The organism is Alteromonas sp. S005 (assembly GCF_036864475.1).
In the GTDB taxonomy this organism is placed as follows: Bacteria; Pseudomonadota; Gammaproteobacteria; order Enterobacterales; family Alteromonadaceae; genus Alteromonas.
The window spans coordinates 1-230,686 of the sequence record NZ_JAZETN010000002.1; the positions used below are offsets into that span (position 1 = coordinate 1).

Sequence of the window (230,686 nt, forward strand, 5' to 3'; positions counted from 1 at the left end):
TTTGTAAAAACTTATATTAAAAGTGCGACAAGTAAAAAAGCTTTCTTAGTTTCAATTCTTAATGCCATCGATAAAAAGCTCAATAGTCATTTCACTGCAAAGCTTCCAAGCAGAGACACTGTTGGTGAGCAGGTTATTTATGTCATTAAAATATGTCGAATGGTTGGCCTTGGTTTACTTGTAATAGATGATGTCCAATGGGTTTTAAACTCTAAAACCACGAAGGATAACAAGGTTGTTACTAATGTTTTTTTAGAAGAGTTTTTCAACGACTTAGGCGTGCCAATGATTTTCATTGGTACGCCTGAAGCTGGCGACCTTTTCAGTGCTCCTGAACAGAGCGAGCAGTCTGAACGGCGTTTAATCAGTGATGGTAAGTTTATTCTAAGTGATCACTCTATTGAACACCTAACATGGAAGACAATGGTTAAAGCCTTAAGCACGAACTTTTTAGGTATGGGCGAGAAGTTAGTTGATAAGGAGTTTGAACATGCAATTTTTTATTATTGTGAAGGGAACATAAGCAAGTTGAAGCGACTAGTAAATCATATACTAAGTGCGAATTTGAGTATGACCAAAAGTAATCGATTTAACTCTTTGTATACAGCGCATGTAGCCACTCACATACGCAAAGAATCGATTAAACCGAAGCTACCTAAAGTTGATGTCACGCCAGCCAATTCTGCGGAAAAAACAGCGCAAATAGTTGATAAAACTACGCAGAAAAAGGACTCAAAAAAGCAAGAACGCATTGATCGGATAAAGCGACTTCAAGCCCTAGATATGGGGGACGAGTGAGCTCATGTTGAACACCAGTCTTTCATCCATAATGCTAGAGAATATTAACATCAAACCCGGTGAGTATCTTCCGACCTATTTCTATCGACTCAAGGAGTATGCAGACTTTTTCGCTCCAAAGGAATTTTTAAGCCTTTTTCAAATATCAAGTCCTCGTTTGATAGGAGAGACCATGCCAAGGTGGGCAGTGAAGTTTGCAGTACAAGCCTATGGAAGAAAAAGATTCGAGGATGTATTGACTGACAATATGGTGGGCAAATATTGGCAAGGATTCATCTCTCGTGATGTATTAAATGCACATGTGAAAACTCAATTGAATGACAAGGCAACTGGACGCGTACTGTTTAATGCTGAAAAGCTACTAATGCCTTATCACTCTCTAAAATACTGCTCAAAGTGCCATGATGAAGAAATAAGAGCCAAGGGCTTTGCTATTTGGAAAGCAGATCATCAAGCAATGACTGCTTTTATTTGTCATCAGCATAATACCGCGCTGAGGCAACGTTTAGTGAGCGAGTTTAATGGGTTTGAATGCTCAGGCGATTTTTTTGATAAATCTTTTTTTAGCACTCCTCATATTACACTTTTTCATCGTTGGCTTGATTGGGAAACCAAGCTGATGATGAGAAGAGGTGTTGAATATCAGCGGGAGCAAGTCGAACTTCACAAGCGTGTGTTTATGGAGAGTAGCTTCTATTCCCATTCTCCAAGTAAAGTGAGCGTTACTCTCAACAAGCAATGGCAAAGTGCGCTCCAAAGATACTTCACTGTATTGTTTCCAAATTTACAACGTTTTGCTGAAGTCACTGCTAACAATATTGCATTTAAAGCCAGTGCTATGATGGCTGAAAATGGCAGTATTCATCCTTTAATGTTTTTGTTATTCAAGTTTTTCTACCTGCATGAATATCGGCCATGAGTAGAATCTTTTACACACCTCGAATTCAACCTGATGAAACATTGTTTTCGTATGTTGCTCGGTGTCATTGGCTATGGGGAGATGTCTCATACACGGATACTTCGTTGGAATGGTTCGGCTATGAAGGGGTGTGTTTAAATCAGCTTTTGCCTAGCCATATTCAGGATATCTCTTGTCACTCTGAATACGGTATAGACTATCTCTTACATAACCACACAGCTTACCCTTTGCATGTTCTTTATAATGCCCGCCATGAAGCGCTGAAGGCGGCAATGTGTGGCGCTGGTGATATGAACATAGCAAACCTTTCATGCTCACCACAGTTGGCATTTGGCTCTTTAATACAAAGCAATTTCTGCCCAGAATGTGCTAAAGAAGATATGACTAAAATAGGTATCGCTTATTGGCATTTGTCACACCAATTGTGGGGAGTGAATGCATGCTTCAAACATGGGTGTGAATTAACCAGTGTTCCTTTTAACCATCGAAAATATCGGCTTCCACGTTATTTTGAGTCAATACAGTCTGTTATTCCTTCAGACGCTAATGCACAGCAGATAGAGTTCGCAAAGCATATTGTGCAATTGCTACGTAGCAACAATATCGAAAATGTTGGTCAGCAATACTTTAAACGTCTATTTCACTCACGGGGGCTGTTTACATCGCAAATGCATATTCGGATGTCTACGGTGTTAGAGCGCTATAACGAGGTGGCTGAAGCGCTTTGTCTCCCCAGTGTGTTGAATACCAGAAGTATTCGTCGAATAGTTTTCGAACAAGATTTAAGCATTCATCCATTGAAACCTATTTTGCTTGAATTTGTAGTAAAAGGACTGCGCGAAGAATCAGCGCCTCCCCCAATACCTGCTCCTAAACCCCTAAAAATGTCTGAGACCATTGAGTCACGAGCAATAGCATTATTACAAAGTTATCAATTTAACGTTGCGGAGATAAGCAGGCGCTTGAAAGTGAGTCATGGCTACGTAAAACAATTAGCCAACCGAATTGGCGTAAAGACAACAGAACGAAAACAAATTGTCACCGCTGACATAGAGCGACAAGCAATAAAAATGGCAATCGAAAATGTGAGTTGTAAGGATATTGCAGCCAAACTTGGTGTGTCAGAACCATCGATTACTGGAGTAGTTCAGTCTGTTGATGGGCTAAGCCTATGGCGTCAATATTTAAGAATGTACGAAAAGCGGGATGCCGTAAGAGCGACTTTAATCGAGGAGAGAAAACGCCGTGGCCTACTTAATCGATCAGAGTTAAAAGAGCATCAAGGAAACGCTTTGAACTGGGCATATCAATACGACAAAACGTGGCTTGATGCTACCTTTCCCATCCAAGGCAACCATGCCAATCACAGTGCAAAAATTTGGGAGAAGCGAGACACATCTCTTTTTCCAAAATTCAAAGAGTTCCTTAAACAACAATTAGAAACAACCAATAAATTGCCTAGTAAATATGCGTTAGACAAAGCATTTGGTAATCATCGCTGGTTTACATGCAATTTTACTAAGCTTTCGAGGTGCAAGCGCATGTATGACATGGTCAAGTTCAAAATAACACAGAGCAATGAAGGGAAGAGCGAATGACAAAAAAATCTGAAAGTAATAGAGCGAGTCAGAGGAGTGTTAAGTTGCAACTTGATAGCTCTTTGATAGATGACGCAAAGCAAGCGATAGCTAATTACCCAAAAACACCCAGTGAGCAAATAGAGCAGTGGGCCTATGTCGGAATGATAGTCGAGCGTCAACTGACAGGCCAAGAGCAATTACAATTAATGACTGGCGAAGCTGTAGTGTCATTTAAGACGAACACAAATAAAGAGGGAGAGAAACGTAGGTAGCGTTTCTCCCCCTGTATAATCGCGATAATACACAACCTCAAAAATAGTATAGCTTAAATTTCAACCCAAAGTCTCGTTGAAGACACTGGACTCTATTTCACTATAAAAGGTAAGTGTGAAACACCCTTGGGGAGAATCATTTTCAGAGGCAGACAGTCTTACGCATAAAAAAGCCGTGCTCAACACTATCATTAAGCCCAAACGGCTTTATTCGAGTGATGATAGTAATATCCTTAATGATTTAATCGGTACTGTTGAAGCATCGTTTTCTACAATTGCTGTCTTTAGAAAGAAAAAAAAACTTGCCAAATCAACAAATGAGTTGGGGTTAAGTCACTGGCTCATATCTAACTTTAAATGCAGTGACAGACAAGGATTGGACAGCAGCGGCAACGCAGGGCTTTCTGGCCTAAGTTCCACAGCAGATGGTAGGCAGCTTACAGATAACTACCTTTTTGGGATAGATAGAAAAAGTGGCGCATTGTCTCGAACCTCAGGCCTCAGCGCATCTCAAAAGCAAGAGATTAGGAATGCATTTAACAGTGGAAAGATTAAAACCCGTTACACTGTTGTGAAAGACAGGCATGCTGGCGCAGGTGTTACGCAGGGGCTCACAAAAAAAACTGAACTGGGTGTTGGCGGGTCATCTCAAATTAATGAAATCGTAATTATTGAATTGCCACTAAAAAAATAAGGCGTTAAGTAATTGGGGCCCTTTTGCGAGGCCTCTTTAAGGAAAAGAATGAAACAACTTCCAGACGACACTAAACAAGAGCTTTCACTTCAGTTGAAAGATACACTTCAGACCATCGAATGTTATAATCCAGCCACTGCGGCCAACAAGGTGACGAGTTACTATGGTACAGCTGGCACAAGCTTTGTAGGGGGATTTAAAGCGAACCTACTCGGTGATGAAAATTTATCAGAAAAGTTGTTTGTCGACGTTATTCCAAATTCTAGGATGGCCGTAGCAGAGAATAAAGTATCTCATGATAACAGCTATCAATACGCCCTATTTAGTTACGCACTATTGCTCGGTTATGAAGAACAGGTTGAGGAGTCGGCAGCTCTACTTTTAGCACTGGACATTCCCAACGATATGAGATTTAGAGCTCCGCCAGAATTCTACCTTATGCTTGCCCATCTATGGCGCGGTGAAACCGATGCCGCTATACAAATGCTTGATGGTATAGAAAAGCTGGAAAGCAAAAAAAGTGAATTCTATATTCAACCCGGGGTTAGCAAGCTTGTAAGAGGCGTTGTAAACAACGAGCCCAGTTTAATGAAAGAAGGTGCACGCCTTCTGTTTGACAAGCACTTACACACAACCAAATACTTCAGAACGGCACTTGAAAATAATCATTACTTTTGTGAGCCCGTTACGTTATTGACCATAGTAGGTCGTAAACTGGGTGTTGATGTGAAAGCCAACATTGGCGATACAACCGCCGTGTTGAAAACGAAAACATTTAGCCCAATTGATAGGCCCGAAATACCCGCCAACAAGAAGTTCGAAGTGCCCGTAGACCTATTGCCCTCTTGCTTTCTGAAAACACGAGGCTAATTCTACTGCATTTTGATTTGTGCATTAGCCTTAACAATTAATTCTTGGTATATCATCACAGCTTGTTGTTGCACGCTTTGATAGGCACTCTGAAAATGACTGGTTAAAATTAAGAGAAAGATTCGAAAAGGAATACGAAGAGAAACTTTAGTTTTTGAAGGTACTTAAGTAAAGGGCTCATCAAACGGACCCTGTCAATTACATACTCATTCCATCAAAATCAATTTCAATCGAAAGTGTAAAACCTAAAGCCTGAAGGTCTGCTGTTTGTCTGAAGCGGACTTTCGCAAAAGTTATGTCCAACATCCGCTAAAGGCCTCATAGCTGTCGCTTAAGTACTAGCTTGGGGAAGGCAGCTACTTACAAAGTTTCGACTATGAGATTGATTTTTTTAAACATCTTTATTAAAAATAAGGTTCCACCCACTTATTGATTTTACTGGGCAGTATTAAACGACTTATTTACTGTAAACACTAAAAACGAAATCTCTCGTTCTTAACTTTAAAGCCCCTCTTTTGAGGGGCTTTTGTTACAGATTGGATGTTATCTTACCATTCATATTGCCTTTACATGGCTAGGCGTTTAAGTAAATCGTCCCAAGCCATGGGGCGAGATAAGAAGTACCCTTGTGCCCAGTCACAGCCATGCCTTTTTAGATAATTTAACTGCTCTTCAGTTTCAACTCCCTCAGCGATAACTCGTAATCCGTAGAGTTCGGCAAGGTTCTGTATAATCAAAACCATTTTGCTTCTTGGATCGTTTCCTGAAAATAAATCACTGATAAAAGAACGATCGATCTTCAGGCAATGGGCTGGGTAATGGATGAGTTGACTAAATGCGGTATAACCTGTTCCAAAGTCGTCGAGTGCTAGAGAAACTCCAACTTCGCGCAACGCATGTAGCGTATCTAAACAGGCTTTATTTCCTGCAACTAGAGCAGTTTCAGTCACTTCTAACTCTACACTGCATGGCGCGACCGCGTATATTTCAAGTAAACCTTTAACCTGGGAAGGGAAATGCTCATTGTTTAACTCAACGCCAGATATATTAATGCACATCTTTCCTGTGAAATTGTGTTGCTGCTGCAATGTGACAAGGCGTTGCAAAGCTGCGTCGATCACCCATAAATCGATGTCTTTTATAAGCCCAGTAGATTCAGCAACTGGAATAAATTGATCTGGTCCTATTTTTTCTAGCTCGGGAGCGTTACATCTAAGTAACGCTTCAACGGCAACAATGTCGTCATTATCACAATCGAAAATAGGCATAAATACTAGGGATAATTGGTCGTTTTCTAACGATGCTCTTAACCCGTATTCTATCTTCTGGCGCTGTTTTATAGTGTCGGCAATCTCTTGCGTGAAAAATCTAAAACAATTTCGACCATTTTGTTTTGCGTCATACATTGCTGTATCTGCAAAATGAAGCAGTTCAGAGGGCTCTTTTGCATCATCAGGAAAAACTGCAATACCAATACTGGCGTATGTGAGGTGAGTAATACCCTCCACCTCGAAGCCGCCATCAAAAATATCTAAAATTCGCGATGCCACCTTTCCGGCATTAATTGTATCTTTAATATCCGGCAGCAAAACAACGAATTCATCGCCAGCAAGTCTAGCAATACTTTCCTCTTGAGGCTTAAGTACTTGGTCAGATGGACGAATTTCACTCCACAACTGTTCGCTAAACTTCAATAAGAGCTTGTCACCCATTTCATGACCATACTGATCATTCACCTGTTTGAAGTTATCTAGATCGATATAAAGTAGGCCAACTCTTTGCTTATCTTTGCTTATCTTTGCTTGCTCTATCAATCACGCGTTGAAGGTTTGTTTTGAAATTCCAGCGATTGGGAAGGCCCGTCAACGTATCGTAGAACGCCATTTGCCTAATATCGTCATCATGCAATTTAATGATTGTTTCGTAAGATTGCTCTTCAGAGCGGAGGGCTGCAAGGCATATAAGGTTAAGTGCTAACGTAGTTAAAATAAAACGTATGGCTTCTACAAGCGTGTAACTCGTCATCAATAAACTAGAAAGCGGGGTGAATAGAAGAAGGGTACTAGTGACGCTAAAAATACAGAATACGACGACCGCAGGCCAAAATCGATTAATGAATAGGTTAATCGCCGCTATGGGGTATATCCATAGCATGCCTGTATTGTCCTTTCCGCCAGTAATGAGCAAACTCATGCATAACACAAATAAGATGCCGCTTAGTATTAGAGCGGCTCTTTCTACATTTCCTGAGCGTTTCAAGAGATAAAGGTTTACTAAGCCAATTAGCCCATTACTTACTAATATGCTACCGAGCAAAAAGGCATCGTTATATAAGCTTAATCCGCCCAGTGCGAACAGAAAAATTACGCCTATATTAGTAAGAACTTGGCAAAGGACAAATCGACGGCGATGACGAACCTGCATCATCTCTCGTTGTCCGGACGTAATTTCGTGAGTTTGGTTCATATCAAGGTGAAATTTTCAAAAAGCCATATAAGGTAACTAGAAGGCGTCAATTCAATCGTCTAACGAAAAAATTAGTTTTGCTCTTCATAGTAGGTGAGTTAGATAAGCTTATCAACTTACCTTTAGTTGAAAAGAATAGTAGAGAAAAAGTATAGATTACTTGCTCTTACATAAGTGCTTTCTTATTTTTATGGTTCTTAATACTTGGGGGGCGCTATAGCAACTTTCATTTGTCAGAACGTACAAAGCACTTCGCTAATACTCAACTAACCTATTTAAACGAAGGCACTCACTCCTCTTAACTCAAACTATTGTCAAAAATACATTGAAACTGATTCAGCTTCCGAAGGGCTTATCATTGAAAAGAGGAATTAATACCATGAGCACAACTTTTAGATTATTCCTATTTATATATTAAGGAGTCAGTTGTGTCTCATCCAATTATCGAAGATTTAAACAAGCGTTATACAGTTAAGAAGTACGATACTGGCAAGCGTATTTCAGCTGATGACCTTGCTACCATTCTTGAAGCTTTGCGTCTATCAGCGTCTTCTATCAACTCTCAGCCTTGGAAGTTTGTTGTAGTAGAAAGCGACGAAGCGAAACAGCGCCTTCATGATAGCTTTGAAAATAAGCATCAGTTTAACCAACATCACGCTAAAGAAGCATCGCATACGATTTTATTTGCGTACGACCCTAAATTCACTAAAGAAAAGTTCGCTAAGCGCGTAGATGCGGAAGTATCTTCAGGTCATTTACCAGAAGACATGCGAGAAAATTTCATGGGCGCTTACGCATTTGCCGAAGCGAACACCGATGAGAATGGAAACAACGCGGCGTGGACTAAAGCCCAAGTTTACTTGGCACTGGGTAACGTACTGCATACTGTAGCGCGTTTAGGGATCGCCTCTACACCGATGGAAGGCGTTGACCCTGATTTACTTGGCGAATTATTCAAAGACGAACTAGACGGTCATATTTGTGAAGTAGCACTGGCTATGGGGTACCCTGATACTGAACAAGACTGGAACCACGGTTTGCCAAAGGCTCGCTTGCCAAAAGATGACGTGATTGCAGTGGTTTAATCCTTACAGAGCAGCCAACTGAGTGAGTATTAAGTGTTAAAGAGCGCCCTCAACGGCGCTTTTTTATTTGTAAGACTCGTACAAATAAGCGTTGAAAATAGCCTGGTCGTCCCCATCTCGATGCTTGTCTGAAATCGTATCATTGAACAAACAGCTCAAATATCGTGCGCGCTTTTATAAAACGCTTTTACCCTTCTTCATTTACGCCGTTTCTTGTGGCGTGGGTATTGTCGTATCTAATTGTTAGTACGGGGTTTCAGACACCTGATGTAGCGAATAATGCCGAAGTCACTTCGCAGTCTCCGTTGGCCAAGTTTGTACACAGTGCGCAAAACTACTCTCTTAGGTTTAGCGCAAACAAGCTAACCGGTGATAAAGACGAAAAGCCTACCGACGCAGAGCCGCCAGGTTTAATATCTGTATCGCTAAACTTTGCCTTCTACAAAGCGTCATCCACCAAGGTACCATCAGCAGGCCCTTCCTTTACTGATAAAACGTGGGTAAAAGCGAGCCCGCGAGCTCCACCTTCCATCCTGAGTTAACTCCTTTACACGCGCTAACGTGAAAGCAAAGCTTCTTTGTTTCTCGTTCAAGCGTTTTAAAACTTAATTATTCAGGATTTAAAATGGCACGATTTTCATTTCGTGGCTTTGTGTATGTGCTTATCGTTATGCTCGGTTTACTGAGCGCTGCGCCCAACATATTGCCACAATCAATTAAACAGCAGCTACCTACGTGGTACACCACTTCCACACTTTCTTTAGGCTTAGATTTACAGGGCGGTTCGCATCTGCTTTTAGCCGCAGATACCAACGCCTTGTTTGAAAAGCAACTCAACAGTTTTTCCAGCGATGTACTTAGCGAATTGCGTACCCAAAACGTACGCTATACCAGAACATCTCACTCGCTTTCTTCAAAGACGAGTAGTGAAGATAGTGCAGCAAGCGTTGTATTTACCTTGCGCAATGCAGACGATGCTAGAAAGGTTAAAGATATTGCTTATCAAATCTCGGCTCAACCGAGCGGAGCAAGTGCACTTGATGTCGCGATAAAGCAAAACACCGTCACCCTTACACTTAACGAACTCTATTCAGAGCAGTTGGTTAAGGACACGTTAAGCCGAAGTGTTGAGGTAGTGCGGAAGCGTTTGAATGAAACAGGGCTTACTGAGCCTAGCGTTACGCTACAAGGTAAAGACGCCATTTTAGTTCAGATGCCGGGTATGTCTGACCCGACCCAGGTTAAAAAGCTACTGGGTACTACCGCACAAATGACTTTTCACTGGTCTGCAAACAGCCGTTCAGAACAAGTAATGAGCAAACAAGATGCGGAGGGTAATTCCTATCGCTTAGAACAAAAAGTGGCGCTAGAAGGCGAACATATCACTGACGCGGCCGGTGTTTTAAGTAGCGAAACCGGTCAGCCCGTAGTGACGTTTCGTTTAGACAGTGCCGGCGCTAAACAGTTTGCCACTATGACCCGTGACAACATTGGCCGTGTGCTTGCTATTGTTCTTGACGACAAAGTGGTGACCGCCCCGGTTATTAACAGCGTGATCCCAGCCGGCCGTGGAGAAATTACCGGTAACTTTACGTTGCCCGAGGCAGGTAATACCGCATTAATGCTTCGCACCGGTGCGTTACCTGTGCCTCTTAATATTATAGAAGAACGTACGGTTGGGCCTGATTTAGGTAGCGACGCTATTCAAACCGGTGTAGAAAGCGGTATAGCAGGTGCGTTAATGGTATTGGCATTCATGGTGGCGATTTACGGCAGGTGGGGCGCTATCGCAAGTTTTGCTCTTTGTATCAATATGGTGTTGGTGTTTGGCGCATTAACCCTGTTTGGCGCAACGCTAACCCTGCCGGGTATTGCTGGTTTAATTCTGACCATGGGCATGGCAGTAGATGCGAACATTTTGATTAATGAGCGTATTCGTGAGGAAAGCAAAAAAGGCCGTCCTGGGGCCAGTGCGATCGAAGTGGGCTTTGAAAAAGCATTCGCAACAATAGTAGATTCAAACTTCACTACGCTTATAGCGGTCAGCTTGTTGTTTATGTTCGGTAGTGGGCCTATCAAAGGGTTTGCTATCACCATTGCCCTTGGGCTTGTATCTTCAGTATTTACTGCGGTTGCCTTAACTAAAATGCTTATGCTTAGAGTGGTTAAGTCGAAGCAAAAAAATACGCAAGATCGCGCGCAGCAGCGCCTACCATTACGCTTTTCTTCACCGCTACTGCGCTTGAGCGATAAGCTAAGCGGTATTAATTTTCTGGCCAAGCGTAAAATTGCACTAGCTGTTTCGATAGTGCTAACAGTGCTTTCAATCGGATTATTTGCCAAACCAGGTTTACATTATGGTGTCGACTTTACCGGCGGCACCATGATTGAGCTGACCGCACCAACCCTTACTACCGATGAGCTAAGATATGTGATTGAAAGCAATGGCTTTGATCAGATAGCCATTCAAGAATATGGCAGTGAACATCACTATTTATTGCGAGCAGCTGTTCTGGATAGCAGTGGCAAGCTTGAAAATAGCAACGCAAAGCAGACTGACGCACTAAAGCGTGCAATTTCGCAAGCCGACAGTGAGGTAAGTTTTGATAAAATTGATATGGTTGGACCGAAAGTCAGCGGCGGTTTCGCACAGCTATCTATTCTTGCGCTGCTTATAGCCGGCGGTGGCATGTTGGTGTATCTGTGGGCACGCTTTGAAGCGCATTTTGCGAGCGCAGCGCTACTTACCGTGTTACTTGATTTAACCAAAACCATAGGCTTTTTCGCGTTAACCGGTATCGAGTTTAACTTAACTGCGGTTGCAGCGTTATTAGCGCTTATTGGTTATTCGATAAACGATAAAGTGGTGGTGCTTGACCGCATTCGCGAACTATTGCGTTTAGACCCAACCAAACCTCTAGCAAACACCATCAACGAAGCGGTGAACAGCACATTAAGTCGAACGGTATTTACGTCTGTTACTACTCTGTTAGCGCTGCTTCCAATGGCTTTATTTGGTGGTGACGCAGTAGAAAGTTTTGCAGTGCCCATGGTTTTTGCTGTTGTAATTGGCACGTCTTCAACCTTGTTTATTACCTCTACATTACTGTATTTGTTGGGCATTAGAAGGGAAAAGCAGGGCAAAGCACAGTTAAAGCCCACTGCCGAAGAAATTAAGGCTTCGTTGTCGCATATCCCTTAAGCGACACGATTGCCTTAACTTTATTACCCTGCCGCGTTTTTGTAACTCAATACTTTGACAAGAAAACGCGGTAAGGTAGCAATATTAGCAGGAACCTTCGATGCGTACTTTCAGTTTGCTTAAGCATGCATCAGTGGCAATAAGGAACGCATAATGTTTGCAGTTGATCACATTATTTTGCTTAGCGCAGTGCTGGCCATTTTAGGTGTGCTGGCCAGCAAGCTGTCTCCGCGCTTTGGCGTACCTGTGTTGGTGTTATTCCTTGGTGTTGGTATGCTGGCTGGTGAAGATGGGATTGGCCGAATCTTCTTTGATAATGCCGATGCCGCCCATGCTATAGGCACATTTGCTCTCATCCTTATTCTATTTGATGGCGGACTGCAAACCTCTAAAAAGTCCATACTTCAAGCATGGAAGCCAGCGGCTTTGCTCGCCACCTTAGGCGTAGTGGGGACAGCAGTGATTACCGGTGTGGCGGCCATGATTATTCTCGATTTACCGCTTTATAAGGGCTTATTGCTTGGTGCTATTGTAGGGTCGACAGACGCCGCAGCAGTATTTTCTGTTCTGCGCAACGCTGGTATACGCATTCCTTCAAAAATAAAATCCACACTAGAGCTGGAAAGTGCGTCGAATGATCCAATGGCCATATTCCTCACAATTGGCCTTATAACGCTTATTCAAGACAGCACCACTAAGCCCATTAACTTACTTTCGCTGTTTGCCAGTCAAATGGGAGTGGGAGCGATAGTGGGCCTTGCCATTGGCGGTATTGCAGTATGGCTTTTCAGACGCGTTACCTTAATGGCCATCGGTTTGTACCCGGTATTTGTGATGTTGTTTGGTGTATTGTCTTTTGGCCTTGCTGCGAACTTAAATGGCAGCGGTTTCTTGGCTACTTTCATCACTGGCGTCATCGTGGGTAACAGCCGCTTTGCGTATCAGCGTAATACCTTTGTGTTTCTCGACGGGCTGGCTTGGTTGGGGCAAATTGCCATGTTCGTTATCCTCGGCTTGCTTGTTACACCCACCGAGCTTTTCGTAAACTGGAAGGAAGGCTTACTCATTGCATTTGTGCTTATTTTTATTGCACGCCCGCTGGTGGTTATGCCTATTTTGCTTCTCTCGAAGTTCTCGTTCAAAGCATCGCTCCTTATATCATGGGTGGGTTTGAGAGGTTCGGTGCCGATTATTTTAGCTATTTTCCCGCTCATATTTGGTATGCCTTACGCTGAACTTATTTTCAATGTGGTGTTCTTTATTGTGCTTATCTCCGCCTTGTTGCAGGGCTCAACCCTACCTTTCGCGGCGCGCAAGTTAGGCTTAGTGTTGGACGATGAAGTAAAGGCGTCGAGTACGCTGGAAATTGTAAAAGTTGCTAAGAGCAAGCGCGAACTTATAGAAATAGAAGTATCCAAGTTATCGCCGGCACTACATAAGACCATAAGTGAATTAGCCCTTCCTGATAATACGGTAGTGGCGATGATTGCTCGTGGTGAAGAAACCATAATACCCAAAGGAAGTACCAAAATAGAAATGGGCGATCAAATTTTCATTATCACCAAACTGCTTGATAAAAGCGCCGTTGAGCGCTGCTTTTACAGCGAGCAGGAATAGGGTGCTATTGTTGGGTACTTCATGTAGAATGCGCCGCGGAGTTGGCCAGGCAATCGCCGCTTTCGTCAGAAAGGGGAGGAAAGTCCGGGCTCCAAAGGGCAGGGTGCCAGATAACGTCTGGGCGGCGTGAGCCGACGACAAGTGCAGCAGAGAGAAGACCGCCTAAGCATGTTTACATGCCGGTAAGGCTGAAAGGGTGCGGTAAGAGCGCACCGCACCTCTGGTAACAGAGTGTGGCAAGGTAAACTCCACCCGGAGCAAGACCAAATAGGATCCCTCAACGTGTGGCCCGCATGGGGATCGGGTAGGTTGCTTGAATCAGTGAGCGATTGCTGATCTAGAGGAATGGTTGCCCACGACAGAACCCGGCTTATGGCCAACTCCACCCTTTCCTTAGATAGTTTCTTAAAGCATGTTTATTATGCCGTTTTTAGACGATACTTTTTCTAAATTAGATGAAGGCTATCCCTTTAGCCGGTGAAGGCTTTTCCTTTAGCAGGTGAGGCCTCTACCTGAAAGTAAACCCTCAGGCAGAGACATTTATCGCTCGTTACTGGAAGAAGTAACGGAACGTTGCGCCTACTGTACGAGGCTGATTGACGGTAAAGCCAAGTCGAGCACGACCTCCACGCTCTCTATCAAACGAAAGCTGTGCGTTTTCATCAAACAGGTTGTTGGCGTATAGCAAGATTTCGTAGTCATCGTAGGTAAGACCAAAGCTCATGTTCAGTGTGCCGTAGTCGTCTAGCAACAAATCTAGCTCGGTTGTCTCTGCGCCAGTGGCACCACCAAATGCAAGCCCTGATGTGAAGATACCCGCGCCAGCAACTTGGTCACTAGGTTGAGTAATGCGGTCGCCCACGTATTGATAAGAGCCTTGGAAGTAGGTACTGTTTGACGAAAATAAAGGCTGCGCTAAATCATAGGTAAATGCGATAGCGAAGCTTTCCTCAGGTACTGACGCCAAACGGTTGCCATCTTCAACGCCACCTAGTACCGCACCATCACCGTCAACAACCGTTGAATCGAACTCAGCTTCGATAATGCTTCCGGTTAATGAGAAAAATAGCTGGTCGGTAAACTGACGTGTAAGTTCAAATTCAATACCTTGGGTGTGGGCTTCAGGTACGTTAAATGACACCCGTGAAGAACAAGAACCTGCATCTAACGTAACTTGAAGGTCTTCAATGTCGTTATAGAAAGCTGAAACGTTCGCTGTCCAGCCTCGTCCTGACGACTTCATGCCTATCTCATAGTTGGTGAGCTTCTCATCGTCATAGTCTTGGAACGATCCAAAGATGGCTTCATCTTGGTCGGTACACAGACTGCGGTTTAGCGGGTCATTAACGCCGCCCAGTCTGAAGCCTTGCGACACTTGAGCGTTGAAATTTACGTTTTCATTCAAGCTGTACTGACCAATTACACGTGATGTAAAGCCATCTGACTCTGTAGAATCAGTCTGGTTGTCGCCGTTGGCAAATAAGCCGCCGGAGATAAACTGACGCTCTTCTTCATAATCGTAGAAACGTGAGCCCACGGTCATTTTGAAGTCATCATTGACCTGATAATTCACCTCGCCAAAAACAGCAAGTTGCTTTAAGTCGTAAGGTAAGAAGGCGTTATATGGTGAATCGGCTTCAAAGCCATTGGCAACTGCTGCCGACGTGCCTTCACCTAGCGTAGCGTCTGTAAATGCGTCATAGCCAGGAGTCGGAAGAGATTGATCGTAAACGCGCTCAGTTGAAGAGTAAAAAGCGCCAACTAGCCAATCTAGAGCACCATCGTCATTAGACGCGGCGCGAAGCTCAAAGGTGTCTTGCTCTACTTCGGTTCTATCTAATAAGTTCGACGGCAATAGCACGGCTTCATCTGGAAAGCCCAAGTCGATACTAACAGAGCCTGAAAGCGCGCTGGCATCGCGACTTACAAGAATATCGCGATCGGTGTAACTATAAACAAATGTAAAGTCAGCAATGTCAGCTTGATATTCAGCCGTTACATCAGCTATCAAGGTTTCGTCAGTAAACCCTTCTTCAAGTAACAGGTACTGTTCGCGTTCGCCTAATTGAATAGCAGGCCGCGTTGTAGTGTAAGGGTTAGCAAACACGTTATAGACTTCTTCCCTATTAAATCCGTTCATCTCGAGTTCTTGGAAAATAAGTCGTGGTGTTATGGTAAGTTTATCGTTAGGTGCGATAACAAACGCTACCCGTCCGCCCGTTCTATCGCCGTCGTTGACGTCCTCGTTAAACGCGCCGTTTTCGCCAAGGGCATCAATAAACCCTGCGTAATCGGTGCGGTAGACAACCGCGCGCATGGCAACCGTATCTGAGATTGGCACGTTCACCATACCTTTTACGTGACCGCCCACGCCGCCGTCTGTCACACTATTAAGGTTAGCTTCAAACTTGCCTTCAAAGGTGTCTAATTCAGGCTGATTGGTAATGTAACGAAGGGTCCCGCCGATAGATCCCGAGCCAAAAAGCGTACCTTGTGGTCCACGTAGGGTTTCGATGCGGTTTAGGTCAAAAAGGTCGAGATCTGGAGTAAACAGAGACAGCGAAATAACGCTTTCATCAAGATAGACACCAACTTGTTCCTTGACTCCAGGTTGGTCTCGTACTATTTGACCAGCCGAAACACCACGCATTGAAACCTGACTTTGCCCCGGCCCCAAATTTTGAATCGAGACACTTGCCACATTTCTAGCTACATCTTCCAGGTTACCAGCACCGCTGCGTTCAAAGTCTCGCTGCGTTTGTGCGTTAATTGAAAAAGGAATGTCTTCAATGGATTCAGCGCGTTTTGTTGCCGTTACTATGATTTGCTCAAAGTCATCATCCTTTTGTTGTGTGTCCTGTGCAATTGCGCCAGAGCTAAGCAGCCCCATTATTGCAATGCTTAGAGTGCTTCGTCGAAACGACGGTTTTTCTAGTTTAAACATAAGTCCATCCAGGTTGGTTGTTTCTATTTTGTTGTTAGGCAAGAGCGTAATGTGGCAAAAAAACTTGGCTATTTCTATATCTGGTGAGATAAATATTTCAACTTTAGTTGTAAAGTGCGGTCTTTGTTTTTATATGTTTATTTTTTGTTAAATGTTGTTGTGGCCTGAAAATGCGTCTAAAAGGTCAAAACAAGTGTCTATCAGGCTAATTACATCAGTAATAGTTTAGGTATGATTTGTTTTAGATGAGCTGCATTTATTGCTTAAGGAAATACCGTGGTTGTCGCAATCCTTGGTGGAAAAGTGCTCAGTGCGTAAATCTCATACAAGCCCAAAACCCAAAACAAAAGCCATACAAGAGAACTGCAATGAAAAAAACAGTGCGCGCAAATGAACTTCTAAAAGGTATGCTAGCAATCGTTGTCGCGAGTTTTTTGTGGGGTACAACGGGCACTGCCGCTCAGTTCGCTCCAGAAATCAGTCCGCTGGCAATCGGTGCATTTGCAATGGGTATAGGCGGCGTATTGCTTTGTGTCAGTGCCCGAAAATCACTGGTAAAAGATGCACCTATTCTTTTTTCCATTCCATTGACCTTTCTGTTTGGCAGTGCATGTGTTGCAATTTATCCGCTGGCCTTCTACAGCTCAATGCGTTTGTCAGGCGTTGCCATAGGGACCGTGGTTTCTATCGCCAGTGCGCCACTATTCGCTGCGCTTTTAGAGTACTTTTTGAGTAAAAAGCCCGTGTCTTTAAAATGGTTTATTAGCTTTGTGTTTGGTGCGTTTGGGATTGGCATGTTAGCCGTGGGGAAGGCACAGGACGCAATGGCGTTGTCAGCATCTAAAAACGAGCAGATGTTTGGCGTTATTTTGGGTCTAATTGCAGGTTTAACTTACGCGGGGTACTCATGGGCTGCAAAGCAACACATTGATGCTGGAGCAAATTCAAAATCTGCCATGGCCGGCCTGTTCGGCTGTGCTGCGATTGTCCTACTTCCTTCTCTTTGGCTTACTGGTCAGAACCTATTTGCTAACACTATCCACACTAGTGTTTCACTTTATATGGCCGTAGTACCGATGTTTCTAGGGTATCTATTGTTTGGTTATGGTCTTCGCACTACTGAAGCCAGTAAAGCCACGCTTATCACGTTAATAGAACCACTGGTAGCCACCTTATTCGCTATCTTTCTCATTGGTGAAGTATTCAAACCGGTAGGGTGGGTTGGCATGGCGTTGGTAAGCCTGTGTCTTTTTATCCAATCCGTAAGGGGGCCTCTTGAATTTAAGCGCTTTGGCCGAAAAGTGACCCCCTAGCTATGCCTTTATACCAATTCACTATTTCTTTCAGTGCTTGCCCAGTATTCAACCTTGTCAATAAGGTCTTCAGCGTCGAAGGGCTTACTTAAATAGTCATCCATTCCCGCATTAACACAGCGCTCTTTATCACCTTTCATCGCATTAGCAGTGAGGGCGATGATCGGGACGTGTAAATAGCGCTCTCCAGCTTCCCCGTTTCTAATGCGCTTGGTTGCTTCGAAGCCATCCATTTCTGGCATTTGACAATCCATTAAGATAACGTCAAAGGTCACTTTCATTTTATTCAATGCTTCTAGCGCCTCTAAGCCTGACTTGGCGCTAAGGGTGGTATGGTTGCTCAGGTGCTGTTTCACGATAATTTGGTTAATATCGTTGTCTTCCACAATGAGCACTTTACGCTTTTTACCTTTTTCTCGTTTAAACGAAGAGGCTTGGTACACGGGATCTAGTAAAGCTTCGTCTGCAGGCTTGAGGGAAACACTAAAAGAAAACGTACTTCCGTGTCCTTTAACGCTTTCGAGTCTAATATTGCCGCCCATGAGTTCACAAAGCTGTTTGCTTATTGATAGACCTAGACCGGTTCCGCCAAACTTGCGGGTGGTTGATAGGTCTTCTTGGGTAAAGACATCAAAAATGGTGCTTTGCTTTTCTTGCGCAATACCTATTCCCGTGTCTTTCACGCTACATAAAAGTGTGAGGCTGTCGTCCGCGTTTTGCTTAATGCTGGTGGTAACTTCAACGTATCCAGAGTCAGTAAACTTGACGGCGTTACCCAACAAGTTCGACAAGATTTGCCTGAAGCGTACATCGTCGCCTTGCACAACGTGGAAGCCCTGTAAGTCAAAGTGGAAGTGTAATTCGAGGCCTTTTTCTTGGCACATGATGGCGTACTGACTCTGCAGGTTCTCAAGTGACTCTAAAATATCAAAAGGATTATCTTCGATTTGTAGCTGACCTGCTTCAATTTTAGAAAAATCTAAAATGTCATTTACGATATGTAAAAGGCCTTGAATACTAAACTTAGCGAGCGAAAGGTAATGTTTTTGGTCTTCGGTAAGATCAGAGTTTGCCATTAGCTGTAATACACCTGATATCCCGTGGATAGGTGTGCGTATTTCATGGCTCATACTCGCTAGGAAACTAGACTTCAATCTAGCAGATTCTTCGGCTTTCTCCCTTGCTTCTTGAAGGTATTGTTCCGTTTGTCGCTGTTGCGTGACATCTTGCTGAAAACCAATGTAATGCGTCACTTCACCATCGGTTTTAACAGGCGTTAAGATTAATCGGTTATAAAATGGGCTGCCGTCTTTTCTGTAGTTAAGTAACGTGGTTTCAATAGGCTCTCGTGTTGCTATAGCGTTGCGAATTTGGTCAACGGCTTGCTGACTGGTTTCATCACCCTGCATGGAGCGACAGTTGTGGCCAATTATTTCACTTCGTTTGTAACCAGTTAATTCTTCAAATGCACTATTTACATAAATAATTGGCTGCCCGACCCTTTTGACATCAGAAATAATAATCGAAACAGTTGCTTCATCCATCGCATGGGTAAGTATGTTTATGTGGCTTTCTAACGCGCGCTGCTCGGTAACGTCACTACCTACATATATGTCGCCACGAATATTACCCTTTACGTCAGCGAGCGATGCCTTTGTCCAGCGAATATAACGTTCTTTGCCCGAATTCACTGAAAAGTGCGTCAACTCATCGCTCTGCTTTGCCGCAAGCTTGCGAACTATCAGTTTTAAAATCGAATTCTTTTCACCGTATTGATCATCACAAAAAGCATCGAAGCGCTTATTTGAAATGAGTATTTCTTGTTTCTGGTCGACTACAACCAGCATGTCGCCCATCGACTCTAATACATTGGAAAACTGTTCGTTTGACAGTGAGACCTCGGTTAGATCCCAAATAAGTTTATCAAAGGCAGCTCGAATGTCGGCTAACTCTTTCGCTTCCTCCTGCAATTCATCGTTCAAAGAGGTCGCATTGTCACTGGTAAGACGATTTTTAATATCGTCATAAAGCTTTGAGAGTGTTCGCTCAGCTAACGTTCCGGTCATGCTCACCATATGCAGTACAATGAATATGAATCCTACGACCATCGCTAATAAAACGATACCCGTCCAAGCAACTTCTCTGTACGCCTTGATAGTTGGCTTAACGCTGTATAATTGAAGATTCTTCCAGCTAGTTTGCTTAATAGAATAGCCGCTTTGGTTGAATGCTAAAAAGCTAGAATTGAGTGCGATTAAAGAGGGATCACTACTAAATAGTACGTTTCCGTTTGAATCTGTGACCAATTGATTAGTGAGTCGAGGATAAGGCTCAAGTAGTGATTGAAGGCTATCGACGTACATAACAAGGGCACCTTCAGAGACGCCATTGAGTAAAACGGGAACGCTAAATACTACTCCGTATTTAGATACAGAAGAAAATGTATTTGATGAGCCAAGTGTTTGCTGACGCCAAGCATTGCTCAACGACTCAGGTAGCGCAGCACTCCAGTTTTTATCGATAACTTTTTTACCTGCAAAGTCAAACAGTGCGAATTCAACAGTTTTCGCTTGGGTAAGGTTTAAAGAGCGAAAAAACATAGGTAGGTAATTGTCTCGCTGTTCTAAATCAACCAGCGAATTAATTATAATGTCGTTTGCCGCTAGATCAGCAAGCTGACGAGTTGTATCGCTTACAATGAAACTGATATCTTGCTCTAGGCCTTCTACTGACTGCTGCTGGAGGGCATTGCTTTGCTTAACAATGAAGTGAAAGGAAAGGGCAACTAACGCGAAAGACAGCACGGCTATAAGTAATGCTAGCCTTGGAATCATGCTCGAGAGTAATAGAGAGCGCAGCCTCATAGGTTCATGCTGCATTATTTATCGTCCGTTGTTACCAAGTTGCCTTTATCATTAAATTTTGTCATAAAATAATCCTTTGACCAAAGTGCATCATGCCTTTCTTTTGTGAATGGTTCTTCATAGTATTTTACGGCACCCTGGATGTTTTCAAGTGATTCTAGGGCACTGCGCAACTCGTTAATTTGTGTGCTACCAGCTTTATCGGCAGCGACTGCAATTAAATGAACTAAATCATATGCATGGGCCAGACCTGTGACACCCTCAATAGCCGCAGCATCGATTAAACCATACTTATCATAATAGGCTTCTAACAGTTGTTTTGCTTTATCATTTTTTTGATGATGAAAGTGAAACGTTTGAAGAACTGAAATGTTGTGGTGGCTGATTGGGTTAGCTAGTTTAGATGCTAACTGCCCAGATGCTATGCCCCAGTGAGCAATGACCGGAAGCGAGCTTAGCCCCTGTTCAGCCAAGGCATTCAAAACGACAGCGCCTTCGGGTACGTTAGTCACTAATATGACACCGTCTGCTTTCGCATCTTTAATCGCTGCAATATCTTCAGAGAAACTCTTCTGCTGCCAATTAATCCAATGTGTGGCGCTAATGTTTACATCTTTTTCCCTTGCCGCTTTCGTTAATGATTCAAGATTAGAGCGTCCCCAACCTGTGCGTTCCAAAACCAGAGCGACATTTGACAACCCTTTAGATCTTGCAAAGTTAATCAGTAAAGGAGCGGCTTCAGCGTCACGTACTGAGACCCGAAATACGTTATTGGGGGAACGCTCATTATCGATGATGGGGGTACCAGCGGCCCATGGAACCAGCATGAGAATATTTTCATTATGTATAATATCGATTTCCGCAAGCACTACGGGAGTATGTACTCCACCGACTACGGCTAGCAAGTTTGGCATCTTTGCAAACTGTTCAATATTGTATATGCCGCGAGCCGGGTTCCCTCGATGATCTTTTGCAATCACTTTGAGCTTACGGCCAAGTATTCCTCCATTTGCGTTAATCTCTTCAACGGCTAGCTCTACGCCTCGGGTAATAGCTACGCCTCCCTCTACAGCAACTGCCGAAAGGTCTGCATCTATACCTATAATTAGAGGTTCTTGAGTGCTGTCAGCGCGGCATGAATTGACATAGAGCGTAAAGCAGAAAAGCGCTGTTAGAAGAAGTTGTACACGCATGGGTTAGCCACCTTGTTGATTACCCTTCAAAGTGTATAGCAATGTGATGAGCGTTTTCTTATTTACGCACTATTCTTTAGTATAATTTTGTTTGCTATGTAAACAGTTTCTTTCAAGGCAACGTTTATTGTTTTACTGAAAAAAGAGCAATGTGGCACGATTCTGCTATTAAACAAACGGTGTGAAGCTAAACGGTTATATAGTGAGCATCCATGCAAGAGCCCAGCGCGCAGCTAGAATTAAAAAACATTTGTGCCTGTGTTGAAGATATTCTCTCTTACTATTAAAAATAAAGGAGAACAGTAGTTTGGAGTATAAGTGCGAAATACAACGTTGCCTACCATTATAGATGTAGAAGCAAGTGGGTTTGGGGCAGCAAGTTACCCCATAGAAATAGGCATTGTGCGCTATGATGGTGCAAAATGGTGCAAGCTACTGAGGCCGTTCGAATCTTGGGTTCACTGGGATACCAAGGCGGAATCGTTGCACGGCATCTCTAAACAAATGTTGCAAGCACGTGGTGAAGAGCCCCACAAAGTGTGCGTCGAGCTAAATAACTTTTTAGGGAACACCATTGTGTACAGTGACGGGTGGGTGGTTGATAATCCTTGGTTAATTAAGCTTTACTCTACTGCGCAAGTTGAAATGTCATTCACCTGCCGTGCCTTGGAGTATATATTAAGTGAACCTCAAATGGAGAAGTGGCACGACGTTAAGAATAGCCTGACTGCTAAACTGGACGTAAAACGTCATCGAGCAAGTTCTGATGCAATGATAATTCAACAAACCTACGCTCAAACAATGGCGCTGACAACAAAGTGATACTGAGGTATTGTCACAATTAGAATAAAGTACTGATTCTTCACAACTACTGAATAATTAAAACGAAAATTAGACTAAAACAGATAATTAACGCCTAGAGAAAGCGCCATATTCTCTTCTTCCCCGATTTGTCTATGCTCAAGTTCTACGGCCATATTTAACCCTTCGCTTTGGCCAAGTAGCCAACCTAATCGCGTAAACGTACCTACATCGTGAGGTAAATAAAGCCACTCGGCGTAATGTTGAAAAGCGGTATTGTTTGTTTTGTAGGTTGCATAAACCTTCTGAGGTACCCAAGTGTTAAAACGCCGACTGGCGCTAAACATACCTTGTGAGCCCGCTGGATAGGTATAACTGTTGTCGTAAAGGTAGGTTTCAGTCGTAGATTGAACGCGGTACATACTGTTTAGCTGCCACCGAGCTATTTTTTTGCTTTTAAACTGTATTGGGCTGTAGTTGGTACTATTAACTTCCGCGAACACGGGTAGGGCTGTTATCGAAACAGTCAGCGTAGAGGCAAGGAGAGTACCGGTAACCACATTCATGGAAAAGCCCAAGTTGTTGTTATTGTAGCCAGTAAACAAAAAATGATTACAAGCAATAGTGTGTTCGTTATTTAAGAATAGCCCCAAATACAAAGGATGGAAATACTCTTTACCGTTTTTAATTTAACTGGCTAACTTAAGTAACTTTACAGGTTTCAATAAAAAACGCCGCTAGGTTGTAAAGCTTCGATACGAAACCTTACAACCTAGCGGCGTTATCAAAAAAGCGCTATATGCTTGTAGAATTAGACCGATGCTTTTAACGCCTCAGCTTTATCCGTTGCTTCCCATGGGAATTCGTCGCGACCAAAGTGACCGTATGCAGCTGTTGGGCGATAAATTGGGCGCTCAAGGTTTAGCATTTGGATAAGGCCGTAAGGACGTAAATCAAAGTGTTCGCGCACTAGAGCTACCAGTGTTTTTTCATCTACTACACCAGTACCAAAGGTATCAATGCTGATAGACGTTGGCTCTGCAACACCAATAGCGTAAGAAACTTGGATTTCACAGCGCTTAGCAAGACCCGCGGCAACAATATTCTTAGCCACGTAACGACCCGCGTATGCTGCACTGCGGTCTACTTTAGATGGATCTTTACCTGAGAACGCGCCGCCGCCGTGTCTAGCCATACCGCCGTACGTATCTACGATAATCTTACGACCTGTTAAGCCACAGTCGCCCATTGGACCACCGATAACGAATCGACCTGTTGGGTTGATGTGAAAGCGAGTGTTGCCATCGATCCACTCACTTGGAAGCACAGGTTTGATGATTTCTTCCATTACCGCTTCACGCACTGTTTCAGTGCTTACTGAGTCACAGTGCTGAGTTGAAAGTACAACGGCGTCAATGCCTACAGGCTTGTCGTTTTCGTACTTAAATGTAATTTGACTCTTCGCATCTGGACGCAACCAGTCTAACTTACCAGACTTACGTACTTCAGCTTGTTTTTGAACAAGACGGTGAGAGTACGTGATAGGCGCCGGCATGAGTACATCAGTTTCGTCGCTAGCGTAACCAAACATAAGGCCTTGGTCGCCCGCGCCTTGTTCTTCTAAGCTTGCTCGGTCAACACCTTGATTAATATCAGGAGACTGTTTGCCAATAGCATTTAATACGGCACATGAATCGGCATCAAAGCCCATATCTGAGTGCGTATAGCCAATTTCTTTTACTGTATTGCGAGTAAGTTCTTCAATATCTACCCATGCAGAAGTGGTAACTTCACCACCTACTAAAACCATACCGGTTTTTACATACGTTTCGCAGGCCACCCGAGCGCGAGGATCTTGTTCTAAAATAGCGTCAAGAACCGCGTCTGAGATCTGATCAGCAATTTTGTCCGGATGTCCTTCAGACACTGACTCGGATGTGAATAAATGCGTGGCCATAAATGCTCCGTAAGCGTTAAATTATCAAAATAGTCGTATATTGTACTAAAACAAGTTATAAATACCAGTCTTTACTTCTAGACGTCTAAAAGTCTCTTTGTTACGAATAGTTGACATGACCCGATCATATTTGGGGTTATTTCGATGTAGAACAAAGACAAAGGCATATAAAACGTTATCGGCAATGCCGTGGGCTTTATAAGCTTCTTTGAAGTTTTTGGATTTACTTTCGATAATGGCAATGAAAATCCATTGAACTGAAAGGTGGCATGGGTAAGAATAGCCCCACATTAAGAGGTGCCTAGAAGTAGAGCAAGAGCAGACAATTGATGTTCTCCAGTGCTCACATCAATTACTACCATGGTACCAAAAGATACAAAATAAATCAGGAGACAACATGCCCTCTCGTCGTGAACTCGCCAATGCAATCCGTGCATTAAGCATGGATGCCGTTCAACAAGCTAAATCTGGTCACCCAGGTGCCCCAATGGGGATGGCTGATATTGCACAGGTACTATGGGGTGATTTCTTATCACACAACCCTGCAAACCCATCATGGGCTAACCGCGATCGCTTTGTACTTTCAAATGGTCACGGCTCGATGCTGTTGTACTCTCTTCTTCACCTTTCAGGTTACGAACTGCCAATTGAAGAGTTAAAGAACTTCCGCCAATTGCATTCAAAAACGCCAGGTCACCCAGAGTACGGTTATGCGCCAGGTGTTGAAACGACCACTGGCCCACTAGGCCAAGGTATCAGTAATGCTGTGGGCATGGCGCTTGCCGAAAAAGTACTAGCTGCACAATTTAACAAAGATGGTCACACTATTGTTGACCACCACACCTACGCATTCTTAGGCGACGGCTGCTTAATGGAAGGTATCTCACACGAGACATGTTCACTAGCCGGTACACTAGGCCTTGGTAAGCTTATCGCTTTTTGGGATGACAACGGCATTTCAATCGATGGCGAAGTTGAAGGCTGGTTCACTGACGATACACCAGCACGCTTCAAGAGCTACGGTTGGGAAGTGATCGATGGCGTTGACGGTCACGATGCAGAGCAAGTGAAGGCCGCCATTGAAAAGGCACAGGCGAATACTGCGCAGCCTACGCTTATTTGTTGTAAAACCACCATTGGTTTCGGTTCGCCTAATAAAGAAGGTACCGAGTCTTGTCACGGTGCACCACTAGGTGAGGACGAAATTGTCGCTACTCGCGAGAAGCTTGGTTGGAGCCATGGCGCGTTCGAAATTCCTGACGATATTTACGCTGGTTGGAATGGCAAAGAGAAAGGCTCAAAAGCGGAAAGCGCGTGGAATAACGCTTTCGCAGCATACGAAGCCGCCTACCCAGAGCTTGCAGCAGAATTCAAACGCCGTGTAAATGGCGAACTGCCAGCAGATTTCAGCGACAAAGCAGACGCTATCATCGCTGAACTTCAAGCTAACCCACAAAACATTGCTTCACGTAAAGCGTCGCAAAATGCATTAAACGCGTTTGGTCCGCTACTTCCTGAGCTATTAGGCGGCTCTGCCGACCTTGCTGGTTCTAACCTTACCATCTGGGAAGGTAGCAAAGGCGTTGAAGCAAACGATGCATCAGGTAACTACATTTATTACGGTGTACGTGAATTTGGTATGTCGGCCATGATGAATGGTATTGCCCTTCACGGTGGCTTCAAGGCATACGGTGCAACCTTCCTAATGTTTATGGAATATGCACGTAATGCGGTACGTATGGCAGCGCTAATGAAGCAGCCTGCAATTTTCGTTTACACCCACGATTCAATTGGTCTAGGTGAAGACGGCCCAACACACCAGCCGGTAGAGCAGGTGGTAGCGCTACGAGCAACGCCTAACCTTGATAACTGGCGCCCTTGTGATCAGGTTGAGTCTGCTGTGTCGTGGAAGTCTGCTATTGAGCGCACTGACGGCCCAACCACGCTGATCTTCACGCGTCAAGGCTTAGCGCAGCAAGAAAGAACGGCTCAACAAGTTGCTGATATCGCGAAAGGCGGTTACGTACTTAAAGACTGCGAAGGTACGCCAGAGCTTATTCTTATCGGTACTGGTTCTGAGGTTCAGCTAGCCGTTGAAGCTGCTGCGAAACTAACCGAGCAAGGCAAAGCGGTTCGCGTAGTGTCTATGCCATCAACTGACGTATTCGACCGTCAGTCTGCTGATTACCGTGAAAGCGTGCTGCCTTCTAGCGTTGTTAAACGCGTAGCGGTTGAAGCGCTGTCTAAAGATAGCTGGTACAAGTACGTTGGCTTTAATGGCGCTATCGTGGGCATGGACACCTTTGGTGAGTCTGCGCCTGCAGGCGACCTATTTAAGCACTTCAACATTACCACTGACGCTGTAGTAGAGGCTGCACTGTCTCTGTAAGAGGTAATAGATAAGCCTATGGTAAATATTGCCATAAATGGGTTTGGTCGTATTGGTCGTAACGTGTTGCGCGCGCTGTATGAAAGTGGGCGCAACAACGAATTTAACGTGGTGGCCATTAACGACATAGCTAAACCCGAAGGCATAGCACATTTACTTAAATACGATACCGCCCACGGGCGGTTCCGTTTTGATGTGGCCTTAGAAAATAACACGCTTAATGTGGCAGGCGACGATATTACACTGCTCGCGATAAGCGATATTAAAGACCTACCCTGGAAAGACTTGGGCGTTGATATTGTGCTTGAGTGTACGGGCAAGTTTGATGACAGAGCGTCGGGGCAAGCACATTTAGATGCAGGCGCTGGCAAAGTGCTTTTCTCATCACCTGGGTCGCCAGATTTAGACAATACGGTCATTTTTGGTACCAACGAAGACACGTTGACCAGTGAACAAAAATTAGTCTCCAACGGCTCTTGCACCACAAACTGCATTGTTCCTGTTATCCAAGCGCTAGACGCTGCGTTCGGTGTTGAAAGTGGTACGATCACAACCATTCACGCGTCTATGCATGACCAACAAGTTATCGACGCCTATCACGAAGATTTGCGCAGAACCCGTGCTGCAAGTCAGTCGATTATTCCCGTTGATACCCGACTTGCTGCCGGTATAGAGCGCATTCTGCCTAAGTTTGCGGGAAAATTCGAAGCCATTGCGGTTCGAGTGCCAACTATCAATGTTACTGCCATGGATTTAAGTGTAACGCTTCAATCTAAGGTTACGATTGAGCAAGTGAACCAAGCCCTTCGCAATGCAAAAGCGGGGCGTTTACAGGGTATTTTGGACTACACCGAAGAGCCTTTGGTGTCGGTAGATTTCAATCACGACCCTCACTCGTGTATTGTAGATGGCACACAAACAAGAGTCAGCCACAAACAACTGGTTAAAACACTGGTGTGGTGTGACAACGAATGGGGTTTTGCAAACCGTATGCTCGATACCGCAAAAGTGATGTTCGAAGCAAAATAAAGCATTGATGCTGCCAAGGGTTGGTAGCACCAGCCCGCGCAGCTTTCACAGTTAATTTGAGCGTGTCTTACCTTCAAAACACGCTCTACTGAATTTAAATTAACATAGGAAAGACGATGGCAATTCCAAGCATGAGCGATATGGCCCTAAAAGGTCAGCGCGTACTAATTAGACAAGATTTAAACGTGCCGGTAAAAGACGGCAAAGTAACCTCAGATGCGCGTATCAAAGCATCTATCCCTACGATTAAAGCAGCCCTAGACGCAGGTGCGGCAGTTATGGTGATGTCTCACCTTGGTCGTCCTACTGAAGGCGAGCCTGCAGACGAATTCTCTCTTCAACCTGTTGTTGATTATCTTAATGACGCCCTAGACGTACCGGTTAAGCTTGTAAAAGATTACCTTGACGGTGTTGAGCTTAGCGAAGGCGAACTGGTTATCCTTGAAAACGTACGTTTTAATAACGGCGAAAAGAAAGACGACGAAACGTTAGCAAAACAGTACGCAGCACTTTGCGATATCTTTGTTATGGATGCGTTCGGTACTGCTCACCGTGCACAAGCGTCTACTCATGGCGTTGCTAAATTTGCACCAAAAGCCTGTGCTGGCCCATTACTTGCTGCAGAATTAGACGCACTTGGCAAAGCGCTAGACAACCCTAAGCGCCCAATGGTTGCTATTGTGGGTGGTTCTAAAGTATCGACCAAGTTGACCGTGTTAAAAACATTGGCTGAAAAAGTTGACCAGCTGATTGTTGGTGGCGGTATTGCCAACACTTTCATTGCTGCTCAAGGCCATAATGTAGGTAAGTCACTAGTAGAGATGGACCTTACCGAGCAAGCCACGCAGCTTATGAATGAAGCGCAGGCGAATGGCGGTAATATTCCAGTGCCTACAGATGTTGTCGTTGGCAAAGCGTTTGATGAAAATACCGAAGCGACGCTAAAAGTAGTCAGTGACGTTGCCGACGACGATATGATTTTTGATATTGGTCCAGACTCGTCAAAGGCGTTAGAGGACATTATCAAGAACGCGGGAACCATTGTATGGAATGGCCCTGTCGGCGTATTTGAATTTGAACAGTTCAGTGCAGGTACGAAAGCGCTGTCTGAAGCGATTGCGGCAAGCGACGCATTCTCAATCGCTGGCGGTGGTGATACACTAGCAGCAGTTGATAAATACGGGATTGCCGATAAGGTCTCTTATATTTCAACAGGTGGTGGTGCGTTCCTAGAATTCTTGGAAGGCAAAACACTACCAGCGGTAGCAGTACTAGAAGAAAAAAATAAATAAGCCTGGGCGCTGCATGTAAACGCAGCGTTTTAAAGCTCTCGATAGCTAAGGCCTAGTGCAAAGTTGCCCCAACATGTGTCACGTTCAGTAACAGCATTTTTGAGCGTGACCATTTAATCGGAAACGATTATCCCAGCGAAACAGTGAAGTACGCTGGCATAAATACCAATCTTATTACAGATGTGTTTACTCTAGGTGCCGGCAAGCCGTGTAAGAGACAAACAGATCTTTAATAGAATTGGTATAACAATAAACCCTACACCTGTCTATTAAGGCAGTAATATACAAAAGGAGTGTTGCAATGGCATCACAAGCTCAGCAGGCAATGCTGGATAAACTGAAAACACAAACCGGTTTTATTGCAGCGTTAGATCAAAGCGGCGGTAGTACACCTAAAGCGTTACGCTTATACGGCATCGAAGAGTCTGAATACAGCTCAGATGAAGAGATGTTTAATCTTGTTCACGAAATGCGTACGCGCATTATCACCAGCACCCCTTTTAGCGGCGAGCGCGTTCTTGGCGCAATCTTGTTTGAAAACACCCTTGATAGAGAAATTGAAGGCATGTCTTCTGCACACTACCTGTGGCAGAAAAAGCGTGTTATTCCTTTCTTAAAGGTAGATAAAGGTCTAGCTGAAGAAAGTAATGGCGTTCAAGTAATGAAGCCAATGCCTGGTCTTGATGCACTGCTAGCTAAAGCGGTAGCGCAAGACGTGTTTGGCACTAAGATGCGCAGTGTGGTAAAGCTTGCGAATCACCAAGGTATTAAAGATGTTGTTGCTCAGCAATTTGAAGTGGGTAAACAAATCTTAGCCGCAGGCCTTGTTCCGATTATTGAGCCAGAAGTAGACATCCACAGCCCACAAAAAGCGGAAGCTGAAGCTCTTCTTAAATTAGAGATCCTAACGCAGCTAAACCTTCTAAACGAAGGCCAGGAAGTTATGCTCAAGCTAACGCTTCCAACAGAAGCTAATTTCTACAAAGAGCTTGTTGATCACCCTCGCGTACTTAAAGTGGTTGCACTTTCTGGTGGCTACAGCCGTGACGACGCAAACGCAAAACTGGCAGAAAACCAAGGTATGATTGCGAGTTTCTCTCGAGCATTAACCGAAGGCGTTTCTGCAAAGCAGTCTCAAGAAGAGTTCGAAGCAACGCTTGATACTGCAATTGAAGGTATCTACCAAGCGTCTAAAGCATAATTACACGCTTTCATATTATTTTTATTGAATTTTGGAAGAGCGCCGTTGGCGCTCTTTCTATTTGTTCACTTTTCGCTGTTGTCCTAGTGAGCAAAGACAAATATCGTAAATAAACCTCATTCCACGGTCCGCGGGCTGTTAAGAGTGCAGTTGACCGCTATCACGCAGCTAACCACTCGGCTAAATCTAACGCCCCTGTTTCATGCGCTTAATCGCCCAGCGATGTCGCTCAACGTTTAATCTTTATTGGCTGAATATATTCAGTAATATGGAGAAGAAAAATGCATCACTACATCGTGATCACCCCATAAAAGAACGGATAAGAACAAATAGATTAAGGTGAGATATGTCCTTTACGATAAATCACAGGTACCCTTCAGTCAAAAAACGGTTTGCTATATGGGCTGCACTATTTAGCGTAGGCACGCTAGCTATGCCAGCCACAACGCTTGCAAGCAATGAGATAGAATCTTTTACTACCGACTCTGAACACTATTTTAAATCGGAAGATATTTTTAATTTGGAGTACGTGAGCGAAGTTCAGGTGTCACCAGATGGTAAATATGTTGCGTATGTGCGCCGTTCAAACGACATTATGACGGACAGCAGTCGAGCGAACGTCTGGTTAGCGTCTGTAGACGGCAAATCTCATCGCCCACTACTGTCATCTAAAAAAAGTTACTACTCTGTTCGTTGGTCACCAGATGGAAGCCGATTGGCTTACCTATCCAATGAAGAAGGTAAACCGCAATTGTATGTGCGTTGGATGGATACAGGGCAAACGGCACTCGTAACAAATGTCACCTCAAACCCAAGTAACATCACTTGGTCGCCAGATGGTAAGCACATTGCTTTCACTATGAGCGTAGATACCAAGGAAAAGCCGCTAGACGTCAAGATGCCTAAAAAGCCTGACGGAGCAAAGTGGTCACCTAGCTTTCAATATATTACCAAGGCTCGCTATCAAGCCGATGGCCGAGGCATTCTTGAACCTGCTTACACCCATATTTTTATTGTTCCTGCTGACGGAGGCACAGCACGACAGCTTACCTCAGGGAACTACCACCATAATGGGCGCTTAAGTTTCTCTCCTGATAGCGACAAAATCTATTTCTCTGCCAATCGCAGTGATAACTGGGAGTATGAGCCGGTTGAGGCAGATATATTTTCTGTTGATATGTCGGGCAATATTGAACAATTGACGCAGGATAAAGGGCGAGAATCGTCACCTGTTGTATCGCCGGACGGAAAGCATATTGCTTATGCGTACCGTGACGACGAAAAAGTGATGTACAAAAATAGCTATTTGTATGTGATGAATAGCGACGGCTCTGAAAAAAGAAATATAACAAAAAACATTGATAACTCGGTGTCTAATTTTCATTGGAAAGACAACAAACGTATCTACTTTCAGCAATCGGTTCGTGGTTTGGCACAAGTCGATTTAGTGTCTTTGTCGGGCAAAGTGGAAACAGTAGCGAGTGGACTTGGCGGCACTACTTTGGGTCGACCATATGTGTTTGGTACCTATCATGCGGTAGGTGATGTCGTCGCTTACACTAAAGGGCGTACAGACCGTCCTGCAGATTTGTTTGTTACTACTCGAAATGAGCGACAGCTTACCGCACTAAATGAGGACGTTTTAGGCCACAAACAATTAGGTGAGGTTAGGGAAATAGTTTATCAGTCTTCTATTGATGGCGAAGAAATTCAAGGTTGGTACATTCTCCCACCAAACTATGACAGTTCAAAGGCATACCCTCTTATTCTAGAAATTCATGGTGGACCTAATCTAGCTTATGGCCCAGTCTTTACCGCTGAACTACAGCGTATGGCAGCAGAGGGATATGTGGTGTTCTATGATAACCACAGAGGCAGTACGGGGTATGGTGAGCGCTTTGCACTGCTACTTCAAGGTAAATATAGCTCTGAGTATGACTTTGCTGACCATATGTCTGGAGTAGACGCCCTGATTGAAAAAGGTATTGCCGATCCAAAGCGCTTATTTATAACGGGTGGGTCAGCAGGTGGCATTGCATCAGCATATGCGATTGGACTCACAGATCGTTTTAAAGCGGCTGTGGTCGCGAAACCCGTTATTAACTGGTTATCGAAAGTGCTGACCGCTGATTCGGGCCTGTACCAAATACCTTTTCAATTTCCGGGCAAGCCGTGGGATAACGTAGAACATTATTGGAAGCGCTCGCCACTATCCCTTGTAGGCAATGTAACTACGCCCACCATGTTGATTACGGGGGTGGAAGATAAACGTACTCCAATGTCTGAGACTGAACAGTTTTATCAAGCATTAAAACTGCAGAAGGTGGATAGTGTACTGGTAAAAGTGCCCGGCTCGCCTCATGGCATTGCTTCTAAACCTTCAAGAATGATTGGTAAAGTAGAGAATATTTTGGCGTGGTTTAAAAAATACGACAGCGCGCATTCAGAAAATGCCAAAACCGAAGATACGTCATTAAATTAACGCGTTGGAAAACGAGTCTAGCGAGATAGAGCAAATGGGGCTATTGTGCCGATTCAATCGGCTCAAGGCCCCATTTTTTTAATATTCGAGCATACTCACCATTCGCTTTCAAAATCGAAATTGCATTTCTAAGCGCGTTCACTTTGTCAGGCTTAGTTTTAAGGCCAGTAGCAACAAAGAGTTCGGCGTCCAGTGCTTCAATGACATATTCGCTCGTCACCGCGTTAGGGTTAAACCCTGCCTCACTAATTTCATACTGCCCAGTTTCAAAATTGGCCAATGCGAAATCGATGCGTTCCATGTACAAAAGCTTCCAAAGTTGTTCAGGCTCTGCTACCAAAGCTAGGTTTTTATTTTCTTCAAAGCCTTTTTGTTGCAAAAAAAATGCTGAACCATAGCCGCGTATTGAGCCTATTCGAAAGTTTTTGGCCTCGTTTAATGAAGTAACATGTGCTGTATCTCTTTGCTTTAGCCGAATAAGCGCTGCCTGAAGGTGATTCACTTTGCTCAACCATTCAAACTGGCTTTCTCGCTTTGGCGTCTTTAACAGTGATAGCAGCACAAAATCTGGCTTTTTAAGTGCTTCATGATAGGCTCGTGCCCAAGGCATGTGTTCTAACGAACTGCTGAAAGGCAGGAGAGGCTTTAATGCATTCGCAAGGTCAACATTAACGCCTTGAGCTTTTCCATCCTTGTCAATCCAATAATAGGGCGGCGTAGTTTCAGTCAAAAAATAGATGTGATTAGCCGATGCATAGGCTGACAAACTCAAAAATAGTACTAAATAAATACAGATACCACGAAGCATAAGAACTAACAAAAACCTATAAAAATTAGATTGGTCGATAAAAATATAAGGAAAAGCTAATGCTAAGTATATCCGTTTTGTAGGTAAAATGCTGATTTCTGCTTATAAAACGGTCATTTTAATGCTTGGTTTCCAGTGCTTATTTATTCCATTGTGGGATGCAATTGCTCGATATCGGGGAAAACTGAAAGCTTTAATTCAAGCGCTTTCCAATAGTGACTTTCTCTTAGCAAGTCTGCAGAAATTATAGGCTTTTCGTCTAACCAGCCGTCAGGGAAGGTAATGGTCAGTTCGTTCTTTTCTACATTAACAACGAGGTCAGGTACAAAACCCTCTTGTCGTTTAATATTAAGCAGTACACCCAAACGCAGTAACGCGATTAAATGCTTAACCGATTGCTCATCAAAAAGATTAAATGCGGGCAATTCATTGGTTCGAATTTTCTTTCTATGGAATCGCACGAGCGTAGCTAGCAGTAACTGTTGTTCCTGGGTAAATCCTGGCATGTCCACGTTGCCAAGAATATAGGCGCTATGTTTTTGTATGCCTCGAGAGTTAATTTGCATGCCGACTTCGTGAAGTAAAGCTGCCCAGCCGAGCATACTTTTAAAGTCACGCCCTTTAAGTTTCCATTCTTTTTCAACATCGTTGAAAAGTGAAAGGGTTGTATTAAGCACCATAGTGGCTTGGGACGTATCTACATCGTAGCGCGTTGCCAGACTACTTGCGGTTCTGCCGCGAATATCAGCGTGATGAAGCTCATCTTCCATCTGATAAAGTACACCCTCGCGCAGGGCGGCAGGCGAGTAGATCAACCCTTCAATTTCTAGCGCTTTAAAGACAGCAATGAGAATAGCGAGACCACCTGCGATAACCACGCGGCGGTCTTCACTTAAATCTGGGTAACTTAGCTTGTCTATATGCCCTGCGTTTGTGAACTGCTTCATTAAATTGCGTAAGCTTTTAAGCGTTACCGGGATATCAGGGCCATTCGGTCTGTCTTGCTGGCAAAGCGTGAACAGTGAGCGAATGGTCCCTGACGTACCGATGCATTGGACCCAGCCAAGTCTGCGGTACTTATTGTCGATTAACTCAAGCTCTTGCTGCGCAGCGGTTATAGCGCGGTTGAAGGCTTTAGGCTTTAGCTCTCCGTCTGGGAAAAAGCGTTTAGTATAGCTAACACACCCCATTTGAAGGCTGCGGCAAAGCAAAGGCGTAAAACCTTCGCCAATAACGAACTCAGTAGAGCCACCGCCTATATCAATAACCAGCTGTTGGCCGTCGGAGTGGTTAGTATGTGCAACGCCTGAATAAATAAGTCGCGCTTCTTCTACACCAGAAATGACTTCGATAGGGTAGGGAAGGATATCTTTTGCTGCGCTAATAAAATCGCGGGCGTTACGCGCTCTGCGCAACGTGTGGGTGGCGACAATTCTCACGGAGTCGGGCTCAAAACCTTTCAGGCTCTCTGCTACCACTTTTAGCATAGCAAGCCCGCGCTCCATCGCTTCATCAGACAAGATATCGTCGTCGTTAAGACCTTCGGCCAAGCGAACTTTTTGTTTAACTCTATGCAGAATCTGCACAGACCCAGCAACAATGCGTGCTACTACTAAGTGAAAACTATTTGAGCCAATATCGAGTGCTGCGACTTTACTGACTTCGCGGGTTTCCACGTCATTAAAAACTGATTCGTGCTGGGTCATGTACTAATTTTCTATCCTACAAAGTGTCTTCTAGCTTCTTCAAATAGTCGTATATTTCTATTTGCGAGCGAAGTTTTTTACGATTTCCCCTGCGAACGTACTTGTTGCTCTGATCCTTGTCAATCACTCGAGCTTTCAGGGTATCTTTAAATTGTAGCTCCATTATATCAACAATACGCTGTTGAAGGCCTTTGTCATAAACCGGGCAGCCTACTTCTATGCGGTTATCCATGTTTCGGGTCATCCAGTCAGCAGATGAGATATATACTTTTCTCTCACCGCCGCCTTCAAAAATCATCACGCGAGGGTGTTCAAGGAACCTATCAACAATAGAGATGATTTCGATATTTTCGCTTATCCCTTTTATTCCGGGGTTAAGTGAGCACATACCGCGCACAATACCGCGGATCTTAACCCCGGCCTGGCTCGCACGATATAAATCATCAATAAGTTCTTTATCAACGAGGTTGTTAATCTTAAAGGTGATTTGCGCATCTTGGCCCTGATTCAGGTGCTGGATTTCTTGACGAATTAACGACTGAATTTTGGTTCTGGCATTTAAAGGCGATATTTGTAGGTGCTGGAATTTATAGCGTCTGTAAGGGTATTGAATAAGATCGAATACCGCTACTCCTTCATCGGCCAACTCTTGATTGCGTGTGAATAGGCTGTAATCGGTATAAATTTTCGCAGTTTTTTCGTTGAAATTACCTGTACCGAAATGGGCATAGTTCACCAAACTACCCCGTTCTTCGCGGGTCACAATACACAGCTTAGAGTGGATTTTTAGGGTGGGCACACCAAGCACTACACGAATGCCCGCATCGGTCATGCGCTTAGACCATTCAATGTTTGCTTCTTCGTCAAAACGCGCTCGAAGCTCTACGACTACCGTTACTTTTTTACCATTGTCTACCGCATCAATTAGCGAGTTAACAATGCGCGAGTTGCTCGCCACTCGATAAATATTAATGCGGATAGATTTTACATTGGGGTCAAAAGCCGCCTGACGTACGAACTCAGTAAAATGAAGGAAGCGGTGATACGGATAATACAACAGAATGTCCCGTGCGGTTATCGCATCGAATACTGTGTTGTGTTTAGAAAATGCCTTGCTGTCGATAGCGGGAAGCGGGGTGTGTTCCAAATAGTCCCGTCCAACATTTGGGAAGCCAATGAAGTCTTTAAAGTTGCGATAGTGCCCAGCAGCATGCATGGTATCTAGCTTGGTTATTTTTAAGCGCTTGCGAAGATCTGTCTGCATGTCTTCTGGCATGTCAGTGTCGTAGATAACACGCACTGGCTCAGCAATAAGGCGCTGCTTCATGCTTTCTGACATTTTCTCAACGAAACTTTCGTCAATTTCTTCATTAATCGAGTATTCCGCGTCCCGGGTCATTTTGAATGAGAAAGCTTCAATTTCATCAAATTTCACAAAACCGCGAAAGATATCTTCAATGCACAGCTGAATCATGTCATCGAGCATAACGATGCTCTTTTTCTTACGACTCTTTTGCGGGGGGATAAGCATAAAGCGCGACATTTCAGAAGTGGGGACTTGAATAACGGCGAACTTAGGGTTGCGTTCTTTTCTGCGTAGCGCAACATACAAATAAACAGAGTTACCGTTTAAGCGGCTTAGCAGATCTGTTTTCTTATCAATAAGAATAGGCGCAATATGACGCAGTGCCTTGTTGATAAAATAATTGCGTACCCAATGCTTTTGATAATCGTCTAAGTCATCTTTACGCAGGATATGGATGTTGTAGCGGGCTAGGGTTTTGACAACGTCTTTGTGAATCTGGTCAAACTTTTCAGAAAGCTGTACCACCTTCTTTTGTATCTGCGCCATAAGTTCGGTAAGGCGCTCTGCTTCTTCTTCGTTACCATCGTTTTGCGCAATAGTAATAAGGCGTTTAACATCTGCCGCGCGAACCCGATAAAATTCATCCAGGTTATTAGAATAAATACCAAGAAAGCGAATGCGTTCTATTGCAGGGTTATTCTTATCCGCAGCTTCTTGCAATACGCGCTCGTTAAACGATAGCCAGCTTAGCTCTTTGGGATAATATAAAACGTCGTTATCCATAATGTCTCAATTCACGTTCATAAAAATGGTCAAAGACTGCCACCAGTCAGTGACACTACTGTGACAACACGTACTTTGGCACTAAAGCCTACATAATACGTTGCGGTGATTCCGTTACCTATGGGCATGATTCTGAGACACTGCGATAGTACCTCACGCGCTCATACCCCTATTTTTTATCGCGTTGCGGTAATATCTACGACTAAATCGTTGGCTAATGCCTCCAGTGCATCTTGTAATGCACCGTCGTCGAAGTCTTCCGTTACCGCTATTTCAGCTTTGGCTTTAAAAATCAGGCTGCCCCAGTTGGGCGCGCTCTCACAATGGGAAGCAAAAGTGAGAATATTCAAGTTAAACTGGTTAAGTACGGATGTTAGTTCCTGAACAATACCTGTCTTGTCATTACCCATTACATCAACGGTTAGCTTAGTTGTGTTGTTATTTATATTGCTTGCAACAGCAACAGATTGAACAGACAAGTCTTTGATGGCGTCTAAGGAATCTATTAAACCTTGCTTATTTTCATCGGCAACATGTACTTCTACGAAACCGGTGAACATACCCGCCATATGCGCAAAGCTCGACCCTTGCCAGTTGCCTTCATGCTTGTAAACACATTTTGCTAATGCATCCACTAGCCCCGGCTTGTCTTTACCCATGATGCTGATAACCAATGATTGCATACGGTGCTCCTTATTGGGCGTGTAGAGAAAAACTTTGATCGTCTTCCTGTTGGGTAATACCATAGGCGCAGAGTAGGCTGCGCGAAGGTAATGCTATAAACTTTCACTTGCTATTAGCATAACAAAACTTACACTGCTCACCAGTGCAATTTAGGGTTATTCTTCTTTAAAAAGAAGAATTTCGAAAATAAGAACTACTAAACAGCCCCATGACTTTCGATAGCAACAGCACAAACAAAAAACGCCAGCGCAGAGATAATTGGTCACGCTATGCAGTGACTGGCTTTGGTGGCCTTGTTTTGTTGACCCTGGTTATTCTTATTACTCATCTAATAAGCCAAGCTCTCCCTTTAGCTTACACCCCCAGCTTACATCATCTGTTAAGCGTTAAAACGTCGGATGATGAAAAGATTATCAGCGCAGGCGATATAATAAATAGTCAGCCTTTGGTGGTAAGAAAGTCAGGCTGTCGAGTAGGACTAAAATTGCTAAGTGGCAATGACCTGATAAATAATCACGAGTATATTCGTCCATGCGAGCATAAATTGTCTGCTCACAGTGTGATGGGGGAAAATTATATTGTCGACGTTTCTCCCAATGCGCAGGTACGGGTTTTACCGGTAAGGTCTTTTAATATGGCGGGCAGTAACGGAGTTGATATTGCCGCCAACAGCCCGCAAGCAGCCCTGTCTAGTAATATCACGTTTGCGCTTCCTAAAAGCGAGTGGGATAACCGCAGTAGCTGGGATATGGCACTATCCTCTAAATGGGCTGTAGCTTCTATTGCTCAAGATGACAGCTTTTTCATTCGTTGGGTAAATCGGCATCGTCCTACGCAGGTGGTAGATAAACGTTTTCATAATGTAGACAGGCTTGTACTGCTGCCCGGCAGCGAGAGTGTACTGCTTCAAGTAGATGACGCCCTTTACCTCAATAAACTAAATGATAAAGAGGCGTTACTACTTCCCATAGCGGGAGGCATTTCCGAGTCATTAGATGAAAAAATTATTTTTTCCCTAGCTAAAGATCGCACCTTTTTCTTAATGAGTTCAAAAAGTCAAACATTGACCCGCTGGGTGCTCAGTAAAAGCGAAAAAGGTCTCACCTTTGAGCAAACCTACCAGGTAGTGCTTAATGGCGAGAAAGTCAAAGCTGTGGCCGAGCATGCCAGTATGAACTTGGTAGCGGTGCTAACTGATAAAGCGCGTGTACTCTTGGTAAATCGGGTGTCTGGCGATGTTGTGGCTTCACAGCAAATTGAACGTACCGCTGAGAATATTAATTGGTATGGAAACAAGCTTTACAGTTTCTCTGACAATACATTGTCGGTGTGGGAGGGCAAGCATTTAAGCGGTATTACCACATGGGCATCGCTGTTCGAACCTCAACACTATGAGGGGTATGAGACGGAAGAAACCGTATGGCAAACTACCAGTGCTTCTGACTTTCAAGAGGCAAAATTCAGCTTAACTCCGCTTTTAATAGGCAGTATCAAAGCGTCTCTTTTGGCGCTGCTTATTGCAATACCGGTCGCTATCGGTGCTGCAATTTACACCGCGTTTTTCGCTAAAAGTCGATTGCGCAATATCGTTAAACCCGTCATTGAACTACTTGAAGCTATCCCAAGTGTTCTTATCGGTTTTATCGCCGCCATTTGGCTATCGCCAAAGGCTGAGCAGTTTTTGTTCTCTTTTGCCTTTTTTCTTATTGTTATTCCTTTTGTACTTATCGCAGTTGCTCTAGTGCAGCGCCCCGTAGCGGAACATTTACCTAAAAAATTAAGGCATGGTGCAGAGCTGTTCTTTGCGGTTGGCGGCGTATTTCTTTTGGGTTTTGTCAGTGTGGAATATGCGCCATCGCTCATCTTCTCGCTGATGGGAGTTGATGGGTTTACGTTGCTTGCGGCAGAATCTGATAGTCCTATTGGAAAAACGACCATAGTGGTAGCATTAGCTTTAGGGGTAGCTATTTCACCGAGTATTTACTCGCTGGCTGAAGATGCAATAAATGGCGTACCCAATGACTTAAAGCACGCTTCATTCGCATTGGGAGCAACCCGGCTACAAACTTTGCTATATGTAGTACTACATGTTGCTCTACCAGGTATTGTTGCCGCGATTATGTTAGGCTTTGGACGAGCGTTTGGCGAAACTATGATAGTACTTATGGTAACGGGAAATACGCCGATCTCCAGTTGGGGGCTTATAGAAGGTTTGCGAGCACTTACTGCTAACTTGGCAATCGAACTTCCTGAGGCTGATGTGTCATCAGCACACTACCAAATCTTATTCTTCACTGCGTGCATATTGTTTGTGTTTACCTTCATAGTAAACACCATAGCAGAGCTAATGCGACAGCGTATAAGAAGAAAGGCATACTATGGCTAATCGAGCATCTTTTGGATTAAATCCGGTACAACGCCAATCGCTAGTCATTAGCTTAACCGCCTTTTTCACTAGTCTTTTACTGATCGCGCTTGTGAGTGTACTTATACTGATTAGTTTTCGCGGTACCGCTTATTTTTGGCCAGAACCTATCTATACCGTAAAGGGCAAATTTCAAGACGGCACCACGTTTTCAGTGCTTGCGAACCTCTTTGATGAACCATCAAAGAATGATATTACCCTCAAGTATTCAGATGCTCAGCATCCTTATGGGTTCCAAATTCAGCTAACGCGCGATCTGGTGATTGATACGCTACTTGCGAAAGAGAGCGCTGAAATAAAGCTGATAGATGGTCGACGTATTTTAGCCGTGCCTGAATATATCGTTGTACCGTCTGAGCCGCCTCAAACCCTAGATAATATTGATACTGTAATAGAAGAAGTAGCACAAATTAGTGCGCAAATTGAAGTACTCAATACTGGCCACCTTGCGCCTATTCACGAAGCGCTGTCTCAGTTTGATAAACGCAATGTTGCTGAAGATGCGCCAGCAAGAGAGCGCTTAGTTGCTTCATTTAACGAATATCAGAAACGAGTAGAGGCGCTGGAAGGTAAACGTTCTGAGTATACCTTGCTGGTCAGTTTTGCAGACGGCGCACCATTTGTTATCCCCATTTCAAGTATTCAAAGTGTGGATTTTGTAAGCCGTTTAAGTACGTTCGAAAAATGGCAAGTAGTGTTTTCAGAAATTGGCGTGTTTCTTACCGATTCTCCCAAGCAAGCCAATACTTCAGGTGGCGTATTTCCAGCCCTGTTTGGCACTGTCCTCATGGTCTTTTTAATGACCATAATTGTCACGCCTTTTGGTGTGCTAGCCGCTATTTACCTAAGTGAGTATGCGCCCAATAACGCGCTAACCACCATTATTCGTGTAAGCGTAAGCAATATGGCTGGGGTACCTTCGATAGTATACGGTGTATTCGGGCTTGGTTTCTTCGTTTATACACTAGGTGGCAGTATTGATGAGCTATTTTTTAGCGAAACACTGCCTGCGCCAACCATGGGTAGTCCAGGCGTATTCTGGGCAGCCTTGACCATGGCGATTTTGACTTTACCTGTGGTTATTGTTGCTACAGAAGAAGGCTTGCGCCGTGTGCCAGAAGGTTTGAAAGCGGGCAGTTACGCATTAGGTGCAACCAAAATTGAAACCATAGTGCGTACAGTTTTACCTATTGCGTCTCCTGGTATTATGACTGGCGTCATTTTAGCTATTGCAAGGGCGGCAGGAGAAGTTGCCCCTCTCATGCTTGTAGGAGCGGTTAAGTTTGCGCCAACGCTGCCCATAGACGGTGAATTTCCCTATCTTCACCTTGATAGACAGTTTATGCATTTGGGCGTGCTGATTTATGACGGTGCTTTCCACAGCCAAACCGACGGGAAAAGTGCAAGTATGATGTTTGCTGCCTGCTTACTTTTACTCGTCGTGGTCTTTGTATTAAACATACTGGCAGTGGTACTTAGAGCACGCCTGCGAAAACGCTATATCAAAGGATAATACAGGTTTTATAACATGTTGAAGTTGTTTGAACACAATACGCTAAACGTGAATGAGATTAGTGAAGCACAAACCGCAGTAGAGGTGAAAAACCTCAACTTATGGTTTGGTAGTAAGCATGTGTTAAATGACATCAGCATGCGAATACCCAAAAACAAAATTACGGCGTTAATTGGCCAAAGTGGTTGCGGTAAATCAACGCTAATAAGTTGTTTTAACCGCCTTAACGACTTGTATGACGGCTGTAAATACAAGGGTGAAATCATCATAAACGGTCGAAATATAAATAGCCGTAAGGTCAATGTGTCTCGCCTTAGAACCAATGTAGGTATGGTATTTCAGCGCCCCAATCCGTTTCCTATGAGCATTTATGAAAACGTGTGTTACGGACTTAAGCTTCAAGGGGTGAAGGTTCGCCGACACTTAGACGATGCCGTCGAAGGGGCATTAAAGCAAGCCGCATTGTGGGATGAGGTAAAAGACCGCCTGTTTGAATCTGCCCATGTTTTGTCAGGCGGACAGCAGCAGCGCTTAGTGATCGCAAGGGCGCTGGCGTTAAAGCCCGACATACTGCTGTTAGATGAACCTACCTCAGCCCTTGACCCGCTAACTACGCTCTTTATTGAAGAGCTGATGGACTCACTAAAAAAGCAGTGCACCATTATTATTGTGACGCACAACATGCAACAAGCAGCGCGGGTAAGCGACTATACCGCCTTTTTCCACCAGGGCAGACTGATAGAGTATGCCGACAGTGACACCCTGTTTACCATGCCTGATAAAAAGCAAACTGAAGACTACATAACGGGTCGATATGGATAATATAGGTGTGAAAGTGTGCGCTGATATAAAATTATGCATGGGCGCTTTGTTTCATTGCAGTGCCACTGGTTGTCATAATGAGCAAATGAGAAACATGAGCACATTAATCAAATGTTCTTCACCAACCTTAAGCCGCGAGGAGAAACCGTCATGCGACAGGTAGCCTTAAATACGCACATCTCAGGTACGTTCAATATTGAGTTAGAAAACTTGCGTAACTCGGTATTGACCATGGGCGGTGAAGTTGAACAGCAGTTGGTGGATACCTTAAAAGCGGTGAAGCACAACCATGCCGCTCTGGCTGAAAAAGTGGTGTTAAATGACTTAAAAATTAACTCCATGGAAATTCAAATTGACGAAGAGTGCTTGCGAATTATTGCCAAGCGTCACCCTACCGCAAGCGATCTGCGTTTAATTATGACCATTTCAAAAGCCATAACTGACATTGAGCGAATGGGCGATGAAATAGAACGTATCGCCAAACTAGTAACGCGCAACAAGTTGCCAAGTTCAGATACCATTAAAAGCAGCATGTTGCTTATTGGAGAGCGTGTAGCGGCTATGATGCGTGGCACATTCGACGCCTTTGCCCGTCAGGATGAAGCAGCGGCGCTAGAAGTGTACGACCAAGACAACCGCATTGACAGCGAGTATAAGCGGTTATTGTCCTACACCACGTCAGAAATGCAGAAAAGCACTGACGATATGCAAGATTGGTTAGATGTTTTGTGGGCCATGCGTTCTTTAGAACGTATTGGTGATAGATGTAAAAATGTGTGTGAGTATGTGGTGTATCTGACTCGTGGTACCGATGTAAGACATACGCCGCTGGAAAACATGCAGCAAAAGTTGGAAGATTTGACGTAATCCTGTCCAAATGGTCAGTGTGGTTTTGCGCATATATGTATAAACATGAATGTTTGTGAAATTTATTTGTCATAAAAATGCAATATTTGGTGAATTTATCATCGCATTCAAATAATTCCGTACTCTTTTATCGTTTTTCAGTGATTTTCGCTATGGCTTCTATGACGATTACGTTATCATGCGCCGCAGCCAAGAACAGATCGTGCAAAATTTAATCGAACCTTATGATAAAACACAATTTGTCTTTAACTTCATTCTCTAGCCTTTGTGGTGAAGAGATCATGCTACTTACTCAAGTAGCGTCCAGCCTAAATCGCGTTTAGATCGGGAGCGATTATCCGTGGAATTTTTTGAAAGTTATGGCCTAATTCTTATAATCCTTGCCGCCGGCGTTGGTTTCGTCATGGCATGGGGTATTGGAGCGAATGACGTTGCCAACGCAATGGGTACGTCAGTAGGTTCTAAAGCTTTAACCATTAAACAAGCCATTATCATTGCAATGATATTTGAGTTTGCTGGCGCCTACCTAGCAGGTGGCGAAGTAACGTCTACCATTCGAAAAGGAATTATCGACTCAACCTTTTTTATAGACATACCTGAATACCTAGTATTAGGCATGATCTCGTCACTACTAGCGGCTGGAATATGGCTAGCGGTAGCGTCTTGGTTGGGATGGCCTGTATCTACAACGCACTCTATTATAGGTGCCATCATCGGCTTTACGGCGACTGGCGTCAGTATGGACGCAGTAGCATGGGATAAAGTGGGTGGTATTGTGGGTAGTTGGGTAGTAACACCGGCTATATCGGGCATTATTGCTTATCTTATCTTTATGAGCGCTCACAAGCTTATTTTCCAAACGGCCTCCCCGTTTGCTAATGCCAAGCGTTACGTACCATTTTATATGGCATTGGCAGGCTTCGTTATGTCCCTTGTAACCATTAAGAAAGGGCTTAAGCACGTAGGCTTAGAACTAAGTGCTGTCAACGGGTATTTGCTAGCAATCGGCATAGCCGTAGCATTAGGCTTCTTAGGTAAATGGTTCATCGGCCGTATGAAGTTCAGCGGTTCCGAAGATGCAGATTTACAGGCAGCAAACGTTGAGAAAGTATTTGCACTGCTTATGGTAGTGACTGCGTGCTGTATGGCGTTTGCCCACGGCTCTAATGACGTAGCTAACGCAATTGGTCCTCTTGCGGCTGTGGTAAGTGTTGTTACCAGTGGTGGTGAGATTAATTCAAGCGCCACACTGGCTTGGTGGATATTACCGCTAGGCGGTTTAGGTATTGTTGCAGGTCTTGCTTTATTTGGTCATCGCGTTATTAAAACTATCGGCCAAGGTATTACACATTTAACACCAAGCCGTGGCTTCGCCGCAGAACTTGCCGCAGCCTGTACGGTTGTTATTGCATCAGGTACTGGTTTGCCTATTTCAACCACGCAAACCTTAGTAGGTGCTGTTTTAGGTGTAGGTTTGGCTCGTGGTGTTTCAGCGCTTAACTTGGGGATCGTCAGGAATATTGTTGTGTCTTGGATAGTTACCTTGCCAGCAGGTGCTCTGCTTTCAATTATATTCTTCTTTATACTTAAAGCAGCATTTGGCGTAGCTTAGTAAGCGTACCTTATTGTTATATGCAAAAAGGCCGCGCTTCTGTCGAAGCGCGGCCTTTTAGTTTGAGTCAGCGTAAAACTAATACGAAATGCTCAATCTCGCGAAATTGGCGATTCGAACCCTCTTGGTTTAACGCCTACTACAGCACATTTTAACTGGTGAATAGTCTCTTCTGCAGTATCACCCATGATGTAACCAGGCACTCCCAAGCGAGATACTGTACCCATAACAATTACATCAGTATCTAGCGATGTGGTCGTGGCTGCAATTTCTCGACGTGGATAACCATGCACAATGTGGTTCTTAGGCTGTAAGTATTCCCAGACATTGTCGTCGAGTTCATCAGAAAGTTCAGAAAGTAGCTTCTCTAATTCCTTTTCACGCTCAGCGTGAATTTTCGCTAGGTCAGTTTCCATCCTGTCGTTATCGACGGTAATAAAGCCATCTCTGGCTATGTTTTCCGGTACCGCATCAAATACGTGAACAATATGCAGCTGAGCAAATTCTAATAAGGCTATTTGGCTAGCATGTCGTAATATATCGCGGTTAAGGTCGCGTCTTATTGATACCTCGTGACTGGGGTAGTGGTAGTTAAGATCAAGTGCTGCTACTACGTTTTTATACTGGCTACGTGGTTTGTGATTGATAACCCATAGAGGGCAGGGGCATTTGCGAAACAGTTGCATATCCAAACTGCCAAACAGTTTATCCAAAAAGCTTTCTTCTGCTCGCTTTATCACTAAGTCGATATTATTGTTCATCACATAGCGAACGATATCAATCAACGGGTGCCCAACCGTTACTGCTGTCGACACTTCATATTGTTTACCCCAGCTCTCTGCCTGCTGCTTAAGCCAAAGCTGAGCCTGAGTTTCCATAGTTTGCTGAGAGTCCACGTAAGAGAATGACTCCATGACCATACTCGCATTAGGCGGTAGTGATTCGAGAGAAAGCATAATGGTAAGCGAGGCTTGGTGAGCTTTGGCGATATGCAGTGCTTGAGCAACCGTGTCATCTTGACGATGTGAGTCGCTCAACACACATAATATGTTTTTATAATGTCCTTTCATACTGCCCTCAATGGTTAATCGCTTAATTGATTGAATGATACAAGAGCGGGTCTTATTTCGCTGTAAAAATATGTGGTAATTGGCGCACTCATTTAATCCTAACGTTACTTATAGTGGCTTTCCAGCTGGGAAGGGTAAATTCTTAAAAGCTTCTTATAAGAAGAAGTAAACGAGTGAATGTACAAACGCGATGTAGAATATAAGTCTGTAAGGGTATTTAAGAACGGGTAACATCCCTAGGTTGTATTTAATCTTTATGTTAGATTAATCCAATATTTTTTAATCCCTTTTTGAATAATTGCGAGATATCCATGAAATGGCCTAATCTTAAGCACCTGCATTACTTGGTGACGCTACATCAAGAGCAACATTTTCATCGTGCAGCCCAGCGCTGTAATGTGAGTCAGTCAACACTAAGTACGGCTATTCAGAATTTAGAAGAACACTTTGGAAGCCAGCTTTTAGAACGTGAACACAAAACGTTTGTGTTTACTTCATTGGGTTTAGATATTGTAGAGCGCAGTAAAGTGCTGCTACAAGAAGCCGGTGAGCTGGTGGAGTACGCGCAAAACGCGGGTAACTGGCAACGAGGCACATTAAAGTTAGGCGTTATTCCTACTATCGCGCCGTTTCTTTTTGAAGGCATGATGGGCGCGTTCTCTGCATTTCTACCTGAGATCAATTTAGAAATGCAAGAAGACACCACAGAGAAGTTGCTACAGCAATTGACCGACGGAAGGTTAGACTTATTGATCTTAGCGCTTCCAATGGAAACTCCTGGCTGTAAACAAATGGTTTTGGGGCACGACCCATTTCACCTCATCGCTCATGAAGATATGGTCGAACAACTGCCTAACCCAGTGGATATTTCAACTTTGCCTAAAAAGAGTATTTTCTTACTTCAGCAAGAACACTGTATGACAGGTCACGCCGTAAGTGCGTGCAACCTTCAGCATAGCGACCAAATTAGCAGTGTAGCAGCAAGTAGTCTCCATACTTTGGTGCAACTAGCGAACAGCAAAATGGGCTACACCTTTTTACCTGAACTGGCGATAAATCAATCCATTCTTGAACACACTGGTCTTAAAAGCTTCCCAGCCGAAGAACAGGGTTTTAGAGAAATCGGGTTAGTATGGCGTTCAGGCACAACGCGTATGCAGCTGTTTCGTCGTATTGGTGAAATTATCTCGCCTCTGCTGCCAAAGCCAACGTTAAAATAGTTTTTGCCTTACAGCACGCGCGGCTTCGTATTATTATTGCCGCGCGCTTTTAGTGGCCTACATCTTAGGTGCGATATGCCCTAATTCTGCAGCCCATGTGAGCTCGGATCGTTTAAGGTTATTTGCCGCACTTGCGCCAAAGCTGTGTAGCGCATTGTAAGCGCTATTAGATGGAACACGGCAATAGTGGCAAAGTGCATAGAACAAAAGACTACAGCGGTGCTGCGAACCGTCACAGTGTAAATATATCTTAGCTCCCTCAGTCAGCATTTGAGACAACTCATGAAGGTATTGATGTAGATGAACATCTTCGGTGGGGGACTCAGAAGACGGGTGTAAAAAAGGAACCCATAACCACTCTAACCCAGCCGCAATGGAACGTTCCCGAATAACCGGTGCATTTTCTTCGCTGGTCTGTACTGTAGCAATGTGAGTCACGCCAAGTGATTTAAGTCTTTCAAAATCACCTTCAACAGGTTTTTTGCCTAGGCATATATGCCCGGCGCGCAGAGAAAACCACGCGATATTCGATTTTGCTGTTGTACTGTCTTCTTTTTTCTCAGCTTCTTGCATAGCTGTGTTATCTACAACCTTTTGTTAAACGACAAAATAATAAATAGAAAAATAGTGGCAACTGCATCCGCCAATGACGAATAAATGCCAAATTGCATGGGTATACTTTACCTTTTTTGCCACATAAAAGCACACGCCTACGCTGAAACATAGCCCACCTGCTACCAGTAACCAGAGTCCAGCGCCTGGCAGAGCGACATAGAGCGGGTAAATAAGACCTAGAGCAATCCATCCCATTAATAGGTAGGTCATTACCGACACTTTTGGAAACCTATGCTGAGCGATAAGTTTAAACGCAACGCCACCTAGCGCTAAGCTCCAAATAATAGCAGTCATAGTTATACCTAATACGCCACCAATTGAAACCAAGAGTAAAGGTGTGTAAGTACCTGCTATCAATAAATATATTGCACTATGGTCGAATAACTTAAGCCACCCTTTAGCTTTTTGGTGCGAAATTGCATGATAAAGCGTGGAACTTAAAAAAACGAGAATCAGGGTAGAGCCGTAAATGGCGGCTGTGGTTAGCGCTAATGTATCTTCAGCGCGGTACAGCATAAATATTAAACCCACGATAGCCGCAATAAAGCCAATACCGTGAGTAATACTATTCAACCACTCTTCTAAAACGGAGTAAGCTTTGGCAGAAATAGCTTTTGTTTGTTCTTTCACGTCTGTCATCACGTCTCCTGTTTTTTATACTCAGTAGAAATATGCGAGCCTCTTAATTTTGTATCGGCATGTCTATGACAAGTATAGCGCACACTTGTTCGCTGAATGTGAAAATATTAACAGAAAACGTCAATAGTCTGATGACAATAAGATTACATAGGGGCTTATAGATCGGTGCTTTCGAAGCAGCCGCCCAATTTATCCAGAAGGTGTTTTAATGTTCGACTTTCTTCTGTACTCATACCGTTGAACTTGCAAAGCATTTGCGCGGGTACTTCTTCTGCTATGGCTTTCTGTTCCTTACCCATTTTTGTAAGCTGAACACGCTTAACGCGTTTGTCGACCTCATCTTTAGTCACGACTAAAAAGCCCTTCTCTTCCAGTTTTTTTAAGATCAAAGACATGGCACCACCATCAATCACCGTTTTTTCCAGAAGCTCAGCAATAGTGATGTCATCGGTTTCCCACAGAGCCATTAAGGTTACGTATTGAGGGTAGGTAATACCTAATGCTTTGAGAAGTGGACGATAAGCGCGAGTGAATGCGTTCGACAGCGTATAAAAACGATGACAAAGCTGATTTTCCAACTTTAATAATTCTGACATAACACTTAGCCCTTATTAACACTACTTTTTGAACACGATTTATATTTTGCATACAAAGTACTTGATCTGCAACTTGGTTCGGTGTTAATTTATTTTGCATGCAAAGTAAATGGTCATTTCACAATTAGGAGAGCAACTATGCATAAACTTCAACAAGTCGTTTATACCGGAACAGCAACAGCAACCGGCGGTCGAGAAGGTACAGCAAAATCAAGCGATGGTAATTTAGACCTTAAATTGTCTACGCCTAAAGCGCTGGGTGGCGCTGGTGGTGAAGGTACTAACCCTGAGCAGATGTTCGCGGCAGGCTATTCGGCGTGCTTTATTGGTGCGTTAAAACATGTGGCAGCATCGCAAAAAATAAAGCTGGCTGATGACATTAGCGTAACGGGTGACGTATCGATTGGCCCCATTGAACAAGGCTTTGCTATTGCGGTTAAACTGACGGTAGATTTAGCTGATATGGACAAAGCACAAGCACAAAGCTTAGTCGATACTGCCCATCAAGTATGCCCATATTCAAACGCGACCCGCGGCAACATTGAAGTAGAAATTAGCCTAGCTTAATTTTTCTACCACGTGTTTAGGCGTTAACGCCAACAAACACAGATAGAAACGCCCGCCGCTGCGGGCGTGCTTATCCAATTAGATTCGCCAGTCATATAACAGCTTGATACACTAAATTAGTATTAATCATCCTTTAGGAAGTTATATGAAAAAGTACGGATTACTGGCTACATTCGTATGCGCGCCTGCGTTATTCGCGTGCAGTGACAATAGCAATGTAGACACAGCAACGACAGCAAAAGAGCAAGCCGCTAATGTAAGCGAAGATTCAAACGCTACAGATAAAAATGCTCAAGTAGAAAGCCGGGCTGATGCAGCCATTGCCTCTGGCGTAGATTACCATTCTTTCGCGAACCCAAGTGAAGTCAAGGTTACCCATTTAAGTCTAAATTTAACTGCTGACTTTGAGAACAAGCAGCTAGTTGGTGACGTAACTCTTGATGTAAAGCGCATAAAGCCTGAAATCAACACATTAGTACTAGATACCCGCGCTCTAGATATTAAGAGTGTAACCGTTGAGGGTGAAAGTGTTCCCTTTGAAATGGGAGAGGCGGACGCTGATTTAGGTACGCCTCTTACAATTACACTGCCTGGCGCGGCGGACTCAGTGACGGTAGCGTATTCAACCTCGCCAGACGCGTCTGGCGTACAATGGCTAACGCCAGCACAAACTGCCGGTAAAAAGCACCCTTTCTTGTTCACTCAGGCACAAGCGGTTCATGCGCGAAGCTTTATTCCGCTTCAAGATTCTCCGCAAGTAAGGGTTACTTATGACGCAACCATTAAAACACCTGAAGCACTATTGGCGGTGATGAGTGCGTCGAACGACCCTACTACTGCGCGCGACGGTGAATATGAGTTCACCATGCCGCAACCTATTCCTTCGTATCTTATTGCTTTAGCAATCGGTGATTTGAAGTTTAAGGCCATGGGGGAGCGTACGGGTGTGTATGCAGAGCCCGCACTTCTTGAAAGCGCCGCAAAAGAATTTGAAGATACCGAAGCCATGTTAGAGGTAACCGAAGAAACTTACGGTCCTTATCAGTGGGATCGTTACGACCTTCTTATTCTCCCGCCGTCGTTCCCTTTTGGTGGTATGGAAAACCCTCGATTGTCGTTTATCACGCCAACAGTTATCGCAGGTGATAAAAGCTTGGTGTCGTTAATTGCTCACGAATTAGCACACAGCTGGTCTGGTAACACAGTGACAAACGCTACATGGCGCGATCTGTGGTTAAATGAGGGCTTTACGACGTACTTAACCTACCGAATTATGGAAATGATCTACGGGCATGACCGCTTTAAAAAAGAAGCCGTGCTGGGCTATCAAGACTTAGAGAACGATGTGGCGGCATTAGAAGAAGACGACGAGATCCTTGCCATCGATCTTCGAGGCCGTAACCCAGACGATGTTTTCTCTAATATCCCTTACGAAAAAGGGGCGCTCTTCTTGCGTGAAATAGAACAGAAGATTGGTCGCGAAAACTTTGATGCATTTTTAATGCAATACTTCAAAGACTTTGCTTTTAAGAGCATTACCACCGACACGTTTATCGCTTATTTAGATGATACCTTGTTAAAGCAATACCCAGATAAGTTAGACGCAGATCGCATCCAAACGTGGATCTTTGAACCAGGCATTCCACAAGGTGCACCAAAGCCAGAATCTGATGCTTTCACTAAAATCGATGAGACACGAAGCGCTTGGCTTTCGGGCGATGTGAAAGCTGCGGATATTGAAACAGCGCAGTGGACTGTACATGAGTGGTTATATTTCTTAAACAACATGCCCGAATCGTTAAGCAAAGCTCAACTTGCTGAGCTAGATTCAGCATTTTCATTAACCTCGACGAAAAACAACGAAATTGCGCATAGCTGGCTGATGATCGCAGTAGAGAATAACTATCAGCCTGCTTTTGATCGTTTGTATAGCTACTTGGTGTCGATAGGGCGCAATAAGCTTGTTAAGCCCCTTTATCGCGAGCTTTCGAAAACGCCAGAAGGCAAAGCGTTTGCAAAGCGCGCTTTTGAAGAAGCTAAATCGGGGTACCACCCACTCACGGTGAAAGCGAATGAAGGCTATGTGAATTAATCATCAGTCGTTCTGTTAAGTTAGTGACAAGTAGAGCAGCGCATTAGGCGCTGCTTTTTTATTTTTACCAAGTACAGTATTTATACGAAAACTTGAACGATTGTTCAAAAAGGCGATCTTAAAGTTAGGACGAGCGTACTAACGTTTACCTAGTGTCATTTACCTAGTGTAGTTCAAGTGCAGCTGAGCAGCTTATTTGCTAGCCGCACGCTGAAGGATTTGAATTAATCGTTAAGGAGTTTTTATGTATACACAAAAGATGCACCCAGCTACTACTTTTCCTGAAGTAAAAGCGACGTTATCAACTGGCGAGACAATATCGCTGGCTGACAAGGGCGAAGGATGTGACTGGAAGATGGTAGTAGTTTATCGTGGCAAGCATTGCCCGATTTGTACCAAATACTTAAACAAACTTGAAGATTTCACAGGTCGTCTACGTGAGCTCAATATTGATGTTGTCGCGGTAAGCGGCGATAGTAAAGAGCAGCTTGAAGAGCATTTTAACGACTTGTCTATCAACTTCCCGATTGCTTACGGGTTGTCGCAAAGCGACATGGAAAAACTAGGTCTATATATTTCTGAGCCCCGTTCAGAGAAAGAAACCGATCACAATTTCGCAGAGCCCGCGTTGTTTGTGCTTAACGGTGATAACGAAATTCACATTGCTGAAATCGCCAACGCGCCGTTCGTTCGTCCAGACTTAGAGCAACTCGTGTCGGGCTTAGAATTTATTCGCAACCCAGAGAATAACTATCCTATTCGAGGCACATTTAAAGAATAAGTCTTGAATCTATGCTTTTTAAAGGAAAGCTCTAGTTGTAACTAGAGCTTTCGCCAACATTACACGTGAGGTGCTAAGAGCTGATCGTGAATTCATCAGCAGTTTCCCATATTAATTGCATTATTCATTCTCTGCCGTTAGCGAAAAAGCGATAGGAGCCATCTGCTTTTTAAAGTCTTCTAGTGCCTTAAAGGGAAGTTTTATTTTTATCTTTACGCTGCTTCCGTAATCGCAATTGGCTATCTCCCCTTGGGCTTGTTCGACTAAGTGACGTACGAATTGCTCATGTTTAAAATCGATGTCCACGTTAAGCGGTTCTAGTTTAATCTCTTGTCTTACTTCAAGAGCGTCAATGGCTTGCTGAGCTGCAGCGGAGTAAGCACGAACCAAACCTCCTGCTCCTAATTTAACGCCACCAAAATATCGGGTAACAATGATCATGATATCGCCAATATCTTTGTGATGAAGTACGTTTAAGATGGGTTTGCCGGCTGTGCCACTAGGCTCACCGTCATCAGCCATGGCCGCACTAGTGGGAGAATTAGGGTTACCAAAGATATAAGCCCAGCAATGGTGTCTCGCATCGGGGTACTGTTGTTTAACACTATCTAACAGCGCCATTGCGCTTTCGCGAGAATTCGCATAGCCAGCACATGCAATGAATTTGCTTTTTTTTATTTCGTACAGGGTTTCAACCTGTTTGGCGGGAACGGGATAAGTCATCGACGCATTGTAAGGGAAGAGAGTTTTTTAGTTAAGTCAAATAAGCCAAGCAAAAGGTTTTATCGATAAATGAAGCGGATTTTTGACTTTTGAGTGACGCTTGAAAGGCGTGGGTACACTGCCCATTATTGCTATAGATGGCATAGGTCATTGTGCTTTTCAGCGCATCCAGCATAACAAGCAATCCTTGACTCTCATCCCTAAGAGCCGATATGTCGTTATTGTATCGAGAGCTTGATACAAACATAACGTCTCCTGAAGTTGTATACATAACTTTGAATGCATTTAATAGAGGTTACCTTTATTGAAGAAAAATCTCGTTTAGACACTAGGCGGATTTTACGCTTTACGTATTATCCATTGGGCTTAATTCCGCCAAGAATGGTTGTGTTTTTATTACGGTGCAGTAACTATCTGTATTGAAAAATTATTAATAAAACTGATAAGACCACTAGATGCCTTTAGAACGATTTATTCCTTATCGCAAATGCGATGTCATCACCCTGTGTGAGAATTTGCTGGCTCGCGAGCATGCAGACTTCCGTACTTTCGCAACCTTGTTGGTAAGCCGTATTCACTACAAGTATCATGAGCAATTGGAAGCATTGAAAGATAGCTACAGTCATTTTGACCCGAATAAAGATACTCGCGACTTACAGCTTTCAAATGACGCAATGCGAAAGCAAAGCCAAAAAGCATTTTCTCTGGGGTTTGCTCAACTACTTAATGCGGCAAATTTTGAAAAGGTAACAGACGACGATTTAGAAGCAGCATTAAACGAAGAGTCGCTTTTTAAAGTGCGCCTTGCGGTAAGCTTTGAAGATTTCGAAGATGTGGTGTTTTATCGACGGGGCGAGTCGATAAAAACAGAAACTATACGTACTTTTTTTGGGTTAAGAAAAAAGCAGGTGTCGTTTACCAATTACGACAAAGTCGCTGTTTATATCACTTTTAAAGATGAAGCCTACTTCAAAGAGAAAGGGCAAAAGCCTGTCACTTTTAAACCTGGCTCCACCATCGTAAAGCTTTTTCAAAACGTACCCAAAGCAGACTTAGAAATGCTGTTTCCAAACAGTGAAGTAAAAATGCGTCCGCTAGATAAGTTGATTATTAGTGCATCGGCGGCAATAGGTGGCACCGTGGTACTAGTGACTAAGTTAGGCGCCTCGTTACTTCTCATGGCGTCTTTTCTGGCCTTTTGGCTTGGCTTTAAAGACGACGAGGTGGAGCTGACCAAGCAAAGCCTAATAACTTTTGGTATTGGCATGGGGGTGTTCGGGAGCTTTGTCTTTAAGGAATGGACAAAGTTTAAAAACAGAAAAATACGCTTTATGAAAGCCTTGTCTGACAACCTGTATTTTAAAAATTTAGACAACAACGCAGGCGTGTTTCATACGTTAATTGATGCTGCTGAGGAAGAAGACTGCAAGGAAGCTTTGTTGGCCTACACATTTTTGCTCAAATGTAGTGTAGCCTTCTCCGAAAACTCTACCGCCCTCGGCGCATCACTTTCAGAAAACGAGATTGCAGCGGGCGGAATGACATCAGCCACCCTTGATAGTGTGATAGAGAGTTACTTTTCAGAAGAGCTTAATTGTGCGCTCGACTTTGATGTTACTGACGCTATTAATAAGCTGGTGGACATGGAACTAGTTGAACAAGACGGCGATGTTTTTGTAGCGCGGGCGCTTAACGATGCAGTGAAAACACTCGATGATTACTGGGATAATATCTATCAGCCTGTTTAATTTACGCTTACCTCGGCCTCTAATCAAAGCAAGCTAGCATATTCCACAATACGCGCTTTATGGCATCAGTTTTCTCGAACAGCAGTACGAAGATATAACTATTTCAAACGAACAATCACGCTATCAAACCGTTGTCATAAAAGCACAAAATCTCTATAGTTGCCTTAAGGTGTGTAGAGCTATGTACACACCTTGGCAACAACCGTATTGCACTGAATGCGCATCTCTATCTCCAATGAAACAAGCCTGGTTCACTTCTACATGAAAATATTGCATACGTCTGACTGGCACTTAGGTCAGAGTTTTTTTACGAAAAGCCGCAAAAACGAACATGCCGCCTTCCTCAAATGGCTTCTTCAACAGGTAGAAGCGCATCAAATAGATGCGATTATTGTCGCGGGTGATGTGTTCGACACGGGCACGCCGCCTAGCTATGCCAGAGAGCTTTACCATGCGTTTATCGGTGAATTACAGGGCATGCAGTGTACATTGGTGGTGCTGGGAGGAAATCACGATTCAGTGTCGGTATTAAACGAAAGTAAGGCACTACTGAAATACTTAAATAGCCACGTAATTGCCAGTACATACGGCGAATTAAGTGAACAAGTCATTACGCTTAACGATCGCAAGGGGCAGCCCGGTGCCGTACTGTGTGCCGTACCCTTTATTCGCCCACGTGATGTGCTTGTCAGTGAAGCAGGGCAAAGCGCCACTGACAAACGTCAAGCACTAGGCGATGCGATAAAGCAGCATTACGGGGCGCTTTATAATGAAGCCCTGTCACTACGTGCCTCAATTGAAGAAAAACAAGCAGAGCAGGGCAGTAAAAATAGCGCTGCCATTCCTATTATTGCGACCGGGCACTTAACCGCTCTAGGCGTGAGTCAGTCAGAAAGTGTGCGTGATATTTACATTGGCACCCTTGAAGGCTTTGACGCTAAAGGGTTTCCGCCTGCTGATTACATTGCACTTGGGCATATTCACAGGCCACAGAAAGTGGCTAAAACAGAGCACATTCGCTACTCAGGCTCGCCCATACCGCTCAGCTTTGATGAACTAAACACGCAAAAGCAAGTGGTGTTAGTTACGTTTGAAATAGAAAGCACAACGCCAACGATCTCAACGCTTCCGATACCGCGCTTTCAGGCCATGGAAGTGATAAAAGGCGATTTACAAGCGATTGAGGCGGACATTAATAAAAGCAAGGCCATCGCGTTAGCTTCTCAAACAGATGATGCCGTTCGCGAGGTGGATAAAGCCCTTAGCGAAATAAATAAAGCCCTTAGCGAAATAAATAAACCCCTTCGCGAAGTGGATAACGCCATTAGCCCTAAAGATCCTGTGTGGTTATGCATTGAAGTGGAAACAGAAGACTATTTGACTGATCTACAGCAGCGTATTCAGGGCTTGTTAGAAGGGAAAAACGCTGAGATTTTACAGTTGAAACGCAAGCGTAAGCGCACGGTAAATAGCTTAACGGAAAAGCAAAACGTCCAGCTTAGCGAACTATCGGTAAACGATGTATTTGAAGCGCGTTTGGCATTGGAAAGCATAGAAGATAATACAACAAGTGAGTCGGCACCAACTGAGTCGGCACAAACTGAGTCGGTACAAAGAACCCTGCTAGATGATGACCAAACCACCGGGGCAATGAAAGATGCCGGTTCAGAGAAAAGCGCTTCACGCATAAACCGGATAAGGCAGCTGTTCAATGAAGCAGTAGAGCAAGTGCACACCAATGATGAAGATGCTGAAGTACCAGTAGAGACCTCATTGGCAAAAACAACAGAAAATAAAGGCGAGTAATACAATGAGAATATTGACCTTACGCCTTAAAAATCTAAACGCCTTAAAAGGGGAGTGGAAGATAGATTTCACCCAGTCGCTATTTATTGACAATGGGCTGTTTGCTATCACAGGCCCAACCGGGGCGGGTAAAACCACGCTGCTTGATGCCATTTGTTTAGCGCTTTATCACCAAACCCCTCGTTTGGGGCCAATTTCAACGTCTAACAACGACATCATGACCCGCGGCACGGCGGAGTGTTTGGCGGAGGTTGAGTTTGATATTAAGGGGAAAGCATACCGTGCGTTTTGGAGTATGCGTCGGGCCAGAGGGAAAGTTGAAGGTAACTTGCAAAGTGCCGATGTTGAGCTGGCCGAAGTTGAAAGCGGCAAGGTATTGGCTACCCAAGTGCGGCCGAAAAGTGAAGAGATTGAAAAGCTGACTGGTCTTAACTTTGCCCGTTTCACCAAGTCTATGATGTTGTCGCAAGGGGATTTTGCTGCGTTTTTAAATGCTAACGAGGCCGACCGAGCGGAGCTGCTTGAAGAGTTAACTGGCACCGAAATTTACGGGCAGATATCACAGGCGGTACATCAGCAATTTAGTGACGCTAAACAAAAGAAAAAAGAGTTTGCGATAAAGCTAGAAGGCGTAACCTTGCTTAGCGACGAGCAAATCACCCAGCTTGAAGAAGAACAAGCACAAACCAAGAGCCAAGTCGCAACGTCTAACCAAACACTTGTTCAGTTACAAAAGCAACAGCAGTGGCAACAAGCGTTTAACGCCAATGAGCTCTCCATTAAAGAAGCCAGTGAAGCGCAGCAGAGCGCGAATAACGCCATCAATGAGGCGAAGCATGAGCTTGAACTCCTAACCCAAAGTGAGCCAGCTGAAAAGCTTCGCCTGCCATTTTTGCAAAGAAACGGGCTTCAGCAAGACGTAACCCGTTATAAAGAAAGGCTTGAAGAGAAAGCAGCCCAGTTGCCAGACTTAAAATCGCAAAAGGCACAGCTCAGTTTGGAAGTGACCAACGCTGAACAAGCGCTAGCGCTTACAAAGCAACAAAGCAGTGAGCTTGAAAAGCGCATAAATGAGCAGGTAGTTCCGCTAGATAACCAAATAGCGCAGCTTACTAGTGAAAAGCAAAAAGCAACCGAAAGCGCGGCGAGTGTCAGGCAATCAATAAACGCGTTAACGCTAAAGCGCACAGAAATCGAAAACGCTTCGGCAGATAACAAGACCAAGCTTGTTGAACTGGAAACATACTTACATGAACATCACTCACTTAGCGGCATAGCGGAATTTATAAGTGGCTGGAGCGAAACGGCGCGCCATATTGAACATGATAAAAAGCAGTTAGAGACACTGACACAAAGCGTAAAGAATGATCGTCAGGCGCTTTCATCCCTAGATGACGCTATTGCAAAAACAAATGAGTCGTTAAGCACGTTAACGCAGACCTTCGATGACAAAAACGCACAAGTGGCCAAGTGCGAAAAGGTACTTCAGGCCGCGCTATCTGACAAACCAAGTGATACTAATAGTGCTAATACAACCAGCAAAGCAAACCTTCAGCAAGAGCGCGATACCAAGCTTTATCATTGGGATAACGTGTTACAAATAGGGCATATTCAACAGCAATATTTGGCACTAGAGCAAGACAAGGTGTCGCTGAGTGCACAGAAAGAAGACTTAGCGAAGCAACTAGCACAGCAGCAATCTGACCGCCAAGCCTTGGTTGATGCTTACAAGCAAACTCGTAGTAATTTAAAAGACATAGAGGCGCTTATCGCCCTGGATGCTGAAGTGGCGCACCTGCGCGCACAGTTAAAAACTGGCGAGCCATGCCCTGTTTGTGGGGCAAACGAGCACACCACGTCTAGCGTGGTTATTGATGTACCTGAAACTATCCAAAAGCGAGATAGCTTAAAGCAGCAGTTAGATGATATTGAGCAGCAAGGGGCGCGGGCAAAAGAAAGTGTTACACAAACTGAATTCACTCTTGCTCAGGTTAATAAGCAGCTAGAACAGGCAAGCGGGCAACGAGATACGCTGCTAGAAAAGTGGCAGCAGATTTCAAGCGTACTTAGCGCTGATATACCGAGCTTTGAAAAGGTCGACATTAATACTTCGCAAAGCGTCGCTCAATTTACGGAGCAGTTTAAAGCCCGTCTTGATGAGATTGGCGCACAGTTAGCGCGTATAGAGCAATGCGAGCAAGCTCTAAATACCGCCCTGAAAGGTAAAAATGAAGCGCAACAGTTGCTACAAGCCAAACAGTCAGAACTTGCAGTTTCTCTGCAGCAGCGCGAAACTTTGGAAAAGCAATTTAACGAACGTAATACAGAGTTGGAGAACAAAACAAAAAGGGTTAACGATGGTATTTTAGCGCTTAGCGAAACTATGATGTCGCACGGTGCTGATATTCACAATCTGTCTATTGATGGAATTGCCACGTGGTTAAATGAAAAAGCCGAAGCGCTTAAAACCTATAAACACAATCATCAGCTACACGCCAAACTTAAAGATGAGTTGCAAGGGGTAAGTAGCACCTTGCTTGTGGTTAATCGTGATATCGAGAGCGCCGAGAATCAGCTTAAGGGCGTATGCGAAGAGCTTGTGCAGCTAGATAATAGCCTAAAGGCGCTGCGAGACTCGCGCTCAACCGTATTCCCTGAAGGCAATATTGCTGAAACCAGAAATAAGGCAAGCGCTGCCCAAGAAATGGCTGAGCGAAACGTAAATGAATGCAAATCTCGCCTACAACAAACGGACACTATATTGTCTCGTTTAGAAGCCGAAATTGCCCAGCTTAATGAACAACTAGATGAAAAGGAACTGGCACTTTCAGAGGCAACAGAGCACTTTAGCCGTCAGTTGGCGAGCAGCCCATTTGCCGATGAGCACGCGTTTAGCAATGCGCTTTTAGGCGAAGATACCCGCAACACCTTGCTTGAACTGCAAAAGCGATTAACTCAGCAAAAACAACAAGCGGACTTAAAGCTAGAAAACGCGCTAGCTACCGAACAATCGCTAAAAGCCCATGCTAACGCAGCATTGTGGCAGAGCGAGTTAGATGAGCACGGTGCACAGTGGCTCGATACGAAAATTACCCAGCAAGCTCAGCAGCGTGACACGCTGTTATCTTCTTTAGGGCAAATCGAACAGCAGCTAAGCGCTAACAATCAAGCCCGCGAAAGGCAGCAACAGCTTGTGGATGAGATGGCTGCGTTTGAGGCCTATTACGACGATATTACTTACCTGCACTCGTTAATTGGCTCGGCCAGCGGCGCCAAATTCAGACGTTTTGCCCAAGGACTTACTCTGGACAACTTAGTGCAGCTTGCTAATCAGCAGCTTGATAAATTACACGGTCGCTATCAGCTAATTCGAAAAGAAAACGAAGGGTTGGGTTTAAGTGTATTAGACACCTGGCAAGGTGATGTAGTGCGAGACACAAAAACCCTGTCTGGCGGAGAAAGTTTCTTAGTGAGCCTTGCACTGGCATTAGCTTTATCTGACTTGGTCAGTCACAAGACCAGTATCGATTCGCTGTTTTTGGATGAAGGCTTTGGCACCCTTGATGCTGAAACTTTGGATGTGGCGCTTGATGCACTGGACAACTTAAATGCCAGCGGAAAAATGATTGGTGTGATAAGCCATATTGAAGCCATGAAAGAGCGTATTCCTACTCAGCTTAAAGTGATTAAACGCAACGGTGTAGGCTTAAGTGCGCTAGAAAAACCTTATGCGGTGGGGTGAACTCACCGCTTTAGGGATTAGTAGCTTAAACGTTTGCTTACAAGTATATGCGCGGTAAATGCTCGCAAGATCATAGCTTTATGATACTTTATCGTTATTAAAAGTAGATATGGACATCATATTTAGTGAAACGATTTGCGATACTCCCTCTTTTTGCCTCTTTCTGTTCGTTTGGTAGTACCTTTCAATGTGAAAGTGAGTTTGAATGGCTAAAGAGCACGTTTGAAAACAACGATGCCGGTTTTCAATATAGCGTAGAGAAAAAAGGGCAGGACCTTTATTCCGCCCACAATAATGCCATCTTGGCTCGGGTACAAAGCGCGAAGAACGAAGCGCAATGCCAAACTGTGCTTAGCGACTGGCTTACGTTTTTTCGCAAGGGACATGTTGGTCTTGTACTAAATAGGAATGGTTCAGAGGAAACGGTACGCGAATCGGTAGTGCATGATTTCGATTTATTGGCATTTAAACAATATTTAAAAAGCAAACGTGACGAAACCCTTGAGGGGATTTGGCAATTTTCCAGCTATACGGTTGCGTTAAAAAAAGAAGGCAATGTCCATAAAGGCTATATCGTTGAAAGTACTAATCCGTCATGGAAGGCGGGACAAGTAAAGTTCATCCTTAACGACCCTGCAGACAGCAATACTGCGAAAGTGACGTTTTTTATGGGCGATCACTCTGCCCGACAAATCGATACCATAACGTACTTGGGTAACAACGAAGTGGTGTTGGGCAATAGCTTTATCGTTATGTCGCGACAGGAACCGCGACAAGAATCGTCGCCTGAAATAACACGCTATGTGCGCCTGCTTAGTACCAAGGCTCCGCTATTCGAGGAAATTTCAGAGAACACAGTGTTAGTTCGCATACCGGCTTTCGATCATGCTTTCAAAAAAGACATCGACGCCGTTATCGCTAAAAACCTGGATACGATTTTAAAAACTGAAAACCTCATTATCGACATCCGAGGAAACGGTGGTGGTAGTGACGTAAGCTATGCGTCTTTACTCCCTATTTTATACACCAACCCTATTCGCACTGTAGGCATGGAATACTTATCTACCGAGCTTAACAACTCTAGAATGCTTGGCTTTTTGCAAAACCCTCATTTTAGTGAAGAAGAAAAGCAGTGGGCCAAAGACGGGTACGACATTCTTCAGCAACACATCGGCAGCTACATCAACATTAACGAAGACGTAACGGTGGAGACATTCGATAAAATCGAACCTCTACCAAAAAGTATTGGCGTACTTGTTGATTCAAGTAATGGCAGCACCGCTGAGCAGTTCTTACTGGCGGCTAAACAAAGCAAAAAAGTAAAGTTGTTTGGGCAAACCACCGCAGGTGTACTTGATATTTCTAACATGTATCAAACTGATTCGCCAAGCGGTACTTTTACTTTGTATTACAGCCTGACTAAAAGTTTACGCATTCCGCATATGGCCATTGATGGTGTAGGTATTCAGCCAGACTATTATATCGATGGAGAACTTCCTCTTTACCAGTGGACGTCTTATACGCAAAAGATACTTGAAGGCATGTAAACCCTTATAAACGGCAAGCATACGGTTATTTGCGAGTAACTAAGACCAAACTGGTTCATTTGTCTGGGGTTTTACGCTATACCAGTCCCCATAGATAATTATCCTCTCAGAAGGCGCTGGCTAGTTTCCTAGCAAAGCGTGGGAATGCAGGAATGGCTGTTCCCTTTCAAATTCCCAGAATGCAGCTAGGAAGCTTGCCAGACCTTCCCGAAGGGCGAGTTTAAAATGTTCGTACTCTTTGTTGTGTCACCTTGATGTAGAACCACTATACCTGCGGTAACACGCCGCGATTACGAACATTTTAACTCTCGCTGAGTGGGTAATTATCTATGTGGACTGGTATCATGGTGCGTCGTCAAAATAATAATGGACCAACATTTATGGATTCAACGTCACGCCCCAGCCTGTTTCAGCGCTACATGAATGGCAGTTTGGTACTGCAAATTATCATTGGTATCGTATGTGGTATTGCGATAGCTACTTTTTCACCTTCAGCTGCTCAATCAGCAGGGCTATTGGGTAACTTATTTGTAAAAGCCCTAAAAGCAATTGCTCCTTTATTGGTTTTTGTTTTGGTCATGGCATCCATTGCCAACCATAAGCAAAATGAGCAAACCTTCATCAAACCCGTGCTTGTGCTTTATTTGTTGGGCACACTACTGGCAGCGCTCACCGCCGTGTTGGCAAGCTTTGCTTTTCCTACAAGCTTAAGCTTAGTGACATCAGAAGTTAGCCAAGCTGCGCCGAAAGGTGTATCGGAAGTCCTTACCACGCTGGTTTATAACATGGTAGATAACCCGGTGAATGCGCTAGTAAATGGAAACTACATCGGTATTCTTACTTGGGCTGTCGGTCTTGGCTTAGGTTTACGTCACGCTAGTGAGGCAACAAAAGCGCTACTTCAAAATATGGCAGATAGCGTAACAACCGTAGTGGGTTTTGTTATCAAACTCGCGCCTTTCGGTATTTTCGGCTTGGTAGCCAACACTATTGCCTCAACAGGCTTTGAAGCATTACTTGGCTATTCCCATTTACTAACGGTACTGATTGGCGCAATGCTATTTATCGCACTAGTGACCAACCCTTTGTTAGTATTTCTGGCAACCAAAAAGAATCCGTACCCTTTGGTGTTTAAATGTTTAAAAGAAAGCGGCATTACGGCATTTTTCACCCGTAGTTCGGCGGCGAATATTCCGGTAAACATGGCGCTGTGTAAACGTTTAAAGCTTGATGAAGATACCTACTCGGTATCTATTCCGTTAGGCGCCACCATTAATATGGCAGGGGCTGCGATCACCATCACGGTGCTTACACTAGCTGCGGTTAACACCTTAGGCATTTCTGTAGATTTCCCTACTGCCGTATTGTTAAGCGTTATCGCTGCGGTATCAGCATGTGGAAGTTCAGGTGTTGCAGGTGGTTCGCTGCTGCTTATCCCGCTTGCCTGTAGTCTGTTTAATATACCCAACGAAGTGGCAATGCAGGTGGTTGCGGTGGGCTTTATTGTTGGCGTACTGCAAGACTCTGCTGAAACAGCATTAAATAGCTCCACCGATGTCTTGTTTACCGCCGCTGCGTGTGAAAGGGCAGGCGGCCAGTAAACATAAAAGCGTCAAACGTTAAAGCGTTAACTCGTTAAGTGTGCGAGCTTATTGCATCTACTGCTTCAAAAATTAGCCGTGCAGCCAGCTTTGCTGTGCGGCTATCAATATCATAATTGGGGTTCATTTCCGCAACGTCACATAGTCTCCATTGATACCCATAAGTACTTTGGTGCTGTGCTAAGAAGTGCAGCGTGTTGATAACAAGCGCTGGGGAGATTCCCAACGCTCCGGGAGCACTAACACCAGGAGCTTGCGCTGCTGGAAATGCATCTAAACATACCGTGACGTAAAGCTCATCGATGTCTTTTAGCATCGGAGATAGCAGCTCATCTATTCGCTGCATACAGAGCGATTCATCACTTAACGCCACATCGGTCAAATAGCGTGTATGAGACATATTGGCAAAGTCAAACAGTGCAGGTGTATTGGCTGCTTTCGATACGCCCAAACAAGCGTAATGAAACGGTGTGTCGTGTAGCTGGCAGTGATCATACACTTGCCTGAACGGCGTACCTGAACTGGTGTTTGGTGAAGGCTTTCTTAAATCAAAATGGGCGTCGAAATTAATAATACCAATGCGGGCACTTTTCGACTTAGCATTGAAAACGCCTTGATAGCTACCCCATGCAATTTCATGTCCCCCTCCCAGCCCAATGACCAATCCATCATTTTGCTCGAGCGCATAACAAATGGCGTCGGCATATTGGGTTTGTGCCTGGGCTAAGTTCTCTTTAGCGGTAACATTCCCTAAATCAGCCAATGCTGCGCTTGGCCAGTGCCAGGGTAAGTTTGCCAGTGCCTGGCGAATAGCGTTTGGACCAGCAGCTGCACCTACGCGGCCTTTGTTAAATGCGACACCTAAATCACTCTCAAAACCAACAAGGGTAACTGAGTTGGCTAATGAATTATCTTCGCCGACTTCAAGTTCGTTAACTTTTTGATGCCAACGTAGGCCCTCAATGCCGTCTTCACTGTCTATTCTGCCTTGCCACTTAAACATGTTTGCCTTCCTTAAACACCGCTGCGGGGCGGTGGCCATTAATACAATAGGCGAGCTCTGCCGGCGTTTCGATATCCCACAGCGTTAAGTCAGCAAGCTTGCCTGCTTCAATAACACCTCGGTCGTGCAGCCCAAGAGCGCTCGCCGCGTGCGCAGTAGCGCCGCGTAGCGCTTCTTCTGGTGTAAGTTGAAACAGCACACAACTCATATTTATCGCGGTAAGGATTGAGGCTAACGGCGAACTACCTGGATTAAAGTCAGTGGCTAAGGCCATGGGCACATTGTGTGCCCTTAGGGCGTCTACCGGCGGCTTTTGAACTTCACTTAAATAATAAAACGCGCCCGGTAGTAATACGGCAACCGTACCACTTTGGGCAAGTAAGGGGATGTCGCTGTCAGCTAAGTATTCGATGTGATCTACCGATAGCGCGCCGTACTTAGCCGCCAAGACTGCACCTTTGCTGTCGCTAAGCTGCTCTACATGCGCTTTAATGGGTAAACCATGCTGCTGTGCGCAGCTAAATACTCGTTCTGTTTGTGAAGTTGAGAAGCCGATGGTTTCACAAAATACATCAACGGCGTCAGCCAAGTTTTGCGAAGCAATATGAGGAAGAGCCTCGTTGCAAATGAAATCGATATATCCTTCTGAGTCGTCAGCAAATTCATTGGGCAGGGCGTGAGCGCCTAAATAGGTAGTTTTAATACTCACAGGAAGATGCTGCTCAAGGGATTTAGCCACGCGCAACATGCGCACTTCAGTGTCTAAATCCAGCCCGTAACCTGATTTGACTTCAATGGTGGTAACACCTTCTTCGCACAGTCGCTTTGCTCGCTTTATCGCAGTGTGAAGCAGGGTGTGTTCGTCGGCTTGCCGTGTTTTTTCAACCGTCCCTTTAATACCACCGCCGCGCTGCGCAATGTCTACATAACTTGCGCCTTGTAATCGCATTTCAAATTCTTCGGCGCGGTTGCCGCCGTACACCAGATGCGTATGACAATCGATGAAGCCAGGCAATAGCCACGGGTGTTTGAGCGTCCCCCCTTCATTTTGCGGAATTAGGGTAGTGGCATCTATTGCGCTTTTGGCCTGCTTAATTACGTCGTCTAGTGAGTCATCGTGAGGAAGTAACGCAGCAATTTTGCCGTCTTTTATGGCAATGGCATGTGGCGGTAATTCGCCATAAGGCAACTCGTTGTCTTGCATAGACGCAACGCGAACATTGTAAATAAGCGTGTCGTATTGATAACCCATAACGTGCTCCACTCTAAGCCACTTCTTGTTTGCTTCGTTGTCTAGCTCTGTCCTGAGCCTTTATTGAAACCTAGTGCAACTTTTGAAATTAGTTTACTTGTGCATACTTGTATATACAAGTATGCTGTTAGCATATTATTAACAATTTAGTTGTGAACCCACGATATGCAACCTCGATACAGGGTAATTAAAACAGCAATTTTGGATGCCATCGAAAGTGGTGAGATGAAGCCTGGTAGCCAAGTGCCTTCAGAAAACCAACTTGCCCAGCAGCACGGTGTAAGCCGGATGACTGCGCGAAGAGCGTTAAGTGAAATGGTGGACGAGGGTATTTTAATGCGCAGCCAGGGGATAGGCACGTTTGTGTCAGATAGTCGCCCTATGAGCTCAATGCTTGAAATTAAAAGCATTCGCGATGAAATAGAGCAGCGGGGGCATAGATACACTAACGAGATATTGGTTCTGGAAACAGCTCCCGCCAGTGATGTTATTTCGCAGCGTCTAGCGGTTGATGTTGGGGTACCTGTATTTCACAGCATTATTGTGCATTGCGAAAATAACTTGCCTGTTCAGTATGAAGACCGCTGGGTCAACCCAGCTTGGATTAACGATTACCTAGATAAAGATTTCAAAGCGCAAACTGCAAACTTTTATCTAAACCAAGTCGCGCCCCTCTCTCAGGCGGATCATAGCGTAGAAGCTGTAATTGTTGAAAAAGATATTGCACAAGCATTACTGATAAAGCCTAAAGAGCCTTGCCTAAAGATTACTCGACGGACATTTTCACGTGGGATGGGAAAGGCAACTGGCGCTGCCGCTGTGGTTAGCCACGCTGTGCTATTCCACCCTGGCAGTAGATACCGACTGGGAGGACACTTAGAGTTTTAAGTGTAAACGCGCCTAAGACATTAACTCTCAAGGCGCTTTTTTAAAGATACTGCTTCTTATAACAATAATATTTCAGCAAAAGAAAAAGATGCCTAGGAGAAGTTTATGAAACGCCTCGACCCTACAAGAGAAATTCGTGCCCCAAGAGGCAGTACGCTAAACGCCAAGAGCTGGCAAACCGAAGCGCCGCTTCGCATGTTAATGAATAACCTGGATCCGGACGTTGCTGAGCATCCGCAAAATTTAGTGGTGTACGGCGGCATTGGACGCGCGGCTCGCGACTGGGCGTCCTACGACAACATTGTTGAAGTGCTTAAGCGCTTAAATACTGACGAAACACTACTTATTCAATCAGGCAAGCCCGTTGGCGTATTTCCTACCCATGAAAACGCACCCCGTGTGTTAATTGCTAACTCTAACCTTGTACCGCACTGGGCTAATTGGGAGCACTTTAACGCTCTGGATAAAGAAGGTTTGATGATGTACGGGCAAATGACCGCAGGGTCGTGGATATACATAGGCTCGCAAGGCATTGTCCAGGGGACTTATGAAACCTTTGTGAGCGTGGCCAAAACACATTTTGAAGGCAGCGCTGAAGGACGTTGGATTTTAACAGGGGGCTTAGGTGGTATGGGTGGGGCACAGCCACTTGCAGCTACTATGGCCGGTTTTTCAATGGTAGCTGTTGAAGTTGATGAAACTCGCATAGATTTTAGAATTCGCACGGGCTATTTGGACAAAAAAGCGCATTCGTTAGAAGAAGCTATACAAATGCTAGAGAGAGCCAAGCAAGTCGGTAAACCAGTTTCAATAGGCTTGCTCGGCAATGCTGCTGAGGTTTTTCCCGATATGCTAGAAAAAGGGATTATTCCTGATGTGGTAACCGATCAAACCAGTGCTCACGACCCGCTTAATGGCTATTTGCCTATAGGTTGGACGCTGGACCAAGCCGAAGCGCAACGCAAAAAAGATGAAGTGTGTGTCGTTAAAAAAGCAAAACAGTCGATGGCGCTGCAAGTTAAAGCCATGCTGGGTTTTCAAAAAGCCGGCGCGGCAACGCTCGACTATGGCAACAATATTAGGCAGATGGCGCTAGAAGAAGGCATTGAACATGCTTTTGATTTTCCAGGGTTTGTCCCCGCTTATATTCGACCGTTGTTCTGTCAGGGCATTGGCCCCTTTAGGTGGGCCGCTTTATCTGGCGACCCAGAAGATATTTATAAAACTGACGCTAAAGTTAAAGAGCTCATACCCGATAATGCGCATTTACATAACTGGCTAAATATGGCCAAAGAACGTATTCAGTTTCAGGGCCTGCCCGCGCGTATTTGCTGGGTGGGGCTGGGGGAAAGACAAAAGCTGGGGCTCGCCTTTAATGAAATGGTTCGCAGTGGAGAATTAACCGCACCTGTAGTGATCGGTAGAGACCATCTAGACTCTGGATCGGTCGCTTCCCCAAATAGAGAAACCGAGGCCATGCTCGATGGTTCAGATGCGGTCTCGGACTGGCCATTACTGAACGCGTTATTGAACACAGCGGGTGGCGCTACCTGGGTAAGCCTTCATCATGGTGGCGGTGTAGGAATGGGCTTTAGCCAACACTCGGGTGTAGTGATTGTTTGTGACGGCACGGACGAAGCGGCTGAGCGTATTGCTCGGGTTCTTCATAACGACCCTGCCACGGGCGTAATGCGTCATGCAGATGCAGGCTACGACATTGCAAAAGACTGTGCTACCAAGCACAACTTGGATCTTCCCATGGTCAATAACGCGACTAATAACCAAATCCCCGATGGAACAAGCACTTATTCAAACTCGAAGAAAAGCTTTGGGGGGGAGAAATAGTCATGTCGCATTCGTCTTTTTTTACTGAAAACGGTGGTGTTAAGCAGCTTAATCTTGTGCCAGGTACATTGACGTTAGATCAGTTACGGGAAGTACATCGAAGCCACGTTCATTTATCGCTAGACGAAAGCGCAGTACCCGCTATAAACGCCGCCGAGCAAGTAGTGCTTAACGTCATAGAAGAAAATCGAACCGTGTACGGTATCAATACCGGCTTTGGGTTATTGGCTAATACCCGTATTAATGTTGACGAGTTAGAGTTATTACAGCGCAGTATTGTGTTATCGCACGCGGCAGGTACGGGCGAATTTATGCAAGAAGACACCGTGCGCCTGCTCATGCTGTTAAAAATTAACTCGCTGGCCCGCGGTTATTCGGGAATCCGTTTAAGCATAATAGAAGCGCTCATTACCTTGTTTAACGCTCAGGTTTACCCCGCCATTCCTGAAAAAGGCTCGGTAGGCGCCAGCGGCGACTTAGCCCCTTTAGCACACATGAGTGTGGTGCTGTTAGGGGAAGGGGAAGCTTTTTATAAGGGAGAGAGAATTAGTGCGGCCCAAGCCCTTGAAATAGCTGGCATGGAGCCAATTGCGCTAGCGCCAAAAGAAGGCTTAGCACTATTAAACGGCACGCAAGCTTCGACTGCGTTTGCACTTCAGGGGCTGTTTCATACTGAAAATGCGCTGCACAGTGCTATCGGTATTGGTGCGCTTACAGTTGAAGCTGCGTTAGGTTCTCGCGTGCCCTTCGACGCGCGCATTCATGAGGTGCGCGGCCACAAAAGCCAGTGCGATATAGCGGCAGCCTTCAGAGAGCTGTTAGATACGTCGGAGATTGGTAACTCACATCAACGGTGCGAAAAAGTACAAGATCCGTACTCTCTACGTTGTCAGCCACAGGTGATGGGAGCGTGTTTACAACAAATGCGCTATGCCCAAGACATTTTGGTGGTTGAGGCTAATGGGGTAAGCGACAACCCGTTGGTTTTTGTTGAAAATAATGATGACGCTGATACGCCAACTGGTGATATTTTATCTGGCGGAAACTTTCATGCAGAAACAGTGGCGATGGCGGCAGATATGCTGGCTATTGCACTATCTGAGATTGGTGCGCTTTCAGAGCGTAGAATGTCGCTAATGATCGATACTCACTTAAGCGGCTTGCCGCCATTTCTGGTTGAAAACGGTGGAGTCAACTCAGGATTTATGATTGCGCAGGTGACCTGTGCGGCACTTGCTAGTGAAAATAAAACTCTAGCGCACCCAGCATCCATCGATTCCTTACCTACGTCGGCGAACCAAGAAGACCACGTGTCTATGGCTACCTTCGCTGCGAGGCGTTTACGAGATATTTTCGATAACGTGGCAGGTATATTGGCCATTGAGTGGTTAGCGGCTTGCCAAGGGTTAGATTTTAGAAAGCCGTTTAAAACCAGCGAAAAGCTCCAAGTGTTGATGCAGCTACTAAGAGATAAAGTGGCGTTTTACGACAAAGACCGTTATTTTGCGCCAGACATTGAAAAGGCAAAGCAACTTATTAAGCAGCACGACCTTATGGATAAAACACAGTTAAACCTGTTAGGCTAAAATGATCACAGGCTCGATATTTCGAGTAAACAAATAAGGATCATAAATAGAGTAGAGGTGGGAATGATATGAAAACAAATGGACGTTGGTTAAGTTCAAACGAGGCTCGTACTTCTATGAAAGGCACTTTTAAGAGCGGCACTTTTGTAAAAAGCACTGTGTTGGGTTTATTCGCCGCGTCGGTGTTTACGTTGGCAGGCTGTAGCGACAGCGAAGTGGGCGATGTGTCGCTTGGGCTTTTTACCACAAAAGATATCAAAATTGATGCGCTTCAAGACCCTGTTGTCACTGGCGTTACCTGTCATATTTCAAGTATTGAAGCGAACTTAGATTTGTCGGACCCGTCAGACAGTTCTATTGCGTGCAGGCAAACCGGCCCCATCACTGCCGAAATGCTAGACGCTATCGATAAATCAGATTCTGGTGAAGTGATTTTTAAAAAATCAAAAAGTGTATTTTTTAAGAATATGAAGCTTCGACGAATTTATGATGCTGACTCAAAAACGCTGATTTACTTGTCGTACAGCACTAAAGAAACATCGGGCAGTTACAAACATAGCTTATCTACCGTTCCCCTGTGGGAAACACTAGCGTTTAAGAAGTCCGCGTAGGCGCGCAAGCTCACGCAGATGCTAAACCAGAAAAACAAAAATGCCCTCTAATACGAGGGCATTTTTTGTGCTTTTTACCAGTATTGGTCCCAATTGATTTCCGCCACTTTTGCGCACGATATGTCTAACGGCAAAGCTTCGCTTTTGCGAGTTTGGGCATATCTTTCACTTAAACTATTAGAAAAAACGCGTGTAAACCAGCATGGCACTTAATGCAGTGTCATCGTCGGTAAGCGGACTATCGCTAATGCTATCGTCAAAGAATGTGGCGCCTACCTCTAAGCGAGTCATGCCACCCAAAAATTGGCGGGTGGAGACCGCGACGCGTATCTCGGTATTCAATGCGCTATCGCCGTTATAAGCACTTCTAAATGTGGTGGTTTCTTCAGGGCGTACACCGTAGTAATAGTCAACATAGTTGCTATCTTGATAGGTAACGCCTACCGATGGCTCTATCATGAAGTTATCTACTCTAAACTGTTTACTTATTCGAGCAGATGTCTGGTAGCCGTCGAACTTACCAAGAATATCCGCGTTGGTTGACAGTGAATACACCCAGCTGCCCGTATTATAGTTGAGCCCAACGCCAGCCGCGTAGCTGAAGTCTCTGTCTTCCATACCGGTGAACACGGCGCTGTCATCTTCTTCATAACCTGCAAATACCGGCACAAGTTGGGCATCAAGGGTGAAGCCCTTTTCTCTAAATAACTCATAGCCTATGAATGGCCCGTAAACCCGAAGTTTTTCACCTGTGTAGCCAATAATAGGAATAGGTACAATGCGGTTATCAAAGTCGGTATATACGTCTTGGGAAGCAGTAACACCAAAACCCCACATCCAGCCCTGGGGCTGTTGCGGACCTGCGGGCTGTTGTGCAGAAATGGCGGAGGAGAATGCGAGTAATGTTGATAGGCCTACTGAGCCCACACACTTTAATAGAGTCATCAATCAATTTCCTTTTTAATCACAATACAGCCTAAGCTTCCGGTTCGATCAATATTGAGGGGGCTTTCTACGCTTACCTATTCAAATGTGTAATTTAAAAGGGCGATATCTTTCTCGAAGTGGGTGGAGACTAGATCAATTAACGCACTATTATAGTAACGGCGGTAATCATCTCTGTTGGTTGCTTTTCGTCTGTGAGGTAGCGCTATATTGGTTAGTGCCAACCTATTGCAAATGTGCTCAAAATCGCTGTCTAATTGCTCATAACGCCCGATAAAATCAGTAAGCAACAGCCCATGAAGGTCGATAAGGTAATCCGTTTGTAGCTGAAGCGATGTGTTTATGTGGTACTGATAAGGGCGCGAATCATCAAACTTCCATTTCATAAAGCTTTCAAAATCATTGTTGCCATGCATGACAGCAGGACGCTCTCTTTTAATGTGATGATAAGAGCTTACCTGTAAATCCCAAGGATTTCGTACCACCGCAAACTTGAATAGCTGATTAAAGTACGCTTCGGGCAACATTTCTTTTGCAGCAATAATGCGTGAGTGTCTAGGAAAACGGCTTCCAATTTTGTGTTCAGTCAATTGGCTCATTTTATTGCAAATAAACTGAGGTACAGAATAACGATGGCCCCACCGATATTTACTGAGGGCGGCACGAACACTGGTTCCACCGGTTTTTGCAATATGTACAAACAAGAATTGCTTACTATGAGATAACAGCACTGAGTTCCCCGATTTGTAAAGTGATATGCAGGCGATTTACGCAATGGAAATTTTCCTGACCTTAACTCAGTATGAGGAATGTTTATTACAGTGAGATTTAACGCAATATTGAAAGTTGAATGGTAAGTGATGCTGCAGCTCTCACGGAAATTGAGCGTGATATAAGTTCGCCACGACCACTTGTAGATAGGGGAAGTAAGGTTGTATTACCTTAAGCGCCATTTTATGCAAAACCAGAATAGTCTTAATTCAGTATCAAGTTCAATGACTTTGAATAGGGAAGTGTTATGAAGTTTATGACAAAGTGTAGTGTGCTGGTTGCCGTATTGATACTGTTAGCAGGGTGTGTAACGCAAAGAGGCATGGATTCAAGTGATAACATGCCTACCGAATCTAAAGCCGAAAAAACAAGTTCAGTTGCTAGAACAGACAGTGATGTGTCTAAGCAAAGTGCTGATGTTTCAGAGCAAGAAAGCGAAGATGAAGTAAATGAAGCGAATGAGCCAACGGAAGTACCGAAGCAAAAGATAGGGGTGTTCATCAATGCTAATGAGTTCCCATCGCATACCCATATTGGTACGACTAAGTTTAATAACTTCACGAAAGAGTATGCATACGACTGGCAGATAGCATCTACGCTTTTCACTGAACTTAAAACGGCAATAGAGCAATCAAGCCGCTTTGAAGTCGTTGACGTGTCACCCAAAGTCAAAGGAGCATGGCAACTCGATTTCGTGGTGCAGCAGAATGGTCGTTGGTCTTTCAACGAAAACCAAAATGCACTTCGAAAGTCGCTGTTAGCCGACGGCGTTACAAAAATTATTATTGTTCAAGAGGCTCCAACAGTCGCCATCACCGAATGCGGCACATATGGCTGCTCGGAACATGAAAGCAAAGGGGTTGGTCTATTTACTCGAAGCTTCTTGGGAACCGATTCTTATATCGCTTCTGCAAGTTTTGATTTCAGTATTGAAAGCTTAGATAAGCCGGTAGACATTGCGACGCAACCATTGTTTGAAGAATTACAAGATGACGCCATGAAGAATGTACGTCTTGAAGAGTTTGTTCCACCTGAAGACTTTGATGAAGCTACAGAAAAAGAACTAGCGCCTATCAGAAATTCAATCATCAGTTACATCGACCGTTTGGCTGAAACGGTAGCCAAATATTTATCTAGTCAGTAATTGGCAAAAAAACAAAAAAACGGGCGCTCAATTAAACGCCCGTTTTGTATACAACCTTCCGGCAAAGCCTTACAAGTAGAAAAATTAGGTTTCTGCGTTTCCAGCCCACTTCTAGCTACCAGCGATAGGCTCAATTTATCGGTTGCCAAAAGGCAATATATCGGTATTTCTAGTGACAGGAATTATTGTCAAGCAATTGGGGCGATAGCGCGTTAATTGTTGCTAGTGAAGTAGACGACGTTGAATTATTAAACACATTGTTTTTGAAGAAAACTTGTGCGATTTTATCGTAATTCCTCTTCATACGTTTAGAGCTGATAGAACTGAGGTGGGGAAGAGTGATACTAGGTATTAATCATATAATTAAAAGGTGCAATAAAGCACAAAGGAATAAGAATGAAATTGTCGTTTAAGTTGTTGTTTATGGCTCTCATGGCCATTGTCATAGCAGGGTGTGCTTCAACGTATGTGCCACCCACAACTGGTTATAAAGCCCCTGAAAAAAGTAAAGTTGGAATTCTGGTTGTTGCTAAAGAGAACCCTAGCCATACTCACGTTGGTACAACAATTTTTAATAATTTCAGCAAGGAATACGACTACGATTGGAAGCTTAAAGAAAATATTTTCAAAATTTTTGAGGATAAAATTGAGGGCGGAACGACATACGATGTTGTAGACATATCAAACCTTGTTTCTGAAAGTGATACGCTAACTTTTGTAGATGTAGTAAATAAGGAATGGGTATTTAACGAGAAAAGCGCAAGCACACGAGAAAAGCTCGCCGCTGAGGGCATAACAGCGGTTGTTGTAATTAAAGAAACGTCTACGTTAGCAGCAATGGAGTGTGGTATGTATGGCTGCTCAGAACATTACAGCCAGGGTTATGGGCTTTTTACCAGAAGCTTTTTAGGTATGGATAACTACATGGCGTCAGCTAGTTTTGCTATTTCTATAGAGACCATTGATAAGCCGGTGGATATCACGCGATTAGAGCACGTAAAAGAAACACAAACATACTTGGCGAAAAACAAGACTTTGGAAGATTTTGCTGATCCTGCTGACTTTGAAAATATAACTGAGGAAGAACTAGCCCCAGTGAAAGCTGCGCTTATTGAGTATTTCGATAACCTAGCGGGCATGACTAGACAGTTTTTAGTAGGAAATGAACAGGTTTAAAGTTAAAAATATCCAAACCTTGAAGTGATAAAAATTGTCGGCATTGAAACAAACAAAAAGGGGCGGTAAGCGCCCCTTTTGACATTACTTATGCGCTTTCTTTATGCGCCAAAAACTCTTCGTAGTTTCCATCGAAGTGATTCAGCTGTTTATCTTTTATTTCAATGACCTGTGTAGCCAGTGATGAAACAAATTCACGGTCGTGACTAACAAAAATAACAGTGCCATCAAACTTGTATAGCGCATTGTTCAAGGCTTCAATCGACTCCATGTCCATGTGGTTGGTTGGCTCATCCATTACCAATACGTTAATGTCTTCCAGCATAAGCTTTCCAAACAATAAGCGGTTTTTCTCACCACCAGAACATACCTGCACACGCTTATTGAAATCATCAGATGTAAACAATAATCGGCCTAACATGCCCTTAATCTGAAGGTCATCGTGTTTGGGACTACGCCATTGGCTCATCCACTCAAACATAGTGATATCTTCAGCAAAGTATTTAGCATTGTCTTGTGGAATATAGCCGATTGCGGCATTTTCAGCCCACTTATAGCTACCAGCGGTAGGTTCAATGTCATTAACCAAACACTTCAAGAGTGTGGTTTTGCCAGCCCCGTTCTCACCAATAATCGCCAGGCGTTGACCTGCTTCTAATAGCAAGTTCGCGTTGTCGAATAGCGGAAGGTCTGGATAGCTATGGCCTAAGTCTTCAAGGGTGATTGCAAGGCGGTGAAGCTTCTTGTGCTGCTTAAACACAATGTAAGGCTTACGACGGCTAGAGGCTTTTACTTCAGCTAATTCAATTTTCTCAAGACGGCGTGCACGCGAGGTAGCTTGTTTTGCTTTCGATGCGTTGGCAGAGAATCGCGCTACAAAGCTCTGTAGCTCTTCAATTTCCGCTGACTTCTTAGCATTCTCTGCATGAAGCTGTTCTTGGACAAGCATGGCGGCTTGAATGTAGTCGTCATAGTTACCTGGATAAACGCGCAGTTCACCGTAGTCGATATCAGCCATGTGAGTACACACAGAGTTTAGGAAGTGTCTGTCGTGCGAAATAATAAGCATGGTTGACTTACGCTTGTTGAGTTCGTCTGCTAACCAGCTGATGGTGTAAATATCCAAGTTGTTGGTTGGTTCGTCTAAAAGCAGAATATCAGGCTCGGCAAATAGGGCTTGGGCTAAAAGTACTCGAACTTTTTTACCAGGAGCCACTTCTTTCATTAAACCGAAGTGATAGTCTTCATCAATGCCAGCAGATGTAAGAATTTCACCTGCGCGAGCTTCAGCGGTGTAGCCGTCCATTTCGGCAAACTGGGTTTCTAAGTCTGCCACGCGCATGCCGTCTTCTTCGCTCATTTCGGCTTTGCTGTAAATGGCATCTCGCTCTTGTTTTACTTCCCAGAGCTCGCGGTCACCCATGATCACGGTGTCGACTACGCTAAACTCTTCAAACGCAAATTGGTCCTGACTTAAGATGCCTAGCTTTGTTCCTGGCGCCATAGAAACGTTGCCCGACGATGGGGTAAGTTTACCGCTAAGAATTTTCATGAAGGTAGATTTGCCGCAACCGTTTGCGCCAATCAAGCCGTATCGGTTGCCGTTGCCGAACTTGGCAGAAATATTTTCAAATAATGGCTTAGAGCCAAACTGCATTGTGATATTTGCGGTGGTAATCAAAACAGGTATCCAGGGGTAAAACGATGAGAAGAGATAGTAGTGAAAGCGGTTGTCACTTCACTAATATATAAAAGCGCGCGCACTATAAGGAATTGAGGGCTACATGTCGAGGGAATTTTGAACAGTCTTGGCGCTGATGTGCTTTTGGCTAAGCTTATCAAGTATAAACTCGATTGCCTGAGGGCTTTTGAATGAGTTATGCGACGAGTTAACAATTGTTGTGTCTTTTGCGTCAGGTAAATATGCGCTGTTATAGCTGACGACAGAGTCAGAAATGGCTGCGCATTCTGTTTCTGAGTGGCAATGCAAGGTACTGGTAGAGCCAATAATAGAATAGCTCTCGCCTTCTACAGGAATGTCGGCTAACGCTGTCATCAGCGGGTGATTAGGGCGTAACACTTGGACGCTATCAGGCCCATAGTTTTGTAAGAATGGAAGCATAGCCGCGGTTAATCTGCTCACGCCTACTTTGTCGATAAAGTTTTTAAATAGCGCTTTAAAACTAAAAGGGAGTGTGATGAGTGAAGAGCCTAACGATCCTATGAGGCTATTGGCTATTTCTGAGCCTCGGTGCGGAGTGTCGAGAAAAAACACCGTATTCTCTTTGTACACGGGATTAAATATAAATATATCTCGCAACATTTCGTCACCTTCAGCGATTAGCGCTTTTGGTGGCTCTGTGAAAGTAGTATCCCACAACGTGTTATCTGAATGCGTTGAAATCAGCTTTGCGATTACTCCGCCCATACTATGCCCTATCAATACCGCAGATGAAGAAGCACCTTCCGGTGACGCTATCCGCTGGTTTAGCTTGTTCAGTAATTTGCGAACTCGCATGGCGTTATAGAAAGGGGGAGGGCCTGACGGGTAGTACACGTGCAATATCTGATAATGTTGAGATAATTCTTCGTCATTGAAAATAGCCATCGTGAGATAGCGCCAAATTAGCGGGTCTGAATTGAGGCCATGAATCATAATAAGCGGGGTTTTGGCTGAAGAAAGCTCTCCAATACTAAAGACTCCCATTCTCTTTTCAGCGTCTTGTGCATTAGTAAATCCCAGCCAGCTGAAATTGTGGATGTCGGCATTTTGTAAAAGGGAAAGGTAAGCGGCAGCAGGGGAGTACTTTTGCATGTATGTGTTGTTTCCAATAAGTATTTCGGTAGGCACATCGACGTGTTGGGCTCGCAAGGATATGTGAATTCTAAGCCCTTTCAATACAACCGACTCAACTTGAAGGGAGTAAGGGGAGTAGATACCTTCTAGCGGATAGTTGAGGTCAAGGCTACGGCCATTCTGTGCTTGGTTGTTAATTCGAGCCACTGCAGCACTGCCAAGTTCACCAAATACCTTAGGAGAGAGGCGAGCGTCTAAGGCTTCTATCTCTGAAACTAAATCGAGCTCGCTTGGGCCGGAGTAGTTAACCTGAATTAAGTTGTCAGGTGTATGTCTAAGCCGGAATAGCTTGTTTACTGCGAGGTTATACCCGTCGATTCCTATAGCACGATGCGCATCAGAAAGACTGTCTCTTTTTAACAAGGTAATGTAGCAATAGAGCGTAAGCGCGATATCTAGCGTAGTACTCTGCTCGTACGATGTGCACCGAGCAGCCAGTTGTATGTTGTCGAAGTGGCTTAAGTCGGGCAAATAGCCATATCCGTATGCACTGGCCAAAGACAAAGGGGATACTTTTTTACGCATAAACTTATCTGAACTGCATGCGCTAATACAGCAGATAGTCGCTACCAATACCCAATAAATGAAACTCTGCCTGATGCGCATTTCACCCAAACGCTAAAGAAAATATTAACCCCAATACTGTCTTTTATAGCGTGTTTTTGTCAAAAATTGCACCTGAAACTTAACTCCGTATGGTATGAGGCGTGAAATAGGCGTTTCGAATCACCCGCTCATTCCACGCAGTGCCCCTTACTGTTTATTACTCTTTTTACATTAGCGGCAAGCAAATAATTCCAGCATAAAGAAAATATTACATAAAAGTCAGCGTGTGGTGATGCATCAATGCAGTATTAACGAATAAAGCTTTATTCACCACTTTTCGTATAAAGGTTATTTAAATCATTATTTTAAATAGAAAAAAATGAAACCTTGTCTATTATAAAAAAGGCCTTTTTAGTTGGTCTTAATCTTGCTGTGCTTATCTACTGAAAATAAACCGCAGAGCGTAAATGCCTCTGCTGAATCAGTGCGAAGTTTTATTTCACTCTAGTTTATCGTGAGTTAGGTAACGCAAAAGAAGAATAAAACTGGGCATTTTAAAGAGGGAAACATCATGAAATTTTTGAAAAAAATGGCGATTGGTTGCTTTTCGGCAACGGTTTTAATGTCTGGCAGCGTGCATGCAGAAGCAATTAGCTCAGATTCTGTAATGCAAACTCAAGCTGCTCACTACAACAAGCAGCAGCTAATTGACATGGTTAATCGTGCAGACGTGCAGAGTAAATTGGTAAGCTTAGGTGTAGATAGCAACCAAGCTATCGCCAGAATCAACGGCATGACCGACAGCGAAATTGCGCAATTAAATGATGAAATTAATCAAGCGCCAGCGGGTGGTGTTGTAGGGGCAGTGCTTACTGTACTTGCTATTATCGCCATTTTGGATCTAATTGGTGTAACCGACGTTTACCCATTTATTCGTCCAGTGAACAGCTAATTGGATGATCAATTCAGTTAAAAAGGCCTACGCAATAGCAGGCCTCTCGCTTCTATTTTTGCTTTCAGGCTGTCAGTCCACACCTCAAGCTGACAAGCTGCGGCAAGAGGGACTAGCCTCTTTACCTGAATCTCACACTATTCAATCTGTTCCGTTTTTTCCCCAAGAACAGTTTTATTGTGGGCCTACCACGCTATCTGAAGTGTTTGGTTACTATGGTGAAAGCACCTCTCCAAATGATATTGCGCCTAAGTTGTTCATTCCTAACAAAGAAGGCAGTCTTCAGTTGGAGATGATCACGGCTACGCGGCAGTTTGGTTTTTTGCCCTATAACGAACGAGGAACGCTGTCTTCGTTGATGTCTCTGGTTAAAGACGATATCCCAGTGATTGTTTTTCAAAATTTGTCCATCCAGTTATTACCCCAATGGCACTACGCTGTTGTTATTGGGTTCGATAGTGATAAGGGGACGGTTACTTTACATACCGGCCTTACGCCTAATCACGAAATGTCGCTTGAGCTTTTTGAAAGAACGTGGGGAAGAGGAAATTACTGGTATTTGGCACCAGTTCCTCCTAATGTAACCTCGCCTGAGATGACACCTTTCACTTATGTAAGTGCGGCTTACGATATGCTTAAAGTGGGAGATAAAGCGCGTTCATTAGCGTTTTTGGAAACCGCTTCTCAGACTTGGCCTTCCTATTGGTTAAGCTACTTTCTGATTGCCAATTATTATCTCGAAAACCCTGACATTGAAGGTAATAACAAACTGGCGATAACTTGGTTTGAAAAAGGGTATGACGTGGGCCAACATCAACAAGCGTATGTGCACAACTATGTTATTGCGCTTCGCAAAGGCGATAGGGCAGAGCAGGCGAATAAAGTTCTTATGAACGGCCTCGTAAGTTTTCCAGACAATGATAGTCTGTTGGCATTGAAAAAAGAGTAGTTGATTCCCGGTATTGCCTCTAATTCGAAAATGATGCTATTTTTCAGTTATGCTCGATCAAGTTTTAAAGAATTAACGTTGGCTATGTCAAGAAATCTAAGTAACGCATCGATATCTCATGAAAATGGCATTATTACAACCAAGCTATATGGCATTTTTAATGAGAGTAGCGCAGAGAGTTACCGAGAAGAGCTTTTCGAGTTAGTTATGGGATTAAAGGGGAAGCCTTTTGCTTTACTTGCCGACATTAGCCAAGTAGAGGGCGCAACGCCCGAAGCGTTTGATATGGTTAAGCACATTATTACTCGCCTCCCTGAAATGGGCCTCATCGCGAAAGCATATGTATACAAAGGGGCAGTGATCCGTGGAATCATGCACCAGCGGATCCCCGAGCTTGCTTCAATGGATTACCTGTTTTTTACAGATAACGAAGAAGCTAATCAATGGCTCTTTAACCAATATCAACAAAAGCTTCCTGCACATTCCTAACAACAATTGGTGCACCTTTTGCGTCTTCTTTTCCGTATTAACGTGTAGCTAATATTAAAAGCACCATACTTTTTGCGCAGGAGCATCGTCAGTCGTGGATAGCACTCAACTTCTTGAAAACAAGCAGGCAATAGCAATAGCCGGATTAGTCGGGGTTGTTATTGTGCTTTTCATCGTTAAACGCCTCATATTGGTGCGCTTGAAAGCCAAGGCCCGTTCTGAAAGCAGCAGCATGTCTGATATTTATCGCGTGCTAGTACTATCGCTCAATGCTCCGTTGAACTTACTTATTCTGGTCATTTTTTTGCTATTAGTTAAAAGCATTATTTCAGTGTTTCAAGCTGGAGAGGGGGCAATAAACGCGTTAACGGTTGCTATAGAAGCGGGGCTCATTATTACGCTGGTTTTGTTCTTTGAGCGTTTCGTTACCTATTCGTTAAAACGCTATCGCGACCAGTCAACTATTGTGAAAAACACCAGCGCTATAGCTGGTGGTGCAGTAAGAGCAGTGTTTGCCGTACTCGCCATTTTAATTATTTTAAGCACAATGGGGGTATCAATAACGCCCATCGTTGCTTCATTAGGTATTACGTCACTTGCAGTAGCGCTAGCTCTACAGCCCACACTTGAAAATTTCTTTTCAGGCATTCAGTTAGTAATGGATAAGCCCATCCGCATTGGTGACTTTATTGAACTGGACTCTGGGGAGCAAGGCTTTGTTGAGAAAATAGGATGGCGTTCTACGTGGGTTAGAATGCTGCCTAATAACATCGTTATTATGCCAAACAGTAAGCTTTCTAATTCAAAGCTGATTAACTACTACTATCCTGAGCGCGAACTTTCGGTTCCAGTAGATGTAGGGGTTCACTATAGTTCTGACCTAGAGCATGTAGAAAAGGTTTGTTTAGAGGTGGCAAACACCATTTTAAAGGAGCATGAATACGGTGTTAAAACCTATCAACCCTTCGTTATTTTTCATACCTTTGATAATTCCAGCATTAACCTAACCATAATGCTAAGAACCCGAGAATACTTTAATCGTTTCTTTATAAAAAGTGCGTTTATAAAAATGCTAAAAAAGCGGTTTGATGAAGAGGGTATAGTAATACCTTTCCCAATTACTGCGCTTAATATGGAGCAAGAAGGGGCGGCTAAGGCGTTGTCGACAGCGCATGAGCATACAAGGCCATAAGGCCGAGAAAAAAATGATGGCGTCTGTGTACTGCTTGTACTAGCAGTACTATCTAGTGTTAGCTCATCGGTGAGGGGTAGAGATAGTGCAAGATTAAAAAAGCCACGTCCTAAAGCGTGGCTTAATATTATTACGCTTTCTTATCTTTAGCGTATTAGAAAGTGTAGCGTGCTGATACTCCGAGCAAGTCTACATCATCAGCGATGACGTAAGTCGCGCCGAATGAAAATTGCGGCGTAAAGAAATAGTCTGCACCAATTTCAAAAGCAGTATCATCTTCTTCGATATCGATGTAGCGAATAGCACCACGCAGTTCAAACTGTTCTGAAAGCATTGAGCGAACACCAGCAGTAATGCCATAGCCGTTGTCGTCAGCTTCACCAGAAATAAAGTTAGAATCTAGGTCAACATCTACATACTCATAAGTAACTTCACCAAAAAAGTCGGTATTTTGCGTAAGACCGTAACGGTAGCCGATACCCGCAGACACGTAATCTAAATCAGCGTCTACACCACTTTCGTCTTCGCTTAGCTGACCATAACGGCCTGTAAGGTAGACGTTTTCGTTTAGTGATTTAAAGCCTTGAATCTGAAAACCATTTGGCTCGAAGTCGCCTGCGTCCTCAATATCTGCTTGTACATACCCAGCTTTAACGAAGTCATATGAAGGCGAAGCTGCGAATGCATTTAAAGATAGTGCGCCAAAGATACTGGCGAGAATAGTACGTTTCATTGTTTCTAATGTCCTTTTAACAAAAAAACTTCCAACCACTTTTGGAAGCTTTTTCATTATGGGGATAAGTTATGAGAAACCAAATAGGTTAGTAAAAGAAGTTTTTATTTATTGGTTATTGCCAGTATCTTTTTAACATGTGATTGCACTGACACGACGGAAGGGTGAGCCGTTAGTGCTTTTTCAAAGTAGTGCAAATGGCGGTACTCGCCATGCTTAACGCACAAGTCGCTAAACTAAAAGCATCGGTAGGCTCCAGCGTAAGCAATGTCACTGAGTAAGCGCCTATGGCAGCCCCGGTTAGATGAAAAAAGCCAGTCAATGCTGCTAAAAAACCGGCAGAGGTTTCAGAATAGCCCAGCATAATGGTTACGCTACAGGGCATAGCGATACCAATGAAAAAGAACATGATATAGCAGTAGGCTAAAATAATGATTAACCCACTCCCTATATTTAAGAAGGCGGTCAATGCAAAAAGCACGGAAAATGCCGCTAAACAGAAACTAGAACCTCTGAATTTTTGCAAAGGCGACAAAGATGTCAGCCGAATATTTAATACGCTGCCCACAACGAAAGACAAAGTGGCTAACAGTGAGTAAACCGAGAACAGGGTTTTGGAAAGCCCAAACTGCTGCATTACCATAGAAGGTGCAATAGTAATAAAGCAAAACACAATCCCATACAAAAGCCCACTAGCCATACCTACAGAGACAAGCTTCACAATCGTGCTTTTAATAAGTTCTAACGTATTACTCAGGACATTGTGAGATACTGGCGGCGTAAAGTGACTAAGCGTATTCGAGACTGAAAAAAGCAATAATAAGGCAAGTAAGCCCATTGCAAACACGAAGTAAAAAATAGCCGAAGTACCTAAAGATTCGCCGATTAATGTACCTACTAATGGCGCTACTGCTGGCGCGATAGCGAAGGCAATATTAATAAGCGAAAGAGAGGTATTTAGCTGCTCTTCACTAAATATTTGACGTGACAATCCCCGCGATACTGATACTCCAACGCCCCCACCCAAGCCTTGCACCACGCGCCCCATTAGAAAAATGTTTTCTTCATTGGCAAGTGCAACCATAAGCGTACCTGCGATAAATACCAAGATTCCGCAGAATAAGAATGTTTGCTTATTTATGTAGTCGCACAGTATGCCAGACGCTAACTGTGAAAGAGAGAAGGCGACTAAAAACACAGCTACGCTTTGTTCGATTATGCTGATATGGCCGCCATACATAGTCGCTAAGTCAAAAAAGAAGGGGCTATAAATGCTGGTAGAGACTTGGCCAAGAACAGACAAAATAGTGAAGGTAATCGTAAGCGAATAGAACGCATTGCGCGACATGATGTGCTTCATCTAATAAGACACCGACAAATGGGTAAAGTAATGATAACCATAGGCTACAGATGAGGTATTACAGTTTTAATAAAGGCTTTTTACTTTTGAATAGCCACTGCAATGATACTTGCACTATCAGGTTGGTGGTGTAGGTCGGCTGCGATAGAAAACCAGTGGTCAACACAGACATAAACAGCGGGGGAGGTGTTGAGTTCTCCTAATTGTTTTTTTCCATTACTCAGCCTGAGGCTAGTTGAAGTTTATAGCTTGGCAAACTACATGACTGCGCCTAATGAAAAAGTACTATGCCGCTTTTTCTTGCATACGTATTCAATGCTCATTGGTCTGTTTTGCCCTAGTAAGCAAGGTGTCGTTTAAATAGTATGCAATCGAAGTAAACATATTATTTACAAATCAAAAAACAACATTTAACAAAAGGCTAAACCATGAAACTCAGTGCTTTACTCGTTGCATGTTCACTTTTACTAAGTACACAAGCTAACGCAAACTTTATAACGAACGGCGATTTTCAAACGTGTAACTTCAACGGGTGGAGCCTAGATACAGACGGCAATGGCGAGCCTGCCGATACCAGTGATTTTTCTATAATAGACAACGCTGGGCAATGTTCGGCGCAGATAAGTACCGACAATTTGTTTCCTGACGGCTTTTCAAATACGCTATTCACTCAACTTGATCTGTCGTCGGTGTCTGACGGTGTAACAGTAGACTTAAGCTTCGACTGGATTTTTGATGGCGATGATTTGAAAACAGATGCGCTCTCTGATGCTTTCTCGGTAGTACTGAACGACGGTTTCAAACTCGAGACGCTTCTATTCGATTTTCAGTCTGGTAGCGGTACTTTTATCACGCAGTTAAACAACAGCTACGACGGTTATTTTCTAGACTTTATATTAGAGCCAGGCTTTAACGCTCAGTCGTTTTCTTCAACGCTCACTATCGATAACGTTTCGCTAGTAGAAAGTACCGCTGTTTCTGCACCGCAAACTCCGTTTCTATTAGCTCTTGGGCTTGGCGTTATTGCATTTCGCCGCTCGAAGCTTGTGAAGTAGAGGGCCTTGCCATGAAAAAGAATACCTTAATTTGCTTACCCGCTTTACCTTTACTGGCTTTGGCAAGTATGCCAACGCTTGCTGACTGGCAAGCAATTGAAACGGCGGATACCCGTTACCCTAGCCGCCCTGCATTTGACCGCGTTAATCGACAATACGTTAGTACTATTACGGTTCAAAATACCAGCGAAACGAACTTGACTGGGCCCATTCGCGTTTTGCTTGATGCGAGTAGCCACGCTTTAGCGAACGCAAGTGGAGAAGTAGGTGGAACGCCTTACTTAACGATAGATGTAGACACCTTAGCACCCGGACAAAGCGCGTCGGTGGTGGGACGGTTCGAACTTAAACGAGCCCGTTTTTCGTTAGACCTTAGCGTGCAATCATTCGTTGAAGATAGAAGTGGAACCGGGCTTGCGCTGGAACAAAATCAAATAGCAGTATTTTACAGCCGAGAAGACGGCCAATACGACGGATGGGGATTACATCTTTGGAATGGCCAAGCATGTGGTAACTACGCAGAGCCGACAACCCAAAGCTCGCATTTCAGCAATTGGCCCGACCCATATCCAGCAGACGGTATTCACCCAGAGTACGGTGCCTACTATGTGCTAACCGTCGAGCCGGGCGCCGATTGTTATAACTTTATCGTTCACAAAGGCAATGACAAAGCGCTAGGCAGTGCTGACAGCCGGTTTGAGCCAGAGTTTGGAAATCAAGCTTTCACATTTAACGGTTTTCCAGAGCTTTGGTATACACCTATTACAAGTCGCCCCCAATTTTTAGACGGTGCCCGCGCGCATTGGATGGATGACAACACTTTGTTGTGGTTAACTAATGATGGCGACGCAGCAGACATTGCGCTTTATTACTCAAGCGAAGCAAGCTTAGACGCCGAAAGCGCAGGCGTGTCGTTATTAAATGTTGGTGCATTAGGCTCGGCAACTCGAGTACCAATGACGCTCGACACTCCTGAGCAGAGTCATTACGACACAAACCCTCATCTTAATGGATTCACTGGTTTTACTTTCGATGTGAGTGAAGCGCAAGCTAAACTAATGCTTACAGGTCAGCTTGTTGCTGTTGCCAAAGACGCAGACGGCAACATTTTAGATTCAACGCGTGTACAAACGCCAAGAGTATTAGACTACCTTTACACTCGCACGGCTAATGACGCCGACGAGGCTAAACTAGGCGTAAGCTACAGCGGTAACGACGTAACTACTTCAGTATGGGCGCCTACAGCGCAATCTGTAAATTTGAAGGTGTATAACAAGGCTAAGGTACTGCAAAATACCTATCCTATGGTGTTAGATGCTGCAACGGGTGTTTGGCATCACACAGGGCAGAAGTCTGATTTAGACAGACAGTTCTATCGCTATGAACTTACGGTCTTCCATCCGCTAACTCAGAATATAGAAGTGTTGGAGACCACCGACCCGTACTCTGTTTCGCTTTCAACCAATGGTCGATTTACGCAATTTGTGAATCTTAATGATGCTGATTTAAAGCCAGCAGGTTGGGACAATCACGTAGTGCCTGCCTCAGGCGACCCAGAAGACATTATTATTTACGAAAGTCATATTCGCGATTTCAGCATTCTTGATGAAAGCACAAGCCCTGAAAATCGCGGTAAATACATGGCGTTTACTGAGTCTAACTCAGTGCCTGTAAAACATCTTCAGTCATTGCAAAATGCTGGATTAACCCACTTTCATATGCTTCCTGCAAATGATATTGCCACTATTCGTGAAGACGCAGAAAGCCGTGTGGACGTTACCGATACAGTAGCTAGGTTGTGCAGCTTAAATGCTGAAGCGCCTGTTTGTGGCGTTGAAAATGATAATTCAACTTTACTAGACGTACTTAAAAGCTACTCGCCTGACACTACGCAAGCCCAAGCATTAGTTGAAAGTATGCGTGGGTTCGATGGCTTTAACTGGGGCTACGATCCGCATCATTTTGCCGCGCCAGAGGGCAGCTATGCTACTGACCCCGATGGTGAAGCTCGTATTGTAGAAATGCGCGCCATGAACCAAGCGCTACATGAAATGGGACTTCGGGTAGTACTAGATGTTGTTTATAACCATACTGCGTCGTCAGGACTGTTTGATAACTCTGTGTTAGATAAAGTAGTGCCTGGCTACTACCAGCGTTTAAACGAAACAACTGGGCGTATTGAAAATTCAACCTGTTGTGAAAACACCGCAACTGAACACACCATGATGGCAAAGTTAATGAACGATTCATTGGTAAGCTTTGCTGAGCACTTTGGGTTTGATTCGTTCCGTTTCGACCTAATGGGGCACATACCGAAACAAGCTATTTTAGACGCGCGAGAAGCCGTGCGCGCCGTTGATCCAGACACCTATTTCTATGGAGAAGGCTGGAACTTTGGTGAGGTAGTGAATAACCGTCGATTCGAGCAAGCAGCACAGCTAAACATGGCAGGCTCTGAAATTGGTACATTCTCTGATAGGCAACGCGAAGCCGTGCGCAGCGCCGCATTGTTTAATGCAGGTGGTAGCCTGCACGACCAAGACACTATTAGAATTGGGTTGGTGGGGAATGTAGGTAGTTATCAGTTTGTTGCTGCTGACGGCACTTACCTTTCAGCATATGACTACAATTGGAATGGTCAGCCAGCTGGCTACAGTGAAGACCCTGCTGACACCGTAAACTACATTTCTAAACACGATAACGAAGCGTTGTGGGATCAGCTGCAATATGGGTTGCCAAGTGATATGACAGTGCAAGACCGTGTGCGCGTGCAAAATGTGGCCTTGTCTATTCCGTTACTAAGCCAAGGCATACCTTTCATGCACATGGGATCTGAGCTTATTCGTTCGAAGTCAATGGACCGCAACACTTACGATGCTGGTGACTGGTTCAACCGCGTTGACTTCACGAAAGCTGAGAGCAATTGGAATATTGGCATACCGCTAGCACAAGATAATCAAGCGCGATGGGACGAGATTCGTAGTGTTTCTGCAAACCCCAATTCTCAGTTTAGTTCGCAAGATATTCACCTGACTTCTTCGCTATTCAATGAGTTCTTAAATGTACGTGCAACCAGCAAATTATTTAGGTTAAACAGTGCTGAAGACATCGCGCAGCGTATTCGTTTTCACAATACCGGAGAAGGGCAAATACAAGGGCTTATTGTAATGAGTCTTGACGATGGTATTGGTCTTGAAGATTTAGACGAGAATAACGACGCTATTGTGGTGTTGTTTAATGGAACCCAAAGCACACAAAGCTTCACTATTAGTGATGCGACAAACTTTGAACTTCACGCCAACCAGCAAACGTCTGCTGACCAGCGCGTTCAAGGTGCAACGTTTAATAACGGCACATTCAGCGTGCCAGCGCTTACCACTGCCATATTTGTGAAACCGCAGAACGGTGAGCAAGGCTATGGTTTGTCTGCGCTGCCACCTTACGGTGATAGAACCGTTTATTTACGCGGCGGCATGAACAATTGGGACACATCGTTACCATTAGAGTATGTGGGCAATGATATGTATCGCATCGAAGTTAGTTTGCTCGAGGGTAGCTATGAATTCAAATTAGCCGACGAGAACTTTGGCGTAGCGAACATTGGTGGCGGAGTAACCGTAGGCGCAGGGCAGTCTGCTACACTTGCTAACGGCGGCAATAACCTTACGCTTAATATTATCAGTGACGGCGACTATACCTTCGAGCTAGACGCCGCGAATGATGCAAACCCAACCCTTACTATTACAACGCAAGACCCCAACGCAGTACCTGCGCCTTATGGTGAAACCACTATTTATGTGCGTGGCGTTATGGGAGATTGGGGTACGTCTCGCCCAATGGTGTACGAAGGTGCTGGCATTTATTCAATTAGCTTTAACGTGAGTGTTGGTACTCATGAATTTAAAGTGGCAGAAGACAATTGGTCGTCACCGAACCTAGGAAGCAATGGTGGGACGATAAATGTTGGCGAGTCGCTTACGCTTCAGCAGGGTGCAGGTAATATTCAGCTAACAGTAAGCCAATCGCAAACGCTTAGGTTTGTAGTTGACGCCACAGATACGGGGGCACCTGTCATTTCAGTAGAAATGTGGGCCCAGTAAAAAGCGTTTTAAAATTGCAATGTAAAGGAAATGGATAGGCCCTGCGGAAAGTGGGGCCTAGCTTTTTTTGGAGCAAGCGCGAATGCTGATCCCCCGTTTATGGGGTAGAGTCATTATCCGACTAAAACTGAAGTTTGGAATGTTGTGTTAGTATTGACTATCGCTTGAAATGAAGAAAAATGGTGGCCCCACCCTGACTTGAACAGGGGACCTGCCGATTATGAGTCGGATGCTCTAACCAACTGAGCTATGGGGCCATATTGAGATGCGCTTTATAGTGATAATTGCAAATTGTTTTGCATAACAACCACAAGCGAGCGCAAGTATAAGCAGTTTTAATTGCCTTGTCACGTCTCGCTGATGGCTTTGTGATTTGTTTGCTTTATTTTTGTTCACTAGCCTATTGTTTAGGCCTTTTAATCGGCAGTTGAACACGGCGCAGTCCAAGTGCCAAAATTAGCCCGCAAATACTCAATAGGGTCGTTGTACCGCCACCGCTCGAACTATTTGAACTATTTTCAACAGGTACACTTGCTGCGCTTTCATTTACGTTAACTACCACGGTATCGCTAGAGCTAACCCCAAATTCATCAGTTGCATTTAGGGCAAACGTTAAGTTGCTTGCGTTCGCAGGGGCGGTGAAAGACATAGTTAATGTGTCAGCGCTGTTTATTGCAACTGTTTCGCCAGCGGTCTGTGTCCACTCTATGCTCGCCAGATTACCTTCAGGGTCTTGTGCGCTGCCTGTAAGTTCAACGCTTGCTCTAACATCGGTGTCTACGTCAGTGCCAGCATTTACTATGGGGGCTTGATTACTTTCATCATCCTTTATGACAATGAGAGTTTCCGCAACACCGCCAAGAAGGTTTGCATCTTCTGTAGTAAGTACTAAACGAAACTGTTCGCTATCTTCTTCAATACTGTCGTTGATGAGCGTTACCGTAACCGTTTTCTGGACAGTGTCGCCGTCGCTCCAAGTCAGTGTGCCAGACTGACTTACAAAGTCTTCACCGCTCACTGCTGTGCCATTTTCTAGTGAATAATTCACGCTAACTTCACCTTCACTTCCGCCCTGACGAGCAAGGCTTAAGGTAAGTTCAGGATCGGTCTCTAGTACAGCGCGTTCTGCCGTGTTTAATTCAACTTTCCCTTGTTGCGCCGTGCCAAGTATAGTCACTTGTGTATAGCCGCTACCCGAGGCAATACCGCCGCCTTGGGGGTTAAATAGCCTTACAAAAAGTATTTCATCACTTTCAGTATCATCGTTAGCGCTTACGCTAAGTGTAACGTTTTTGGGCTCGGTATCATTTGCGCCCCAAGTAAGCTCGCCTGAGGCTTGCAAAACATCGTCACTTGTAGCTGAGCCCGATAATACCTCGTAGTTTACCGACATGGCACTGTCGCCGCTTTTCGTAACGGGAAGGTTAAATGTTGTATCGGCTTCTGTCTCATAACTACTTTGTGAAAACGCCACAACAGTTGCCGTGGTAAGCGTATTGTCTTTTAAAACAAACAAGCCACGCTGAATATCGCTGACTATGATATTACCGCTAGGTAAAAATGGATAAACGCCCCAGGCACCGTTGAAATTAGTGCTGTTAAAAGCAGGGTAGGTGTCGAAGAAACCTACTTCTTCAGGTGCGGTTGGATCTGAAATGTCTAGTACGGTTAAGCCACGTTCGTAATTCGACATGTAATAGCGGTTGCCTCTTACGTAGCCGTTGTGATCAATGGTGTCGTTGTCACTGGTCCAAACGCCCGCCAGTACGGGCGCAGTGAGCGATGAAATATCAAAAATCATGACCCGAGTATTCAGGCTAAAGTTACGCTCATCCAATTCATCGTGAACAAATGCGTAATGCTTGTCTTCACTGAACCAGCCGCTGTGGGTATAGGCAACTTCGTTGTAGCTAGTGCTACTTAGCTCTGACGTACTGTCAGTATCGGTATGATCCCAAAGGCGCATTGAGCCTTCGTTGAAGTCGAGCATTACTGTGCATCCAGAAGCGGTTGCACTTACGCATTCCGCTTCAGCTCGTGCATCGGTGATGTGCATTGACGATGCGTCGTGAGTGTAATCTGCTCGAGTAAGTTCGCTAGGTACATAAGAGGCTGTTGGTGCTCGAGGGGAACTCAGTGCGTAAGAGCGAAACGCGCCGCCATTGCTATCTTGGCCTACTAAGTGAAGCTGAGGTATTACGCCGGTTAGCGGTATGTTCAGTGTATAATCAACGTTAGAAATGTAGATGTTATGTGCGCGGTTGTCATCAGTATTGCGGCTAACTAGGCTTATGCTTTCAGGTAAGTCGTTCAGGTCGATTATGGTAAACCCTTCGGTTACACTGTCTGCACTGGCATAGGCATAAGCTTTAAAACGACCCGCAGCGCTATCAAAATATTGGTATACCTTGATGTCGCGCCAAGATGTACTCTGCCCAGTAATTTCTCCCACAACCACGGGGGAAGTCGGTTCGGTAACATCTACAACCGCTATACTGGCCTGCATACCAACGATGGCGTACTCTCTACTGTTGTTTAGATCCACGTGCCCCCAGATATCATTAGCGCCTTTTGATACCGATGACAGTACGCTAACCGGGACGTGGGAAAGTAAATCGATGTTGTTGCACGGGTAGTCCGCAGCTGTCCCATCACTACAGCTTTCATTCGCGCTAACGGTAGTACTTACTTCCATATGTTGTGCGGTTAGTGATGAAAAAGGTACTGTTGCTTTACCATCAACAATAGTGTCGAAGCCTTTTTGGTACAATGCTTCTGATAGATATACGGGTACGTTTAGAAGCGTAGTTTTGTGCAACGCAGGCTTTTGCGCTTGGAAGTGATCTTTACGAGAAAAACCGCCAAGCACAGGAAGAAGACTGTCGTTTAGAACTTGTGCTTGCTGTGCGTTGTCGAAAAAATACTGACCTTCAGCGACTAAAATTTTATCGCCTTTATTGGCCTGCCTAGCCGCGTATGTCAGGGTTTTACAGGGTCTGAAACGGTTGTCACAGTTTCCTGTGTCAATGCCGTTTTCGGCGACAAAGCGTGCTTTATCGTGGTCAGTGTGAGCCTGTGCAGCTTGACTCATAAATGTTAAAAGCAGCACTATTAGCGTTATTTGTAATGCATTCATCTTGTCGTCCGTGCAAGTATTAAAAATTGCTGGTTGTTTAAAAAATTACCAGATAATCAAAGGAAGTACATAAGTAAATGAAAATGCCTTTTCGCATGAGTGTCATGCCTTCGTTACTTTTAGCGGCGTTCGTGTCGTTAGTGGGGTGTGATTCAGTAAACTTCAAAGGACGGGAGCCAGGCGAGATTCCGTTTAAGCTTGTGGGTATTGATACGGGGGCATGTCCGATGATAATGAGTATTGGGCAACAGCGTTGGAATGTGGATTATTTCGGCTTTTATCTCAGTAAGCCTGAAGTACGCATTGACGGAAAGTGGCAGCGCGTTAAGTTCAAACAAACTGAGTGGCAAACGCCGAATGAAGCCCTGCTGAAATTCCACAACAAATGCAGCAATCCTGACGACGCAAACAGCAAAATTGTATTGGATGTGTCCGAAGAGCTATTGAAACTATCGACGAACTTGCGTTTTACTATGGGACTTCCCTTTGACGTAAATCACGCTAACCCGCTTACACAACCCTCGCCTTTAAACGACAGCTCAATGTTCTGGAGTTGGCAAAATGGTCATAAGTTTCTTAGGCTAGACGTTTCAAAAAATGGAACAGGAGATCGTAAATGGTCTTATCATTTGGGCAGCGTTGGTTGTGATTCTGAGTCAGCTGTTAGGTCACCTGAAAAATCCTGTGCTTTTACTAACCGTGTAGAGTTTATTTTACCGATGACTCAGCTTGATACCGATTTAGACTTAGAGGTCTCTGTGTCTAACATAGTAGCGCAAGTTGATTTAAACGAGGCGCCAAGTTGTATGTTTGAATCTCCTGAAACAGAGCCGTGTGAAAAACTGATTCAAAACCTTGTGCATCGGCCTTGGATCAAATGGCAATAAAGATGTTTTTCGCGAGATATAAGAAGCGAGCCCATACCTTTTATTTATTCGTGGGCTTTCTTTTTGTTCTAGTTGGGACAGGTGCGTGCACAAAAGCCCCAACGCCCTATGAGTGGAATTTACCTAATAATATTCCCGCGCCGACGGTACCAGCCGATAACCCGATGACTGTAGAAAGCGTTAAATTGGGAAAGAAGTTGTTTTTTGATACCGCGTTAAGTGCCAACAATACGACGTCTTGTAGCAGCTGTCACCATCCTGAAAAAGCGTTTGCAGAACCTAAAGCCAAGTCTGTTGGTGTGCATGGTGACGCGCTTAATCGCAACGCATTAGCCTTGGTCAACGTAGCGTACAACGCTTCATTTACTTGGGCACATAACGGTTTAGACCGTATTGAAAAACAGCTATTGATTCCGCTTTTCAATGAGCACCCTGTAGAAATGGGAGTAACCGGAAACGAAGATGCAATATTGGAGCGTCTGAAGCGTGGTGACTACCCGGAACTGTTTTCTGCAGCGTATGGTGAACAAACCCCCAGCTTTAATAATGTCGTCAAGGCACTGGCAAGTTATGTAAGAAGTCTTATTTCGTTTAATAGTGCATTTGATGCTTACGCCTATGCTCAAGATGACGAAGCGTTAACTGAACAGCAGCTTAAAGGCTTAAATTTGTTTTTTTCTGAGCGCACCGAATGTTTTCACTGTCACGGTGGTCTCAACTTTACACAATCCTCAAAGCATAGTTTTCAGCCTTTCGGTGCACAACCTTTTCACAACACTGGCTTGTATAACGTGGATGGGATGGGAGGCTATCCAAAATCGGACATGGGCCTGTATAGCGTGACGCATAATAAACAAGATATGGGAAAGTTTAGAGCACCTACTTTGCGTAATATCGCGCTAACTGCGCCGTATATGCACGATGGAAGTATAGCTACCCTAGAGGAAGTGATAGATTTTTATGCCCGAGGCGGAAACCATGCGGGAAGTCACAATGCCTATCGCAGTCCGTTCATTAAAAGCTTTAGTATTTCGAAAGAAGAAAAAGCTGCCCTTGTGGCTTTCTTACAAAGCTTAACTGACGAAAAATTTGTAGAAATGCACGCATCAAGCAAAAACTAGCGATTTATTGCTTACTTTATGAGTTTTATGTTTATACTTTGCACACATGTATCAACCAAATGCTTATGTGCTGTTTGTTAACATCGTGATAGAATCGAGTTTCACATTCTATGTTAATAATTAAAAAAAGCAGGTAAGCGGTCGCGGAGATGAGAATGACTGAAAAACCCTTCATAACAAGTGGTCGAAACACCATCATTCATAAAATTAGAAAGTTAGATTTGTTGGTTATTAATGGCGATGATAACCCGCCAATCTTAGTAACCTATAAAGGCATTAAGCAGTACGAAGGCAAGGTGCCTGAAAATAAACGCGATGCCAAAATGATGGATATGGAACTGGTTGATGTAACTACTAGCGACGTTTTTGGCGACGAAAAAACATTAGTGTTCATCCAAACGCTCAACGGAAAAGAATACAAGATTGACTACTCGAAAATTGGTACGGGCATGTTTATCAAAATTCACCAAGATAGTATTTTCTAAAAGTAGGCCTACCTGTGTCAGGCAAACGAGCTTTGAGCTATTTGGGGTTGGGTAATCTGACCCCAATCTTTTGGCTCTTAAGAGTTAACACCTGTTTCCATCCCTGGTGACTCCATTTCTTCCGCTACCCACTCTAATTTCCTAACTGTTGCAAAGTGTGTCTTAACTACGATTAATAACAGTTTGAACCGATAGTTAAACCTCATCTTTTGTGCACTTATCGCTACAACTCAGGTAACCGTATTTTAACGCTTTTGTAGCGTGGATATCATAAAACCCAACTAGTTTATTGGTGCGGCGACAAGCAGAGGTCGTCACCGCGTTGCCTAATACTATCAGAGGAAATTGTTATGTTTACGTTACGCCGTGTTACCCAAATTGCTTTACTAGGAACCACCCTTTCTTTAACTGCTACTGCTGCACATGCTGGCTATTTTCCTGCCGAACTAGAAGGCAACTTAGTTGCTGTGTGTAAAGCGATTAAAAGCGACAGCCGCTTAAAACTGAATCGCGCGGTAAAAGCAACAGGCTTAAATATGAGAGTCCTTCACGAGGGCTTGGTGTGTAATGGTCAAGATATGCTGACTTTTGCGGCTACTCATAACGCGTCTGAAACTGCTCAGCATATTGCACGCCGCATTAATGCAAGCCCAAGCGTACTGACCGCTAAGCGCTAGTCAATGCTTTGCCCTGGAGTTAGGGCTATGTAATGCGTAGCCCTTTTTTACCCTTCTTCGTAATTCACTTTCTTTTGGCCGCTGTGAAATAGAGTGCCAAGAAAGACATAACCGTTATTTAATTGCAAAGGAGCGCAGATGATCTCATTAGTATTCTTACAATCTGCATCTAAGCAAGACTCACTTTGCAAAATATTGAGGAAACTAAACCTGTTTAGCCATGTATATGGAGCTGAGTCAGTGGGCCACTGTTTAGCTTTGGCTGAAAAGTACCCTCAATCAATCGGCTTCTATTCGGCTTCAAAGTCATGTCGTAATATCGCTTCGAAGTATTGGTTAGCAGTGGGCGACAAGGATGAAGAGGCGCTTCTTGCTTTTTCGCACAATGCATCTGGTTTTATTAAAACGCCTTTTGAAGAAGACCAGTTAATAGAGGCTATCGGATACGTAAAAAACAAATTTGGTTACTTTGAACGTGATGTTCAATTCAATGCAATGTTACAAGGGTTGTGCAAACAATATGGTGTATCTAAGCCCGCGTTGTTAGCAACATTACGCAATCAGTTAAGCAAAAGTTCTAGGCCTAACGTGGTTGGTGTTCGAACTGATAATGGGTGGTGTTGCTTAAACCCCATTGATATTAAATGGATAGAAGCGGCTGGGGATTACATGTGCGTGCAAACACTGTCTGAAAGTTATGTGGTTCGCACAACGATGTGTGAATTAATTAAGAGACTTGGCGAGCACCATTTCAAGCGCTGTAGTCGTTCAGTTGCAGTAAATGCAAAATATGTTGCGCATGTAGAGCAAAGGCTAAGTCAGCAAAGAGTGGTTATGCAAGGTGGCGAAATCTTTAAAGTAACACATAAATACTACTATCAGTTTTGGCAAGCAGAGGGCCATTAAATACTAAGGAAGATCATACGACTATGGTCCTGCTGGTGCTCGAACTCGCTAATCGTTACACTTACTGCTGAATTCTTTAAAGCAAGGATAGAAAGTGCGAGATGTGAGTGGCACGATAGTGGGGGCCATAGTGGTTTTCGCAGCGTATTATGCTGGGCTTTTCGCCGTAACCGTTTTAGATTTACCTATTCCGGGGCCATTGGTCGGCCTTTGTCTGCTGCTTGGTATGCTTTTCATTTCTCCTAAGCTGGAAGTACCTACGGCTCTGTTTGTTACCTTTCCCTTGAAGCATATGTCACTATTTTTCGTTCCCGCCGTACTTGGTGTGTCTATTTATTGGGATGATATTCAGGCCAATGCGCTGGCAATCGCCATAGCTATTATCCTTACTACATCATTGAGCTTAGGTATCACGGCTTGGTTCGCGCAAAAGCTGTTTTGCAGCAAATTGAATAAACCTTCAAGTACTTCACAAGCGGGTGGAAAGTCTGAATGATTGATGCTTTAAATCAAGCGTTTAGCTTGAATAGTTTGTTGTGGCTCTGCATTTCAGTTGTCGGTTACATTATCGCGCTATGGGTTAATAAAAAATGTAACGGTCACCCAATTGCGCACCCCATTATTTTTACGGCTGCTTTTGTCTCTTTACTCCTTTATTTGACTAATACCGAAGTCAATGAATATCAGCACTCGGCATCATTACTTCACTGGCTATTAGGGCCTGTGACTGTTGCGCTCGCGTTACCAATTTATCGACAATGGCAAAGTTTGAAGCACTACGGATGGAGGTTAATATTAAGTATTGGCTTTGGTGGAATATTTGCGCCTATTACCGCATGGTTCACGTTGTTTGCGTTAGACGCACCGTCGGCCTTACAGATGACCATGTTGGCTAAATCGATTACCACGCCTTTAGCGATGGAAGCCAGTGCTCACATTGGCGGAATTCCTGCGCTAGCAGCCGTTTTTGTTATCACTACAGGTATCGTGGGCGCTATTGCGGCGACCGGAGTCTTTTCTGCATTAAACGTGCGAGATCGACAGGCGCAAGGCATTGCTTTAGGTACTGTTGCCCATGCTATTGGGACTGCTAAATCTATCCATATGGGGGAAGATGTCGCCGCTATGGCTACCCTCGGGCTTTGCGTGAATGGAATATTCACTGCTTTGGTGTTGCCTCTGGTGTTTGGCGTATTTCTTTAAACCTACTGCCGAAGGCTTGCTACTCTTTACCATCTTGTAAGTCGGTAGTTTAATGTGAAAGACGCTGGCAATATTCCCCAAAAGTGCTATTTCTTAGTGAGGTGTTTCGTATCACCATATACAGACTATCAGTTTAAAAAGTCGATAGAGTAGCACCACCCACTGTGACCGAAGCAAAATCAATACTTCAGTTCACAGTAGTTGTGCCGATACAATTGAAATTACTAGAAAATAACAGCGGCAGCTGGTTGGAAAAGCTAGGTGGTAAAAGAACTTAATGTTTTCAGTACTCGTATGTGACGACTCGTTAGTTGCGCGCAAGCAAGTGGCTAAGTGCCTCCCTCAAGACTGGGAAGTAGCCGTGCACTTTGCGAAGAATGGCCAAGATGCTTTATCTGCGCTCGCCGATGGTAAAGGGGATCTTTTACTCTTAGATTTAAACATGCCTGTTCTTGATGGATACGGCACGCTAGAAGCAATCCAACAGCGTGGTCTTAAAACTAAGGTTATTGTAGTGTCTGGTGACATACAGCCGGAAGCGCATGAAAGAGTGACGTCGCTGGGGGCGCTGGACTTTATCCGCAAGCCTGTAGACCCCAAGAAGCTCGCTGAGGTTCTTGATAAATATAATATTCTTCATGTCGAGGACGAAGAGCCAGAAGATATTACGCCGCTTGACCCTGATATTCGCGATTGCTACCAAGAAATTACCAATATAGCGATGGGGCAAGCAGGGGACCACCTCGCGCGCACCATGAATGTATTCGTTGAGCTCCCCATACCTAACGTAAATCTCATTGAAGTTTCAGAGCTTCATATGATGCTTTCTGATATTGAAAGCCACGAACAAGTTACCGCGGTTTGCCAAGGCTTTTTGGGGCCGGGTGTCAGTGGGGAGGCCTTGTGCATTTTGAGCGACTCTAGCTTTGATGATGTTGCCAAGATTCTAAACGTTGAAGGTGAAGTAGATGACCAACTTCAGCTAGAGCTGTTAATGGATGCGGCAAGTATTCTGATTGGAACCTGTCTAACTGGCTTAGCAAATCAAATGGATATTAACTTCAGCCAGGGGCACCCAATTGTGCTTGGTCAGCACCGCGCAATTACTGAAATTATTAGCATGAACCAAATTAAGTGGAAGCGGACGTTAGCAATTGAACTCAGCTATGGGCTCGAAGGCTACAACGTCCAATGCGACTTGATTTTACTGTTCACGGAAGAGTCCATGAAAATGATGAATTCAAAGCTTGCCCACTTGTTGGAGGATTTCTAATGAGCCAGCATTTAGATGAGTTACAAGAATTCCATTGGATGATGGACATGCTACAAACGGTAGATGTTGGGATCGTTGTACTTGACCGTAACTTTACCGTACAAGTATGGAATGGCTTTATGGAAAGTCATAGTGGGCTCTTGCCGAGCGAAGTAAGAGACAAAACGTTATTTTCGCTTTTCCCTTCAATTAAGCAAGAATGGTTTATGAAAAAAGCTAAGCCTGTCTTCGACTTAAAAACGCGCGCTTTCATGACCTGGGAGCAGCGTCCGTATTTATTCAAGTTTCCTAACTACCGGCCGATTACAGGTAGTGAGTCATTTATGTATCAAAACATCACGCTATCTCCACTTACCTCAGCAACAGGGAAGGTGGACTTTATAAGCATGATGATTTACGACATGACTGATGTGGCGGTAGGTAAAAAGCAGCTCGAGGCACTGCAAGTTACGATGTCCGAAGAACAGGAAGCGCGATTAGTCGCGAGTAAATTGAAACACACCTTATCTTAACCGCTACGTAACGCAGCAGAGGCTAATAGCCACTTTGCAATTTCATCTACATTGAGTTTTTCACGCACTGCGCCTGAGGTTTTAGCATCAAGTGCGGCGGGAGTATGTATGCAATTAATCAAGTCTTCATTTTCAGATTACCTTTCACGAACAGTGGTGAGAGGGCTAGCCATTGTTGGCGGCGTATTTATTCTTTCTGCCTGCGGTGGTGGCGGAGATGGTGACTCAAATGGTGGGGAAACGGGCAACGGTAATTTAGTAATAAATGCGGGCCCCGATGTTACAGTTACAGAAGGCGTAACGTACTCGCTAAGCGCTGAGGTGAGCGGAGGCGATGGAGCTTACACTTATAACTGGAGTGCGTCTCCTTCGTTATCGATTACTCATGAAGATACGAGTTCTTCTGCTGCAAGCTTTGTAGCGCCGGTGGTAGAGAGCGCTACTGAATACATGTTGACCGTATCGGTTAATGATCAAAGCGGTAATACGGCAGATGACTTTACCATCATCACAGTTGCGCCCGTGAACATTGCTCCTGTAGCCAGTATCAATGTTCCACAGTGGGATAATTTGCCGGAAAATACATTCCCTGGCGGAGTGGAAATTATTTTTGATGGCACCGAAAGCAGTGACGCAGATTCCACTGCCATAGAAGGCGAAATCGCTGATTACGAGTGGACGCAAACCAGCGGCAGCAACGTAATAACGGGGGTGGAAACTAATCTTTCTACTTTGACCATAGTAACGCCCATCGCCAACGATGCACAGCAGCTTACCTTTCAGTTAGAAGTGACCGACAGCGAAGGCGCGACTGATACTGATACCGTCACTATATCCGTTCAATCAGAAACTGAAACCTTGCCGGTTGTTGAGGCGGGGTTTTCGCAGGGTGTTTTCAGCGGCGAAGTAGTTATTTTAGAAGGTGAGGCCAGTACCAGTATTCCTAGCGCTTCACCGCTTACTTATTCTTGGGAGCGCAGCAACAATGTATCTTCGGGCAGTGGGGCTACTACTGGCGCGGCTAACCGTCCTGTAGATGACAGCGATGCACTATCCACATTTGCCATAGCACCTTCGGTATCGTCTTCTACTGTTGTGGCCTATACCCTCACTGTGACTGACGCCAACGGTAATAGCGTTGAAGATACGATTAACGTAAATGTGCGCCCAATGCCTACGCCGCTTTTAAACGACACTGGCTTTTTAAAACAAGCGACCAATAACGCATTAACCGAAGCCCAGCAAAACGACTTTCCTGGGCAGGACGGGCAACGTGGCGCTGATATTATTGAGCAAAACGGTTTAATAGAAAAAGCAGGGCGGGGTAAAGCTGGGTTTGACTTCACGCGCTTAAACGCTAACGGTGATGAGCAAGATGCTAGTGCTGATACGTGGTCATGCGTTCGCGATAATGTAACCGGACTAGTATGGGAAGTGAAAACTGACGACGGCGCATTTCAAGATAAGGATTATACGTACTCTTGGTATAGCGAAGAAGTAAACGGTGGGTTTGAAGGTGATGAGACAGGGGCAAACGCCACCTGTTTATTAACTAACTGCAATACGTCTGCATATGTTGAAGCGGTAAATTCGCAAGGCTTATGTGGCTTTTATGACTGGCGTTTACCTACTCACCATGAACTGTTTTCTTTAATGCATTTGGGCATTGCCGATGATGTTGCCATTGATGAAGATTATTTCCCTAATACAGGCGCAATCTCAACCGAGCCGCTTTGGTACTGGACATCCGTGCCCAGTGCTGACGGGGTAAATAGCGACGACGCACAAAATGCATGGGCGTTAGATTTTGACTCAGGCGTCGACAACTTTCTTAATAAGTCGACGGCCGGACGTGTTCGTTTAGTAAGAGCAGGGAGATAGTCATGAGTAAACCAGTCAATACAATCACCGATAAAGTGATGAAGAAAACAATATTAACTTCACTCAATCTGCTTGCTGCATCTGCACTGATTTTAGGAGTGTCTGTAACAGCTCATGCCCAAGAATGTTTATCAGATGGACTAGAGACTACGCCAAACGATAATTTTGAAGCGGTTACCACTAGTACTCTGCTGGATACCACCACAGACTTGGTGTGGAGGCGTTGTTCGGAAGGACAAACGTGGGATGGTTCTACGTGCAGCGGCGAAGCGGTTAAATATACGTGGCAGCAAGCCTTGCAACTTGCGCAGCAAGCAAGCGACAATGACCTGTTGGGGTGGCGCTTACCTAACGTCAAAGAGTTGGCAACCATAACAGAGCGCGACTGTGTGCGACCCGCAATTAACAGCTCACTTTTTCCGGCAACGCCACCGGATGACTTTTGGACATCTACGCCTTCAGCGGACGATCCAGACAGAACCTGGGTTGTTGCGTTCTTCAACGCTAGTCATTCTATAAAAGAAAAAGACCGCTTCATCTACGTACGTTTGGTGCGTACCTATACCAATGAATAGGCGTAGAAAAATCCACACCCTTTCTTATTAGTCTTTCGTCTAATATCCGGACCTGAGACTTTTTATCAATAAAGCACGCTCTATAATGCGTGCTTCGTTGTTTTTGGTTTGAACGTTAAGAGTCTAGATATTTATCGTTTTCATTTGCGATCAGTTTAAGCGATGCCTAAATTGATCATCTCGACATGTTCAACCTGATTTTTAGCACGTTAGACTCATGTTGGCTTTTATTTCTCAGTAAGCTAGCCACAATGATGGTATGAAAATGATATCGCGCCTTAAGGCTTTTCTTCTTACAATTTTTTTATTCGCTGGGCTTAGTACAACGGCTCAGGCCGAATATACCTGCAATATAGATTTTGCCTACGGTATTGCCGTTAATGATGCGCAACTGCGCGTAATGGATAAAACTCGTACCGTGGTTCAAATTAACGACCAAAACCAGCTGTTTATAGGCGGGCGTTGGCAGACACTAAGCGAACAGGAAAAGCAGTGGCTTAACGAGTATTCTTCAGGCTTACACTATGTAGTACCAAAAATGATTATTTTGGCCACCGAAGGTGTAGATTTAGCTATTGATACCATTGAGCATGTTTACCTAGGCTTAGTAGGCAGTGATCACGACAGCTATGAACGTTTAAACGCTGCTATGAAGCGCGTTCAAAATCGGGTGAAAGATAAATTTAGACACGCTAGTAATCATTACTTTATCGGCCCCGGGTCGCTGGAAAGCGTGGACGAATTTGTCGATAGTGAAATTGAAGCTCAGCTTGAGGAAGCTATTTCGACCTCTGTTGGCGGTATATTATCGGCAATCAGTGGTATCAACACTGGAAGCGGTGAGGTTAACCAAGAGAAAGTAGCGGAAATTACTCGTCAGCTTAATAATGTGGGTGAGCACCTTGATGTAGGTGATAAAGCTACGACATTGCGTAAAAAGGCCGAGTGGTTTTGTGAAAAGCTCAAACGCTTAGACGTAGCGGAAGAAAACCTTCGAGCAAGCGTGCCTGCTTTCAAGCCTTACAATATTATTACGCGCCATGATAAGAGTGAAAACTAGTTGAAATAAGTAATACGTGTACTAATCATAGTTAAAGACTGATTAAGACAGAAAAGCCTGCGTGAGCAGGCTTTTTTGATCAAGCTTTTCGGTTAATTCAAAACGGCAAGATTATACGAAACACGACAGTAGCGAGTTGAGATATCTACGTCCCTTAGCAGTTACCTGCCAGTGACTATCTGAAATAGAAAGTAGCCCCTGGTGATGAGCATCAGACAGTGCGCGTTTAACGTCATCCGTTAATTCAGTACCTGTGAAATCATTAAAATCACTAATCGGGCAAGGCTCAACCAAACGAAACCTGTTCATAAAGAACTCAAACGGCAGGTCGTCTGCACTAACCCGCGTTTGCGTATCTAAATACGGACGGCTCATTTCCATGTAGCCTCTTGGATGCTTCACTTTAACGGTACGATGAATTGTGCCGTTAGCTGCATCGGTAATCTTCCCGTGTGCACCGCATCCAATACCTAAGTAATCGCCAAAGCGCCAGTAATTAAGGTTATGGCGGCATTGATGCCCTGCTTTAGCGTAGCCTGAAATCTCGTACTGGTGATAGCCCGCACGCTGTAAAAGGCTGTGGCCTTTCTCCTGTATTTCCCACAGAATGTCGTCGTCAGGTAGCTCTGGCGGCTTGGAATAAAAAGGCGTGTTTGGCTCGATAGTAAGCTGATACCACGATAGGTGATAGGGATTTAACTCAATACCTTGCTTTAGATCTGCCATAGCATTGTCGACGCTTTGTTCCGGCAATCCATGCATGAGATCTAAATTAAATGTAGGTAGCCCCGCGCTGTGCGCTTGTTTCACCGCATTTTCGGCTTGGCTTTCATTATGAATACGGCCTAGCACTTTTAAATGCTTCGGCTGAAAGCTTTGAATACCCACCGATATTCGATTTACACCTGCCTGATAAAACCCCGCAAACTTACCGGCTTCAACGGTGCCTGGGTTGGCTTCCATGGTTATTTCAGCAGTGTCGCTCAAATTAACCCGCTGTCTAACACCGTTTAAGATGTCAGCCATGGCCTCGCTTGAAAACAAACTGGGTGTGCCACCGCCTATGAAGATTGTCTCAACAGGGCGATCTCCTATGCGTATGGCATCAATGGCTAAATCGTCTAGCAGGTGCGCCACATATTCTTTCTCGGGTAAATCAGACTTAAGCCCGTGAGAGTTAAAATCACAGTACGGACACTTTTGAACACACCAAGGAATGTGGATATAAAGGCTAAGCGGTGGATTACGCAAAAGTTGCTCTCATATTATCAAGCAAAATCGCTAAGGCTTTGCCGCGATGGCTAATGCGGTTCTTTTCGGCTTTCTCCAATTCTGCAGCGGTGCAACCGTGAGTTGGCACGTGAAAAACTGGGTCGTAGCCAAAACCGTCGTTACCAGAGCGATCAGTTAAAATTTCGCCTTGCCATTTACCTTGGCTAACTAATGGTACTGGGTCTTCAGCATGGCGCATAAACACTAATGTACAGAAGAAATGCGCTTTACGCTGGGTTTCGCCATGTAGGGCAGCTAATAGCTTGTCAATATTGCTGTCATCAGTTGCATCAGCGCCAGCATAGCGGGCTGAATAGATACCGGGTGCACCGCCAAGGGCGTCAACCACTAGGCCTGAGTCGTCAGCAATAGCAGGAAGGCCTGTTACTTGTGCCGCATGACGCGCTTTAATAATGGCATTTTCGACGAATGTTGTACCTGTTTCAGGCACATCAGATACACCTAATTCTTTTTGTGCCACAACGTCTACACCGTAATCTGCAAACAAGGATGCAAACTCTCGCACCTTACCTTGATTACCTGTGGCTAAAACAATTTTTTCTGGGAATTTCATTGTGCCAGACTCCTCGTTTTTTCTTTGCTCCTGAAATACGCTCGAACACATTCATCGGGTTACTTTAGGTTATTCAGGACGAAGGTTGGGAGTGGTTTGAGTAAACCCTCTGCCGCAGGGATGCGGCAGTGGAGCGCACATGGATGTGTTTACCGCGTGTTTGCGAAAGCCACTCCCAACCTTCGGCTATCGCATCGCTCACCCTCTACGTGCACGAGTTTTACTTTTTCTTTTTAGGCTTAGCTTTTGCCTTAGCTTTGTCTTTTGCCTTCACTTTTTTCTTTTTGGGGCCAATTTTAGGCGTTTTGTTTTTAGGGCGTAGTTCGTCAATAACGCGAGCTTTAAGTGGTTCGCCCATGTAACGTGCGGTTTTGGCTACCATGTCAAAATCGTGAGCCTCAACCAAGGATATTGCAGTACCTTTGGCGCCAGCGCGGCCGGTTCTACCAATGCGGTGAACGTATATGTCAGCTTTGCGCGGCATGTCGAAGTTAATAACGTGGCTTACATTGGGCACATCAATACCACGGGCAGCAACGTCAGTTGCCAATAAGATAGGAACTTCACCGCTTTTGAAGCGTGCCATGGCTGCATTACGCTTGTCTTGTGGCATTTCACCCTGTAGCCAGCACACTGGAATGTCTTTCGAGGCTAAGAAGTCTTTTAGCATTTGCAGGCGTTCGCGGGTTTTCACGAACACAACCGCTGACGTCGTCGTTTCTTGCTTCAAAATATTCACCAGCAACGCTTGCTTATGATTCATATCGTCAGCAAGATGATACCACTGATGAATTTTGTTTTTTTCTTTGCGCGACGGATTAGCTTCAACTACTTCAGGGTTGTTAAGAATGTCGTGGGCAAAGGTCTTAACGCCTTTGCCTTCAAGCGTGGCAGAGAACAGTAGGTTTTGCTTGCGCCAGCGCGCTTCGGCAGCAATTTGGTTAACTACCGTTGAAAAACCCATATCCAACATGCGGTCAGCTTCGTCAAGAATTAAACACTCGATATCGCGGCAATCTGCGGCTTCTTTTTCGATGTGTTCAAGCAAACGACCTGGCGTGGCCACAAGAATATCGAGATTCTTGCTTAAGGTTTCTTTATCGGTACCGTAGTTAATACCACCGGTTATTACCCCGCACACAATTTGTGTATGCTTTGTTATGGCTAGGGCTTGTTCGTAAACCTGTAACGCTAACTCGCGGGTAGGCGTTAGGATCAAAATACGTGTAGCACCAGGTTGTCTGCGCGGATAATCAAGTAAAAACTGGCATGCAGGCAATAAGAAAGCGGCTGTTTTACCAGTACCTGTAGGAGCAGAGGCCAAGATATCTCGTCCATCCAACGCATGCGGAATAACCAGTTCTTGAATGCTAGTTGGAGTTTCAAACCCCATATCGGCAGCTGCGTGACACAGTGCTTCGTCTAATTCGAGTTCTTCGAAAGTCATAGTATAAAAAACGCTCTAAATGAATGGGGCGTATTGTAGCATTGCTATACCAAAACATTGAGAAAAACTGGCGTTAAATTCGCACACCGTAGGTAAATACACATTGTGGTTTGAGGTTACCTACAATATCAGGGAAAGAGGACATCTAATTTAATCAGTAATCGAGGCAATAGCGGATAGCTTTGCTTGGTTAAGCGCGTCTTTTATTTCAGAGCCTTTAACGCCGGTGGCAATGATATCTTGCACGTTCACTTGTTTGGCAGCTGCCAACGCATTTTCAATGCGCTTTTGTTGGTGTTGCCAATCTACGCCCTTGTTATGAGCATAAGGCGCAAAAGCGCTAAGTAACAATGTGAAACGCTCCTCTCTACGCCACGCATCACAGCCATTGAACAAGGCAAGTAAATCGGCAGGCGAGTTCTGCGTGTTCAAAAGAAAGCCTTTGAATTTGCAGGCAAGGTTGACGATTTCACTAACTTGGTTTTGCACTTTGAGCCGACTGCATAACTGTTTCGATTCTTCCTCACCAAGGTGAGAGAGCAGGGCAGTAAACCTTGTTATCAGCCTAGCGGTTTCTGAATCGCTGCTTGCACGTAATGGGGTTTCTGAACCCGTGTCTTTAACAACGTTCTCGTTTTCAGCCTTTTCTAGCGCTACCGCCGTTTTTAATGTTGCCAAAGCAGTATCTACGTTTCTTTCAAGCTCAGTAAACCAGTCATTGAGGCCATGGGTTTGGTGTAATACCGTGAAAAAAACATGCGGTGTTTTCTCTAAAAGGCTGCGCTTTGTTTCTTGCCATACCCGCTCTGCACTTAGCGTGCTTAACTCACCGCTTTGCGCCATTGACTGCATAAGTGCCATGGTTTCAGTGGCGATCGTAAATCCTAAATAAGCATAGCGGGTAGCAAACCGAGCAACGCGAAATACGCGTAAAGGGTCTTCACTAAAGGCTTCAGATACGTGGCGAAGTACGCGGTTTTCTAAATCTTTTTTACCACCATAGGGGTCGATAAGGTTTCCAAGGTTGTCTTGCGCTATCGCGTTAACGGTAAGGTCTCGGCGTAACAAATCTTCTTCTAAGGTGACCGAGCTTGACGCATCGCATACAAAACCAGTGTAACCTATTCCTGACTTGCGCTCTGTGCGAGCAAGTGCGTATTCTTCCTGTGTTTTAGGGTGTAAAAAAACAGGAAAATCTTTACCCACTTGGGTGAAACCCTGGCTGAGCATTTCTTCTGGCGTGGCGCCCACCACGACATAGTCGCGTTCAACAACTTTTCTGTTTAACAGTGCGTCACGCACTGCGCCACCAACGAGATATACTTGCATGCTCTTCCAACGATTTTTTAGTCAGTAATACTTTTTAGATTAGGGATGTGTCGACTTATGGCGTGTAACGAAAATCAACCTTCCCAAGGTAACAGAGGCGCAGTATAGCAATGTTACAAATAAAATTCGTAGCCACATCGTTATGCGCTTTCACTTCAAGGTTGCGTCTGGTAGTTTAATCATCGTTAAAAATTAAAACAGATAGGCTCTTCAGCAACCATGTATTTGAACTACTTCGGGTTAAATGACAATCCTTTTTCGATTGCGCCTAACCCCGATTATTTGTATATGAGCCCAAGGCACAAAGAGGCTTTGGCCCATTTGACCTTTGGCCTTAGAGAAAGCGGTGGTTTTGTAATGCTCACCGGAGAAGTGGGCACGGGGAAAACAACGGTATCGAGAAAACTGTTGCAGCAGCTGCCAGACAATACCCAGGTAGCTATGATATTAAATCCTACTTTATCTGCTCTTGAGCTATTAGCGACGGTGTGTGATGAGCTAGGTTTGCCCTATACGCCTGAGAAAGCCAGCCTTAAGTATTTTACTGATTTGATTTTGTCTAAGTTAGCAGAGAATCATCAGTCAGGCATTAATACGGTACTAATGGTTGATGAAGCGCAGCACCTGCTGCCTGAAGTACTAGAACAACTTCGTCTATTGACCAACCTGGAAACGAATCGTGAAAAGCTGTTAAAGGTAGTATTGATAGGTCAGCCTGAATTACAGCAGTTGTTAAAGCGTAACGAATTACGTCAGCTGGCCCAACGCATTACCGCTCGTTATCATCTGCTGCCCTTAACTGCGCCAGAAGTTAGTGCTTACATAGCACACCGTTTAAGCGTGGCTGAAGGTGATATTAGTATTTTCAGTAAGTCTACCTTACGCGCGGTGCATCAAATTACTGGTGGGATCCCAAGGGTAATTAATTTGCTGTGCGACCGAGCGTTAACCTTATCTTTTACTAAGCAGCATGCGGTTGTGCAAAAGCCTATATTCTTGGCCGCGGCAGAGCAAATTCTAGGTGAAGATATTGTCAGTCAGCGCGTACAAAGCCAGCGTAAATGGTATCTAGCATCTGCGTTTGTTTTGGCCATTCTTTTCGGCTACGGGGTAGGGAGTTTGTATGTCTAATATCGTTGCCATTGAAGAACTAACGCCCGGCATGGTGATAGTTCAAATCACCAAGCAAAACGGGCCGGTTAAAATTAGAAAGTCGGGTTTAGTGACCAGCGATGCTATGGTGCAGGGCTTGTCTGAAATGGGCGTGCAAGAGGTCGAAATAGACCCTGAGCAAACCGTGGAAATAGCACCAGCGGCAACCCACCATAGAACGCAAACCCAAGCTTTGCTTCGCGGAGAGCACGATACAAGCGCCACGTTTGATAAATCCCTTAATGAGCAGTTTAATCGTAGTTTGTTTTTACCCACAGTAGAAGGGTTACCGTCAGCGTGGAAGCTGTACACCAAGCAAGTTGCGCTTTTTGCCGTCGTTATTCTTGGTGGTTTATGCATTGGCTTTTCTGCCGCTACAGCAAAACGCTGGTGGCCAATGCTAACTGCACCCTCTTCTGTACCGGTGGCAGACTCTGAAAGCCCAGTGTCACAGGTTGAAGCAAGCGGAGACGCTTCAGCGCTTACGACCACGCAAAGTAGTAATGAAGCATTAGGCACTTCAAGCAACAAAAGCGAACAGGTGTCTTCTAACATTCAGGGAATCGGGAAAAGCGCAGGTTTAAATGAAACTGCTAACACCGCGGTGAATGTAAACATGAGTAACGGCGGTGCAGCTCAGCAAGGCACGCAAGCGAACGCTATGGTGAATAACCAGTCTGTTGGCAACTTAGCTGCAACGCAAAGTACTGATTTAGGTGCAGTTCCAAATACAAACCCAATTACAAATACAAACCAAAACACAACAGGTACTCAGAATCGCTACAATAATGACGTCTCCCAGCGTTCTGGCGCCGAGCCAAGTAGTGGATATGAGCGTAGCTCTTCAACAGATTCAAGACTAACTGAGACTTCAGGGAATTATGAAGGGAAAGTATTAAATGAAGCTGCGTCTCAATCTGACGTATCCGTGTCGCCAGAGCTCATGGCTCGTTTTAATGCTGCCGTTGAAGCGCTAGACTCAAAGGCACAAGATAATACAACCGCTGAAGGGCAAACAAGGGTAACGGTTAGAGACGAACTACCCCGTGTAGATCAGCTACCCGTTCGCTTGTTAACACGACTTCCTACTATGAACTTTAGCGCGCATATGTATGCGTCTCGTCCTGCCGATAGATGGGTGAGAGTCAATGGCCGTCAAATAGGAGAGGGCGACTGGATTGCCGATAGAGTGCAGGTCGTAAACATTGAAGCACAGCGTGTGGTCCTGTCTTTCGAGGATGAACTTTTTACCATGGCGGCATTAACTGACTGGTAGTTGTTTTCATAGCACTCACAGAAAATAACCACAAATAAATTAGTGTATGAGACCCGTAAAAAAGGCCCTGAATCTAGGGCCTCTGTGAAGTGCTTTTCGTTACCGATAATGGAGCAATATGCGGCTATAGCGGTATCTGGTTCACAAATACTTCTTTAAAGAATTTCGGTAAGTTCAAACTAAACTCTTCGGGGCGAACGCCTGACACAATCTCATCGTCGTACTGACTTAAATCAATGCGCTTAACTTCATTGAAATGCTGCGACGTAACGCTGTAAAAGGTCATAACGTGAGGGCTTACGGGGTCTTTAGGGTTGATTTTGCTAACAATACCTAATTTACCGCTCTTTAACCTCACTAAGGAGCCAACAGGGTGCACACCAATACACTGAATAAATTGTTTTACCAATTCTTGGTCTAAGCTCTCTGTCGCAGTTAGTCGCTTTAGCGCCTGAGTAGGCGTGATACTGTTTTTGTGAGCACGGTTAGATGTCATGGCATCGTATGCGTCCACAATGGCAGCAATACGCGCGAACTCTGAGATTTCGTCACCAACCAATCCTCTGGGGTAGCCGCTTCCATCAACGCGCTCGTGGTGCTCTTCAATGATGCGTAGCGATAGGTCAGAAATATCCCCACACTGTTCAACTAGGTCTGTACCAATTTCAACGTGGGTTTTCATCACTTCCCAATCATCACTGGAAAATTCGCCTGTGTTATTGCGAATTTCGTCTGGCAGGGAAGACATGCCGATATCCATCAATAGGGCACCTAAACTCACTTGCTCCGTGGTATCTCTGTCATAGCCAAGAAACTCACAGAAAATACCGCTTAGTACACTGCAATTAATACTGTGCTCAAGAAGATACTGGTCGGTATCTTTAATCATAGTCAGGCAGCTCAGCGCATCTTTATTGTCAAATACACTTTCGATGAGGCTGTGAGACAGCGACTCCATCGGCGATAAATCTTTTACCGCCCCGTCTTTAAGCGACTTTAAAAAACTACTTTGTATGGTAAGTGCGCTGTCATATAGCTCGTTGGCTTCGTTAATTGAATCACGACCGACAGGTTTAACAACCGGTTTAGTCACTTCAGGCTCTTTTTCTTGAGCTGGCTCGGGTGGCACAGCTGGCTCGGGCAGTTTGGACTTCGCAAGATCTACTTCGACGCTTAAAATACCTTTCGATTTTAGACTATCAATAATGGCTTGGGTTTTGACAATGCCTTTAGACCGCATTTTAAGTGAGCCTGTTTGCTCAAGTACTTGATTGACGTACATTCCTGGTAGCAGATCATCAATGGGTACCTGTTCTAACATTATCTCTCCTGTGGGGCACAACGTTGCCATCGTTTGTTACTACAATAGGAATGAATAGTACGATATTCCAGTGAAAAAAGTGAGGAGTTTATTAGCCTTTAGTATAGCTAGAGTCCGCAAGTATAGGACTAACGAATTCGCAAGAAAACGTATGACGTGTAAATGTGCCGAGAAGTTGCTTATAGTTCAAATCAGGTGAACTGATATTCTCTATGCGGATTGGTTTTAGGCGTCTTGATACGAAGTTAAGGTGGAGGCATAGATGAGAGAAATAAATGAGAGAAATAAACAGGGTGCCATCTCGCGACAGCACCCATGTGTCATTCTGGGGCTTTGTTAAGCGCTAAAGACCCTTGCATTTACAGCCACGCGGGCTGTTTATCTTCGAAGGCTTCAATAGCGCTTGTAAGCTCTAGCGTTTGACCGATAGCATCTAAACCTTTAATGAGGTTGTTTTTATGATGTTCAGCAATATCAAAGCTGAAGCTCGTATCGTTAAAACTTACTGTTTGCGCTGGAAGATCAACGGTGATCTTAGTTGCTGGGTCTGCCTTCACTGCAGCAAACAAAGCGTCCATTTGCTCGCTTGATAATGCCACAGGCACTAGCTGATTATTAATGCAGTTGCCGTAAAAAATATCAGCAAAGCTGGTGGCAATAACCGTTTTAAATCCAAAGTCGGCAAGTGCCCACGGCGCGTGTTCCCGGCTTGAACCACAACCAAAGTTTTCGCGAGCTAGCAACAGACTCGCACCTTTGTGCTCAGGCTTATTCAGCGCGAACGCTGGGTTTGGCTCTTTCTCTTCTAAATCCAAATAACGCCAGTCGTGAAACAAATGTTTGCCGTAGCCAGCACGCGTTACGCCAGTTAGAAACTGTTTTGGAATAATTTGGTCGGTATCGACATTGGCCTGATCAAGCGGCGCAGCAATGCCTGTGTGTTGTGTAAAACCTTGTTCAGACATAACTTACTCCTGATAATCTCTAACGTCAGCAAAGCGACCGGTAATTGCAGCTGCGGCAGCCATTGCTGGGCTTACTAAGTGAGTGCGCGCACCACGGCCTTGACGGCCTTCAAAGTTACGGTTACTGGTAGAAGCACATCTATCGCCTGCCACTAGCTTGTCGTCGTTCATACCAAGGCACATAGAGCAACCTGGCAACCGCCACTCAAAGCCAGCATCGATAAAGATTTTATCTAAGCCTTCTGCTTCAGCTTGGCGTTTAACGTTACCTGACCCTGGAACGACAATCGCGGTAACCGAATCGGCGACTTTACCGCGCTTGGCGATCTGTGCCGCTGCGCGCATATCTTCAATACGACCGTTAGTACATGAGCCGATAAATACGTGGTTTACTGCAACGTCAGCAAGCTTTTCACCGGGTTTTAATCCCATATACTCAAGCGCTTTTACTGCGCTCTCTTTTTCAATCGGGTCACTGAAGTCTTCAGGGGCAGGTACCGGTGTGTTTACGCCAATAACCTGGCCTGGGTTGGTGCCCCACGTAACCTGAGGTGCGATATCTGCCGCTTCAAGTTCAACCACAGTGTCAAAGGTTGCGCCCTCTTCGGTATAAAGGGTCTTCCAATAAGCGACAGCGTCTTCCCAGTCCTGCCCCTTAGGTGCGTATTCGCGGCCTTCAAGGTAGGCGAAGGTTTTCTCGTCTGGTGCAACAAGGCCAGCTTTCGCGCCAGCTTCAATACTCATGTTACACACCGTCATGCGCTCTTCCATGCTTAAGCCGCGGATAGCTTCACCCGCGTACTCAATAACATGACCAGTAGCGCCGGCGTGACCAATTTTGCCGATAATGGCAAGAATGATGTCTTTTGCCGTAATACCTACAGGAAGCTTACCATTTACATTTATAAGCATGCTCTTAGCGCGGCTTTGTTTTAACGTTTGCGTGGCCAGTACGTGCTCTACCTGAGAGGTACCAATACCAAACGCCAGCGCACCAAATGCACCGTGAGTTGCAGTGTGAGAGTCACCGCACACCACTGTCATGCCTGGCTGAATTAAACCTAATTCCGGGCCCATGACGTGCACAATACCTTGCTTTTGGTGACCCACTGGAAATAGCTGAATGCCGTGCTCTTCACAGTTTTTTGCCAAGGTTTGTAGCTGAAGTGCATTGGCTGGTCCACAGGCATCTATTGCCAATGAACGGGTTGAAATGCTGTGATCCATGGTGCCAACCGTGCGATCAGGACGTCGTACTTTACGGCCTTTTTCATTAAGGCCAGCGAATGCCTGCGGTGACGTTACTTCGTGAATTAGGTGACGGTCGATATAAATTAAGCTGTCTTCACCGATTTGGTCAATAATGTGGGCTTGCCACACTTTGTCATATAAGGTCTTGGCCATGAGGTTGTTTTACTCCTGCGCCATTAATTGTTTAACGATTTCATCGCCTACTTGCGACGTGTTTGCCGCTTGGCTGCGTTTATCTGCAGGTAATAATTCGCCTGTAAGTACACCTGCTTCTAGGGTCGCCACGACTGCTTTTTCAATAGCGTCAGCAGCATCATTCAAGTTCATGCTGAAACGCAGCATCATGGCGGCTGATAAAATTTGTGCGATAGGGTTAGCAATGCCCTGACCAGCAATATCTGGAGCCGAACCGCCTGCTGGCTCATAAAGGCCAAAGCCTTCTTCGTTCATACTTGCCGATGGCAACAAGCCCATAGAGCCGGTCATCATGGCGCATTCATCAGAAACGATATCGCCAAAAAGGTTTGAACACAGCATTACATCGAACTGCGCTGGGTTCTTCATGATCTGCATAGTGGCGTTGTCGATATAGATGTGGTCTAGCTCTACATCTGGATAGTCTTTTGCGACTTCTTCAGCAATTTCACGCCATAAACGGCTAGTAACCAGTACGTTGGCTTTGTCCACCGACGTCACTTTGCCGCGACGCTTCTGTGCTGCTTCAAACGCTGCAATAGCAATACGGCGAATTTCACGTTTGCTATAGCGCATGGTGTCATACGCGAACTCTTCTTCGCCTTCACCTTCTCGGCCCTTAGGCTGACCAAAGTAAATACCGCTGGTTAGCTCACGCACAACTAAAACGTCTACGCCTGATTTAGCAATGTCTTCACGAAGGGGAGACAGGCTTTCAAGGCCCGGATAAATGCGAGCTGGGCGCAAGTTGCTGAACAGGTCAAAATGACTGCGAAGGGTAAGTAGTGCGGCACGCTCGGGACGTTGCTCTAACGGTAAGGTGTCCCATTTAGGGCCGCCAATACTACCAAACAAAATTGCATCGGCTTGCTCACAGCCCAATAGCGTTTTTGAGGGTAGGGCTTCGCCTTCAGTATCAATGGCGTAGCCACCCACAGGATATGCAGTACGATTCAGGGTGACGTTAAACTTCTTTTCAACAGCATCTAAAACCTTATTGGCTTCCTGCATAACTTCTGGGCCGATACCGTCTCCGGCTAATACGGCAATTGAATACTGGCTCATTTATACTCCTGCAACGCGTTCTTGTTGATTTTTTTGCTGATCAATTTGATCGGCCAAATATGTGTTGTTTAATACAAAGATAAGGGCTTTAACACCGGCTTCCACAATATCTGTAGCAAGGCCAATCCCATGGAAACGGCGGCCTTTATATGTAGCGATAACGCTCACTTGCGCTAAAGCGTCAGCACCTTCACCTTTTGAATCTAGTTTAAAGTCGACAACTTCTAAATCTTCGTGACCCAGTATAGACATAATGGCCTTATAAGCCGCATCTACAGGTCCGTTTCCAATACTCGATTGGGTAATCTCTTCATCGCCCACTTTCATTTTGACCGTAGCGCTTGGGATAATTTCACGGCCTGAGTTTGCTTGAAGGTAAAGCAATTGGAAGTGCGCTTGGTCATGCTTCTGCTTATCGAAGAACAACAAAGCTTCTAGGTCATAATCGTATACTTGACCTTTCTTATCCGCTAGCTTCAAAAAGGCGTCATACACTGCTTCTAAGTCGTAGTCTTCTGCTTTGTAGCCTAGCTCTGTTAAGCGGTGCTTGATTACATGGCGGCCAGAGCGAGAGGTTAGGTTCAAGTTGTTCTTGTTAATGCCCACACTTTCAGGCGTCATAATTTCATAAGTATTTTGGGCTTTTAAGACACCATCTTGGTGAATACCCGATGAATGGCTAAACGCGTTAGCGCCGACAATCGCTTTGTTGGCCTGAACCGGCATGTTACAAAGCTGGCTGACTAACTTTGAGGTTCGAGAAATTTCGGTCGAATTGATATTAGTGTCAATGCCCAACATGCTCTTACGGGTTTGTAAGATCATCGCAATTTCTTCAAGCGACGCATTACCAGCACGCTCGCCAATACCGTTAATCGTACATTCTACCTGTCTTGCACCTTGCTCAACGGCTGCCAATGAATTCGCAACAGCTAAGCCTAAGTCGTTATGACAGTGAACAGAGATTGTGGCTTTGTCGATATTAGGTACTCGGTTAAATAACTGCTGGATGATACCGCCAAACTCTGTTGGTGTAGTGTAGCCCACTGTATCTGGGATATTAACGGTAGTTGCACCTGCATTAATCGCAGCTTCTACCATGCGGCATAGATAGTCGATGTGGGTACGACCAGCGTCTTCACAGGAAAACTCTACGTCATCTGTATACTGACGTGCATGTTTAACCGCTTTCACTGCCATTTCAACAATTTCATCTTGCGACTTACGAAGCTTAGCACCAACATGAATTTCAGACGTTGCAATAAAGGTATGGATTCGGAATTGTTCGGCAACGCTTAGCGCTTGACCACAGGCATCAATATCGTTTGGCAAGGCACGAGATAATCCACAAACGACAGAGTTTTTAATCTCTTTCGCAATCATTTGCACTGAGCGGAAATCGCCTGGTGAAGACACGGGAAAGCCCGCCTCAATAATATCTACGCCTAACCGTTCGAGCGCCAGCGCGATCTGTAATTTCTCTTTGGCACTTAGGCTTGCAGGTAAGGCCTGCTCACCGTCTCGCAATGTGGTATCAAAGATCTTCACTTGATTTGTCATGACGCTCTCTCAGTTGAATAGTTAAAAAAAAACCCGTGCTAGGCACGGGTTTTTGTAAATTTAAATCGCTGGTCGCAATCTACCCGTGCAGTCTGGCTGCCATAAGGAGTAGAGATAGAAGAATGAAACGAGTACGCATTTGCTATTGTTTCTTTGCTGACCAAGTTGATAGCGACAATGTACCCATGTGATGGGGAGAGGTCAACCATTGTTTACGATAATGAGTATATTTTTCGCGTATAGAAGCTATCTTTTTATTATTTAGGATGTCTATCCTAAATTGTTTTGGTAAAGGTTACTCATAGGGTGATTGAATATTAGATGTGTTCGGTTTTTAAGTCTAAAGTGATGTTGGGTTAGGATGTTTATACTAAGATTGATTGAAAAAGAGTTTTCTTGGTTTTTGGGTTTTAATGTTGTTTAATTGAATAGTTATTCTGCTTTTCGGTTTGAAGTAAAGTTTTTCCAGTTTAAATGAGTAGATAAGCGCATTTCTCTCATAGAAAGGGAGCGGGGGCTAGTTTTGGATTTATAATTCCACATATGCCCGCAGCAGGCACTACTCATAATGGCTTTAGTGGGCTTCAACAATGTAAGTGTAATGCTTGATAGTTGCGGTGATGGAAATACACCCTCTGACATTTCATCATTTGGTTGAGAGTCAAAAGTATTTTGTGGCGTGAGTTTCTTTGTTACTTGGCCTGCGCCTATATCGAACCAGCCATGCTTATTTAGATGAACCCCTTCCTTGTTATCTCGAAATTTATCAATGGAGTCGAGTTCAATTGCAATTCCTTCGATGCTTTGGACAAGTACAGGGACTACTAAACCGTAGTCAGTGTTCTTTTTAAACCATTGTACGCATTTTTCATCATCTTGCGTCAGACCTGGGCACTTGCTTGGCTGCTTTCCATACCAGCTTCCATTATGGGTATCGACTTTTAGCGGCGACGACGATTGAGGTTGGGTCACCATAAAGCGAGCTACGCTTCGAATATGATAGGGCAAGCCGCCAATTCGACGTTTTAAGACCGACGCATTGTGTGTGTTCAAGTGAGACAGCGCCAATAACTCTCTTTCATAAAGCGCGGTACAAACCTCAGTGAACCGCGCATGGCTTCCACCTAACTCACCTGATTCACTAAAAAAGCCTGTTTGAGATCGAGAGGAAGAATTCTCTGATGTCATTGATTGTCTGCACATATTCTTGATTATGAATTAACCGTATCAAGAAACAGCAGAAAGCGCCACATAGCGACTCCAAAAGCCATTATATTAATTGAATCGATCTATTTAAAACACGGATTTCAATTTCATATTTAACATTTGGTTAGCTTACTACTAATTATGGAGAAATCTGTATTACCAATTTAGTGGTAACCTATTTTGGTTCTGAAATCTGTAGTGGATATTGTAGAGTCTTAGTTTTCTTATTTTAAGTGTCTGAATTTAAACTGCTATTTAGCTTTATTTTTGTTTGAAATAAACCTTTATTAATCTTTAATTATTATTGGTAATGCCAAAAATGAAAAAATAATTTGACCATTTTCTAGCATTTAGTGTTGACCAATATGAAGGCTTGTCTTACTTTTGTAACGGTCTTGTAAAGTAGGTGTGAGGAAAGTTTACAAGGCAGGTAAGTTGCAGATCAATTAAGCGGTAAGGAATGAGTGATTAGACATTCCTCAATCCTTAAGAGGAAAACACACATGGCACACAAATTATCAAAGGTTACACTTGCGGTTCTTTCGGCTACGACACTAAGCCTGACCGCATCAGTACATGCGCAAGAAACTCAACAAAAACAAAACGAAGATGTAGAAGTCATTGAAGTATCGGGAATCCGAGCGTCACTCGCTAGCGCAATGAATGAGAAACGCTTCAAAAACAACCTTGTTGAGGTTATCGAAGCCGAAGATATTGGTAAGTTACCAGACCAGAACTTAGCCGAAGTACTAGAGAACATTACAGGTATTCAGATTACTCGTGAAGCGGGTGTTGGTACAGGCGTACAAATTCGTGGTACCGATGCTAACCGCACAGAAATTAACGGTGTTTCAACAGTTGGTTCTGGTGCAGGTCGAAGCGGTATTGACTTTGAAGACGTTTCAGCGGCAATTATTGCTGGCTTGGAAGTAACTAAGTCGCCCGACGCTAAAACTATCGAAGGTTCAGTGGGTGGTACTATTAACCTAAAGACGATCCGACCCTTACAGCTTAATGAACAGTTAGCGGCGTTTCGCGTTCAAGGTGAGAACAGCAGCTTAACCACTGATAGCAACTTTCAGCCTCGTATCTCAGGTACGTTTGGTGATAACTGGGATACCGACCACGGCACCATTGGTGTTGTAATTAGTGGAAGCTACGCACAACAAGACGTAACGGCGTTTCGCCCTCGTGCAGACAGAGACAACTTGATTGCATCAGACAGCGGTGTAGCAAGTGCGCAATCTTTTGATTTTTTACCTATTCAGTTCTTTGTTCAAGATTACGATAACTTTGAGTACGAAACTAAAAACCTTGTAGGTACCATTGAGTGGGCGCCAAATGATAATACCAAGCTTTTCTTTGACGCCATTATCAATGATCAAGAACGCCTGCAAGAAAGTTCTCGTGTTCAAGCATCGGGTGTAAGTGCGCTAAATGACATTTCTGTTCCTGATGAGTTTGAAACTATCAACTTTGGTTCACTGGGCGGTACAAACCTAGGTTCTATTCAGGCTGCTTTACGTGGCGTAATCCCTGTAAATTTGGAAAACGACGACGACGATCCTAACTTGCGTTTTTCAAGCGATACTAATTCACGTGTAACTAAAAGCGAGATATTCCGTCTAGGTGGAGAATGGCAGGGCGAAAAGTGGAGCGTGTTTGCGGAAGTTGCATCAACAACATCTGATACTACAACGCCAAGCTTCAATACAACCCTTAACTTTATCAATCCAAACGCGCCGTTAGATGCCGGAGGTGCAAACGATAACTATGTTCCTTTTGCTTATGACCTGACAGGCGGCGCATTGACATTTGGTATCGCTGAGGGGGCTGAGTATGCACCAACGGTAGAGCAATTGCTGGACCCAAACAATGTAGTGCTCCGCGATGTAAATATTGGTCGTGACACTACCGAAAATTTTGAAGATGCATTCCGCGTAGATTTTACGTATTTCGTAGACACCATGATAACGTCGGTAGATTTTGGTTACCGCTACAACAAATCGGGCAGCAAGCGTGAAGATATCGGTACTAGCGTTGGCTTGCGTACAATGGAAGATAGTCCTCGAGGCAGCTTATTTAGTGACCTACTGGTTGCTGGACCTGATAACTTCAACGATGCAGACGGACGAGAGCTTTATGTTAGTGACTTTTTGCTGATTGACCCAGAGCAAGTAGCGTCCGACCCTGATGCAGTATTAGCTACGCTACAAGCGGCAATGGAAGCACATGGCTCTACTCGTTCGTTAAGTGCGCCCACGGCCAGCTCTTCAGGCTTCTTTGACATTGAAGAAGAAACCCATGCACTTTATGCACAGGCTAACTTCGAATACGAAATGTTCCGCGGTAACTTTGGTGTTCGCTATCTGCAAACAGACGTAACGTCTGTGGGTAACTCAATAACCGTAGACGATGAAGGTAACGAGTTGGTTTCTCGTGTGACTAACACTGGCGATTACGACTTCATTCTACCTCGCTTCAACTTAGTGGCAGATGTTACTGATGACGTAGTATTAAGATTTGGTGCGGGCAAAGATATTCGTCGTCCGAATTTCAACGACCTTTCAACGTCGGTAACTTTTAGCACAAGTCCTAACCCTAATGTAGCTATTGGCAATCCTAACCTAACGCCTGAAGAAGTTATTTCTTACGACTTAGCGGCTGAGTGGTATTTTGCCGAAGCCAGTGTTTTAAGTGTAGGGATTTTCCATAAAACTCGTAAAGACCTATTCGTAGACCAAATTGTAAGTGCATTTGAAGATCCAACTACAGGTTATCGCTACCTAACTGACCCTTGTGAAGGCGGTGGTATCTTCAACCCAATCGCAGATATTAACGTGTTTGGCCCAGAGCTTGGTACGGGCGTATGTGTGGGAACTGAGACTAAAATTAATGACTCCGGTGAAACAACCCAGAAAGGTATTGAGTTTGCTGTTCAATACGACTTATCTGGCTTTGAAAGTGAGTTAGGTTGGGCTTCAGGTTTTGGTGTTCTTGCTAACTATACCATTCAAGAGTTTGACGGTGGTGAAGCTGAGAATACGGCGACAAGCCGTGCAGCTAACGTTTTTGCTGCTACTACTGGAAGCGATGAAGAGGTTAGCGCAGTTCAAGGCTTACTAAACCTGTCGGAAAATGCTTACAACATTACGCTTTACTACGAGAAGTTTGGATTGTCTGCTCGTATGCGCTACACATGGCGTGAAGCGTATCGCACCGATGACTTTGGTAGCACCTCTAGCTTCCCATGGGGCTTCCCAGCAGTACAAGCTGACCGTGGTCAGTTGAATGCAAGCGTGACTTATGATGTTAACGAAAACCTTAATATTGGTGTTGAGGCTGTAAACATTACTGAGTCTGAAGTTGAGCAGTACTGTGTGAACGAAGGGGCGCTTCTTTGTTTCCAAGGTCTGACCGACCGAAGAATTACTTTAGGTGCAAATTATCGTTTTTAATTTGTAAAACAACTGCCGTGACACGCGGCAGTACCTACACCCTGGATCACAAAGTGTGGTTGTGATGTGTGCATTAGCCCTAACGCCAGTTAGGGCTTTTTTTTGATTTTTATAGTTCTCATTTCGCCGCTGTTTACCCCTTTTAAAACACTAGCTTCTTTTATTTAATATTTGTTTGAAGAAAGTGTTTTGAAACTTTCATATCGCTATTAAGTCACCATGTTTAAACGTTAACTAAATCTATATGTCATTGATTGATAGCTCAGACATGAGCTTAAAGTTTGTTTGAGAGCAGAGAGTAGAGAGGTGAAAGCAGAGAGCAAAGAGCAAAGAGCAAAGAGCAAAGAGCAAAGAGCAGAGGGTGAAGTGCAGAGCGCCTGGAACGTCAATTACTTGAAGGGCGCGGAATGAGTGATACACATACAAAAAAGGCACCGCGAATTACGCTGGTGCCTTTCAATAAAGCTAGCTAAACCGCATTTGGCTTAAGCTTATTGACCTTTGATTTCGCTACGGCCCTTGTAAGTTGCTGCGTCACCAAGTGCTTCTTCAATACGAAGTAATTGGTTGTACTTAGCAACACGGTCAGAACGACATAGTGAACCAGTCTTGATTTGGCCCGCTGCTGTACCTACTGCAAGGTCAGCAATGGTCGCATCTTCAGTTTCGCCAGAACGGTGAGAGATAACCGCTGTAAAGCCCGCGTCTTTCGCCATTTTAATAGCGTTAAGAGTTTCAGTTAGTGAACCAATTTGGTTGAACTTGATAAGGATTGAGTTACCAATACCGTTATCAATACCGCGCTTAAGAATTTTAGTGTTAGTTACAAATAAGTCGTCACCAACTAGCTGTACTTTGTCACCAATCTTTTTAGTTAGGCTTGCCCAGCCGTCCCAGTCGCTTTCGTCCAGGCCATCTTCAATTGATACAATTGGGTACTGTGAAGAAAGGTCTGCAAGATAGTCGCCAAACGCTTCTGAATCGAAGCTCTTGTCTTCGCCAGATAGTACATATTTGCCTTCTTTGTAGAATTCAGACGCCGCACAGTCTAGTGCAAGGGTGATGTCTTCATTCATTTTGTAGCCAGCGTTTTCAACGGCTTCAACGATAACAGCAAGCGCTTCAGCGTTTGAGCTAAGGTTAGGTGCAAAACCACCTTCGTCACCAACAGCCGTGTTAAGACCTTTAGCAGAAAGTACTTTCTTAAGTGCGTGGAAGATTTCAGCACCCATACGTAGTGCTTCTTTGAAGCTCTTCGCACCAACTGGCTGTACCATGAACTCTTGAATGTCTACGTTGTTGTCAGCGTGCTCACCACCATTGATGATATTCATCATAGGTACAGGCATTGAGTACTGACCAGCAGTACCATTTAGGTCAGCGATGTGCTCGTAAAGCGCTACGCCTTTTTCTGCCGCTGCCGCTTTAGCTACAGCAAGAGAAACGGCAAGAATAGCGTTTGCGCCAAGAGTTTCTTTGTTTTCTGTGCCATCAAGGTCAATCATGATGCCGTCGATATCAGCTTGTGCTAGTGCATCTTTGCCGATAAGCGCTGGCGCGATGGTATCGTTAACTGCTGCAACTGCCTTTGTTACACCTTTACCTAGGTAACGAGACTTGTCGCCGTCGCGTAGTTCTAATGCTTCGCGGCTACCAGTAGAGGCACCAGATGGTGCTGCAGCTCGGCCCATTACGCCTGATTCTAAATATACGTCTGCTTCTACAGTAGGGTTACCGCGTGAATCTAAGATTTCGCGTCCGATAATGCGACTAATTTTCGCCATGTTTTTTCCTCAACAATTGAATGGGGCGCAACGGGAGAGAGCGCCCCTTTTATTAGAAATTAGTGATTTTCTTTCTGGTATTTGCCAGCCGCAGCTACAAAACCAGTAAATAGTGGGTGTCCATCCCGAGGAGTTGATGTGAACTCAGGGTGGAATTGGCCCGCAATAAACCATGGATGATCAGGGATTTCCACCACTTCTACAAGTCGCTTGTCAGTGGACAAACCACTTACCTTTAATCCCGCCGCTTCGATTTGGTCGCGCAGGTTGTTATTCACTTCGTAACGGTGACGATGACGCTCGTAAATCTCAGCATTACCATACATCTCGTGAACTTTTGTCCCTTCAATAAGGTGGCATAGCTGACTACCTAAGCGCATAGTACCGCCCAAATCAGACGTTTCGGTTCGTACTTCAGTGGTACCCGCAGCATCTAACCACTCGGTAATAAGACCTACAACAGGATAAGGTGTGTCTGGATTAAATTCAGTACTGTTCGCGTTTTCCATACCTGCCACATTACGTGCGTATTCGATAAGCGCGACTTGCATACCTAAACAAATGCCAAGGTAAGGTACTTTGTTTTCTCTTGCATAACGGGCTGCTGCGACTTTACCTTCAATACCGCGTTCACCAAAGCCGCCCGGTACTAAGATAGCGTCTAGCTGCTCTAGAATTTGGGTACCTTTGCTTTCCACGTCTTGTGAGTCAATGTGGTGGATGTTCACAGTCAGACGGTTTTTAAGGCCTGCATGCTTAAGCGCTTCATTAACAGACTTATAAGCGTCAGGTAATTCAACATACTTGCCTACCATGCCAATGTTAACTTCTGCAGTAGGGTTTGACTCTGCGTAAAGTACTTGTTCCCACTCAGATAAGTCGGCTTCTTCACACTCAAGACCGAAGCGGTCTACAACTAGCTGATCCATGCCTTGTGCTTTAAGTGCAGCAGGAATACGGTAAATGCTGTCTACGTCTTTCAAAGAAATAACGGCTTTGTCAGCAACGTTTGTGAATAAGGCGATTTTTGAGCGCTCACTAGCCGGCAATGCACCTACTGAACGACAAACTAGGATATCTGGCTGAATACCAATAGAGCGCAGCTCTTTTACCGAGTGCTGAGTTGGCTTAGTTTTTACTTCGCCTGACGCTGGCATATAAGGTACTAGCGTTAGGTGCATGAACATAGCGCGTTCACGGCCTACTTCGGTACCTAGCTGACGAATAGCTTCCAAGAAAGGTTGTGATTCGATGTCACCTACGGTTCCGCCCACTTCAACGATAGCCACATCGTGACCTTCAGCACCTTCAATTACGCGGCGCTTAATTTCATTGGTGATATGAGGGATAACCTGAATAGTTGCACCAAGGTAATCACCGCGACGCTCGCGCTTTAACACTTCTTCATATACACGGCCGGTAGTGAAGTTGTTGCGCTTTGTCATGCGGGTGCGAATAAAACGCTCGTAGTGACCAAGGTCGAGGTCGGTCTCAGCGCCGTCATCGGTAACAAATACTTCACCATGCTGGATAGGGCTCATAGTGCCCGGGTCGACATTGATGTAAGGGTCGAGTTTTAACATGGTTACGGTGAGACCGCGAGCTTCCAGAATTGCGGCCAGCGATGCTGCAGCAATACCTTTACCTAGCGATGAAACTACACCACCGGTGACGAAAATATAATTTGTCATGCGAAACCTAGAACGTTTGGGTTGTATGGTAAATATAGGCTGAGTTTAGAACAAAACCAGCTACACTTTGGACGGGGCGATAGTATACGCAAATTCATGTGGGCAGACAATCAATTTGCCCACATGATGCGCAATTTAAACGCGCTTAAGCTTGCTTTAAGATTGGCTCAGGCGCTTAAGTGTGTAGATAAGGTCTAGCGCTTGGCGCGGTGATAACTCATCGGGGGATAAGTTTTCAAGGGCTTCTACAACCGGGTGTGGCTTATCAGGGAACAGCATTTCAGCTTGGCCTTTGGTATTTGATGTAGCTTTACCTGATGCGCTTGTTTTATTTGCACCTTTTACCGAGCTCTTCGCTACAAAAGCCTCATCGTTGGCTTTCTCTGATCCATTTTCCGTGCTGGTCATAAGGTGTGATGATTCCAACACCGCAAGCTTCTGTTGCGCCGCTTTTATTACCGCCTTAGGTACGCCTGCAAGTTGGGCAACTTGTAAACCAAAGCTTTTGCTCGCCGCGCCTTCAGATACGGTATGCATGAAGCGTATAGTATCTTCAAACTCCATCGCGTCTAAGTGCACATTCACTACGCCACGTTGCGTTTCCGGAAGTTCAGTTAGTTCAAAGTAATGCGTGGCAAAAAGCGTATAAGCATTCAGCTGCTTTGCTAAATAACTTGCGCATGCCCATGCCAGTGACAATCCGTCATAGGTACTGGTACCTCGGCCAATTTCATCCATTAATACCAAAGAATTTTCTGTGGCATTGTTGAGAATATTCGCCGTTTCCGTCATCTCAACCATAAAGGTAGAGCGACCTGAGGCTAAGTCATCTGATGCGCCAATACGGGTAAAGATGCGATCGACTTTTCCTATGTGTGCATTTTCTGCAGGTACGAAACTGCCAATACAGGCTAATAATGCAATGAGCGCGGTTTGGCGCATATAGGTCGATTTACCGCCCATGTTCGGGCCAGTAATAATCAGCATGCGGCGCTCTTTGTCTAGCTGTAGCGGGTTAGCAATGAAGGGGTCTTTCATTACATTCTCAACCACAGGGTGGCGACCGGCATCATAAGTAAGCGCACAATCTTGACTCAAATGAGGTCGATACCAATCAAGGGAGACTGCGCGTTCGGCAAAACAGCACAGCACGTCTAATTTGGCTAGCGCCGCGGCGGTTTCAATTAAGTTGTTTAAGTACGGAGCAAATTTGTCGAACAGAGCTTCATAAAGCTGCTTCTCAAGAGCAAGGGCAGCGCCTTGACTACTTAATACTTTATCTTCGTGCTCTTTAAGTTCTGGCGTTATATAACGTTCAGTATTTTTAAGGGTTTGTCTTCGAATGTATTCAGCGGGCGCCAATGCACTGTTCGCCCGGCTAATTTCAATAAAGAACCCGTGAACTTTGTTATAGCCCACTTTTAGCGTAGAAATGCCGGTTCGCTCGCGCTCACGTTGTTCCATAGCGTCTAAGTAGTCGGTAGCTCCTTGAGATAGCTTGCGCAATTCATCAAGTTCGGCGTTGTACCCCTCGGCAATTACGCCGCCATCCCGTATTACCACTGGTGGGTTATCGATAATGGCATCGTTTAACAGAGCTTGAAGTTCAGGGTAAGTGCCAATGGTTTCGCTAATACTTCGGATTTGCCCTGTGTCGAACCGAGCTAGAGCATCTTGTAAGTCAGGCAGTGCATTAAACGCATTTTTTAGGCGAGCAAAGTCACGAGGACGCGCCGAGCGAAGGGCTAAGCGCGCCATAATACGTTCTATATCACCAATGTGCTTTAACGCGGTGCGAATATCTTCAGGGTCATCGTTAATGAAAGTTTCAACAGCATCTAAGCGGCTGTGCAGTTCATGTTGATCAGTCAAAGGCGAGTGAATAACGCGCTGTAGCATACGACTACCCATGGCCGTAGTGGTAGTATCCATCACGCTGAACAGCGTATTTTCCTGCCCGCCTGACAAATTATGGGTAAGTTCTAGGTTCCTGCGGGTGGCAGCATCAAGCTGTACGCGGCTGTCTTGCTGCTCGGTCTGAATGCGGCGAATGTGAGGCAGAGCAGTGCGCTGGGTATCCTTTACATATTGTAAAACGCAGCCCGCTGCGCCTAATCCTTTAGTGACGCCTTTTATTCCAAAGCCATCTAATGTTTTGGTTTCAAACTGTGCGTTTAATTGTTCTGTGGCGGTATCAATGTCGAATTCCCACTCAGGGCGGCGTCTAAGCCCTTTGCGGTTTTCAACCAATGCTAAGCTTTCAAATCCTTCAGGATAGAGGAGTTCAGCAGGGTTAATGCGCTGAATTTCAGCAAGCAGGTTTTCATCGCTGTCGCATTCAAACACAACAAAACGACCGCTTGTAACGTCTAGAGTTGCCAGACCATAGTGCATACTGTGACCGCAAACGGCGGCTAGAATATTGTCGCGGCGTTCTTCTAACAGCGCTTCGTCAGTGACTGTACCAGGCGTAACAATGCGTTGTACTGCGCGTTCAACAGGGCCTTTACTGGTAGCTGGGTCGCCTACCTGTTCACAAATGGCTACTGACTCGCCCATTTTCACTAAGCGTGACAGATAACTTTCTACCGCATGATAGGGCACACCCGCCATAGGGATAGGCTCGCCGCCAGATTTCCCTCTTGCTGTTAGCGATATATCCAGTAACTCGGCAGCTTTTTTGGCATCGTCGTAAAACAACTCGTAAAAGTCGCCCATGCGATAAAACAATAAAATATTCGGATGCTGCGCCTTAATAGTTAGGTACTGGCGCATCATGGGAGTATGTGATTCCAAAAAATGCCTCTGCGAATTTGTTGCTGGGTTTAATGCCTGTTAAAGGGAATAAATGATAAACTCACGCCCACTAAGATCAAGCGAAGATCTGATAAAGCACAACAGGTGTAATTAGGTATATCTAAATGAGCACAACATTTTCAACTGATTCAATGGTAAACGCCAGCCCTTTAAAGCTTGATAGCGCATTATCTGCGCAAGTTCAGGTGTTGGGAGATGCACTTAGAGCAAAAGGTTGGAGTGTATCTAGTGCAGAATCCTGTACGGGTGGGGGAATCGCTTTTGCTTTCACCAGTGTGTCGGGAAGCTCTGACTGGTTTAATCAATCTTGGGTGACCTACTCAAATGATGCAAAGCAAAGCATATTAGGCGTTACCGAGCAGACGCTTAAAGAATATGGCGCAGTGTCGAAGCAAACGGTAAAAGAAATGGCAGAAGGCGTGCGACGCAATAGCGGTGCACAGCTAGTTGTAACCGTAAGCGGCATCGCTGGGCCTGGCGGTGGCAGCGAAGAAAAGCCAGTAGGCACAGTGTGGTTTGGCTTTTTATGCGATCAGAAAGAAGAACAAGTTAAAAAAGTGTTTAGTGGTGATAGAGACGAAGTGCGAGAGCATGCTATTACCTTTGCCATAACGCACTTAGTTAGAATGTTGAGCGAAATTTAAAAACACTGGTTGAAACTGTATGCTTGTACAGTATAGAATGTGATCATTATTTGGTACGTTTACTTTTTAGTTAGTAAAACCGTTAACAATAGTGTGTAACAAATAATTGAAAGCACGGGCAATTGATTAATGTGTAGCCAGTTAACGAACAATTAGTTGATTAAGATGAAGCAGGTACAGCGTTTTAAAACATAACAGCTGCCTTCGTCATTAAGAATGTAAATTAGTACCAAGAAAGAATTTAACCGCAAATCCTAGAGGATACATACGTGGACGATAACAAATCAAAAGCTTTAACCGCCGCAGTTGGCCAAATTGAAAAGCAGTTTGGTAAAGGCGCTATTATGCGCTTGGGCGACAACCAAGCCATGGATATTGAAGCGATTTCTACTGGCTCACTAACCATTGATATCGCTCTAGGTATAGGTGGCTTGCCTTGTGGGCGTGTAGTAGAAATTTACGGTCCTGAATCGTCGGGTAAAACAACGCTAACGCTTCAAGTTATTGCTGAAGCGCAGAAGAAGGGTAAAACCTGTGCGTTCGTAGATGCTGAGCACGCTCTAGACCCAGTTTACGCTGAAAAACTTGGCGTAAACATCGACGAATTATTGGTATCTCAGCCTGATACTGGTGAGCAAGCGTTAGAAATTTGCGACATGTTAGTACGTTCAGGTGCGGTAGATGTTGTTATCGTTGACTCGGTAGCAGCGCTTACACCTAAAGCTGAAATTGAAGGCGACATGGGTGATTCTCACGTTGGTCTTCAGGCCCGTCTAATGTCACAAGCGTTGCGTAAGCTTACTGCTAACATTAAACGCTCTAATACGCTGTGTATCTTCATTAACCAGATTCGTATGAAGATTGGTGTAATGTTCGGTAACCCAGAAACCACTACTGGTGGTAACGCGCTTAAGTTCTACTCTTCTGTTCGTCTAGACATCCGCCGTATCGGCGCAGTGAAAGAAGGCGACGAGGTAGTAGGTAACGAAACTCGCGTTAAGGTAGTGAAGAACAAAGTTGCACCTCCGTTTAAGCAAGCTGAATTTATGATCCGCTACGGCGAAGGTATCAGCAAAGAAGCTGAACTTATCGACCTTGGTGTTAAGCAAAAGCTAGTTGATAAAGCGGGTGCTTGGTACAGCTACAAGGGTGACCGCATTGGTCAAGGTAAAGCAAACGTAATGAAGTACCTTAAGGAACACCCTGAAACGGCTAATGAGATCGAAACAAAGATCCGTCAAGAGTTATTGCTCTCTAAAACCATGCAGGCTGAAGAAGCCTTGCCACAGGGCGAAGACGACGTACTTCCTGAATAAGATAAGTTTTACTAGTATCTTAAAAACCCACCGAGAGGTGGGTTTTTTTATGCCTTTGCTACGCAGAGTATATTAAGAAATATTTACTAACACTTAATATCCGGTTGAAACTTGTACAAAAAATAAAAACAGGGAATGCTGTAATAAAGTACGATAAGCGAAGACTATAAAGAAAGGTTGGCTTGTGGTGTATTTCCAAGGTTCAACGTTTCAGAATATAAATAAGGAAAGTTTGCGGCTAGAGCAAACAATGCTTTAAACAACAATTAATATTGAGAACAGCTTTCATCAAGAGGGAAAAGGGAATGATTGAAATATCAGGTCTCGCTAAACGCTTTACGGTGGAAAACCCGAAAAAGCTTAGCGAGCAAGAGAAGAAGGACCCGCGATTAAAAGGGCGCTATTTCCAATCGGTAAGGGATGTGTCGTTTACTTGCGAAAAAGGTCAGGTTCTGGGACTGTTAGGACCTAACGGCGCAGGTAAAACCACTACATTGCGTATGCTTTCAACGGCGCTCAAACCCGACAGCGGTAAAGTGCTCATAGGTGGCCAGGACGTACTTTTCAACCCAAACATAGCGCGAAAAAAGATTGGTTTTCTTTCCAGTTCAACAGGTCTATACGGCCGTTTAAGTGGGCGTGAAAATATTAGCTACTTCGGTGAGCTACACGGCATTTCAAAAGATGTGATTAATGCACGTATTGAAGAGTTAGCTGATTTACTCGATATGCAAACCTTCCTTGATAGAAGAGCGGAGAATTTTTCATCAGGCATGAAGCAAAAAGTATCGATTGCCCGTGCAGTTATTCACGAGCCAGAGTTAGTGGTTCTCGATGAGCCTACAACTGGCCTTGATATTATGGCAACGAGTACCGTGATGGAATTCATTCAGCGCCTTAAAGATAAAGGTACCCCGGTAATTTTCTCTACCCACCACCTCGACGAAGTACAAGCTCTTTGTGACAAAGTAACGGTCATTAATCAAGGAGAAACAGTATTTAACGATTCGCTTGCCGCCTTTAGTGCGCTTTCTGGTAATGGCGTAGAGGCTGGGCAAATGCATAAAAGCTTCCTAAAAACACTATCAATGGATTCTGAGGAGATGGGCAATGTGGTTAATCTTTAAAAAGGAGTTCAAAGAGCTATTAAGGGATAAGAAAACCATCATATTTATGATTGGTTTACCACTTTTATTATTTCCCGCCATCTTTGGTGTCGCATTCTTTTTTATGAGTTCGGCGGCGGACAAAGCAGAAAACGCGGTGTTAAAATACGCGATTGTTGGCGAAACCTATGCCCCAGAAATTGTGCAGTCTTTTAACGACGCCTCTGATAAGTTCGAGCCAGTTATGATTGGCGATGAGACTGACTATTCCAAACTCATTAAAAACGAAACGTTAGACTTTGTGTTGGTTATACCAGAGAGTTTTGATAGTGATGTATTAAGTTCAGGGCAACATAAGATTGAGCTTTATTTAAACGATGCAGGCCTTAACAAAGTTATGGGGCGTGTTTCCGATATCATTGATGAATATACCGATGCATTTCAACAAAGCGCGTTTGCACAGCTTAATCTAAATGAAACTCAGCAAGAGGCTTTACTAAAGCCAATCAAAATAGAAAAGCAAAATGTGGCGGATGATCGCGAAGTGTGGGGTGAGCGTTTAGGCGGTATGCTGCCATATTTCATCTTTATTTTGTGTTTGCAGGGGGCGATGGCGCCAGCAGCAGATTTAGGGGCAGGTGAAAAAGAACGTGGTACCTTAGAAACCCTGCTTATTTCGCCAATGGATCGTCACAAGTTGGTATTGGGTAAGTTCTTTACGGTAGCTACCGCAGGTATTGTTACCGCGCTAATAACGGTGTCTTCCATGGCCATATGGGGGCTAGTGTTATCCCAAGGCATGGCCGTTGAATTCGTCGTTGAGATCATGTCAATGATAGGTCTTGTAGATTTCCTACTGATTTTCTTGATGTTAGTACCAGTGGTCGCAGTGTTTGCGGCGGTATTATTGTCGCTGTCTATTTATGCCCGCTCTTTTAAAGAAGCGCAAAGCTATATGGGATCACTAATTATGGTGGTTATCTTCCCTGTAATCATTGCGATGATGCCGGGGGTAGAGCTTAAAGGTGGCTGGGTTTGGGTACCGCTGACTAACGTTGCCCTTGCTATGAAAGAACTGTTCAAAGGTACCATGGACTATTTTGCACTCTTTGGCATATTTACGTCTACCGCAGTCATTGCGACAGGTCTTATTTTCTTTTGTATCCACTGGTTTAATAAAGAAAAAGTACTGTTTAGGTAGCCTGAAAAGTATTGAGTGAATAGCAAAAGAGCTCGCTTAAAGCGGGCTCTTTTTTGTAGAGTTGCTGTGCACAGAAACGAACTTGTCATTAACTAGTGACTCATGAAAAAGAGTAGGGCAGTTTGACTATATAAATGGTTGTTTTTTTTGAAACTTACACTTCAAAATCTACCCGTTTGATAATTCCTTCCCACCCAGGGGGAATTTTTCCCTGCAAAACATATGAGTAAGCAAGAAGTTCAGCGATAACGTAATAAAGTGACTCGGGTATGTCTTGCCCTACATCTAATGTGGTGAGAACTTCACTTAAGTAAGGGTCTTCATGAATAAGAATTCCAGTTTCTTCAGCCATGGCGATTATTGCCTCAGCTAAGTCTCCATATCCCTTAGATACTACCTTCGGCGCATTTTTCTTGTCGCCGCCATCGTATTTTAGGCCAATAGCACGTTTTGTCTTTTGAGAATCAGTCATACTCCTTCTACCTAAACCCTAGTTTCAAATATCTGATGAGGGCGTGTGTTTAACGTTTCAGGAATATGGCCTCGCTGGTAACTTGTGTTTTCAACCGCAAGTCCGAGAGAGGAAAGGCGTTTATGCAGGTAGGGTAGCGTGTCGCCAATACGCCTAAGCACTTCATCGTTCGAAGCATATAAGTCTAAAGTAATCGTGTCTTTATCAATCTTTGACTTCGCCAATACTTGCCCGCTATCTCCAATGTCTAACTTCATAGTGATATTCCAAAGCGAGCGCTGGCCTGTTTGTGTGTGTTTATGTTTCTGCGCACCTGGGTCACGCTTTATCAAGAGCTCGGGCGGACTGTGATGTTGTGAAAGCGACGGTAAAACGTAATAGAAACTATCTTGTCCTTGAATACGGGAATCGACACTCGCTACTTTGCTTTGCTGATGACTGCTTAGTAAGGTTTTCAGTTGTGAAAGCAACTGCTGGCGCCCGTCTAGCTGGTTCATGTCTTGGATAACGCGACTTGGTTGAGTGCTCACTCCCATATTCGATAACGTTTTTGAGACGATAGAGTCGGGTGCATCTATTTGAGTTTTTAAGCTAGGCTGTCTTTGCATGGCTCGGCCTGCTAGCGCCAGCTGAACTAACGCAACCATGCCTTGTACGAAGCTTGACGAGCTTACAGGCGATGTTAAATTAATCGGAGTAGTCACCAAGGCTTGTGTTGAGATAAGCTGTTGCAAGCGTTGAGATAAACCTTGTTCGTTCATGTCTAGCGCAAGTTTTTTAGGTCCGCTATTGACATCGTTGGTAGCATTTTGGCTATCTTTAACAAAGCTTTCGTTTGATTTATCGCCAGCAAGAGGCTTATCGGTATCTGAAATAATAGTAGGGGCTTCTGCGCCCTTACTTTGTATAGCCGTTAACTGTTGAGCAATACTACTCAGTAAACTATTTGATAACCCTTTTGCTTGTGTGCTTAGGGACTGAGCTAATGAGGCAAGTGATACCTGTGATACAAAGTTTGATTTACTTCCACTATCCTTTCCTTGTATCCCCACCGTTTCTTCAGACCCATTGGTCTTCGACTGCTTTAACGCATTTGCCGACGCCATTAATTGCTCAATAGTAGGCTTGGGAGGCCCGATAAAGTCACCATTAATCGCTCTGGCTTGCGAAGGTTTGGCGTTAAGCGCATCAAGGCCTTTTAGCTGCTGCAATATCTTATCAATATGCTGTGCTTCAGGCGCTTTGGTCGCACCGGCATCTTGCGATAACTTTCCATTCTCAACGATAGAAACAAGCTGGCTTAACGCTTTGTTTGTATTGCCCGTCTGGCTTAGTAAGACTCGAGAAAGGGCGGTGATCGCCCTGTGCACATCCGAGCCTTTAAGCGATGTGGGAGCTTCTCTATCAATGTTAGCAATAGTAGATGTGATACTTCCAACACCTCTATCTGAACCGGCCTCGACCCCTTTTGCGGATACTGTAGGAAGTTGTGACAGATTGAGTTTGTTTACCTGTTCTGCCTTTAAAGAAGGAATAGAAATGGAAGGCGCGCTGCCCTGAGGTAAGTTTATTTGTACCACCGGACTTTGTTGCACTGTACGAATTGAAAGTTTGCTATCAATCAAGGTTAACGCAGATACAGCTTTTAGTGCGTCGGGTTTGGTGCCCGAACCTTCTATAACAGCATTAAGATTTGTAGGGTTATTGGAACTGTGCTCAATGGCGACGCCACCTTGTCTAATCGAACTTGCAATGACCTGCTGTTGTAAATTTGCACTTACATTTTTATGTGTAATGGTAGCGAGATTACCGGCGTTAACTCTTGGGTCATTGCCTGCTTTTGAGGCCTCCTGAGAAATCTGAAGTGTGATACCACCATTACTCGCTCGACTTAAGCTCAAGACAACTTGCTGTCCAAGCAGCTTTTGAAGTGCGTTTTTAGCAGCACTATCAAGCTTTGCAGTATTTATGTCGTTAAGCGGCAGGACGTCGCTTTTTGATGTGTTAATTAAAAGCTGCCCGAAGCTCTCGCTTTTTGTTGAAATAGCGAGTTCACCTTTAAGGGTCACGGCAGCATTATTTGCAGCCAGCGCCTTTGCCACCGCGTTGAACAAATCTGCTTTATCAGATGGCGTCAATACGGCGCTCTGCTGCGACAAACTTGTAAAAAGCAACACAGCACGCGAAGCACCGGATTGGTCAGATAGGGTACTTTGAGGCACAAGAGCAAGCTGAGCATTGCTAATTGTTTGCTTTGCCAGTTTTGCATCTATTTCGGCGGGTAAAACAATATTAAGTGCTTGTGAAGCTGCACTACTTGATGAATTGCTATTTACCGCGGCGCTTATCGCTAATACCCGTTCGGGCAAGCGTTCAACGATTACTTTTGCCGCATTATCTAACGCGGCCGCCTGAGACAATGTGGCAGTAGTAATAGCGGGAGACGTACTTCCTTTTTGCCCTTGAGCCACAGCGTTTACACTTCCTGCTTGTGATAAGGATGCTGAAGCCGAGCCAGAAGATGGATTCGAAGCGGCTGCCAATAGTGATGATAATGATGTTGTCATGATTGTAATATCGGCACGGTGGCGCTTTTCCTTACTAGTTAAAGTATAGCAAAGCTATTAAGGGCTGTTTCCAATTTGCGCATGCCACCAACAGGAAAGAGAGAAACTTTCAATAAAGGTAAGATAGCCTGAGTGAAAATGCCTTTGTCGTTGAAGTAAATCATATTTAATTGGAATTCGCGACTGCGAAAAAGCGTTCATGTGGTAGACTAGCGCCATTTTTTATAACCTCTTCTAAACGTTGGAGTAGCTAAGCAGTGTTAGAGGCGCGCGGGTTAACTTGCAGCAAACGAGACAGGACCCTTTTTGAGGGGCTTTCACTTGCCGTTAGTGCTGGTGAATTGCTGTATCTGCGTGGACCTAATGGCGCAGGGAAGACCAGCTTGCTACGCATTCTCACAGGGCTTAGCTCACCTGATTTAGGTACCGTTTTTTATAAAGGAATAGACGTATCTAAGGATAAGTCAGGCTATTACCATGATCTCTTCTATCTAGGCCACAAAAGCGGCACTAATGGTAGCCTTTCGGCTTTAGATAACCTGTCGTTCTGGTTGGCCCAGCACAAGGTGTCGGTGCCAGTTGATACATTATATGACGTATTAGAAAAAGTGGGGTTAGTTGGACTTGAAGACGTGCCTGTAAGGTATTTATCTGCAGGTCAGCAACGTCGTGTGGCGCTATCAAGACTGTGGCTAAAGCCATCAAAGGTATGGATATTGGATGAACCCTTTACAGCGCTCGATGTAAAAGGGATTCATATGCTTGAAACGAGTATGAAAGAGCACGTTAGCGGCGGCGGTCTTATTGTCACTACTTCACACCAACCTTTGTCAAAAACGGCGGGTGAACACCGTGTATTCGATTTGGAGTACCGCTTCTAATGTCACTTTATCGAGGAATTTTCAAACGCGACATACAGATTGCGTTTAAGCAAAAAGCAGAGTTGGTGCAGCCACTCATGTTTTTAACCATGGTAGTGACTTTGTTTCCATTAGGCGTTAGTCCGTCTCCCGATACCCTTCAGCGCATTGGGCCAGGGGTAATTTGGATTGCCGCCATACTGTCCTCTCTCATGGCGATGGAAAGGCTGTTTCGCGATGACTTTCAAGACGGTTCGTTAGAGCAATACATGCTTTCTGGTATGGCGTTGCCAGCGGTAAGTGCGGTGAAAGTGACAGTACATTGGTTGGTTAGTTTCGTGCCCTTATTTTTGCTTTCTCCTTTGTTAGCGATGTTTTTGAATTTGACAGTGGATATGTATATCGCGCTTGTTTTAACGTTGCTGCTGGGTACGCCGCTACTTTCTCTAATTGGTGCTATTGCGGTAGGACTTACCGTTGGATTGCAAAAAGGCGGGGTACTTTTAGCATTGTTACTTATCCCTGTCTTTATTCCTTTACTGATATTTGCCACGTCGGCTGTGGATTCTGCCGCACTGCAATTACCTTATCACGCGCAACTTGCTATTATTGCCGCCATGCTTTTATTGGCTGCGGCATTGGCACCGTTTGCCATCGCGTATTCTTTAAAAGTGAGTCAAAACTAATGTGGAAGTGGTTACACCCCTACGCAAAAACAGAGCGTGCTTACCAGCTTTGTTTAACTTTACAGCCTTGGTTTTGGGTTGGTGCTTTAGTGTGTTTGAGTATAGGCACTGTATGGGGGCTGGCCTTTGCGCCTCAAGATTATCAGCAAGGTGATTCATTCAGAATTATCTACATTCATGTACCTAGCGCTATTTTGTCTATGGGCACTTATGTTGCCATGGCGATTGCGGCCTTGGTGGGCATGGTTTGGCAGTGGCGCACCGCTTACATGAGCATGATTGCCATGGCGCCGATCGGCGCAGTAATGACTTTTATCGCTTTGTTCACTGGGGCGGCATGGGGCAAGCCAATGTGGGGAGCTTGGTGGGTGTGGGATGCACGCCTGACGTCCGAGCTTATTCTGCTTTTCTTGTACATGGGGGTTATAGCCCTGTACGGTGCATTTGAAGACAAACAGCAGGCGGGTAAAGCCGCAGGCGTAATGGCCCTTGTTGGTGTTGTAAATATCCCCATTATTCACTACTCAGTAGAGTGGTGGAACACGTTACATCAAGGTGCAACTATCAGTAAATTTGACAACCCTTCAATTGCACCTGAAATGTTGTGGCCGCTGTTAATCAATTTACTGGGTTTTGCTTTCTTTATTGGTGCTGTAACCACAGTGCGTCTACGCAACGAAATTGTATTACGAGAAATGCACAGGCCTTGGGTACAAGCGCTTGCAATGAAAGCAATGTCAAAGCAGCAAAGCGATACGGCTAGTACATTTGGAAAAGAGGGCAATTAAGATGCAGTTTGAGTCCTTTGCCGATTTTTTAGCTATGGGTGGCTATGCGTTTTACGTATGGCTGTCGTTTGGCGTTACTTTTGTGGCAATGGCTATTGTCGCCGTACAAAGTTTTATTAAACATCGCGGCCTTTTAAAGCAGGTGGTGGTGGAAAAAGAACGCAAAGCGCGCATTAAAAAAGCGCGACAGCAACAGCAAGACAACACCTAGTGTTGGTGTAAAAGTGAACTTAGCATTTATTTGCGTTTTTATCGTTTATTAGTTTTTTCGAAGTGAGAGTTGCATGAACCCGAGACGAAAGCAGCGACTGACCGTAGTAGGAATTATCGGTTTTTTAGTAGTAAGTGCAATTGGATTGATGCTTTACGCTCTAAATGACAGTATTGACCTTTTCTATACGCCCAGCGAAATAATTGACGGCAAAAATGGACAAAAGCCACAGGTTGGCCAGCGTCTTCGTATAGGAGGTATGGTGGTGCCTGGCAGTGTGAAACGTGACCAAGAAAGTTTGGCGGTGAGCTTCGACTTAATCGATACCGGCCCAACGGTTACCGTAACTTATACTGGCATCTTGCCTGATTTGTTCCGCGAAGGGCAGGGCATTGTGGCAACAGGGGTACTTACTGGCGAGAAGAATATCAAAGCGCAGGAAGTACTCGCTAAACACGATGAAGAATACATGCCACCTGAGCTGGCAGAGAAAATGAAAGGCATTAAACACGTTAAACCTGACAACATGCCTTCCTACGAGTCGACTACCGGCACTGGAGGCAAATAATTTATGGTGCCTGAGATTGGAAATATAGCGCTAACGCTAGCGCTGGTATTGTCTATTTTGTTGGCGGTTTATCCCCTGTGGGGAGCGCATCGTCAGCATGAAACGTTAATGGCTACTGCCAAGCCGTTAGCCATTGGCTTGTTTACGTTCACACTTATTGCCTATGTGTGCTTGACCTATGCGTTCGTTACCGATGATTTCAGCGTGGCTTACGTTGCGCAGCATTCAAATAGCCGGCTTCCTATCTATTATAAAATTACCGCCGTATGGGGCGGTCATGAAGGCTCTTTCCTACTGTGGGTATTGATGCTTTCAATCTGGACAGTGGCTGTAGCGATATTTAGCAAGGGTATTCCTCTTGCTATGGTCGCAAGGGTACTATCGGTGTTGGGCATGGTGGGCATTGGTTTTTACTTGTTTATGCTGCTTACCTCTAACCCTTTTAACAGCATGCTGCCCTTTTTCCCGGTTGACGGGCGTGACCTTAATCCGCTGCTGCAAGATTTTGGTATGATCATTCACCCGCCTATGCTTTATATGGGCTATGTAGGCTTTTCTGTCGCTTTCGCGTTTGCTATCTCGGCGCTTATCTCTGGTCAATTAGATTCAACCTGGGCGCGTTGGTCAAGGCCCTGGGTTATTTCCGCATGGGCGTTTCTCACCGTGGGCATTGCGTTAGGCAGCTGGTGGGCTTATTACGAACTTGGCTGGGGCGGCTGGTGGTTCTGGGACCCAGTAGAGAATGCCTCATTCATGCCTTGGCTAGTTGGAACGGCCCTAATGCACTCGCTGGCAGTGACCGAAAAGCGAAAGGCGTTTAAGTCATGGACAGTGCTACTTGCAATTGCTGCATTTAGTTTAAGTTTATTAGGGACCTTCTTAGTACGTTCCGGGGTCATCGTTTCGGTGCACTCTTTTGCAAGCGATCCTACTCGAGGCTTGTTCATCTTAGGCATATTGATTGTACTTAGCGGTTTTGGATTGCTACTTTATGCCATGCGTGCGGCTTCGCTTAAAAGCCCTGGACGCTACCAAGCCTTTTCTCGAGAAGTGCTGTTGATGGGCAACAATGTCTTTTTGTGTGCTGCAACATTAGTTGTTCTTCTCGGTACGCTACTGCCTCTTGTTCACAAAGAGTTAGGCTTAGGCAGTATTTCCGTAGGCGCACCCTTCTTTAATCAAATGTTCACCTTATTGATTGTGCCCTTTGTCTTGATGTTAGGGCTTGGTCCGCTAACGCGTTGGAAGCAGCAAAAAGCCAGCGAACTGCAAAAACAACTGTTGGTTGCAGGTGGAATTGCGCTAAGCGCAGGTGTACTAGTGAACTTTGCCTACGACGAACCAACTTACATGGGTGTACTGGGAATGGTGTTGGTTTTTTGGATCCTCGTCACCACAGTGCAAGAAGTCATGCAGCGTTTATCTGCTATGCCTTCAAGTAGCTCTGATAATGCATCGGTACTATCTAAACTTCGCAAACTTACGCCAAGCCACTGGGGCATGGTGTTGGGTCATGTGGGCTTTGCTATCTGCATTATCGGTATTACCCTGGTTTCAAACTACGAAATGGAGCGGGATGTGCGCATGGACATTGGCGATACCGTTTCTCTAGGTGGTTATGATTTTAATTTTAAAGACGTACGTAAAGTACAAGGCCCGAACTTTGAAGCGGACAAGGGCGTATTCGACGTTTATAAAAACGGCGAATTAATAGCGCATTTAGAGCCTGAGAAACGTTTGTATATAGTTCAGCGCATGCCAATGACAGAAGCGGCTATCCATTCAAACCTAGCACGAGACTTATTTATTGCTATGGGTGAACCGTTAGACAACGGTGCTTGGGCTATTCGTATTTACATTAAACCGTTTGTTATCTGGCTATGGGCGGGTGCGGTAGTAATGGCGATAGGCGGCATTTTCTCCATTAGCGACAAGCGTTATCGTATGGCTAAGGTGAAAAAGATAAAGCGAGTATTTAGTGGCAATAATGACGCGAACTCATCGACAGGCAATGGGCAAGCACCTGTTGTTTCTGATACTTCGGTGAAAGGAGACGCATAATGAAAAAAGCTCCACTTGTAGCCATTCCATTGGTGCTGTTTTCTTTGCTTGTTATTTTCTTATTCAAAGGGCTTTTTTCTGACCCTAGAGAATTAGACTCTCAGGTTCAAGATAAAACATTACCTGCATTCTCACTGCCAGATCTTATGCAGCCAGATGTAACCTATACCCCAGAAGATTTAAAAGGAAAGGTGACTATCTTGAATGTATGGGGTGTATGGTGTGTGACTTGCGCTGTCGAAATGCCGTATCTTACTCGGCTTAAGAATGAGCAAAATGTTCACATTGTGGGATTGTATTTCGACCAAGATTTAGACCCAGACTTTGGGACAAAGACACTTAGTCGCGTGCAGCAAGAAGTCACCGACATGCTCAGCCGCTACGGCAACCCCTACGCGTACAATATCTTCGATGTTTATCGCGATACCTCCCTTGACCTTGGTGTTACTGGTGCACCAGAGCACTTTGTGATTGATGCTGAAGGCATTATTCGCATGCACCACATAGGCGATATTAATGAGCGCGTGTGGAATTCAAAAGTTGGGCCGCTTTACAATAAGCTTGTTGCAGAAGCGTCTGGCAAAGTAAGTGAAGATAGGAAAGTGGACGTTGATGCTGTAATGAGTGATGCCCAAAGTGTTCAAGGAGGCGAGTGAGGATGTTAGCTAGCAATGCTACCCATATACCTTGTGAAGCCTATAAGGTTGATACAGATATGTGTGTTGCTCACAATATAACTATCAACTTTTCCGTTTTCAAAGCGCTAGTGTCTAGTGTTTTTGCTCTTTTGTTAATTGTTAGCGCTTTCTCGGTACACGCCGCTGAAGATAAATTTACCTTTGACACTTCAGCGCAACGTGAGAGCTTTTTAAAACTTACCGCTGAACTGCGTTGTCCAATGTGTCAAAACCAGAATATTGCAGATAGCGACGCCATGATTGCCCACGACATGCGCCGAAAAGTATACACCTTACTCAAACAGGGCAAAACAGAGCAGGAAGTTATTGAATTTATGAAGTCGCGCTATGGCGACTTTGTACATTACCAACCGCCTGTTACGGCTGCGACACTGTGGCTTTGGGCTGGCCCCGTATTGTTTATATTCATTGCCTTGTTGGTTGTAATTCGCCGGAAATCGGTAACGCCACCTGAAGATATGGCCGCTAAGCTAGCCAAAGCAGACAAAATGTTGGAGCAAGAGAAAGAATGAGTTGGTCTGAGTTTTATATTATTGTTTCAGGCTTAATCACGCTTGTTCTTTTAATTGTCGTTTTTCCATGGCTACGCAATAAAAATCACGCAAAACAAGACAGTTTGAGCAATACGCAAATTGTTAAGCAGCGCCTTGCTGAACTTGACCGCGAGGTGCAAGAAGGTCTTATTAGTGAGCACGACAAGCGCCAGGCGGTTGATGAGCTCAAACTAGCGCTAGTGGATGAAAGTGCATTTCAATCTCATAAAACAGGTAATGCAAAACTTCCGCTCGCGATTGGCGCCGTGCTTGCGATAGCCTGCGGAGTGATTGTATATGCGCAGGTAAACCAAATGGGTCGTGTTGCCCAGGCAGCCCAAGCCATTGAAGCGTTGCCCGAATTGAGTCAACAGCTTGCCAGCGGTAATGCGAATAACCTGACCCAACAAGACATTGCTAGCCTTGCTCTTGCTATACGCCAGCGTTTGAGAGAAGAGCCCGAAGATGACACGGGATGGATGTATTTTGGCAGATTGATGCTGAGTATTGGTCAAGAAGTACAGGCCATTGAAGCTATTGATAAAGCGGTGAGTTTGGCACCGTCTATCTCTGCTAATCGCATTACGCTTGCTCAAGCCTTGATGACCACGGGTGATGTAAATAACTTGGAACGTGCGCAATCTATCTTGTTAGGCTTGCTCAATGACAACCCTGAGAATGATAATCTCGCGCTTATGATGGCAGTGGTGTCGGCTCAACTTGGGGATCTTAATAATACTCGTCGTTTTTATCAGCAAGTTGAAGGCAAGTTGCCAGCAGATAGCGACATGGCCCAGCGTTTAGTTGCGCGTATAAAAGAGCTCGAGGGAAATACCACCGAAATGGTAGCGTTACAACGCTCGGATGCAGAACCTGCGGATGAGGCAAATATACAAGGCGATAACAAAGAGGCTGTTACTGGCTTTACAATAACCGTTAATTTGTCCGATAACGCCAAAGCAAGCGCGCCTAAAGAAGGCTTTTTAATTGTGTTTGCTCAAGATGCTATTTCAGGTAATAGAATGCCTGCAGCTGTGGTTAAGATGCCAATAGGAGACTTCCCGGTTTCTGTGAACCTAACTACCGAAAACGCTATGATGCCACAATTTACACTTGCTACGCTTTCTGATGTAGTGGTTACCGCAAGACTATCGGAAGATGGTAATGTGGCGGTAGCTAAGGGAGAATGGCAGGGAAGCGTGAATGCAAGCGTTACAGCCAATCAGCTATCTTCACTAAGCATTATTATTAATAAGGAATTATAAGTATGGACTTGTCCAAATCACTCGCGACCGGGTTGATTATTGCCGCAGGTTTTCTAGGTGGCTGTGCGACCAATGATGCGCAGTCTCAATTGCAGGAGGCTAAGACAAATACTGCTGTAGTAGATACATCGGACCCAAGAGATCCCCTTGAACCGGTCAACCGCGAGATTTGGGATTTCAACTGGGATGTGTTGGATGCATATATTTTGCGCCCTATTACCGTTACCTACGTTACCATTATGCCTCAGCCTGCACGAACTGGTTTAGTTAACATTACGGATAACCTACAAGAGCCTGCAAACTTTTTAAATAATTTGGCCCAAGGCAAAGTGGATGATGGATTAGACAGCCTTGCTCGCTTCTTGATCAATACTACGGTGGGCTTAGTCGGAACCTTTGATGTTGCGTCTAAAATTGGCATTGAACGAAAGCGTGAGCAATTCGGCGAGACACTCGCCGTGTGGGGTTTAGATACAGGTCCTTTCTTAATGTTGCCATTTTTAGGCCCAAGCGATCCGCGAAGCTTTACCGGGGACTATGTTGATGGTTTCGCTTTTCCTATGTCTTTACTCGAAGGGTCGGTAAACTTAGCGCGTATTGGCATTTCGGTACTTGAAACACGAGCTCAATTACTTGATCAAGAGGCACAGCTTGAGCAGTCTGTTGACGATTATGCTTTTGTGAAAAATGCCTACTTTGAAAACTTGGAGTTTCGCGTTACCGACGGTAAAAGCGGTGATAAAGCAATTGATGATGAGCAGCTAGATGACTTTGCTGATTTTGAAGCAATGTTGGAAGGCAATGACTTTGATAGTTATGAAGAAACGTCGGAAGAAGCTGTTGATGAGTCGACAGATTCAGAAGATTCGTCAGTGAATGACACTGAGAAAGCTAAGCTAAAAGAAAAAGACGCCAAGTCGAAAGACGGCAAATAGAGAAAGAGTAATAATTAAAACGATGTTGGATAAAGTTCGGGGGCAGGGGTTATTTATTGTTATCTAACCTCAACTTCAACGTCACTCTAGCTATAAATGCCCGCACAAAAAAAGCCATGCTCAACAGCATGGCTTTTTAGTTCTAGGTATGTGAACAACCCTATTGGCAGCGTTCAAACGACAAACTAGTCCTTTGGATAGCCCATCGGGTTTTGCGACTGCCAGTTCCATGTGTCTGCGCACATGTCTTCTAAGCCTTTTTCAGCATGCCAGTTAAGTTCTGTGGCCGCTTTCGTTGGGTCGGCATAACAGGCTGCCACATCGCCGCTTCTGCGCGGGGCAATCTTATAAGATACGGTTTTACCCGAACCTTTTTCGAAGGCTTTAATCATTTCGATTACTGAATAGCCCTGACCCGTACCTAGATTGTATTTATCTAGGCCCATGTTTAGGTTAAGTCGATCGAGCGCTTTTAAGTGACCGTTGGCAAGATCGACAACATGGATGTAGTCGCGAACGCCAGTGCCATCAACGGTATCGTAATCATCACCAAATACGCTTAGTTGCTCTAGCTTACCGGTGGCTACCTGAGAGATATAAGGCATTAAGTTGTTTGGGATGCCGTTAGGATCTTCACCAATTTGACCAGACTCATGCGCACCAACTGGATTGAAGTAGCGAAGTAATACGATGTTCCACTCGTTGTCTGATACGTAAAGATCGCTAAGCATATGTTCAACCATAAGCTTCGACATACCATAAGGATTAGTCGGTTGGCCTGTGGCCATGTCTTCGCGTAGCGGTAGCGATGCTGGGTCGCCGTAAACCGTAGCAGAGGAGCTAAATACAATATTCTTTACGTTGTGCTTCTGCATGGCTTTACATAGCGTCAGCGTGCCGTACACGTTGTTTTCGTAGTACGAAAGAGGCTTTTGTACAGATTCGCCAACGGCCTTTAAGCCCGCAAAGTGAATAACGGCAAAAATATTATGCTCGCTGAAGATGTCATCTAAGACTGCAGTGTCGCGAATATCGCCTTGAACAAATGTCACTGACTTGCCTGTCAGTGTTTCTACGCGACGCAACGACTCAGCACTTGAATTGGCTAGGTTGTCGAGTACGACAACGCCGTAGTTTTGTTCAAGTAACTGTAGAACTGTGTGGCTACCTATATAGCCTGCACCACCAGTGACTAAGATGGTCTTCATGCATTCTCCTTGCTAGACGGTTGCGCAATGTATTTAGCGCAGATGGAATATTGAATAGGTTTTATAACCAATGGATAAACTAAAAATACCACAAAAGCCCAGAGTAACGAGGTCCAATTTGATGCGGTTTGAAGAATAAGGGCAAATACGGGCACGATAACGAGTAACTTAAGAACATTCAGTAAGGTCTTTTCTGGTACCGTAAGCCTTTTGGATGCCTGGTCGAGCAACTTAACGCGCTCTGTTAAAGAAAGACCTTTTAAGGCAGGAATGTCTCTTGTAGAAAAATAAAACTTCATAGGTTTGCTCTAAGCCTTTATTTCGAAACCTTAAATAAAAAACCGCCGGAACGTTACGTCGCGGCGGTTATTGTAGGGGAATTGGTCAGCACTTAAAACATGCTAACTATAAATTACGCTTTTTCTTCAATACCAGCTTTTTCCCAGAAACGAGACTTAAAGCTCATTAAACCAATCACGATAGCAATAGCTATGCTGAATAGGGCAATCTGAAGATATAGGTCAGGCATTTGTTCAACGTTCTCTGGGTCGAAGTTACCAGAGAGCAGGCCAGCAATGATGTTGCCGATAGAATAGGTAAGTACGAAAACCCCCATCATTTGCCCTGCAAAGCGCTTAGGCGAAAGCTTACTAACGGCGCTTAGTGCAACGGGGCTTAGGCAAAGCTCACCAACCGTATGCAAGAAGTAAGTAGTAACAAGCCACATAGGCGCAACTTTAAGGCCTTGTGCAGCGTACTGCGACGCCATAAACATTACCAAGAAGCCCGATGCCATAATAACGATACCGATAGCACACTTGATGGTGTAAGACGGGTCTATCATTCGCTTAGCAAGGTTAATCCAAAGGGCAGCGAAGAAAGGCGACAAAATTATAATGAACAGCGAGTTTGAAAGCTGGAACCATACTGTTGGAATTGCTTCCATTCCGAATAGGGATGTAATAAGCGAACCGCTTTCAAGTACGCGGTCTGTATAGTTCTGTGCGAATAGGTTTAACGAAGAGCCTGCTTGCTCAAAACCAGACCAGAAGCATGCAGACGCAACACAGACTAAAAACAGCGCCCACATGCGCTTCTTCTCGTTGTCGCTTAGCTGGCCTTTAAAATAAATAAAGCCGAAGTAAAGGAAGAAGATTACAGTAAAGGCAACGGCAACCTGTTGAGCAAGGGCTACAGGCTCGATAACGATGGTGCCCATGTGTGCAAGTACAATAACCACAACAGCGAGTGCAATTACTGCCCATACGCCCATCCATGCACGCTGTTTGGCCGCACCTTGATATGGGTTTGCGGGCGCTACAGAATCAGCCGATAACGAACGATTGCTGAAGTAATATTGAATAAGGCCAATAGCCATACCGATAGCAGCAGCACCGAATGCATAGTGCCAGCCCCAGTTTTCCTGTAAATAACCAGTCACTAGGTAGGCGATAAGAGAGCCAATGTTAATACCCATATAATACAGAGCATAGCCACTGTCACGACGGCCATCATCCTCACCATATTGCTGGCCAACCATGGCTGAAATATTGGGTTTAAGTAAGCCTGTGCCTGAAGCAACAAGAATTAGGCCGACGAAAAATAAATTTTGTAAGTCTATAGCAAGAACTACGTGACCTGCGAAAATGATAATACCGCCGTACCATACAGCGCTTTTACCACCGATCAAGCGGTCAGCTAGCCAACCTCCAGGCAAACCTAAAAAGTATACCGCGCCGGTGTATAGGCCATAGATAGCGCCAGCTGTTGCAACAGTAAAACCTAAACCTTGAGTTTGTAAGCTTGCTGTCATGAATAGGACAAGTAGCGCGCGCATACCGTAGTAACTCATGCGCTCCCACATTTCTGTAAAGAATAGCGTTCTTAGGCCCCCTGGATGGCCGAAAAAGCTAGTATCGTTAGATGGTTTCATAATTATATTTTAATTCCATATTGCTTATGGTTGTTATTGTAGAGCACTTATAGGATAGGCTCTTTGATATTAGTCCGTAAGGCGGATAGCTTCTTATACTAGAGCTTGCTTAAAGACACAAGATTTGGGCGACAAACTTCATTAAAGCAGTGTCAATCGGCTAAGCCTTAAGCGACTTAGCCGATTGATAACAAGGCTTATGTGAATTGAAATGCACTAAAGTTCGCGGATGGTAGCCACTACAATTCTTACGATTCCGTAAATAAGCAGCAAGGACACACCGAAAAGAACGAGGTTGTAAATAACGGTCGGATAAGCGTTATCATCTGGAAGAGTAGGCGATTCTACGGTCACCAAATGTTGCAACTTTTGATACGCTTCCACGCGTGCATTTTCAAGGGTTATAAGCGATGAAGAATACGCTTGAATTGCGAGCTGTAACTGAACCTGAAGATTACTGTATTGCGCCATAAGCTCACTCACTGACAGGGCCTCGCTTTTCCCTTCAGCAGTACTGATTCGCTCTTTCTGCTTCTCTACTTCTTTTTGTAATGCCGCTATTTCACGCTTAATATTGATGACTTCAGGTGCAACGTTAGACATCATGGTCGACATGGTACTTAGCTCAGCCTTTTTCTGGGCAAGGGTTGCTTGGAGCGAAAATGCTATCTGTTGAAATGCAGCACCTTCAGCAGTAGGGTCGAGCACATTGTATTCAGACTGAAAGGCCAAAATTTCAGTCTTGGCTTGTTGAAGCTTTTGCTCAACAATTTCATGTTCACCTTTGGCAAAAGTGAGTTTTGATTTCGCCAAGTTGTTATTGATATTGTTGATAAACTCTTCTGCCTTATCAACAATGGCTTTGTTGATTATTTGAGCATATTCTGCGTCAAAAGCACGGGTACGCAGGCTAATTACGGAAGACGCTGAATCAACGCTTACCTCAATATGATCCAAGTAAAATTGATAAAAGTCTTCTTGCTTATGAGAAGACGACAGACCGCTGAACATATCAGCTTTGTCTGACATATAATGGTCTCGAAGACCAATAGTGTCATCTAGATACTTAATCATATCGGCAGATTGAATATAAGCTTCCACTAACTGGCTTTCTGTACCGCCGGATGCGCCAGATACGCCGGCTGCCATTAGTAGCGAAGATGGGTCAAAGCTGCTGCCGCCATCGCTTGATTTAACGATAAGCTGACTTTTACTTTCGTACTGTGGTGCCGCCCATAGAACAAGATAGGCCGCGTAAAGTACCCATGGAAGCACAAGTAATAGCATTTTGTGTTTGCTTAGAAGGGCATTGAGCTGTGTAAGAGATTTTTCCACTGTGATTCGAACCTATTTAAGTGATTTCTTATTGTCTGCATCCTGCGTGTAAACGTCGATGCCTTCTTCAAGATCGTGATAATAAGTGAGTTTACCATCATCAATGATGACGGCAGAGGTGCAGAATTCGCGAATTTGGTCAAGCTCATGGCTCACCATGATAACGCCGGCCTGCTCGCTTTTTTCCTTAAGCGATAAACGCGCTTTTTTTCTGAAAAGCGGATCGCCTACTGATGTCGCTTCATCGATAAGGTAAATATCGAAATTAATATTCATGCAGCATGCAAATACCAACTTGGCGCGCATGCCCGACGAATAGGTGCGAACGGGAAGATCAAAGCGTTTGCCCAACTCAGCGAATTGCTGCACTTTTTCTTCGTACTCAGGAAGGGATTTAACATTATTGATTCTTCCAACAAAACGCGTGTTTTCACGCCCGGTCATTTGTGGGTGTACACCTGTTTGCAGCGCTACTGGCCATGACATAGATTTGTTCGTTAAAACGCGGCCTTTGTCTGGATATTCACTCTTGGCAAGCATGCGGAAGAGGGTTGACTTACCCGCACCATTTTTACCTAAGATTGCGACGTTATTCTCGGTTGGAAATTCAAAATTTAAATTTTTAAATATATACTGAGGCCCCATTTTACTCGGGTAGCTCTTCGTTAGTTTTTCTATTTTGATCATCGAGATAGCACCCTTTTCCAAGTAATGTGGTACATCGAAAGGCTTAGAAATAAGAAGGCGATGGTAATTTCTACAACAAAACTTAACGATACCCCTTTGGTCCCGTAGGACTCGAAGCATGCAAAGCGCGCGAGCTCATTGAAATGAACAAGCGGATTCCAAGTCAGATACGGCCAATATTCTTCAGGCAAATCTTGCAAGCTGAAAAATACGCAAGAAATAAACATTAAAGGGCGAGTGAGCATTGATTTAATTTTATCTACTTCTGGTACGAATGCGGCAGCTATCGCAAAGATCATACCGATGGATATAGAGAAAACCCATAAAAGAAGAAATAGAGATATTAAAAGTAACGGGTCATTAACTGTGAAGGTTTCGCCCATTAAGTAGAGTGCAAGGCTTAACAAGGCAACTACGACTACTTTCACTGAAAACTCTAAAAATCCCGCAGTGAGGATTGCAGAAATAGGTTGTACCTGTCTGAAAGCGTAAAGGGGTTTGTTCCTACGAACAGAGGTTGAGACGGACTGTAAACAAGTGGTCAGAGATTGCAGGCCCACCATACCAATCATCATAAATAGAAAAAGAGGTATAGAATGAATATCGTCGCCACTGATTAAGCCGCGTAAGTAAGAGAGCGCGAATATAAAAGCAAAAGGTTCAAGGAATGCCCACCCCAAACCAAACTTATCGTTGAATTTACTTTGAAGCTCACGCAGGAAAAGCGCAAAAATCACGCCTCTCCACGCATAGAGCTGATCTTTAAAAGTTACCATGCTTAGTTAGTAGCGACGTTAGCTGCAATTGCAATTTGATAAACGATTTGGGTAATGTCTTTAACAGCTTGCAGTACCTTGGTATCTATTGCAGGAAGAACGATTATTTGATCCCCTGGCTCAAGCTTGCTTTCATCGCTTGAAAGGAATGAGTCGTTCACGCTTGAAAAAGTAACGTTACCGTTTTTGCGAACAATTAGTATACGTTCGTCTTCGGCGCGTTCAGTAAAGCCGCCAGCCCAAGCTACGTAATCTTCTGTCGTCGCATCTGGGTTAAATACTACAGATTGCGGTAGCAGTACTTCACCGCCTACATGTATCAAATCAGTCACTTCAGGAATAACGATGGTGTCGTTAGGTTCAAGCAATATATTAGCTATGTCGCCATTTTCAGATACAACAACACGGCCTTGGGGCTCCACTCTCCTTGCACGAGCAATAAAGTCCGCAACGAGTTGCGCTTCTTGAGCACGTATCGCGCCTTCACCCGTTGAGCTTATCGGTGCGGTATACATGCTTCTCTCAAGACGCTGTAGGCCTTCTTCGATGATTTCCTTTTGTTTTACGGCCACACTTTCTCTAAGTAGATAAATATTTTGTGTGTCAGAAAGCGTCGTATCAGCTTCGATATGATCAAGCACGTCAAGCAGGCGCGCTCCCTTATCAACCATAATTTGTGATGCGCCTGCGAAGGCGCCTGCTACATTAATGCGATATATTTGCGGCTCGTGATCCGCAATGTATTCTACCGTGTCGCCTGCGCTTAGTTCTAAAGAAGCAAACGCATTTAAATCTAAGTAGCGTGCGAACTGTTTATTATCGCGAACACCCGATACAGACGCATGAGAAGCAAATTCACCGGGGCGCGCAAAGTAGTTAACTACGCCACCGTTGAGCTCTTCATTTAAAAATTCAAAAGTAAAGCTATTGCGTGCTCCGGTTTCAACCACGATTGTGTTGCCGATTGGGTGCACCAAAATAGTGTCGCCGTCTTTGAAAGATACTTCTGGAAGCTTTCCACTTCTGAAAAAGGCATACAAATCTGCGGTTGCGACGACCTTGCCATCGCGAACAATGTCGATTTGCCTAAAACTGCCACGTTGGAAGTCGATGCCTCCTGCACGTTTTAAGTAATAGAGCACGCTGTCTGAAGCAAGGCCGGCATACTGACCAGGGCGCAATACTGGACCTGATACAAATATAGACACCGGGGTAGACGTGAGGAGGTTTACATAAACATTCACATCATTGGTATAAACCTGCCTGATTTTTGATGTAACCGTTTGGTTAACACTGCCTGCTGGCGTATTAGCTACTCTAATGGGACCGATATTTGGAATAAAAATGTTGCCCTGGTTGTCTACGGTAACAACGCTAGAAAAATTAACCGCACCCCATAGCCAAATATTTATCTTGTCGCCAGGCGCAACCAGGTAATTATCGTTCAAGCCTGAACTGCGCTCCGATTCAAAGCCACCAATAAATAGGTTCGCAGCAAATGGCGGATTTTCCATAGGAGCTTGGGCAGGGAACACTGTATCAATAGTGGGCTCTCCTGGTAAGTTAACACCATTTCGCGGCTGTGTGGAGAATTGCCCCATAGAACTTGCTGAGCCCGTTGCGCCAGGTAAAGTTCGTTGAGTTGAGATACTTAGAGGAGAGACTGACTGTGTAGCCCCTGAGCTTTGCGACTGTTGAGCCCTTTCTCTTAGCTGCTGTAGTTGTTCGACACTTTGTGCGAAAACCGGTTGCAAAAGAAGGCAACCAACTACTGCTGAACACGCTGTTACTGAAAGCGTTTTAATTGTGTTTTTTATATCCATGAACTTCATTGATTTTACTCACCTTGCGCGGCTACTGAAACAACGAGGGGAGAAACTACTCTCCATTGACCATCCCGTTGGCAAGTTGTTAATTTGCGCTGTGCTCTGTTTTGAACAGAGTCACTATCTTGTAAAGAAAAGCGTATACACTTATTACCGGTGGCTGAAGTGTAGTGCTTGGTGGCTTCATAATCATAGCCATTGAAGCGTATTGAAAAAGATTCTTTTTTATCAAAATAAACATTGGCTTTTGGAATATTTATTGCAAGCTCTTTATCTGGCGCAAGAGAATATGCAAGAGAAGAGTGCACCAAGGGTATGTCAGCTTCGGTAACTGTAGGTGAGTTAGTGCACCCGGCTGCGCTCACAATAAGTGCGAACGGCAAGATTAAACGTTGGAATTGTTTGAACATTAGCTTTCATATCCATATAGCAATTTCGCGCTAGGATAACACAAGTTTAAAAAAAAGCATGTTTGCTATCCAACCTGCACCTTGGTTTCAGATGCCATAAAGACTGCATTGGCGTTAGAAAGTTCATAGGTGCTGTGAATTTAAACATTGGGTGGAATAAAAGTGTTTTTTGCCCGTTTATTTTATGTCTCAGTGAGCATTGGAAGTGTTAGAAGAAAATTTCTACGCATATAGGGGGGATCGCATTTGTTATGAAACGTTTTGAAACGATAATTTTTGCGATTTGGGTGGTTACTTAAACAAATGTTTTATATCATATGGCAGTTTTCGACCTGCATAGTTATAACAATAATCCCTCACCGCGCTGGAAGAAATGGAAGTTGTACATAGATGGAATCAATATTGAGCTTTTTAAACAAATTTACAAGTGCATTGGTTAGGCTGGTAAACACTAGTGTTTCGGTAACCGGTGACGAGAGGTTGTGTGTTTTATGCTAGCGTACTTGCAGTTCGTCCCGCTTTTTACTGCATTTTTCGTAGCCCTAATCCTTTTAGTGGTGATGACGCCTTTAGCGCATCAGTTTGGCTTAGTTGACCAACCTACAGCACGTAAACGTCATGCCGGAATCGTCCCTTTAACAGGGGGCGTCGCTATATTTATGGCGGTGCTGGTTGCGAGCGTTGCAACCGATGTATGGATGAAGAACAATCCACTTTTCTTTACTGCATCTGCTTTCGTGGTATTGCTCGGTATGCTAGATGATCGCTTTGATTTAAGCGCGAAAGGTCGCCTTATGTGTCAGTTTGGTGTGGCCGCTATCATGGCGTGGAGCGCGCAAAATTATATCACTTCGTTAGGAAATATTTTCGGAACCGGAGAGGTAATGTTCGACCTCGGCGGGTACTTCTTTACCATCGTTTGTGTTGTAGGGGTCATTAATGCATTTAACATGATAGATGGCATAGATGGTCTTGCAGGTGGTATGAGTTTGGTTATATTACTCACCGTTGCTGGTTTTTTGATTTTTACAGGTAATGGCGCCTCCATCATGGAGCCTCTTATAATCGTTGCCGCTATCGTTCCTTTCTTGGCGTTTAATCTTAGTTGGAAAGGGTTTAAGGGAAACAAGATATTTATGGGTGATGCAGGCAGTATGTTTGTCGGTCTCACCATTGTATGGCTGCTTGTTGATCACACCCAAGGTGACATGGCGGCGTTTAGGCCTATAACTGCGGTGTGGCTTGTTGGACTTCCTTTAATGGATATGGCGGCAATCATGTATCGCCGCGCGCGCAAGGGTCAGTCAATGTTGAAACCAGACAGGCAGCATCTACACAATATTTTTATGCGTGCAGGGTTAAGTAGTAGACAGTCGTTGGTGGCTATATTGGCGCTTGGAGCGTGCTATTGTCTAATCGGTATCCTGGGTGAAGTTTATCGCGTGCCAGAATCAGTTATGTTTTATGGCTTCATGGTACTCCTAATTATTTATAGTCTTGTGATCCAGCATATTTGGAGTGTACTTCGCTTTGTTAAGCGGTTTAGGTCGTAGATTAGGTAAAACCCGTAGCGGGTTTAGAGAAATCTCTGTAACATATCTCCAAAAAAGAAGCGCATAACAGCGCTTTTATTTTCTTCGTTACTCTTTATTGCTGGTAAAAAATTCTTGATAAATCAATTCTCTGTCATTCACAATGAAAATAAAAAAAAGCATGTTGAATCGATTGTCGCCATGGCCGTTTACCAGGCGGACAATGCTAGATGGCTTCAAGAATCGATTAAAAGCATAACAGAGCAAACTTATTCGGATTTTCTTTTCATCATTGTTATTGATGGGCCGGTGCCTAAGCCAATAACTCAAGTCCTTCAAAGCGCAGCCGAGAACGACGATAGAATCGTTCTAGCGCAAAATAGCCATAATATTGGTCTTGCAAGCAGCATGAATTCTGCCATCGATTATGGTTTGCAGTTTAACCCCTCTTATTTTGTGAGAATGGATGCAGACGATATTTCCGAAACTCATCGCTTGTTACGTCAAATTACTTACCTAAATAGGCATAGCAATATATCCGTGCTCGGTTCTGCGCTTACTGAAATTAACGAAAGCGGGAAAAAAGTCGGAGCACGGATAATGCCTGCTTCGCACAAACAAATCACCCGAATACTACCTAGGCGTTGCTCACTTAATCATCCTACGGTGGTGATTCGGTATAGCGTGTTTCATGATGGACATAGGTACAATGGCGACTTACTTAACACGCAAGATTATTTTTTCTGGATTTCGCTAGCCTCACAAGGTTACATCTTTAGAAACTTGAAGGACCGATTATTGAAGTTTAGAAGAGTGAATAACTTCTATAAACGTCGTGGTTTAAGCAAATCTCTTAATGAATTTAAAGCGCGCATCTTTGCGATCACCAAGTTAAAACAGTTTTCACCCTATAACTTTTTTTATGCTTGCGGTGTCTTATCACTGCGCTTAATGCCAGGGAAAGTGGTTAAACTAGCATACAAACTCGACAGGCATTTGTTAGAGAGGTTTGGTAAGCATTGAAAACAGGGATTGTTGTTGTACTTTATAACCCCGATTTTGGGCACCTTGCTAATGTGATTAGTGCTTTTTCGGCGCCTGAATGGGATTTAGTATTAGTTGATAATTCTGCCAATGCTGATGAGCGTCTGAATATATCTAGCTGCACTTACATTCACTGTGAAACGAATGTGGGTATTGCAAAAGCTCAAAATATAGGCTTAAAAAGCCTCTTTGATAAAGGTGTTGAATACACCTTCCTGCTTGATCAGGATAGTCAGTTTACGCCTAGCATTGCTACGGAATTACTGCGCCAGTTTGCTACTTTGGAAAAAGAAACCCCCATCGCCGCTATAGGTCCCTCTATTTACTGTCAATTTTCTGATTGTGTTGATCAGGGTGTGCTTCAAAAAGGTAAGAAAATTTGCGATAGCTTGAAAGAAGTGAAACAAATTATTGCCTCGGGCATGCTTATCTCTCGTCGCGCTTTTGAGAAAGTGGGCGGAAAAGAAGAGGCACTTTTCATTGATGGTGTTGACCATGAGTGGTGCTGGCGAGCCCGAGCAAAAGGGATGGCCATTTATCAGTCGTTAAGTGCTTGTATGCCTCATCGGCAAGGCGACGATAGAGTGAAAGTATGTGGCGTTATGTTCAAACAAGGCGCTCCTATTAGACTCTACTATCAGTTTCGCAATGTGCTTATTCTTGCGCGACGTAGCTACGTTCCGCTTTATTGGAAGCTTCGTCATGTTTGTGCAATACCCGTAAGGTATACTGTCAATCGATTTTGTTTTGGGCAGGGAAAAGCAAGAGGGCAGTATATGCGGCGCGGTCTAAAAGATGGACTTAAGCATCGCAGTGGTCCTATTCAAGTGAATAAAGGGTCTGAATAGCGTCGTTGATTAGCTACAATTAGCTAAACGGCATGTGTGCAAAACGAAAAATATGCTTAGTTTACTTTCACTAAATTAGTGCATTAGATATCATTTGTCCCAAGTTTAGTGCATTAATGCGTGAAGAATAGCCCTAATGCCCAATTTCAACACACAAATGCTCTAAAAGGGTAATTGGAACATCGATTGCATTACTCTTTGTATAATTGTGAACATAGATAAGCTTAAGAAATAATAGACGGCAAGGCGCCGACTTGAGCAAGTAACTAGGATTTTAAAAAAGGATATTAACTTATGAGTCAGGTTAAAAAAGCGGTAATTCCTGTAGCAGGTCTTGGGACAAGAATGCTTCCGGCAACGAAAGCCATCCCTAAAGAGATGTTACCGGTGGTTGATAAGCCACTCATTCAATACGTTGTTAGTGAATGCGTTGCGGCTGGTGTAAAGGAAATTATTCTAGTTACTCACGCTAGTAAGAACAGCATTGAGAACCACTTTGATACTTCATTTGAACTTGAAGCAACCCTTGAAAAGCGTGTAAAACGCCAACTCTTAGAAGAAGTACAGTCAATTTGTCCGAAAGACGTAACCATCATGCACATTCGTCAAGGCGTTGCTAACGGACTAGGTCACGCCGTCTTGTGTGCACGTCCGTTGATTGGCGATGCTCCATTTGCTGTAGTACTTCCTGACGTGATCATTGATGATGCAGCGAGTAACCCGAAAAAAGATAATCTTGCTGACATGGTGGCTAAATTCAATACTAGCCGTGTAAGTCAAGTTATGGTTGAGCAGGTACCAGAAGAAGATATTTCTAAGTTCGGTATTGCTGATCTTGACGGAGCGGCTATTGCCCCGGGTGACTCAGCTAAGATTCACGCAATGGTAGAAAAACCACCGCAAGATGAAGCACCTTCTGATCTAGCTGTAGTGGGTAGATATGTGCTTTCAGAAAAGATTTGGGACCTGCTAGAGTTCACACCTCCAGGTGCAGGTGGCGAAGTTCAACTTACTGACGCCATTGATGCACTGATGAAGCTTGAACAAGTAGATGCTTACTACATGAAAGGTAAGAGCCATGATTGCGGAAGTAAGTTAGGCTACATGAAGGCTAATGTGGAATATGCTTTACGTCACCCTTCTTTAGGCGATGAATTTAAAGAGTACTTAGCGTCTGTAGTGAAATAACGAAGTACTTTGTAAGCTACAACTTTATGCGGTAAAAAAATGCGCCAACATTGGCGCATTTTCTGTTTTTGAAACACTCACTTTCCATGATACTGGGCTAACCATCAAGTAAACGTTTAGAGCCGTTAAGCAAAGGTTGTGTTATTTATTTAACACGCACATGACTTTCTATCTTGCTTAACATTTTTTCACCAATGCCCTTTACTTGGGTCAGTTGCGCGACTTCGAGAAACGGGCCCACTTCCTCACGATACTTAATAATCGCTTTTGCTTTTGACTGACCAACACCTGGCAGAGAAATTAATTGCTCGACAGTCGCTGAGTTTAAGTCGATGCGTTGTTGTTGGTTTGTTGCTTTATTCTGTGTTTGCTTACTACTTTCTACTTCAGCATGAACCATAGGAGCTTGAATAGCTAGCGCTGATAGAACGAGTAAGCCAGAAATTAACTTTTTCATCATCTTTCCTTGTATGTGTTGCTAAATACGCTATCCGTTTTTCGGGTATTACGTTTTAGCTAAATGGGTTTAAAATTATGTACCCAAAGTGCATTCACTTTTTCTAGTCTCAACACTATCGAATCTAACTTGGCATAAAGATTAGAGTCTATTCGATGTAGCGATTAGTAATAAAGCGCGAAGCACTTCTGCGTGTACACACAAGATGATAAAGGCGGGCCGAAAAATCGGTAGTCCAGTTTTAGTACAGTTTTTATTGGTAGAGTGGAGAATAATGCCTAAAAAACGGGCTAGAAAGCCCGTTTTGAAATACTTACATTGCTAACGCACAAAACGCTTATAGACGATCAAGAAGCGCTTGGGTGAATTCTGTTGTACCGGCTTCACCACCTAAGTCGCGAGTGGTACGGTCACCAGATTCAATGACGTCTTTCAATGCTGCGCGGATTTTCTCAGCTTTATCGCCCATGTTTAGGTATTCAAGCATTTGCGCTGCAGCAAGAACTACTGAAGTTGGGTTGGCAAGATTCTTACCCGCAATATCCGGTGCGCTGCCGTGAACAGCTTCAAAAATTGCACAATCTTCGCCGATGTTTGCACCAGGTGCCATACCAAGACCACCTACAAGACCAGCACATAGGTCAGATAGAATGTCACCGAAAAGGTTAGTTGTTACGATAACGTCAAACTGATGAGGATTCATTACAAGTTGCATACAGCAGTTATCAACAATCATCTCAGCAGATTCGATATCAGGATAGCGTTCGCCAACTTCACGGGCAACTTTTAGGAATAGACCTGACGTTGACTTAAGAATGTTCGCTTTATGAACCGCTGTCACCTTTTTACGACCTTCGCGACGAGCTAACTCATAGGCAAAAGTTACGATTTTTTCAGCGCCATCACGGGTGATTTTACTCATAGCTTCAGCTTCGTTGCCGTCTTCTGAAACAACTTGACCTAGACCTGAGTACATACCCTGAGTATTTTCACGTACAGTGATAATATCGATATCTTCATAGCGCGCTTTTGTGCCTTTAAAAGACATTACTGGGCGAAGGTTTGCGTACAGCTTGAACTGTTTGCGAAGACTAACGTTAATAGACGTGAAGCCTTCGCCAACTGGCGTAGTTAAAGGGCCTTTAAGCGCAACTTTATTTTTTGCGATAAGGTCTAGTGTTTCTTGAGGTAGAAGCTCGCCATGTTCTTCCAGTGCAACTAAGCCCGCATCGGCATAGTCATAGGCAAAGTCACAGCCAACCTTATCTAGAATTTTTGTGGTCGCATCGATAATGTCCGGGCCAATGCCGTCACCGCGAATGACTGTAATACGTTGCTGAGTCATGTGGAGGGATCCTCTGGTAATTCTGTTATCAAAATCGTTAGGTTTATTCAATTTTTGGTTTGGCGCGTGAGGTGCCAAGTTCTGCTTGCTTACTTATTATAATTGAAAATGTAGGGAAAAAGGATAAAGCACCGCAAAAGTTGCCGTATTTTATACGATAGCCGGCGCAAGTTATAGCCATTCGTAAAGATTAATTAAGGTGATAGGGCGATAAATCTGTCATTACGCACTGATCCAGCTATTAAATAGTGTTGAAGCAGGCAACAGGAATTAGTTAATAAGTCGCATAGGTAAACTATCACGGGTTTGCTAGAAGGTGGGGCAAAATAGGGTGGGTCCTAATAAAGTATTTTCATTGGTGTGAGTGCGGTTAAAAGTTCGTTTGCGCAACTAAAGAGAAATAGGGCAAAAGAGTAGTTGCCCATTGGACTCAAGTGCTTTGTGCACATCACTGGGTTGCACATTTAGAATGCTCAAGAGCGTTTTTACATTGATATCATGAAGTAACGAATAGATACCTTGGTGAAATAGACAGGCTTTCGCGATAGCAAAGCTTAATACTAAAATCGCCTGTTCTTTTTGAATCGATTTTGGAACCTCGGTACTCGCTTTTCCACACTGATGTATTACGGCACGCCAGGTCGAGCTCTGATGCCAACTCCCAGCAAGCTCGGAGGCTATCGCTAGCCACGGCGTTTCCGACTTCACTTTAAATGCATTGTTGATAGATACGGCTTTGCTAAGGTCTACAGGCAAGGATTTAGATACTTTGAAACCCGGAAGAGTAAATAGCGGCGTGCAGACAAAGGTCATCGTTAACGCTGCCGACTGTGGTGTAAACTTCGAATCTACAATTTGGGCGAAGGAGCTAGAGAGTGAACACGCTAGCAAGGTTATTTGCTTACAGAGTCCCATAAGTGGAAATTGATTTTGCGTCAGGCGCTCTAAAAGAGCGAACTGAATAAGCATGTCGCCTACCCGTTCTATACCGTAGGTTAATACTGCTTGTTTGATACTTTTTACTGGCAGTTGTAGCCTGTTGTCTTGACTCGCTGTGTGCATCAAAAAGTGATTAAAAGAGGGGACTTTTTCAATTTTTTCACACAGCTGTTCAATCTCTACATCTTGCTTTTGCAATTCATCGATAATGTTAATTAGTCCCTTCGGAGGATGTTGAATGGCAAAAGTTGAAGGCAAAAATGGAGTGCCGCCTTGATTTACTCTGGCATTGGCAGTGTCTGTATACAGCGCTATAAAGTGTTCAAAAGGCAATGATAAAGCCACCGGAGCGTGAATAGCTGATAAAGGAAGCCATTTGCCATCTTCGTTGTCCTTGCTGAGCGTGAACACATAACCATGATTTTGCTGGATATCTACTAACGCCCCAGGTACGCCATTGGCATACACCTTTGCCCCAGGAAGTAAGCCCTCAAATAGGGGGATTAGCGGTGCAATATGATGTCGGTGTTGGGCTGGTAGACGATTGGCTATGTGGGTAAACACAATTTGGTAACCCACCTTTTTTGTTCTTGTGGCAAACACACCTGAGAGAAGACAAAGCCTCTGCGCTAAGTTCAGTCGGCTGTCTGATATGTAATTAACGTGCTTTTCAGTCTGCAACGCTTTTTGTAACTTTACCGTGTCTTGCCAAATAGTCAGGTTATGTTTACGTAAAAAGCGAATAACTTCAGCAACTTTATCTCGCGGTGTCTTACCGTTAGATATCCAAAAGGTGGCGAGCAAAGATGCGAGAACGTGCTGCAGATAGTGGTCATTGAACCGACATAGCTTACCAAACAGAGCCAACAGCAAAAGCTGTTGCGTGTCTTTAGGTAACTCGTTATCGAGGTGAAGCGTAGCTGCGGCGAGCGCTGGGTTTGCATTGACTAACGTCAATATCCGTTTTGCGTTTTTTAACCAATGGTTAATACGCTGCTCGACTGATAAATCAGCTTCGCCTATATGAATAAGGCGCTTAAGCATGGAAATGATGTCGGTCACTCCCCATCCTTCTAACTTTTTTGGTAGCTGGAGTAAGCCCCTTCGCCCCATGCTATGAGCTTATCGTTTTCAAACAGTAAAGGCGTACACTCATCTTGTGTAGTCAATCCGTCTGCACGTACATGCTGGGTTCTAAAAAACATTACCTGAATCGCTGTAGCACCTTGTCGTTTAGCTTCTGTGATATCAGGCGAGCCTAGTAAAGCAAGCACCTCTTCTCGTGTACTGCCTAGTTTTAATTTAGTAATTTGAACCCGGTTGTATTCTTCACGGTCTTTCCAATCCATATTTTCAGGTTTATCTGGGTAAAAGGCGATAACCATAAAAACAAACACCGCGTATAACGCGATGCCAGCTAAAATTAGACGAATAACCTTGGTATTCATGACCGTTACTTCTCGTTTTCTGTACTCAAATGTTAGTGAGGGTAATTAGTGTCTCAAAGTATGAGCCTTTGAAAAGGTATACTGATCGACCGCAACATTCTTCCGTTTAATACCACTCCAGGCAAGTGTACCTCAAAATCCCTAGTAAACGTAAGCAAATGCATCTCCTTATAATTTTGCTTGCTTAGTCACTTTTCACGACATAACACGGTTCGTAGGCGCTGCCTGGTAGTTTCATCCTGTGTTGTTTTACAAATGACTCTAATAATGTATCGACTTTTTCCATAAGATTGCTATCGCCGGTAAGCTCGAACTGACCGTGTTTCTTAATTTGTGCGATCCCTTCGGCTTTTACGTTCCCAGCAACAATACCAGAAAATGCTTTTCGTAAATTTGCAGCGAGATTACTTTTGCTTTGATCTAAATGAAGCTGTAGGGCTGCCATACTTTTATGTGTTGGAATAAAAGGCTGTTGGAAGTCTTGTTCAATTTTAAGTGACCAGTTAAAGCTGAAAGCGTCACCCATCGCCCCTCTGAACTTTCTTACTTTTTCAAGATGTTTGCTCATAGTGCGGGCTACTTCTTCAGGATCATTCACGATAATTTGATATTTTGACTGGGCCTCTGCGCCCAACGTGGCTCCTACAAAGGTGTCGATGGCTTCAAAATACTCTTCGCTGCCTGCAGGACCAGTTAATATCACAGGAAATGGTTGTTGCGCATTGCGCTCATTCAATAATATGCCAAGTAAATAAAGCAGCTCTTCAGCCGTTCCTACCCCGCCTGGAAATACAGTAATACCGTGCCCAAGTCTCACGAATGCTTCTAGGCGCTTCTCGATATCTGGCATGATAATAAGTTCGTTTACAATTGCATTAGGCGGCTCGGCGGCAATAATACTGGGTTCAGAAATACCAATATAGCGCCCTGATTTGTGACGTTGCTTGGCATGACCTATCGTCGCCCCTTTCATAGGGCCCTTCATAGCGCCAGGTCCACATCCAGTACAAATATTCATATCGCGCAGGCCTAACTGGTAGCCCACCTCTTTGGTGTACTTATACTCAACCTGATTAATTGAGTGACCGCCCCAGCACACTATCGTATTTACGCTATCGTTACCTTCGAGGGCTTTAGCGTGACGAAGCATATCGAACACCATATCGGTGATTTCGTTCCCCTCAGCGGGTGCGGTTTGATGAAGAAAAGCATACTTGTTGCCCATGTAAAGCAAATCACGGAGTACAGCAAATAAATGCTCATGAACGCCGCGCACCAGCGTTTCGTCTACAAATGCAACGTCCGGCGGATTAACAAGTTCAATTTTTACGCCTCGCTCACGGCGAATCAGCTTTATTTCGAAATTCTCATAAGGAGCAAAAAGCGCCTCAAAGTTATCCTCGTCCACACCGCTGTTTAACACTGCAAGGCTGCAGTTTCTAAACATGGCAAAAAGTTCGCTATTCGTTGCGTCCTGTAGACGAGAGACTTCTACTTGTGATAATTGGCTCATCCAGCCAACGGGGTTAAGCTGCACTTTCTTCATAATTTACATCCTATAAGTCAGTGCTTAAGTCAGTTACAACAAGATTTCGGCCGTTTCGCTTTGCTTTATAGAGGTATTCATCAGCGCGTTCGAAAACTGTTTCGGGGGTGTCTTCTTTGCTAAAGCTGGTGGCACCAAATGATGCGGTGATCTTTACTTTTTCTTGCTTAAATTTAAACGGCATAGCAGCAAGCTTAGTTTTAATTTCATTTAGCTCTTTTGCAATCACTGTCATCGAAGATCCGGGCAGCAACATAACGAATTCTTCTCCGCCCCATCGAGCAATAAAGTCCTTTTCAGAAAGGCTTTGTTTCAAAAACTTACTCACTACTTGAAGGGTTTTGTCACCTGCAGCGTGACCAAATCGATCGTTTATTGATTTGAAGTGGTCGATATCAACGACCGCGACTGCGAGTTCAGTACCATTAGCTTTAAATTCAGTAAAGGCGTTATCCAGTTCCTCGTTATAAGCCTGCCTGTTAGGTAAGCGAGTGAGCGGATCGGTGCGGCTTTGCATCGCCTGTTCAGCCAATTTCTTTTTATAAGCACTCGTTTGTTGTTGCAGTGTATCAATGCGCGATTGCATGGATGATAGCAATGCCATAAGGGCTTCTTGACCCTGTTCGTCGTTGTCTTGTTGTTCAGTTAAGGTCGCTACAAGTTTTTTAACGCGAAGCTGTGTCTGCTCTTTCAGTGATTCTAAAGAGTCACTGTCTGAGACGGTTTCCTCAATGTGACTAATATGGCGTTTAATTTGCTCTGTACCAGCTTTGCGCTGCTCGAACTGAGCTTGGCTACCTTGAATTGTATTGCTTACGTCGTTACTTACTTCATCTAATGAGCGGTGCAGGCTTTGAATCACTTTTCCTGTTAAGCTTGCCTCTGACATGGCGTCTTGCACGATCATGCGCAAAATCACAATGCAACTCTTAAGTAGCTGGTCTTTATCCATACCTTCATCAAGGCGTCGCTTAATATCATTAAGCTTTCGATCGCTCGGTTTTTTTTGAGCATAAGAGGTGATGAGATGATTAAGCTCAACTAAAATAGAACGGTAATGAGGGTTTTCATCTTTAACAGAGCCGGCTGTAGCGTTTTCTTCTTGTTCCGGTTTTGTTTCTGCGGCTTCGTATGGCTCAAGCCTCACCATTTCTTTATTGAGCGCAATGCGGTGAAGAGCAATGGCTTTGGCGTATAGCTTATAAATACTGAAAATGTCGCCTACAGGCTGGTTTAGTTTAATTAACTCTTGTGTAGTAAGGCCCTTTAACTCGTTGTCTTCGAAGACAATTTTTTGCAGCTGTTTCATTGCATCTTCTAGCGTCGAAACGGTGTCAACACTGTATTTTCTTAAGGTGATTTCTTGATGCTGAAGAGATTTATTGAGCTTCTCAATGCTTACAGCGGCAAGGCTAAAATTAGGCGTGCCTGAAAGGTGACCGCGCAGCACTTTAAGTTCTGTATCTATTTTATCGGAAAAGCCCTCATAAAATGCTGAGAGCTTCACGATAAATTGACAAAGAAGCGCGTTATTTTGTTTAAGGGCTTGTAGTTGTTTTGCTTCCATAATCTCGTCTTTGTTCTAAGTCGCAATTACTGTCGCGATTTAGTTAGCTTTTATTAGTGTGCTTCATCGCTGTATTACTGACGCGCCTGACGATGGTTAGCATAAGGTGTTTCGAAATTCGAACGGAAAGGGTTGATGTCTAACCCTCCGCGTCGGGTGTAACGAGCACAAACTGTTAATTTAGCGGGCTTACAATGCTGCATAATATCGCTGTAAATACGCTCAACGCATTGCTCATGAAATTCATTGTGCTGCCTAAAGCTAATCAGATATTTTAAAAGCCCTTCGTGATCAATGGCTTTTCCTTCATACCTAATCTGAATACTAGCCCAATCTGGCTGACTTGTGATTAAACAATTAGATTTAAGTAAATGAGAAACCAAGGTCTCTTTAGTACCGACATTGTTTTCGGTAACTGCTAAATATTGTGTGTTAGGAGAGTATTGCTCGATTTCCACATCAAGGTTATCTAATAAAACTCCCTCGAACTCTTTGAACTGCAATGAAGCAAATTGTTGTGGAAGAATGAGCTTCACCTGAACCTGCTCCCCTGCACACTTGGATAAGTCAGCTTTAAGCACTTTTTGTACGTCTTCCGGTGACGCAAACTTTGATTGATTGAAGCTGTTCAGGTATAGCTTGAACGATTTTGATTCGATGAGGTTTGGAGAAGTAATAGGAACATTGCATTCCAAAATTGCCACATTAGGCTTCCCTTTTTGGTTAAGCCAGGAAAGTTCATATCCCGTCCAAGTGTCTATCCCGTCAAACGGTAATTCAAAACCCGACAGGGATAAAGTATCTCGGCTTAAACTGCGAGGTACCCCTTGCAATAAGCTTGGATTGTATTCGAATTCATAATCAACCTGTTTGCCCAGCGACAGGTCATCAGGTGCGGAGATAATAATTTTTTGAGGCGAATTGTCAGTCGACATAAGAACCTTTCATCTATCTACTCGAAGTACTAACCGGCGTTCTGCGACAGCGTAATTTCATGAGGGTACGTTAGTAACTCGCAGCACAGCCTTAGCAACCCCAGTGTTGACTTAACTGTTTAGTTGTATAGTGTACCCCAAAAATACGAGGGTAACGTCAAAATGGCTCTAACAATTCCTGCACAATTAGATAAATTTGTATCATCTTATGTCGAACAAGCTGAGGGGGAAGGGTTAAAAATCGCATTTGACAGTGAGTGGCGGTCGCCTTGCTATAAAACTAGTGCGAGTGACGGCGAGCTCGTCAGTTGGGCTCCCGTGCTGCAATCTCCTTCACATTCTTTCGATAATGTTGAAGAAGCACTGTCGTTAAAGCTCAATACAGATTTTTGCCAGTTTTTCACTCGTTATTACAGTGACAATTTAAAAGCAATGGCGCCTCAAGGTAACTGTGAATTACTTCAAGTGTTCAACAGCGAAGACTTTGAAAGGCTTCAACAAAATTTAATCGGTCATTTGTTAATGAAGCAAAGGTTAAAACAAGCACCTACGTTGTTTTTTGGATTAACAGACGAAGAAGATTTTATACTAACGATTGTCAATGAAAGCGGTGAAGTTGCATTGGAACAGGTAGGAAGAGAGCCTGCTAAAATACTTGCCCCATCGCTAGCCGTATTTCTAGAGCAACTCACTCCCCGTCCTTGAAACTAGCACCTTTGCATTGCCTATATAAAAACAGTCACTACTTTTTTGCTACCATTAGTGTTCACTGAGCATTCATCATTTTAAGTAGTGCCTGTTTTAATTCAGCGACTTCCCTTTCTAATGTTTCCACACGGGTTTGAAGGCTTTCTGGTCGGTGCGTATTTAATGAAGTACTCTGTGCGGACTGGGCTTCTTTGCCGGTGGCGTCAAGCTGAGGCTTATGTGCATTAAAACGCTTAATAGCCTCAATAGCTTCTGTTACTGACACCTTAAATGGGGCTTTAGATCTTAAAATGCCTACCGTTGGCGTTTTGCCTTCCTGATACATTTGAAGACATAAAACGTGAAGTTGCTGTAAGTTCGAATTTGACATGAGAGTAAAAAGCTTTAAATCGTGAATATAGCCAGTGTAGCTTGTACACGTAGTCAATTTCACTAATAAGTTGCTGATTTCGCTATTTTTTTAAATGTGTAAAAGGCGGGTGTCAAATAAAATCTATATAGATCAAAAGGATATGCTTTTGGTACTATTCTTGTTTACTTAGTTTTGAATCACGTTTGTTCACACCTTAATTGGATAAAACTTACAAAGCGCTGTCTGCATTCAGTGTCGATTCACATAGTAGGCGCAATACTCTGCATGGTTAAAAGTATTGAGATCATTTGCACCTCTGAGGTTTGCAGCTGTAAGGCCTTCAGGCGCTTAATTTAAAAAATAAAAATCAACACACAATATTTTAAGGAATTTACATGAAAACGGTTCTTCTTTCTGTCGCTTTAGCATCTTCTGTTTTGCTTTCTGGCTGTGTCGTATCTGTAGGTGGCGGGTCAGATAGCCACTATGGCGCTGATTGGGAAGATAGAGAGTTTAATAATCGTAAACACATCGCTAATCTTGAGACTGGCACGAGTTATGAGAGTGTTTTGAGAAAAATGGGCGTTGCAGACTTTAACGAACTGTTTGAAAAGCAAGACGGTACATATCGCGTGCTATATTACCGCACGCAAAAAACAATGGGCGATGGTATAACGACTAAAGATGAGTGTACGCCCCTCGTTTTTAGAAATAGCAGCTTAGTAGGTTGGGGCGATAGCGCATACAGCCTAATGCACTAATTTAACGTGTGATTTGGCGGATGTATGTCGAGTAAAAATTTTCGAACAGTTAAATGTTAATTAAAAGTTAACATGAAAGGGGTTTTCGAGTAGGCTAAAGTTTGAACAGTTTGAGTGGGAACGTGAAAGTAAAGCGAGTGCCTTACTACCCACTTTTTCTTATTTTACCGTATTAGGTATAAGTAACTAAACAGCTTTGCTTACAAGGACCCCCTATGAACACCGAAGCCCATAACAACGCGTTAGCCCCCTTGCAAGATACCGTCAAAGCGATTTACCTTTCAGTCGACGATCTCAAAGTTGCTGCATCTATACTTTACAATGCTTATGTGGACGATCCCTTATTTATCGATATTTTTCAGGCGGAAAAAGAAGGTTATGAAAGCCGGCTTCGATCAGCCATTCGCGAGGAACTTAACGCATTTTGGGTAGCAGAACAGCCCATGATTGGTTTATTTGACGAAGATAGATTGATTGCGGTGGCATGCCTTACCGCCCCAGATGCGGCATTTGGTGCAGGGCGTTACTGGCATTGGCGATTGAGAATGCTGCTTACCGCAGGTTTATTCGGCACCAAACAAATGCTGGAAAAAGAAGAGAAAGTAAGAGCGCTAGTACCTGCAGAAAATTTTCATATGCTGAGTTTTATAGCGGTTCATCCTGATTATCAACATCACGGCCTTGGTCATATATTATTAGGTGCCATCGATAGTGTTGTCGAAGAAGATGACAAAAGCGAGGGCGTTTCGGTCTTTGTAACCATAGATAAGCATCGAACGTTTTTTAACGACGATAACTACCAGGTTGTTGGACAACTAAGCCTTTCCCATGTTCAAGGGGACGTTATGTTTAGACAAAAGTGATGCTTTTTTATTCAACATGTTACCCCTATCAGAATATCGCCGAAAACAGTTCCAATCTTTACGCCAGATTTACCACAGCGTTTGTACGACATTTCCTACAAATGCTGTGAGTGATCTTACCTAAATTCTGAAGGAATTATTCATACTAAAGTATATGGCCTTTGTTTTATAAGGCTTTTTTCTTGTTAGCCAAAAGTCGAACAAAAACTTTTCTTAAATCTCTGTAATTCAATATGGCGGTAATAATTGGAAGGGATACTATGAAGATGTCACAAGGAAACACGACGAGTCACGGAGCGAGTCAAAAATTCATTAATGGAATGAATCAGGACAACTCAAGGAAGAGATTCTCACAAGGCTGTGAGTAAAGGGAAAGGACGCAGTAGGGAATTGCAAAACAGGGAAGTGACAAAGGATTGATGGGAACAAACGGATTTCATGGATGGCACGTGTGATAGGAACGTCACAGACAGGACGTAGCATGGATAAGGACAAAGCTAGCAGGGAGCTAGTGGCATGGAGCCAAGGGCAAGGCGGCCTTTAAGGAATTTACAGTTTGCATGGACGAGCAAACCAAGGATGAAAAAAGGACATGCTAAGGGAATAGCAAAGCTGTAGCAGGATGTGCAGCAAACAAAGGACGAAGGAAGGGAAGGTTAGCGGAGTCTGACAAGGACAGCCTCAGGATGAGGAACACTGCATGTAGGATGTGCAGTAACAAAGGAAAAAAGGAAAGGGACCTACGCATGGAAGTGTAGCTCGCACAGGATGTCGCGAGAGTAGATGGAAAGGGGCGTATACGGATTTTAATCGGGAAGATTTTAGTCGCAAAGGATCGCGGAGAAGGATACTCAAAATTCCAGGAAAAAGGGGAGCCGTCAGGCTCCCCTTTTTTTTGGCGGTTTTGGGAAACATATTTTCCAGTTTTCTGAGAATTACTTCTTAGTACTGAAGAGTCTTTAAACCCCTCAGCATAAGTATCTACACCCTATGCGGCGGAACTTCGGTTCGCATAACTCTCACGCCTATCAATTCGACTTCGCCAGTATATCTGTCTTCACCATTACTTGAAAACTCAAAGTGGAATAAGCTGTGCCAGTCCGGTTTACCAAACTTGAATGAGAAGCGAGTTTTGGCCCTCGCCACACTTAATAACTGCAAGCTATGTTTATCGCAATATTGCTTGAGATAAGCGTTTGTTCGTTCTGAAATAGCCCGAATACGCCAAAATTGATAGCCGGTAAAACCAATCGTTAACCATAAGACCAATTCAAGTAACGTCATCTATTTTCTCGCCTGCGCAAACAAGCGCTGAAATGCCTTGCTGAGGACATCCGAGTTGGCATCTGAGTGCAGCAGCGTTAGTACTTGTCTGCGCAATTTCGGAATTTGAACTAAATCAGAAAAGAAACCAGCAAATAAGGCACCCTGGTGACCTTCTTTTTCGTCAACTTTTGCAGCTTGTTCCAAAAAGGCGCTAAGCAATAGCGGTTCCATTTGCTCGAAATGCCGTGCCGCTATAACACTTAAAATATCGAGACGCTGGCATTTTTCTTTCTTCAATAAGGCTATTAACTTACCGTTTATTACCGGGTTAAAGCTTCCTTCTGAAGCCCCTCTAAGCGCCGCTAAATTGATGTCGTCGCCATCATCAATTTTGCTCAAATACATAGCCAACAAGTTATCTGACAAAGAAACGCTCTCGCTTGTCTCCATAAGCGTATTAACAAACACATCTGAGTAAATTGCTACATTGGCTTTAATTGCTTCTTCTAACACATCTCGCTTTCCGTGCCTGCTAAAACCATGTACAAAATCTGCCACGCTTTGCATAGATATTTGTTGCCAATCCACAAGCTGCGGGGCTTGGATATAAGCTTCAACTTTCTGCGCCTCTTCGCTTAAGGGATGGTTCAACGTGCTTTTGACTAGCGCATTAAACTGAGCGAGTTGCGTTTGGTTCGGAACGAAGGAATAAGGGTTGTCGGGCAATTGCTGTGCATTTTCGGAATCTTCTGCAATCGACTTCCCTAATGCATCCACAATAATCTCAAGAAAATGATTTCTAGCAGCAGCAACGACCAAGCCTTGCTCATCAAGCGGCAGCTTTATAAACCAAATATAGTGTTGAGAAGATTCATTTTTGTTCCAAAAAACAATACCGAACCACGCATGTTGCTGACGAGGGTAGGGCGCGTAAGCACTGCCATTTTCTATTTCTAGAAACGTTTGATTATCTGTGGGTTCAATACGTCGACCTAAATCAAAAACATGATATTCAGTGCCTGCGTGTAACAAAAACTCACTGATAGAATTGATACTGTTAGCGCTCATAACTCGTTCCAAAATACTGCTTTATTAAATGTTGCTAGGCCTGTCGACCTTCGATGTTCAGCAAAGATCAACCGCCCTAAGGGTGTGCTTATATTTACTAGATGCCATCAGCAAAACTCTTCAATGGTATCACAGCAGAAGAATTTCAACGATACGACTCGCTGACTTATGTTGTCTTTAAGCCCCTGATATACTGCGCGCTAGAAATTGAAGCATATTCGGGAAGCGGAGAAGTTGTGAATCAAGCGAAAAGTAGCCGTCATTTAGCTTTTATCAAAGCACTTGAACAATTAGAAGCGGTAATGCAACAAGATGGTGTTTGGCCAGATGATGTGCCCAATGAACAAGCGCTTAGAAATGCCGTGGGTAGTGAAGTACCTTTTGCAGCTGACTGTTTTTCTTTTGAAGCTTGGCTGGCTTTTATTTTTATTCCGAAAATGCGCATTTTGTTGGCCCAATCGCACCCTATACCGGCGATGCAAATTACACCCGCAGCAGAAGTATATTTGCCACCCGCGAATCAAAGTACCCTGTCTGCGATAAAAAATATTGACGATATCGCCAGTGGTGACATTGGATGAGTAAGCTAGACCAAGCTTCAGGTTTCCAAAAAAAGGGGCCATTAGATGATACAGTTGAGATGATGGAAATGCAGTCTAGTGAAAAAGCCAATGTTGAAGAACAAGTCAGCGCGAGCTCTCTGCACTTGCCTGTTTTATACCAAGATGAGCATATTATTGCGATAAATAAGCCCCCAGGCCTGCTAGTGCACAGGAGCCCTATAGATAGGCATGAAACTGTATTTGCGGTGCAAACGCTTAGAGACCAAATCGGCAAGCATGTGTTTCCAGCCCACCGCTTAGATAGACCTACATCAGGCGTGTTGGTGTTTAGTTTTAGCTCAGAAATTGCGGCAAAGCTCGGCCAACAAATGATGGATAAGCAGGTGGTTAAGGTATATCACGCTGTGGTTAGAGGCTTCGTCAACCACACCGGCTTTATTGATTATGCCCTTAAGTATCGCTATGACAAAATTGCAGACAAACACAAAAGGCCACAGCAAGCTCCTCAGCCGGCGTCCACCATGTATGAGTCACTCGCAAAGTTTGAAGTGCCCGAACCTGTAGGCAGATACCAAAGTGCTAGGTATTCTTTAGTAAAACTTTCTCCCAGCACTGGGCGTAAGCACCAGCTTCGAAGGCATATGGTGCACATTCGTCACCCCATTATCGGCGATACAACTCACGGCGATGGGAAGCAAAACAAATTCGCTAAACAGCACTTTAATTTTAATAATTTGGCCTTAAGTTGTACTCATATGGGCTTTTCTCATCCTGTTAGCGGTAAGTGGATAACAATTGATGGAGAGATGCACAATGAAATGCAACAATTCGCAAACAGGTTAAAACCGTTTAGCTTGATAAAATAGAAATATTTTCCGCCTGTCGACATGGGCGACGATCATTGTTTTAAGAGGTAAAAATGGCAACATTGAAAATTATTGCGGGTACAGTATACGGTAACGCGCAACACGTAGCTGAGCAGGTGGAAGAAAATTTAGCTGAGCAGGGCGTAGATTGCTCACTCGAAAGCGACCCATCAGTAGCCGATTTTACTGATGCTGACGCACTGTTAATTATTACCTCAACGACAGGTCAGGGCGATGTTCCGCCTAACCTAGAGTTTGTGTTTTCAGATTTAAAAGACGAATCACCTATGCTAACAGGCAAGCCTTTCGCTGTTGCTGCGCTAGGTGATAGTAGCTATGGCGAAAGCTTTTGTGGAGCAGGTAAACAATTCCAAGAATTACTTACTGAACTGCAAGGTAACGCGGTTACTAATATGTTAGAAGTTGATGCTATTGAAACTCTAGAGCCAGAAAAAGATGTGGTGGAGTGGGTTAATACTATCAAGGACAAGCTTTTGCCTTAAGTCTAGAAGGCTTTATGGGTTAAAAATAAAAAGAGGCGCTAATGCGCCTCTTTTTCATATGCGAACGTCGTTAGTTAGCTAACGATGCATAAGTTTTTATTCAACACCGCGAAGTAGAGCGTTAATACCTACTTTAGCGCGGGTTTTTGCATCAACTTTTTTCACGATAATTGCTGCGTATAGGCTGTATTTACCATCTGCGCTAGGCAGGTTACCCGCAACAACCACAGAGCCCGCTGGTACACGGCCGTAGTGAACTTCACCGGTCTCACGGTCATAGATACGTGTGCTCTGACCGATGTAAACGCCCATTGAAATTACTGAGCCTTCTTCAACGATAACACCTTCTACAATTTCAGAACGCGCACCGATAAAACAGTTGTCTTCAATAATGGTAGGGTTTGCTTGAAGTGGCTCTAGTACGCCACCGATTCCTACACCACCAGAAAGGTGAACATTTTTACCAATCTGCGCACACGAGCCTACCGTCGCCCACGTGTCAACCATAGTGCCTTCATCAACAAATGCACCAATGTTTACGTAAGAGGGCATAACAACTGCGTTTTTGCCCACAAAAGTACCCGTGCGTACCGCTGCTGGAGGAACAATGCGAGCGCCATCCGCTGCAAACTGCTCTGCCGTGTAGTTAGTATACTTTAATGGTACTTTGTCATAAAACTTGCTCTCTGCACCTTCAATAACATCGTTGTTGTGAAGACGGAAGAAAAGTAGAACCGCTTTTTTCAGCCACTGGTGTACTACCCATTCGCCAGCAATTTTTTCTGCAACGCGGCCTTTTCCGCTATTAAGTAGGTCGATAGCTTGCGCTACCGCATCTCTTACTTCATCAGGTGCTGATGACGGGCTAATGCTGTCGCGATTTTCGAAGGCGTCTTCAATAATGGCTTTCAATTCATTCATGGTATTGTGATATCTTCAAGTTGGTCGAGTTTAAACAGGATACGCTTTTTAAGGTTTACCTGTTGTTCTTGGGTTAATGCGATGCCAGCCTCATTGCTGACGATAAAAATATCTTCAGCTCGCTCACCAATGGTGGCAATTTTTGCAAGCTTAAGTGTCATATTAGTATCAACGAATGCATGCCCAATTTTAGCTAAAATGCCCGGTGCGTCTAGGGCTTCTAACTCGATTAGCGTGGCTTCATCGTTGATATTGAAAAAACGAACCTTGGTTGGCACGTCTAACTGTTTCATTTGACGCGGTAACTTTCGTTTGTTTTCGTGAGAGCGTCCCGGCTTTTCTAATTGGGCAGAAATAGCGTTCTCAATAGAGGCAATGCGCGACTCTGAGCTTATACGACTGCCGTCATTTTCAAGAATAAGCATACTGTCAAACACATAGCTATCTTTAGTGACAGTAACGTGAGCGTCGTGAATTGAACAATTACGGCTATCTAGTACAGATGCTACTTGAGCGAACAGGGCTTTTCTATCTTTGCCATATACGAATACTTCAGTACCGCCGTTGGCACTGTTGTCGTTTGCTTTTACTAATAATCCATCGTGTTCTGGCGTAAGCCATTCATTCTGAGCTTTAATAATTTCATCGGTATGCCATGCAATTTGCGTAGGCTTAAAGCGAACAAAGTAATCATCATCAAGCCTTGCCCACAGCGCATCTATGGCAATAGGGTCTATAGCACGCTCTTGCAAAATCTGTCTTGCCTGGTGTTTGTGAGTGGTAACTCGCTCGTTGAGTGTAACCTGACACTGAAGCCCATTATCTAACGCTTTTTGAGTCATTAAATACAGTTCGCGAAGCAAAGACGCTTTCCAATCATTCCAAAGGTTATCGTTGGTGGCGCGAATATCGGCAAGGGTCAGTGTATAAAGTAAATTAAGGTGGTTATGGCTTCTTACCGCACCAGCAAACTCACTAATTACATCAGGATCGTAAATGTCACGGCGCTGGGCGACGACTGACATAAGCAGGTGGTTTTCTACTAGCCATGCAATCAATTCTGCATCTTTACTTGGTACGTCGTGCTGAGCACAGAACTTAGCCACATCTTGCGCGCCTAGGGTGGAGTGGTCGCCATTACGACCTTTCGCGATGTCATGGAAAATTGCGGCAATGTAAAGAATTTCAGGTTTGTCTAGGTTTCGGCAAATTCTGCCGCAGCGCGGAAAATCTTTGTTCTCTTTCGAGAAAAAATAGTTTACATGCTTCACTAATCGGTGAGTGTGTTCGTCCACCGTGTAGGCGTGAAATAAGTCAAACTGCATCATACCCACAATGGTATCCCACTCTGGAAGGTAGGCTTGTAAAATACCGTACTGATGCATAATGTCCCAACCGAAATCAAAAAATTCAGGTTGCTTCATTAATCGCATAAATTTTTCGCGGCACAGAGGGCGCTCTACGTAATATTCGGCCTCGAAGGCCCGGTGAGCGTTACGCAATTGTCGAATACAAATGGTACTTAAGCCTTTTACTTCTGGTGTGTTTGCCACCAAATGTAAGAAGTCTAAAATTGCCTCGGGTGATGAAAATACGGTTTCGTGCCGTGGCGAAATCATATTGTCGAGCAGTTCAAAATCTTCGTTTATGATTACGCTTTTTTGCACGCTTTGATTCAGCATGTCGTACTTGAAGCGCTGAAGTAACATTTGGTTTAGTTCAGAGACGCGCGCTACAGTGCGGAAAAAGTCACGCATCATTTTTTCCACAGACGCCTTACCTTCTTCACCGTATCCCATCATTTGGGCGACATCGGGTTGATAGTCGAAAAGCAGTCGGTTTTCGCTTCTGCCAGCAACTAAGTGCAATGCACAACGCATTTTCCACAGGTGCATACGACAGGCGATTAACTCACTGTGCTCTTGTTCGGTGAAGTAACCGTGACCCACCAAGTTCCATCCGTCATACTCTTTAAAATGCTTTTTCGCGACCCAACCGATAGATTGGATGTCTCGCAAACATCCCGGATTTTCTTTAATGTTCGGTTCAAGGTTATAAGCCGTGCCGTTGAACTTGGCGTGACGCTTTTTTTGCTCGTCATACTTAGCCGAGAAGAAAGATTTACTCGACCATGAATTGCGACCGTTTACCTCATCCCACAGTTTGTCGAATGTAGTTTCGCACCCACAAAGCAGGCGGCTTTCAACAAGATTTGTCGCTATCGTAATATCGTCTTTCGCCAGTTTAACCGTTTCTTTAATGGTGCGTACCGACTGCCCAACATCTAACTTGATGTCCCATAAAAGGGTGATGAACATGCCAATTTTTTCTTGCACTTCAGGCTTCAGCTTCTTCTTGCTGACAATGAGTAAATCGATGTCTGAGTGGGGTTGTAAATGGCCGCGACCGTATCCGCCCACCGCGCAAAGAGAAAGTTCATCCATGGTATCTAAGCCGAAAAGTTGCCAAAGGTGACAAAGCAATGCGTCGACAAACTGCGCACGACCGGTAACGAGCTGATTAACGGGCGTTGCATCGAAAGACTCTGTTATCCAAGTATAACTGGCTTCCACGCACGATTTAATGACGGGAATTTCATCAACAGAGTTAATTGTGTCGATATTCTTTATCAGTGATTGCAGCGTCAAAATGCACCTTTGAAATAGACTTCTATTAAAACGCTAAGAACAATAGCATGAATTGATACTAGTTCGCAGTAGCAAATTTATGCATAAGTTAGGTTGAATTGTGAATATTTATGGTTTTTTGTTATAGGTGTGTAGCCCGTTAAATAGGCTCATTGTATAAAGGCAAGAATAAAGATTTAGTATGCGGTTTTGAATTAATAAAAGGGCAAACAAAGCGGCTGTATGCTTAACAGCCGCAGTGTGAAAACTATCCGTGAGAAATAACACGCTCTAGGCTTTCTTCCTCACGCAGCGTTAAAATCTCAACGCCGGTCTCGGTAACTAAAAGAGTGTGTTCCCACTGTGCACTTAAACTTCTGTCCTTAGTCACAACAGTCCATTGATCTGGCAAAACTTTTGAGTAACGTTTGCCTGCGTTAACCATAGGTTCGATGGTAAAGCACATTCCAGCTTCTAATACGTCACCTGTACCAGGCTTTCCGTAGTGAACAATTTGCGGCTCTTCGTGGAAACTTGCACCAATGCCGTGACCGCAGTATTCGCGTACAATTGAATAGTTATGCGCTTCAGCATGGGTTTGACAAATATGACCAATATCGCCAAGACGCATACCCGGCTTTACTTGTTCAATCGCTTTATATAGACATTCTTGAGTAACGCGAATAAGGCGCTCGGCAAGAATAGATGGCTTACCTACAACGAACATCTTCGAAGTGTCACCGTGATAACCGTCTTTTATAACAGTTACGTCGATGTTGATGATATCACCGTCTTTTAGCTTCTTGTCAGAAGGAATACCGTGACATATACAATGGTTCACCGACGTACAGATAGATTTCGGAAATGGTGGGTGACCATAGTTTAGTGGAGCAGGCACTGCCTTTTGCTCGTTTACTATATAGTCGTGACAAATAGTATTCAGTTCATCAGTGGTTACGCCTTTTTTTACATAAGGCCCGATCATAGTAAGTACTTCAGCAGCCAGTTTACCGGCTACGCGCATTTTTTCGATTTCTTCTGGGGTTTTGATAATAGCTGTCACAGCGCCTCTCAAATCGTTGAAACTAGTTTGGTGAAGAATTTAAATTATTTACGCAGTATAACACTATTCAGGTCATTCTTAGTAAGCTTCTGATATTCATGGTTTTTAATTATTGATTCTTAAGGCTGGCAGCAATGGGTTGGGTAGTTGTAATAAAGGTTGGCAAAAATACTTAAGAGTGTAGCTTTTAAGCGTTAAAACTTGAGGCTGTGGCGGTATTGTGATATAAAGCGCGCGCCCTGACGGAAAGCTCATTTTGCAATGTGCATTGAGCACCGTTTTAGAGGGTAAATTTATTTTATTAAAACACACATATACCGACACTTCGTATCGGGGTGTTCAGTTCAACGCAGGTTGGCCTGAATCGATACAAGGGGTATATGGAGGCCTAACCCCAAGAGGAAAATAAAATGGCTAATGTTTCTATGCGTGACATGCTGAAAGCAGGTGTGCATTTCGGTCACCAAACTCGTTACTGGAACCCAAAGATGAAGCCTTTCATCTTCGGTGCTCGTAATAAAGTTCATATCATCAACCTTGAAAAAACGGTTCCACTTTTCAACAACGCACTTAACTACCTTTCAGGTGTTGCGTCTAAGAAAGGTAAAATCCTTTTCGTTGGTACTAAGCGCGCCGCTGGCGAAGCAGTAAAAGATGCTGCTCTTAAGTGCGACCAGTACTACGTAAACAAGCGTTGGTTAGGTGGTATGCTGACTAACTGGAAAACAGTACGTCAGTCAATCAAGCGTCTTAAAGATCTAGAGCAACAAGCTCAAGACGGTACGTTTGAGAAGCTAACTAAGAAAGAAGCACTTATGCTTCAGCGCGAAATGGACAAGCTTGAAAACAGCCTTGGCGGTATCAAAGACATGGGCGGTCTTCCAGACGCAATCTTTGTTATCGACGCAGATCACGAGCACATTGCTGTAACAGAAGCTCGTAACCTAGGTATTCCTGTTGTTGGTGTTGTTGATACTAACTCTAACCCAGACGGTGTTGATTACATCATCCCTGGTAACGACGATGCTATCCGCGCTATCCAACTTTACTTGGATGCTGCTGCAAACGCTATCAACTCAGGTCGCGAAAGCAACCTTGAAGTACAAGCTGAGCAAGACGACTTCGTAGAAGCGGCAGAGTAATTCTGATTGCTTACTGTCATATCTAGATAATATGGCGGTACTACAATACGAAACGTATTGAGAGGGGCGATATCGCCCCTTTTACCTAACGAATTTATATTTAATGCTGAGGAATTGAAAAATGGCAGTGACTGCAGCACTAGTTAAAGAACTGCGCGAACGTACTGGCGCAGGTATGCTGGATTGTAAAAAAGCCCTGGTTGAAACGGATGGTGACATTGAGTTAGCCATTGAAAACATGCGTAAATCAGGTCAAGCGAAAGCGGCTAAAAAAGCAGGCCGTATCGCAGCTGAAGGTGTTATCCTTACTAAAGTTGAGGGTGGTCGCGCGACCATGCTTGAACTAAACTGTGAAACTGACTTCGTAGCACGTGACGAAGGTTTCCTAAAGTTCGGTAACGAGCTTCTAGAAGTAGCAGCGGCTAACAACATCAACGACATCGACGCGCTTAACGATGCAGAACTTAACGGTTCTAAAGTAAGCGAAGTTCGTGACGCACTTGTTGCTAAAATCGGTGAAAACATCTCTCCTCGTCGCGTTATCAACGTTGAAGGCGACACGCTAGGTGCATACGTACACGGCGGCCGTATTGGTGTTATCTCTATCCTTACTGGCGGCGACGAAGAGCTAGCGAAAGATATCGCAATGCACGTTGCAGCTGCTAGCCCGCAGTTTGTTAAGCCAGAGAATGTTCCGGCTGAAGTTGTAGAGAAAGAGAAAGAAATCCAAATCGAAATCGCTATTCAGTCTGGTAAGCCAGCTGAAATTGCTGAGAAAATGGTTGCAGGCCGCATGAAGAAGTTCACTGGCGAAGTGAGCTTGACTGGTCAGCCTTTCGTTAAAGATCCTTCAATCTCTGTAGCTGAGCTTCTTAAGAACAACAGCGCAGACGTAATTAACTTCGTACGCTTCGAAGTTGGTGAAGGTATCGAGAAGAAGACTGAAGACTTCGCTGCTGAAGTAGCTGCTCAAATGGAAGCTGCTAAGAAATAATTGAGCGTTTATCTTTTGCATTACGCAATAGTTAGATAAACTACAAAGCACCTCTTAGGAGGTGCTTTTTTATAGCTGCATATCTTTAGTATTGCTAATGCAGTGCGCAAGTGTGAAGCTAGGCGAGTTACAAGCGTGCGCCTGCCAAACAAACGAAAGCGCTTTGTCCTATGTTTTTTACGTCAATGCTTTATTGAAAGACATAGGACAAAACGGGTTTACGAGGACGATTCAAACTATGAGTATCACACCAAAATCAGCATATCGACGCATTCTGTTAAAGCTTAGTGGTGAAGCCCTAATGGGCGAAGAAGGCTTTGGCATAGACCCTAAAGTGCTAGATAGAATGGCACAAGAAATAAAAGAGCTGGTTGAACTTGGTGTTCAAGTTGGTCTTGTTATCGGTGGTGGTAACTTGTTCCGTGGCGAAGGCCTAGCAAAAGCGGGAATGAATCGTGTTGTTGGCGACCATATGGGCATGTTGGCTACGGTAATGAACGGCCTAGCAATGCGCGATGCGCTTCACCGCGCATTTGTTAACGCGCGTATGATGTCTGCTATTCCGTTGAACGGCGTGTGCGACGCCTACAACTGGGCAGAAGCTATTAGCCTTCTTAAGTCGGGCCGCGTTGTTATCTTCTCTGCGGGTACTGGCAACCCTTTCTTCACCACCGACTCAGCGGCTTGCTTGCGCGGTATCGAAATTGAAGCCGATGCAGTATTAAAAGCGACTAAAGTTGACGGTGTATATAGCGACGACCCAGTGAAAAACCCAGAGGCAACGCTATACGATGAACTAACGTACCAAGAAGTACTAGAAAAAGAACTTAAAGTGATGGACTTGTCAGCGTTCACTTTGGCGCGCGATCATAGCTTGCCAATTCGCGTATTTAACATGAATAAGCCAGGTTGCCTGAAGCGTGTTGTGATGGGCGAAAAAGAAGGTACTGTTATTCGCCACGCTGACAACGATTAATTAAGAACAATAGGATACAAATCGTGATTGATGAAATTGAATTAGATGCGCAAGAGCGCATGGAAAAAAGCCTAGTTTCTCTTAAGGGCCAATTCAGCAAAATCCGCACAGGTCGTGCGCATCCAAGCCTTCTAGATGGCATCATGGTACCTTATTACGGTGTAGACACGCCGCTAAAGCAAGTGGCTAACGTCGTAGCAGAAGACAGTCGTACTCTAGCGTTAACTGTATTTGATAAAAGCGCCATACAAGCCGTAGAAAAAGCCATTATGCAGTCTGATTTGGGCCTTAACCCAATGAGTGCGGGTGGTTCAATTCGTATTCCTCTTCCGCCGCTAACTGAAGAGCGTCGTAAAGACTTAATCCGTGTGGTGCGCAACGAAGCAGAAGGTGGCCGTGTGGCTATTCGTAACATTCGTCGCGATGCGAATGGCGATGTAAAAGACTTGCTGAAAGAAAAAGAAATCAGTGAAGATGAGAGCCGCGCTGCTGAAGAAAACATTCAGTCTATTACTAACGATTTCATTAAGAAAGTTGACAGCATGCTTGCTGACAAAGAAAAAGAACTAATGGAAGTATAAGTAAGTATTATGATTGGAAAGCGTTTAAGCGCAGCCAAATCGTCAAAAGCGGAGGTGCCAGCAGAGTCTGCTGGCCCGAAGCATGTTGCAATCATTATGGATGGCAATGGTCGATGGGCGCAAAAGAAAGGGAAAATTCGTACCTTTGGTCATAAAGCCGGGGTAGAGTCTGTACGTTCTGTTGTGCGCTTTGCACGTCAAAACGGTATTGAATCACTTACGCTATTCGCGTTTTCCAGCGAAAACTGGAAACGTCCTGAGGAAGAAGTCAGTGTCTTAATGGAGCTGTTCAATCTTGTCCTCAATAGCGAAGCAAAAAGACTACACAAAAATGGTGTACGTCTACAGGTTATTGGTGATGTTGAGGCGTTTGATGCCAAGCTTGTCGAAAAAATTCGCAAAGCCGAAGACATGACTAAAGACAACAAAGATTTGGTCTTAAATATCGCCGCAAACTATGGCGGTAGATGGGACATCGTAAATGCGGCCAAGCGACTCGCATCGCAGGTGAAAAGCGGCGAGCTTGATGTAGATAACATCAATGAAGAAGCTTTTGGTTCGCACATTTCTACAGCTAACCTTCCAGAGTTAGATCTTCTTATTCGCACTGGTGGCGAGCACCGAATTAGTAATTTCTTACTATGGCAGTGTGCTTATGCCGAATTGTATTTCACCGATGTACTATGGCCCGATTTCAATGAAGACGTTTTTCAAGTAGCCGTAGACGATTTTAATGTTCGCCAGCGTCGTTTCGGTTTAACCGGTGAACAGGTAGTCACAGCCGATGGTTAACACCATGCAGGCAATTATCAGGCTAACCCTGGTAACTAAAGCCAAGGGCAAATTATGCTAAAACAACGAATAATAACTGCATTAATTCTCGCGCCGCTGGCGCTCTACGCTATTCTTTTTCTTCCTATTTTCTGGTTTGAAATAGCCATAGCCGGTGTTGTCGGCATTGGTGCCTATGAGTGGGCGAATATGTCAGGCGTGTGCGAGCGTCCTAAAAAACTTATTTATATGGCAGGAGCCTTTGCTATATGCATTGCTTTGTCTCTTATTGTTGATGCCAGCACAATTTGGTACCAAGGGCAATTACATGGTTTATATCGTGCGATATTAACGGTTGCCGTATTATGGTGGATAGCCTCTTTGTTTATGGTGCTTGCCTATCCTAAATACTCTAAATTCTGGAAAGACAGTCGTAGCGTTAGAACTCTGTTCGGGGCGCTTACGCTAATACCAACATGGGTAGCGGTTGTTGCACTTCGCACGAGCTTGCACGATGTTGACCCGTTTTACGGTGCTTCACTCATTTTCTATGTGCTGGGCATCGTTTGGGCGGCAGATATCGGCGCATTTTTCGTGGGCGTTAAATTCGGTCGCCACAAGCTGCGCCCTAACGTATCGCCGGGTAAAAGTTTAGAAGGCTTATTAGGCGGTATTGCTGCCTCGTTCGCTATTATCGCTTTTGCGGCCCTTCACTATCAGGTGGAGCCTTCGCGTATTTGGCTTCACCTTGCTATTGGCGGTATTACGGTGGCTGTTTCCGCGCTTGGTGATTTAAACGAAAGCATGCTTAAGCGCTGTGCGGGCATCAAAGACAGCGGAAAAATTCTTCCTGGACACGGTGGTGTACTCGATAGAATAGACAGCTTGACCGCAGCATTCCCTGTTTTTGCGTTCTGCTATGTAACCTGGATGGCGTAATGCAAACAGTAACAGTGTTAGGGGCCACAGGCTCCATTGGTTGTAATACACTCGACGTAATAAATCGCCACCCAGATAAGTATCGTGTATTTGCTATCACTGGCAACTCGCAGCTTGAGTTGCTTATGGAGCAGGCCCAGAAATGCGCGCCGCGCTATGTGGTAATTGCTGATGAAGCTAATTACAAACTAGCCTGCGAGTTAGCGTCCCAATATGGTGTGGATGCAGAAATTCTCGCTGGCGCGAAGGCCCTGGAGGAAGTATCCAGTGCGCCTGAAGTTGATGCTGTAATGGCAGCCATTGTGGGTGCAGCAGGGCTTTTACCCACATTGGCAGCAGTAAAAGCGGGCAAACGGGTTCTGCTTGCTAATAAAGAAGCCTTGGTTATGTCTGGCGCTTTATTTATCGAGGCTGCGAACCAAAGCGGTGCTGAAATCCTTCCTATCGACAGCGAACACAACGCCATATTCCAGTGTCTCCCGCACGATTATGAATACGGTAACTTTACGACATCCGGCATTCGTAAAATTTTGTTAACGGGTTCTGGTGGCCCGTTTAGAGAAAGACCGCTTGATAGCTTCTCATCAATTACAATCGATGAAGCCAGTACACACCCTAACTGGTCTATGGGCAGAAAAATTACAATCGATTCGGCGACCATGATGAACAAGGGGCTGGAGTTTATAGAAGCCTGTTGGTTATTCGGTGCGGGCGCCAATGATATTGATGTGGTTATTCACCCGCAAAGTATTATTCACTCTATGGTGCAGTACATCGATGGCTCTGTAATTGCGCAGATGGGCAACCCAGATATGCGTACACCGATTGCTTATGGTTTGGCTCACCCAGAGCGCATTGAAGCGGGTGTAACGCCCCTAAATTTTTCTGACATTGCCAATTTCAGTTTTCAGACCCCTTGTTTTGAGCGTTACCCTAATTTGAAATTGGCTATTGATGCATGTAATGAAGGGCAATGTGCAACGACAAGAGTCAATGCGTCAAATGAAGTGGCTGTAGACGCTTTTTTAGAGGGCAAAATTCAGTTTTGTGATATTGCTAAAGTAAACGACGCTACGCTCAACGCTATGCCGCACGTATCGGTAAGTTCTATTCAACAAATATTAGAACAAGACTCACTAGCAAGAACAAAAGCTAACGAGATTATTCGAGGTAAATTCCAGTGCTAGCATTTTTATGGAGCCTAGGGGCATTCATTGTTGCTTTAGGTATTTTAGTTGCCGTACACGAATGGGGGCACTTTTACGTTGCTCGCAAATGCGGTGTACAGGTAGAGCGTTTCTCAATTGGATTTGGTAAGCCAATTTGGCGCAAGTTAAGTAAGTCCGGTACAGAATATGTTATCGCTATGATTCCCCTTGGCGGTTACGTTCGCATGCTCGATGGACGTATTGATGACGTACCGTCTGAGTTAGAAGATAAAGCGTTTAACAATAAACCCGTGTTGCAGCGCATGGCGGTTATTGCGGCAGGTCCTGGCGTTAATTTTATTTTTGCATTTTTTGCACTCTGGCTTATGTATCTTGTCGGTTTAGAAACCGTAAAGCCGGTAGTTAAAGTTGTCGAACCACAAAGTATTGCAGCAGTAGCAGGCGTTCAACCTGGTGATGAAATCATTAAGATCGGCGACAGAATTACACCGGACTGGGAAGCGGTTAATTTAGAAGTTGTCTCTAACATAGGGTCAGAAAAAACCACAGTCACGGTTAAAAATTCATCAAATGGCGAAAAAGAACTGACATTTACACTGGGTTCTTGGAACTTTGACCCAGATAGTGAGTCTCCATTAGGCAGCTTAGGCCTAACCCCATACCGACCGGATGCAACGTTAACTGTTGGGTTTGTTGGTGAGGGAAGCGCGGCGCAGGAAGCAGGGTTAAAACCTGGTGATGAACTTGTCGCACTAAATGGCTCTAAATTGACGTCGTGGGAAGGTTTGGTTGACGTTATTGTTGAAAGCCCCGGTGAAAGTATATCTCTTGATATACAAAGGGATGGACAGCAACTAACGTTAAATGCCACGATAGCGCGCCGCGATACACCACAAGGGCAAAGTGGTTATCTAGGTGTGAGCCCAACATTTGAGCCTTGGCCTGAAGGGTATGTGTTTACTCATCAATATGGCATTATAGAGGCTATTGGGAAGGCGCTAGATAAAACATGGCGTCTAATGACACTGAGTGTCGAAATGATAGGAAAGCTCATCACAGGCGACGTGTCGGTGAAAAATTTGAGCGGTCCTATCTCAATTGCTCAAGGTGCGGGAACAAGTGCTGGGTATGGACTTGCGTACTTCTTGAGTTTTCTTGCCTTAATAAGCGTAAATTTAGGCATAATAAATTTATTACCCTTGCCCATGCTTGACGGTGGTCACCTCATGTTTTTTATCGTGGAGTGGATCACAGGCAAGCCTGTGCCTGAAGCGGTGCAGGAATGGGGTTACAGAATAGGTGGCGTGCTTCTGTTTATGATCATGGGTATCGCAATTTTTAACGATATCGCTCGCATAACCTGATACAAATCAGGAAGTACAAAACAGCTAATACAAAACGCGGCCAGGAAAAGAAAAATAGATGAAGTTAAAACAGTTAGTAGCAGCCGGAGCCATTCTTTCCAGTGCTAGCTTTGCCAACGCTGCGGCGCAAGACAGTGAATTTGTCGTTGAAGACATTCGCGTAGAAGGTTTACAGCGAGTTGCACTTGGTGCAGCCTTAACCTACTTGCCCGTTCAAGTTGGCGACGAGCTTAATACATTCAGGGTAACGCAGCTTATTCGCTCGCTTTACTCTTCAACTCACTTTGAAAATGTAGAAATTCTCCGCGACGGCAACACCCTTGTTGTGCGTGTGGCGGAGCGTCCAACTATCAGCAATATTATCTTTGACGGCAATGATGATATTAAAGATGAGCAGCTTCAAGAAAGTTTGGATGGCAATGGCGTCCGTATCGGTGAGCCACTTGATAAGACCGTATTAACCTCTATTGAGAATGGCCTTAAAGACTTCTTTTACAGCATAGGTAAGTATAATGCTGACGTAACGGCCATTATAACGCCGTTACCGCGTAATCGTGTTGACTTGAAACTACTCTTTGAAGAAGGCGATGCCGCTAAAATTGAACAAATTAATATTGTAGGTAACGAACTCTTTTCAGACGAAGAGCTGATGGAAGCGTTTGAGCTACAATACGATACGCCTTGGTGGGACTTTCTATCAGAGACTCGCTATCAGCAACAAACACTGCAAGGTGATATGGAGACCTTGCGTAACCACTATTTAAACCGTGGTTACCTTCGCTTCAACGTTGACTCAACTCAAGTGTCGATGACCCCTGAAAAGTCGGGTATCTACATTGCCATGAACGTAACAGAAGGTGAGCAATACACCATATCTGAAGTAGAACTCGTGGGTGATGTACTTGGCCATGAAGAATATATTGAGCGCGTACTGCCGCTAACAAAAGGTGAACTCTACAATCAAGCGGAAGTCACCTATACAGAAGAATTCATTAGTAAGTATCTTGGTCGCTTTGGTTATGCTTATCCAACGGTAACCACTGTGCCTGAGATTAACGACGAAGACAAAACGGTTAAGTTGACGCTATCTGTAGACCCAGGCAAGCGAATTTACGTCAACCGTATTAAGTTTAACGGTAACGTGGTAACCGCCGACAGTGTACTTCGTCAGAACGTAAGTCAGATGGAAGGCACCTGGTTATCTAATAATTTGCTAGAATCTTCTAAAAACCAGCTTTCTCGTCTTACCTACATGGAAGAAGTAGAATTTGAAACTGTACGTATACCGGGTTCAGAAGATAAGGTTGATGTTAACTATAATGTGAAAGAGCAGCCTTCGGGCTCTTTTAACGCAGGTATTGGATACGGTGACAGAACCAAGTTAAGCTTACAAGCGGGTATCCAGCAAGATAATTTCCTGGGGACAGGTAAACGTGTTGGTCTTAACCTAAGTACGGTTTCGTATCAGCGCAGTGCACAAATCACCTATAACGACCCATACTTTACTATTGATGGTATCAGCTTAGGTGGAAGCATAGGCTACAGTGAATTCGATGGCTCTGACTTTAACGTAATCCAGTACAACTCTAAACGTTGGTCAATTGGTGCGAACATCGGTTATCCAATAAACGAGTTTAACCGTATCAACTTTGGCTTGACTTACAGTAATGTAGAGCTATTTAACCGTGGTTACTACGAGCAAACAGAGCAGTTCTATAACCAGTTTACCAATGGTGAAGATCCAGATGCGGCAATTAAATACGATAGCTATTTAGCTAGCGTAAGTTGGAGTAGAAGTACGCTTAACCGTGGTTTATTCCCAACCGCGGGGTCGTCTCAGCGTGCGTCGTTTAGCATTACCACGCCAAACTCAGACGTAAACTATTTTAAAACCGTATTCGATGGTAAATGGTATTTCCCGTTATCACGTGATCAACGCTGGTCATTCTTAACTCGTATTCGTCTTGGCTATGGTAATGGTTATGGCGATATAAACGGCAATGAACAAATTCTACCGTTTACTGAAAACTTCACCGCAGGTGGTGCAGACTCACTGCGCGGATTTGAGAATAATACGGTTGGTCCTCGTGGTATCTTCCTTGGTAACACTGGCACCATAACAGGCCCAGATGGTGAAGTATTCCCAGCAGACCCAGCTGATGCAGCACTTTCTTGGTCGACGCGAAGCCTAGGTGGTAACGCTATGGCACTGGGTGGGGTTGAGCTAATCGTCCCTACGCCATTTCTTGAAGAAGACATGGATAGCTCTGTTCGCACAAGTTTGTTTGTGGATGTGGGTAACGTGTGGGATACTGAGTTCGATTATGACTACTACCGTCAGTTTGACATAGCGACTACCCAACGTGGTGAGCTATTGGACTATTCTGACTGGAGTCTGTATCGTAGCTCGGCGGGTATATCGGTTCAGTGGATATCACCGATGGGGCCGATGGTATTCAGCTTCTCGAAAGCGATACAGCAGCGTGATGGTGACGATGCGAGATTCTTCACTTTCAATATTGGTCAAACTTTCTAAGACATTAAAGCGAGCGCGTTTTTGCCGCGCTCTATAATAAGATTCAAAAAAGGAGTCCCCTTTGAAACAGTTGGTTAAACATATCGTTGCAGGAGCAATGTTGGGTAGCGCTTTAGTAAGTACATCTGTAATGGCAGAACAGAAAGTGGCTGTTGTTGATGTGCAAGGTATTTTTCAAGCGATGCCTCAAGCGGCTGAGATTCAAAATGCTATTCAAGCTGAGTTTAAAGACCAGCTAGAAGAAGTGAATCAACTACAGCGCGATGGTCAGTTCTACGCAGAACGTCTTCAGCGTGACGCAGCAACAATGAGCGACACTGAGAAGAAAGAACTAGAACAAAAAATATTGTCAGTACGTGAAGAGCTATCTAAGAAAGGTCAGCCTTTACAACAAAACATTCAACGTCGCAGTAACGAAGAGCGCAACAAGTTGCTTGGCCTTATCAAGCAAGCTATCGACTCTGTAGCTGCGAAGCAAGGTTACGACTTAGTACTTAATGCGGGTGCAGTAGCATTTGCTAAAGAAGAGCACGACTTATCTGAGCAAGTTCTTCAGCAAGTAAGCAAAACTAACTAATAACTGCACTAGTTAGTTGTAAAATTTATCAGACCAACTCCCCAAAGGTGTTGGTCTGATTTGTTTTTTGCGCTTAACAGCGTATGGTTGCCGCCGTTTTTAGTTTTTACGGCGAGTTTGACCAGAATGCCAATCAATCATCTGTATTGGTATAAAATAGTTGTAGGTCATGCTTGTATACAGGAGAAAGTTTTTGGCCAATTCACTTAATACCATCGAAATTCAGGAAATATTGGAACTGTTACCTCATCGGTATCCATTCCTACTTGTTGATCGTGTAACAGACTATGTTCTGGGTGAGTCTGTAAAGGCTTATAAGAATATCACTATCAATGAGCCGTGTTTCATGGGGCACTTCCCTGAACAGCCAATTTTCCCAGGGGTATTAATTCTTGAAGCCATGGCGCAAGCTGCCGGTGTTTTAGGTTTTAAGACCATGGGCAACAATGATAAGTTATACTTGTATGCAGGGATTGATAACGCGCGCTTTAAGCGTCCTGTTGTTCCAGGTGACAGGCTTGAGTTTGATGTTGCTCTAGTTAAAGAGCGCAGAGGGATTTGGAAATTTAAAGGCACTGCAAGCGTTGATGGCGATATCGCTTGTGTTGCAGAGTTTATGTGTGCGATGAGAGAGATAGCTTAACGTGATCCATCCAACTGCGGTAATTTCAGAAAGTGCAACGATTGGTGAAAATGTCACCATAGGCCCATTTTGTGTGGTAGACGACAACGTCACCATAGGCGATGGCTGTATTCTGAAATCACATGTGGTGGTACGCGGCCCGACGCGTATCGGTAAAAACAACAAGTTTTATCAGTTTTCTTCAATTGGTGAAGACTGCCAAGACAAAAAATATGCGGGTGAACCCACCGAACTTGTCATCGGAGATGCTAACGAATTCAGAGAAGGGGTAACCGTTCACCGAGGCACTATTCAAGACAACAGCATTACCATAATCGGTTCTCGCTGTTTATTTATGGCCAACTCTCATGTTGCCCATGATTGTGTTCTTGGCAACGACATTATTATTGCAAACAGTGTTGCGATTGCAGGCCATGTTCACATGGACGACCACGTCATTGTTGGCGGTGCCGCAGGTATTCACCAGTTCTGTAAGATTGGTGCCCATTCGTTCTTGGGGGCTGGCGGCATTATTCTGCGCGACGTACCTCCCTTTGTTATGGTCAGCGGTCAGAAAAATATTCCTCAGGGTATTAATTCTGAAGGACTTAAGCGTCGCGGCTTCAGTAAAGAAGAAGTTATGGCCATTAAACGCGCTTACAAAGCAATATACCGTGAAGGCAATACCGTAGACGAAGCCATTGAAAAACTTGCCGAACCCGCACAGGAGTTCCCCGGTGTGGCCCTTATGGTTCAGTTCTTACAAGACTCGAAGCGAGGCATTATTCGCTAATTATGTCTAAACCAATTCGTATCGGCATGGTTGCCGGAGAGCCCTCTGGTGACGTCCTTGCCGCCGGAATGGTTGCAGAGTTAAAACGCCAATACCCTGATGCTATTATCGAAGGTATTGGCGGTCCAAATATGATAAACGCAGGTTTCCACAGTCTCTTTGATATGGAAACCTTGTCGGTTATGGGGCTTGTTGAAGTCCTTTCCCATCTACCTGCTATCTTGAAAGTGAAAAAGCAGCTACTCGCTCACTTTGAGCAAAATCCGCCAGATATTTTTGTAGGAATTGATGCGCCTGATTTTAATCTTCGAGTAGAAAAAGCACTTAAAGCACGCGGTATCAAAACCATGCACTATGTAAGCCCTACCGTTTGGGCGTGGCGTGAAAAGCGCATCCATAAAATAGCGAAAGCGACTAATCGCGTGTTGGGTTTATTTCCTTTCGAGCAGCAGGTTTACGACAAATACCATGTTCCCTACACCTTTGTGGGACATACTATGGCTGACGCCATAGCCATTGAGCCCGACCAAAATGCGGCGCGGCAGGAATTGGGTGTAGATAGTAGTGCTTCCTTATTGGCTGTACTTCCTGGCTCACGCAGAGGTGAAGTAGAAACGCTACTTCCAGTATTCCTTGAGACCATCGAAGCTATTTATGCTAAACGCAGCGACATTCAGTTTCTTATACCAGCCGCTAACGAGCATCGTCTTGCACAAATAAAGGCACTTTTGCTGGAAGCTGATAATGCTGAAGAACGTTTACCCATTCAGGTAACCCAAGGTACATCGCGGGATGCAATGATAGCTAGCGATGTAATATTGCTAGCATCAGGCACGGCTACCTTAGAAGCTATGTTGTGTAAGCGCCCCATGGTAGCAGCTTATTTACTTGCACCACTCACGTATAAAATTATGCAGCGCTTGTATAAAGCGCCTTTCTTCACGTTGCCAAACCTCTTAGCAGACGAGGCGATTATTCCTGAATTACTGCAGGAAGAAGTAAATGCAGAGAATATGAGCAATCAACTACTCAACTTCTTCGAAAGTGATAATTCTGCGCTTATTTCCCGTTTCACCGACCTCCACCATACGCTAAAATGCAACGCTGATAAAACAGCAGCAAAAGCTGTCGTGGAGGAATTGTTTGCATAAGTTAATTGCCGGTGTTGATGAAGTAGGTCGCGGCCCATTGGTAGGTGATGTGGTCACCGCTGCGGTTATTCTCGACCCAGAAAACCCCATTGAAGGGCTAACCGACTCTAAAAAACTGAGTGAAAAAAAACGCGTAGCCCTTGCCCAAGAAATTCGTGAAAAAGCGCTCTACTGGAATATCGGCAGAGCGAGCCCAAAAGAAATAGACAAACTAAATATACTGCACGCTACCATGCTCGCCATGATCCGCGCAGTGGAAGGTTTGCCTGTAAGGCCTGACTTTGTTCGTGTAGACGGCAACCGCGTTCCGGCTTGGAATTTTGACTCTGAAGCGGTAGTGAAGGGAGATAGCCTACACGCAGAAATTTCAGCAGCGTCAATTATTGCCAAGGTAGAGCGAGATAACGATATGATTTCGCTTCACGATGCCTACCCACAATATAACTTTGCCGGGCACAAAGGTTACCCCACAAAAGCACACTTTGAAGCCATCGCCGAATATGGCATCTTAGATTGCTATCGCAAAAGTTTTAAACCCGTAAAAGCGCTACTCGAAGAGAAATAACATCATGTCATCGCCATTTATTCATTTACGTGTTCACAGCGACTTTTCGATGATGGACGGCCTGAATAAGGTTAAGCCTATTTTGGGTAAAGTGTCCGCGCTTGGCATGCCTGCCGTGGCGATCACTGACCAAATGAATATGTGTGGTTTGGTAAAATTTTATTCCGAAGCACATAACTTAGGTATTAAGCCAATCATCGGCACCGATTTTTGGGTGACTAATGAAGTCTTTGGCGATGAACCTTTCAGACTAACCCTTATTGCGATGAATAATGAGGGATATAAGAATATTACTATTCTTATCTCCAAAGCCTATCTTCGCGGGCACCTCTCACACCGAGCGGTTATCGATCAAGAATGGTTGGCAGAGCACAGTGAAGGTGTGATTGCTTTATCGGGTGCACAGCATGGTGATGTTGGCGTGGGTTTAATGAAAAACAACGCCAAAATTCTCGACAGTGCCCTTGAGTTTTATCAAACTCATTTTCCCGACCGCTTTTATTTAGAGCTTATTAGAACCGGTAGACAAGGTGAGGAAGATTACTTGCACCTTGCCGTTGAGCTAGCCGAGCAGCGCGGCTTACCCGTGGTAGCCACCAATGAAGTGTGCTTTATTGATCGTGAAGGTTTTGATGCTCACGAAATCCGTGTATGTATTCATGATGGCTACACGCTTGATGATAACCGCCGCCCTAAGCGCTACAGCGACCAGCAATATCTGCGCACTGCTGAGGAAATGGTTGAGTTATTTAGCGATATTCCTGAAGCCATAGAAAATACGGTTGAAATTGCCAAGCGCTGTAACGTTACCGTGCGGTTAAACGAGTACTTCTTACCGCAATTTCCAACCGGCGGCATGACCACCGAAGACTTCTTGGTTAAGGTGTCAGAAGAGGGGTTGGAAGAACGTCTAGAATTTCTATTCCCCGATGAAGAAGTGCGCAAAGCTAAACGCCCAGAGTACGATGACCGACTTCGCATTGAGCTTGAAGTTATCAACCAAATGGGTTTCCCAGGCTACTTCCTTATTGTAATGGAGTTCATTCAGTGGAGTAAGGATAACGGAATTCCGGTAGGGCCAGGGCGGGGTTCTGGAGCGGGCTCATTAGTGGCTTATGCCCTAAAAATTACCGACCTAGACCCGCTTGAATTCGACTTGCTATTCGAACGTTTCTTGAACCCAGAGCGTGTATCCATGCCCGACTTCGACGTCGACTTCTGTATGGATAGACGAGACGAGGTAATCGATCACGTGGCTGAGCTTTATGGGCGTCAGGCGGTATCGCAGATCATTACATTCGGTACCATGGCGGCAAAAGCGGTAGTGCGCGACGTAGGCCGCGTACTTGGTCACCCATACGGCTTTGTCGACAGGATCTCAAAGCTTATTCCACCCGATCCAGGCATGACGCTTGAAAAGGCGTTTAAAGCAGAGCCACAGCTACCAGAAGTTTATGAAAGCGATGAGGAAGTGAAAGACCTTATCGATATGGCGCGAATACTTGAAGGGGTTACCCGAAATGCCGGTAAACACGCCGGTGGTGTTGTTATTGCGCCAACCACAATTACTGATTTCTCGCCTTTGTACTGTGATGACGAAGGTAAAAACCCCGTAACCCAGTTCGACAAAAACGACGTTGAAACGGCAGGCTTGGTAAAATTCGACTTCTTAGGTCTTCGTACGCTGACTATTATTCAGTGGGCAATAGATATGATCAAAGAAGGGAAGAACGTTGATGTCGATATCAGCGCTATTCCGCTTGAAGATCCTAAGAGCTTCAGAACGTTACAAAACGCTGAGACAACTGCGGTATTCCAGCTGGAATCTCGCGGTATGAAAGAGCTAATCAAGCGCCTAAAACCTGACTGCTTCGAAGATATTATCGCACTGGTGGCCCTGTTCCGTCCGGGCCCGCTGCAATCAGGCATGGTAGATAACTTTATTGACCGTAAGCACGGACGTGAAGAAATTTCCTACCCCGATGCTGAATACCAGCACGAGTGCTTGCAGGAAATTCTAGAGCCTACCTATGGCATTATCTTGTATCAGGAACAGGTAATGCAGATAGCCCAGGAAATGGCGGGCTACTCGCTGGGCGGCGCTGACTTGCTTCGTCGTGCGATGGGCAAGAAAAAGCCTGAAGAGATGGCTAAGCAGCGCGGCACGTTCGCTGAAGGTGCCAAGGGCAATAATATTGACCCAGACCTGGCGATGAAAATCTTCGACTTGGTAGAAAAGTTCGCGGGTTACGGGTTTAACAAATCTCACTCTGCCGCTTATGCCTTGGTGTCTTACCAAACTTTGTGGCTGAAGGTACATTATCCTGCGGAATTCATGGCTGCGGTAATGTCGGCGGATATGGATAACACCGATAAAATCGTGACGCTTGTCGATGAATGTGAGCGCATGGGCATTGAAATACTGCCGCCAGATTTGAACGCAGGTAAATACAAGTTTACTGTCGATAGCGAAGGTCGCATTGTTTATGGTATCGGTGCAATTAAAGGGGTAGGTGAAGGCCCGATTGAAGCGATTATTGAAGCGCGGGAAACCCAGGGTGCATTTAAAGATCTTTTTGATTTCTGCGCCAAGATAGACATAAAACGGGTAAACAAGCGAGTGCTAGAAAAGCTAGTGTTAGCGGGGGCAATGGACAACTTAGGGCCCCATCGCGCAAGCCTTATGGCGAGTTTACCTGAGGCCCTCGCAGCCGCCGGGCAGCATGCAAAAGCCGAGTCATTTGGTCAGTCAGACATGTTTGGGCTGCTCACTACCGAGCCTGAAGACGTGAAGCAAGCGTTTGCCGACGTCCCTGAGTGGCCTGAAAAAGTATGGCTAGAAGGTGAAAAAGATACATTAGGTTTGTATTTAACCGGACACCCCATCAATCAGTACGCGGAAGAACTGCGTTATTACACCGACGGGCGTTTAGTTGATTTAAAACCAACGAACAAGGACCAAATGGCCAGCGCAGTAGGATTGGTGCTTGGTGTGCGTGTTATGACGAACAAGCGGGGTCGTCGCTGGGCCATAGTGACACTGGATGATAAGAGTGCCAGAATAGACGTTCGTTTCTTCCCCGATATGTACGAACAGTTCGAAAGTGTGTTAGAAACTGACAGAATATTGCTTATAAAGGGACAGGTCAGCTTTGATGATTTCTCTGGGGGCAATACAATCACCGCCCGTGATGTAATGGACATTGTTCAGGCACGAGAGAAAAACGCGAGAGCGCTGGCACTAAATATTGATACCCAGTTGCTTGAACCGAAGAAAATGAGTCAGATGCAATCTATCCTGCAGGCATTTAACGGCGGAAGTTGTCCTGTTCAGTTAGCGGTAACCCATCCAGACGCTGAAGTAACCTTAGCGTGTGGTGCAAGATGGTACGTTACCCCTGAAGACCAACTTTTGCACGATCTCAAGCAATGTTTGGGAGACAAAGCCGTTTCAATTCTCTACCATTAGGGGCAAGAGTTCGATAGATTGGACATCTCGCGTTTGCATAGACGAGCGTAGTACGAATAGGACATGAAATGAGTATACAGTTTTTGGACTTTGAACAGCCAATAGCCGAACTAGAAGCAAAAATTGAAGAGCTTAGGTTGGTGAATCAAGGTGGCGAGTTTGACGTTGGTATTGAAGAAGAAATCAATAAGCTTCGCGGTAAAAGCGCAGAGCTAACTAAAAAGATCTTTTCTGATCTTGGCGCATGGCAAGTTTCTCAACTTGCACGTCACCCAATGCGTCCATACACGCTAGATTACATTCCTCGTATTTTTACCGAATTCGACGAGCTTGCTGGCGACCGCGCGTTCGCTGACGATAAGGCAATTGTTGGCGGCCCAGCAATGCTAGATGACCAGCCTGTGATGATTATTGGTCATCAAAAAGGCCGTGACACCAACGAAAAAATTAAGCGTAACTTTGGTATGCCTAAACCAGAAGGCTACCGTAAAGCTTTGCGTCTTATGAAGATGGCTGAGCGTTTTAACATGCCTATCATCACCTTTATCGATACACCGGGAGCTTATCCAGGTGTGGGTGCTGAAGAGCGTGGGCAAAGTGAAGCCATCGCAAAAAATCTATTCGAGATGGCTGAGCTGACTGTTCCAATCGTATGTACAGTAATTGGTGAAGGTGGTTCAGGTGGTGCACTGGCAATTGGTGTTGGCGATCGCGTTAATATGCTTCAATATTCTACGTACTCGGTAATTTCACCTGAAGGCTGTGCATCTATTTTGTGGAAGAGTGCAGAAAAAGCACCATTAGCTGCTGAAGCAATGGGTGTAAGTGCGCCACAAATTAAAGAGCTGGGTCTAATTAATAGTATTGTTGAAGAGCCGCTAGGTGGCGCTCATCGCGATCACAATGGTATGGCCGCTAATTTGAAGGCCGTAATTAAGCAGCAGCTTAATCAGCTTAAAGAGTTAGACAAAACTAAGCTAATGGAAGAGCGTTACGATCGTTTAATGTCGTTTGGATATTGCTAATTCTAGTTAGGGCTACGAGTTCTAAAACTGCAAATAGTCAGGTCACGATACGAAGCGGTGTACAATTAGCAAAATGCTTGTTGTAAAAGTCTATTAAGTCACCACTTCGTTTTTTATTGATCCAGACTAGTTCAAGGGGGTTGATTACCATTGGTAACCAACCCTTTTGCGTTATTAGAAAGCAAGTTATTAGCACATACAAAGCTGAATCCTAATAGAACATAAAGTTGAAAAAATAAGGTATTACTGGTCTGTGACCCCTATACAATCCCCAATTATTGAACATATCGTCAACCGCATAGCCACGTCACTAACTGATGTAAAGCGACCACTTCAAACGCCTTTAGTAGTTGCTTACAGCGGAGGTGTGGATTCCACCGTTCTGCTTCAAGCTGTCGTTGCGTACAGGGAGCAATATGGAACCCCAATTTACGCTGTACATGTAAATCACGGTTTAAGTGAAAATGCGGATGACTGGGTTCGTCACTGTGAACTGCAGTGCCGTCTCGAAGATGTTGAATTTCATCAGTATCGCGTTGCCGTTGATACCAGCTCTAGAAAGAGCTTGGAGGCTGAGGCGCGTAAAGTTCGATACAACGCTCTGCTAGAAGTGTGCGAACAAATTGGCGGTGTGCTGCTTTTGGGGCAACATGCTGAAGATCAGCTTGAAACCGTATTACTTCAGCTTAAACGCGGTGCTGGCCCTCAAGGCTTGGCTGGTATGGGCGAAGTGCAGTTTCGCGGTGAAACCCTTGTAATGCGACCCATGCTATCCCTAGAGAAAACCGACATCATTGCTTATGCCGAGGAGGAAATGTTGCAGTGGGTCGAGGATGAATCCAATCAGCAAAACAGCTTTGATAGGAACTTCTTGAGGAACGAGATTATCCCTCACTTGCTGGCGCGCTGGCCGAAACTAACCAAAACAGTGGGGCGCAGCGCAGAGCTTTGTGCTGAGCAAAGTGAGCTAGTAAGCGAATCAGCACAGCAATATTTCAATGACTGTAAACGCAATGATTTCAGGCTAGATGGACAAAAGCTAGGAGCATTGCCTACTCCTTGGCAGGCTATGGTGATTCGCGCATGGTTTAAAGCGCAGGGGCAGCTTGTACCCTCAAAAGCACAGACAGGCCAACTACTTTCTATGCTGGGGGCGAAACACGATGCAACCCCTGAAGTAAATTTCAAATGGGGCAGGGTAATACGCTTCGACCGTGACCTCTACTGGGTAGTAAATGACACGTGTGAGATACCAGAGCGTCTTGAGTTGGCGTTAGGCCAGCAAACTCGTCTTCCTTGGCTATGTGGGCAGATTCAGGTAACAATAACTGACAAAGAAAATAACGATACGGTTTCTTTGCAAACAAATGCGCGTAACTTGCGGATTAAACCTGAGGATGCAGGTGTATCGAAGCTATTGAAAGAGTGGTTTAAAGTATGGCGTGTGCCCCGATGGGAGCGAAATGGCGTGCCGGTTATTTTTCTAAATGAGCAGCCTGTCGCACTTATTGTTGAAGGACGTTGTGTTTACCTGCAGCCGAAAGCGCCTGGTATAGCAATAGATTTTAAGCCTGATTAGGCCTTTATCTGCTGGCACTTTTCTAGAAAACGATTAGCAAATCTGTTTGTAATGTGATGACGGCAACAAAACACAGATGCGGCATGCTTTTGCCGCATCTATTAATAATAAATTATTAGGTTACGCCGCGTGATAGCTATTCTTACCAGAGTTTTTTACGCGATAGAGCGCATTGTCTGCACGGTCGAAAAGGCTGTTCGTTGAGTCGCCGTCGCGGTAAATTGCGCCACCAAGACTAGTTGATACACCCAAGCGAGATAAGTAGCTCGAACTATTTATACTCATCTGAATTCGCTGGGCGGCACATGCCAATTGCTGCTGTGTTTGACAGTCAAGTAAACAGCAGAATTCATCTCCACCATAGCGAAAGGCTTCATCTTCATCGCGCAGCACGTTTTCTAAATGTGTTGCCACATGCGCGAGCACCTTGTCGCCTTCGCCATGTCCAAAGTTGTCGTTTACATATTTGAAGTTATCTAGGTCGATAACGAGAAGTGCAAATGGCTCATCGTGGCGTTGCGCCCACCCTAGCTGTCTGGTCATAGATTGCTCAAAGCCCGCACGGTTACCTAAACCTGTTAATACATCTTTAGTTGCCATTTGCTGAACACGCATTAACGATAGAGCATGCTTTACCTGTTTTCCAAATAAATCATGTAGTTGGAATAAGCTTTCTCTTTGCGATAACGACAAGGGTGAACTAATGTAATAATAAACGTGGGCCTGTTCGCCATTAACGTCATGGGCACCTTGTAGTGGTAAATCAATCAGGGTTGACGATATTTTTGCATTGCCGTACATCCAACGCGAATCGAAATCGGACAAGCTAAATCCAACAACAGGCAATAGCATATTAAGCTGCTGAAAATACACGCCACCTAACTCTTGAAGCTCAAGCGTAGTTAGAAGCTGCGATACAAAGCTCGATAACTCACTAAAAGAAAGTGATTTACCTGTGCTTTCAGCAGGATAAAAATTGTTGTGTTGTGTGCTATCGTAGACTGACGTTGAAAAATCCACAGTAGTGCCCCTATACAAAATACGCTCACATGTCATAGATGTGAAAAGAAACAGTGTCAAAGTGCTGACGTTTCTATGGCCATAACTGCGTTTTTGCGAAATTTATGACGATCACAGCGGCAAAACTTGCCGGATCTGCATTTAACACAAGGGGATTTGCAAACTAGATGCCAACAACATAGTTGTTGCGCTAATCTTTAGTTTTATGCGTAAAACCGAGTTAATTATTGCGCTTATTTAACAAACGAAAGTTGGTGTTACTCGAGGAGGTAAAGTGGGGACGAGTTTTTTAAATATCGTAATACTGATGTTTATATCGGTTTGCGCGGTGGCATTATTTAAACGGATTCATCTCCCGCCTATTCTTGCTTATCTATTCGCTGGCGTACTCGCAGGGCCTCAGCTGCTATCTGTATTTGCTCATCCCGAAGAAATGCATTTATTAGCCGAAGTAGGTATTGTTTTTCTGCTCTTTTCCCTTGGGCTCGAATTTTCCCTCCCTAAATTGTTAGCGATGCGCTCATTGGTGTTTGGCGTGGGGTTAGGGCAAATGTTGTTCACAACAGCAGTATTTACCTGCGTGCCGCTCTTTTTAGGGATCCCAGTTAGCGCATCTATCATTATTGGCGGTACGCTGGCGCTAAGCTCTACGGCTATTGTTATTAAACAAGCAACTGAAATGGGAATTCTTAATAACAGGCGTACACAACTCGCCGTGAGTATCCTACTCTTTCAGGACCTGGCCGTCGTCCCATTTCTTATAGCTATCCCACTGCTTGCGCAAACAGGCGAGGTGAGTATTGCCCTTGCTCTTGGGGAAGCACTACTAAAAGGCGTGTTCGTTATCGCGTTCTTAATGTCGGTAGGTAAGTGGTTACTTCCCTGGGTATTTAGAGAAGTCGCGAGAACCAGAACCGATGAGCTGTTTGTATTGACCACCATTTTAATCGCGCTATTAGCCGGTGGCCTTACCTATTATTTTGGCCTTTCCATGGCGCTTGGCGCTTTTTTGGCTGGGATGATGTTAGGGGAAAGCCAATACAAATATCAGCTTGAGGCTGATATCCGGCCGTTTAGGGATATTTTGATGGGCTTGTTCTTTGTTACAGTTGGCATGCAGTTGGAGCTTACCGTACTCTGGAACAGCTTGTTTGAAATAGTGTTTGGTGTGTTTGCGTTAATGATAGTTAAAGTTATTTTAGTAAGGGCTGCATCCCTGCTAGTCAAAACTGACGCTATTGATGGCTGGTCCGCCGGTGTTAAGCTTTGTCAAATTGGAGAGTTTAGCTTCGTCATCGCGGCGCTTGCCACAACCCACGGTGTGTTAACCTCCGAGCAATCATCGCTAATAGTATGTATGGGTGTGATAAGTATGGCGTTAACGCCATGGCTTATGAACAACAGTGTGACTATCGCCAAACGCATTGTTAATAATGATATCTCTTTTGATGATAACACTAGTTTTGGCAATACCGGCCCGCTGACTAATCATGTCATTATTTGTGGGTTTGGTCGTGTGGGTCAGTCTGTAGCGCGCATGTTAAAAATGGAAGGTATTCATTTTGTCGCTATAGATATGGATCCTGTCAGAGTGCATGAAAGCCGAAATGCGGGCGAACCCGTTATCTTCGGCGATGCCAGTCAAAAAGATATTTTGAGTAATGCAAATGTAGAAAGTGCAAAGCTTGTACTTGTGACGTTTGATCAGGTCGATAAGGCTAAGCAAGTGATTACCCAGACCCGAAGTATAACAAACGCTACAGATGTTATGGTTCGCACAAAACGAGACTACCAGCTAGAAAGCCTATACAACGCAGGAGCAAACCAAGTGGTGCCTGAATTACAAGAAGGCAGCTTAATGCTGGTGTCGCAGGTTCTACACTATGCCGGTGTACCTATGTCACGTATCTTGAAGCGGGTGCGGGCGGAGCGAAAAGGTCGCTATGACCATATGCATGGTTTTTACCCCGGTGAAACAACAGAGATTACGTACGGAACGGAAGATAAGTTAGAGTTTATTCATGCAGTAGTATTGTCAGAACACGCGTCTTGCATTGGCAAAGCCATAAAAGATATCGACTTCACTAGAATGCGCGTTGCAATAAAAGGGTTAAGGCGCAACGGTAATGAAGTTAAAGACCCAGACCAAGACGCAATTTTACAGGCCCATGATGTGCTGGTTATTGCAGGTAAACCCCGGCGGGTAGAGCGGGCAGAACGCAAACTTTTAGAAGGGAATTGATGTTTAACTGCCAGCGCAGGTACACTATAGGCGTAGGTTGCGCTGGCAGAGGAATCTATTTCACTAAACTTAAGCGACGTGGTCTTTCTCTAAATCGGCAAACTGCTTTTTTAGGTCGTAGCGTTCATCAGTAACAATCTTTTCGAGTACAGATACACGCTCTTTCAAATCTGCAATTTCCTGCTTGTAAGCTTCAGCTTCTTTATTGCTAAGTTTCTTTTTGCTTTTGTCTTTTGCACTTTCGACAATGGTAACTAACGCCCAAGCACAAATGGCTACTATTGCAATCGCTGTCATGTCCACGGTGGTATCCCTCACAAATGGCTTTAAAAGAGTTTAGGTGAAAATGTGGTCAGTTGCCTAATTCACCTAGTATTTAGTTTTTATCTCTAATAAACAGAGACTAAATACTTATTAGTAAAATTACTGCTGCGCTTGGAGTACTATAACGGTTATTAAACTAAGTTTTCTTCAAAAAGTGTAACCAGTTAAGTCCTTAACACCAGCAGTGTTATAATGAAATATTGCAAGTAGGTTGCCAAGTGACAAAAGTCATTACTTTCTAGTTAGTTAGAATGTTTACCTAGATTTATGCAGAATTATTGTTAACTAATTTCACTAAATAAAGTAGCAAGATTGACTAATGAGTGACCAAAATAGCGACCTTTCGGCACCAGGTATCGACACTGGAAAAGCTCGGTCTAAAGAGCAAAGCACCGAGCATGTCGCTGCGCAAACATTAGAGCCTGAAGTGCTCGCCGCTGAAGAGGCGCTTGCAAAAGTAAGCGCTTCAAAAGAAAGCTCTCGCCAAGAGAACCCAACTAAAGAGAACCCGTTTAGAGAGGAGATGAGCCAAGAAAATTTTATTAATGAAACGGTTACTCAAGAAGACCTGACGTGGATGAAGCACGCATTAACCCTTGCTGACAAAGCGGAGTTGATGGGGGAGGTACCTGTTGGTGCCTGCGTAGTATTAAACGGTGAGCTTATCGGCGAAGGCTATAATACGCCAATATCGGATAACGATCCGTCTGCCCATGCAGAATTGCGCGCGGTCAAAGATGCCGCTTCTAAAGTGCAAAACTACCGGCTTATTGACGCTACCCTGTATGTCACTTTAGAGCCCTGTTCTATGTGTGCAGGTATGCTTGTACATGCGCGAGTAAAGCGTGTGGTGTTTGGTGCTAAAGATGCGAAAACAGGCGCTGCAGGTTCTGTTATGAATCTCTTGCAACATCCTGCGCTAAATCATCAGGTTGAGATTGTTTCTGGCATATTAGCTGATGAGTGTGCTAACAAATTATCAGATTTTTTTCGCAAGCGTAGAAAGGAAATTAAGGCTGCCAAAAAGGCGAAAAAACAACGAGAGGGAGATGCTTCAAGCTAATGCTTATTCCGTTGGCTTGAAGATGTGCTTGTTTGTTTTAAGCGCCTATTTGGTTTGCTGGGCTGATAGGTTAAAAAGAGAGCGCTCAATTAATTGATGCCTATCAATAAAAGTAACAGCTTAAAAGTACGTTAGCTAGGCTTGCGAGCCAGCTGAGTGAACATATCACTTGTAACAAATAGCTTGCGGCGTTGAAGTACTTTTTGGTGGCAACGCTTAAGCATAAGTCTACGTCTGTTGTTGTTTTTCAATTTTATTCCTTTTTTCATAAAGCGATTTTTTTTCATTTATTCTCCTTTCTCACTTTGAGGCTATTTTTCTTGATGTGGCTAAATTGCGCCTTCAAGAAAAATACTCTGTCGTTTGAACTAATCTCATATTATTAGAGAGATACTGTTCTTTTAGAGTTAATATTCTTTGAGAAAAATTAAAGTTCTGAGAAAGCGAGTTAGTAACTTACTAACTCGTTCAAAGGGTACACAGTATAGATGACATCGAAATGACAGTTTTCAAGAGAGATGCAAAACGAACGAGATCAAATTTTTCCTTGTTCGTCCAACCATACTAGGCTGTCGTAATAGCGACGAATATTCTCAACATATTGCAACGCTTCATCGCCTCTCGCGTAGCCATAGCGGGTGGTGCGGTAATACTTCTTTTGCCTGAGCTGTGGCAAGCGGCGCTTCACGTCTACCCACAAGTCAGGGTTACCGCCCTGTTGTTCGGTAAGCACTCTCGCATCTTCCAAGTGCCCCATCCCGATATTATACGATGCCATAGCCATCCAGGTTCTATCAGGTTCACTTATTCGCGCGGGTATACGGCTGAGTAAACTAGCAAAATAACGTGATCCGCCGCGAATACTTTGCTCTGGGTTGGTTCTATCATCCACATCCCAGTCACTCGCTGTATCCAGCGTCAGCATCATTAGGCCGCGAACCCCGGTTCTAGACACAGCGTTACTATCCCAATGACTTTCTTGGTAACTCATGGCCGCAAGCAGTCGCCAGTCTAGATCTCCAGCGTATTTTTGAAACAGAGGTTTATATTGGGCTAATGCAGTTTCCGCTGCATAGTTGAATGCGCGACTGTCCACATAATCAAACTGGCGGATATGACCGAAATACTTGTCTTCCAATACGGTAAACCAGCCAGATTGATGTACGGTTCCAAAATATTCAATAAGCGCAGCCTTAACCGAATCGTCTTGATGTAACGGAAGCGCCCAAGCCATCGGCATATTTTCGTCAAGAGTTTTCGCTACTGCCAAGTTTGGATAACGTCTACGCTGCAAAGCTAAACGATTGCTGTCGGCCACTGTATAAGCTATTTCTCCATTGGCCACTTGTTGCAACAGTTCTTCAGAATCTGAATCTTCGGTGGTAATGAGCTCGGTCTTTATCACTACTTTTTCAGTGTCAGTTGCTACGTCGCCTAAATCGCTTAAAAGGCCTGAAAGTAAGTGAGCTTGACTACTTTGTGCAACTGCAATTATAGGGGCATCGAGATCTAAAAGATCTTTAGGTCTTGATGTTCCAGCTTGAAATACAAGCTGTTGTTTTACATGTTGATATGCAGGTCCATACGAGAAGCGGTTTTCTAATAAAGGTGTCACCGCGTCACCTGTGGCGACAATGTCTAAGTTGCCTTCTTCCAATTGCTCTAGCATGACTTCATAGCTATAAAAAGGGTACAAATCGAGAGTGACGCCAAGGTAATCGGCGAACCCTGCTAACAGTTCATACTCAAACCCTTGGGGCCCTTCAGCACCGTTATAAAAGGTTCCTGCACCGTATACGGTTCCTACGCGGATGGTTTCACGTTCCAATAATGAGGAGAGTGCAGTGGGGACCGAGGGCACACCGCAGCTTATAATAGCAATGGATAAAATGATTATTAATTGTAGTTTTAATCGTTTTTTATAGTCTTGTGACTGCATAGACCTTTACTTGTTGTTATTAAACCGTCTAAGTTTAAAAAAAAGTTCACGTAAGCGCGTTATGAGGTTACTTACGGTGCATAATTGCTCTATAATCCGCGCCGAAATACTCATCAATCCAAGAGGCAACGCGTCGCATTGGTGGTCGTTGTTTCTAACAAACCAGGTAAATCAATATGTTGGTCCTTCGAGGCGCTCCTGCACTATCAGAGTTTAACCAAACTAAACTGATTGCAAAGCTGGGTCAATCCGGCGTTAGGGTTAAAAACCTATATAGCGAATATGTTCACCTAGTCGATTCCCAAGGTGACTTGTCTAAGCAGCAAATAGAAATACTTGAGAAGCTGCTCACTTACGGCCCCGCGAGGCAAGCACAAACACCTTCTGGAACCCTCTTCCTCATTACTCCTCGCCCCGGCACTATCTCCCCCTGGTCTTCTAAAGCCACCGACATCGCTCACAACTGCAGTTTAAAAAGTATCAATCGCATAGAGCGTGGATGCGCGTTTTATATCGAAACAGAAGACACTTTGAGTGACGATGACTTTGCACTTATCGCTAGCTTCTTACACGATAGAATGACTGAGTCAGTGTTTACGAATACTGACGACGCAGAGGTACTATTTGCACAAACCGAAGCTAATACTTTTACTAGTGTAGATGTGTTAGGACAAGGCAAAGAAGCACTGGTTAATGCCAACGTGTCATTAGGCCTGGCATTAGCAGATGATGAGATTGACTACCTGTATGATAGCTTTACAAAGCTAGGCAGAAACCCGACAGACGTTGAACTTTATATGTTTGCGCAAGCAAACTCTGAACACTGTCGCCACAAAATTTTTAACGCTAGCTGGACCATTGACGGCGAAGATCAAGACAAGTCTCTGTTTAAAATGATCAAAAACACCTACGAGTTGTTACCTGATCACGTCTATTCAGCCTACAAAGATAACGCAGCGGTAATGGAAGGATGGGAAGCAGGGCGTTTCTTCCCGAACCCTCAGTCGCATCAATACGAATACCATCATGAAAATATTGATATTTTGATGAAGGTAGAAACTCATAACCACCCAACAGCTATTTCACCTTTCCCCGGTGCGGCAACCGGCTCTGGCGGTGAAATCCGTGATGAAGGTGCTACTGGTCGTGGTTCAAAACCTAAAGCCGGTTTGGTTGGTTTTACCGTATCTAACTTACGTATTCCTGGCGCTGAGCAGCCATGGGAAGCTGAGTATGGTAAGCCGCAGCGCATTGTGAGCGCTCTCGATATTATGCTTGAAGGCCCACTAGGTGGCGCAGCCTTTAATAATGAATTTGGTCGCCCAGCGCTACTGGGTTATTTCCGTACTTACGAGCAAGAAGTAAACAGCTTCAACGGCGTTGAAGTGCGCGGCTATCACAAACCTATTATGCTAGCTGGTGGTTTAGGCAACATCCGCCGTGACCATATTGAAAAAGGCGAAATCACAGTAGGCGCTAAGCTTATTGTACTTGGCGGCCCAGCAATGAACATAGGTCTTGGCGGCGGTGCAGCGTCATCAATGGCATCTGGACAGTCAAACGAAGATTTAGACTTTGCTTCAGTACAGCGTGACAACCCTGAGATGGAGCGTCGTTGCCAGGAAGTTATTGATGCATGTTGGCAGCTAGGGGATAACAACCCTATCCAGTTTATCCACGATGTGGGCGCAGGTGGTCTTTCAAACGCACTACCTGAGCTGGTTAATGACGGTGGCCGTGGCGGTAACTTTGAGCTAAGAAAAGTACTGTCTGATGAGCCTGGCATGACGCCGCTAGAGCTTTGGTGTAACGAATCGCAAGAACGTTATGTTATGTCTGTGGCACCGGAAAATATGCCGGTATTCGAAGCAATTTGCGCCCGCGAACGTGCGCCCTTTGCTGTGGTTGGTGAAGCCACTGCCGAACAGCACCTGAACCTGAACGACAGTCAGTTTGACAACAATCCTATCGATATGCCGCTAGATGTACTTTTAGGCAAGCCGCCTAAAATGCATCGCGACGTAAGCTCAACCAAGGTAAGCTCACCAGCATTAGACGACGCAGGCATTACTTTAAGTGATGCAGCGACACGTATTCTGTCATTACCTACCGTTGCAGAGAAAACATTTCTTATCACTATAGGCGATCGCTCGGTAACCGGTCTTGTAAGTCGCGATCAAATGGTTGGGCCATGGCAAGTACCAGTGGCCGACGTAGCAGTAACCGCAACAGCGTTTGATACCTACCATGGTGAAGCAATGACAATGGGTGAACGTACACCAGTTGCATTGTTATCACACGGGGCGTCTGCCCGTCTTGCAGTGGGGGAAGCACTAACCAACATTGCTGCAGCAAATATCGGCGATATTAAGCGCATTAAACTGTCTGCAAACTGGATGGCAGCAGCTGGACACCCAGGTGAAGATGCAGGTCTTTATGAGGCGGTGAAAGCTGTGGGTGAAGAGCTATGCCCAGAGCTAGGCTTAACCATTCCTGTAGGTAAAGACTCCATGTCGATGAAAACCGCATGGAATGAAAACGGTGAAGATAAAGCAGTGACTTCTCCGCTGTCACTGGTTATTTCAGCGTTTGGTGCAGTAAAAGATATTCGCAAAACCCTAACGCCTCAGCTACGCACTGATAAAGGTGCAAGCCGCTTGTTGCTACTCGATTTGGGCGAAGGTAAAAATCGTTTGGGCGCTAGCTGTTTAGCGCAGGTCTATACACAGCTTGGCGATAGCCCAGCAGATGTGGTTTCTGCTACCCGTCTTAAAGGCTTCTTTGACGCTATGCAAACGCTTATCGAAAAAGGTTTAGTGCATGCTTACCACGACCGTTCAGACGGCGGCCTGTTTACTACAGTGGCAGAAATGGCCTTTGCGGGTAAAACAGGTGTGAGCGTTAACCTTGATAGCCTTGAAGGCAACGATATCGCTGTATTGTTCAATGAAGAATTGGGCGGTGTAATTCAAGTGCTTGAAAGCGACCTAGACGCAGTTAACGCTGTACTGGCTAAGTTTGACTTAACTGAATTGACTCACGATATCGGTACATTAAATAGTACAGATATGATTGAGTTTATCCGCGACGGTGTAGCTGTACTTGCTGATAGCCGTGTATCAATGCGTACTACTTGGGCGCAAACTACGTTTGAAATGCAAAAACTTCGTGATAACCCAGAGTGCGCTGAACAAGAACACGTGGCGAAGCAAGATGCTGCCGACCCAGGTTTGCACGTTGCGTTGTCATATGATGTAAACGAAGACGTTGCAGCGCCATATATTGCCAAAGGCGTTAAGCCAAAAGTGGCGATATTAAGAGAGCAGGGCGTAAACTCGCATCTAGAAATGGCGGCTGCATTTACCCGTGCAGGTTTTGACGCTATCGACGTACACATGAGTGACGTGCTGGCGGGTCGCACTACCCTTGAACAGTTTGCAGGTCTTGCTGCTTGTGGCGGTTTCTCTTACGGCGATGTATTAGGTGCAGGTGAAGGCTGGGCGAAATCTATATTGTTTAACAGCATGGCTCGGGATCAGTTCGAAGGTTTCTTTAACCGCAATGACACCTTTAGTTTAGGTGTATGTAACGGTTGTCAGATGCTATCGAACCTAAAATCGTTGATCCCTGGTACTGAGCACTGGCCACATTTTGTGACTAACCAGTCGGCGCGATTTGAAGCCCGTGTTGCAATGGTCGAAGTGATGGAATCTAAGTCTGTGCTGCTCGATGGCATGGCAGGCTCGCGTATGCCTATTGCAGTGTCGCACGGCGAAGGTCAGGCTGAGTTTGCAAACGAAAACGCGCTATCGCAAGTAAGTGGTCAGGTAGCCATGCGCTACGTAGACAACTACGGCAAGCCAACTATGCAATACCCAGCCAACCCGAACGGTTCACCGCAAGGTATTACAGGTTTAACGTCTGTCGATGGGCGCAGCACTATCATGATGCCGCACCCTGAACGTGTATTTAGAGCTGTTGCAAACTCATGGTACCCAGATGAATGGCAAGAAGACGGCGCGTGGATGCGCATCTTTAGAAACGCCCGTAAGTTTGTTGGTTAATTTAACTTTGTAACTTAGATAAACAGGGGGAAACCCCTGTTTATTTTCTATAAAAATACTGTTTAATAAATGCGCATACCTTAAATAGGTGTCAAAGCTTTGGCAAAGTGTCAAAAATCTGATTTTTGCCCTTGTCATCAGTTTGTCACTGATCTATTGTAGTGCAAGCAAGGAATGCAACTAGGTTACAGGAGTTGAGTTAGGGTTGTACCAGTGTTTAGCATTTGCTTACTGGTTTTAATAATAAGAGACGACCAATGAATCGTTCTTCAAAAGGGTTTGGCTTAACCGGAGTAGCTGTGGCTGTAGTGCTGATGTTCGTAACTGCTGTTTTTAGCACATCTGCGAAATCTGCCGAAGCTCCAACAACGCTAAGTGTGCAGTCTTCAGTTAAGTAGTCTGAAAGAAAAATTCTAACGCCCGTAGCAGGTTGACTGCTACGGGCGTTAATCATTGGGGCTATTAAAATATTCGGTGTATATCGGTAATAAAAAGGCCTTCAAATGACGAGTATAAAAAACTCTGCCGAACTTTGATTAATTTGCTTCGTACTTTATCCCCTCTTATTTTTTTCCCGATCTATTAGTTTTTGCTGAGGGTGCTTTTTCAGCAACACGTAGGTAGCGCCAAATCCGCCGTGCATAGGTTGTGCTGTATGATAGGCAATTACTTCATCAAGTTCACGTAGCCAGTGGTTAACGTAACTTTTCTTCAGCGCAGGAAATGGCTTACTATTTTCACCCGTTCCATGTTTTATAAGCAGTGCACGAACCCCTCGTTCGTGACTTGATTTAATGGTGCTATAAATCAGGTCGCGGCTTTGCTCTAGTGTCTTTCCTGATAGCGTTATATTGGTTTCCAAAGGGTATTTACCAAGACGAAGTTTTTTAAATACGCCGTCTTGTATGCCGGGCTGCTGGAAATGTATAAAGTCATCAGGCGGTACTGGCTTTACACCTTCCATGCTCAATGGATTAGCGAGTTTCTCGCGAACGCTCAACTTTATAGCTGCTCTTTTTTGTTTTTCGGCGAGCGCCTTTTCAGGGTCGTGTAATACAGCCTTATCATCAGAAGCGATTGGTTTTACATCTTGCATTTCAGCAAAAAACGAATCGATATCGTTGTTTTCAAATTGGCTCATACTATTCCCCGTATTAACTACTACATCATTATTTATACGTTATTCTTTGCCTGATGGTCTATGCGAAGTGTACTTATTGGAAAGCTAAACGCGCAGATAGACGACGCTTAAAATAGGCAACGGCTATAAAAGTGGGGATTAATTTTGAAATTTCATCGGTTAGTAGATGGCACCTGGCTCAGATAGTGCCTCTACGGCAAACCATTCCTCTTCGGTAAATGTTGAATCACTCGGTGTTTCAACATCATCGCCTGTTTCTTTTTTGGGGGACGAATCGAAAGTCATTGTGCTCTCCTGTTTAGAAGAGTATTGCGCAATTCGATTAAATTACAACCAGAGTAGAAGAAATAAACATGATGATAGGGTAGTGAAATGTATAGGAAGGTTTACTTTATTTTGGGTTTAAGCCGGCCAAAATGGCGTCCCCAGCTGGAATCGAACCAACATCTAAGCCTTAGGAGGGCCTTGTTTTATCCATTAAACTATGGGGACCTAATGCGTAAGAATAGCCATTATACGTAGTTCCAAAAAATACGAAACCCTTTGATTAATCAATAAGGTGCAGTGTTTTATAACAGCGCACTTATGCGGCTAAAACGGCTTATCTATGCAGATTGGTATGAATCCCACGTGATTCTAGGATACCCAAAAAAAAGCCCTCGTCAAATGCGAGGGCTTAAGGTTAACTTCACAACAAGATTAGATGTCAGTTGGTGGAAGTTTATCTATCGCTGTTTTCAGCACTTCAGACTCTGTCTGAGAAGCCGTTGTTACATCAGCACTACTTTCTTTAGACGTATCGCCTACAAGTCCGTCACTAGCATCAGGAGATGCGCCCTCACCATTTGAATCCACAGAAGTAGGCTCTGTTGATGGCAGAATCAACTCTTCTGGGGGAAGATCAATATCGACGACGTCAACAGTTACCTCTGTCACCGGACCCCCAGAGACTATATCGTCTTCTTCTGGAAGCGTGATGGTGTCATCAGGCAGAGTACTTTCAGGCGTCGAAGCCTCAGGTGAAAGCGGGCTTGTGCCTTCATTCGGTGCAGTAGGCAAAGGTCCACCTATATCAACGGTATCAATCTTAGTGCCAGACAAGTCAATAGTGTCTCCTCCACCAAAGCCGTCGCCCACATTGGTTCCAAGCGAGCTCGCCTCTTCTTCAGGTAGCGTAATGATGTCTGGCGTAGTCTCAATAGGTTCAATGCTCTCGACAGGCTCAGAGCTCATAAGAGGCGCAGTCAGCTCGTTTTCTGGCGTTACCAGTTGAGTTTCAGCATTCAGATCAACGGTTTGAAGCGTTTGTCTTGTCAAGTCGATAGCATCTGCTCCGCCAAAGCCATCGCTTACATTAGTACCAAGCGTGCTGACACCTTCTTCAGGAAGTGTAATGATGTCTGGTGCACTCTCAACAGGTTCAATACTCTCGACAGGCAAAGTGCTCATGAGAGGCACAGTCGGCTCGTTTTCTGGCGTTAAAACTTGAGTTTCAGAATTAAGATCAACGGTTTGAAGTGTTTGTCTTGTCAAGTCGATAGTATCTCCTCCACCGAAGCCATCGCCCATATTGGTGCCAAGTGTGCTCACTTCTTCTTCAGGAAGCGTGATGATGTCTGGCGTACTTTCAATCGGTCCAACGCTCTCAACAGGCTCTGTGCTCACAAGCGGCGCAGTAGTCTCGTTTTCTGGCGTTACCAATCGAGTTCCAGCATTCAGGTCAACTGTTTGAAGCGTTTGCCCTGTTAGGTCGATCACGTCAGGTGCTGTAGGCTCGTCAGTTACAACGGTGCCGCTGCTATCTGACGCACTTACAGACTCCGATGAAGTGGTTGTCACGACTTCAGGTACACCTTCACCAGATGCCGTCACAAACACGTTAAACTCTGCCTGCTCGATAGTGCCGTCTGGATATTCGATACGGTAAGTAAAGGTATCCGTTAAGGTCCCGCCAAACACGGCTTGCGTGTTATCTGGGGTATAAGTGTATGCGCCAGTTTCGTCAATTTGTAGCGTACCGTAATCACCCACTAACGTAATGCCGCCAGTGGCGTCTTGGAAGGTTGTTCCATCAGTAGATACGGTTACGTCGTATGTTGGGCCAAACAGTATATCGTTATCGAACAGATTGCCGGTGGCAGTTTGTACGCCGCTAACTTCAAACTGGTCAAGATAGTTTACGGTAGAGGAAAGATCTACACTGATGCTGCCGGCTAATCCAACGCCAATAGTGCCGTCCATTGTGAGCTGGTATAGACCCTCAGTTAATCCGTTGACGGTAAGAACAGTATCGCCGTTAACACCTAACAAGCTGATAAGCTCATCGTTGGGGAAAACCCTATAGGGCTCCCACGCTCCGTTTACAAACTTTTCAACCGTTATAGTAATGCTAGAGCCTAATGCTACTAAGCCCCCCGCATCTACGTTTAACGTGATATCTTGAGTAGTATTTGCAGACACATTAATAGGGCTAAATTCATCGCTAAAACTTGTAATAAACAAACTTAGGAGATAATCGTGCTGCAGCGCATCCAGTTCACTAAGGCCCGCTTCTGAGACAAAATCATAGGTCAATTCAGCACGGGCCGAGTCTGCCGATACTCCTTGTCCTGACAAGTTAAAGTTAAGATTGGCGGTAGAGGTATTCGTGCCATCTGAAATGGTGTAGCTAAAGCTATCTGTATTGCCTAAGCCGTCACGTACACCGTTGGCTACATAGGTGTAGCTACCGTCTTCGAATATAGTTAAATCGCCATAATCACCTTCAATGGTAATACCAGATAAACCAGTACCTAATACAGTCACTGACTCTCCATTGGAATGGGTAACTTGCGTCACTACGCCGCCCTCGGCAATGCTATCGGCTACATCGCCTGTGTTAGCCGCATCGATAACATTCCCAGACGTTGTTGTGCTACCTTCAAACTGATATTCCGTTAGTGTTGTAGTCACATCCGTTTGTTCTAGTAAGGATATCGTATTGCTAAGCAAGATTGCGGCAATCTCGTCAATGAGAGCATCAGACAACTGTGCTACTCCTAGCGTTGTAAGACCTGAGTTAATAGTACCGACCAAATCGCCAGCTCCAATAGTGTCCGCGGTGGCTAGGATTGGCTCAAGAATAATTTCTCTTACTAGAGTTCCTAAAGGTATAACGCCTAAACCTGCTTCACCATTTAGCGCAGTTTCAATTGCATCTAGCACCACCTCTTGGTTTTCCTCGCCAAGAACGACCCCGCCATCGCCTAGTTCAGCAAGTGTAATCGAGCCGTCCCCATCTTGGTCAAACAAGTTTTCGAGGGAGCTTTGACTGTTACGAACAACAACGGCATAGTCTCCAGCCGGGAGCCCAGAGAACTTTGCCACCAAGGTGTCATCACCTAACAAGCCCAAGACATTTAACCCTAAAGCGTCACCAACAAGAGGGCTGTCTGGCGCTGTCGCTGAGGCAACTACATTGCCATCTGCATCAACAATATCAACTCGATACCCATTGGCCACTGCAACTAGCGCAGTTTGGCTAACCTCTACAACCACTTCTCCGAAGTAGTCGGCTCCGACAGTAAATGTTGTACTAGCGGTAGGAGAGCCTGCGGCAGGTGAGCCAGCTGCTACGTCAATCACCTGCAAGTCGCTATCAGTAACTGGTGTATTAACGATGGCGGTTTGTGCGCCTAGCTCCATATCATTGTTATCGGTTTGCGCTACTACTGGCGGGAAGTCGCTGCCAGAAATGGTGATGGTAAGCGCCGCAATATCAGAAGTTTCACCATCTGATAAGGTGTAGTTGAACACTTCGTCTTGGCCAATTGCACTGCGGTCACCATCGGCGGTATAGGTGTAAGTGCCGTCAGCGGCAATTTCCAGTACGCCATAGTCACCTTGGATAGTAACGGTACCTGTTGCAGGAACCGCCACACTATCACCAGAGGCGTTGGTAACAAGCGTTACTTGGGCGCCGTCTAAAATGGTATCTGCGCCTACGCCACTAATATCAACGTCTATTAGGTTACCTTGGGCCACTAAATCACCCGTATAGGTGTATTCGGTTAATGTTGTTGTGATGTCAGTGTCTTGCAATAGGGTTAACGTATTGCTGAGCAATACATCGGCAAGAACATCGGCCACAGCGTCGAGGAGACCTGTGATACCAAGCGCGTTTATTGGCGTAGTTAGTAGACCAACCAGCTGACCTACGCCAATTACAGTAGTTGTATCAAGTAGGCCTTCAAGGATCCCTCTAACTTGCGTGCCAACGGTTCCGGGCAAGATAACATTCAAAATTCCACCGTTTAATGTGGTTTCAACGAAGTTAAGAACCTCCGTTTGGTTATCAGGCCCAAGCACGACACCTGCTGTCCCTAGTTCATCAAGGTCAACGTCGTTACTGTTGTCATTGTCTAATAAATCTCCCAGTCTATTTTCATCATTGCGGACCACCACGCTGTAGGTGCCAGCGTCAAGGCCTGCTAACGAGAACGAAATAGTCTCATCGCCAGTAACATTGAAAATGTCTAGTCCACCGACATCGGCAACTTGTGAGTCTGCGCTTACCCCTTTATAAACAAGCTGACCGCTCTCGTCATACACCTCAACAATGTAGGCATCGGCAACAGCAACCAAGGCTATTTGTTCTACCTCTACTAATACTTCACCCACATGGTTAGGGGAAACGATAAAGGAAGCACTTGCATCAACGCCTCCTGTAGACTCTGTTAAGCCAATCACCTGCACGTCGCTGGTGGTTTCCGGAGGATTTACAGTAACCACAGGTTCGCCCATATCAACGGTGTTACCGTCGTTTATTGCATCGAGAGCCTGTACGACAACATTCTGACTTGCTGTGCTTGCCGAGTTACCTGCTTCGTCTGTGACTGTTGCCACCACCGCGTAGGTACCTGCTGGTAGCGGTGTGCCTGTTAAATCAAGGCTCCAATTACCGCTGCCATCAATAGCAAGTTCGGGGTCAGTGCCAAAGGTATAGGACGTGCCATCAACGGTAACGGTTAGGGTAGTATTGTCACCAAGATCCACCGTACCATTAAAGATAAGTGTGCTATCGCTAGTAATAAAGTCTCCAGCCACGCCTGAGTCGTTTGAGATACTGTCGAACGTTACTGTCTGACCATTATTGTTTTCATCAATGCTGGTATCGATGACAACTGTACCTGTGTCAGTAGCAACATTGCCTACAGCATCTGTGGCGGTAACCACAGCCGTATAATTACCCTCAGCGAGCAGGGCGACGATATTATCAGCCAACGTCCAGGTGCCATCACCATTGTTAGTAGCCGTATAGTCATTGCCATCAATGGTCACCATCACAACCGCATTGGGGTCGTTCACCGTACCAGTTAATTCTGGCGTGGTGTCATTGGTGGTCAGGTCGTTTATTGCAACGGTAGGTGCGGTGACATCAATTGTTACCGTACCTGTGTTGGTGACCGTATTACCCGCGGCGTCTGTTGCGCTTACCGAAGTTGGGTAGCTACCTTCTGCTAGCGTAGCAACTGCGTTGTCACCCAGTGTCCATGTGCCGTCACCATTGTTGGTAGCCGTATAGTCGTTGCCGTCAATGGTCACCACCACAACCGCATTGGGGTCGTTCACCGTACCGGTAAGCTCAGGCGTGGTGTCGTTGGTGGTGAGATCGTTTATTGCAACCGTAGGCGCGGTGGTATCAATTACTACAGTACCACTGTCTGTATCGGTATTACCCGCATCGTCAGTTGCAGTAACAGATGTTGGGTAGCTGCCTTCAGCGAGTGTAGCGACTACGTCATCAGCCAGTGTCCATGTACCATCACCGTTATTGGTAGCGGTATAGTCATTGCCGTCAATGGTCACCACCACAACCGCATTGGGGTCGTTCACCGTACCGGTAAGCTCAGGCGTAGTGTCGTTGGTGGTAAGATCGTTTATTACAACCGTAGGCGCGGTAGTATCAATTACCACAGTACCGGTATTGGTTACCGTGTTGCTCGCGGCGTCTGTCGCGCTTACCGATGTTGGGTAGCTGCCTTCTGCAAGCGTTGCGACTACGTTATCAGCGAGTGTCCATGTACCGTCACCATTGTTGGTAGCGGTATAGTTGTTGCCGTCAATGGTCACCACCACAACCGCATTGGGGTCGTTCACCGTACCGGTAAGCTCAGGCGTGGTGTCGTTGGTGGTGAGATCGTTTATTGCAACCGTAGGCGCGGTGGTATCAATTACCACTGTACCTGTGTTGGTCACCGTATTGCCCGCGGCGTCTGTCGCGCTTACCGAAGTCGGGTAGCTGCCTTCAGCGAGTGTGGCGACTACGTTATCAGCCAACGTCCACGTGCCGTCACCATTGTTGGTGGCGGTATAGTCATTGCCGTCAATGGTCACCACCACAACTGCATTGGGGTCGTTCACCGTACCGGTAAGCTCAGGCGTAGTGTCGTTGGTGGTCAGGTCGTTTATTGCAACCGTAGGTGCGGTGACATCAATTGTTACCGTACCCGTATTGGTCACCGTATTGCCCGCGGCGTCTGTTGCACTTACTGATGTTGGGTAGCTGCCTTCTGCAAGCGTTGCGACTACGTTATCAGCGAGTGTCCATGTACCGTCACCATTGTTGGTAGCGGTATAGTTGTTGCCGTCAATGGTCACCACCACAACCGCATTGGGGTCGTTCACCGTACCGGTAAGCTCAGGCGTGGTGTCGTTGGTGGTGAGATCGTTTATTGCAACCGTAGGCGCGGTGGTATCAATTACCACTGTACCTGTGTTGGTCACCGTATTGCCCGCGGCGTCTGTCGCGCTTACCGAAGTCGGGTAGCTGCCTTCAGCGAGTGTGGCGACTACGTTATCAGCCAACGTCCACGTGCCGTCACCATTGTTGGTGGCGGTATAGTCATTGCCGTCAATGGTCACCACCACAACTGCATTGGGGTCGTTCACCGTACCGGTAAGCTCAGGCGTAGTGTCGTTGGTGGTCAGGTCGTTTATTGCAACCGTAGGTGCGGTGACATCAATTGTTACCGTACCCGTATTGGTCACCGTATTGCCCGCGGCGTCTGTTGCACTTACTGATGTTGGGTAGCTACCTTCTGTAAGCGTGGCGACTACGTTATCAGCCAGTGTCCAGGTGCCATCACCATTGTTGGTAGCGGTGTAATCATTACCATCAATCGTCACCACCACAACTGCATTCGGGTCGTTCACCGTACCGGTAAGCTCAGGCGTAGTGTCGTTGGTGGTAAGATCGTTTATTACAATCGTAGGCGCGGTAGTATCAATTACCACAGTACCGGTATTGGTTACCGTGTTGCCCGCGGCGTCTGTCGCGCTTACCGATGTTGGGTAGCTGCCTTCTGCAAGCGTTGCGACTACGTTATCAGCGAGTGTCCATGTACCGTCACCATTGTTGGTAGCGGTATAGTTGTTGCCGTCAATGGTGACTACTACAGTAGCCGTCGGGTCATCAACCGTACCCGTTAGCGCAGGCGTAGTGTCGTTGGTCGTTACATCATTGATGGTTACGACAGGTGCCACGGCGTCTACTGTGTCAGATGCAGGCCCACTGGTGTTACCCGCTTCATCGGTAGCCGTTGCCGTTACTACAACTCCATCTGCTAATGGTGTATCTGGCGTTACGCTCCAATTGCCGTCGCCATCAGCGATCACGGTGAAATCTGGCGTGCCGTCTTCGTCTACATCCACATTTACCGTAGCGCCCGCTTCGGCTGTGCCGGTAATTTCAGTGCCGTTGCCCGCTTCAACAGTAGGCGCTGCTGGTGCTGTGGTATCAATAACCACTGTACCAGTATTCGTACCCACATTACCTTCTGGGTCGGTTGCAGTAACCGTTGCGGTATAGCTACCTTCAGCAAGTGCCGCTACCGCATCGTCAGCCAGTGTCCACGTGCCATCACCGTTATTGGTGGCGGTATAGTCGGCACCGTTGATGGTAACAACCACCGTGGCTGTTGGGTCGTCAACCGAACCAGTAAGTGCCGGCGTTGTATCGTTTGTTGTTAAATCGTTGAAGGCAACTACCGGTGCAGCCGCGTCAACCGTGTCTGAGGCTGGGTTGCTAATGTTACCCGCTGCGTCAGTTGCCGTTACGGTCACAATTACGCCATCGGCAAGCGGTGTATCAGGCGTAATGCTCCAATTACCGTCGCCATCAGCGATGACGGTGAAATCAGGCGTGCCGTCGCCATCCACGTCCACATTTACGGTTGCACCGGCTTCAGCGGTACCGGTAATTTCAGTGCCGTTGCCCGCATCCACGGTAGGTATGGCAGGTGGTGTAGTATCAATCACTACGGTTCCTGAATTTGAACCCACATTGCCATCGGCATCCGTGGCAGTAACGGTAGCGGTATAGCTACCATCTGCAAGTGTAGCCACTGCATCGTCAGCCAGGGTCCAACTTCCATCGCCATTGTTAGTTGCGGTGTAGTCCACGCCATCAATGGTCACTACTACGATAGCGCTTGGATCGTCAACCGTTCCGGTTAGCTCTGGTGTAGCGTCATTAGTCGTTAAGTCGTTGATTGTAACGACTGGTGCAACAGCGTCTACTGTATCTGACGCTGGTGCGCTGCCATTGCCAGCTTCATCAACCGCCGTTGCCGTAACAACCACGCCATCGGCCAGTGGTGTAGTGGGTGTTACTGACCAATTTCCATCGCCATCTGCGATGACGGTGAAGTCTGGCGTGCCGTCGCCATCCACGTCCACATTTACAGTTGCCCCTGCTTCCGCAGTACCCGTAATTTCAGTGCCGTTACCTGCATCGACGGTAGGCGCTGCTGGAGCAGTGGTGTCAACTACCACAGTGCCAGAGTTAGTTCCGGTGTTACCGTCGGCATCAGTAGCTGTAACCGTAGCGGTATAGCTACCTTCAGCCAGCGCGGCAACGATATCGTCAGCCAGTGTCCAGCTGCCATCACCATTGTTTGTCGCGGTATAGTCTGTACCGTTAATGGTAACGACCACGATGGCGGTTGGATCGTCTACCGAACCGGTAAGTGCAGGCGTGGTGTCATTAGTCGTTAGATCGTTAAAGGCAACGATTGGAGCAACAGCGTCTACCGTATCAGACGCCGGGCTACTCGTATTGCCAGCTTCATCGGTTGCTGTTGCCGTGACAACCACGCCATCCGGTAGCGGTGTTGTGGGTGTTACTGACCAGTTACCATCGCCATCAGCAATCACTGTGAAATCAGGTGTGCCATCACCGTCAACGTCTACGTTTACGACAGCGCCTGCTTCGGCTGTGCCGGTAATTTCGGTACCGTTGCCTGCATCAACAGTAGGCGCAGCTGGCGCAGTAGTATCGATAACACCGCCATTTTCGTTTGCGGTTGCCGTATTACCCGCGCCATCTGTCGCACTTGCGGTGACTGAATAATTACCTTCAGATAAGGCTGCTGGCACATCTACAGAGAAGCTGCCATCAGCTTGAACAATGGCGTCAAATGTTTGCGTATTACCAGCATCATCGGTAACGCTGATGGATACGGCGCTGCCTGGCGCAATATCTGTAGTACCGGAAATGGTTGGCGTTGTGTCGTTTCCTGTGCCAAGCGGATCCAAGGTTAGGTTTGGCACGGCTGTATTGATATTGCCGCTGGTAGTATCAGACGCCGAGTTTCCAGCGGCATCAGTGGCGGTAGCAGTAACATCGAAGTTTCCGTCTGCCATTGCATTGGGCACGTCGGCGCTGAAATTACCAAGGCTATCGACAATAGCCGTAAATGTCTGTTCTGCTCCCGCGCTGTCGGTGACGGTTATGGTCACTGAACTACCTGGGCTTAAATCGGTGCTACCCGTGATCGTTGGCGTAGTATCGTTACCTGTGCCTTGTGCATCTAAATTGATCGTCGGCGCGGTAGTGTCTACGCTACCGTTTGTTTCAGTGGCAGTAGTCTCATTGCCTGCTGGGTCTTGGGCCACGGCGGTGACAGTATACCCTCCTTCAGCCATAGCGCTTGGGACATCGGCCGAGAAACTGCCGTCTCCCTGAACGGTTGCATCGAAGGTTTGGCTTACACCTGCGTTATCCGTAACCGTAATCGTTACTGTCGCGCCTGCAGGCAGATCAGTATTGCCGGATATTGTAGGCGTTGTGTCACTGTCTTGGGCTAGTGTATCTAACGATAGGGTAGGAGCTGTCGTATCAATAACGCCTGTATTGTCTACGACGGTAGTGCTATTACCCGCTTCATCACTCGCCGTGGCTTCAACACTGTATGCACCTTCTGCCAAAGGCGCGGGCACATCCACTGTAAAGTTTCCATTTACATCAACTGTAGCTGTGATGGTTTGAACATTTCCTGCGCTATCAGTTACCACAAGCGTAACTTCACTACCCTGCGCAAGGTTTGTGCTACCAGATAGGGTAGGCGTTGTGTCATTGCCTTCCTCAAGTGGCGTTAAGGTTAGTGATGGTGCTGTAGTGTCTATACTTCCAGCATCACTGGCTGTTGCTGTATTACCTGCCTCATCACTGATGGTAGCGCTTACCGTGAAGTCTCCTTCAGCTAAATCCGTACCTGGGGAGATAGAGAAAGAACCATCGGCCTGTACCACTGCACTTAAGGTCTGGGTTGCACCGGCGCTATCCGTTACCAAAATAGTAACCACTGAGCCTGCAGGTTCATCGGTTGTACCGGTAATGAGTGGCGTCGCGTCGTTAGTGGTATCGGCAACATCTATAGTAAGTGTAGGTACTAGAGTATCAACTACGCCTGCTTCGTTATCGGTTGTACTGTTGTTTGCTTCATCGGTGGCGGTTGCTGAAACAGTGAAGTTTCCTTCAGCCATCGCCACTGGTACATCGGCAGAGAATACGCCTCCCGCGGTGACCAATGCAGAGAACACTTGGGTATTACCCGCACTATCAACAACAGTTATTTGCACTGTAGAACCTTGCGGTAAATCTACAGTACCGCTTATGGTTGGGGTTGAGTCGCTAACTGTACCTGGCTCGTCCAGCGTAATAACAGGTGAAATTGTGTCGATTAGGCCGGTTTCAGCGTCGGACGCTGTATTGCCAGCTTCATCAACAACGGTAGCCTGAACTGTGTAGCTACCCTCAGCCAAAGTGGCGGGTACGTCTACGCTGAAGGAGCCATCACCTTGTACGGTTGCTGTTAAGGTTTGTATATTGCCAGCGTTATCGGTGACGGTAATTGAAACCGTGCTTCCGGCTGGCTGGTCTGTCGTGCCGCTAATGGTTGGTGTTGCATCATTGCCAACACCTTGCTCTGCCACATCAATAGCCGGTGATGTGGTATCTACCACACCGCCAGTTTCAGAGTCAGAGCCTGTATTTCCGGCTCCGTCACTCACCTCTGCGACAACTGTGTAACTACCTTCGGCCAGGTCTGACGGTACGCTTGCGCTGAAGGTGCCATCTCCTTGTACGGTTGTAGTAAAGGTTTGAACTGCTCCAGCACTATCTGTCACTGTTAAAGTGACAGTGGCACCAACTGGCGCGTTAGTTGTGCCAGAAATAAGGGGTGTAGCATCGTTTGTTTGGCCAAGGGCATCTAGGGTAATGTCCGGGGCGCTGGCATTAATATTGCCGCTATCCGTCACTGTCGTGCTATTGCCCGCAGCATCGCTCGCACTTACTGTTACATCGTAATCGCCATCAACAAGCGCGCTGGGTACTTCAACTGAGAAAGTGCCATCCGCGTTTACCGTAGCAGTAAGGTTCTGTACATTACCGCCTGCATCGGTGACAACCAGTGTAATTGTTGCTCCCTCTGGCAAGTCGGTAGTACCGCTCAAAATTGGCGTTGCGTCATTGCCGCTGGCCACTGGATCTAAGTTGATAACAGGTGGGGTGGTGTCAACTGTGCCGTTGTTATCAACCGCTGTGTTTTGATTACCCGCAGCATCAATCGCCGTCACTTCTACGGTGTAATCGCCTTCTGCAAGGTCAAGGAGCACATCAGCGCTAAAGCTGCCGTTCGCTTGAACGGTGGCTGTGAAGGTTTGCGTATTGCCCTGGTTGTCAGTCACGCTAATGCTTACAGTGTTACCCGCAGCCAAGTCGGTGGTTCCCGATATAGTCGGTGTAGCGTCGTTGGTTAGGCCTTGTGCGTCCAACGTTACGGTCGGGGCTGCTGTATCTATGATGCCGTTATTATCTATTGCCGTTGCTGAATTACCCGCATCGTCAGTCGCAGTGACAGTCACACTGAAACTGCCCTCAGCTAAATCGGTAGGAACATCAGCACTGTAAGTGCCATCGTTTTGAACGGTTGCTGTGAATGTTTGGGTATTTCCAGCGTTGTCTGTCACGCTTATGCTAACCGTGTCGCCAGCATTGAGGTCTGTGGTGCCAGAGATAGACGGCGTTGCATCATTGCCAAGCCCTTGTGTATCGATGGTTATCGATGGGGCTGTTGTATCGATGTTACCGCCATTTTCGGTTACCGATGCACTGTTGCCAGCGCCGTCTGTGGCGGTGGCAGTAACAGAATAGTCACCTTCAGGTAAGCTCGCAGGAACATCAGCCGTAAAGCTTCCATCACCTTGCACTATGGCACTGAATGTCTGTGTGTTTCCAGCACTGTCAGTCACAGTTAGCGTTACAGTGCTACCTGGCGCTAAGTCGGTGTTACCTGAAATGGTCGGCGTCGTGTCGTTGCCGGAACCAAGAGGGTCGAGGGATAGGGTAGGCGCAGCAGAGTTTATGTCGCCGCTCACTGTATCTGTAGCAGTATTGCCTGCAGCATCAGTGGCCGTTGCAGTAACGTCAAAGTTTCCGTCTGCCATTGGGTTAGGCACTTCTGCACTAAAGTCGCCGTTACCATCAACAGTTGCAGTAAGCGTCTGCACAGTGCCAACACTGTCAGTTACTGTGATAGTTACTGTGCTTCCTGCTGCTAGGTCGGTATTTCCGCTAATGGTAGGCGTGTTATCGTTACCTGTACCAATCGGATCCAAAGTGATAATAGGTGCTGTGGTATCTACGCTGCCACCCGTTTCAGAATCAGAACCTTGGTTGCCCGCCGCGTCTTGAGCGGTTGCGGTAACCGTATAGTCACCTTCAGCTAGTGGTGAAGGTACGTTGGCGGCAAAACTACCGTCGGTTTGTACCGTTGCTGCAAAGGTTTGGGTATTACCCGCACTGTCGACCACCGTTAATGTGACAATGGCGCCAGCTGGAAGGTTTGTGGTGCCAGAAATAGTTGGCGTTAGGTTATTTTCTGGTGTTAATTCTTCAAGATTTAGCTCAGGTGGCGTGATGTCGATTACGCCTGAATTATCGAGAACCGACGTGCTGTTGCCTGCTTCATCAGTGGCGGTAGCTTCAACACTGTACGAGCCCTCAGCTAGTGCCGCGGGTATATCAGCCGTAAAGTTTCCTGCAGCGTCAACTGTTGCTGTAATCGTTTGAATGTTGCCTGCACTATCTGTGATAACCAAGGAGACCACGCTACCTTCCGCTAGATCTGTACTTCCCGAAATGGTTGGCGTTGTGTCGTTGCCTAATCCTTGAGTGTCTAAGGTTAGGGTTGGCGCTGTGGTGTCTATAGTGCCTGTTGCATTGGCTGACGCACTGTTGCCTGCATCGTCGGTGGCCGTTGCAGTAACCGTATAGTCACCTTCGGCCAGTGCAGCTGGTACATCCACAGTAAAGTTGCCGTTTGCGTCAACCGTTGCGGTCACAGTTTGTGTATTGCCAGCGTTGTCGGTGATCGACAGTGTTACGCTCTCACCTGCTGCTAAGTCCGTAGTGCCTGAAATGGTAGGCGTAGTATCGTTATTTGAACCTAGCGCATCTAGTGAAATAACGGGGGCGATAGTATCGACAATACCGTTATTGTCGGTGACAGAGGCACTATTTCCGTTGCCGTCTGTAGCGGTAGCGGTTACTGAGTAATCACCTTCGGCAAGAGGCGCGGGGACATCAGCACTAAAGTTACCGCTTGCATCAACAAGTGCAGTAAAGGTTTGGGTGTTGCCTGCACTGTCAGTGACAAAAAGCGTCACGGTTGAACCCGAGGGTAGGTCAGTCGTACCCGAAATGGTTGGTGTAGTATCGCTAACCGTAACTTGTGCATCTAGTGTCAACGCAGGGGCACTGGTATCTAACGTACCGGTATCAGAGGTGGTGGTTGTATTACCTGCATCGTCTGAGGCACTTGCTGTTACCGTGTAGCTACCATCCGGTAAAGCGTTTGGAACATCTGCGCTGAAGTCACCATTCGCGTCCACAATGGCGTCAAAGGTTTGTGTATTGCCAGCGCTATCTGTGACGGTTAACGTGATTGTGCTTCCCGGCGCTAAATCAGTGCTGCCCGATATGTTAGGCGTTTCATCGTTGCCTGTGCCCTGCGGATTTAGCGTAAGTACAGGGGCGGTGGTGTCAATATTGCCACCGTCCTCTGTTGCGGTTGTTGAATTACCTGCATCATCTGTTGCAGTAACTTCGACGCTGTAGTCTCCTTCAGGCAGTGGAGACAATACCTCTGTTGCAAAGTTGCCGTCTGCATCAACCAATGCGTTAATGGTTTGCGTGTCACCATTGCTGTCAGTTACGGTGATCACAACGACAGCACCTTCAGGTAAATCTGTGTTCCCTGAAATAACCGGCGTAGTATCATTACCTGAATCTAACGGATTAACGTTAACAATAGGCGCTTGTGTATCAATTGTTCCATTTGCTTCGTTTGCCGTCGCGGTGTTGCCTTGTGCATCGCTTACTGTTGCCGTAACGGTAAAGTCGCCTTCAGCCAGAGCGCTAGGCACATCGGCACTGAATGTGCCGTCTGCTTGCACGGCTGCTTGGAAGCTTTGCGAGTCACCATTAGCATCGACTACAGTTATGGTAACCAGTGTGCCGGGAGCAACATCAGTAGTACCTGTGATAGTTGGGGTAACATCGCTAGTAGCGCCTTGTGTATCAAGGGTTAACAGTGGCGCTTCGCTATCTACATTACCTGTTGTATTGGCATTCGCGGTATTGCCTGCACTGTCGGTTGCACTGGCAGTAACAGTAAAGTCGCCGTCAGCTAGCGCGTTTGGCACATCTACACTGAAGCTACCATCTGCATCGACCAAGGCATTGATAGTTTGCGTGTTTCCAGCGCTATCTGTAACGACAAGTGTAATCGTGCTTCCTTCAGGAAGGTCAGTGGTGCCTGAAAGTGTAGGTGTGGTGTCACCCGTACTGCCAGGGTTTTCTAGGGCAAGCGTAGGCGCGGTGGTATCTACAACGCCGTCATTGTCAGTTACTGTTGTCGTATTGCCATCGCCGTCAGTTGCGCTAGCAGTAACGGTGTAAGCGCCATCAGCGAGTGGGGTGGTAACATCTGCACCAAATGCTCCGTCTGCACCCACTGTCGCGGTAATCGTTTGCGTATTACCTGCGCTATCCGTTACGGTTAAAGTAACCGTGCTTCCTTCAGGCAAGTTGGTAGTGCCTGAAATAGCGGGCGTGCTGTCATTCGTTTCGCCTTGTCCATCTAGCACTAATGTAGGAGCGCTAGTATTAATGTTACCCGTTGTGTTGTCTGTAACTTCATTGCCTGCCTCGTCTTCTGCCGTGGCAGTAACAGTAAAGTCTCCATCAGCCAATTCTTGGGGTACGTCGACAGAGAAATTACCGCTAGCATCGACTAAGGTGTTGATCGTTTGCGTGTTGCCTGCGCTATCTACGACCGTTAGCGAGACAACACTTCCTTCAGGCAGGTCGGTACTGCCCGATAAAGTTGGTGTGGGATCGTTGCCAGAGCCCGCTGAATTTAAAGTTAGCGATGGTGCAGTTATATCTACAATGCCGCCGTTTTCTGTCACGCTAGCGGTATTACCATTTTCATCGACAGCGGTTGCTGTAACGGAGTAGTTACCTTCTGCTAATGCGCTAGGTACTTCAGCGCTAAAGCTTCCGTTTTCATCAACAGCAGCCTCAATAGTTTGCTGATTACCTAAGCTATCGGTGACCACCAGTGTTACCGTGCTACCTTGTGGCAAATCTGTCGTGCCATTAATTAGTGGCGTGGTGTCGTTGCCAATGTCTTGTGGGTCGAGCGATAGCGTTGGTGCTGCGGTATCAATATTGCCCAGTGTGGATGCAGAGTCTTGATTACCCGCATCGTCAGTGACCGTGGCAGTAACGGTAAAGTTGCCGTCGGCAAGCTCTGCCGGCACATCAACAGAGAAGGTACCGTCATTTTGGACTATAGCGTCAAAGGTTTGTGTATTGCCTGCACTGTCTGTAACCGTGATTGATACACTGCTACCCGGTGCCTGGTCTGTGTTACCCGAGATGGTTGGCGTAGTATCATTAGTACTGCCTTGAGCATCTAAATTAACCAGTGGCGATGTAATATCGATATTACCGCCAGTTTCCGTTGCCGTTGCAGTATTGCCGTTCGCATCGGTCGCTGTAGCCGTTACGCTATATTCCCCTTCCGCCAATGGGTTGGGCACATCGACACTAAAATTACCTGAACCATCTACCGTCGCCGCGAACGTTTGTGTATTGCCAAGCGCATCGGTAACAGACAGTGTAACAGTGCTGCCAGCGGGTAAATCGGTAGTGCCGGAAATAGTGGGCGTGGTGTCGTTATCATCACCCAGTGGATCAAGGGTTAAGCTTGGCGCATTGCTGTCCACGGTGCCAGTTTGTGACGTCGAAGCACTATTACCCGCAGCATCAGTAACTGTTGCTTCAACAGTGTAGTCGCCGTCAGCGAGTTCGGCAGGCACGTCTGCGCTAAACTCGCCGTTATCGTCTACTGTGGCAGTAAAGGTTTGGCTGTTTCCAGCGCTATCGGTAACGGTAAGTGTAACCGTGCTGCCTGCTTCCAAGTTTGTAGAGCCGCTAATTGACGGTGTCGTGTCGTTACCTGTGCCAAGTGGTTCTAGTGAAATGGTGGGGGCTTGCGTATCAATGTTGCCGCCATTTTCAGTAACAGTCGTTGTGTTGCCTGCATCGTCTGTAGCACTGGCCTCTACGGTATATTCACCCTCAGTCAGCGGCGTTTGCACGTCCACGCTAAAATCACCGTTTTCATCAACGATGGCATCGATAGTTTGCGTGTTGCCCGCGCTGTCGGTCACTGCAATGGTTACTGTTGAACCAGGGGGTAAATCGGTAGAGCCTGAAATCGTTGGCGTGATGTCGCTACCGTCAGTTTGCGGGTCTAGAGAAAGCGCTGGTGCGGTAGTATCTATGTTGCCACTGTTGTCGACAGCGGTAGTGGTATTACCCGCTGCATCAGTTGCTTCGACAGAAACCTCATAGTTGCCTTCTGCTAGCGCGTCTTCGACATCGGCGCTGAAATTACCATTTTCATCAACAATGGCGGTAACAGTTTGCGTATTACCCTGACTATCGGTGACGGTAATAGCGACCTCGCTGCCTGCGGGTAAATCTGTATTACCTGAGATAGTCGGTGTTGTGTCGTTAGTATCCGTTTGCGGGTCGATGTTCACAATCGGCGGGGTGGTATCAAGTACAGTAGTGGCCGTGGCGGTAGAGCTATTGCCATTTTCGTCTGTCACCGTCACTTCAATCTCGTATTCGCCCTCTTCAGAGCCAGGAGGGAATGCTACATTGAAGTTGCCATTCTCATCGGTTGTCCCCGTTATTGTCTGGCTGTCGCCGTCGCTATCGGTGATAACAACCACAACCTCTGAATTAGGGGCGTCTGACGACCCCCCTATGCCTTCACTACCGTTGGTAGGAGAGCCGGTTTCAATAACAACATTAGGGCCTTGGGTATTAATAACCGCATCGATTGTCGTTGAAGCGGTATTGCCCGCCACATCTGACACAGTAGCTGTTACCGTGAAGTCGCCATTTGCGAGTGCTTGCGGCACTTCAGTACTGAAGCTACCGTCTTCTTGCACTATTGCAGTAATGGTTTGCGTAGTGCCATCTGAATGTACAATTTCTAGTGTTACTATCGCACCCGGCTCTGCGTCGGTGTCGCCATTTATCACTGGCGTGTCATCATTGGTTGAGCCAATAGGATCAAGGCTGATTATCGGCGCCGTGGTGTCAATTTCGCCAGTCACTGTGGTGGTAGAACTGTTGCCCGCTGGTGTTGTTACAGTAACATCTACCGTGTACTCACCTTCGCTAAGCTCCGCTGGCACATCTTCGTTGAATGTGCCGTCAGCGCCCACTGTAGTAACGATTGTTTGTTCGTTACCCTCGCTATCTGTAACAACAATGACGACTTCACTGCCAGGAGGGGCATCGGTTTCACCAGAAACGTTTGGCGTAGTATCGTTCGTTGGCGCAGGTTGATTTACGGTCGTCGAAGGACTCGTAGAATCGTAATCGCCACTTGCTGTTGCTTGTGCAGTGTTACCCGCACCATCTGTCACCTCAGCAGTTACGCTGTATGTACCCTCTGCCAACGCATTTGGAACTTCAACGGTAAAGGTGCCATCGGCAAGTACAGTGGTGGTAAAGGTTTGAGTAACGCCTGCACTATCGGTAACGGTAAGGGTTATCGTGCTTCCGGGCACCGCATCCGTTAAACCAGAAAGTGTGGGTGTAGCATCGCCATTTATTCCTGGGTCGTTTAATGAGATGTTTGGTGCCGTCACATCGATAGCACCCTGAACTTCGGCATTGGCCGTATTGCCAGCCTCATCCGTCACGGTGGCGTTAACCGTAAATTCACCTTCGGCCAATTCAGCGGGCACATCAATGCTATAGGTGCCGTCGGCTAGCACAGTGGCAGTTACAGTTTGCGTATTGCCCGCACTATCGGTAATGGTTAACGTAACTGTGCTACCCGGTGTGACATCCGTGGTACCTGACAGGGTAGGTGTGGTGTCGTTATCTGAACCCGGCGCATTAATGGTAATCGTTGGGGCGGTAGTATCAATTTCACCTGTAGTATCAGCGGTTGCTGTATTGCCAGCCTCATCGGTCACGCTGGCTTTAACGGTAAATTCGCCTTCGGCTAATTCGGCAGGTACATCTGCGCTATAGGTGCCGTCTGCTTGCACAATGGCAGTCACGGTTTGCGTATTGCCCGCGCTATCGGTAATGGTTAACGTAACTGTGCTACCCGGTGTGGCATCAGTGGTACCTGAAAGGGTAGGCGTGGTGTCGTTATCAAAACCTGGCGCATTTATGGTAATGGTTGGGGCAGTAGTATCAATCTCACCTGTGGTATCAGCAGTTGCTGTATTGCCAGCCTCATCCGTCACGCTAGCGTTAACCGTAAATTCACCCTCGGCCAATTCAGCAGGTACATCAACATTATAGGTGCCGTCGGCTAGCACAGTGGCAGTTACGGTTTGAGTATTGCCCGCGCTATCGGTAATGATTAACGTGACTGTACTGCCCGGCGCGGCATCGGTGGTACCTGACAAGGTTGGCGTGGTGTCGTTACCTGTAGCTATATTGTCGATAGTGATCGAAGGCGCTATGGTATCAATTTCGCCGACAGTGTCTGTGGTTGCGGTATTGCCTGATTCGTCTGTAACGCTGGCGTTAACGGTAAATTCGCCTTCAGCTAATTCCGCAGGTACATCAACACTGTAGGTACCGTCCCCTTGCACAATAGCTGTCACGGTTTGAGTAACGCCCGCACTATCGGTAATGATTAACGTAACTGTGCTACCCGGTGTGGCATCAGTGGTACCTGAAAGGGTAGGCGTGGTGTCGTTATCTGAACCCGGCGCATTAATGGTAATGGTTGGGGCGGTAGTATCAATTGCACCTGTAGTATCAGCGGTTGCTGTATTGCCAGCCTCATCGGTCACGCTGGCGTTAACGGTAAATTCGCCTTCGGCTAATTCGGCAGGTACATCTGCGCTATAGGTGCCGTCTGCTTGCACAATGGCAGTCACGGTTTGCGTATTGCCCGCACTGTCGGTAATGGTTAACGTAACTGTACTGCCTGGTGCGGCATCCGTGGTACCTGAAAGAGTAGGCGTGGTGTCGTTATCAGAACCTGGCGCATTAATGGTGATTGTTGGCGCTGTGGTATCAATTTCCCCTGTGGTATCAGCGGTTGCCGTATTACCAGCTTCATCAGTCACGCTTGCGTTGACGGTGAATTCGCCTTCGGCTAATTGAGCAGGTACATCAACACTATAGGTGCCGTCTGCTTGCACAATGGCAGTCACGGTTTGCGTATTGCCCGCACTGTCGGTAATGGTTAACGTAACTGTACTGCCCGGTGCGGCATCGGTGGTACCTGAAAGAGTAGGCGTGGTGTCGTTATCAGAACCTGGCGCATTTATGGTAATGGTTGGGGCGGTGGTATCAATTTCCCCTGTGGTATCAGCAGTTGCTGTATTGCCTGCTTCATCGGTCACGCTGGCGTTAACGGTAAATTCGCCTTCAGCTAATTCAGCAGGTACATCAACGCTATAGGTACCGTCCACTTGCACAATAGCTGTCACGGTTTGCGTATTGCCAGCACTATCGGTAATGGTTAGCGTAACTGTGCTGCCAGGAGTGGCATCGGTGGTACCTGAAAGGGTAGGCGTGGTGTCGTTATCAGAACCCGGCGCATTAATAGTAATGGTTGGAGCGGTAGCGTCAATTTCACCAGTAGTAGAACTATCTGCAGTATTACCTGTAGGTTCTAACACGGTAGCATCTACCGTGAACTCACCATCAGCCAGTGCATTTGGTACGTCTACACTGAACGTACCGTCGTCCTGTACGGTAGCTGTGACAGTTTGAATACTTCCTGCACTATCGGTAACGGTGAGTGTGACTGTACTGCCTGGAATTGCTGAAGTAATGCCCGATAGTGTTGGCGTGGTGTCGCTTGTTAAGCCAATCGCATCTAGGGTAAGTAAAATGTCTTGTGCTTGCTCGCCTGTTCCAGAAAACTCAACTGGCGTAACATCGTCGTTGCCATTTGCACTTTGATCGAACTGGAAGCCCACTGGATCGACTTCTTCATTTATGCGATCAACGCGCACAAAATTGCTTCCGCCGTCAGTACCGGCACCGCCGTCAAGGCCTGCGGCTGTCGCTTCCAACGATTCTAAAATATCGCCTTCCCCAGCAAGCACGTCAAGGAAGTCGGCATCCCCCTCTTGAACGTTTCTTTCAATATTTTCTACGCCATCGAGTATTGCGGCAAGTTCATCAACACTTTCATCAAAGACGGCGAATTCATCGTCGGAGTTGCTTTCGGTAAAGTCTAATTGCAGCGGAAAAGTAATGTTTTGTCCTGCTGGAAGTGTGCGCAGTTCTCCATCTACGCTGACGGTAACATACCCATTAGGTGATATATTCAATTCGTCGCCTTCGGCCACTGCCATACCAACAATAACATTGACCTGCTCACCGGTTTCTCCGCGAGTTAAAGAAGCTTCGCCATTTACTTCCGCAATGATTACTTCAGCCATGTTTCCCTCTCAATCAATAAATTATCACGCTATACAAAAAGCGTAGCAGGGCTTTTCCAACTCGTTACCGGACCGTAGTACGGGTGGCACATATCCTTTGGTATAAAACCTAGGTAGTTACCCCTAATTTATTAATTTTTAGTCTAATAATTGTGAGTTGAGTTTGCAGAAAGATACGCAGCGTCTACTTTTTAAAAGTAAGAAACGACACAAATGTCGCCTCGTTTTTAGATAGTGAGACGTATGTATGAAGTTCATGAAATCAGTGCTTACCAGAGTTATTATTGGGGCAACTGGCGCTGTGCTAGCCCATGCTGCTATTGGTCAAAGTAATGTTGTTGGTAACTCGTCTGTCAGCTTGGAAGACTATGTACGCAAGGTAGTAAACGAAAATCCAGAAGTGCAAGCCAGTTGGCGACAACTTCAAGTAGCAATGTCAGATGTCGATATTGCGCGTGGTGGCTTTCGCCCTCAGGTAGATGTATTGGCCTCTAGTGCTTATACCGACAGAAACTATGGGTTAGATCGCGAATACATGGGGCATACTGGGCAAATTACGTTAACCCAAATGCTATATGATGGGTTCTTAACTAGCAGTGAGGTTAAGCGTTTTAAGCAAGCACAAGTGGTACGCTTTTTCGAACTAATGGGCGAAATAGAGCAGAAGTCTCTTGATACATCTCTAGCTTATATGGATGTGCAGTTGTTCCGGGAGCTTTTAAAGCTCGCTGAAGAAAATTTGATTACTCACGTAGATGTATTCAAACAAATTGAAGAGAGTGTTGAGGCAGGTGTCGGTCGCAGAGCTGACTTAGAACAAATCAGTGGTCGTCTGTCTCTAGCCGAGTCTAATGTTTTGACTGAGCTATCTAACTTACACGATGTAACTGCACGCTTTTTGCGATTAGTGGGCGAAAAACCTGCTCAATATCTTCAATCAGTAACGATAAATTCGGCGTTCGTTGATGCAAATGTAACGGATATTCAATCGTTGCTGACCAGTGCATACGGCACCAATCCTCAGT

At 45.0% G+C, this 230,686-nt stretch carries 172 protein-coding genes, 2 tRNA genes and 1 other RNA gene (1 of these 175 cut by a window edge); 105 read left to right on the plus strand and 70 right to left on the minus strand.

The features are described from left to right. The 6 genes from V7R55_RS02700 to V7R55_RS02725 all read left to right on the plus strand — a co-directional run. A partial coding sequence (locus V7R55_RS02700; RefSeq protein ID WP_334057140.1) for an AAA family ATPase occupies positions 1-798 on the plus strand: 798 nt, incomplete at its 5' end. Positions 799-802: 4 nt separating this feature from the next. Then, positions 803-1,717 carry a hypothetical protein gene (locus V7R55_RS02705; RefSeq protein WP_269350202.1) on the plus strand — a complete coding sequence of 305 codons (915 nt, stop codon included), beginning with the start codon at positions 803-805 and terminating at the stop codon, positions 1,715-1,717. Beyond that, positions 1,714-3,315, plus strand: a complete 1,602-nt coding sequence (locus V7R55_RS02710) for a TnsD family Tn7-like transposition protein (RefSeq protein ID WP_269350204.1) — start codon at positions 1,714-1,716, stop codon at positions 3,313-3,315. Before V7R55_RS02705 ends, V7R55_RS02710 begins: the two co-directional genes overlap by 4 nt. After that, complete coding sequence (locus tag V7R55_RS02715) at positions 3,312-3,569, plus strand: hypothetical protein (RefSeq protein ID WP_269350206.1); 258 nt, start codon at positions 3,312-3,314, stop codon at positions 3,567-3,569. Before V7R55_RS02710 ends, V7R55_RS02715 begins: the two co-directional genes overlap by 4 nt. Positions 3,570-3,684: 115 nt before the next feature. Further along, positions 3,685-4,263, plus strand: coding sequence for a hypothetical protein (locus V7R55_RS02720; protein ID WP_159118434.1), 579 nt, complete (start codon positions 3,685-3,687; stop codon positions 4,261-4,263). A 48-nt stretch (positions 4,264-4,311) separates the two neighbouring features. Continuing rightward, on the plus strand, positions 4,312-5,133 hold the full coding sequence (locus tag V7R55_RS02725; protein WP_159118435.1) for a hypothetical protein: 822 nt from the start codon (positions 4,312-4,314) through the stop codon (positions 5,131-5,133). A 566-nt stretch (positions 5,134-5,699) separates the two neighbouring features. On the opposite strand, the gene V7R55_RS02730 is transcribed toward V7R55_RS02725, so the two are convergent. Next, the gene (locus tag V7R55_RS02730) at positions 5,700-6,947 is read right to left on the minus strand and encodes a putative bifunctional diguanylate cyclase/phosphodiesterase (protein ID WP_334057142.1); all 1,248 of its coding nucleotides are present in this window, start codon (positions 6,945-6,947) and stop codon (positions 5,700-5,702) included. Then, positions 6,916-7,560, minus strand: coding sequence for a hypothetical protein (locus V7R55_RS02735; RefSeq protein WP_334057144.1), 645 nt, complete (start codon positions 7,558-7,560; stop codon positions 6,916-6,918). The genes V7R55_RS02730 and V7R55_RS02735 overlap by 32 nt, the downstream gene beginning before the upstream one ends. 467 nt (positions 7,561-8,027) lie before the next feature. On the opposite strand from V7R55_RS02735, the gene V7R55_RS02740 reads away from it, so the two are divergent. The 5 genes from V7R55_RS02740 (at position 8,028) to rnpB (ending at position 13,891) form a co-directional block, all read left to right on the plus strand. Further along, positions 8,028-8,684 carry an NAD(P)H-dependent oxidoreductase gene (locus tag V7R55_RS02740; protein WP_334057146.1) on the plus strand — a complete coding sequence of 219 codons (657 nt, stop codon included), beginning with the start codon at positions 8,028-8,030 and terminating at the stop codon, positions 8,682-8,684. Positions 8,685-8,848: 164 nt separating this feature from the next. Next, positions 8,849-9,226, plus strand: a complete 378-nt coding sequence (locus tag V7R55_RS02745; protein WP_334057148.1) for a hypothetical protein — start codon at positions 8,849-8,851, stop codon at positions 9,224-9,226. Positions 9,227-9,309: 83 nt separating this feature from the next. Next, positions 9,310-11,886, plus strand: coding sequence for a protein translocase subunit SecD (secD, locus tag V7R55_RS02750; protein ID WP_334057150.1), 2,577 nt, complete (start codon positions 9,310-9,312; stop codon positions 11,884-11,886). A 153-nt stretch (positions 11,887-12,039) separates the two neighbouring features. After that, the gene (locus tag V7R55_RS02755) at positions 12,040-13,503 is read left to right on the plus strand and encodes a potassium/proton antiporter (protein ID WP_334057151.1); all 1,464 of its coding nucleotides are present in this window, start codon (positions 12,040-12,042) and stop codon (positions 13,501-13,503) included. Positions 13,504-13,540: 37 nt separating this feature from the next. Then, positions 13,541-13,891, plus strand: an RNA gene (rnpB, locus tag V7R55_RS02760) — RNase P RNA component class A. Positions 13,892-14,053: 162 nt separating this feature from the next. Here the strand turns inward: rnpB and V7R55_RS02765 are convergent. Next, positions 14,054-16,447 carry a TonB-dependent receptor gene (locus V7R55_RS02765; protein ID WP_334057152.1) on the minus strand — a complete coding sequence of 798 codons (2,394 nt, stop codon included), beginning with the start codon at positions 16,445-16,447 and terminating at the stop codon, positions 14,054-14,056. A 368-nt stretch (positions 16,448-16,815) separates the two neighbouring features. Here V7R55_RS02765 and V7R55_RS02770 point away from each other — a divergent pair, with 368 nt between their 5' ends. Further along, on the plus strand, positions 16,816-17,760 hold the full coding sequence (locus V7R55_RS02770) for a DMT family transporter (protein ID WP_334057153.1): 945 nt from the start codon (positions 16,816-16,818) through the stop codon (positions 17,758-17,760). Positions 17,761-17,768: 8 nt separating this feature from the next. Here the strand turns inward: V7R55_RS02770 and V7R55_RS02775 are convergent, their stop codons facing one another. After that, positions 17,769-20,639 (minus strand): ATP-binding protein, encoded by a 2,871-nt coding sequence (locus V7R55_RS02775; RefSeq protein ID WP_334057154.1) that lies wholly within the window; start codon positions 20,637-20,639, stop codon positions 17,769-17,771. After that, the gene (locus V7R55_RS02780; protein ID WP_334057155.1) at positions 20,639-21,817 is read right to left on the minus strand and encodes an ABC transporter substrate-binding protein; all 1,179 of its coding nucleotides are present in this window, start codon (positions 21,815-21,817) and stop codon (positions 20,639-20,641) included. The genes V7R55_RS02775 and V7R55_RS02780 overlap by 1 nt, the downstream gene beginning before the upstream one ends. A 318-nt stretch (positions 21,818-22,135) precedes the next feature. Between V7R55_RS02780 and V7R55_RS02785 the strand changes: the two genes are divergently transcribed. Next, positions 22,136-22,639, plus strand: a complete 504-nt coding sequence (locus V7R55_RS02785; RefSeq protein ID WP_334057156.1) for a 3'-5' exonuclease — start codon at positions 22,136-22,138, stop codon at positions 22,637-22,639. 74 nt (positions 22,640-22,713) lie between these two features. Here the strand turns inward: V7R55_RS02785 and V7R55_RS02790 are convergent, their stop codons facing one another. Together V7R55_RS02790 and metK are read right to left on the minus strand one after the other, a co-directional pair. Beyond that, entirely contained in the window at positions 22,714-23,184 is a 471-nt protein-coding gene (locus V7R55_RS02790) for a hypothetical protein (RefSeq protein WP_334057157.1), read from the minus strand. Between the two features lie 245 nt (positions 23,185-23,429). Continuing rightward, positions 23,430-24,575, minus strand: a complete 1,146-nt coding sequence (metK, locus tag V7R55_RS02795; RefSeq protein WP_334057158.1) for a methionine adenosyltransferase — start codon at positions 24,573-24,575, stop codon at positions 23,430-23,432. Positions 24,576-24,972: 397 nt separating this feature from the next. Here metK and tkt point away from each other — a divergent pair, with 397 nt between their 5' ends. The 5 genes from tkt (at position 24,973) to V7R55_RS02820 (ending at position 32,968) form a co-directional block, all read left to right on the plus strand. Further along, complete coding sequence (tkt, locus tag V7R55_RS02800; RefSeq protein ID WP_334057160.1) at positions 24,973-26,964, plus strand: transketolase; 1,992 nt, start codon at positions 24,973-24,975, stop codon at positions 26,962-26,964. 18 nt (positions 26,965-26,982) lie between these two features. After that, positions 26,983-27,993, plus strand: a complete 1,011-nt coding sequence (gene epd, locus V7R55_RS02805) for an erythrose-4-phosphate dehydrogenase (RefSeq protein WP_334057162.1) — start codon at positions 26,983-26,985, stop codon at positions 27,991-27,993. A gap of 116 nt (positions 27,994-28,109) precedes the next feature. Beyond that, entirely contained in the window at positions 28,110-29,285 is a 1,176-nt protein-coding gene (locus tag V7R55_RS02810; protein WP_014948385.1) for a phosphoglycerate kinase, read from the plus strand. A gap of 301 nt (positions 29,286-29,586) precedes the next feature. Beyond that, positions 29,587-30,486 (plus strand): fructose bisphosphate aldolase, encoded by a 900-nt coding sequence (locus tag V7R55_RS02815; protein ID WP_334057165.1) that lies wholly within the window; start codon positions 29,587-29,589, stop codon positions 30,484-30,486. Positions 30,487-30,832: 346 nt separating this feature from the next. Beyond that, positions 30,833-32,968 carry a S9 family peptidase gene (locus V7R55_RS02820; protein ID WP_334057167.1) on the plus strand — a complete coding sequence of 712 codons (2,136 nt, stop codon included), beginning with the start codon at positions 30,833-30,835 and terminating at the stop codon, positions 32,966-32,968. A 40-nt stretch (positions 32,969-33,008) separates the two neighbouring features. Here the strand turns inward: V7R55_RS02820 and V7R55_RS02825 are convergent, their stop codons facing one another. From V7R55_RS02825 to V7R55_RS02840, 4 genes are all read right to left on the minus strand, one after another. Continuing rightward, entirely contained in the window at positions 33,009-33,740 is a 732-nt protein-coding gene (locus tag V7R55_RS02825; protein ID WP_334057168.1) for a substrate-binding periplasmic protein, read from the minus strand. A gap of 179 nt (positions 33,741-33,919) precedes the next feature. Further along, complete coding sequence (gene ppx / locus V7R55_RS02830; protein WP_334057170.1) at positions 33,920-35,482, minus strand: exopolyphosphatase; 1,563 nt, start codon at positions 35,480-35,482, stop codon at positions 33,920-33,922. 16 nt (positions 35,483-35,498) lie between these two features. After that, a complete protein-coding gene (gene ppk1, locus V7R55_RS02835; RefSeq protein WP_334057172.1) occupies positions 35,499-37,571 on the minus strand; it encodes a polyphosphate kinase 1 in 2,073 nt (690 codons plus the stop codon). Positions 37,572-37,747: 176 nt separating this feature from the next. Then, complete coding sequence (locus tag V7R55_RS02840) at positions 37,748-38,254, minus strand: glycine cleavage system protein R (protein ID WP_334057174.1); 507 nt, start codon at positions 38,252-38,254, stop codon at positions 37,748-37,750. A 209-nt stretch (positions 38,255-38,463) separates the two neighbouring features. Between V7R55_RS02840 and V7R55_RS02845 the strand changes: the two genes are divergently transcribed. From V7R55_RS02845 to V7R55_RS02865, 5 genes are all read left to right on the plus strand, one after another. Next, positions 38,464-40,641 carry an ABC transporter permease subunit gene (locus V7R55_RS02845; protein WP_334057176.1) on the plus strand — a complete coding sequence of 726 codons (2,178 nt, stop codon included), beginning with the start codon at positions 38,464-38,466 and terminating at the stop codon, positions 40,639-40,641. After that, on the plus strand, positions 40,634-42,193 hold the full coding sequence (gene pstA, locus V7R55_RS02850; RefSeq protein ID WP_334057178.1) for a phosphate ABC transporter permease PstA: 1,560 nt from the start codon (positions 40,634-40,636) through the stop codon (positions 42,191-42,193). Before V7R55_RS02845 ends, pstA begins: the two co-directional genes overlap by 8 nt. Positions 42,194-42,208: 15 nt before the next feature. Then, positions 42,209-43,015, plus strand: a complete 807-nt coding sequence (gene pstB, locus V7R55_RS02855; RefSeq protein WP_334057180.1) for a phosphate ABC transporter ATP-binding protein PstB — start codon at positions 42,209-42,211, stop codon at positions 43,013-43,015. 150 nt (positions 43,016-43,165) lie between these two features. Continuing rightward, a complete protein-coding gene (gene phoU / locus V7R55_RS02860; protein WP_014948403.1) occupies positions 43,166-43,882 on the plus strand; it encodes a phosphate signaling complex protein PhoU in 717 nt (238 codons plus the stop codon). 340 nt (positions 43,883-44,222) lie between these two features. Further along, on the plus strand, positions 44,223-45,494 hold the full coding sequence (locus tag V7R55_RS02865) for an inorganic phosphate transporter (RefSeq protein ID WP_334057181.1): 1,272 nt from the start codon (positions 44,223-44,225) through the stop codon (positions 45,492-45,494). A 92-nt stretch (positions 45,495-45,586) separates the two neighbouring features. Here the strand turns inward: V7R55_RS02865 and V7R55_RS02870 are convergent, their stop codons facing one another. Then, positions 45,587-46,564 carry a universal stress protein gene (locus V7R55_RS02870; protein ID WP_334057183.1) on the minus strand — a complete coding sequence of 326 codons (978 nt, stop codon included), beginning with the start codon at positions 46,562-46,564 and terminating at the stop codon, positions 45,587-45,589. A 311-nt stretch (positions 46,565-46,875) separates the two neighbouring features. Here V7R55_RS02870 and V7R55_RS02875 point away from each other — a divergent pair, with 311 nt between their 5' ends. Further along, entirely contained in the window at positions 46,876-47,784 is a 909-nt protein-coding gene (locus V7R55_RS02875) for a hydrogen peroxide-inducible genes activator (RefSeq protein WP_334057185.1), read from the plus strand. 57 nt (positions 47,785-47,841) lie between these two features. On the opposite strand, the gene V7R55_RS02880 is transcribed toward V7R55_RS02875, so the two are convergent. From V7R55_RS02880 to V7R55_RS02890, 3 genes are all read right to left on the minus strand, one after another. Next, positions 47,842-48,357: a hypothetical protein gene (locus V7R55_RS02880; protein WP_334057187.1), complete on the minus strand. Its 516-nt coding sequence runs from the start codon at positions 48,355-48,357 to the stop codon at positions 47,842-47,844. Between the two features lie 24 nt (positions 48,358-48,381). Beyond that, positions 48,382-49,038, minus strand: coding sequence for a PAQR family membrane homeostasis protein TrhA (gene trhA, locus V7R55_RS02885; protein ID WP_025256398.1), 657 nt, complete (start codon positions 49,036-49,038; stop codon positions 48,382-48,384). Between the two features lie 155 nt (positions 49,039-49,193). Continuing rightward, the gene (locus V7R55_RS02890; RefSeq protein ID WP_334057190.1) at positions 49,194-49,634 is read right to left on the minus strand and encodes a MarR family winged helix-turn-helix transcriptional regulator; all 441 of its coding nucleotides are present in this window, start codon (positions 49,632-49,634) and stop codon (positions 49,194-49,196) included. Between the two features lie 138 nt (positions 49,635-49,772). Between V7R55_RS02890 and V7R55_RS02895 the strand changes: the two genes are divergently transcribed. The 3 genes from V7R55_RS02895 to V7R55_RS02905 all read left to right on the plus strand — a co-directional run bounded on the left by V7R55_RS02895 (position 49,773) and on the right by V7R55_RS02905 (position 53,074). Continuing rightward, positions 49,773-50,201 (plus strand): organic hydroperoxide resistance protein, encoded by a 429-nt coding sequence (locus tag V7R55_RS02895; RefSeq protein WP_334057192.1) that lies wholly within the window; start codon positions 49,773-49,775, stop codon positions 50,199-50,201. Between the two features lie 145 nt (positions 50,202-50,346). Beyond that, positions 50,347-52,293 (plus strand): M1 family metallopeptidase, encoded by a 1,947-nt coding sequence (locus V7R55_RS02900; protein ID WP_334057193.1) that lies wholly within the window; start codon positions 50,347-50,349, stop codon positions 52,291-52,293. Between the two features lie 244 nt (positions 52,294-52,537). After that, positions 52,538-53,074: a redoxin domain-containing protein gene (locus V7R55_RS02905; protein ID WP_334057195.1), complete on the plus strand. Its 537-nt coding sequence runs from the start codon at positions 52,538-52,540 to the stop codon at positions 53,072-53,074. 120 nt (positions 53,075-53,194) lie between these two features. On the opposite strand, the gene V7R55_RS02910 is transcribed toward V7R55_RS02905, so the two are convergent. Both V7R55_RS02910 and V7R55_RS02915 read right to left on the minus strand, forming a co-directional pair. Continuing rightward, the gene (locus V7R55_RS02910) at positions 53,195-53,797 is read right to left on the minus strand and encodes a YigZ family protein (protein WP_334057197.1); all 603 of its coding nucleotides are present in this window, start codon (positions 53,795-53,797) and stop codon (positions 53,195-53,197) included. A 31-nt stretch (positions 53,798-53,828) separates the two neighbouring features. Next, positions 53,829-54,044 carry a hypothetical protein gene (locus tag V7R55_RS02915; protein WP_334057198.1) on the minus strand — a complete coding sequence of 72 codons (216 nt, stop codon included), beginning with the start codon at positions 54,042-54,044 and terminating at the stop codon, positions 53,829-53,831. A 208-nt stretch (positions 54,045-54,252) separates the two neighbouring features. On the opposite strand from V7R55_RS02915, the gene V7R55_RS02920 reads away from it, so the two are divergent. The 5 genes from V7R55_RS02920 to sstT all read left to right on the plus strand — a co-directional run bounded on the left by V7R55_RS02920 (position 54,253) and on the right by sstT (position 64,241). Then, a complete protein-coding gene (locus V7R55_RS02920; RefSeq protein ID WP_334057200.1) occupies positions 54,253-55,545 on the plus strand; it encodes a TMEM143 family protein in 1,293 nt (430 codons plus the stop codon). A 261-nt stretch (positions 55,546-55,806) separates the two neighbouring features. After that, on the plus strand, positions 55,807-57,351 hold the full coding sequence (gene sbcD / locus V7R55_RS02925; protein WP_334057202.1) for an exonuclease subunit SbcD: 1,545 nt from the start codon (positions 55,807-55,809) through the stop codon (positions 57,349-57,351). A gap of 4 nt (positions 57,352-57,355) precedes the next feature. Next, the gene (locus V7R55_RS02930; protein WP_334057203.1) at positions 57,356-61,093 is read left to right on the plus strand and encodes an AAA family ATPase; all 3,738 of its coding nucleotides are present in this window, start codon (positions 57,356-57,358) and stop codon (positions 61,091-61,093) included. A gap of 125 nt (positions 61,094-61,218) precedes the next feature. Beyond that, positions 61,219-62,640: a S41 family peptidase gene (locus V7R55_RS02935; RefSeq protein WP_334057204.1), complete on the plus strand. Its 1,422-nt coding sequence runs from the start codon at positions 61,219-61,221 to the stop codon at positions 62,638-62,640. A 380-nt stretch (positions 62,641-63,020) separates the two neighbouring features. Then, complete coding sequence (gene sstT, locus V7R55_RS02940; protein WP_334057953.1) at positions 63,021-64,241, plus strand: serine/threonine transporter SstT; 1,221 nt, start codon at positions 63,021-63,023, stop codon at positions 64,239-64,241. A gap of 34 nt (positions 64,242-64,275) precedes the next feature. Here the strand turns inward: sstT and hutG are convergent, their stop codons facing one another. Both hutG and hutI read right to left on the minus strand, forming a co-directional pair. Further along, a complete protein-coding gene (gene hutG, locus V7R55_RS02945; RefSeq protein WP_334057206.1) occupies positions 64,276-65,244 on the minus strand; it encodes a formimidoylglutamase in 969 nt (322 codons plus the stop codon). Continuing rightward, the gene (hutI, locus tag V7R55_RS02950) at positions 65,237-66,496 is read right to left on the minus strand and encodes an imidazolonepropionase (protein ID WP_334057208.1); all 1,260 of its coding nucleotides are present in this window, start codon (positions 66,494-66,496) and stop codon (positions 65,237-65,239) included. Before hutI ends, hutG begins: the two co-directional genes overlap by 8 nt. Before the next feature lie 201 nt (positions 66,497-66,697). Here hutI and V7R55_RS02955 point away from each other — a divergent pair, with 201 nt between their 5' ends. From V7R55_RS02955 to V7R55_RS02970, 4 genes are all read left to right on the plus strand, one after another. Further along, the gene (locus V7R55_RS02955) at positions 66,698-67,384 is read left to right on the plus strand and encodes a UTRA domain-containing protein (RefSeq protein ID WP_438823568.1); all 687 of its coding nucleotides are present in this window, start codon (positions 66,698-66,700) and stop codon (positions 67,382-67,384) included. A gap of 105 nt (positions 67,385-67,489) precedes the next feature. Then, positions 67,490-69,229, plus strand: coding sequence for a urocanate hydratase (hutU, locus tag V7R55_RS02960; protein WP_334057212.1), 1,740 nt, complete (start codon positions 67,490-67,492; stop codon positions 69,227-69,229). Positions 69,230-69,231: 2 nt separating this feature from the next. Then, a complete protein-coding gene (hutH, locus tag V7R55_RS02965; RefSeq protein ID WP_334057214.1) occupies positions 69,232-70,815 on the plus strand; it encodes a histidine ammonia-lyase in 1,584 nt (527 codons plus the stop codon). Between the two features lie 68 nt (positions 70,816-70,883). Then, positions 70,884-71,426: a CreA family protein gene (locus V7R55_RS02970; RefSeq protein ID WP_438823569.1), complete on the plus strand. Its 543-nt coding sequence runs from the start codon at positions 70,884-70,886 to the stop codon at positions 71,424-71,426. 177 nt (positions 71,427-71,603) lie between these two features. Here V7R55_RS02970 and V7R55_RS02975 read toward each other — a convergent pair whose 3' ends face one another. Beyond that, positions 71,604-72,371, minus strand: a complete 768-nt coding sequence (locus V7R55_RS02975) for a MipA/OmpV family protein (protein ID WP_334057217.1) — start codon at positions 72,369-72,371, stop codon at positions 71,604-71,606. Between the two features lie 77 nt (positions 72,372-72,448). Then, a complete protein-coding gene (locus V7R55_RS02980) occupies positions 72,449-73,102 on the minus strand; it encodes a sulfotransferase family 2 domain-containing protein (RefSeq protein WP_334057219.1) in 654 nt (217 codons plus the stop codon). Between the two features lie 287 nt (positions 73,103-73,389). Between V7R55_RS02980 and V7R55_RS02985 the strand changes: the two genes are divergently transcribed. Further along, positions 73,390-74,286, plus strand: coding sequence for a hypothetical protein (locus V7R55_RS02985; RefSeq protein WP_334057220.1), 897 nt, complete (start codon positions 73,390-73,392; stop codon positions 74,284-74,286). A 396-nt stretch (positions 74,287-74,682) separates the two neighbouring features. Beyond that, entirely contained in the window at positions 74,683-75,462 is a 780-nt protein-coding gene (locus V7R55_RS02990; RefSeq protein ID WP_334057221.1) for a hypothetical protein, read from the plus strand. Between the two features lie 88 nt (positions 75,463-75,550). Here V7R55_RS02990 and V7R55_RS02995 read toward each other — a convergent pair whose 3' ends face one another. Then, positions 75,551-77,143 carry an ABC-F family ATPase gene (locus V7R55_RS02995; RefSeq protein WP_334057223.1) on the minus strand — a complete coding sequence of 531 codons (1,593 nt, stop codon included), beginning with the start codon at positions 77,141-77,143 and terminating at the stop codon, positions 75,551-75,553. A 99-nt stretch (positions 77,144-77,242) separates the two neighbouring features. Beyond that, on the minus strand, positions 77,243-78,844 hold the full coding sequence (locus tag V7R55_RS03000; protein WP_334057225.1) for an esterase/lipase family protein: 1,602 nt from the start codon (positions 78,842-78,844) through the stop codon (positions 77,243-77,245). Positions 78,845-79,436: 592 nt separating this feature from the next. On the opposite strand from V7R55_RS03000, the gene V7R55_RS03005 reads away from it, so the two are divergent. The 4 genes from V7R55_RS03005 (at position 79,437) to V7R55_RS03020 (ending at position 82,447) form a co-directional block, all read left to right on the plus strand. Further along, a complete protein-coding gene (locus tag V7R55_RS03005) occupies positions 79,437-79,817 on the plus strand; it encodes a PA2779 family protein (protein ID WP_071817283.1) in 381 nt (126 codons plus the stop codon). Positions 79,818-79,821: 4 nt separating this feature from the next. Then, positions 79,822-80,766: a PA2778 family cysteine peptidase gene (locus V7R55_RS03010; protein WP_334057228.1), complete on the plus strand. Its 945-nt coding sequence runs from the start codon at positions 79,822-79,824 to the stop codon at positions 80,764-80,766. Between the two features lie 84 nt (positions 80,767-80,850). Further along, positions 80,851-81,255, plus strand: coding sequence for a hypothetical protein (locus V7R55_RS03015; protein ID WP_334057230.1), 405 nt, complete (start codon positions 80,851-80,853; stop codon positions 81,253-81,255). A 94-nt stretch (positions 81,256-81,349) separates the two neighbouring features. Continuing rightward, entirely contained in the window at positions 81,350-82,447 is a 1,098-nt protein-coding gene (locus V7R55_RS03020) for a mechanosensitive ion channel family protein (RefSeq protein ID WP_334057232.1), read from the plus strand. A gap of 154 nt (positions 82,448-82,601) precedes the next feature. Here V7R55_RS03020 and V7R55_RS03025 read toward each other — a convergent pair whose 3' ends face one another. Together V7R55_RS03025 and V7R55_RS03030 are read right to left on the minus strand one after the other, a co-directional pair. Continuing rightward, positions 82,602-83,180 carry a porin family protein gene (locus V7R55_RS03025; RefSeq protein WP_334057233.1) on the minus strand — a complete coding sequence of 193 codons (579 nt, stop codon included), beginning with the start codon at positions 83,178-83,180 and terminating at the stop codon, positions 82,602-82,604. Between the two features lie 172 nt (positions 83,181-83,352). Beyond that, entirely contained in the window at positions 83,353-84,540 is a 1,188-nt protein-coding gene (locus V7R55_RS03030) for an MFS transporter (RefSeq protein ID WP_334057235.1), read from the minus strand. Between the two features lie 428 nt (positions 84,541-84,968). Here V7R55_RS03030 and V7R55_RS03035 point away from each other — a divergent pair, with 428 nt between their 5' ends. After that, a complete protein-coding gene (locus V7R55_RS03035) occupies positions 84,969-85,595 on the plus strand; it encodes a hypothetical protein (protein WP_334057237.1) in 627 nt (208 codons plus the stop codon). 11 nt (positions 85,596-85,606) lie between these two features. Then, complete coding sequence (pulA, locus tag V7R55_RS03040; RefSeq protein ID WP_334057238.1) at positions 85,607-89,695, plus strand: pullulanase-type alpha-1,6-glucosidase; 4,089 nt, start codon at positions 85,607-85,609, stop codon at positions 89,693-89,695. Between the two features lie 180 nt (positions 89,696-89,875). On the opposite strand, the gene V7R55_RS03045 is transcribed toward pulA, so the two are convergent. Then, a tRNA-Ile gene (locus tag V7R55_RS03045) sits at positions 89,876-89,952 on the minus strand. A gap of 143 nt (positions 89,953-90,095) precedes the next feature. Further along, positions 90,096-92,831, minus strand: coding sequence for a choice-of-anchor B family protein (locus V7R55_RS03050; protein WP_334057240.1), 2,736 nt, complete (start codon positions 92,829-92,831; stop codon positions 90,096-90,098). Between the two features lie 77 nt (positions 92,832-92,908). Here V7R55_RS03050 and V7R55_RS03055 point away from each other — a divergent pair, with 77 nt between their 5' ends. The 12 genes from V7R55_RS03055 to V7R55_RS03110 all read left to right on the plus strand — a co-directional run bounded on the left by V7R55_RS03055 (position 92,909) and on the right by V7R55_RS03110 (position 103,411). Beyond that, positions 92,909-93,718 carry an MbnP family copper-binding protein gene (locus tag V7R55_RS03055; RefSeq protein ID WP_334057242.1) on the plus strand — a complete coding sequence of 270 codons (810 nt, stop codon included), beginning with the start codon at positions 92,909-92,911 and terminating at the stop codon, positions 93,716-93,718. Continuing rightward, entirely contained in the window at positions 93,709-94,839 is a 1,131-nt protein-coding gene (locus V7R55_RS03060; RefSeq protein ID WP_334057244.1) for an MbnH family di-heme enzyme, read from the plus strand. The genes V7R55_RS03055 and V7R55_RS03060 overlap by 10 nt, the downstream gene beginning before the upstream one ends. Before the next feature lie 155 nt (positions 94,840-94,994). Continuing rightward, the gene (locus tag V7R55_RS03065) at positions 94,995-95,324 is read left to right on the plus strand and encodes a hypothetical protein (protein ID WP_334057245.1); all 330 of its coding nucleotides are present in this window, start codon (positions 94,995-94,997) and stop codon (positions 95,322-95,324) included. Positions 95,325-95,674: 350 nt separating this feature from the next. Continuing rightward, positions 95,675-96,001: a DUF3718 domain-containing protein gene (locus V7R55_RS03070; protein ID WP_334057247.1), complete on the plus strand. Its 327-nt coding sequence runs from the start codon at positions 95,675-95,677 to the stop codon at positions 95,999-96,001. 138 nt (positions 96,002-96,139) lie between these two features. Then, positions 96,140-96,907, plus strand: coding sequence for a LytR/AlgR family response regulator transcription factor (locus V7R55_RS03075; protein WP_334057249.1), 768 nt, complete (start codon positions 96,140-96,142; stop codon positions 96,905-96,907). Between the two features lie 94 nt (positions 96,908-97,001). Continuing rightward, positions 97,002-97,403, plus strand: a complete 402-nt coding sequence (locus V7R55_RS03080; RefSeq protein WP_334057251.1) for a CidA/LrgA family protein — start codon at positions 97,002-97,004, stop codon at positions 97,401-97,403. Next, on the plus strand, positions 97,400-98,110 hold the full coding sequence (locus tag V7R55_RS03085; protein ID WP_334057253.1) for an LrgB family protein: 711 nt from the start codon (positions 97,400-97,402) through the stop codon (positions 98,108-98,110). Before V7R55_RS03080 ends, V7R55_RS03085 begins: the two co-directional genes overlap by 4 nt. A gap of 277 nt (positions 98,111-98,387) precedes the next feature. Further along, positions 98,388-99,383 carry a response regulator gene (locus V7R55_RS03090; RefSeq protein ID WP_334057255.1) on the plus strand — a complete coding sequence of 332 codons (996 nt, stop codon included), beginning with the start codon at positions 98,388-98,390 and terminating at the stop codon, positions 99,381-99,383. Then, complete coding sequence (locus V7R55_RS03095) at positions 99,383-99,895, plus strand: PAS domain-containing protein (RefSeq protein ID WP_334057257.1); 513 nt, start codon at positions 99,383-99,385, stop codon at positions 99,893-99,895. The genes V7R55_RS03090 and V7R55_RS03095 overlap by 1 nt, the downstream gene beginning before the upstream one ends. Before the next feature lie 108 nt (positions 99,896-100,003). Continuing rightward, positions 100,004-101,776: an Lcl C-terminal domain-containing protein gene (locus tag V7R55_RS03100; protein ID WP_334057259.1), complete on the plus strand. Its 1,773-nt coding sequence runs from the start codon at positions 100,004-100,006 to the stop codon at positions 101,774-101,776. Positions 101,777-101,778: 2 nt separating this feature from the next. Then, positions 101,779-102,351, plus strand: coding sequence for a DUF1566 domain-containing protein (locus tag V7R55_RS03105; RefSeq protein ID WP_438823570.1), 573 nt, complete (start codon positions 101,779-101,781; stop codon positions 102,349-102,351). 265 nt (positions 102,352-102,616) lie between these two features. Then, positions 102,617-103,411 carry a YggN family protein gene (locus tag V7R55_RS03110; RefSeq protein ID WP_334057261.1) on the plus strand — a complete coding sequence of 265 codons (795 nt, stop codon included), beginning with the start codon at positions 102,617-102,619 and terminating at the stop codon, positions 103,409-103,411. Positions 103,412-103,522: 111 nt separating this feature from the next. Here the strand turns inward: V7R55_RS03110 and hemW are convergent, their stop codons facing one another. The 4 genes from hemW to V7R55_RS03130 all read right to left on the minus strand — a co-directional run bounded on the left by hemW (position 103,523) and on the right by V7R55_RS03130 (position 108,033). Further along, positions 103,523-104,662 (minus strand): radical SAM family heme chaperone HemW, encoded by a 1,140-nt coding sequence (hemW, locus tag V7R55_RS03115; RefSeq protein WP_334057263.1) that lies wholly within the window; start codon positions 104,660-104,662, stop codon positions 103,523-103,525. Then, the gene (locus V7R55_RS03120; protein ID WP_334057265.1) at positions 104,655-105,257 is read right to left on the minus strand and encodes an XTP/dITP diphosphatase; all 603 of its coding nucleotides are present in this window, start codon (positions 105,255-105,257) and stop codon (positions 104,655-104,657) included. Before V7R55_RS03120 ends, hemW begins: the two co-directional genes overlap by 8 nt. 220 nt (positions 105,258-105,477) lie before the next feature. After that, the gene (gene srmB, locus V7R55_RS03125) at positions 105,478-106,704 is read right to left on the minus strand and encodes an ATP-dependent RNA helicase SrmB (protein WP_334057266.1); all 1,227 of its coding nucleotides are present in this window, start codon (positions 106,702-106,704) and stop codon (positions 105,478-105,480) included. A gap of 150 nt (positions 106,705-106,854) precedes the next feature. Then, entirely contained in the window at positions 106,855-108,033 is a 1,179-nt protein-coding gene (locus V7R55_RS03130) for a CCA tRNA nucleotidyltransferase (protein ID WP_334057268.1), read from the minus strand. 219 nt (positions 108,034-108,252) lie between these two features. Between V7R55_RS03130 and V7R55_RS03135 the strand changes: the two genes are divergently transcribed. Both V7R55_RS03135 and V7R55_RS03140 read left to right on the plus strand, forming a co-directional pair. Beyond that, on the plus strand, positions 108,253-109,164 hold the full coding sequence (locus tag V7R55_RS03135; RefSeq protein WP_334057270.1) for an ExeA family protein: 912 nt from the start codon (positions 108,253-108,255) through the stop codon (positions 109,162-109,164). Then, positions 109,157-110,461, plus strand: coding sequence for a general secretion pathway protein GspB (locus tag V7R55_RS03140; RefSeq protein WP_334057272.1), 1,305 nt, complete (start codon positions 109,157-109,159; stop codon positions 110,459-110,461). Before V7R55_RS03135 ends, V7R55_RS03140 begins: the two co-directional genes overlap by 8 nt. A 124-nt stretch (positions 110,462-110,585) precedes the next feature. On the opposite strand, the gene V7R55_RS03145 is transcribed toward V7R55_RS03140, so the two are convergent. From V7R55_RS03145 to V7R55_RS03170, 6 genes are all read right to left on the minus strand, one after another. Continuing rightward, a complete protein-coding gene (locus V7R55_RS03145; protein WP_334057274.1) occupies positions 110,586-111,782 on the minus strand; it encodes an HD-GYP domain-containing protein in 1,197 nt (398 codons plus the stop codon). A gap of 359 nt (positions 111,783-112,141) precedes the next feature. Continuing rightward, positions 112,142-112,747 carry a 3-isopropylmalate dehydratase small subunit gene (gene leuD / locus V7R55_RS03150; RefSeq protein ID WP_014948483.1) on the minus strand — a complete coding sequence of 202 codons (606 nt, stop codon included), beginning with the start codon at positions 112,745-112,747 and terminating at the stop codon, positions 112,142-112,144. Positions 112,748-112,750: 3 nt separating this feature from the next. Then, entirely contained in the window at positions 112,751-114,151 is a 1,401-nt protein-coding gene (leuC, locus tag V7R55_RS03155) for a 3-isopropylmalate dehydratase large subunit (RefSeq protein ID WP_061094370.1), read from the minus strand. A gap of 9 nt (positions 114,152-114,160) precedes the next feature. Beyond that, a complete protein-coding gene (gene leuB, locus V7R55_RS03160; protein ID WP_334057276.1) occupies positions 114,161-115,258 on the minus strand; it encodes a 3-isopropylmalate dehydrogenase in 1,098 nt (365 codons plus the stop codon). After that, on the minus strand, positions 115,259-116,818 hold the full coding sequence (gene leuA / locus V7R55_RS03165; RefSeq protein ID WP_334057278.1) for a 2-isopropylmalate synthase: 1,560 nt from the start codon (positions 116,816-116,818) through the stop codon (positions 115,259-115,261). It abuts the gene before it with no gap. A 432-nt stretch (positions 116,819-117,250) separates the two neighbouring features. After that, the gene (locus V7R55_RS03170; RefSeq protein ID WP_334057280.1) at positions 117,251-118,006 is read right to left on the minus strand and encodes a hypothetical protein; all 756 of its coding nucleotides are present in this window, start codon (positions 118,004-118,006) and stop codon (positions 117,251-117,253) included. 521 nt (positions 118,007-118,527) lie between these two features. Between V7R55_RS03170 and V7R55_RS03175 the strand changes: the two genes are divergently transcribed. Continuing rightward, a complete protein-coding gene (locus tag V7R55_RS03175; RefSeq protein ID WP_334057282.1) occupies positions 118,528-121,482 on the plus strand; it encodes a TonB-dependent receptor in 2,955 nt (984 codons plus the stop codon). Between the two features lie 491 nt (positions 121,483-121,973). On the opposite strand, the gene eno is transcribed toward V7R55_RS03175, so the two are convergent. From eno to mutS, 3 genes are all read right to left on the minus strand, one after another. Further along, positions 121,974-123,266, minus strand: a complete 1,293-nt coding sequence (eno, locus tag V7R55_RS03180; RefSeq protein ID WP_269918844.1) for a phosphopyruvate hydratase — start codon at positions 123,264-123,266, stop codon at positions 121,974-121,976. A gap of 59 nt (positions 123,267-123,325) precedes the next feature. After that, positions 123,326-124,957, minus strand: a complete 1,632-nt coding sequence (locus V7R55_RS03185) for a CTP synthase (RefSeq protein WP_334057285.1) — start codon at positions 124,955-124,957, stop codon at positions 123,326-123,328. A 156-nt stretch (positions 124,958-125,113) separates the two neighbouring features. Then, the gene (mutS, locus tag V7R55_RS03190; protein WP_334057958.1) at positions 125,114-127,735 is read right to left on the minus strand and encodes a DNA mismatch repair protein MutS; all 2,622 of its coding nucleotides are present in this window, start codon (positions 127,733-127,735) and stop codon (positions 125,114-125,116) included. Between the two features lie 143 nt (positions 127,736-127,878). On the opposite strand from mutS, the gene V7R55_RS03195 reads away from it, so the two are divergent. The 4 genes from V7R55_RS03195 (at position 127,879) to V7R55_RS03210 (ending at position 132,041) form a co-directional block, all read left to right on the plus strand. Further along, positions 127,879-128,418, plus strand: coding sequence for a CinA family protein (locus V7R55_RS03195; protein WP_334057287.1), 540 nt, complete (start codon positions 127,879-127,881; stop codon positions 128,416-128,418). Positions 128,419-128,687: 269 nt separating this feature from the next. Beyond that, positions 128,688-129,734: a recombinase RecA gene (recA, locus tag V7R55_RS03200; protein WP_179982559.1), complete on the plus strand. Its 1,047-nt coding sequence runs from the start codon at positions 128,688-128,690 to the stop codon at positions 129,732-129,734. Positions 129,735-130,039: 305 nt separating this feature from the next. Next, positions 130,040-130,861 carry an ATP-binding cassette domain-containing protein gene (locus tag V7R55_RS03205; protein ID WP_334057292.1) on the plus strand — a complete coding sequence of 274 codons (822 nt, stop codon included), beginning with the start codon at positions 130,040-130,042 and terminating at the stop codon, positions 130,859-130,861. Continuing rightward, positions 130,845-132,041 carry an ABC transporter permease gene (locus V7R55_RS03210; RefSeq protein WP_334057293.1) on the plus strand — a complete coding sequence of 399 codons (1,197 nt, stop codon included), beginning with the start codon at positions 130,845-130,847 and terminating at the stop codon, positions 132,039-132,041. The genes V7R55_RS03205 and V7R55_RS03210 overlap by 17 nt, the downstream gene beginning before the upstream one ends. Positions 132,042-132,195: 154 nt before the next feature. Here V7R55_RS03210 and V7R55_RS03215 read toward each other — a convergent pair whose 3' ends face one another. Both V7R55_RS03215 and V7R55_RS03220 read right to left on the minus strand, forming a co-directional pair. Then, positions 132,196-132,513 carry an EscU/YscU/HrcU family type III secretion system export apparatus switch protein gene (locus V7R55_RS03215; protein WP_025254245.1) on the minus strand — a complete coding sequence of 106 codons (318 nt, stop codon included), beginning with the start codon at positions 132,511-132,513 and terminating at the stop codon, positions 132,196-132,198. Between the two features lie 11 nt (positions 132,514-132,524). Next, positions 132,525-135,080, minus strand: a complete 2,556-nt coding sequence (locus tag V7R55_RS03220) for a flagellar hook-length control protein FliK (RefSeq protein ID WP_334057298.1) — start codon at positions 135,078-135,080, stop codon at positions 132,525-132,527. 257 nt (positions 135,081-135,337) lie between these two features. On the opposite strand from V7R55_RS03220, the gene ccmA reads away from it, so the two are divergent. From ccmA to V7R55_RS03270, 10 genes are all read left to right on the plus strand, one after another. Next, the gene (ccmA, locus tag V7R55_RS03225; protein ID WP_334057299.1) at positions 135,338-135,961 is read left to right on the plus strand and encodes a cytochrome c biogenesis heme-transporting ATPase CcmA; all 624 of its coding nucleotides are present in this window, start codon (positions 135,338-135,340) and stop codon (positions 135,959-135,961) included. Then, on the plus strand, positions 135,961-136,626 hold the full coding sequence (gene ccmB, locus V7R55_RS03230; protein ID WP_334057300.1) for a heme exporter protein CcmB: 666 nt from the start codon (positions 135,961-135,963) through the stop codon (positions 136,624-136,626). Before ccmA ends, ccmB begins: the two co-directional genes overlap by 1 nt. After that, the gene (locus V7R55_RS03235) at positions 136,626-137,414 is read left to right on the plus strand and encodes a heme ABC transporter permease (protein WP_334057302.1); all 789 of its coding nucleotides are present in this window, start codon (positions 136,626-136,628) and stop codon (positions 137,412-137,414) included. Before ccmB ends, V7R55_RS03235 begins: the two co-directional genes overlap by 1 nt. Before the next feature lies 1 nt (position 137,415). Further along, positions 137,416-137,625 (plus strand): heme exporter protein CcmD, encoded by a 210-nt coding sequence (gene ccmD, locus V7R55_RS03240; protein WP_334057303.1) that lies wholly within the window; start codon positions 137,416-137,418, stop codon positions 137,623-137,625. Positions 137,626-137,698: 73 nt separating this feature from the next. Beyond that, positions 137,699-138,193, plus strand: a complete 495-nt coding sequence (gene ccmE, locus V7R55_RS03245; RefSeq protein WP_334057305.1) for a cytochrome c maturation protein CcmE — start codon at positions 137,699-137,701, stop codon at positions 138,191-138,193. A 3-nt stretch (positions 138,194-138,196) separates the two neighbouring features. Continuing rightward, on the plus strand, positions 138,197-140,254 hold the full coding sequence (locus V7R55_RS03250; RefSeq protein ID WP_334057307.1) for a heme lyase CcmF/NrfE family subunit: 2,058 nt from the start codon (positions 138,197-138,199) through the stop codon (positions 140,252-140,254). Further along, on the plus strand, positions 140,254-140,910 hold the full coding sequence (locus tag V7R55_RS03255) for a redoxin family protein (protein ID WP_334057308.1): 657 nt from the start codon (positions 140,254-140,256) through the stop codon (positions 140,908-140,910). Before V7R55_RS03250 ends, V7R55_RS03255 begins: the two co-directional genes overlap by 1 nt. Positions 140,911-140,969: 59 nt before the next feature. Continuing rightward, positions 140,970-141,464, plus strand: a complete 495-nt coding sequence (locus V7R55_RS03260) for a cytochrome c-type biogenesis protein (protein ID WP_334057960.1) — start codon at positions 140,970-140,972, stop codon at positions 141,462-141,464. After that, on the plus strand, positions 141,461-142,750 hold the full coding sequence (ccmI, locus tag V7R55_RS03265) for a c-type cytochrome biogenesis protein CcmI (RefSeq protein ID WP_334057309.1): 1,290 nt from the start codon (positions 141,461-141,463) through the stop codon (positions 142,748-142,750). The genes V7R55_RS03260 and ccmI overlap by 4 nt, the downstream gene beginning before the upstream one ends. Before the next feature lie 2 nt (positions 142,751-142,752). Continuing rightward, the gene (locus tag V7R55_RS03270; protein WP_334057310.1) at positions 142,753-143,685 is read left to right on the plus strand and encodes an MlaA family lipoprotein; all 933 of its coding nucleotides are present in this window, start codon (positions 142,753-142,755) and stop codon (positions 143,683-143,685) included. A 185-nt stretch (positions 143,686-143,870) separates the two neighbouring features. Here the strand turns inward: V7R55_RS03270 and galE are convergent, their stop codons facing one another. The 8 genes from galE to V7R55_RS03310 form a co-directional block, all read right to left on the minus strand. Then, the gene (galE, locus tag V7R55_RS03275; protein WP_334057312.1) at positions 143,871-144,893 is read right to left on the minus strand and encodes a UDP-glucose 4-epimerase GalE; all 1,023 of its coding nucleotides are present in this window, start codon (positions 144,891-144,893) and stop codon (positions 143,871-143,873) included. After that, a complete protein-coding gene (locus V7R55_RS03280; RefSeq protein WP_334057314.1) occupies positions 144,890-145,192 on the minus strand; it encodes a DUF6170 family protein in 303 nt (100 codons plus the stop codon). The genes galE and V7R55_RS03280 overlap by 4 nt, the downstream gene beginning before the upstream one ends. A 113-nt stretch (positions 145,193-145,305) precedes the next feature. Then, positions 145,306-146,826 carry a peptide MFS transporter gene (locus V7R55_RS03285; protein ID WP_334057316.1) on the minus strand — a complete coding sequence of 507 codons (1,521 nt, stop codon included), beginning with the start codon at positions 146,824-146,826 and terminating at the stop codon, positions 145,306-145,308. Between the two features lie 216 nt (positions 146,827-147,042). Next, positions 147,043-148,161: a capsule biosynthesis protein gene (locus V7R55_RS03290; RefSeq protein ID WP_334057318.1), complete on the minus strand. Its 1,119-nt coding sequence runs from the start codon at positions 148,159-148,161 to the stop codon at positions 147,043-147,045. Positions 148,162-148,173: 12 nt separating this feature from the next. Further along, the gene (locus V7R55_RS03295) at positions 148,174-148,848 is read right to left on the minus strand and encodes an ABC transporter ATP-binding protein (RefSeq protein ID WP_334057320.1); all 675 of its coding nucleotides are present in this window, start codon (positions 148,846-148,848) and stop codon (positions 148,174-148,176) included. Further along, positions 148,845-149,624 (minus strand): ABC transporter permease, encoded by a 780-nt coding sequence (locus V7R55_RS03300; protein ID WP_334057323.1) that lies wholly within the window; start codon positions 149,622-149,624, stop codon positions 148,845-148,847. Before V7R55_RS03300 ends, V7R55_RS03295 begins: the two co-directional genes overlap by 4 nt. Before the next feature lie 2 nt (positions 149,625-149,626). Next, complete coding sequence (locus tag V7R55_RS03305; protein WP_334057326.1) at positions 149,627-151,456, minus strand: polysaccharide biosynthesis/export family protein; 1,830 nt, start codon at positions 151,454-151,456, stop codon at positions 149,627-149,629. A 5-nt stretch (positions 151,457-151,461) separates the two neighbouring features. Then, positions 151,462-151,860 carry a hypothetical protein gene (locus V7R55_RS03310; RefSeq protein ID WP_334057328.1) on the minus strand — a complete coding sequence of 133 codons (399 nt, stop codon included), beginning with the start codon at positions 151,858-151,860 and terminating at the stop codon, positions 151,462-151,464. Between the two features lie 491 nt (positions 151,861-152,351). Between V7R55_RS03310 and wecA the strand changes: the two genes are divergently transcribed. The 4 genes from wecA (at position 152,352) to galU (ending at position 156,472) form a co-directional block, all read left to right on the plus strand. Further along, entirely contained in the window at positions 152,352-153,413 is a 1,062-nt protein-coding gene (gene wecA, locus V7R55_RS03315) for a UDP-N-acetylglucosamine--undecaprenyl-phosphate N-acetylglucosaminephosphotransferase (RefSeq protein WP_334057330.1), read from the plus strand. Positions 153,414-153,527: 114 nt separating this feature from the next. Then, complete coding sequence (locus V7R55_RS03320; RefSeq protein ID WP_334057333.1) at positions 153,528-154,415, plus strand: glycosyltransferase; 888 nt, start codon at positions 153,528-153,530, stop codon at positions 154,413-154,415. Next, a complete protein-coding gene (locus V7R55_RS03325) occupies positions 154,412-155,284 on the plus strand; it encodes a glycosyltransferase family 2 protein (RefSeq protein WP_334057334.1) in 873 nt (290 codons plus the stop codon). The genes V7R55_RS03320 and V7R55_RS03325 overlap by 4 nt, the downstream gene beginning before the upstream one ends. A gap of 294 nt (positions 155,285-155,578) precedes the next feature. After that, complete coding sequence (galU, locus tag V7R55_RS03330; RefSeq protein ID WP_334057336.1) at positions 155,579-156,472, plus strand: UTP--glucose-1-phosphate uridylyltransferase GalU; 894 nt, start codon at positions 155,579-155,581, stop codon at positions 156,470-156,472. 145 nt (positions 156,473-156,617) lie between these two features. Here galU and V7R55_RS03335 read toward each other — a convergent pair whose 3' ends face one another. The 7 genes from V7R55_RS03335 to queF all read right to left on the minus strand — a co-directional run bounded on the left by V7R55_RS03335 (position 156,618) and on the right by queF (position 164,709). Beyond that, positions 156,618-156,929, minus strand: coding sequence for a ComEA family DNA-binding protein (locus tag V7R55_RS03335; RefSeq protein WP_334057338.1), 312 nt, complete (start codon positions 156,927-156,929; stop codon positions 156,618-156,620). 337 nt (positions 156,930-157,266) lie between these two features. Next, positions 157,267-158,274, minus strand: a complete 1,008-nt coding sequence (locus tag V7R55_RS03340) for an isocitrate dehydrogenase (protein ID WP_012517475.1) — start codon at positions 158,272-158,274, stop codon at positions 157,267-157,269. A 390-nt stretch (positions 158,275-158,664) separates the two neighbouring features. Further along, positions 158,665-160,275, minus strand: coding sequence for a histidine kinase (locus V7R55_RS03345; RefSeq protein WP_334057340.1), 1,611 nt, complete (start codon positions 160,273-160,275; stop codon positions 158,665-158,667). Positions 160,276-160,286: 11 nt separating this feature from the next. Beyond that, positions 160,287-160,661, minus strand: coding sequence for a DUF3192 domain-containing protein (locus V7R55_RS03350; protein WP_014948536.1), 375 nt, complete (start codon positions 160,659-160,661; stop codon positions 160,287-160,289). Positions 160,662-160,845: 184 nt separating this feature from the next. Further along, positions 160,846-162,207, minus strand: coding sequence for a nucleotide 5'-monophosphate nucleosidase PpnN (gene ppnN / locus V7R55_RS03355; protein WP_334057341.1), 1,362 nt, complete (start codon positions 162,205-162,207; stop codon positions 160,846-160,848). A 10-nt stretch (positions 162,208-162,217) separates the two neighbouring features. Then, entirely contained in the window at positions 162,218-163,774 is a 1,557-nt protein-coding gene (locus V7R55_RS03360) for a GGDEF domain-containing protein (protein WP_334057342.1), read from the minus strand. 74 nt (positions 163,775-163,848) lie between these two features. Next, positions 163,849-164,709 carry an NADPH-dependent 7-cyano-7-deazaguanine reductase QueF gene (gene queF / locus V7R55_RS03365; protein ID WP_334057343.1) on the minus strand — a complete coding sequence of 287 codons (861 nt, stop codon included), beginning with the start codon at positions 164,707-164,709 and terminating at the stop codon, positions 163,849-163,851. Between the two features lie 162 nt (positions 164,710-164,871). Between queF and syd the strand changes: the two genes are divergently transcribed. Next, the gene (syd, locus tag V7R55_RS03370) at positions 164,872-165,414 is read left to right on the plus strand and encodes a SecY-interacting protein (RefSeq protein ID WP_334057344.1); all 543 of its coding nucleotides are present in this window, start codon (positions 164,872-164,874) and stop codon (positions 165,412-165,414) included. Positions 165,415-165,475: 61 nt separating this feature from the next. Here the strand turns inward: syd and V7R55_RS03375 are convergent, their stop codons facing one another. After that, positions 165,476-165,787 carry a hypothetical protein gene (locus tag V7R55_RS03375; RefSeq protein ID WP_334057346.1) on the minus strand — a complete coding sequence of 104 codons (312 nt, stop codon included), beginning with the start codon at positions 165,785-165,787 and terminating at the stop codon, positions 165,476-165,478. A 377-nt stretch (positions 165,788-166,164) separates the two neighbouring features. Between V7R55_RS03375 and V7R55_RS03380 the strand changes: the two genes are divergently transcribed. Then, entirely contained in the window at positions 166,165-166,530 is a 366-nt protein-coding gene (locus tag V7R55_RS03380) for a DUF3192 domain-containing protein (protein WP_179982590.1), read from the plus strand. 215 nt (positions 166,531-166,745) lie between these two features. Further along, a complete protein-coding gene (locus V7R55_RS03385; protein WP_334057349.1) occupies positions 166,746-167,393 on the plus strand; it encodes a GNAT family N-acetyltransferase in 648 nt (215 codons plus the stop codon). A gap of 981 nt (positions 167,394-168,374) precedes the next feature. On the opposite strand, the gene V7R55_RS03390 is transcribed toward V7R55_RS03385, so the two are convergent. Further along, positions 168,375-168,677 (minus strand): DUF3301 domain-containing protein, encoded by a 303-nt coding sequence (locus V7R55_RS03390; RefSeq protein ID WP_334057351.1) that lies wholly within the window; start codon positions 168,675-168,677, stop codon positions 168,375-168,377. Next, positions 168,678-169,727, minus strand: a complete 1,050-nt coding sequence (locus V7R55_RS03395) for a DUF3549 family protein (RefSeq protein WP_334057353.1) — start codon at positions 169,725-169,727, stop codon at positions 168,678-168,680. 236 nt (positions 169,728-169,963) lie between these two features. On the opposite strand from V7R55_RS03395, the gene V7R55_RS03400 reads away from it, so the two are divergent. From V7R55_RS03400 to V7R55_RS03410, 3 genes are all read left to right on the plus strand, one after another. After that, entirely contained in the window at positions 169,964-170,308 is a 345-nt protein-coding gene (locus V7R55_RS03400; protein ID WP_334057355.1) for a YqcC family protein, read from the plus strand. Positions 170,309-170,376: 68 nt separating this feature from the next. Continuing rightward, positions 170,377-171,156: a tRNA pseudouridine(65) synthase TruC gene (truC, locus tag V7R55_RS03405; RefSeq protein WP_334057962.1), complete on the plus strand. Its 780-nt coding sequence runs from the start codon at positions 170,377-170,379 to the stop codon at positions 171,154-171,156. Positions 171,157-171,209: 53 nt separating this feature from the next. Beyond that, positions 171,210-171,659 (plus strand): flavodoxin, encoded by a 450-nt coding sequence (locus V7R55_RS03410; RefSeq protein WP_334057357.1) that lies wholly within the window; start codon positions 171,210-171,212, stop codon positions 171,657-171,659. Between the two features lie 96 nt (positions 171,660-171,755). Here the strand turns inward: V7R55_RS03410 and dapD are convergent, their stop codons facing one another. The 3 genes from dapD to map form a co-directional block, all read right to left on the minus strand. After that, a complete protein-coding gene (dapD, locus tag V7R55_RS03415) occupies positions 171,756-172,580 on the minus strand; it encodes a 2,3,4,5-tetrahydropyridine-2,6-dicarboxylate N-succinyltransferase (protein ID WP_118490066.1) in 825 nt (274 codons plus the stop codon). Beyond that, positions 172,577-175,228 carry a [protein-PII] uridylyltransferase gene (glnD, locus tag V7R55_RS03420; RefSeq protein ID WP_334057360.1) on the minus strand — a complete coding sequence of 884 codons (2,652 nt, stop codon included), beginning with the start codon at positions 175,226-175,228 and terminating at the stop codon, positions 172,577-172,579. The genes dapD and glnD overlap by 4 nt, the downstream gene beginning before the upstream one ends. A 247-nt stretch (positions 175,229-175,475) precedes the next feature. After that, positions 175,476-176,270, minus strand: coding sequence for a type I methionyl aminopeptidase (map, locus tag V7R55_RS03425; RefSeq protein WP_334057362.1), 795 nt, complete (start codon positions 176,268-176,270; stop codon positions 175,476-175,478). Between the two features lie 410 nt (positions 176,271-176,680). On the opposite strand from map, the gene rpsB reads away from it, so the two are divergent. The 17 genes from rpsB to tilS all read left to right on the plus strand — a co-directional run bounded on the left by rpsB (position 176,681) and on the right by tilS (position 196,523). Continuing rightward, positions 176,681-177,412: a 30S ribosomal protein S2 gene (gene rpsB / locus V7R55_RS03430; RefSeq protein ID WP_015066407.1), complete on the plus strand. Its 732-nt coding sequence runs from the start codon at positions 176,681-176,683 to the stop codon at positions 177,410-177,412. A gap of 121 nt (positions 177,413-177,533) precedes the next feature. Next, positions 177,534-178,406, plus strand: a complete 873-nt coding sequence (tsf, locus tag V7R55_RS03435) for a translation elongation factor Ts (RefSeq protein WP_071958698.1) — start codon at positions 177,534-177,536, stop codon at positions 178,404-178,406. A 238-nt stretch (positions 178,407-178,644) separates the two neighbouring features. Further along, entirely contained in the window at positions 178,645-179,382 is a 738-nt protein-coding gene (gene pyrH / locus V7R55_RS03440) for a UMP kinase (protein ID WP_159623659.1), read from the plus strand. A 23-nt stretch (positions 179,383-179,405) separates the two neighbouring features. Continuing rightward, the gene (gene frr, locus V7R55_RS03445; RefSeq protein WP_334057365.1) at positions 179,406-179,963 is read left to right on the plus strand and encodes a ribosome recycling factor; all 558 of its coding nucleotides are present in this window, start codon (positions 179,406-179,408) and stop codon (positions 179,961-179,963) included. A 9-nt stretch (positions 179,964-179,972) separates the two neighbouring features. Further along, positions 179,973-180,755, plus strand: a complete 783-nt coding sequence (gene uppS, locus V7R55_RS03450; protein WP_334057367.1) for a polyprenyl diphosphate synthase — start codon at positions 179,973-179,975, stop codon at positions 180,753-180,755. Positions 180,756-180,809: 54 nt separating this feature from the next. Then, on the plus strand, positions 180,810-181,673 hold the full coding sequence (locus tag V7R55_RS03455) for a phosphatidate cytidylyltransferase (protein ID WP_014948557.1): 864 nt from the start codon (positions 180,810-180,812) through the stop codon (positions 181,671-181,673). Then, positions 181,673-182,860 (plus strand): 1-deoxy-D-xylulose-5-phosphate reductoisomerase, encoded by a 1,188-nt coding sequence (gene ispC / locus V7R55_RS03460; protein WP_334057369.1) that lies wholly within the window; start codon positions 181,673-181,675, stop codon positions 182,858-182,860. Before V7R55_RS03455 ends, ispC begins: the two co-directional genes overlap by 1 nt. Beyond that, positions 182,854-184,206, plus strand: a complete 1,353-nt coding sequence (gene rseP / locus V7R55_RS03465) for a sigma E protease regulator RseP (RefSeq protein ID WP_334057371.1) — start codon at positions 182,854-182,856, stop codon at positions 184,204-184,206. The genes ispC and rseP overlap by 7 nt, the downstream gene beginning before the upstream one ends. A 58-nt stretch (positions 184,207-184,264) precedes the next feature. Next, positions 184,265-186,742, plus strand: a complete 2,478-nt coding sequence (bamA, locus tag V7R55_RS03470) for an outer membrane protein assembly factor BamA (RefSeq protein ID WP_334057373.1) — start codon at positions 184,265-184,267, stop codon at positions 186,740-186,742. A 61-nt stretch (positions 186,743-186,803) separates the two neighbouring features. After that, entirely contained in the window at positions 186,804-187,319 is a 516-nt protein-coding gene (locus V7R55_RS03475; RefSeq protein WP_012517573.1) for an OmpH family outer membrane protein, read from the plus strand. 193 nt (positions 187,320-187,512) lie between these two features. Next, positions 187,513-187,962 (plus strand): 3-hydroxyacyl-ACP dehydratase FabZ, encoded by a 450-nt coding sequence (gene fabZ, locus V7R55_RS03480; protein WP_014948562.1) that lies wholly within the window; start codon positions 187,513-187,515, stop codon positions 187,960-187,962. A 1-nt stretch (position 187,963) separates the two neighbouring features. After that, positions 187,964-188,734 (plus strand): acyl-ACP--UDP-N-acetylglucosamine O-acyltransferase, encoded by a 771-nt coding sequence (lpxA, locus tag V7R55_RS03485; RefSeq protein ID WP_334057376.1) that lies wholly within the window; start codon positions 187,964-187,966, stop codon positions 188,732-188,734. A 2-nt stretch (positions 188,735-188,736) separates the two neighbouring features. Beyond that, on the plus strand, positions 188,737-189,885 hold the full coding sequence (lpxB, locus tag V7R55_RS03490) for a lipid-A-disaccharide synthase (protein ID WP_334057378.1): 1,149 nt from the start codon (positions 188,737-188,739) through the stop codon (positions 189,883-189,885). Continuing rightward, positions 189,878-190,450: a ribonuclease HII gene (gene rnhB / locus V7R55_RS03495; RefSeq protein ID WP_334057380.1), complete on the plus strand. Its 573-nt coding sequence runs from the start codon at positions 189,878-189,880 to the stop codon at positions 190,448-190,450. Before lpxB ends, rnhB begins: the two co-directional genes overlap by 8 nt. Positions 190,451-190,454: 4 nt before the next feature. Then, complete coding sequence (gene dnaE / locus V7R55_RS03500) at positions 190,455-193,919, plus strand: DNA polymerase III subunit alpha (protein ID WP_334057382.1); 3,465 nt, start codon at positions 190,455-190,457, stop codon at positions 193,917-193,919. 68 nt (positions 193,920-193,987) lie between these two features. After that, positions 193,988-194,944, plus strand: a complete 957-nt coding sequence (gene accA / locus V7R55_RS03505; RefSeq protein WP_334057384.1) for an acetyl-CoA carboxylase carboxyl transferase subunit alpha — start codon at positions 193,988-193,990, stop codon at positions 194,942-194,944. Between the two features lie 253 nt (positions 194,945-195,197). After that, entirely contained in the window at positions 195,198-196,523 is a 1,326-nt protein-coding gene (gene tilS / locus V7R55_RS03510) for a tRNA lysidine(34) synthetase TilS (protein WP_334057386.1), read from the plus strand. Between the two features lie 120 nt (positions 196,524-196,643). Here the strand turns inward: tilS and V7R55_RS03515 are convergent, their stop codons facing one another. Beyond that, positions 196,644-197,543, minus strand: coding sequence for a GGDEF domain-containing protein (locus V7R55_RS03515; protein ID WP_334057389.1), 900 nt, complete (start codon positions 197,541-197,543; stop codon positions 196,644-196,646). Between the two features lie 274 nt (positions 197,544-197,817). Here V7R55_RS03515 and V7R55_RS03520 point away from each other — a divergent pair, with 274 nt between their 5' ends. Next, on the plus strand, positions 197,818-199,785 hold the full coding sequence (locus tag V7R55_RS03520; protein WP_334057391.1) for a cation:proton antiporter domain-containing protein: 1,968 nt from the start codon (positions 197,818-197,820) through the stop codon (positions 199,783-199,785). 69 nt (positions 199,786-199,854) lie between these two features. On the opposite strand, the gene V7R55_RS03525 is transcribed toward V7R55_RS03520, so the two are convergent. Then, complete coding sequence (locus V7R55_RS03525) at positions 199,855-200,082, minus strand: hypothetical protein (RefSeq protein ID WP_269916560.1); 228 nt, start codon at positions 200,080-200,082, stop codon at positions 199,855-199,857. A gap of 550 nt (positions 200,083-200,632) precedes the next feature. On the opposite strand from V7R55_RS03525, the gene tadA reads away from it, so the two are divergent. After that, on the plus strand, positions 200,633-201,172 hold the full coding sequence (tadA, locus tag V7R55_RS03530; RefSeq protein ID WP_334057966.1) for a tRNA adenosine(34) deaminase TadA: 540 nt from the start codon (positions 200,633-200,635) through the stop codon (positions 201,170-201,172). 535 nt (positions 201,173-201,707) lie between these two features. On the opposite strand, the gene mltF is transcribed toward tadA, so the two are convergent. Beyond that, on the minus strand, positions 201,708-203,111 hold the full coding sequence (mltF, locus tag V7R55_RS03535) for a membrane-bound lytic murein transglycosylase MltF (RefSeq protein WP_334057393.1): 1,404 nt from the start codon (positions 203,109-203,111) through the stop codon (positions 201,708-201,710). Between the two features lie 176 nt (positions 203,112-203,287). On the opposite strand from mltF, the gene purL reads away from it, so the two are divergent. Both purL and V7R55_RS03545 read left to right on the plus strand, forming a co-directional pair. Then, positions 203,288-207,175 (plus strand): phosphoribosylformylglycinamidine synthase, encoded by a 3,888-nt coding sequence (purL, locus tag V7R55_RS03540; RefSeq protein WP_334057394.1) that lies wholly within the window; start codon positions 203,288-203,290, stop codon positions 207,173-207,175. A gap of 257 nt (positions 207,176-207,432) precedes the next feature. Next, a complete protein-coding gene (locus V7R55_RS03545; protein ID WP_162889815.1) occupies positions 207,433-207,573 on the plus strand; it encodes a hypothetical protein in 141 nt (46 codons plus the stop codon). Between the two features lie 155 nt (positions 207,574-207,728). Here the strand turns inward: V7R55_RS03545 and smrA are convergent, their stop codons facing one another. From smrA to V7R55_RS03565, 4 genes are all read right to left on the minus strand, one after another. Then, positions 207,729-208,316 (minus strand): DNA endonuclease SmrA, encoded by a 588-nt coding sequence (smrA, locus tag V7R55_RS03550; RefSeq protein WP_334057396.1) that lies wholly within the window; start codon positions 208,314-208,316, stop codon positions 207,729-207,731. A 159-nt stretch (positions 208,317-208,475) separates the two neighbouring features. Continuing rightward, the gene (locus V7R55_RS03555) at positions 208,476-208,601 is read right to left on the minus strand and encodes a hypothetical protein (protein ID WP_334057398.1); all 126 of its coding nucleotides are present in this window, start codon (positions 208,599-208,601) and stop codon (positions 208,476-208,478) included. 132 nt (positions 208,602-208,733) lie between these two features. Further along, positions 208,734-208,808: transfer RNA gene (locus V7R55_RS03560), tRNA-Arg, on the minus strand. Positions 208,809-209,015: 207 nt separating this feature from the next. Further along, positions 209,016-229,661, minus strand: coding sequence for a BapA/Bap/LapF family large adhesin (locus tag V7R55_RS03565; protein ID WP_334057400.1), 20,646 nt, complete (start codon positions 229,659-229,661; stop codon positions 209,016-209,018). A 247-nt stretch (positions 229,662-229,908) separates the two neighbouring features. On the opposite strand from V7R55_RS03565, the gene V7R55_RS03570 reads away from it, so the two are divergent. After that, positions 229,909-230,686, plus strand: partial view of a TolC family outer membrane protein gene (locus tag V7R55_RS03570; RefSeq protein WP_334057402.1) — the 5' portion only. It continues 1,169 nt past the right edge of the window; only the first 778 of its 1,947 coding nucleotides appear in the window; it begins with the start codon at positions 229,909-229,911; the stop codon falls past the right edge of the window.

Coding starts and splice junctions, on each gene's coding strand:
- V7R55_RS02705 (WP_269350202.1), top strand. CDS start 803: ATGTTGAACACCAGTCTTTCATCCATAATGCTAGAGAATATTAACATC.
- V7R55_RS02710 (WP_269350204.1), top strand. CDS start 1,714: ATGAGTAGAATCTTTTACACACCTCGAATTCAACCTGATGAAACATTG.
- V7R55_RS02715 (WP_269350206.1), top strand. CDS start 3,312: ATGACAAAAAAATCTGAAAGTAATAGAGCGAGTCAGAGGAGTGTTAAG.
- V7R55_RS02725 (WP_159118435.1), top strand. CDS start 4,312: ATGAAACAACTTCCAGACGACACTAAACAAGAGCTTTCACTTCAGTTG.
- V7R55_RS02735 (WP_334057144.1), bottom strand. CDS start 7,560: ATGATGCAGGTTCGTCATCGCCGTCGATTTGTCCTTTGCCAAGTTCTT.
- secD (WP_334057150.1), top strand. CDS start 9,310: ATGGCACGATTTTCATTTCGTGGCTTTGTGTATGTGCTTATCGTTATG.
- V7R55_RS02755 (WP_334057151.1), top strand. CDS start 12,040: ATGTTTGCAGTTGATCACATTATTTTGCTTAGCGCAGTGCTGGCCATT.
- V7R55_RS02765 (WP_334057152.1), bottom strand. CDS start 16,447: ATGTTTAAACTAGAAAAACCGTCGTTTCGACGAAGCACTCTAAGCATT.
- V7R55_RS02770 (WP_334057153.1), top strand. CDS start 16,816: ATGAAAAAAACAGTGCGCGCAAATGAACTTCTAAAAGGTATGCTAGCA.
- V7R55_RS02775 (WP_334057154.1), bottom strand. CDS start 20,639: ATGCAGCATGAACCTATGAGGCTGCGCTCTCTATTACTCTCGAGCATG.
- V7R55_RS02780 (WP_334057155.1), bottom strand. CDS start 21,817: ATGCGTGTACAACTTCTTCTAACAGCGCTTTTCTGCTTTACGCTCTAT.
- V7R55_RS02790 (WP_334057157.1), bottom strand. CDS start 23,184: ATGAATGTGGTTACCGGTACTCTCCTTGCCTCTACGCTGACTGTTTCG.
- metK (WP_334057158.1), bottom strand. CDS start 24,575: ATGGCCACGCATTTATTCACATCCGAGTCAGTGTCTGAAGGACATCCG.
- tkt (WP_334057160.1), top strand. CDS start 24,973: ATGCCCTCTCGTCGTGAACTCGCCAATGCAATCCGTGCATTAAGCATG.
- epd (WP_334057162.1), top strand. CDS start 26,983: ATGGTAAATATTGCCATAAATGGGTTTGGTCGTATTGGTCGTAACGTG.
- V7R55_RS02810 (WP_014948385.1), top strand. CDS start 28,110: ATGGCAATTCCAAGCATGAGCGATATGGCCCTAAAAGGTCAGCGCGTA.
- V7R55_RS02815 (WP_334057165.1), top strand. CDS start 29,587: ATGGCATCACAAGCTCAGCAGGCAATGCTGGATAAACTGAAAACACAA.
- V7R55_RS02820 (WP_334057167.1), top strand. CDS start 30,833: ATGTCCTTTACGATAAATCACAGGTACCCTTCAGTCAAAAAACGGTTT.
- ppx (WP_334057170.1), bottom strand. CDS start 35,482: ATGACCCAGCACGAATCAGTTTTTAATGACGTGGAAACCCGCGAAGTC.
- ppk1 (WP_334057172.1), bottom strand. CDS start 37,571: ATGGATAACGACGTTTTATATTATCCCAAAGAGCTAAGCTGGCTATCG.
- V7R55_RS02840 (WP_334057174.1), bottom strand. CDS start 38,254: ATGCAATCATTGGTTATCAGCATCATGGGTAAAGACAAGCCGGGGCTA.
- V7R55_RS02845 (WP_334057176.1), top strand. CDS start 38,464: ATGACTTTCGATAGCAACAGCACAAACAAAAAACGCCAGCGCAGAGAT.
- pstA (WP_334057178.1), top strand. CDS start 40,634: ATGGCTAATCGAGCATCTTTTGGATTAAATCCGGTACAACGCCAATCG.
- pstB (WP_334057180.1), top strand. CDS start 42,209: ATGTTGAAGTTGTTTGAACACAATACGCTAAACGTGAATGAGATTAGT.
- phoU (WP_014948403.1), top strand. CDS start 43,166: ATGCGACAGGTAGCCTTAAATACGCACATCTCAGGTACGTTCAATATT.
- V7R55_RS02870 (WP_334057183.1), bottom strand. CDS start 46,564: ATGAAAGGACATTATAAAAACATATTATGTGTGTTGAGCGACTCACAT.
- V7R55_RS02875 (WP_334057185.1), top strand. CDS start 46,876: ATGAAATGGCCTAATCTTAAGCACCTGCATTACTTGGTGACGCTACAT.
- V7R55_RS02880 (WP_334057187.1), bottom strand. CDS start 48,357: ATGCAAGAAGCTGAGAAAAAAGAAGACAGTACAACAGCAAAATCGAAT.
- trhA (WP_025256398.1), bottom strand. CDS start 49,038: ATGACAGACGTGAAAGAACAAACAAAAGCTATTTCTGCCAAAGCTTAC.
- V7R55_RS02890 (WP_334057190.1), bottom strand. CDS start 49,634: ATGTCAGAATTATTAAAGTTGGAAAATCAGCTTTGTCATCGTTTTTAT.
- V7R55_RS02895 (WP_334057192.1), top strand. CDS start 49,773: ATGCATAAACTTCAACAAGTCGTTTATACCGGAACAGCAACAGCAACC.
- V7R55_RS02900 (WP_334057193.1), top strand. CDS start 50,347: ATGAAAAAGTACGGATTACTGGCTACATTCGTATGCGCGCCTGCGTTA.
- V7R55_RS02905 (WP_334057195.1), top strand. CDS start 52,538: ATGTATACACAAAAGATGCACCCAGCTACTACTTTTCCTGAAGTAAAA.
- V7R55_RS02910 (WP_334057197.1), bottom strand. CDS start 53,797: ATGACTTATCCCGTTCCCGCCAAACAGGTTGAAACCCTGTACGAAATA.
- V7R55_RS02915 (WP_334057198.1), bottom strand. CDS start 54,044: ATGTTTGTATCAAGCTCTCGATACAATAACGACATATCGGCTCTTAGG.
- V7R55_RS02920 (WP_334057200.1), top strand. CDS start 54,253: ATGCCTTTAGAACGATTTATTCCTTATCGCAAATGCGATGTCATCACC.
- sbcD (WP_334057202.1), top strand. CDS start 55,807: ATGAAAATATTGCATACGTCTGACTGGCACTTAGGTCAGAGTTTTTTT.
- V7R55_RS02930 (WP_334057203.1), top strand. CDS start 57,356: ATGAGAATATTGACCTTACGCCTTAAAAATCTAAACGCCTTAAAAGGG.
- sstT (WP_334057953.1), top strand. CDS start 63,021: ATGGATTCAACGTCACGCCCCAGCCTGTTTCAGCGCTACATGAATGGC.
- hutG (WP_334057206.1), bottom strand. CDS start 65,244: ATGTTTAAGTGGCAAGGCAGAATAGACAGTGAAGACGGCATTGAGGGC.
- hutI (WP_334057208.1), bottom strand. CDS start 66,496: ATGGGTTATCAATACGACACGCTTATTTACAATGTTCGCGTTGCGTCT.
- hutU (WP_334057212.1), top strand. CDS start 67,490: ATGAAACGCCTCGACCCTACAAGAGAAATTCGTGCCCCAAGAGGCAGT.
- hutH (WP_334057214.1), top strand. CDS start 69,232: ATGTCGCATTCGTCTTTTTTTACTGAAAACGGTGGTGTTAAGCAGCTT.
- V7R55_RS02970 (WP_438823569.1), top strand. CDS start 70,884: ATGAAAACAAATGGACGTTGGTTAAGTTCAAACGAGGCTCGTACTTCT.
- V7R55_RS02975 (WP_334057217.1), bottom strand. CDS start 72,371: ATGACTCTATTAAAGTGTGTGGGCTCAGTAGGCCTATCAACATTACTC.
- V7R55_RS02985 (WP_334057220.1), top strand. CDS start 73,390: ATGAAGTTTATGACAAAGTGTAGTGTGCTGGTTGCCGTATTGATACTG.
- V7R55_RS02990 (WP_334057221.1), top strand. CDS start 74,683: ATGAAATTGTCGTTTAAGTTGTTGTTTATGGCTCTCATGGCCATTGTC.
- V7R55_RS03000 (WP_334057225.1), bottom strand. CDS start 78,844: ATGCGTAAAAAAGTATCCCCTTTGTCTTTGGCCAGTGCATACGGATAT.
- V7R55_RS03005 (WP_071817283.1), top strand. CDS start 79,437: ATGAAATTTTTGAAAAAAATGGCGATTGGTTGCTTTTCGGCAACGGTT.
- V7R55_RS03010 (WP_334057228.1), top strand. CDS start 79,822: ATGATCAATTCAGTTAAAAAGGCCTACGCAATAGCAGGCCTCTCGCTT.
- V7R55_RS03015 (WP_334057230.1), top strand. CDS start 80,851: ATGTCAAGAAATCTAAGTAACGCATCGATATCTCATGAAAATGGCATT.
- V7R55_RS03025 (WP_334057233.1), bottom strand. CDS start 83,180: ATGAAACGTACTATTCTCGCCAGTATCTTTGGCGCACTATCTTTAAAT.
- V7R55_RS03030 (WP_334057235.1), bottom strand. CDS start 84,540: ATGAAGCACATCATGTCGCGCAATGCGTTCTATTCGCTTACGATTACC.
- V7R55_RS03035 (WP_334057237.1), top strand. CDS start 84,969: ATGAAACTCAGTGCTTTACTCGTTGCATGTTCACTTTTACTAAGTACA.
- pulA (WP_334057238.1), top strand. CDS start 85,607: ATGAAAAAGAATACCTTAATTTGCTTACCCGCTTTACCTTTACTGGCT.
- V7R55_RS03050 (WP_334057240.1), bottom strand. CDS start 92,831: ATGAATGCATTACAAATAACGCTAATAGTGCTGCTTTTAACATTTATG.
- V7R55_RS03055 (WP_334057242.1), top strand. CDS start 92,909: ATGAAAATGCCTTTTCGCATGAGTGTCATGCCTTCGTTACTTTTAGCG.
- V7R55_RS03060 (WP_334057244.1), top strand. CDS start 93,709: ATGGCAATAAAGATGTTTTTCGCGAGATATAAGAAGCGAGCCCATACC.
- V7R55_RS03065 (WP_334057245.1), top strand. CDS start 94,995: ATGACTGAAAAACCCTTCATAACAAGTGGTCGAAACACCATCATTCAT.
- V7R55_RS03070 (WP_334057247.1), top strand. CDS start 95,675: ATGTTTACGTTACGCCGTGTTACCCAAATTGCTTTACTAGGAACCACC.
- V7R55_RS03075 (WP_334057249.1), top strand. CDS start 96,140: ATGATCTCATTAGTATTCTTACAATCTGCATCTAAGCAAGACTCACTT.
- V7R55_RS03085 (WP_334057253.1), top strand. CDS start 97,400: ATGATTGATGCTTTAAATCAAGCGTTTAGCTTGAATAGTTTGTTGTGG.
- V7R55_RS03090 (WP_334057255.1), top strand. CDS start 98,388: ATGTTTTCAGTACTCGTATGTGACGACTCGTTAGTTGCGCGCAAGCAA.
- V7R55_RS03095 (WP_334057257.1), top strand. CDS start 99,383: ATGAGCCAGCATTTAGATGAGTTACAAGAATTCCATTGGATGATGGAC.
- V7R55_RS03100 (WP_334057259.1), top strand. CDS start 100,004: ATGCAATTAATCAAGTCTTCATTTTCAGATTACCTTTCACGAACAGTG.
- V7R55_RS03105 (WP_438823570.1), top strand. CDS start 101,779: ATGAGTAAACCAGTCAATACAATCACCGATAAAGTGATGAAGAAAACA.
- V7R55_RS03110 (WP_334057261.1), top strand. CDS start 102,617: ATGATATCGCGCCTTAAGGCTTTTCTTCTTACAATTTTTTTATTCGCT.
- V7R55_RS03120 (WP_334057265.1), bottom strand. CDS start 105,257: ATGAAATTCCCAGAAAAAATTGTTTTAGCCACAGGTAATCAAGGTAAG.
- srmB (WP_334057266.1), bottom strand. CDS start 106,704: ATGACTTTCGAAGAACTCGAATTAGACGAAGCACTGTGTCACGCAGCT.
- V7R55_RS03130 (WP_334057268.1), bottom strand. CDS start 108,033: ATGCAAGTATATCTCGTTGGTGGCGCAGTGCGTGACGCACTGTTAAAC.
- V7R55_RS03135 (WP_334057270.1), top strand. CDS start 108,253: ATGTATTTGAACTACTTCGGGTTAAATGACAATCCTTTTTCGATTGCG.
- V7R55_RS03140 (WP_334057272.1), top strand. CDS start 109,157: ATGTCTAATATCGTTGCCATTGAAGAACTAACGCCCGGCATGGTGATA.
- V7R55_RS03145 (WP_334057274.1), bottom strand. CDS start 111,782: ATGTTAGAACAGGTACCCATTGATGATCTGCTACCAGGAATGTACGTC.
- leuD (WP_014948483.1), bottom strand. CDS start 112,747: ATGTCTGAACAAGGTTTTACACAACACACAGGCATTGCTGCGCCGCTT.
- leuC (WP_061094370.1), bottom strand. CDS start 114,151: ATGGCCAAGACCTTATATGACAAAGTGTGGCAAGCCCACATTATTGAC.
- leuB (WP_334057276.1), bottom strand. CDS start 115,258: ATGAGCCAGTATTCAATTGCCGTATTAGCCGGAGACGGTATCGGCCCA.
- leuA (WP_334057278.1), bottom strand. CDS start 116,818: ATGACAAATCAAGTGAAGATCTTTGATACCACATTGCGAGACGGTGAG.
- V7R55_RS03170 (WP_334057280.1), bottom strand. CDS start 118,006: ATGACATCAGAGAATTCTTCCTCTCGATCTCAAACAGGCTTTTTTAGT.
- V7R55_RS03175 (WP_334057282.1), top strand. CDS start 118,528: ATGGCACACAAATTATCAAAGGTTACACTTGCGGTTCTTTCGGCTACG.
- eno (WP_269918844.1), bottom strand. CDS start 123,266: ATGGCGAAAATTAGTCGCATTATCGGACGCGAAATCTTAGATTCACGC.
- V7R55_RS03185 (WP_334057285.1), bottom strand. CDS start 124,957: ATGACAAATTATATTTTCGTCACCGGTGGTGTAGTTTCATCGCTAGGT.
- mutS (WP_334057958.1), bottom strand. CDS start 127,735: ATGATGCGCCAGTACCTAACTATTAAGGCGCAGCATCCGAATATTTTA.
- V7R55_RS03195 (WP_334057287.1), top strand. CDS start 127,879: ATGAGCACAACATTTTCAACTGATTCAATGGTAAACGCCAGCCCTTTA.
- V7R55_RS03205 (WP_334057292.1), top strand. CDS start 130,040: ATGATTGAAATATCAGGTCTCGCTAAACGCTTTACGGTGGAAAACCCG.
- V7R55_RS03210 (WP_334057293.1), top strand. CDS start 130,845: ATGTGGTTAATCTTTAAAAAGGAGTTCAAAGAGCTATTAAGGGATAAG.
- V7R55_RS03215 (WP_025254245.1), bottom strand. CDS start 132,513: ATGACTGATTCTCAAAAGACAAAACGTGCTATTGGCCTAAAATACGAT.
- V7R55_RS03220 (WP_334057298.1), bottom strand. CDS start 135,080: ATGACAACATCATTATCATCACTATTGGCAGCCGCTTCGAATCCATCT.
- ccmB (WP_334057300.1), top strand. CDS start 135,961: ATGTCACTTTATCGAGGAATTTTCAAACGCGACATACAGATTGCGTTT.
- V7R55_RS03235 (WP_334057302.1), top strand. CDS start 136,626: ATGTGGAAGTGGTTACACCCCTACGCAAAAACAGAGCGTGCTTACCAG.
- ccmD (WP_334057303.1), top strand. CDS start 137,416: ATGCAGTTTGAGTCCTTTGCCGATTTTTTAGCTATGGGTGGCTATGCG.
- ccmE (WP_334057305.1), top strand. CDS start 137,699: ATGAACCCGAGACGAAAGCAGCGACTGACCGTAGTAGGAATTATCGGT.
- V7R55_RS03250 (WP_334057307.1), top strand. CDS start 138,197: ATGGTGCCTGAGATTGGAAATATAGCGCTAACGCTAGCGCTGGTATTG.
- V7R55_RS03255 (WP_334057308.1), top strand. CDS start 140,254: ATGAAAAAAGCTCCACTTGTAGCCATTCCATTGGTGCTGTTTTCTTTG.
- V7R55_RS03260 (WP_334057960.1), top strand. CDS start 140,970: ATGTGTGTTGCTCACAATATAACTATCAACTTTTCCGTTTTCAAAGCG.
- ccmI (WP_334057309.1), top strand. CDS start 141,461: ATGAGTTGGTCTGAGTTTTATATTATTGTTTCAGGCTTAATCACGCTT.
- V7R55_RS03270 (WP_334057310.1), top strand. CDS start 142,753: ATGGACTTGTCCAAATCACTCGCGACCGGGTTGATTATTGCCGCAGGT.
- galE (WP_334057312.1), bottom strand. CDS start 144,893: ATGAAGACCATCTTAGTCACTGGTGGTGCAGGCTATATAGGTAGCCAC.
- V7R55_RS03280 (WP_334057314.1), bottom strand. CDS start 145,192: ATGAAGTTTTATTTTTCTACAAGAGACATTCCTGCCTTAAAAGGTCTT.
- V7R55_RS03285 (WP_334057316.1), bottom strand. CDS start 146,826: ATGAAACCATCTAACGATACTAGCTTTTTCGGCCATCCAGGGGGCCTA.
- V7R55_RS03295 (WP_334057320.1), bottom strand. CDS start 148,848: ATGATCAAAATAGAAAAACTAACGAAGAGCTACCCGAGTAAAATGGGG.
- V7R55_RS03300 (WP_334057323.1), bottom strand. CDS start 149,624: ATGGTAACTTTTAAAGATCAGCTCTATGCGTGGAGAGGCGTGATTTTT.
- V7R55_RS03305 (WP_334057326.1), bottom strand. CDS start 151,456: ATGAAGTTCATGGATATAAAAAACACAATTAAAACGCTTTCAGTAACA.
- V7R55_RS03310 (WP_334057328.1), bottom strand. CDS start 151,860: ATGTTCAAACAATTCCAACGTTTAATCTTGCCGTTCGCACTTATTGTG.
- wecA (WP_334057330.1), top strand. CDS start 152,352: ATGCTAGCGTACTTGCAGTTCGTCCCGCTTTTTACTGCATTTTTCGTA.
- galU (WP_334057336.1), top strand. CDS start 155,579: ATGAGTCAGGTTAAAAAAGCGGTAATTCCTGTAGCAGGTCTTGGGACA.
- V7R55_RS03335 (WP_334057338.1), bottom strand. CDS start 156,929: ATGAAAAAGTTAATTTCTGGCTTACTCGTTCTATCAGCGCTAGCTATT.
- V7R55_RS03340 (WP_012517475.1), bottom strand. CDS start 158,274: ATGACTCAGCAACGTATTACAGTCATTCGCGGTGACGGCATTGGCCCG.
- V7R55_RS03350 (WP_014948536.1), bottom strand. CDS start 160,661: ATGAATACCAAGGTTATTCGTCTAATTTTAGCTGGCATCGCGTTATAC.
- ppnN (WP_334057341.1), bottom strand. CDS start 162,207: ATGAAGAAAGTGCAGCTTAACCCCGTTGGCTGGATGAGCCAATTATCA.
- V7R55_RS03360 (WP_334057342.1), bottom strand. CDS start 163,774: ATGGAAGCAAAACAACTACAAGCCCTTAAACAAAATAACGCGCTTCTT.
- queF (WP_334057343.1), bottom strand. CDS start 164,709: ATGTCGACTGACAATTCGCCTCAAAAAATTATTATCTCCGCACCTGAT.
- syd (WP_334057344.1), top strand. CDS start 164,872: ATGGCTCTAACAATTCCTGCACAATTAGATAAATTTGTATCATCTTAT.
- V7R55_RS03375 (WP_334057346.1), bottom strand. CDS start 165,787: ATGTCAAATTCGAACTTACAGCAACTTCACGTTTTATGTCTTCAAATG.
- V7R55_RS03380 (WP_179982590.1), top strand. CDS start 166,165: ATGAAAACGGTTCTTCTTTCTGTCGCTTTAGCATCTTCTGTTTTGCTT.
- V7R55_RS03385 (WP_334057349.1), top strand. CDS start 166,746: ATGAACACCGAAGCCCATAACAACGCGTTAGCCCCCTTGCAAGATACC.
- V7R55_RS03390 (WP_334057351.1), bottom strand. CDS start 168,677: ATGACGTTACTTGAATTGGTCTTATGGTTAACGATTGGTTTTACCGGC.
- V7R55_RS03395 (WP_334057353.1), bottom strand. CDS start 169,727: ATGAGCGCTAACAGTATCAATTCTATCAGTGAGTTTTTGTTACACGCA.
- truC (WP_334057962.1), top strand. CDS start 170,377: ATGCAGTCTAGTGAAAAAGCCAATGTTGAAGAACAAGTCAGCGCGAGC.
- V7R55_RS03410 (WP_334057357.1), top strand. CDS start 171,210: ATGGCAACATTGAAAATTATTGCGGGTACAGTATACGGTAACGCGCAA.
- dapD (WP_118490066.1), bottom strand. CDS start 172,580: ATGAATGAATTGAAAGCCATTATTGAAGACGCCTTCGAAAATCGCGAC.
- rpsB (WP_015066407.1), top strand. CDS start 176,681: ATGGCTAATGTTTCTATGCGTGACATGCTGAAAGCAGGTGTGCATTTC.
- tsf (WP_071958698.1), top strand. CDS start 177,534: ATGGCAGTGACTGCAGCACTAGTTAAAGAACTGCGCGAACGTACTGGC.
- pyrH (WP_159623659.1), top strand. CDS start 178,645: ATGAGTATCACACCAAAATCAGCATATCGACGCATTCTGTTAAAGCTT.
- uppS (WP_334057367.1), top strand. CDS start 179,973: ATGATTGGAAAGCGTTTAAGCGCAGCCAAATCGTCAAAAGCGGAGGTG.
- V7R55_RS03455 (WP_014948557.1), top strand. CDS start 180,810: ATGCTAAAACAACGAATAATAACTGCATTAATTCTCGCGCCGCTGGCG.
- ispC (WP_334057369.1), top strand. CDS start 181,673: ATGCAAACAGTAACAGTGTTAGGGGCCACAGGCTCCATTGGTTGTAAT.
- bamA (WP_334057373.1), top strand. CDS start 184,265: ATGAAGTTAAAACAGTTAGTAGCAGCCGGAGCCATTCTTTCCAGTGCT.
- lpxB (WP_334057378.1), top strand. CDS start 188,737: ATGTCTAAACCAATTCGTATCGGCATGGTTGCCGGAGAGCCCTCTGGT.
- dnaE (WP_334057382.1), top strand. CDS start 190,455: ATGTCATCGCCATTTATTCATTTACGTGTTCACAGCGACTTTTCGATG.
- accA (WP_334057384.1), top strand. CDS start 193,988: ATGAGTATACAGTTTTTGGACTTTGAACAGCCAATAGCCGAACTAGAA.
- V7R55_RS03525 (WP_269916560.1), bottom strand. CDS start 200,082: ATGACAGCGATTGCAATAGTAGCCATTTGTGCTTGGGCGTTAGTTACC.
- tadA (WP_334057966.1), top strand. CDS start 200,633: ATGAGCCAAGAAAATTTTATTAATGAAACGGTTACTCAAGAAGACCTG.
- mltF (WP_334057393.1), bottom strand. CDS start 203,111: ATGCAGTCACAAGACTATAAAAAACGATTAAAACTACAATTAATAATC.
- purL (WP_334057394.1), top strand. CDS start 203,288: ATGTTGGTCCTTCGAGGCGCTCCTGCACTATCAGAGTTTAACCAAACT.
- V7R55_RS03545 (WP_162889815.1), top strand. CDS start 207,433: ATGAATCGTTCTTCAAAAGGGTTTGGCTTAACCGGAGTAGCTGTGGCT.
- smrA (WP_334057396.1), bottom strand. CDS start 208,316: ATGAGCCAATTTGAAAACAACGATATCGATTCGTTTTTTGCTGAAATG.
- V7R55_RS03555 (WP_334057398.1), bottom strand. CDS start 208,601: ATGACTTTCGATTCGTCCCCCAAAAAAGAAACAGGCGATGATGTTGAA.
- V7R55_RS03565 (WP_334057400.1), bottom strand. CDS start 229,661: ATGGCTGAAGTAATCATTGCGGAAGTAAATGGCGAAGCTTCTTTAACT.